Here is a 226130-nt window from a genome sequence, read left to right as displayed (position 1 = left end):
GTGATGGACTGGCCGTAGACCAGCGGCTTGCCGGGAACGAGATCCTGGCGGCCGGCAACGAGGTTGCTTTCGATCATCATGCCCTTGATGTGGTGATTGCCCGCGGAGATCTGTCCGGCGACGTCCTTGACAACCCGTGGCTGGTTCATCGGATCTTTGCTGCTGTTGGCATGGCTGGCGTCGATGAGGATGCGCGGGGTGACCCCGACTTTCAGGCATTCCGCTGCGACGGCTCCGACATCGGCCGCCTCATAATTCGGCCGCTTGCCGCCGCGCAGAATGATGTGGCAGTCTTCATTCCCCTTCGTCGAAGCGATTGCCGCCTGTCCGTCCTTGGTGACGGCCGGGAAGTGGTGCGGCTGCGAAGCGGCCAGGATCGCGTCGATCGCGACGCGAGCGCCGCCGTCGGTGCCGTTCTTGAAGCCGATCGGGCAGGAGAGGCCGGAGGCGAGCTGGCGATGGATCTGGCTCTCGGTCGTGCGCGCGCCGATCGCACCCCAGCTGACGAGATCGGCAATGTATTGCGGTGTGATCGTCTCGAGGAATTCGACACCCGCCGGAAGGCCCATCGCGTTGACGTCGAGCAGCAGGCGCCTGGCAATTCTCAGCCCTTCCTCGATACGGTAGCTGCCATCGAGATGCGGGTCGTTCATCAAGCCCTTCCAGCCGACTGTGGTGCGGGGCTTTTCGAAATAGACGCGCATGACGATTTCCAGATCACTGGAGAAGCGCTGTCGCTGCTCGGCCAGCCGCGCGGCATATTCGCGTGCAGCAACGGGATCGTGGATGGAGCAGGGGCCGATGACGACGATCAGGCGGTCGTCTTCACCCTTGAGAATCTGGTGGATGGCATTGCGGTTGCTGGTCACCGTCTCGCTGACTGAAGCGGTTCGGGGAATTTCAGCGATGATATCGGCGGGTCTGGTCAGCGGGGTGATCTCGAGAATACGCAGATCATCGATGGTGTCGGGCACGGCATGGCTCCTGTTTGGTCATACCGTGCGGAACAGAAAAGCCGCCAGGTAGACTAGCGGCTGTTCGGGTTGTCGTCGCGTCGAATTCAGTTACGCACGGACCCGCATCCGCTGGAAGCAGCGGTACGAATAAAATCGCGAGGCGTAAATTGAAGTCGTGGACATGCCGGGTATGTATCGTCCCGATCGCCTATTGTCACGCAAAATTTGCGAGCTTCACCGTTGGAGAGGCAGCTGGCGATCCGCCCCTGGATCAATCCCTGCGGCGGAGGTTTCAGGTCCGTTCCGCCTCACTTGTCAGAGCACCCGTTTCCTGAAATAGATGCGCCGTCAGGTGCCCGCCCTCGAGGCGGGAGAATCGGGAATCCGGTGCAAGGCCGGAACGTGCCCAACGCTGTAAGGCCGACGTCTACCGCTTCATCACGCCACTGGCTTTGCCGGGAAGGCTGCGGCAGATGGATGAAGCCAAGTCAGAAGACCGGCCTGGCGAGATAGACCCAACCCGCGCGGACGGCGGGCGGTTGCGTTGTTGGGGATTTGACGATGCGACCCTTTGATGCGGATGCCCTTTCGGCGGCATCCGGTTTTTCGCCGGCCGAGCGCGAAGCCGTGTATCACGCGATCATGACGCGGCGTGACGTGCGCAGCCAGTTCCTGCCCGATCCCTTGCCCGACGATGTCGTGGCACGGCTCTTGACTGCCGCCCATCATGCGCCTTCGGTCGGCTTCATGCAGCCGTGGAATTTCGTCCTGGTGAAAAGCGAAGCCGTGCGAGCACGCGTAAGGGATGCCTTTGCGAATGCGAATGAGGAGGCGGCACTGATGTTCGAGGGCGAACGCCGGCAGACCTATCGCTCCCTGAAGCTGGAAGGCATCGTCGAGGCGCCGCTCGGCATATGCGTGACATGCGATCCCACCCGCGGCGGCAGCGTCGTGCTGGGGCGGACGCACAATCCGCGGATGGATTCCTATTCGACCGTTTGCGCTATCCAGAATCTCTGGCTTGCCGCCCGCGCCGAAGGGGTCGGCATCGGCTGGGTCAGCATCTTTCGTGAAGGCGACCTGAAAACAATTCTCGGCATACCGGAGCATATCGAGGTGGTCGCCTGGCTCTGCGCCGGCTTTGTCGACCGCCTTTATGACGAACCGGAACTTTCGGTCAAAGGTTGGCGGCAGCGGCTGCCGCTCGAGGAACTTGTTTTCCACGACGGATGGGGACGCAACGACCCGTAGCAATTACTGCTGCTGTGGTTGCGGGCCCGGCGTCGCCGGATTGGCAAGGTCGATCGAGCCCTGGTCGCCGGCAAGGAATTGCGGGCCGACCTGACGAACCTTGTTCTGCGTGGGGTCGTAGGGACGTTCGGGAACGGATGGCTGCGGCGGGGCTGATGCTGCCGCAGTATCTTTCGTCGGCGGTTTAGTGCGGACCGTCGTGATCGAGCCCTGCTGCGGCGGTTCGCTCAGGGCCTGCTTGTCGCGCATCTCCTCGTAATAGGCGGTGAGATTGCAGGCGCAGGAATTTTTCTCGCCAGGCGCGCGGTTCTTGTAGACAAAAGCGTTCTTCATGGCGCTATAGGGCGCGCCCGTTGCGACCGAGATCATGTTCGAGGAGTCGGTGCTGGTCACGTCGCGATAGAAGAGCTCGGTTTCAATGCCGGGGCACATCTTGGCGCAGGTCTGGGCATCGCGGCCGAAATCCACCGAAGTGGTATTTGAGCTGATCGGGAAGAAGCCACCGTCGCAGCTGCGCACGCAGATGGTGCTGATCGGTGAAAACATTTCGGCCCTCGGCAGGCCGTAACGCAGATCGGTCTCTTCACCGCCGCCGAGCGGAATGAAGGTATCGGTGCGCATTGCCTGTTCCTCGGCACTCGGGGCGGGGTCGTCTGCGCTACGCTCGGTCGGGGCATAGAAATTGTCGCTGTTGCAGCCGTTGCGTTCGAGTGCCGCCGTCAATTCTCGGCGCGCGTCGTCAGTGCCGTCGCCCTGGTTGCGCAGCTCGTCGCGGCGCTCCTGGAGATAACGGATATTGTCGATCATCCGGGCTTCGGCGTCAGAGAGTTCGGCGCAAAAACCGGCGTTGTCACTGCCAATCACGACCATGCTGCCAGAAGTGCATCCATTATTGCGCAGATCGTTGCGGACCTTGCGCAGCTCGAGGTTCTGCTCGGCCATGGCATTTGCATATTGGCGCGCTTCCGGCCCGTTATTGCTACCGATCGATCGTGGCAGGTCGGCAAGGCGACCGCGCAAGTCGTTGCAAATAGCGCTGGTCTGTGCGGCGGCCGGTGATGCCAGCGCAAGCATAAGAGCAAGAGACAGATTTCGGCGTTTCACGGCGTCGTCCGGGAATGAGAAAGTGTCGATCGGTCAAAGGTGGCGTCCATCCGCCGTACCTTGTCTCTTAACGTGTTTCTCTTAATAAGCTTGGATCAATTCCTAGCGCATTTTCGAGATTTTAGCCAGAAGATGTGGGTAATCTTCCGTTAGGTAAGTAGAACTTCGACGAGGCGCTCATCTGGTATGAGAAGCTCATGGGACGTCCCGCAGAAAGCAAACCGATACCAGGCATGGCTCAGTGGCGTAACATGGGCGGGGCCGGCCTGCAGGACGGATTGTTCATGGCGCTGCCCCTCACAGTTTCCCATCGCCAGTCGGCGCTTCCGGTGCCACCGTCGTCAATAGTTGACACGAGGGAACGTGCAATTCCAATGTCGGCTTCGGGTGGCCGTCGCAAATCGCGCAGGCCAGGACGGGGGCGCAGCGAAGGCGAAAATGGCAGGCATTTGCAAGGAGCTAAGCTCCCCTATAACGACGGCCCCGACAGCCCACCACGGTCTCCACGTCTTCGTGGATGGTTGTTATGACCCCGGTTCCGGGCACGGAGGCTGGGCCTTTGTCGCCTATCGCGATTCTGTGGAAATCGCGTCCAGCTTCGGCGGTGTGCGTGATTCCGCCAATAATTCGATGGAATTGACCGCCGTCTTGCAGGCAGTCATGTGGATCAATAGCGAAGCAACGGGCGAAGCCGCGACCATCTGGTCGGATTCGATCTATGCCGTCAAAGGCTGCAACGACAGGCGGCACATTTGGAAGAATAACGGCTGGAAGAAAAACAATCCGAATGGGAACGCCCGCAGCCGGGCGATCGCTAATGCGGAACTCTGGAAAGCGGTCGATCTTCAGCTATCCCGGAACGCCCTCGTAACCATTGCCTGGTGCAAGGGCCATTCCGGCATATCAGGCAACGAACGCGCGGATGAGCTTGCGGATGGAGGACGGCTGTCGATACGGGGCACGTGATATGGGGATATCCACTGGCTGCGGATGCCTGGGATGGCACGGCGTCAAAACTCCACGCGGCGCCATTGCATCAGGGCGCGAGGCCGCCGCCAGAGATGGCATAAATGCACCCTTCAGCCATTTCCGGTTATGTCCAAGTTTCAGCATCAGCTAACGGCGTCATCGAGGCCGATCAGGCTTGAAGAATGTGCCTGCGCGTCAGCTCCATCAGACCATCGGTATCGCGTCGCTCTATCGCATCGACCATCTGCTGATGTTCGCGGCCGGATTGCTCGATGCGGGCGCGCGTTCGCCACTGCGACACCGGCGCGGAGGATGTCCGCTGGCGAATTTCCGTGATCAGCTCCACGAGTTCCTGGTTGCCGGCGAGAGCAAGCAGATGGCGGTGGAAGGCGAGATTGGCTTCGTAAAGTTCGAGCGTGGTGCCGTTCAGCACCAGATCGTCGAAGCGTGAAGCCAGAACCCGCAACTTCGCAATATCTGCCTCGCTCGCATTCGCGACGATGCGGTCGCTGACGGCGACTTCGAGGATGACGCGAATGTCGCTGACCTCCCGGGCACGGCGCCCGTCTTGCTCATGGACGTGGTAACCACGATTGGGGACATGCTCCACCAGTCGCTTCTGCACCAATCTGTCGAGAGCTCTGCGGACCTCGGGTCGCGTACAGTTATACCGCCTTTCGAGATCGATCTGCTTCAGCCAGGTTCCGGGCGGGAGACGGCCGGCAAGGATATCCTGGAGAATCAGTTCGGTCACATCGGAGGTTTGCGGCTCTTGTGCTTGCGCCGTCGCTCCGCTTTCCAGCGAATTCATGCAATTCTCCCCAGCCCGATTTCGGCGATGACTATCATAGCTCTCCCCCGGCCAACAACGAGGCCGATTGACAGCGTCGAAAAATATTCCAGCTCATGACTTGCGTGCCCGATTTAATTGGAGCATAAAATTGGCGCCAATTTGATTACCATTATATGAGGCGGGTTGTAAATCCATGCAGAACTCCGATGCGGTCTGGGAAATCGTCGAGAGAAAGCGCGCGGCGTTCTTCGAGTTGAGTGACCGCATCTGGGATATTCCAGAGACCAATTACCTCGAACATCAATCTGCCGAAGAGCACGCCCGCATGCTGGAGAGAGAGGGCTTTCGTGTCGAGCGCGGCATTGCCGGGTTGCCGACGGCGGTTATGGGAGAGGCGGGCGAGGGTGGCCCGGTCATCGCAATCCTTGGCGAGTTCGATGCGCTGCCGGGATTGAGCCAGGAGGCCGGTATTGCCGAGCAGCGGCCCTTGGTCGACGGGGGCAATGGTCACGGCTGCGGCCATAATATGCTGGGCGCCGGATCCATGCTCGCTGCCGCTGCGGTCAAGGATTTCCTTGCCGAAAGCGGCTTGACGGGAAGGGTGCGCTATTATGGCTGCCCCGCGGAGGAAGGCGGCTCTTCGAAGGGTTTCATGGTGCGCGCCGGCGTTTTCGACGACGTGGATATCGCGATCTCCTGGCATCCGGCAGCCTTTGCCGGGGTCAACAATCCCATCTCGCTCGCCTGCAATGAGATCAACTTCCATTTTTCGGGGCGGGCGTCGCATGCTTCCGCGACGCCGCATCTCGGCCGCAGCGCTCTCGATGCAGTGGAACTGATGAATGTAGGCGTCAATTATATGCGCGAGCACATGCCTTCCACTGCGCGTATCCACTATGCCATCACTGACGCGGGCGGTGGAGCGCCTAACGTCGTGCAGGAACGCGCGACGGTACGCTATCTCGTCCGTGCTCGGACCTTGCCGGAACTCCTGTCTCTGGTTGCCCGCGTCAAGAAAGTTGCCGAAGGTGCTGCCCTGATGACCGAGACGACGGTCCGGAGTGAAATTGTCAGCGGGGATGCCAATCTCGTTGGCAATACACCACTCGAGGAGTGCATGTTCGCCCATCTGCAGCGGCTTGGCCCACCAGTGTTTGATGATGCCGACCGAGAAACGGCCCGCAAGTTCCAGCAGACCTTCAACGCAGAGGATATCGCCGCGTCCTATGGTCGTTTCGGGCTGAAACCGAACGACGACCAGCCGCTCTGTGAGGAGATTTTTCCGTTGAATGCCGGTGACGGCACTCTGGTCGGCTCCACCGATGTCGGGACGGTCAGCTGGGTGGTGCCGACCGTGCAGATGCGAGGGGCTACCTACGCTGTCGGTACGCCCGGACACTCCTGGCAACTGGTTGCGCAAGGGAAACTGCCGGCTGCCCACAAGGGAACCGAACACGCCGCCAAGGTAATGGCGAGCACGGCCGCCGATCTCATCGGTAACCCCGCATTGATCGAAGCTGCCAAGGCCGATCACAGGGCGCGTCTGGAGCGTACGCCTTTTGTCAATCCGATACCTGATGACGTTAAGCCGCCATTGCCGGAGAAGGCTGATGCCTAACCCCGACCTGCTGCCCGACCGTGAACGCCTGATGGCGCATATCCGCGAGTTTGCCCGTCGGGTGAAATTGTCCGGAGCGCCGGAGGAGCTCGAGAGCTTTCATTATCTTCAGGCGCAGATGGAGAGCTACGGATACGGAACGCAGCTGCTGTCACATGATGCATTCATCAGCCTGCCCGGCCCGGCGAAGGTCGGGGTCGAAGGCGAAGACCTCCGTTGCATTACCCATTCGATGTCGGTTTCGACGGCTGCAGCGGGCATCAGCGGAGACCTTGAATATGTCGGCGACGGCAAGGAAGCCGATTTCGTCGGCAAGGACTTGGCCGGCAAGATCGTCCTGGTCGACGGGATTGCGACGGAGGAAGTCGCCGCGTTGGCGAGCGCGGCCGGCGCCCTCGGCGAAATCCATGTCAGCCCGAATGAGCATCTCTACGAAATGTGCGTGTCGCCGGTCTGGGGCAGTCCGTCGCAACACACGCGCGCCCATCTGCCGACAACAGTGATCTGCACCATCGCGCGGGAAGATGGAGTGCGCCTGCGCGACAGGCTCGCGCGCGGCCAGAAGGTCCGTGCGACGCTCACTGCAGAGGTCGACACCGGCTGGCGCCGGACGCCGCTGCTTGTTGCAGAGCTTCAGCCGGCAGGCGAGGACAAACCGTTCGTACTGTTTTCGGGCCATCATGACACCTGGCACTTCGGCGTCATGGACAATGGCGGCGCGAACGCGTCCATGCTTGAGGCGGCACGCTTGCTTGCCCTTCATGCGGGTGATTGGCGACGCGGCCTGCGCATCTGCTTCTGGTCAGGCCATTCGCACGGTCGCTATTCCGGCTCGGCCTGGTATGCGGATGAATTTTTCGACGAGCTCGATTGCCGCTGCGCCGTGCATGTCAATGTCGACTCCACGGGCGGCGAGGGCGCAACCGTCCTCACCAATTCCGGTGTCATCGACGAGTTGAAGCCGCTGGCTCTTGAGGTGATCGAGGACGTCACCGGACAAAGGCATGCGGGCAGGCGGCATGGCAGAGCGGCGGATCATTCATTCTGGGGTGTCGGCATCCCCTCGATGTTCGGCAGCCTCAGTCATCAGCCGCCAGGCCCCGTCAAGACGCTGACGGCGCTCGGTTGGTGGTGGCACACGCCGCACGACACGGCAGAGCACATCGATCCCGACAATCTGAGCCGGGATACGCGAATCGTGCTGGAAACACTTTGGCGCCTGCTGACCTCGCCCGTCCTGCCACTTGACTATTCCGTCTACGCACACGCTCTCAGCCACGAGGTTGCGCGACTGCATGCTGAGCTTTCCGGTCGTATCGACATCTCGGCCCTCGCAAAAGCAATTGACGAGTTGGGCATCAGCGCGAAGGCGGTCATGGAGATGAAGGACCCGTCTTCTGCAAAGACGGCGCGCGTCAACGCATCGCTGATGCGCGCCGGCCGCCATCTCGTGCCGCTGAATTATACGAGCGGCGAGCGCTTTCACCATGATTCCGCCCTCCCGCACCCCGCCTGGCCGTCACTTGAGGGGCTGCGGGCGCTGGCCGCGCAGCCCGTCGGATCGCCGGACATACCTTTCTACGCTGTTCATGCGCGCCAGACGAGAAATCGCCTGATCCATGGACTGAGGGAAGCCAATGCGGCTTTGCGTGCGGCCCTGGAGGACTGACGCAGCCATAGCAGAACTGACAGGTGGCCTTTGGCCGCCGAAAGGGGAACAGAAAATGAAAAATAGAAAATTGCCTGCCGTTTTGTTCGGCGCCATTGCCTTCCTGACTTCATTCGCTGCCGGCGCCAAGGACTGGACGCATGTCAAGGTCGGCATCGAAGGGGCTTTCCCGCCCTGGAACCTCATGGATTCCAGCGGCAAGCTGGCCGGCTTCGACGTCGACCTCATCAATGACCTGTGCAAACGCGCCAAAGCCGACTGCGAACTCATCGCAGGCGATTGGAATGCGATGATCCCGAGCCTCAATGCTGGAAAATTCGATCTGGTGATGACTCTCGGCATTAACGAGAAGCGGAAGCAGGTGGTCGATTTCACCGTGCCCTACGCGAGCGGGGTCGCGAGCTTCCTGCTTCTGAAGGACGGGCCGGTGTCCCCTCTGCCGATGGCCGGCGAGCGGCTGAATTTGAACGACAAGTCCAAGGCAGATCCGGTGATGGCCGCAATCGGCGAAGCCCTCAAAGGCAAGACGGTCGGCGTGGTCCAGTCGACCAGCCAGGAGCAGTTGATCAACGCCTATTTCGGATCCGACGTAACAGTGCGCGCCTACAAGAATTCCGGCGAGCGCGATCTCGATCTGAAGGCCGGGCGCATCGATGCAGGTTTCGATAGCGGCGTTTATGAAACCTCCGTGCTCGGCAAGCCCGGCAATGACGATCTGATGATGTCCGGCCCGCTGGTGAAAGGCGCGATGTTGGCTACCGAAGTCGCACTCGGCATGCGCAAGGGCGAGACCGATCTGAAGGCCAAATTTGATGACGCAATCAGGCAAGCCGCCAACGATGGCACGATCAGGCAGCTCTCGGAAAAATGGAGCAAGATCGACCTGACACCGACCTTTGACGCTCGTTAAGCGCCTTTTCAGCGCATCATGCTCAGCAGAGGCTATGACAATGTCAGTTGCTGTAAAAACATGCTCTTCCGGAGCAGCATCATGAGCCAGCCGGGTTTTTTTGAGCTTGCCGGCTTCGGTGCGGATGGCTGGGGCCATGCTCTTCTGGCCGGAGCGTGGATGACCATCCTTGTTGCAGTCGCCGGCTATGCCGTCGGCGCCTGTATCGGGACGCTTGGGGCATGGGCCAAGATTGCCGGCAACGGTTTTGCTCGCGCGGCCGCCGATGCTTATACGACGGTGCTGCGGGGCATTCCCGATCTGCTGGTCATCTACCTCTTCTATTTCGGCGGCAGCGCCGTGGTTACGGCGGTCGGCCGGCTTTTCGGCGCCGAAGGTTTCCTCGGCTTTCCGGGCTTTCTTGCCGGCTCCCTCGCCGTTGGCGTCACCTCCGGCGCTCAGTTCACGGAAGTGCTGCGAGGTGGATTCAGGGCGGTCCATCCGGGTGAGATCGAGGCGGCTATTGCCTGCGGCATGCCGCGCTGGCTTCGCCTGCGGCGGATCGTTGCGCCGCTGACCCTGCGTCACGCGCTTCCCGGTCTCGGTAATGTCTGGCAGGTCGTCCTGAAGGAGTCGGCACTGGTATCGATCACCGGTGTTGCCGAACTCCTGCGCCAGGCGCAGGTCGGCGCTGGATCGACCGGGCTGCCATTCGATTTCTACCTGATGGCCGGCGCGATCTATCTGATGATCTCGACAGTTTCGAGCATCCTTCTCCAGCAGGCGGAGCGGCGCCTGTCGCGCGGCGTGGGGAGGAGCGGATGATGGATTGGCAGTTTCTCAACGAAACATTTGTGAGCCTGGTCGCCGCAATTCCGCTGACGATCGAGCTTGCCGTGACATCGATCTGCCTTGGTGCCATTCTGGCCCTGTTGCTGGCGCTTGCCCGCCTCTCCGGCGTTGCCGCGCTCGATTGGTTCGCGCGGCTCTATGTCTTCATCTTCCGCGGCACGCCCCTGTTGGTGCAGATATTTCTTATCTATTACGGTCTCGGCCAGTTTCCAGCCGTGCGGCACAGCGCCTTCTGGCCGTTTCTCCGCGATCCTTACTGGTGCGCGGTGCTGGCGCTGACCTTGAATACAGCCGCCTACGCCAGCGAGATCATTCGCGGCGGCCTGCTCTCGGTACCGCACGGGCAAGTTGAGGCTGCCCGCGCTTGCGGCATGCATCGCTTCCTCATGTTTCGCCGGATCGTCCTGCCGCTGGCAATCCGGCAGGCATTGCCCGGATACGGCAACGAGATGATATCGATGGTCAAGGCGACGTCACTTGCCTCGATCATTACGCTGATGGAGGTAACCGGAGTCGCCGCCAAGATCATCTCCGAGACCTACCGGGCAATCGAGGTCTTCGTTGTCTCCGGGGCCATCTACCTCGCCCTCAATTTCTTGCTGACGCGTCTCATTCAATTCGCCGAGTACAGACTTAGCCCGCATTTGTGCGCTCCCGTTCCCGTCAGCCGAGAGAGCAGCACCATAGCGACCCCTGCAGGAGAGCATCGATGACGGCCACACCAATCGCACTCAGCGTGCGCGACATGCACAAGAGCTTCGGACCTCTCCAGGTCATCAGGGGCATCTCGCTTGATGCCCTGGAAGGCGATGTCGTTTCCATTGTCGGCTCGTCGGGTTCCGGGAAATCGACGTTCCTGCGTTGCATTAATCTGCTGGAAACGCCGGATTCGGGTGAAGTGACTGTCGCCGGCGAAACGATCTCGATGCAGCGCAACGCCGGCGGTGTGCATCGCCCGGCGGATCGAAAGCAGGTCGATCGTATCCGCTCTCGGCTCGGAATGGTGTTCCAGAGTTTCAATCTCTGGTCTCACAAGACGGTCCTCGAAAACCTTATCGAGGCACCGATCCATGTTCAGCGGCGTTCACGCGCCGAATGCATCGACGAAGCTGAAGCGTTGCTGGCCAAAGTCGGCATCGCCGATAAACGCAATTTCTATCCCGCTCATCTTTCCGGCGGTCAGCAGCAGCGCGCCGCCATTGCCCGCGCCCTCGCTATGCATCCAAAGGTGATGCTCTTCGATGAACCGACATCGGCGCTCGACCCGGAGCTTGTAGGAGAGGTCCTACGCGTCATGCGCGCCTTGGCGGAAGAAGGACGCACCATGCTGGTCGTCACACATGAGATGGGATTTGCGCGCGACGTTTCCAGCCGCGTCGTCTTTTTACACAAGGGCGTGGTCGAGGAAGAGGGCAAACCTCAGGATGTCTTCTCGAATTCGAAGTCGGAGCGCTTCCGCCAGTTCATCAATCAATAGTTCATCAAGCTCAATCAAGAAGGGGAACTCGGTATGAAATACCTGACCGCAATCATGGCCGCGATCACTATGGTCGCCAGCTTAGCCGTTTCGACGGCGGCACGCGCCGAGGAGAAGAACTGGACGCATGTGACGATTGCGACCGAGGGAGCGTTTCGGCCGTGGAACTTCACCAAGGCAGACGGTAGCCTTGACGGGTACGAAATCGAGCTGATCAAGTATTTTTGCGCTCATATGAAGGTCGAATGCACGACCGTGATCCAGCCTTTTGACGGCATGATCCCGGCTCTCAACGCTGGAAAGTTCGACGCAATCATTTCGGGGATGTCTGCAACCGCCAAGCGCGAGGAGGTCATTGCCTTCAGCGATTCCTACGGCACGACGGGTCAGACCTTTGCGACATTGAAAGACTCCCCGCTTGCCAATCTGCCTTTGAAGGGCGAGGTATTTTCGCTCGCCACCGATGAGGCCGGCACTGTGGCCGCGCTGAAGCAGATCGAGCCGTTGCTCAAGGGTAAGACAATCGGCGTGCAGACTGCATCGATCGCCGCGACCTTCCTCGACAAATATTTGAAGGGCGTCGTTGATGTCCGTGAGTACAAGACGACCGAACAGCACGATCTCGATCTTAAGGCCGGTCGCGTCGACCTCGTCATGGCCTCCATGGCATATCTTTCGACAGCGGCGGCAAAGCCGGGCAACGAGGATTTGATCGTCACTGGCCCTCGTTTCCAGGGCGGCATGCTCGGCCGAGGCAGCTCAGTTGGTCTGCGTAAGGAGGATACGAAACTCAAAGCTATGTTCAACGATGCGATCGCAGCAGCCAAGGCAGACGGCACGATCGTCAAGCTATCGCAGAAGTGGTTCGGCTTCGACGTAACGCCGAGGTAAAACGCGGCTGGATGCCAGCACTTGCGAAATATCTCGGCGAGTGTTGGTTATCCGTGAATCTCCTGGTCGCAATGCCGGCTTATGCCGGCTGCGATGCCTCGACGACGGCGAGCGCTGCCATGTTGACGACGCCGCGCGAGGTGACAGAGGGCGCGAGGATGTGCGCGGGCATGGCGGCGCCGAGCAGAATCGGGCCAACATGCAGGCCGTCGGTCATCGACTTGACCACACCGAGCGTGATGTTGGCGGCGTCGAGGTTGGGGAAGACGAGCAGGTTTGCCTCGTCGTGCAGCGTGGTGTGCGGCATGACGCGCTTGCGCAGCGCTTCGGTGATCGCGCTCTCGCCGTGCATTTCGCCGTCGACTTCGAGATCCGGGGCAGCATCGCGCACGAGCTGCAGGGCATTGCGCATTTTCGTGGCGCTTTCGGATTCGCGTGAGCCGAAGTTGGAATGCGAGACGAGGGCGGCGCGCGGGGTGATGCCGAAGCGGCGGATTTCCTCGGCAGCCATGACAGTCGCCTCTGCGATCTCTTCGGCGCTCGGATTGAAGGTGACGTAGGTGTCCGTGAAGAAGGTGGCGCCGCGCTGTGAGATCATCAGGCTGAGGGCTGAGAAATCGCGGACATCCTTGCGCTTGCCGATGATCTGGCGCACGTCGCGCAGGTGTTTCTCGTAACGGCCTTCGAGGCCGCAGATCAGCGCATCGGCCTCGCCGCGCCTCAGCGCCAGCGCGCCGATGACGGTCGTGTTGGTGCGCACGATGGTGCGGGCGGCCTCGGGGATGACACCACGCCGGCCGACGAGCGAGAAATAGAGATCGACATATTCGCGGAAGCGCGGATCGTCTTCCGGATTGATGACTTCGAAATCCTGCAACGGGCGGATGCGCAGGCCGTAGCGCTTGAGACGCGTCTCGATGACCTGCGGGCGGCCGATCAGGATCGGTTTTGCCAAGCCTTCCTCAAGCAGCACCTGGGCGGCGCGCAGCACACGCTCGTCCTCGCCTTCGGAGAAGATGACGCGCTTGTGTTCGGCTGCCTTGGCTGCCGTGAAGATCGGCTTCATGACGAAGCCGGAGCGGAAGACGAAACGGTTCAGCTGGTCGAGATAGGCGTCGAAATCCTGGATGGGCCGGCGCGCAACGCCGCTCTGTTCGGCGGCCTTGGCGACTGCAGGCGCGATGCGCAGGATGAGGCGCGGATCGAAAGGGGAAGGGATCAGATAATCGGGGCCGAAGACCGGAGTCTCGCCGGAATAGGCGCGGGCGGCGACATCGGACGGTTCTTCGCGGGCAAGCGCTGCGATGGCGCGCACGGCCGCCATCTTCATTTCCTCGTTGATCGTCTCGGCGCCGCAATCGAGCGCGCCGCGGAAGATATAGGGGAAGCAGAGGACGTTGTTAACCTGGTTGGCAAAGTCCGAGCGGCCGGTGCAGATCATCGCATCGGGACGCGCGGCGCGGGCGAGATCCGGCATGATCTCCGGAGTCGGATTGGCGAGCGCCATGATCAGCGGCTTGTCGGCCATTTGCGCCAGCAGCTCCGGTTTCAGGACGCCGGCGGCCGAGAGACCCAAGAAGACATCAGCGCCGCCGATATTTTCGGCGAGCGTGCGGGTGTCGCTCTTCTGGGCATAGACGGACTTCCATTCGTCCATCAGTTCGGTGCGGCCCTCATAGACGAGGCCTTCGATATCGTGGACCCAGATGTTTTCGCGCTTGGCGCCGAGGGTCACCAGCAGATTGAGGCAGGCAAGGGCGGCAGCACCCGCGCCCGAGGCAACGATCTTGACGTTCTCGATGGCTTTGCCGGCGAGTTCCAGCCCGTTCAGGATAGCGGCGGCGACAATGATCGCCGTGCCGTGCTGGTCGTCGTGGAAGACCGGGATCTTCATCTTCTCGCGCAGGCGCCGCTCGACCTCGAAACATTCCGGCGCCTTGATGTCTTCCAGGTTGATGCCGCCAAAGGTCGGCTCCAGCGATGAGACGGTCGAAACCATCTGCTCGACGCTCGCCGCATCGATCTCGATGTCGAAAACGTCGATGCCGGCGAATTTCTTGAAGAGCACGGCCTTGCCCTCCATGACAGGCTTGGAAGCGAGCGGGCCGATATTCCCGAGTCCGAGCACGGCGGTGCCGTTGGAAATGACGGCGACGAGATTGGCGCGCGAGGTATATTCGGCCGCCATTTCAGGGTTGTCACGGATGGCGAGGCAGGGAGCGGCAACGCCCGGCGAATAGGCAAGCGCCAGGTCGCGCTGGTTGCCGAGCGGCTTGGTCGCCTGGATCTCCAGCTTGCCGGGGCGGGGGTAGCGGTGGAAAAATAGCGCCTGTTCGTCGAGATCGCCGCCCGGTGCGTTCTTGTCCGTCTTGGATTTATCCTGGTGATCCATTGCCGCCTCCGTGCACGTCTTTTTCTGGAGTTCCCTCCATACATCAATCGGATACAGGCGACAGTATGGAAATGAGGGATGGGAGAAGTTTTCGCGAGACGGCGTTTCCTACTATGTCATTGGCAATCGCCGGTACTAATCCTTTTGGAAAACTTGTTTGACGCCTCGTGCGAGCGCAAGATGCGGCCCGCGACGGTGCGGGGCGCCGGTCGCATGGAGGAAATCATGGACAATTTGAACCTCACGACCCTGCAACGGGGTCAGACGACGGTCAACGACGTGGCCATGGATGCGTTTGCCGCCGGTTTTCGCGGCAGTCTCCTGACCAGCAAAGACATGAATTACGGCGAGGCGCGGGCGATCTGGAATGCGATGATCGATCGCCGGCCGGGTCTGATTGCGCGCTGCGCAGGGGCGGCTGATGTTGTGCGCGCAGTGCGCCTTGCACGCGATAACAATCTGCTGGTTTCAGTGCGCGGCGGCGGGCACGGCATTGCCGGCAACGCGGTCTGCGAAGGTGGTGTCGTCATTGATCTGTCGCCGATGAAGTCCGTGCGGGTCGATCCCGAGACGCGCCGCGCCAGGATCGAGCCGGGCGCGACGCTCGGCGACGTCGACAAGGAAACGCTGGCATTCGGACTGGTACTGCCAACCGGCATTAATTCCACGACCGGCATAGCCGGCCTGACGCTCGGCGGTGGTTTCGGCTGGCTCACGCGGAAATTCGGGCTGACCCTCGACAATCTGATTTCGGTCGATGTGGTGACAGCCAACGGCGAACTGGTGAAGGCGAGCGAGACGGAGCGGCCGGACCTGTTCTGGGCGCTGCGCGGCGGCGGCGGCAATTTCGGCGTCGTGACCTCCTTCGAATTCCAGCTCAACCCGCTCCAGCCCGAAGTTTTCGCCGGACTGGTCGTGCATCCCTTCGCCGATGCGGAAAACGTTCTCAGGGAATATCGCGAGGCGCTGGAAACAGCACCCGACGAGCTGACCTGCTGGGTAGTGATGCGCCAGGCGCCGCCGCTGCCGTTCCTGCCGGCCGATTGGCACGGCAAGGAAATCGTCGTGCTTGCTATGTGCTATTGCGGGGACATGGCGGCGGGCGAAAAGGCGGCGGCGAGGTTGCGCGGGATCGGAAAGCCGATCGCCGACATTGTCGGCCCGATGCCGTTCATCGGCTGGCAGCAGGCATTCGACCCGCTTCTAACGCCCGGCGCCCGTAACTATTGGAAGAGCCAGGATTTCGCCTCCCTTTCCGATGCGGCGATCGAGGTTCTCATCAATGCCGTGCGGAAGCTGCCAGGGCCGGAATGCGAAATATTCATCGGCCATGTCGGCGGCGCCGCCGGCCGCGTGCCGACCGAAGCCACGGCATTTCCACAGCGCAGTTCGCATTTCGTCATGAATGTCCATGCACGCTGGCGGGAAACCGAGATGGACGGAAACTGCATCGGCTGGGCGCGCGAACTTTTCGAGGCAACCAAGCCGCATGCTGTGGGCACTGCCTACATCAACTTCATGCCTGAGGACGAGACCGACCGGGTCGAAATGGCCTACGGTGCTAATTATGCGCGCCTTTCGGAAATCAAGCTGCGCTATGATCCGAACAATTTGTTCCGGATGAATCAGAATGTGAAGCCGATGGCGGCGGTGCGAGCTGCTTGAATAGATGAAGCGTAGAAGACCCCGCCCAAAACCGCTCCCCACAAGGGTCCCTCGTGGGGAGCGGTTTACCCACCACGCTTCGGCGTCATCGTCACGTCAGCGCCATAGGCATCGCGCAGCTTGTTCTCCTGTCCCGGCTGCCGGTCGGCGGCCTGGTGCAGCGGTATCGTGTCGTAGCCCTGCAAACGCGTTCCCTCGATCAGCGTAACGTCGGAATTCCCAGGATTGTCGGAGCGCTCGAACCAGTCGACGGAGTGGTGCAGGAAATTCATTTCGACCGCCCGGTTGGTGACGCCGTGGCCGACGATCGCGACGTTGTGGTCGCCGTTTTCGGCCTCGCGCATGACGGTCTGAAGGAAGAGACGCACCCGCTGCGCCACGTCCGCCCGGCTTTCGCCGTCCGGCGGCCGCGCATAGAACTTGCCGCTATTGTTGCGCAGCCTCGCCCATTTTTCGAACTCCTCGGGGAATTTCTGCTTCTGCTCGGCACGGTCGTAGATTTCGGTGAAGAGGCCGAAATCCTGCTCGCGCAGAAGATAATCTTCCCTGACATCGCCGACGAAGTTTTCCGGCAGCGCTTCGAGCAGCGCATCCTTGCTCTGGCGCGTGCGCAGAAAGGGCGAATACCAGATATGCAGCTTCTGGAATCCCTGGCTCGGCAGCCCTTTGAGGTACGAAGCGATGACAGCGCCTGCCTCAGCCGCCTGGCGATAGCCCCATTCAGTCAGCGGCACATTATGATCGCCGAATTGGCGGTAGGCCTGTTCGTTGATGTTGCCGAGGGATTCGCCGTGGCGAACGAGAAAGAGACGCATCGGCCATCCCGCTTTGTCGGACATGGAATCGTTGTCATCATGAACGCGCCCGATCGGCAGGGCAATATTGCCGGCCGAAAAGGGGCGTAGCGTCTGGTCGCCGCTTGCCCCCAATCCGCTTGGCCCGTCGATCTTGTTCACTCGGTTCCAAATCGAGAAGCGAGAGAGCGTCTTCGGGGCTATCAGCGGCCCTGGAAGATCTTGATGAGTTTTGGCGTAAACCGGTGAGCCTTGATGTCGAGCAGATCCTGATACGTAGCGCGACCGGAGATCGCGGCCGTCAGATATCGCTGGCAGGCGATCCTCGGAGCGTCATTGTCGGAGACGTTTGTCACGATCCCCGCGGCGCGCCGCGCATTTGCATCGAAATCCTTTGTGCACACTTTGACGAACTCGTTTCTCGCTCTCGCGCTGCCTTGCAGTAGCGTGACTGTCGCATCATAGTCCTGCTGCGTCGGTGCACAGCCGGCAAGCAGTGCCAAAGAAATCATTATTGTCGCGGTTCGGGCGCGCATCATCAATATCCCCCAGGTTACGCCTTGATCGGCAGCTGCTGTTAATTTGATTCTCGGCATGCGGGAAAGATCCAGGACCTCGCGGCGAGAAATTATAATAATCGGATTTCTGATATCGCTATTGCGAGCTTCGATGGGATCTGCGTTTACCATCCAGACGGAACGGCGGGTTGGCAGGGCTTTTCCCATCTTGTCATCTTCCTGAAACACGAGTCTGGTTTTGGAAGGCTAGATGAAAGATGGGGCACGAGCACTGTTCGTGACAGACATGATGGAACCCAGACATTTCCGCACGCTCTTCATTTCCGATGTGCATCTCGGCTCGAAGGCCGCGAAGGCTGATTTCCTGCTGGATTTCCTGCGCTACCACGAAGCCGATACGATCGTGCTCGTCGGCGACATCGTCGACGGCTGGCGCCTGAAGCGCAGCTGGTACTGGCCGCAGGTCTGCAACGACGTCGTCCAGAAACTGCTGCGTAAGGCGCGCAAGGGCACGCGCGTCGTCTACATCCCCGGCAATCACGACGAATTCCTGCGCGACTTCCCGGGCATGCATTTCGGCGGCATCGAGGTCGTCGAGCGCATGATGCATGACGGCGCGGACGGCAAGAAATACCTGATCCTGCACGGCGACGAGTTCGACGTCGTTGTCCGCAACGCCCGCCTGCTCGCCTATCTCGGTGACTGGGCCTATGATACGGCAATCCGCATCAACATCTTGCTCGCCGCCGTACGCCGTCGCCTTGGCATGCCATATTGGTCGTTTTCCGCCTGGGCGAAGCTGCAGGTCAAGCATGCGGTCAATTTCATCGGCGAGTTCGAACGCGTCGTGGCTGAAGAGGCGCGCAAGAGCGGAGCCGACGGGGTGATCTGCGGCCACATCCACCACGCCGTCATCCAGGAGATGGACGGCATCCGTTACATCAACACTGGCGACTGGGTGGAAAGCTGCACAGCGGTTGCAGAGCATGAGGACGGCACGTTCGAACTGATCACCTGGCGAGCGCTTGCTAGCGCAGTGCCGGCGCTTACCGCAGTCGAGCGTCTCGAAGAGGCGGAACTCGCCGCGCAGGCAGCGTGATTTTACAGCCGGCGCAGTCGCGGCGGCTCGCCAGCAATTTAGCCGTTACCGCGAGGTAACAGGCCCAATTTATTTTCTAAAACGTTTCCGGACGGCTATTTCTCGCAATGGTCGCCCCCCGCGGTGGTGTGTTAGGAAAACATCTAGTTTCCTTCAGGTCCACCGATGATTCCCGCTCAACATTCTCCGGGTGAGGGAGCGCCGCCGCGCTTCCGGCTGCTCAGCGCGCTGTCCTATTGCGCGCCGCTGCTCGTCAATGGCGTCGTGCTGCCATTTTTCCCGGTCTGGCTGCAAACCCATAGTTTCAGTGACCGTGAAATCGGCATTATTCTCGCCATACCGATGGTGGTTCGAGTCTTGGTGGCACCTGTCGTCGCCATGGTGGCCGACCGCATGAAGGAGCGCGCCACCGTGCTGCTCTGGTCGGGTGGCCTGTCGCTGCTGACGGCGATCGCGCTTTACTGGACGACCAGCTTTTGGCCGGTGACAATCGTCTTCGCGCTGCAGGGCGCCACCTTTGCGCCCTATGTGCCCGTGGTCGAATCGATTGTCATTTCAGGCGTGCGCCGCTGGGGGCTCGATTATGGGTCGATGCGCGTATGGGGCTCGATTGCCTTCATCGTCTCGACGCTCCTCGGCGGTCAGCTGATCGGCCGGGGGGGCGGCGGCATGGTGCTCGTCGTCATGGTGTTCGGCTTCACGATGACGGTGGCGATGGCGATCTTCTGTCCGCGGATCGGGCCCACACGGCGGCGCGGCCAGCCGATCGACCTGCCGGCCGCCACCGGCAGCGGGTTGCGCGAGCCACATTTGCTGCTGCTCCTGATCGGAGTTGCCATCCAGCAGTCGAGCCACGCGGTGCTCAATGCTTTTTCCTCGATTTATTGGCATCAGCTCGGCTTTTCCGGCACCGAGGTCGGCTTGCTCTGGAGCGCCGGCGTTGCTTCGGAGGTGACGGTGTTCTTTCTGTCGAAGCGTCTCAATCGGCGCTTCAATGCCTGGACATTGATCCGCTTCGGCTGCGCCATCAGCGTCTGCCGCTGGATCCTGTTTCCCATGAATGCCGGCTTTGCCGGCTTCTTCCTGCTGCAATGTTTCCACGGCTTCACCTATGCCTTCGTGCATACCGGCGTGCAGCGGAGAATCGTGGCGACGGTGCAGGAAACGCAGGAGGCCTCGGCGCAGGGCGCCTATTTCTTCTATGTGGGCATGGCGATGGGGTTGATGACCATCGCTTCGGGCTACCTCTACGCCTGGCTCGGCCTTGTCAGCTATTACGTCATGGCGCTCGTCGCGCTTTCCGGCCTCGGGCTGGTCATCTCAGCCTACTATCTTCAGCCCCAGAGGGTGCTTTCCGGCGGAAAGACCAGGGAAGCGGCGTAGCGCAGGCCGGGTTGGCGGTCGCGGGCAAGCAGCAGCGGGCCGTCGAGATCGACGAAATCGGCATCCTGCGCGAGCAGCATGGCTGGCGCCATCGCAAGCGAAGTGCCGACCATGCAACCGATCATGATCGAAAAGCCGAGCCTCTCCGCTTCGGCCTTCATCGCCAAGGCCTCGGTGAGGCCGCCTGTCTTGTCGAGCTTGATATTGATCGCATCATAACGGTCGGCAAGGCTTGCGAGGTCTCCGGTGTGATGCACACTCTCGTCGGCGCAGACGAGCAGCGGGCGGCGGATTTCGGCAAGCAGCGCATCGCGGCCTGCCGGCAACGGTTGCTCGACGAGGGCAACGCCCGCCTCCGCGGCGATCTGCAGATGACGTTCCAGCACCGCCTCCGGCCAGCCCTCATTGGCGTCGAGAATGATCGCAGCATCGGGTGCGGCCGCGCGGACTGCGCGGATGCGGCTTTCATCGTCGCTGGTTCCCACCTTGACCTTGAGCAGAGCGCGACCGGCATGTTCGCGCGCCTGCGCGGCCATCACTTCCGGCTCGCCGAGCGAGATGGTGTAGGCTGTCGTGAGCGGTTTGAGCGCCGTGAGGCCGAGGCGGGCGGCGACCGTTTGGCCCGTCCGTTTTGCTTCGAGATCCCAGAGAGCGCAATCCACGGCGTTGCGTGCGGCACCCGGCGGCATCGCCGACAAGAGGTCGTCGCGCGAAATGCCGGATTCGATCAGCGGGCGCGCTGCCTCGATCTGGGCCAAGACGCTCTCCATGGTCTCGCCGTAGCGGCGGTAGGGCACGCATTCGCCGTGCCCTTGCGCGCATTCTTCCGTGACTTCGCAGCTAATGACCTCGGCCTTAGTCTTTGCGCCGCGCGAGATGGTGAAGGTCCCGGCAATCGGAAAGGAATTCATCTGGATATCGAGGGTGCGCGGCATTATTGCTATCCTGCGAGCATGGAAATTGGACGTTGCTTCTGTATATTGACGCGCCGGCGGCGATCCGCTTCGCGAGTCGGCAATGTCGCCGTAAGCCTTGAAAGACACAAGTATCTTGAACGCCGAGAATCGCAACGCCGCCTCACTGCAAGTGGACGACCGGCCAGATGGTTCGGGGCAGCATGTTCGTCTCAGCGGCAATTGGCGCAGCGCCTATGTGCATCTTGTGCTGCGCGACTTCGAAAAGCTTCGGCGAGAGAAGACCGGCAATCTGACGCTCGACCTCTCTGATATATCGGAGATCGATACCGCCGGCATCTGGCTTCTTTGCCGGCTAAAGAAGGAGGAGGAAGCAGCCGGGCGCACGGTGCGCTTCGTCGGCACCAATCCGCATATTGATGAAATGCTGGAGATGTTTTCCGAGGAACCGGCCAAACCGGAGCCGGAACAGAAGGAGAAGGTCTCGCTTGCCGCGCGCATCTTGGCGCCGATCGGCAAGATGACTTACGATATCTGGGATAATCTCGCTGCCTCGATGTATATCCTGGGTTCGGCGGTGCGCGGCGCTCAGATGAAGCTCGGCCGCGGCAGTGGCGTCTCGCCGGCCTCCATCGTCAACCAGATCGATCATATGGGGGTTCGCGCCGTTCCGATCATCCTGCTGATGTCGTTTCTGATCGGCGCGATCATCGCCCAGCAGGGCGCTTTCCAGCTGCGTTATTTCGGGGCGGAGGTTTTCGTCGTCGATCTGGTCGGCATTCTGCAGCTGCGCGAAATCGGCGTGCTGCTGACTTCGATCATGATCGCCGGGCGCTCCGGCAGCGCGATCACGGCTGAAATCGGCTCGATGAAGATGCGCGAGGAAATCGACGCGCTGAAGGTGATGGGGCTTAACCCGATCGGCGTATTGATCTTCCCGCGGCTGGTGGCGCTGACCATCGCGCTGCCGCTTCTGACAGTATTGGCGAATTTCGCTTCGCTGGCGGGGGCTGCGGTCGTCGCCTGGGGCTACTCCGGTATCACCTTCGCCAATTTCCTGGCGCGACTGCACGAGGCGATTACCCTGTCAACCGTGCTGTCGGGCATGATCAAGGCGCCATTCATGGCGCTCGTCATCGGCATCGTCGCCGCCGTCGAAGGGCTGAAGGTCGGTGGCAGTGCGGAGTCGCTCGGCCAGCACGTGACGGCCTCGGTGGTGAAGGCGATTTTCGTCGTCATCCTGATGGACGGGCTTTTTGCGATGTTCTATGCAGCGATCAACTTCTAGTATGGCGGGCAGGGTGGACGAGCAGCCGATCGAAAGCGAAGGACGGGGCAGGGATGTCGTGCTTTCGGCGCGCGACGTCACCGTCGCCTTTGGCTCCAAGGTGGTGCTCGACAAACTGAATCTCGATATCTATCGCGGTGAGATCCTCGGCTTCGTCGGTGCTTCGGGCACCGGCAAATCGGTGCTGATGCGAACGGTGCTGCGGCTGCTGCCGCGCCGCTCCGGCACGATCAAGATCCTGGGCCAGGACTTCGACGAGCTCAACGAGCCGCAGCGCAACGCGCTCGACATGCGGCTCGGCGTGCTCTTCCAGCAGGGCGCATTGTTTTCGTCGCTGACTGTCAAGGAAAACATCCAGGTGCCGATGCGCGAATATCTCGATCTGCCGCACTCGCTAATGGATGAGCTGGCGCATCTGAAGATTCGCATGGTGGGCCTCGCGGCCGATGCCGCCGACAAATACCCGTCCGAACTCTCAGGGGGCATGATCAAGCGCGCAGCTCTTGCCCGCGCGCTGGCGCTCGATCCGGAGCTCGTCTTCCTGGACGAGCCGACCTCCGGTCTCGACCCAATCGGCGCAGCCGAATTCGACGAACTGATCGCCAACCTGCGCGATAGTCTCGGACTGACCGTCTATATGGTGACGCACGATCTCGACAGCCTGTTTTCGGTTTGTGACCGTATTGCCGTGCTCGGAAAGAAGCGAGTAATGGTGGAAGGCACGATCGACGACATGCTGGCCTATGACGATCCGTGGGTGCAGGCCTATTTTAGAGGTAAGCGAGCACGGTCGATCGTGCCGCAGGACAATGGCGCGCGGCACGGCAACGGCAGCGGCGGGAAGTGACCGGATAGATGGAAACCAAAGCCAATTACACGATTGTCGGTTTTTTCACGGTGCTGGTGATCGCGGCCGCCTTCGGCTTCGTCTACTGGATGGCCGAATATGGCCGTGGCGGCCCGATGACGGAGCTGATCGTGCGTATTCCAGGCTCGGCGAACGGGCTCAGCGTCGGCTCACCGGTGCGCTTCAACGGTATCCAGGTGGGCTCGGTGCAGACGCTGTCGATCGATGCCGACGATCCGCAATATTCGCTGGCCTTCACCCAGGTGCGCACAGACGCACCGATCTACCCCTCCACCAAGGCCGCGCTTGAAATTCAGGGCCTGACGGGGGCCGCCTATATCGAACTGTCGGGCGGCCGCAAGGGTGAGGAGAGTATCCTTAAACATGCGATCGAAAACGGCAAACGCGCCGTTATCGTCGCCGACCAGTCGAGCGTCACCAATCTCCTGGCGACCGCCGATAAGATCCTTGATCGCGCCAATGACGCGGTTGGCGAACTTCAGGGTTTCATCGAAGATTCGCGTGCTCCGCTGACCCAGACGTTCAAGAATGCCGAAACCTTTTCGGATGCGCTGGCCAAGAATTCCGACAATATCGACGCCTTCCTGCAGAGCGTCGGTGAGCTCTCCAACACGGTGAAGGCGGTTTCCGGGCGTGTCGATTCGACTCTTCAGGCGGTGGAATCGCTGGTCAGGGCCGTCGACGCGAAGAAGGTCGATAATATCGTCTCCAATGCCGAGAAGATCACCGCCAATGTCGCCGATGCCTCAGGCGATCTCAAGGGCGCGATCAAGAAGTTCGACGAGACGGCCACCACCTTCAACGATTTCGGCAAGCAGGCGCAGGCAACGCTCGACCGCGTCGATACGCTCGTCGCCCAGATCGACCCGGCGAAGATCAAGGGTTCGGTCGACGATATTTCGCAAGCCACAAAGGATGCGCGTGCGGCAGTCGCCTCGATCCGCGACGTCGCCAATACGGTTTCGTTGCGCCAGAAAGATATCGACCAGACGATCCAGGACGTGTCGCAGCTTGCCAACAAGCTGAATTCGGCTTCGACACGCATCGACGGCATTCTCATCAAGGTCGATGCGCTGCTTGGAACCGACAACACGCAATCGCTGTTCGCCGAGGCGCGCGATACGCTGGAATCCTTCAAGAAGGTGGCCGATAATCTGAACTCGCGAATCGGTCCGATCGCCGATAATCTTCAGAAATTCTCGAGCGGCGGCTTGCGCGACGTGCAGACCCTCATCAACGACATGCGCGGAACCGTGAGCAATCTCAACGATACGATCAGCAACTTCGACCGCAATCCGCAACGCCTGATCTTCGGCGGGGACACGGTCAAACAGTACGACGGCCGGACGCGGCGTTAACAGGGAAAGTCAGGGGTAGCCCAGTATGGTCGCATCGCATCTGTTGTCGCGCCGTTCGTGGATCAGGGGAACGGCGATCGCGCTGCCGCTGACTGCGTTGATCCTGTCGGGCTGTGGCACTTCAGCCAAGAACGATACCTATGATCTCTCTGCGGCCGTCGATGGCGATGGACCTGCTGCCAAATCCCGCCAGATCCTGATTGCCGGCCCGACGGCACTCAGATCGCTCGACAGCGATCAGATCGTTATCCGCGTCTCGCCGTCGGAAATCCAGTATCTGTCGCGGGCGCAGTGGGGCGACAAGCTGCCGCGCATCGTGCAATCGAAACTGGTCGAGGCCTTCGAGAATTCCGGAAAGCTCGGCGGCGTCGGCATGCCGGGGCAGGGGTTGGCGATCGATTACCAGATCGTCACCGATATCCGCGCATTCGAAATCGACGCCTCGAGCGGCAACCAGGCGGTGGTCGAAATCTCCGCCAAGATTCTCAACGACCGCAACGGCTCGGTGCGCGCCCAGAAGGTGTTCCGCGCCATGACGCCGGCCGGCGGCGACAACGTGGGCTTCGTCAAGGGTCTCGACCGCGCCTTTTCGACGGTGGTGTCGGAGATCGTCGGCTGGACGCTGCGCGCAATCTGAGATTGCGTTTTCGCGGGTGCAGCTTGGAAATCAAGGGTTGCCGATACGGAAAAAATATTGGCGCCACGAGGTTGAGGCGTTCATCGTATTAAATTTATTCATGAATTTGTGGAAAGCGTCGTGTTAGCGCTGTCAGGAGGCATGCTGCATGGTGGTCGCACGAGTATTCGGAAAGTCGTCATCTGAAGCGGTTCAGCGAGAAAAGGAACGGCTGGCAGCGTTGCAGCAACTCGATCTGCTCGACACGCCCAAGGACGAAGGCTTCGAGCGAATCGTCCGCCTTATAAAGCAGGTATTTTCCGCCGACATCGGCATCGTGTCGCTGATCGATGCGCACCGGCAATGGTACAAGGCCTGTTCCGGCATGTCGGGCGACGAGGTCTCGCTCGAAGACACATTCTGCCGCTACGTGGTGGACTGTGACGAGCCTGTCATCGTTCCTGATGCCAGCAAGGATTTGCGCTTTGCAACGCATCCTGCTGTCACGGGCGCGGACCATATCCGCTTTTATGCCGGCGTTCCACTCAGAACGAAGGCCGGCCACATGATTGGAACCGTGTGCGCCATCGATCGCCGGCCCAGATCGTTCGGCAGCAAAGATCTTTGTATTCTCGAGGAATTGGCGGGAGCAGCGATGGACCGCCTCGAACTCATGCAGTCTGCCGCTACCGACAGCCTGACCGAGGCCATGACGCGGCGAGCTTTCAAGCAGGAAGCCGATCAGCTGATTTCCCTCGCGCTGCGCCATCAGCATGACCTGTCCTGCATCGTTTTCGACATCGATCATTTCAAGAAGGTGAACGATGGGTACGGGCATGCCGCAGGTGACGCGGTTCTCAAGTCGGTCGCATCGATCTGCAGGGCGACCCTTCGCGCCGGTGATTTGTTCGGCCGTATCGGGGGTGAGGAATTTGCCGTCGTTCTGCCGCATGTCGATCGGGAGAGAGCGGCCGCCGTCGCCGAAAAACTCAGAACCGCCATCGCCTCGCAGGTCATTTTCGGCGATCACGGCTCGCTGACCGTCACGGCAAGCCTCGGAACTTCGGCGCTATCTATCGTCAGCAGAGACATCGAAACACTGCTCGCTCAAGCTGATGCGGCGATGTATCAGGCAAAACAGGGCGGGCGCAATCGCTGCGTCTCATGGAGTTCCATTCACGCCGATCACGCCATTGGCGCGCGGCGGCGCGTGCTGAAGGCAGGCTCGATCCTATTTAACGACCGGCGCTCGACTATCGACTGCACCGTCAAATCGATCGGCGCGGAGAGCGCAGGCATTTCGGTTTCGAATACGGCGGGCATCCCCTCGGAATTCACTCTTGCCATCAAGGGCGAAGGTTTCGAAACCAATTGCCGAGTGATCGCGCAAGACCGGCAAAACCTGGAAGTGGCTTTTCGGTAGCAAAACGTGTCGCCATCCTTCAACGTCGCATGCCGGTTACTTCGTCGGCTGCGCATCCGTCATCGTCGCTGCAGGCTGGCTGCCTGGCGTGGTGGAGGCGGTGGCGGTGGGCGATGACGGCAGCGTGCTGTCGAGGAGGCTCGCCATCTTGTCGTCGCGCAGGCTTGCAGTCTTTTCACCCATGACGACGCCGACGACGCGGCGGCCATCTTTCAGCGCCGAGGTCACGACATTGTAGCCTGAGGCATCGGTATAGCCCGTCTTGATGCCATCGACGCCGTCATAGCGGTACATCAGATTGTTGTGGCCGCGCAGTTTCATGCCCCGGAACTTAAAGCCGCGCATGGAGAAGAGCTTGAACTCCTCGGGGAAGTCCCGCATCAGCGAGACGCCCAGGGTCGCCATATCACGCGCCGTGGTGACCTGCTCCGGATCAGGCAGGCCCGAAGGGTTCTTGAAAACCGTATCATTCATGCCGAGTTGGTGCGCCTTGTCGGTCATCGTTCTGGCGAAGGTCTGTTCGGAGCCGCTGAGATGTTCGGCGATCGCCACGGCAGAATCGTTGGCGGACAATACCACGATGCTTTCGACAGCTTCACGCAGTGTCACCTGGCGGCCGGCGCCAATAGCGAGTTTGAAGGGCTCCTTGCTCTCGGCATTTTCCGACATGGTTAGCTTCTGGTCCCAGCTGAGACGTCCCTCGTGCAGCGCCTCAAAGGCGAGATAAAGCGTCATCATCTTGGTCAGCGACGCGGGATAGTTGAGATCGTCCTGGTTGGAGGCTTCAAGGACCTGACCGGATTGCGCATCAATCACAAAGCTTGCCTGACCGGCCTCAGCCGGAATGAAATCGCCCATCAGCAGGGTGAACGAAAGCGCGATGGCAAGAAGCCGGGATGTCGTCGTGGTCATCGGTATTGCTGTCTCTTTCGTTGCGCGGCCGAGGAGCCGTTGGCTTTAAACGCAAGCGGATCGAAAAAGTTTGTGACGGAATGAAGGAAGGCGGGCAATAAAAAAGGCCTATCCACAGATGATACCTTTTGTCTCGGCCCCTGGATATATGGCGACTGGGGCAGAGGCCGATCATGGTCGATACGGCTGCGAGGGATGTGCCTGAGATCTACTAGGCTTTGGTCGTCACGTTTAGGACCGAGCGCTTGCTTCCGATTTGATGTCAGGTGTTGTGGCCAGACCTTTATGAAAAGCAAATATCGACGGCGGGGCGGACCTTCACCGTCGCGTCGCCCGCATCGAAACCGTCAAGCGTTTCGTTGTGGTGGGCGACAATCTCGGAGAAGGTGAGGGTCGCCGTGTCGCCGGTTGTGTGGCCGTCGGCAACCAAGGTTACGTCATAGCCGAGCGAAACGGCCCGCCTGACGGTCGTGTCGACGCAGAATTGCGACATGCAGCCGCCGACTATGAGATGTGTAATCGAACGTTCTTGCAAGCGGTCGGCAAGATTGGTCCCGAAGAAGGAGTCGGCGCTTTTCTTGCGCACGACGATCTCACCTTTTTGCGGCGCAATCTCCCGACGCAGCGCCCATCCCGGCGTGCCCACGGCCAATCGATGACCGCTGTCGCCATCATACTGCACCAGCACGACCGGCACGCCGGCCTGTCGCGCTTTTTCCTTGAGCAACGCCAGCCGAGCAACGGTCTCATCAAGTGCGGAATCGACCTCGGGCTGGCGCTCCGGCGTTGCCTTTCCGGAGAGAATTGCATTCTGTACGTCGATAATCAGGAGGGCCTTGGTCATCTTGTTCGCGGTTCCAGGCTGGGGAGAAGATCACACCCCCGGCATCAGTGAAAGCCGCCTGACACATGTTCAGGCGGCTTCATTTCCACGATATCGGCCAGACTCTATCTCAGCCTGCCCGCTGCGTGGGCGAGCATGGTGTAAACCTTGCCCGTATCCGACGTCAGATAGGACTGTGTGACTGTCTGGTTCGGGTCGGTTCGGGCGACGTCGGCGAGCAGCTTTTCGAAATCGCCGATATAGCGGTCGACGGCGGTGCGGAATTCCGGTTCGCGGTCGTATTTGCGCTTGATCTCGTCGAAGGTCTGCTGGCCCTTCAGCGTGTAGAGGCGGCGGGTGAAGACATCGCGCTCGCCGCGCTGGTAGCGGCGCCAGAGATCGACCGACGCATCGTGATCGATGGCTCGGGCGATGTCGACGGAGAGCGAATTCAGCGATTCCACGACATGGCGCGGATTGCGGCTGTCGTTGCTGCGTGCGGCCGGTGCGGCGGTTTCCGCCGAGCGGGCGGGAGCACGGGCCGGCGCTTGGTCCGCGGCCTCTTCACGGGATGCGCCCCGCAGAAGATCGCTAATCCAGCCGCCGCTTTCCCGGGCCGGTTCCTGGCGGCCCAATTCCTGCCGAGTGGGGGCTGGCTGCTGAGCGGCCCGCTGAGGAGCGGCGGCCGAAGCGGACGGCGTAATCGTTCCGCGCAGACCTGCCGCTTCGATCGGCGCAGGCGCTGCCGGCTGCGGCGGCTGGGCTGCGATCGGCTGAGCCGGGCGCGGAGCCGGCTGCGCCTGGGCAAGCGAGCGGGCGGCGGGTTCGGAGATTTCGAGCTGCTGGCTGGAGCGGCCGACAAGCTGCGAGATATCCTGCAGGGCCTTGATCTGTTCGGCGACGGCGCGGCGCATGGCCGAGGCGCTTTCCTTGGCTTCCTCGGGCAGGTCGAAGGCGCCGCGCTTCAGTTCGGCGCGGGTGGCGTCGAGCTCGTTGCGGATGTCGGCAGCGGAGCGGCGGATGTCCTCGGTAGCGCCGGAGAAGCGGCCGACGGCATCTTCGATCGCCTCGCGCAGCGATTCCCGCATGTGCTGGGCAGCACCGTCGGAGGCGCGGCCGGCTTCGCCGAGCATGCGCTCGACTTCCGACAAGGAGGCGGTGAGGCCGCCGCGAATGCGATTGGAGAGATCGCCGGAACGGCGTTCGACATTGGCGAAGGTGCTGTCGATCGTCGTATTGGCCTCGTCGCCGGCGCGGGTGATCGCCTCGCGCATCGTCTCGGCGGCCTCCTGAGCGCGCTTCTCGGTGTCCGTCAGAACGCGGCCAATATCGGCGAAGGAAGATTGTACGCCCTGGCGCAGGTTGCCGGTGACCTGGTTGGAGCGTTGCTCGGCCCGCTCGAACACTGTTTCGATCATGTCGCCGAGGCCGCGCATGGTCTTTTCGATCTCATCGGAGCGCTGGACCAGGCTGACGGAGAGGGCCTGCAGCGCGCCTTCACGCTCCTCGAGCGTCGAGGCGAGGTTGGACTGGGCGGCACCCAGAAGCTGCGAGGCCTGGGTCAGAACCTTGGAATGTTCGTCGAAGCGGCCGATGATGCTGCCGACCTGGGCCAGCGTCTGGCCAGAGATGTCGGAGAGGCGGTCGACCTTGCCTTCGAGAAGCCTGGTCGATGCGTTGACCATTTCGGCCGCCTTGGTGGCGGAGTCGGCAAAGCGGGTCGTGGTTTCGCCGAGACGCCCGTCGACGCTCGCCAAGTGTTCGGCGGCGCGGTTCATCATCATCGCCATCGCCGCGCTGCTTTCCGACATGCGCTGAACCAGGCCGTTGACGTTGCCGACCAGGCTATTCTCGATGGCGCTGACGGCGTTGGCGACATTCTCGGTGCGGGCGGCTACGGCGCTGGCGAGCGCTTCGTTCTCGGCGCGCAGACGGTCGGCGCTGAGATTGGCTGCGGCGGTAATGCGGGCAGCCGCCTGTTCGCCGGCATCGGTGTAGCGATCGATGATCGGGCGGGCGGTTTCGTCAAGGATGCGGGTCAATTCGACAGAGCGGCCTGACAGCATCGAATTGAGGTCGCGGGTGCGTTCCTCAAGCGTCGAGCGGATCGAGTTGCCGCGCGCTTCAAGCGCCCGGTCGACGTCGGAGAGAGAGGTATCGATCTCGCGGGCGCGCTCCTCGAGATTGGAGCGGATGGCGCTGCTGCGCGCTTCGAGCGCCCGCTCGACATCCGCCATGGTGGCGGAAATCTCGCTGCCGGCCCCCGACAGCGTCGTGCGGATGGCATTGCCGCGCGCCTCGAGAGACTGGCCGGCGTCCGACAGGGCCCTGGAAATGGCATTGACCTGCGTGCCGACAACGGTCTCCGCCTCGGCGACCTTGTTGACGATGGCATTGCCGGCTTCCGAGAAGGTCTGGGCGACGGCAGCGGCCTGGGTTGCCAGGCGGTTCTGAGCTTCGGCAACCCGCGTGACGATCTGCGAAGAGCGCTCATCCATGGTGCGGGTGAATTCGTCGCTTTTCGCATTGAGATCCTCGGCGAACTGCTGGCCGGTCTTGCCGAGCAGTTCCGTCGTTCTCGTCGCTTCGCCTTCCATTCCCTGGGCTGCTTCGGCCACCGCGCTGCGCAGCGTCGAGGCGAGGCCGGCGGCCTTGCCCTCGATGGTGCGGTTGACGGCGTCGAGGCCGACGGTTAACGCGCGATCCATAGTGGAGAGGCGTTCCTCGATGCGTGCGTTGCCGCGGTCCAGGGTTTCGCCGAGACTTGCCGTGCGGCCCTCGATGGCGCCTGCAAGCGTGGTCGTGCGGCTGTCCAACGTCTCGGCGAGATTGGCGGTGCGGCTGTCGATTGCCTGTGTAAGATTGGAAGCGCTGCCTTCGAGCGTCGCCGAGATGCGTCGGGTGGCGTCGTCACCGAGCGCGCCGAGGCGGGAAATGCCTTCGGCAAGCACGCCGGAGAGCTGGCTGCTGGCGGCTTCGACCTTTTCGGCAACGCCGCCGACGCCGTCGCGGATGCGGGTCTCGATCGCCGTAAGGCCGGCCTCCATACGAGAACCGGTTTCTTCAAGACGTCCCGCAAGGTTCTCAACCGACTGGTCGAGATGGGCGGAAAGGTCTTGGGCGGAGCTCGAAATCGTGTTCGCCGCCTCCTGGAAGCGGCCGGCGATCTGGCCGGCGCCGGCGCGCATGCGATCTTCCAATGTCTGGGCGCCGGCATCGATCGCCTGACGGATCGAGGCTTCACGGTCTTCCAGCGACATTTCGAGCATGCTCACGCTCGTCGCCACCGAAGTGCCGATGCTGGTCGCCTGTTCAGTGAGCGTATCGCTGATCTGCGCATGCGCCTGGCTCAGCGACAGCTCGATGGCATTGCCGCGATCCTCAAGCGTCGTGCGGATGCGCTCATGGGCGGAAGCGAGCCCGCCTTCGATGCGCGCCGCGGCCTCCTCGGCCAGGCTCCCAAGCCGCGCATGGGCATCGCTGAGGCGGCCTTCGATGCGGCCGGTCAAGCCGCCGACGAGACCTTCAAAGCGAGCACCGCCCGCATCGAGAACCCCCGAAATCACCGCACTGTGCTCGGAGAGCGCGGATTCAAGCCGCCGCTGATTATCGGCATAGGCGTTATGGATGGCGTCCGTCTTGTCGGCAAAGGCGCCGGCGACGCGGGCCTCGGCGCTGGTGACAGCCTCCATGATTGCATTGCTGCGGGCTTCGAGGGCGCTGTCGAATCGGCTCTGGTTGTCATCGAGTGAAATAGCGAGCGCCATGGTCTTTTCGTCGAGCGCATCGGTGAGCCGATCATGGCTTGCCGTTACGGCACCGACGAGCGCGGCTGCGCGGTGTCCCAGGGCTTCCTCGAGGCGGATCTGCCCTTCGCTTAGCGAGGCGGCCAGCGCGCTGGCCTTCTGGTCGAGCACGCCATTCAGGCGTTCATGTGTGCCGGAGACCGCATTGGTGATCGCATCGGCGCCGGATGTCAGCGTCTCCTCGAGACGGCTCTGGCTCTCGTTCAGCGAAATGGCAAGGGCCATCGCCCGATCGTCGAGCGTCTCGGACAGGCGGTCATGGGTGGCGGAAACTGCATTGAGGAAGGATTCCGAGCGGCTCTCCAGCGTGTCCTGCAGACGGCTCTGGCCTTCGTTCAAGGAGGCGGTAAGTGCCGATGCCTTCTCCTCGAGGGTCGCGGCGATACGCTCATGCGTACCGGAGACGGCCTTGAGGAAAGCCTCGGAACGGGATTCCAGCGTGTCTTCGATCCGCGTCTGGTTCTCGTTGAGAGAGATTGCGAGCGCCATCGCCTTCTCGTCCAGCGTTTCCGACAGGCGGTCATGCGTGCCTGAAACGGCATTCAGCAGCGCCGCCGACCGGGTCTGCAGCGTGTCCTCGATTCGAGCCTGGCCTTCGGTCAGTGAGATGGTAAGCGCCATCGCCTTTTCATCGAGGGTCTCCGAGAGACGCTCATGAGTGCCGGATACGGCTTTCAGTAGGGCCGCGGAGCGGGTTTCGAGCGTATCTTCGATGCGTGCCTGAGTTTCGTTCAGCGAGTTGGCAAAAGCTGCCGCCTTACCTTGCAGCGTCTCGGCAAACCGGTCATGCGTGCCGGAGACGGCGTTCAGCAGCCCTGCGGAACCATTTTCGAGCGTTTCCTCGATGCGGGCTTGGCTCTCGTTCAAGGAAATAGCAAGCGCCATCGCCTTTTCATCAAGGGTCTCGGCAAGCCGGTCGCTCGTGCCGGACACGCTGTTCAACAAGGCTTCGGCGCGGGTTCCGAGCGCGTCCTCGATGCGGGCATGGCGCTCGTCGAGCGAGGTCGTCAGGGCCGCGGCCTTGGTATCCAGTGTTTCCGACAGCCGATCATGCGTGCCTGAGACGGCGTTGAGGAAGGCTGCGGAACGGGACTCCAGCGTGTCTTCGATGCGGCTCTGGCTCTCGTTCAAAGAGATGGCGAGCGCCATTGCCTTTTCGTCGAGCGTTTCGGAGAGGCGGTCATGCGTGCCGGAAACGGCGTTAAGCAGCGCCTCGGAGCGGGTTTCGAGCGTATCCTCAATGCGGGCCTGGCTCTCGTTCAAAGAGATGGCGAGCGCCATCGCCTTTTCGTCGAGCGTTTCCGCAAGACGGTCATGGGTGCCGGAAACCGCGTTGATAATGGCGTCGGAGCGGGTCGTCAGCGCTTCCTCGAAGCGGCCGTGATGGGTGGTCAGCGCATCGATCAGCGCTCCGCCGCGCTCCGCCATGACGCTGTCGATACGCTCATGGGCTGTGCCAACCGCGTCCCGGATTTCTGCTGCGCGCGCTGTCAATACGCTGGTGAGTTCCTCGGCGCGGCCGCCGAAGGCCGTCGTGACCTGCTCGGTGCCGGCGGCAACGGCGGCGGTCAAGTCGGCAGTGGTTGTGCGCAGCGTATCGCGGAATTCGGCTGAACGGGCCTGAAGATTGTTGTGCAGGTCGGAGGTACCGGATGCCAGCGCCAGCGCGATGTCCGAGGTGGCGCTCTGCAGCGCCGAGGTCAGCTCGCCGGTGCGGCTGGTGAGTGCGGTGGTGATTTCTTCGGTGCGGCTATTGAGCGTGCTCTCCAGCACTTCATGGCCGGTTGCGAGCGCCGCCGCAAGCGCCAGCGACTGGTCGGTCATCGACGAGCCGAGCCGGTCGATATTGGAGTTCAAAATGCCCTCGATCGAATCCGAACCGCCGGTCAGCGTTTCGTTGATGCGGGCAAGGCTCTCCATCAGCTTGGTGTCGAGCGACCCGGTGCGCTTGTCGAAAGCGCTGGTGAATTCGGCAACACGCTCGTCGAAGGCGGTCGACAGCTGGGCAACGGTCGTCTGCAGGCGCTCTTCGAAGAAGCCGGAGCGCAGATCAAGATCCATGACGGCGTCGTCGGCGGTGCTCTGCAGGCTCTGGCGGAAGCTTGCGCCCTTCTCATCGAGCGCGCTGTTCAGCTTCGAGAGCACGTCGTCGAGCGTGCCGCTGATGGTGCGTTCGCCCGATGTCAGGCTCTCGTTGATCTCGCGGGTGCGGGCGATCAGGATTTCATTGAGCTGATGCGTGCGCTCGTTTAGAGCCGCGTTCAGCTTCTCGGTGCTGCTGTCCATGGTCGAGGCGCGCGTCTCGAACTGGCTGAGCAGTTTTTCGCCGTGTTCATTGAGGTTGACGGAGAGCGCCTCGAGGCGGTTGTCGAATTCGGTGGCGAGCGCAAAACCGGAGGCGTTGAGGGTCTGGAGCAGGCTGTCGGTCTTGGCGGCGAGCAGGCTGCCCATCGACTGCAGGGCGCTGTCTGATTTTTCCAGGATCGTCGCCGCGCGCGTGTCGATCAGCGAGGCGAAGGCTTCCCCCGACGTGGCGAGCCGCACGGCGATCTCTTCGGTCGCCAGCGACAGTTCTTCCTTCAGCTGGTCGTGGACGCTGCCGATCGAGGTGCGGATGCGGTCGGCATGGTTGACGATCGCCTCCCGCTCCGAACCGAGTTCATGGACGAGGCCGCGCACGCGCAACTCGTTGTCCGCATAGGAGCGTTCCAGCGCGTTGACCTCTGAATGGACCAGCGTTTCCAGCTCGGAAGCGCGCGCGATGGTGCGCTCGATGCCTTCGTTCATGGCCGAGACCTCGCGACGCACCGCCTGGCCAACGGTCATGATGCGTTCGGAGGCAATGGTTTCCGGCTCCGCCAGGCGCAATGCCACCTCTGCCATGGAGCGGGCGGCGTTGCGCATGTCCTGAGCGCGGGAGATCATGATGGCGAAAGCATAGAACATCATCACCGGAATGATGATGCCGACGAGGCCGGTAATAACGCCGGGCAGGGCAACCAGATCGGCGATCGAGCGGATCTGCCAGATCTGCGGCGTATAAATCAGCGACATCAGGCCGAGGCCCGCCATGACCCAAAGCACGGAAAACAAGGTAGCGGTGCGCACTGCCGAGCGGCTGGAGGCGCCGTCGAAGGATTTTAGGATCGAGGCGGGCGTATTGCGGCTGGCATCATTGGCGGGCGCGAAGGCCGGCGCTCGGGAGGCCTGCTCGGCCCCGGCGCCGCGGCGGTTGCGGCGCTGCGCTTCTTCCTGGGCCTGCTGATTGCGCGCATTCGATGGATCAGACACATTTCCCTCCGGCGCCTGAGGCGCGTCGCCGCGGCGAGACGGCACGTTATCCTTGCCGAAGTCGATCTGGAGCGCCTCGTCCAACGCCTTGAACGCCTTGTCCTCGATCGACTCATTGTATTTGTTATTCGCCATTCGATTACGCCTCGTTACTGTCGGCCGGCCCGGTAGCACATCCCCGGCTTCCGCCTTGCCGGGGGACAACTTTGCCGTTACGGCTCTCCATCCAGACCGCGGACGGATAAGCATGTCATTTCAGAGTAGATAGCCGCTTTTTCAAACGGAAGGTATCAAAACACTACCATTATCCACTCACTCGGCAAAGGCGCGTACCATAAACCCGCTCCACCAGTATCGTAGTGACACATCTGGGCTCAGCACACAATTAATGAAGGCTTGAGATTCGCGACTTCTTAACTTGTTGTTAACACCTTTGAATCCGAAGGCCTGCTTAAAAACCAATAATTTAGGGATGTTTAACGGATGTTAACCATATGGTGAGATTTCGACGCCCGATGTGCCGGAATTTAACGCGATGGCCACCCTCCTGACGCAGAACTGTAGCAAGTGCGGACGATGTGAGACGGGAGACGTGGCAAATGGCAGGCCAGCTGGCAGCATTGAAAATCGTATTCGAGGCGCCTGATAATGGACAAGGGCCGTGTCCCTCGAAGGTACGGCCGATCGATCTCGTCCATCTCGCGAAACAGACAATGGGCGACAAGTCTCTGGAAATCGAAGTCCTTCAGATGTTTGCGCGCCAAGCGCGGGCGTGCCTCCACGATATGGCAAGCGGCGAAACCGTGCGTGTCGGCGCGGCTGCGCACCGGCTGAAAGGAGCGGCGAGTTCGGTCGGCGCATTCCGCGTTTCGCAGACGGCTGAGGTCGTCGAGGAAACCGGCGGCGATGCCGGCGCAATGGCGGCGCTCGGCGCTGCCGTCCTCGACGCCGAGAATTTCATTCTCAAGCTCTGCCGCGGCTGACCTCCGACTCTTCTTTCGTTGATCGAACGAGGCCCGTTGTTTCATTGCGGAACCACGGGTCTTTTTGCGACGTCCCAGATGACGCTTTGAAGACGGCGGGCGAAGGCCCGATCTGCGAGGTTAGGCGGATTTCCGAATGTTGACTGACGCGTCGAATTGTCGGAAGAAACTCCGCCCACCCATTTGAAGACCGGAAATAGTCCTGATGCCCAAACTTACCATCGTCGCCTTCGACGGCACGCGTTTCGACCTCGACGTCGACCAAGGCTCCACCGTGATGGAGAATGCCGTGCGCAATTCGGTGCCCGGCATCGAGGCCGAATGCGGCGGCGCCTGCGCCTGCGCCACCTGTCACGTTTATGTCGACGAGGAATGGACGGAGAAGGTCGGCCAGCCGGAAGCGATGGAAGAGGATATGCTCGACTTCGCCTTCGACGTGCGCCCGACCTCGCGGCTCTCCTGCCAGATCCGGATGAAGGCGGCCTATGACGGGCTTGTCGTGCACGTGCCCGAACGCCAGGCCTGAGATATCGCTGCCAGCACATTGTCCCGAAAATCGGAGTCCGATCTTCGGAGGCGAATATCAGCCAATCATTACCACAAAAAAGACGCCTCGCGCGCTGGTGCGAGCGAGGCGAGGCGGGCGCATTACCAACGGATGAGGGAGGAACATCCGCGGCTTCGGAACGCGCCAGGAGAACCCAGCGAGGAAAGTCCAGATGCCGTACCTGAACTTTCGAATGTGTTCATATTAACGCGTTCCGGTTGAGTCTGCCAGGATGAAAAATGACCAATAAAACGCTGGGGAAGGCGTAAGTTTCGCACAAGTTTCGTTGCGCCGCTAAGTTTTTCTGCTCGTCATCAGCTCGAAGAAGCCTTATTTTCCGCCGGCTCGACCGTTGATTCGATTTTTCAGCAACCTCAGCATGCGCTTCTGGAAGTTGACCGCCTCAACCCGATCGAATCGCGCCTGCAGCCGATCGTGCTCCTCTATGCCGCGAGTCGATTCGTTGGAGACGAGCTCCTGCATGGCCTCGCAGCTGCGCTGCTGCGGCAATGCGCGGATGGCGCGCTCCATGGCGCGGGCCTGATCTCTTGCGATCTCGGCATGACGCTCCTCGTGGCGTTTGATGTCACTCGACAATGCGTCCCATATCATCGACAGCTCCTTGCTGGCGCCTCTGCGGCTGTTCCAGCGCGGCAGGATGATCTGGGTGTGAACCGTGACCTTGACATTGCCGACGCGGCATCGGCCGTCATCCTGGATATAGGTGGCCTCGCCGCCGAAGCGGATCTTGGTGGCGCCGGGGTGGCGTGCCGACGAACCGCTCGCCGTCGGGCCGCGGCGGCTGAGTTCCCGGTCTAGCTCATCGGCGGTTTTGCCGTGGATGTCGAAATAGGAATAACTTTTCGATGCGATCACTTCAGCTGCCGCTGGACTGCTGAGGGAAAGAGCAATGGAAAAGGCGACAGGAAGGCACATATAGCGCATTGCAAGCGGCATTCTGAACGCAACCCATGTTGAAATCGGCAGGAGCTTGGGGCATAGCCACCGTAAGCGCAATATCGGATGGCGGCTTTTTTCGTCATCAATAGGACAAGTCTGGTGACAGGGCTCGAAGGCAGTTTCTGGCGTGTCGGCCATGGCCGGGAAATCGAACTCGGCCGTCGTTCGGCGATCATGGCGATCATCAATGTGACGCCGGACTCCTTCTCCGACGGCGGACGTTTTGAAACCGTCGATGCCGCCGTCGAACACGCATTGCAGGCGGTCAGCGACGGTGCTGCGATCGTCGATATCGGTGGCGAATCGACTCGGCCGGGTGCGGCGTCGGTCAGCCCTTCGGAAGAGCAGGCGCGGGTGTTGCCCGTGATCGAGACGCTGCGCGGTCGTACCGAGGCGCTGATCTCGATCGATACGTACCGTGCCGAGACGGCGCGGCTGGCGGTCGGCGCCGGCGCCCATATTGTCAACGACGTCTTCGGACTACAGAAAGATGCAGGTATCGCGGACGTGGCCGCGGCCACCGGGGCGGGGCTCTGCATCATGCATACCGGCCGCGACAGGGTCAAACTTGCCGATGTGATTGCCGACCAGACGTATTTCCTCGAACGGTCGCTGGCGATCGCCGCCGCGGCCGGAGTTACCAGCGACCGGATCGTGCTCGATCCGGGATTCGGCTTCGCCAAGGAGACGGCGGAGGAAAACCTGGAGCTAATGGCGCGGTTTTCCGAACTGTCGCGCTTCGGTCTGCCGCTGCTTGCCGGCACGTCACGCAAGCGCTTCCTCGGTGCGGTGACGGGGCGCGAGGCGCCGGAGAGGGACGCAGCGACGGCCGCATCAAGCGCGCTGCTCAGGCTTCAAGGGGCTGCGGTTTTCCGGGTGCACAATGTCGCAATCAACAGGGATGCGCTTGCTATCGCCGATGCTATGCTGAATGCGCGCCAGGAATTCGAGAGGAAGCGGCCGACATGACCACCTACACGATCACGCTGCAGAACTGCGCCTTCTTCGCGCGCCACGGTGTGCATGACGAGGAGGAATTCCTCGGTCAGCGCTTCTTCGTCGATGCCGAGCTCGATGTCGTCGCGGGCGAGGCGCTGGAAAGCGATTCGATCAACGACACCGTCAATTACGGCATTGCCTTTACGGTGATCGAGGAGATCGTCACCGGCAAGCGACGCTATCTCATCGAAGCCCTGGCGCTCGATATCGCCAAGGGCCTCTGTCAGACGTTCCCGCAGGTGCGGCGGGCGAAGATCACAGTGCGCAAGCCCAATGCGCCGGTGCCCGGCGTGCTCGATTTCGTGCAGGTGAGTGTTGAGCATTTTGCCTGAGGCTCCATCGCAATCGGCCACACTCGGCCTCGGCGGCAATATCGGCGATCCGGTAAAGGCGATGGCCACGGCGCTGCAGAGACTGGACGGGTGCGACGACTGTCGTGTCACCGCCGTGTCGCGGCTCTATCGCACGCCGCCGTGGGGTAAAACGGACCAATCGTTCTTCTTCAATGCCTGCGCTGCGGTCGAAACCCGGCTCCCTCCAGAGGCGTTGCTCGACGTTTGCCTGTCGATCGAGCGCGAGATGAAACGCGAGCGTATCGAGCGCTGGGGACCGCGTACGCTCGATATCGACGTGCTGACCTATGGCAATGTCGTCCAGCAGGCGCCGCGGCTGGAGTTGCCGCATCCCCGTATGACTGACCGCGGTTTCGTCCTGATGCCGCTTGCTGATATCGCCCCAGGCCTTCTCGTCAGGGGCCGGCCGGTCAGCGATTGGCTGCTCGAGGCGGACGTGACCGGCATCGAGGTCGCCGATGACAGCGGCGACTGGTGGCGGCGCGCCTGAAGCACGGATCCTAATACGCGACACGGCGGGAAACCCACCGCTTCAGGAAAATCCGTCATGCACCGTCTACTGGATGGAGCCGACGGCCATTTCGTCGACCTGACGAGTCAATGTCAGGCCGATGACCGGGATCATCTGGCTCTCGACTTTGACCGAGACGGTGACGTTCATCGTCTTGTCGTCACGCACGCGGGCGATCATTGCGCCGTTCAGTTTGGCGCGGTTGATGCCAACCACGACGGTATCCTCGGTGACGGCGCCGGAGACAACGTCAAGACCCTTTCCGGCGGCGCCGTCGAGGAATTTTCCCTTGTAGGTGGAGCCCGTCTGCGAGATGACGGCGGACATCGGCTGCTTGAAGACGCCGACGCGGCAGGTGCCGTCGAGCTTGATGCCGGCAGTGCCGTCGCCGGTGGGTTCACCGGTCAGGTTGCAGGTGAATTTCGTGCCCTTGTACTTGCCGGCGACGATCTCGCCGGGGCCCTTCCACGAGCCGGTGACGGATTCGAAGAAGGCCTTGTCGCGTGTTGCGGCCGTGGCTGCCGGAGCGACGTCTGCGACAGGAGACAATGCCGCGGCGGCGAGGCCGCATAAGAAGAGAAACTGGCGCGAATACATGGATTTTCCTTGGCAAACACCACTCACGAACTGGTGCCAAGTTTTGCCGAAGAATGGTTAATCCTTCCTTTCGATTGTGCCGAAATGCGAGGGATTGGATTTCTGTCATGCCGCGTGGATTTTAGGATCCGGCGGCTACAGTGTTGAATCTACTTAACTTCGCCAACTTCACCCAAGGGAAGGAGAGAGCTGCGGAATCGCCTCGTCGGTTAAGGATTGTTGCCGCGCGGCGACATTGAAGGTGTGAGATCGCCGATAAAATCGCCGATTCCCGGTCGCTTTACCGCGCGAAAGGCAAGTGGACGACAAAGATCCATCGCCGCGATTCCGATGCGAGCAGTCATCAGACCGTTGATCACGCCCTCGCCGAGTCGGGCCGATAGCTTTGAGGCCAGCCCGTGGCCGAGCACCTGCTGGACGAGACTGTCGCCGACAGCGATCGAGCCGGTGACGGCGAGGTGGGCCAGCACGTCACGCAGGAGGCGGAACATGCCGAGCGTGCCGGGGCGGCCTCCGTAGAGCTCGGCCATGGCGCGGATGAGGCGCACGGACTCGTAGAGCACATAAAGCAGATCGACGATCGCGCGCGGGCTGACGGCGGTGACGATCGAGACACGCTTGGAGGCGTTGACGATGAGCGCCCGCGCTTTGCGGTCGAGTGGGGCCAGCAGCTCGCGTTCGGCCAGGGCGATCAGATGCGGGGGGTCGATGACCTCACCCTCGGTCGCCTTCAGCGTCGCGCGGCCCTTCGATGTCTCGGGATTGGCCGCAAGACGCGTAGCGAGGCGCGCAACGACGGCGCGCGCTTTCGCCGGCCGTGTTTCGAGGATCGCCGCCTCTGCTTCCGCCTTGATCGCCTGAACAGCGGCAAGGCGCATCATGCCCGCGGTCTCGCGGATGACAAGGGCAAGCACGGCGAGGACGCCGATCGCCAGCACGCCAAGAGCTGCATAACCCAGCCAGTCGGCGCGGGTGAAGAGATCGCGGATCAGCCGGTCGGTCCAGAGGCCGATGCCGAGCGACAGCAGGATCCCGAAGGCGCCTAGTGCGATCTTACCGAAGGAGGAGCGCCGCTTGCGCGGTGTTGCCACCGGCACTGCGCTCGCATCCCTGTCCGGATTGATGAAGGGATCGTCCTCGTCGGGCGTCAAGACGATGTCGTCCGAGAAGCTTTCCGGTCTGCGTCGGCCTTGCTGTTGCCGGCCGTTGTCGCGCGGCACGGCAGCCCCATCCTCATAGGTGAAGGCGGCGGGTGGGCGGCGCGGCAAATCGGAGGGGGGCTTACTCATGCGAGACGGTCTCCGAACAGGAACTGCATGGCGCGGTCAAGGCGGATATGCGGCACAGACAGCTTGATGCCGCCGCCGGTCTCCTCGAGATGGGGTGGACGGAATCTGACAACGTTAACGTCGGGCAGGGTATCGGCGGTTTCGCCGGAGGCGATGCGGTCGAACAGACTTTCCGGATCCTGCGGCAGGTCTCCGGGGAAGATCGCGGTCTTTTTCTGACCGTCGAATCGCTCGCCGGCAATGGTCTCGCCCTCCATCGGCGTGCCGACGATGACAGGCAGCTCATGGCCGTCGCGTTTGACCGATGCCTCGCGCGTGGCGCGCACGGAAGCGAGCGCCATCACGTCAATGCCGGCTCCGGCCATGCCGATGCGGGCGATGGCGCGGTCGACGAGGCGGCGGGTCAGCGCATCGAGCCGATCATGGCTCTCATGATGCAGATGGTCGGCCTTGGTTGCGGCGACCAGCACGCGGTCGATGCGGCGCCCCAGCAGCGACGAGAGCAGCGAGTTGGTGCCGGGGCGGAAGCAGGCGAGCACATCGGTCAGCGCGCGCTCCAGATCCTGGACGGCTTCGGGGCCGCGGTTCATGGCCTGCAGCGCGTCGACCAGCACGATCTGGCGGTCGAGCCGGGCGAAATGCTCGCGGAAAAATGGTTTGACCACGACGGATTTATAGGCCTCGTAACGCCGCTCCATCATCGTCCAGAGCGAGCCGCGATCGGGACGTGTGCCCGGTGGCAGGACGAGCGGGGCGAAAGTCAGCGCCGGCGAGCCGTCGAGATCGCCGGGTAGAAGCAGGCGTCCGGGCGGCAAGGTTGATAGCGAGCGCTCGTCGGCCTTGCAGGCCTTGAGGTAATCCGCAAAGGCGGTGGCAAGCGCGCGGGCAGCCATCTCGTCGGCGCCGGCATTTATATCGGCGGCACGGGTCAGCGCCAACCATTGCCGCGACAGTTCGGAGCGCACGCCGATTTGCGCAAGCGCGATCGTTTCCTCGCTGAAGGTGCGGTAATCCTTGCCGAGCAGCGGCAGGTCGAGCAGCCATTCCCCTGGATAATCGACGATATCGATTGACAGCCGGCCGGGCGAGAACAGGCGGTTCCAGCCGCTGGCGCTCTGATAATCGAGCGTGATGCGCAGTTCGGAAATGGCGCGAGTGGAATCCGGCCAGACGCGATCCTTCACCAGCGCCCGGATATGATCCTCATATTGGAAACGGGGCACAGCGTCATCTGGCTGCGGCTCCAGCCGCACGGCTGAAACGCGCCCCGACTGCACCGGCTCGAACAGCGGCAGCCGGCCGCCATGCAGGAGATTGTGAACAAGCGAGGAGATGAAGACCGTCTTGCCGGAACGGGAGAGGCCGGTGACGCCGAGCCGCACGGTCGGATTGACGAGGCCGCTTGCCCTGTCGGCGAGATTATCAAACGCGATGCGCGCGTTGTCGGCGAGGGATGTCAGGCGTGGCGGCAAGGCGCAATTCCGGTTGATGACTGCCGGCAATATAGGAAGACTGCGTCGCCTGAAAAAGAAGCGCAGCGAAAGACTTCAGACGACGAGGAAATCGATAAGACGCCAGCCGCTTGCGGAAGCGTCAAAATCGACAACGGCGAGGCCCGCCGTCGGAAAGCCGGCGGGAAGTGCGTTCACCATAGCCTCGTGGCCGATCAGCGCCTCAAGCGCCTGCTCGATCGTCGGGTTGTGGCCGATCAGCATGACGGCGGCCTTATCCTGCGCATCGACGATCTCGACATAGGTATCGACCGTGGCGTTGTAGAGCGAGTCGATGTAATTCACGTCCAGTGCCACACCCATCGCCCGATGGACGGCATCGGCGGTGTCGCGGCAGCGCAGCGCCGTCGAACTGATCAAAAGATCGGGACGGTAGCCCTTGTCGGCGGCTTTGTCGGCGATAACCTCGGCATCGCCGTAACCTTTTTCGTTGAGCGGCCGGTCGAAATCGCGCTGTCCGGGTTCGGCCCAGGCGGCCTCGGCATGACGCAGGAGATAGATGCGATTGGGCGGAGGTAGCGGTACGGTCATGGGCAAATCCAGGATCGGCGGGTCTTTTCAGTAGCGGTTGCGATCCTCCGCCGTCAACCGCCAGCCATGCCGCAACGCCCCAAAACGTGGCCGAAAACACGGCGTTTTGAAGACGAGACGAAAATTGCGGCCGCGAATAATCATGAGAAAATAGTCCGTTAGCTGAAAATTGTAACAGATTTAAAAATCTGTTTAGCTGTCGTATTTGGCTTGAATCGCAGCTAGCGCTTGGGATATACACCCCGCCAGATGAGATGTTCTTCAGGAGAATCGCGTTGAGTGAGAAGATCGATCTTAGCAATTACGTTCCCTCGGAAGAGGAAGAATTCATGAACGTAAACCAGCGTGCCTACTTCAGGGCAAAGCTGGTCGCCTGGAAAAACGATATCCTTAGAGAAGCGCGCGAAACACTCGACCATCTGGCCGAGGAAAGCGCAAACCATCCCGATCTCGCCGACAGGGCGTCCTCGGAAACCGACCGGGCGATCGAACTTCGCGCCCGCGACCGGCAGAGAAAATTGATCTCCAAGATCGACGCGGCGCTGCAGCGCATCGAAGACGGCACCTACGGCTATTGCGAGGAAACCGGCGAACCGATCGGTCTCAAGCGTCTCGACGCCCGCCCGATCGCGACGCTGTCGATCGAGGCGCAGGAGCGCCACGAACGTCGCGAAAAGGTCTACCGCGACGAATGACCATCCCCATGCAGAGATGAGACAAATTCAGCGCCGCGATCCGATCGCGGCGCTTTTTGTTGAGTCATCTCTCGGCGTGTCGAAGAAGAGGTTACGGGCAAGCGTCGGTCGCCAGAGCTTTCCAGATTGGTTCCCGCTCCGCCTGCGTGGGGAGATCGATTGTGACGAGGGTGCCATTCATGATCCGCCGTCGCATGATGTCGGCCCGGTCGGGCTCTGTTCGACAGAGGCCCCGATCGTGAAGAGCCTGGAGGCGGGAGCGTGACATTTTCAACTCGCCGGCCAGCAGCCGATCCAGGCGTATGCTCGTTGGAAACGGAGCCGCCAGTTCGATTTCCAGGCTCGTCCAGCCTCCGGTCTTGTGCCGGATCTCCTTGGCGATGTCGAAATCGGCGAACTCGTCCACACGCTGTGACTTGCGCCGCAGCGCATCAAGATTGAAGGTTTCCGCCCGAATCCAGTCCGGGTCGTTGGACTGCAGCGCGTCGAGAATCATCGGATCGACGTCTCGAATATTCCGGCGTTCGAAGATCGGGCGGTTCCATGTCCTTTCGCAGATCAGGCATTTGTAAATCAGCCAGGCGTCGAGCTTGCGACCGTTGGCATTGAGCCGGACCTTGCCGCTGGATCGGAAAGCTCTGAGGCCCCCGCATCCACCGCAGGCAATCCATGGCTGGGGCGCCGTTTTGGGAGTGATGGTCCATCGGACCCGAAGTGTCTTGCACATATCGTCTTGGTCTTCCCGTTCGGAAGTCCACCAAGATGGTGCATGAGAAAACCCTTGCGGGCGCGGTATGGCGATGTTGTGGGCGGCTGAAGAGCTGAGACAGCGGAGCTGCACATGGCACATTGTAACAATGCCAAACCGGTCTCTCGCCACCACCCGATGAACATGTTCGCAAGCCGCCAGCGCATCACTTGCGGCTACACGGGTGAAACTGGGGTGAGACCGGTATTTACTTAGGCAAAGTCTACCTCGGATGCGCCAATGCTCTTCAACCTGACCGATAGCAAATGATCGGCGTGATAGGGAGTCCCCAAGGCGTCGGCGAGGTGAAAGCCGCAGCATTGCGGCTTTTATGCAACTTAATGACGAAGCTAACGGATGACAACCGAGATGTAAGCGTTTGTCTTACTTGTCGCGATTGACGCTCATTTCGCCGAAGATGCGGGCGACTTCTTTCTGCAGGTCGGTGTCGGCACCGGTGATGGGGGCAAGCTCGGGATCACGGCGCGGCTGGTTGGCCGGCTGCGGTGCGGCCTGGCGAGGGGCCTGATTTGCCGGGGCCGGCACGATCCGCTCGGCCGTCAGATTGTTCGACATTTCCTCTTCCAACACCCGTTGGAAATCACGGCGGATCGCCGCTGCCGATTGCGCAGCCGCATCATCCTCGGCGGCAGCGGTGCGCGGCGCCGGCATATCCGGGGCGGAGACCTCGGGCTCGATGCGCTGTTGCGGCAGCACGCGCTGTCGGGCGGCATCCAGGATTTCGGCGGCGCTTGCGGTATCCCGGAACGATGCCGGTTGCGTGCTGGCGGGAGCAGAGGGGCGCTCCGGGGTGCGCGGCTGGGGCGAGGCAGCGCGCAGGGGTTGGTCGCGTTCGGCCGATAGAGGTGCCGTCGCCGGTTCTGGCGGAAGAGGGCTGGTGGCAACCGGCGGCGGTATGGTGGGCAGGGCCGATGGTTCGGGGCGGGGCCGCGGCTCCGACGCGGGCGCAGCGAAGGCGGGCTCGGCGGCCGGCTCGGTGCCGGGGGTGACCGGCGCACGGGCGGTGGAAACAGGCGGTGTTTCCGACCGGGGGACTGCGATCGGCCGCTCGGCGGCAGGCTCCGGGCGTGAGAGGCTTTCCGGCTGTTCGGACTTCTCCGGCAGGATGCGGCTTTCAATGACGATATCGGTCGGGCCACCGATCATGATAAGATGCTCGACATCATCTCGGCGCACCAGCACCAGCCGGCGGCGGGCGTCGACGGCTGCCGCATCCAGCACCTGCAGGCGGGGCTGACGGTTGCGGCCGCCGCGTACGAAGGGCGAAGGGGCGCGACCTCGCATCAGCCAGAGTGCAAGAATGAGCAAGAGGAGCGCCAGGCCGACGCCACCGGCCGCAAGCAGGAAACGGCTGCCATAGGCTGCGACAAGATCATCGAACATGGTCACTCACTCCATTTCATTCGGCACATATTGACGACTTTTCCGTTCCTTAGGCAAGGGCAGCCGGTCCTGTCCAGCCATGCACGAACGCGATTTCGTGTTATGCCGAATTGCAGTTGCCGGCTTCGGGCGGGACGCTGCCGCAGGTATCCGGCGCAGATGGCGCTCTTGCCTGTGAATTCAAGCGGTCTTGCCGGCGACCGGTGTTTTTGCCGGCGTGGCAAATTGCTAAGAAGGAAAGAGCGCCTGATTCCCGCTTCTTGTTCGTGCTACGAGGTGGGAAAGGCTTATGCGAGGAATATATGACGAAACCGCGTCAGGTCGACGACTATAACGCACCGCTTGTGGATCGTGGGGGGCGTTCTGGCACGGTTTTGCGCATTCTTCTCCTGGCGCTCGTGCTGATCGCGGCCGCAGGGGCTTTTGTCGTCTTCAAGCGATCGCTCGACAACGAGATGGTGCTCGGCGGTCTCGGCGTTCTCGCCATGGTCGGCATCTTCTTCCTGGTATCTTCCGTTATCGGCTTCATCGAGGTGATGCCGCAGCGCCAGTCCGACAGCTTGGCGCGCGCCTTCCTCAACAGCCACCCGGACGGCACGCTGATCACCGACGAAAAGGGCCGGATCATCTATGCCAACGCCGCCTATGGCGCGCTCACCGGCGCGCGCAAGGCAACAGAAGTGCAGACGCTGGAAACGCTGCTGTCGCGGCACCGCGAATCCAACGAGGCGCTCTACCGGCTGATCAATGGTCTGCGCGAGGGCAAGGAGGGCCGGGAGGAATTCCGCCTGCTGCGCGCCGTCGGGCCCGGCAGCAACAGCTCGGGCGCGCATTGGTACCGGCTGAAGGTGCGGCTGCTGCAGCCGGAGGATGGTGGCGGCAAGCCGCTGCAGATCTGGCAGATCACTGACATCACCGCCGAACGCGACGATCAGGAGCGCTTCTTCAAGGAGCTGCAGAATGCGATCGATTATCTCGACCACGCGCCGGCCGGCTTCTTCTCCGCCGGCAGGAAGGGCGAGATCTTCTACCTGAACGCGACGCTTGCAGAGTGGCTGGGCCTCGACCTAACCAAGTTCCTGCCGGGCTCGATGTCGATCGGCGACCTGGTGGCGGGCGAGGGGCTGGCGCTGATCCAATCGGTGCAGGCCGAGCCCGGCCTGAAAAAAACCGTGACGCTGGATCTCGATCTGCGCAAGACCAACGGCCAGAGCCTGCCGGTGCAGATCATCCATAGCGTCACCTCAATGCGCGACGGGGCGCCCGGTGAAAGCCGGACGATCGTGCTGGCGCGCGAAAAGAGCAGCGAGAGCGGCCAGTCGGCTTCGGCGGCCGCCATGCGCTTTACCCGCTTTTTCAACAATACACCGATGGCAATCGCCTCGGTCGACGGCGACGGACGCATCCTGCGCACCAACGCGCCGTTCCTCAAGCTGTTCTCCGGCATCGTCTCGCGCGACGACCTGGAAACGGCGCCATATCTGGAAACGATCGTGCAGGAGAGCGATCGGCCGCAACTAGCCGCGGCGCTGACGGCCGCCAAGGACCGGCAGAGCGACATCCCGCCGCTCGACACCCGCACGCCGACAGACGAGGCGCGCTATTTCCGCTTTTATGTCAACGCCGTTATCGACCAGAGCGACGAGGCGCCGGAGGAGGCGGCGATCGTCTATGCCGTCGAGGTGACCGAGCAGAAGGCGCTGGAAGCGCAGATGGCGCAGACGCAGAAGATGAACGCTGTCGGAACGCTGGCCGGCGGTATCGCGCATGATTTCAATAACGTCCTGACGGCGATCCTGCTTTCTTCCGATCACCTGCTGCTGCAGGCGCGTCCTTCCGATGCAAGCTTCGCCGATCTGATGGAGATCAAGCGTAACGCCAACCGCGCCGCGGTGCTGGTGCGCCAGTTGCTCGCCTTCTCACGCAAGCAGACAATGCGGCCTTCGGTGCTGAACCTCACCGATGTCGTCGGCGACCTGCGCATGCTGGTCGACCGACTGCTCTCCGGCACCAATGTCAAGCTCGATGTGCAATATGGCCGCGATCTCTGGCCCGTCAAAACAGACCTTTCGCAATTCGAGCAGGTGCTGATCAATCTCTGCGTCAATGCGCGCGACGCCATGCCTGACGGCGGCACGCTGACGCTGCGCACCCGCAATTTGACCGCAGCCGAGGTTGCGGCCTTCAATTACTCCTACATGCCGGCCGAGGACATGGTGCTGGTCGAAGTCGCCGATACTGGTACAGGCATCGCGCCGGAGATCATGGACAAGATTTTCGAGCCCTTCTTCACCACCAAGGATGTCGGCAAGGGCACCGGGCTTGGTCTCGCCATGGTCTACGGCATCGTCAAGCAATCGGGCGGCTACATCCAGCCGGAATCCGAAGTCGGCAAAGGCACGACCTTCCGGGTCTTCCTGCCGCGCCACATCCCAGAACCGGCGATTGCCGCGGAGGCGGGTTCAATCGACAACGCCATCAATGAAGTCCCAGCCGCGCCGGCGGTGGCCGCGCAGCAGCCGGAGGACCTGACCGGCTCGGCCGTCGTCCTTCTCGTAGAAGACGAGGAAGCGGTGCGCCGCGGCGGCAAGCGCATGCTGGAAACGCGCGGCTACACCGTGCATGAGGCTGGCTCGGGCGTCGAGGCGCTGAGCATCATGGAGGACCTCGAGGGCAAGGTCGACATCGTCGTTTCCGACGTGGTGATGCCTGAAATGGACGGCCCGACGCTGCTGCGCGAGTTGCGTAAGAACTATCCCGACCTGAAATTCATCTTCGTTTCCGGCTATGCCGAGGACGCCTTCGCCCGCAATCTGCCGCCGGATGCGAAATTCGGATTTTTGCCGAAGCCGTTCTCGCTGAAGCAGCTTGCCGTGGTGGTGAAGGAAACGTTGGATAGCTGATTACGGCTTAATGGTTTGCGGAGAGGCACACTATGTGGCACCCCCCTCTGCCCTGTCGGGCATCTCCCCCACAGGTGGGGAGATCGGCTGGGCGCGATGGATTTCTCAAACAACTGCCGTATGATTGTGCCGCTACTGTAGCGAGGGAACGATGGCCCGGCCTCTTGCCGATCTCCACCCTTGTGAGGGAGATGTCCGGCAGGACAGAGGGGGGTGTGCCACACGGCCAACCCTCTCTGAAAATCCTCAAGCCGATAAAACGAACCCACCAATTACTCACCCAACGCCACGGCAATCTCTGCCGCAAGCCGCGCATTGTTTTCCACCAGCGCGATATTCGTCTTCAGGCTCTGGCCGTCCGTCAGGTCGAAAATGGTGGAGAGTAGATAGGGCGTCACCGCCTTGCCGGTGATTTCGTCGCGTTCGGCACTATCAAGCGCCCGCTCGATATAGATCTCCATCTCCTCACGCGCGATTTCGTCGGCTTCCGGCACCGGATTGGCGACGAGCATGCCGCCGTCGATGCCGAGCTGTTCGCGCACCGTCTGGAAATTGGCGATGGCCGCCGGGCTGTTCAGCGAGAGCGGGCTGCGGATACCTGATGAACGCGACCAGAAGGCGGGGAATTCTTCGCTCTCATAGGTGACCACAGGTACGCCGCGGGTCTCCAGCACTTCAAGCGTCTTTGGAATGTCAAGGATCGCCTTGGCGCCGGCGCAGACGACGATAACGCCGGTGCGCGCCAATTCCTCAAGATCGGCTGATATATCGAAGCTTTCCTCAGCGCCGCGATGCACGCCGCCGATGCCGCCTGTGGCAAAGACACGAATGCCGGCGCGGGCCGCCGCGATCATCGTCGCAGCAACCGTCGTTGCGCCCGTGCGCCGTTCGGCGATTGCGAAGGCGAGATCGGCGCGTGACACCTTCATGACCTCCTTTGCCTTGGCAAGCTGCTCCAGTTGCGCAGCTTCAAGGCCGATATGAAGGGTGCCGTGGATGACCGCGATCGTCGCCGGCACCGCGCCCTGTTCGCGAATGATCGTCTCGACGCTGCGCGCCATTTCGATATTGCCGGGATAGGGCATGCCATGGGTGATGATGGTCGATTCCAGCGCCACCAGTGGTGCGCCGCGCTGCTTGGCGCTGGCGACCTCCTTCGAATAGGCGATCGGCAGAAGAGGGGAGATGGGCTTGGTCATGGTCTTATCCTGTGATCGGCAGAGCATGATACCAAAAGCGTGGGCGGCTTTCGAAACGGCATCTTGCTCAACTCTTTAATTCAGCCGCTTCAATGCAGAATTCTGACCTTGGGAACAAGGGCAAGCGCCTCATTCAAGAGATTCGGAGTCAGATTTTCGTTGACGGCGTGCCGTGACTGCACCGTGAGCGCTGCCGCCGCCGCGCCGTAGCGAACGGCCTCCTCAAGCGGCAGGCCTGATATCAAGGCGGCGAGCGTGCCGGCGGCAAGGGAATCGCCGGCGCCGGTAACATCGGCGACGGTTTCGGCGATTGGCGGCTGCAGCGCCACGGCGCGGTCTTTGCAAATCGCAACGAGTTCGCGCCGTCCGCGGGTGACGACGGCGTTTCTGATGCCGATCTCATTCAGGAGCGGCGGCCAACCGCCCGAATCCTCCGGCTGCAAGCCGGTAACGGCGGCGGCTTCGGCCTCGTTCAGGAACAGATAATCGATATCCCTAATGCAGGGTTTCAGCCGGACCACCTTGGCCGGCGAGATGGCGATGGCCGCAACGGGTTTGGCCAGGGAGTTCGCCTTGGCGACGATCGCCGCGATTGTCTCTTCCGGCAGATTGGCGTCGACGAGAATGAAATCATGGGCGGCGAAGGCCTCGCGCACCCAGCGGATGGACAGGCGCCGCGGCACGAAGAAACGGTAGAGATCCATGTCGGCAAGGGCGATCACGAGGTCGCCGTTCTTCTCGATGATCGCCGTATAGCTCGGTGTCTTGCGGTCGAGGAAGACGAAGGGCCGGTCGTCGATTCCGGCGAAATCGGCAGCTTCGCCGACCATTTCGCCGATGGGATCGCCGCCGCGCGGCGAGATCATCGTCACGTGAAAACCCAGTCTTGCAAGGTTACGCGCTGCGTTGAAACCGCCGCCGCCCGGCTCCTCGAACCAGGTGCCGGGATTGCTGGCGCCTGGCGCCGTTTCGCCGGAGATGCGGCCACGCCTGTCGATATGGGCACCGCCGAGAACGAGAATCTTTTTCATCAACTTACCCGGGATCATAAAGTGCGAAGGGCGAATCGATGCTCATTGCCCGGCCGCAGCAAAGCTTGCGCAGAGGGTCTAAGCCGTTGCTTTGCATCGATAAAACAAATGTAGAACACGGACCGTTTTACCTTTTTCTTTCAAATGTTTGTGCGCCTATTGCGGGAATGGAACAAATAGGGTACAAACTCGACATTGCTTGAGCGGCTTCAATAACCTAAAGGTGGATCGGATGTCTCAGAATACATTGCGGCTGGTAGAGGACAAATCGGTGGACAAAAGCAAGGCGCTTGAAGCGGCACTCTCACAGATAGAGCGGTCGTTCGGCAAGGGCTCGATCATGAAACTCGGCTCCAACGAGAACGTCGTCGAGATCGAGACGGTTTCGACGGGCTCGCTTGGTCTCGATATCGCGCTCGGAATTGGCGGCTTGCCGAAGGGCCGCATCATTGAAATCTATGGGCCGGAAAGCTCGGGCAAAACAACGCTTGCGCTGCAGACCATTGCGGAATCGCAGAAGAAGGGCGGCATCTGCGCCTTCGTCGATGCCGAACACGCGCTCGATCCAGTCTATGCCCGTAAGCTTGGCGTCGATCTGCAGAATCTGCTGATCTCGCAGCCAGATACCGGAGAGCAGGCGCTCGAAATCACCGACACGCTGGTGCGCTCCGGCGCCGTCGACGTTCTCGTCGTCGACTCGGTCGCCGCGCTGACGCCACGCGCCGAAATCGAAGGCGAGATGGGCGACAGCCTGCCGGGCATGCAGGCCCGCCTGATGAGCCAGGCGCTGCGCAAGCTGACCGCGTCGATCTCCAAGTCGAACTGCATGGTGATCTTCATCAACCAGATTCGCATGAAGATCGGCGTCATGTTCGGTTCTCCGGAAACGACGACCGGCGGCAATGCGCTGAAATTCTATGCCTCCGTGCGCCTCGACATTCGCCGCATCGGCTCGGTCAAGGAGCGCGAAGAGGTGGTCGGCAACCAGACCCGCGTCAAGGTAGTCAAGAACAAGATGGCGCCCCCCTTCAAGCAGGTCGAGTTCGACATCATGTACGGCGAAGGCGTGTCGAAGACGGGCGAGCTCGTCGACCTCGGCGTCAAGGCCGGCATCGTCGAGAAGTCGGGCGCCTGGTTCTCCTATAACAGCCAGCGTCTCGGCCAGGGTCGCGAAAACGCCAAGACCTTCCTGCGTGACAATCCGGATCTCGCCCGCGAGATCGAGCTGGCGCTGCGCCAGAATGCCGGCCTAATCGCCGATCGTTTCCTGCAGAATGGTGGTCCGGATGCCGATGACGGCGATGCTGCCGCTGAGATGTAATTTTCGCGCTTGAACTTGATTTGAAATCTCAGCCGGCCGCATTCCCTCATCAGAATGCGGCCGGTTTTGTTTGTCGGCTGGACAGTGGCGGAGGCGAACGTTAAAAGCCGATGGATTTGAATTTATCTGCCTACGGCAGCATTGAAGGGCATAGAATGAGCGGCGTAAACGACATCCGGTCGACCTTCCTCGACTATTTCAAGAAGAACGGCCACGAGATCGTTCCGTCCAGTCCGCTCGTGCCGCGCAACGACCCGACGCTGATGTTCACCAATGCCGGCATGGTGCAGTTCAAGAACGTCTTCACCGGCTTGGAAAAACGTCCTTATGCAACCGCGACAACCTCGCAGAAATGCGTGCGCGCCGGCGGCAAGCATAACGACCTCGACAATGTCGGCTATACCGCGCGTCACCTGACCTTCTTCGAGATGCTCGGCAATTTCTCCTTCGGCGACTATTTCAAGGAGAATGCGATCGAGCTGGCATGGAAGCTCGTGACCGAAGGCTTTGACCTGCCGAAACATCGCCTGCTGGTGACCGTCTATTCCGAAGACGAGGAAGCAGCGGCTTTGTGGAAGAAGATCGCCGGTTTCTCCGACGACAAGATCATCCGCATCCCGACCTCCGACAATTTCTGGCAGATGGGCGATACCGGACCCTGCGGACCCTGCTCGGAAATCTTCATCGACCAGGGCGAGAATGTCTGGGGCGGCCCTCCCGGTTCGCCTGAGGAAGACGGCGACCGGTTCCTGGAATTCTGGAACCTGGTTTTCATGCAGTTCGAGCAGACCGAGCCGGGGGTTCGCAATCCGCTGCCGCGTCCGTCGATCGACACCGGCATGGGTCTGGAACGCATGGCCTGCATCCTTCAGGGCGTTCAGAGCGTCTTCGATACAGATCTTTTCCGCACGCTGACCGGCACAATCGAGGATACGATAGGAGTCAAGGCGGAAGGCAGCGCCAGCCACCGCGTCATCGCCGACCATCTGCGTTCCTCGGCCTTCCTGATTGCCGATGGCGTGCTGCCGTCGAATGAGGGCCGCGGCTATGTGCTGCGCCGTATCATGCGTCGCGCCATGCGGCACGCCCAGCTTCTCGGCGCCAAGGAGCCGCTGATGTATAAGCTGCTGCCGACGCTGGTGCAGGAGATGGGCCGCGCCTATCCGGAGCTCGTGCGGGCCGAGGCGCTGATCTCGGAGACGCTGAAGCTCGAAGAAGGTCGCTTCCGCAAGACGCTGGAGCGCGGCCTGTCGCTGCTGTCGGATGCGACCGCTGATCTCGGCAAGGGCGACATGCTGGATGGCGAGACCGCCTTCAAGCTTTACGACACCTACGGCTTCCCGCTCGACCTGACGCAAGACGCCCTGCGCGCTCGCGAGATCGGCGTCGACATAGCTGGTTTCACCGATGCCATGGAGCGCCAGAAGGCCGAAGCCCGGTCGCACTGGGCCGGCTCCGGCGAGAAGGCGACCGAAACCGTCTGGTTCGAGCTCAAGGAAAAGTATGGTGCAACCGAGTTCCTCGGTTATGACACAGAGAGCGCTGAAGGCGTGGTGCAGGCGATCGTCAAAGCCAGTGCCGTGGCCGACGAAGCCAAGGCCGGCGACAAGGTGCAGATCGTCGTCAACCAGACGCCTTTCTATGGAGAATCCGGTGGTCAGATGGGCGATACGGGCGTCATCTCCTCTGACCATGGCAAGATCGAGATATCGGACACACAGAAGAAGGGGGAGGGCCTCTTCGTGCATTCCGGCACGGTCGTCGAAGGTGCATTCAAGACCGGCGATGCTGTCGTTCTGACTGTCGACCATGCCCGCCGTTCGCGCCTGCGCGCCAACCATTCGGCGACCCACCTGCTGCACGAGGCGCTGCGCGAAGTGCTCGGCACCCATGTCGCGCAGAAGGGCTCGCTGGTTGCGCCCGAGCGTCTGCGCTTCGACGTTTCGCACCCCAAGCCGATGTCGGCCGAGGAGTTGAAGGTCGTCGAGGACATGGCAAACGAGATCGTTCTGCAGAATGCCCCCGTCACGACCCGCCTGATGAGCGTTGATGACGCGATCGCCGAAGGCGCAATGGCGCTCTTCGGCGAGAAATACGGCGATGAGGTGCGCGTCGTTTCGATGGGCACGGGTCTGCACGGCGCGAAGACCGACAAGCCTTACTCGGTCGAACTCTGCGGTGGTACGCATGTGTCGGCCACCGGCCAGATCGGGCTCGTCCGTATCCTCGGCGAAAGTGCAGTCGGCGCCGGCGTCCGTCGTATCGAAGCCGTGACCGGTGAAACGGCGCGTGAATATCTTGCCGAGCAGGACGAGCGCGTAAAGACGCTCGCGGCGTCGCTCAAGGTGCAGCCGTCGGAAGTCCTGTCGCGCGTCGAGGCGCTTATCGACGAGCGCCGCAAGCTCGAGAAGGAATTGGCCGACGCCAAGCGTAAACTCGCCATGGGCGGCGGGCAGGGCAACTCGGCCGATGCCGTGCGCGAAGTTGCCGGCGTCAAGTTCCTCGGCAAGGCTATATCGGGCGTCGACCCCAAGGATCTGAAGGGCCTCGCCGACGACGGCAAGACCAGCATCGGCTCCGGCGTCGTCGCCCTCGTCGGCGTGTCCGACGACGGCAAGGCGAGCGCAGTGGTTGCGGTGACGTCGGATCTCGTTCAGCGCTACAGCGCTGTCGACCTCGTCCGCATCGCCTCGGCTGCTCTCGGCGGCAAGGGGGGCGGCGGCCGCCCCGACATGGCCCAGGCCGGCGGCCCCGACGGATCGAAGGCTGATGACGCCATAGAGGCCGTGGCTTTGGCGCTCGCCGGCTGATCATCAGATCTGCGGGATTTTCAAACGGCGGAGGCTCGGCTTCCGCCTTTTTTCGCTTCAGCTTCCGCAGCAGGTCCGCAGGATTTGTCAATTCGATATATGGTTGTCTGTGGTCGTTCGGTTTGCATAAGGCTTTGACATGAACGGCGGCACGGCATGGGCGCTTTACGAGACCCGTCTAAGACGGGTTTCGGCCTACATTCACGACCATCTCGATGAAGAGCTGGATATGGAACGTCTGGCCGAGATCGCCTGTTTGTCGAGCTATCACTGGCACAGGATTTACCGGGCGATCTATGGCGAGACGCTGGCGGCCACCGTCAAGCGGCTCAGGCTGCATCGCGCCGCGGGCGAGATCGTCCGCACGGAGCTTGCCGTCAGTGGTATTGGGAAGCGATCAGGCTATCCCAATCTCCAATCTTTCAACCGCATCTTCAAATCGGTCTATGGCATGCCGCCGGCGCGCTACCGGAAAGAGGGAAGCCATGCATCGTTCCAACCCTCACCTAACGGAAAGTCCAAAGCCATGTTTGATGTTACCTTGCCGCAGATCGAGCCGATCGAGCTGGTCGGCGTCGCCCACACCGGGTGGTTCCTACATGCAGATCGGCAAAGCCTTCGAAACATTGTTCGGCACGCTTTACGCCCGCGGCCTTGCCAAGCCGGATATGCGGATGATCGGCGTCTATCTCGACGATCCCGACATCGTGCCGGCCGAAAAACTGCGCTCCATCGCCTGCGTCACCAGCACCCCAGGAGTTCCCACCGAAGCGCCGTTCGAGCGACATAAGATCGAGGGTGGCAACTATGCCGTCCTGCGCCATAAGGGTCCTTATGCGGACATGTATAAGGCCTATCAGTGGCTTTATTCCGAATGGCTGCCGAACTCGGGACGACAGTTGAAGGACAGTGTCATGTTCGAGGAATATCTCAACAATCCGCGCGATGTGCCGCCCACAGAACTGATGACAGATATTCACATGCCGCTTGCCTGACGGCTGGATCCCGGCGCCGCGTTCCGGACGTCGCGCCGGATCGACAGTCAGGCAGCCTGCATCGTCTTGCCGGCCTCGTCGTCCAATGCGTTCGCGCGTTTGTAGGCCTCGCGCTCGCTGATGCGGCCGAAATAGTCGATGAAGGCCTGGCGCTTCTCGATGCTGCCGAAACCGAGACCCCAGCCGATATGCGCACCGACATAGACGTCGGCGGCGGTAAAGCGCTCGCCGGTGACGTAGGTCGATTGGGAGACCGCCATCTCAAGTGTATTCATGACGTCGCCGAAACCGCCGCAACCGGCCATGCGTAGGCGTTCCGCAGGGATTTCGAAGCCGAGCGCCTTCATCGTCACCGCCGATTCCAGGGGGCCGGCAGCAAAGAACATCCAGCGGTAATAGCGGGCGCGTTCCTCCGGCCTCGGCGCCAGGCCCTTTTCCGGGAAAGTTTCTGCCAGATAGGCGCAGATCGCTGCACATTCGGTGACGACGGTGTCGCCGTGGCGGATTGCCGGCACTTTGCCCATTGGATTGACCCGAAGATATTCCGGCGCCTTCATGGTTTCGCCGAAAGTCAGCAGCTCGGTACGATAGGGCTGGCCGATCTCCTCCAGCATCCAACGCGCGATGCGGCCGCGCGACATCGGGTTCGTATAGAATACCAGCTCTTCGCTCATGACGTCCTCCTCGTGACGCTGTTGTGCGGAATCAATAGCGCGGCGAAGTCTTTGTGCAAGCCCGGAGCTAGAGCGCTTTGCGGTACTGGATGAAACCCGAGCGCTCGGCGATCCTGTCGTAGAGGCGCCGCGCGGTCGCATTGCTTTCATGAGTCATCCAGTAAAGCCTGCCGGCACCCGTTGAGCGGGCAAGCTCGGCGACGCCTTCGATCAGTGCGGCTCCGGTGCCGAGCCCGCGTTGACTGTTTTCGACATAGAGATCCTGCAGATAGCAGGTCCATTGCGGCAGCCAGCAGGAGCGATGGAAGATGGCATGCACGATGCCGACGAGGCGGCCGTCTTCGTCGAAGGCGCCAAGCGCATGCATGGGTTCGTCGGGATCGTGGAAGCGCGTCCAGGTAAGATCGGTCGTCTCGGCCGGGATAACCACTTCGTAGAACCGCTGGTAAGCTGCCCATAAGGGCTCCCAGGCGGCACGATCTGAAGGTTTGAGCGGGTGCACGGTCACCGTCATTTTCTCTCCCAAATGAAAACGGCGGGGAAATCCCCGCCGTTCAATGCTATTGCGAAAAGACGGGCTTATGCCATTGCCTTCTGCAGGTTCTGGTCGATCTTGTCGAGGAAAGCGGTGGTCGAGAGCCACGGCTGATCGGGGCCAATCAGCAGCGCCAGGTCCTTGGTCATGAAGCCGGATTCGACGGTGTCGACGCAGACCTTTTCCAGCGTAGAGGCGAACTTGGCGAGTTCGGCATTGTCGTCGAGCTTGGCGCGGTGGGCGAGGCCTCGGGTCCAGGCGAAGATCGACGCGATCGAATTCGTCGAGGTTTCCTGGCCCTTCTGGTGCTGGCGGTAGTGGCGGGTGACCGTGCCATGAGCCGCTTCGGCTTCGACCGTCTTGCCGTCCGGCGTCAGCAGAACCGAGGTCATCAGGCCGAGCGAGCCGAAGCCCTGGGCGACGGTATCGGACTGAACATCGCCGTCATAATTCTTGCAGGCCCAGACATAACCGCCGGACCACTTCAGGGCGGAAGCGACCATGTCGTCGATCAGGCGGTGTTCGTAGGTGATGCGGGCTTCCTTGAACTGATCCTTGAATTCGGTCTCGTAGACTTCCTCGAAGATGTCCTTGAAGCGGCCGTCATAGGCCTTGAGGATGGTGTTCTTGGTCGAAAGATAGACCGGCCACTTGCGCATCAGGCCGTACATCATCGAGGCGCGGGCGAATTCGCGGATCGATTCATCAAGGTTGTACATGGCCATGGCAACCCCGGCGCCCGGCGCGTTGAAGACTTCCTTTTCGATGACGGTGCCGTCTTCGCCGACGAACTTAATCGTCAGCTTACCCTTGCCGGGGAATTTGAAGTCGGTGGCGCGATACTGGTCGCCGAATGCATGGCGGCCGACGACGATCGGCTGCGTCCAGCCGGGAACGAGGCGCGGTACGTTGCGGCAAATGATCGGCTCGCGGAAGATGACGCCGCCGAGGATGTTGCGGATCGTGCCGTTCGGGCTCTTCCACATTTCCTTGAGGTTGAATTCCTTCACGCGGGCTTCATCAGGCGTAATGGTCGCGCACTTGATGCCGACACCGTACTTCTTGATGGCGTTGGCGGCGTCGACCGTGACCTGGTCGTTGGTGGCGTCGCGATTTTCGACCGAGAGGTCGTAATAGTCGATGTCGAGGTCGAGATACGGATGGATCAGCTTATCCTTGATGAGCTGCCAGATGATGCGCGTCATTTCATCGCCGTCGAGATCGGCGACGGGATTAGCGACCTTGATCTTCTTCATGTATCTGCCTCGTTAAGCTTGGAAGGGGATATTGTCCCGGCTGGGTGATGTAATCCGGAGCGCTATAGCATTGTGAGCCGGGAACGCAAAGCTGCAACGGGCAGGGACATGACGTTTTTGCCTCCATTGCCAAGTGTTGGAAAACGGCTACCCTCCGCCGCCTGAGCCCCGAGTCCCGGACATTTACCATGAAGAAGATCGCCGTTCTGTTCGCCGGCTTGCTTGCCGCCGGGTCTGCCGCACCTGGCCTCTCGCTTGCAGCTGACGCGGCTGCGCCGGTGAAGGAAATCATGAAGGACACGCAGACGAACTGGGCGAGCGACGCCAGCGACTGGATCGATGTCTTCGAGGAAAGCATGCTCGGCCGGCTCTACAGCAAGGATTTCAGCGACAAGTACAAAGCAGCCGCTCAGAACCCCGCTGCGGACGAGGATGGCATTTCTCCCTTCGACTATGACGTGATCGTCAACGGGCAGGATGCCTGCCCGCTGCAGGATCTCTCTATCGAAAACGGCCAGCCGGCAAACGGCACGACAGAGGTGACCGTGAAATTCAAGGCAGCGACTTGCCTGGAAGGCGCCCCCAACAGAGATGACTTTACGACGGTGCGTTTCGAGGTAATCGAGGAGAATGGCAAATCCGTCGTCGACGACATCATGGTTCAGGGTGAGGAGGGGCAGGGGCCGATCTCGCTCAAGGCTACCATGGCGCAGATTGCCAACGGCCAGTAAGCGAGACATTCGAGCGGCGGTTTGATTTCCGCTCCCGCGGCGGTATCTTTCGATCGTCATGGCATGAGGGGCTCATGCATTTGTCTTCCAAGTTTCAGTTCCGCGACTGGCTGCTTGCCAACGATCCGGCGCTGTCACGCCTTCGCATGGCGACGCGGGTGACATTGACGATCGTCCTCTCGGTCTTGATCCTGCTTGCCATCCAGGCGCTGATCGCACCACTGCCGAGGGCCGCCTTCGGCCTCGGTATCGTTCTGTCGATCGAGGGCGGGGTGGCTGTGCGCGACAAGGGCAATTCGCGCCAACTGGTGACGCGGCTTCTCGGTTGTGGCGCAAGCATTGCAGTTGTGGGCATCGCGGCCGGGCTGGAGGATCACCGATTTTTCTCCGATCTCGTCTTTCTGGCAGTGATCGCGCTGGCGTCAGCCGCACGGGTGTTCGGGCCCCGCGGCTTTGCGATCGGCATGTTCGCTTTCACCTCCTATTTCATGGGCGCCTATTTCCAGCCGTCGTTTGCCGAGCTGCCTGGAGTGGCGTTCGGTCCTATTGTCGCGGTGCTTGTCGGCCATGTGGTGAGGGCGGTGCTGCTGCCGGACGATTGGCGGCGCGATCTGCTGCGCTCGCTCGAAAGCGTCCGCGGCCGGATCAACCACATCCTCTTCAAGCTTGCTGCCCTTGCCGGCGGCGATGTCGGCGACGACGACCGGCAGGAGCTGCGCCAACTGGAAGATCGGCTGAAGGAGGCGGTGCTGATGGCCGAGACCTTCATCCCGCGTCCGCCCGGGGGCGTGTTCGACGGCGCCGCAGATTCGGCCGCGGAGCTGGCGATCCGGCTCTTCGATGCCCATCTTGCCGCTGAAAGCGCAATCGTGCTGAGCGTTCAGAGCCCGACGCCCTTTGCACTCGTCCACGCAGTGATCGAAGCGGATACGGCGGAGCTGGCAAGATATGAGGGTATGGCCGACGCTATCAAGGATCAGCCGCAGGGTGAAACCATGCGGGCGCTTCTCTGGCTCGGTGAGGCGCGGCAGCAACTGAGCGAAGTGATCAACCAGGGTCAGGCCCACTTTTTTTCCAGTATCGATGCGGCCGAGGACACCGGACAATCCCCGGTGGTCGATTTTTCGTTGGCCAACCCGCTGCTGAGAGCAGCATTGCAGATCACGATCGCCGCGGCGATCGCCATGGGTTTCGGCCTGCTTTTGTCGCGCGAGCGTTGGTTCTGGGCAGTGCTTGCCTCATTTCTGGTCTTCACCAACACCAATTCGCGTGGTGATACGGCGATGAAGGCGCTGTCGCGTTCACTCGGCACCGTGCTCGGAATTGCCATGGGCCTCGTGCTTGCAACGCTTATTTCAGGCCAGTCGGCGATCGCCATTCCAGTCGCGGTCATCTGCATCTTCCTCGCCTTTTATTTCCTGCAGGTTTCCTACGCGACAATGACCTTCTTCATCTCGATCGTGCTATGTCTGGTCTACGGCATGACCGGCGTGCTGACGCTCGATCTCCTGAAGTTGCGTATCGGCGAGACCATGATCGGGGCGGCGGCCGGAACGGCGGTCGCTTTCCTCGTTTTCCCCACCCGCACGCGCGGCGCGCTCGATGCTGCGCTCGCCCGTTGGTTCCAGGCGCTGCGCGAGCTGCTTGACGCAATCGGCGAGGGCAAGAGCGGTTTCGAGTTGATTGCACTGTCGCAGAAGATCGATGCCTGCTACCGCGACGTGACGGTGGCGGCCCGCCCGCTCGGCTCCTCCTGGTCGGTGGTGACGCGGCCGGGCCAAATCCGCCAAACGCTGGCGATCTTCCTCTCCTGCGCCTATTGGGCACGCATCCTGGCGAAGAATTACGAAGCGACGGCTGTCACTGATCAGGAGAAGCTGATCGCTGCGGATCTGGCGCTGATCGCTGATGCGGCGCCACGCGGCTCTGCTTGTTTCTTCATCAAGCGCAAGGCGTCGCGAACGACGGGAAGGCATTTGCCGGTGTCGCGCGAGGGCGCCAGGGTGGGGCTCGAAATGATTGGTTCGGCGCTGGAGAGGCTCTATCCGCAGCCTGACGTCTTGCCGTTTGCGCCGGGCGAGGCTATTGCGCGCTCGAAACAGGGATAAGAGCATGGCAGGCACGAACAGCGAGCGTCAACTTTTGGCCGAGGGACCGGCCATCATTCTGGTCGAGCCGCAGATGGGCGAAAATATCGGCATGGTTGCGCGCGCCATGGCGAACTTCGGCCTTGCGGAACTGCGCCTCGTCAATCCGCGCGATGGCTGGCCAAACGAGAAGGCGCAGGCGACTGCCTCCAAGGCCGATCACGTGATAGAAGCGACGAAGGTCTATGACACGCTGGAGCAAGCGATCGCCGACCTCAATTTCGTGTATGCGACGACGGCGCGCAGCCGCGACAACTACAAGCCTGTGCGCTCACCGGTTTTTGCCGCGCAGACGCTGCGCACAAGGTTCCGGGCGGGCGAGGCAACAGGTATTCTCTTCGGCCGCGAGCGTTGGGGTCTGACCAATGAGGAAGTGGCGTTGGCCGACGAGATCGTGACCTTCCCGGTTAACCCCGCCTTCGCCTCGCTGAATATCGCTCAGGCCGTGCTTCTGATGTCTTATGAATGGATGAAGTCCGGCATGGAAGATCTGGAAGCGGTGCCGTTCCAGGCGCTCGAGCAGCGGCCTTCCACCAAGGAGCAGCTCTTCGGCCTGTTCGACCAGCTGGAAGAAGCGCTCGATTCACGCAACTATTTTCATCCGCCCTCGAAAAAGCCGAAAATGGTCGACAACCTCCGCGCTGTTCTCTCCCGCCGTGCCTTCACCGAACAGGAAATCAGCGTGCTGCGCGGCGTCATCTCCTCCCTCGATCGCTTTTCGCGAAACACTCCGCGCAAAGGCGGTTCCACCAGATCCGGCAAGGAAGCGCCAACCGATGACAGCGCCGACCAATGAGCTGAAACCCGTCCTGGTCTTCGATTCAGGCATAGGCGGGCTGACCGTGCTGCGCGAGGCGCGTGTGCTGATGCCGGAGCGGGGCTTCATCTATGTCGCCGACGATGCCGGCTTTCCCTATGGTGGTTGGGAAGAACAGGCGCTGAAGGAGCGCATCATCGGGCTCTTCGGCAAGCTGCTTCAGGAGCACGATCCCGAAGTCTGCATTATAGCCTGCAACACCGCTTTCACGCTCGTCGGCGCCGACCTGCGCGCCGCCTTTCCTCAGATGACCTTCGTCGGCACCGTGCCGGCGATCAAACCGGCGGCGGAGCGGACGCGTTCGGGCCTGGTCTCGGTGCTGGCAACCCCGGGTACCGTGAAGCGAGCCTATACGCGCGACCTCATTCAGTCCTTCGCGCAGCAATGCCATGTGCGTCTTGTCGGCTCGGAAAACCTTGCCCGCATGGCCGAAGCCTATATTCGCGGCGACGCCGTATCCGACCAGGCCGTGCTCGCCGAGATCGACCAGTGCTTCGTCGAGAAAGAGGGACACAAGACCGATATCGTGGTGCTTGCCTGCACGCACTATCCGTTCATGGCCAACCTCTTCCGCCGTCTTGCGCCTTGGCCGGTCGACTGGCTCGATCCGGCCGAGGCAATCGCGCGCCGCGCCCGCACGCTGGTGCCGCTGATTGCCGATGCCGTGCATCCGGATAATTTCGACTTTGCACTCTTCACGTCAGGCAAGCCGGATTTTGCCACGCGGCGGCTGATGCAGGGATTCGGCCTGAGGGCATGAGCGGAATTGTCCTGTGGGTTGGCGAAATCCGGCCCTGAAAATCAGCAGATTCTTTGATAGACGGGGCGCTGCCGTTTCGGAAGAATGGCACTTCATTCATGTGAGTCTCTTCGCCGCGAGGATCAACATTGCAGGTTGGCATCGATATGGGATTGGCGTCCGGCGCTCCGGCGACGCTCGATATCGAGGAGCTGCTGGCGACCCGTCTGCTCGTGCAAGGCAATTCAGGCTCCGGCAAATCGCATCTCCTGCGCCGCCTGCTCGAGCAATCCGCCCAATGGGTGCAGCAGGTCATCATCGATCCCGAGGGTGATTTCGTCACGCTTTCAGACAGGTTCGGTCATATCGTCGTTGACGGCGAACGCACCGAGGCGGAACTGGCAGGCATCGCCAACCGCATCCGCCAGCATCGCGTGTCCTGCGTTCTGACGCTCGAAGGTCTCGATATCGAGCAGCAGATGCGCGCTGCCGCCGCCTTCCTCAACGGCATGTTCGATGCCGACCGCGAATACTGGTACCCGGTTCTGGTCGTCGTCGACGAGGCGCAGATGTTTGCGCCGTCCGTCGGCGGCGATGTTTCGGAAGATGCGCGCAAGATGTCCTTGGGCGCGATGACCAATCTGATGTGCCGCGGCCGCAAGCGCGGACTTGCCGGCGTCATCGCCACGCAGCGGCTTGCGAAGCTCGCAAAGAACGTCGCAGCCGAAGCCTCGAACTTCCTGATGGGCCGCACTTTCCTCGATATCGACATGGCGCGCGCAGCCGACCTGCTCGGCATGGACCGGCGCCAGGCGGAAATGTTCCGGGATCTGAAGCGCGGCAATTTCGTCGCCCTCGGGCCGGCCCTGTCGCGCCGGCCGCTGCCGATCCAGATCGGCGCGGTGGAGACCTCGGCGCGCTCATCGAGCCCCAAGCTGATGCCGTTGCCCGATGCGCCGCAGGATGTCGAAGACCTGATCTTCACGCCCGACCCGGAAGAGTTCCAGCGTCCTCTCATGCGCCGCGCGCCGCCGGCGCCGCGACCGACGACCGATATCCTGGCCGAACTCTCGCGCTCGACGCCGGCCGCATCCCCAGTGCCGGTGGAGGCGAGGGCGAGCCAGGTGGAGATCTCCCCCGAGGAACGGGAGGAGCGCCTGGCCGGCGTGCTTGCCGAAATTCTTGACGATCCCGCATCCGGCTTTCGCACCGACTCCGTACTCTACCAGGATTTTCTGGTACGGCTGCGCATGCGTCGTGTACCGGGACCCCCGATCGCGCTGCCGGATTTTCGAAGGCGCGTGGCGATCTCGCGCTCCGGAGTCGATGCGGCGACGGCCGGAACGGAAGCCTGGGCAACGGCACTGTCGCTATCGGCGCGAGTCACCGACGACCTGCAGGGCGTCTTCCTGATGCTCGCCAAGGCCGCGGTCTGCGATGAGCCGTGCCCGTCGGACGCACGTATCGCCCGCGCCTATGGCACCCATTCCGCACGCCGCGCCCGCCGTTTGCTCGGCTATTTCGAGGAGCAGGGCATCGTCGTCGTGCATACGGATTTTTCCGGCAAGCGCATCGTCGCTTTCCCCGACATGAACTGCCAGACGGCACCTGGCGACGCAAACGCGCCGGATACGGGCGATCAGCCTCTGGCTGCGGAATAGTAGCCTAACCGCGCTTCGGCGCTGTTGACATTTTCATGACGGGCCTCTAAAGACCGCCCCAAGCACCGGGCAGCAATGTCCGGTGTTTCATTTGACATGTCCCGTGGATCGTTTCTGTTCGCGTAACCGAAACATCCTGTCAGGCCTCGGAAGAGGTCAGAGGAGGGCGTGTTTCCTTCGCGCGGTTTGGCAACAAGCCGGGATAAACCTTTGAAAGGAAATACGATGAGCAAGCGCGAATCGTCCAAGTATAAAATTGACCGCCGTATGGGCGAAAACATCTGGGGTCGTCCGAAGTCACCGGTGAACCGCCGCGAATACGGCCCGGGCCAGCACGGCCAGCGCCGCAAGGGCAAGCTGTCGGACTTCGGTGTGCAGCTGCGCGCCAAGCAGAAGCTCAAGGGTTACTACGGTGACCTGCGCGAGAAGCAGTTCCGCGCGATCTTCGCCGAAGCCGCCCGCCGCAAGGGCGACACCTCGGAAAACCTGATCGGTCTGCTGGAATCCCGCCTCGACGCGATCGTCTATCGCGCCAAGTTCGTTCCGACGGTCTTTGCTGCCCGTCAGTTCGTCAACCATGGCCACGTGACCGTCAACGGCGTCCGCGTCAACATCGGCTCATACCGTTGCAAGGCCGGCGACGTCATCGAAGTTCGCGAAAAGTCGAAGCAGCTGGTGACCGTTCTGGAAGCCGTCAGCCTCGCCGAGCGCGACGTTCCCGACTATATCGAAGTCGATCACAACAAGATGGTCGCCACTTACGGCCGCGTTCCGACCCTCAGCGACGTTCCGTTCCCGGTCGTCATGGAACCGCATCTGGTCGTCGAATTCTATTCGCGTTAAAAAACCATGCGTTTCGCATATGGAAAAGCCGCTCTTTCGGGCGGCTTTTTTGTTATCCGGAGAGAAGCGATGGCGGATTTGCAGGCGACCCTCGACAGCATCTACACCGATATCCTACCACGGGTCGGCGAGGGTAAGGTCGCTGACTATATTCCTGAGCTAGCCAAAGTCGATCCACGGCAGTTCGGCATGGCGATCGTTACAGTCGACGGCAAGGTCTACAGCGTCGGCGATGCAGACATCTCCTTCTCGATCCAGAGCATATCGAAGGTCTTCATGCTGACCTTGGCGCTTGGCAAGGTCGGCGAGGGACTATGGAAGCGCGTCGGGCGCGAGCCATCGGGGTCGGCCTTCAATTCGATCGTGCAGCTCGAACACGAGAGCGGCATTCCCCGCAATCCCTTCATCAATGCCGGCGCGATCGCCGTCACCGACGTTGTCATGGCGGGCCATGCGCCGCGCGAGGCGATCGGCGAGCTGCTGCGTTTCGTGCGTTATCTCGCCGACGATGAGTCGATCACCATTGACGACAAGGTGGCGCGGTCCGAGACGCAGACCGGCTACCGCAATGTTGCGCTTGCCAACTTCATGCGCGCCTATCGCAATCTCGACCATCCCGTCGACCACGTGCTGGGCGTCTATTTCCACCAATGCGCTCTGTCGATGAGCTGCGAGCAACTGGCGCGGGCGGGGCTTTTCCTGGCGGCGCGCGGCAGCAATCCGATGACCGGTCACTCCGTGGTCTCGCCGAAGCGGGCGCGGCGCATCAATGCGCTGATGCTGACCTGCGGCCATTATGACGGCTCGGGCGACTTTGCTTATCATGTCGGCCTGCCCGGCAAGAGCGGCGTCGGTGGCGGCATTTTTGCGGTGGCGCCCGGCATTGCCTCGATCGCGGTATGGTCGCCGGGGCTGAACAAGGTCGGCAATTCACAGCTTGGCGCCGTGGCGCTTGAGATGCTTGCGGCCCGCACCGGCTGGTCGGTTTTCGGCGATTGAGGCTGTGTTGCCGGATGACTTTCTGCTAAGGCAGGCAGATCTTCGATAGGACGGAGCAATGAATATCGCAGCCAACATCGCTGATGATCCGGAGACTGGCGAAATCGACGACGGCGCCGGCCCTGCACTCTTTGCCGATGCGCCACGTTCGGTCTCCTTCAACAAGCTGCGCAAGCGCCTGCTCAGGCAAGTACGTCAGGCTTTCGATGACTTCGACATGCTGAAGGGGCAAAAGCGCTGGCTTGTCGGCCTTTCCGGCGGCAAGGATTCCTACGGTCTCTTGGCGCTGCTGCTTGATCTCAAATGGCGCGGGCTGCTGCCCGTCGAGCTCGTCGCCTGCAATCTCGACCAGGGACAGCCAAACTTTCCAAAGCATGTGCTGCCGGACTATCTGACGAAGATCGGCGTCCGGCATCGCATCGAATATCGCGACACCTATTCTATCGTGAAGGAGAAGGTGCCCGAAGGCGCCACCTATTGCTCGCTCTGTTCGCGGCTGCGGCGCGGCAATCTCTACCGCATCGCGCGGGAGGAGGGCTGCGACGCCTTGGTGCTCGGCCATCACCGTGAGGACATTCTCGAAACCTTCTTCATGAATTTCTTCCACGGCGGGCGGCTTGCCTCGATGCCGGCAAAACTTCTGAACGACGAGGGCGACCTGATGGTGCTTCGGCCGCTCGCCTATGCCGCCGAGGACGATCTTGCCAGGTTTGCCATCGCCATGCAGTTCCCGATCATCCCCTGCGATCTCTGCGGCTCCCAGGACGGGCTGCAGCGCAATGCCATGAAGGACATGCTCGCCGATATCGAACGGCGCATGCCTGGACGCAAGGACACGATGCTGCGGGCGCTTTCGCATGTGAACCCGTCGCACCTGCTCGATCCGAAACTCTTCGACTTTTCCAGCCTTGGTGTCACCGCTCCTTCATGAAAGGCCGGCTAAGCAGGCTGGCTCTTTGCATGAAGGACAGCAATTCGCATGACTATTTCAGATCAGGATATTCTCTTTCTCGGCGAATGCGTGAGGGAGGCGGCGCGCGCGGAAATCATGCCGCGTTTTCGCAACCTCGGCGATACGGATGTTTCTGAAAAGACCTCGGCAACCGATCTGGTGACGCAGGCGGATCTGCTTGCCGAACACCGGATCACCGCGGCTCTGAAAGAGCGTTTTCCCTCAGCGCTTGTCGTCGGCGAGGAAGCCTATGACGCCGACAGATCGGTGGTGCCGGCGCTTGCCGATGCCGAGCTTGCCTTTGTCATCGATCCTGTCGACGGCACGTTCAATTTCGCCGCCGGGCTTCCCGTTTTCGGAACGATGCTTGCGGTTACCGTCAGGGGCGAGACCGTCGCCGGCATCATTCACGATCCCGCTCTCGGCGACACGGTGACGGCGATCAAGGGGGCGGGCGCCTTTCTGATGCGCCAGGATGGACAGTCGAGCAGGCTGAAGGTGGCTGAGCCTGCCGCCTTGAACCAGATGGTCGGCGGCATGTCGTGGGGTCATATGGAAGAGCCCGATCGCTCGCGCATCTGCGCCAACATGGCAAAGGCGCGGATGACCTTCGCTTTCAACTGCTCGGCCTACGAATATTGGATGGTCGCGTCCGGCAAGATGCACTTCATCGGACATGCGAAGCTGATGCCCTGGGATCACCTGGCCGGCGTGCTCGCGCACCAGGAGGCGGGCGGCCACACGGCGAAATTCGATGGCACGCCCTATCGTCCGGGCGAGACAGTCGGCGGCATCATCTCTGCGCCTGATGAAGTAAGCTGGCAGCTGATCCGGCGCGAAATCGTCGGCATCTGAGTTGGGGCTTCGGCCGCAGTGAGAGGATTTGATATGACAACGAGTATTGACGTGACTGTTCTTGCCGATCTCTTGCGCCGCGCGGCAAAGGCCGAGATCCTGCCGCGTTTCCGCCGGCTCGGCCGGGACGAGGTTCGTGCCAAGAGCGAGGCGACCGATCTTGTCACCGAGGCCGACGAGCGGGCCGAGCGGATGATCAAGGCGGAAGCGCAACAGCTCTGGCCGGACGCGCTGTTCCTCGGGGAAGAGTCGGTCGCGGCCGACCCGGCGCTGCTTGGCAGGCTTGCTGATGCCGATTTCGCGATCGTGGTCGATCCGGTGGACGGAACGTTCAACTTCGCCGCCGGCATCCCGGCCTTCGGTGTCATGGCCTCGGTCATATCAGTCGGCGAAACCATTGCCGGCATGATCTACGACCCGATGGGCGACGACTGGGTGATGGCGGAGAAGGGCGGCGGGGCCTGGCTGCGCAGGCCGGATGGCGAGGCGCAGCGATTGCGTGCAGCCGAGCCTGTTGCGCTCGACCAGATGGTCGGCATGGCTTCGACCGGCTACCTGCCGGTGGAGAAACGCGCCGAGGTGCTTGGCAATCTCGCCAAAGTGCGGTTTCTCACCAACTACCGCTGTGCTGCCCACGAATACCGCACTCTTGCCGGCGGGCACGTCCATTACCTGATGTACAACAAGCTGATGCCTTGGGATCATCTTGCCGGCACGCTGATCTCGCAGGAGGCCGGCGCCTATGCGGCCCGCTTCGATGGCTCGCCCTACCTGCCGCAGCATCTCGACGGCGGACTACTGATTGCGCCGGACAAGGCATCCTGGGACACGCTGCGGCGGGAGGTCGTTACCGTCTAAACCTAGAGACCGGCCGTCGCAAGCCGGTCGCAAAATGACAATTCAGGCGCAGAATTTTTCCATCAAAAAGTTCTCCAGGTCCTGTCCGCGCCTTTTGACGATTTGCCGGGTTATCACGCGAAATCCTTTGCGTTCAAAAAACGGGCGAGCTGTTCTGCTTGCTTCTGTATATATTCGGCGAAACCCTAGCGTGAGAGCCTCTTCTTCGACTCTGCCCAATAGGCGGGTTGCTACGCCGATCCCTTGATAGCCAGGGTGCACGAACATCATGTCGAGGCACCCGTCGCTGGTGAGATCCGAAAAACCCACGCGGTTTCCGGCAATCTCTGCCATCCAGGCCGGCCTGCTCATCCTTCGTTCCGCCCACAGGCGGCGATCCTCCACCTTTGCCCAAGCTTCGATCTCGGGGGCGGAATAGTCTTTTGAGGAGACTTCTCGGATGGAGCGCAGAAATATCTCGACCGTGGCGTCCACGTCACTTGGCGCATAAGGCCTGATCAGAATTCGTTCGTCCATCGAGGATGCCTTGAATTGACCGGGTTCACCTGCCTCAGAAATGGGCGGCGCCCGGATCGAGTTGCGGACTGTCGCCCGGATGGGTGAAGAGCTTGCCATTCTCAGCCCACAGCGTGGCTGCGATCGTCAGCAGACCGAACAGCGCGAATCCGCCGAAGAGTGGCTGCACCGTGCCGTTGAACATCTGACCGACCAGGCCACCGAGAATAGCGCCGAAGGTCGTCGAGACGAAGCCGGTGATGGCGGTCGCCGTGCCGGCGAGATTGCCCATCGGCTCAAGGCTGATGGCGGTGAAATTTGTGGCGATCACCGCAAACATCATCAGAACGATTGTGAAGATGCTGTAGGCGGTGGCGAAATCCGGCTTGCCCGCCAACGCGGTGACGAAGCCGAGAGCCGACAGTGCCGTGAAGATCAGCAGCGCTGCGTGCGAGATCCGACGCATGCCGAATTTGCGGACGAAGAAGCCGTTGGCGAAATTGGCGACGGCAATGCCGCCGGCGGTCGCCGCAAAGGCAATCGGCAGCCAATCCCCAAGGCCATAGACTTCGCCGAAAACCTGCTGCACGGAAATCACATAGGCGCTGATGACGCCGGTGAACATGGTCAGACCGATCATGTAGCCGCAGGTGATGCGGTTGGTGAGCACGGTCTTGAAGCCGTCCGCGACAGAGCCGACCGACAGCGGCAGGCGTTCTGCCGGGGGAAGCGATTCCTTCAGCCGCAGAAGAGCCCAGACGAACAGGATGCTGGCGACGGCGCCGAGCAGGATGAAGATCCAGTGCCAGTTGGCATAGAGGATGATGAGCTGGCCGACCGAAGGAGCAACGATCGGCACGATCATGAAGACGATCATGACATAGGACATGACGCGGGCCATTTCGCGGCCGCCGAAGCAGTCGCGGACGATGGCCATGGTGGTGATGCGCACGGCCGCGCCGCCCACGCCCTGAATGAAGCGCATGAGGAGCAGCATTTCGAAGCTACCGGTTGCGGCAGCGGCAAACATTGCGACCACATAGCAGGCGAGGCCGCCGAGCAGGATATTGAGGCGGCCGAACGTGTCTGAAAGGCTGCCGAAGAATATCTGCGAGACGCCGAAGCCGAGGAAGAACACGCCGATGATGAGCTGGGCGTCGTTGGTATTGGTGATGCCGAGGGAATGGCCGATATTGGGCAATGCCGGCAGCATGCTGTCGATCGCCATGGCAATGCTGGCGGTCATGACGGCGATGGTGACGACGAATTCGCCGAAGCCCATGCCAATGCGGCGGGACCCCTGGTTTTCCTGGTGCGGTTTGTGCGGCGTCATGCGGTGAAATCCTGGATGCGGAAGGGACCGGCCGTTCAAACGGCAGGATTGTGCTGATGGAAGAGACGGCCCTTCTCGGCGATCAGCACGAAGATAAGGCCGATGATCGACACGATGAAATAACCGGCGACCATCGGCAGCGCCGTGCCGTCGAAAGCCTGGCCGATGCCGGCGCCGATAAGGGCGCCGCCGACCGTGCTCATGAAGCCGAGAACGGAGGAAGCGGTGCCGGCGACGTGCCCGAGCGGCTCCATGGCAAGCGAATTGAAGTTCGAGCCGATCCAGCCGAACTGGAACATGGCAAGCCCGAAGAAGGAGATGAACAGTGCAAACGGCATCGGCTCGGAGCTTGCCATCTGGACGATCAACCAGATGGTGTTGATGGCGATGAAGCCGAGGAGCGAGCCGTGTGACAGGCGGCGCATGCCGAGCTTGCCGACAAAACGGGAATTGAAGAAGGACGACAGCGACATGAAGATCGCCACGCCGGCAAAGGCGAACGGGAAATAGACGCCGAGGCCGTAGATGCCGACATAGATCTGCTGGGCGGAGTTGATGAAGCCGAACAGCGCACCGAAGATGAAGGTGCTGGCGATGGTATAGCAGAGCGCCACGCGGTTGGTCAGCACCAGCTTGAAGGCCCCGAAGATCGAGCGGGCGGTGAAGGGGCGGACATTCCGCGGATGCAGGGTTTCCGGCAGGCGGACATAGGCCCAGACGCCGATCGCCGTCGCCATGGTGGCGATCAAGAGGAAGATCAGGTGCCAGTTGCCGAAGAACATGACGACCTGGCCGGTGCCGGGCGCAATCACCGGCACGATCATGAAGACCATCATGATGAGCGACATGACCTCGGCCATCTGTCGGCCGCCATAGATGTCGCGGACGATGGAGATGGTGATGACGCGGGTGGCGGCCGAGCCGACGCCCTGGATGAAGCGCAGCACCAGCAGGCCTGCGAAGGAGGGAACGAAAACGATTCCGATGGCGGACGTGATATAGACGACGAGGCCGATCAGCAGCGGCGTGCGGCGGCCGAAGCGGTCGGAGAGCGGACCGTAGAAAAGCTGGGCGCAGCCGAAACCGAGCAGATAGGAGGAGACGACGAATTGCCGGTGATTCTCGCTTTCGACTCCGAGGCTCGCGCCGATCTGCTGCAGCGCCGGGAGCATGATGTCTATGGCAAGTGAGTTGATGGCCATCAGGAAGGCGGCAAGCGCGATGAACTCACGCTTGCCCATGGGCAGGCGGCCCGCGGACACGGCTTGTGATGAATCTGTCACAATGAAATTCCCATAAACAGGCCAAGGCGCTGCTCACCGCAGCGCCTCGGACTCGAGAAACAGATTTGGAAACCGGGCGGACGTCCGGTGACCGATCAGGCGGCGCCGCGAACGGTGACGCCGTTTTCCTGGAGATGCTGCTGCAGTTCACCGGCCTGGAACATTTCCCGGACAATGTCGCAGCCGCCGATGAACTCGCCCTTTATGTAAAGCTGCGGAATCGTCGGCCAGTTGGAATAATCCTTGACGCCCTGGCGGATTTCCGAATCGGCGAGCACATTGATGCCCTTGTAGTCGACGCCGATGTAATCGAGAATCTGCACGACCTGGCCGGAGAACCCGCACTGCGGAAACTGCGGCGTGCCCTTCATGAAGAGGACGACGTCGTTGCTCTTGATTTCGTTGTCGATGAATTCGTGAATGCCGCTCATGGGATCTGATCCTTTCAACAGGCGAGTTAAAGGCGCGCCGTTTCAATCGTTTCCCTTAGATAGCATGTGACAACAGGAATTCCAGCCGCCCGATCCAAAAAAAGACCAATGTGGTCAGACCACTTTGGGATTGTTGCCGTTGCGTTACGGCCGAAGTGTTGCCGCGCGTCTCAGACCCGACGCTGACGGCTGCGGCCAGCGGCGGTGCGGCGCTTGCTGATCTGTTTGCGGGCGGGCTTGCGCTTGGGCGTCTTGCGGGCAGCCGTCGTGGTTGCGGCAGGGCGCGCCTTGCGCCTCCGGCGCTTCGTCGTGACGCGGCCGGTGGTTTTCTTCAGAATTTCCTTCAGTACGCTATCGACGACGCCCGATATCAATTCTTTGACAAGATCAGCCACAAAACCCCTCCATTCGCCGCGAAAACAACGTGGCTGCTATTGAATTCCAGAAGAGTTCGGTTAGCAAGGCGCCTTTGAGATCATGCCTGCTTTTTGGCGATATCAGTGACCGGCAGCCGGATCGCAGCAATAGACCGGCCTTAGCCGGGCGGAACAGCGAAATGAAATTGATAAAGAAGCGGGTCGTCCTGCATTTCCCAGGCTTCGAGCCGCTCGACGGCCTTGCCCACCGAGCGCGGTACGAACGGTCAGCCAGACAGAGTGCTGCCGTCTGGGGCTACTCGGTTGAAACAGGGGCGCCGGAGGCGGGAAGCGATCCTCTCAGCTTCGAGGTCACGACCGGCAGCGCGGGAGCCTACGAGGCGGCGCCTGCGGCGCAGACCAGTTCCGTCGGCTGGCGGACGACGAGCCGGATTCATATGGTTGATCACGACATGTTCGTGCGTCGGCTTCGCAGCCGCAACACGCTGATCCGGATCATTGCAGGCTTTCGAGGCTGCGCCGAGATCATGCTGGAAGGTGGCATGCGGGGATATTTCAGGCATGCGTGGCGTTTCGGCCTGTTCTTCCTTTTTCCGTTCCTGCTGACGGCGCTGGCAATCGTGCTGACGGCCGAGATCGTTATCCTGCCCTATAGCCTCGGCTTTTCCGCCTGGCACGTGCTCTGGAGCGGGCCACTGGCGCTTTGCTTCTTCATCTTCGCCTTCCTGCCGTTTTCCGAGCGTTTGCATACGCTGCATCTTTTTGCCGATTGGGAAATGGCAGTGGCGCTCGGCCGTATGGATCGGGCCGACTTCAACGGCTGGCTGGAAGAGCGGGCGACCGCGGTGCGCAAGGCGCTTGCCGAGCAGGCGGACGAGTACGTGATCTCCTCGCATAGCATGGGATCGAGCGTCGCCGCCCATGTGATCGGCATACTGCTTGAAAGGGAGCCGGAGATCTTCAAGGGCAGGCGCGTCGTGTTTGCCACACTCGGCAGCGCCATTCTGCAATGCGCCCTGCTGTCATCGGCAAGCCTGCTTCGCGCCCGCGTTGGCCTCATCGCCCGCTGTCCGGAGATCTTCTGGCTTGACGTGCAATGCCTGACGGATTCGATCAATTTCTACAAGGTGCCGGTCGTTGCCGTCGCGGGCCATGCAGATGCGCCGCCGGCAAAGATCCTTCTTATCCGCGTCAAGCAGATGCTGACGGGCGAACATTACCGGAAGATTCGCAAGGACCAGCTGCGGGTCCATCGGCAATATGTGCTAGGCCCAGATCTCAAGGCGTCCTTTGATTTCACCCTGATGACGTCAGGGCCGATGCCGGCCTCTATCTTTGCCTCTCCGGAACAGAATAAGCTGCCGGCTTGAAGGCTGGACTCCAGCGCTGTTGGCTGGTTACGATATTGCCGATCTGATCCCGCCACAGCCAGCACGCGTCCAAGAGCCGAGGACGTTACTTTACGGCGCTCCAGCGCTTGCATTCAGAAGGTGTACGAAATCCGCAAAGAAGGCTGAGGCATGAATGGCTCTTCGGTGGACGGCGATCGTCTGGGGAATTTCAGAGAACGCTCCCTCCACCAGCCGGAAGCCGGTAATTCGCTCCGAACTCTGAACGAGGAATTCGGTCAATCCTGCAGCCGCGTCGCACTGCGATCTGACAAGACGATCGATTGCAGCTGCCGGACTATCAGTATGCGAGACAGTAGCTTTTTCAAGAATACGCTCGAGCTGCTTCGTATAGGCGGCGCTTTTTGCGGAGGCTATCCGCACTCCTTCAGCATCGACGTCTCCGACGGTTCGAAACGCCGAGCCCTCCGGCACCAAATAGGTCGCTCTGACGGAAATGTAGGGAGGTGAAAAGGAGAATCGATCGGCTCTCGAGGGGTCCGAGGCAATAAAAGCAATGTCCCACTCGCCGCGATCCGCAGCGGCGAGGATGTCGGCGGCCGAGCCGTACTGGATAAGCGACAGGCCGCAATCCAGTTGCTCGGCAATCTTGTGACCGATCTGAGCGCTTGGGCCGACCAAGGCGCCGGCCTGATCGTCCCAACGGACCAACGCTGCATTCGACATGTTGACGGCGGCCCGGATTATGCCCGCCGGTGCTATCTCGGACAGAACTTTCTCGCGCGTCGACATCGGCACGAACTCCTAAGATGCAAAGCGGGCTGCGAGCGCCTCCGATCCTCTTGCAAGGAGGGCGACGTCTACGCCAACGGCGGTGAACAACGTCCCGAGCGAAATGCAGCGGGCGGCGAAAGTCTCGTCCGGCGTGAGGATGCCTGCCGGCTTTCCGAGAATTTTCAGGCGTCCGATCGCATCTTCGATCGCCGCGACCACCTCGGGGTGTCCCGGTTGTCCAGGATGGCCAAAGCTGGCCGCCAGATCGGCGGGACCGATGAAGACACCGTCGACGCCTTCGACCGCTGCGATCGCCTCCAGCCGACCGAGTGCCTCTCGGGTCTCGACCTGCAGAAGCAGGCAGATCTCCTGTTCGGCAACCCGCGCGTAGTTCGGCACGCGCCCGAAGCGGGTGGCGCGCGTCAAGGCGGAGACCCCGCGAACCCCGTGCGGCGGATACCGTATGGCGGCGACCGCTGCCTTCGCTTCCTCCTCGCTCTGTACGTAGGGAATGAGGAGCGTCTGGACGCCGATGTCCAGAAAGCGCTTGATCAGCACGGGATCGTTGAATGCCGGGCGTACGACTGGGGAAACGTCGTAAGGCGCGACCGCCTGCAATTGCGGCAGGACGGTAAGGACGTCGCTTGGAGAGTGCTCGGTATCGAACAGCACCCAGTCGAAGCCCGACGGCGCGACGATTTCTGCCGCGTAGCTTCCGGGAAGGCCGCACCAGAGACCGATCTGGCTTTGACCGGCTATCAATTTTCGTTTGAAGTGATTAACGGGAAGTTCCATGGATCCCTCACACGAACGAGACGCCGATGGAGCCGACCGGACCATAGTCGGCTTGGATGACGTCACCCTTGGCGATGTCTACGGGGCGGGTGAACGAACCTGCAAGAACGATCTGGCCCTTCTTCAAGCCGGTTCCGACGGCATGGAGCTTGTTCACAAGCCAGGCGATTCCGGCAGCCGGATGCCCCATGATAGCTGCCGAAACACCTGATTCTTCGATGATGCCGTTTTTCGAAAGGGTCGCGCCGACCCAGCGGATGTCAATATCCATTGGCCGGATGATACGACCACCCACGACGATCGCTCCGAAAGCAGCGTTGTCGGCGATCGTATCGGTGATCGCTCTGGGCACCTCGGTTCGGTAGTCGATGATCTCAAGCGCAGGGACGACAAACTCCGTCGCGCGCATGACATCATAGATCCGAGTGCCCGGCCCCTCGAGATCCTCACCCATTACGAAAGCGAGTTCGACTTCGAGGCGAGGCTTGATAAAGAGCTCCGCTTTGATCTGCGCTCCGTCGTTAAAAAGGGCGTCGTCGAGAATGACGCCGTAGTCGGGCTCCGTCATTTTCGAGGCCATCTGCATCGCCCGCGATGTCAGTCCGATCTTATGACCCGCGATTCGCGCCCCCTTTGCAATCCGGGCCTGCGCCCAGAGTGCTTGGATCTCGTAAGCGTCTTCAAGTTCCAAATTCGGATATGTCCTGCTCGGCTGGACGATCGGCTTGCGTTCGGTTTCTGCCTTCAGCAGTGCGTCGGCTGCCGCCTGGCGTTCCTTTTCGGTAATCATGATGTGGCTCTGCTGGTTTCGTTATTTGATCGGGGGACGCGGCAGGATGGCCTCGCCCGGCTCCATGACGTAGGTGTAGTCGAGCGAGAACCAGGGCCCACTGACGTCCGTATCGGATGGGTGCGGCTCGTCATGACGGACAAAGTCGCCTGTCAAAGCCGCGGTGACGCCGAACTGCACATCGGAATCAATGTTCGGATCGCTCGGGTCGAAGACCTGGGAGATTAGGGTTTTGTATCCCTCTTTGAAGATCAGGGCGTGCAAATGCGCCGGTCGGTAAGGGTGGCGGCCTTGCGCTTGGAGAAGCCGACCTACGACCCCGTCGACAGGGATGGGATAGCCCACCATCTTCACCGTTCTAAACCAGAACCGACCCTCGTCATCCGTGGTGAACTTGCCGCGCAGGTTCATTTCCGCCTGATCAGGATCCTGGTTCTCGTAAAGGCCGACAGGAGAGGCGTGCCATACGTCGATCTCGGCGCCTTGGATGGGCTTGCCTCCCCGATCAACCACCTTCGCGTGGACGAACAGGGGTGTTCCCGGCGTTTCCGAGCGGATGATGGTCCCGCCGTTCTCGACCCGCGGTGAGTTGAGGCGCCAAAAGGGCCCGAGCAGCGACTGTGACGTCTCGGTCTGCCCGTTGTCGCCGTTGTTGAGCAGGCACACGAGCGACGAGACGCCAAGCGATCCAGCCATGAGCACGAACTCATTGTGGCTGTCGGTCTGCAGTTGCCCAATTTCGTTGAGGATGGCGGTCGCTTCGCGAAACTCGACTTCCGACAGCCTGACCTCCCGCACGAATGCGTGGAGGTGCTTTACCATTGCAACGAGTATCTCCCGGAGCCGTGGATCCGCGGTGCGGTTCATCACGGCGAGAACGGCAGGCGTCAACTCGCTTTCGGTTCTAATTACCATAAGGCTACCTCCCAATGAGGTTCGACTATCAGAATAATCGATTATTTGTCAACCGTCGACCAAGCGCTCAATGCTGTTGGCAGAGGAGCAGGCGTGGTTTTTTTAATTAAGCAATTGAAATTTCGTTTTTAATTTCCTTTACCGGAGCGTAGACGCTGCGTATCTAGTGGTTTCTGACGTATTCAAGTTGACATCAATAATCGTTTATCATACCGATTATCGAAACTTTGGCGAGTTGCTTTGGGAGGAAGGATGAAATCGGCCGACGACAGCTTTCTTGCGCCGTTGACAGAAGACGGGCCGTCGGCCGGCTTCCTCGACGATGGCAAGAACACCATCGGCAGTCAGCTCGCATCGCGCCTTCGGGAGGCGATCATCTCCGGTAAACTGGAAGCCGGCAGCAAGATCAATCTCGATAAGGCGCGGAAGACTTTCAATGTCAGTCTGAGCCCGTTGCGGGAGGGCTTGGCCAGGCTCATTTCAGACGGTCTAGTCGAGTTTCAGGACAACAGAGGCTATCGCGTCGCGCCGATCTCCCTGGCTAATCTCGAAGAGGTCACGAGCCTGCGCGAGGAGCTCGAGGTTTTCGCGCTACGTGAATCCATGCGTTTCGGAGACGTCGATTGGGAGGGCAACGTCATGCGTGCACTTCATCGTTTAAACCGCACGGAGCGTGACGCCGCGCATCCTGAAACGCTGGAGCACTGGGAGGCGCTTCACCGCGAATTCCACCTCACCTTGATTTCGGGCTGTGCCAAACCTCTGCTACTTCACTTCTGCAGTCTTCTGCTGAATCTCAACGACCGATATCGCCGCGTTTTCCTGATCCGTACGTCGGGGGACCGCAATGTAGGGCAGGAGCACAGCGAGATTGCCCAGGGAGCGGTCGCGCGTGATGTCGACTATGCCTGCGAGAAGCTCCGCCAGCACATCCATCGCACCGGCACCAATCTTCGCAACCACCTCGCGACGAAGGGAATCGTGTGATGGCTGCCGTAACATCGAAATCGGCGCCCATAATTGGCGTCGCTCACTTCTCATCGATACTGCTGCCTCCTGTGGAGTTTGCGAAGGCCGCTGCACGCGCGGGATTCTCCAGGATCGGGCTCAGGCTGCATCCGGCGTTCCCTGGTGCGCCCTATTACGAGCTGCCTGTCGGAGGTTCGGTTGCGGGCGAGCTGAAATCCGTTCTTGCCGGTGAGGGCGTCGAGGTTTTCGATATCGAGTTCTTCGTAATCGACCCCGCTTTCGACGCGTCGTCGTTGGAGGCCACAGTCGCCGCGGCTGCGGACATTGGAGCACGCCGGCTCAGTGTCTGCGGAGACGATCCTGATCAATCCAGATTGGTCTCGAACTTCGCGGATCTCTGCCGCCTTTCGGACCGCTACGGCTTGGCTGTCGATGTCGAGAACATGGGTTGGCGGGTGACTAGAACCTTCCGGGACAGCGTCAGTCTTGTGAAGGCGAGTGATGCCCGCAATGCCGGCGCCCTCGTCGACGGAGTACATTTCTTCAGGAATGGCGGCACGCTCGCCTCGCTCCGGACCGAGATGCGCTGGGTAAGGCACGTTCAGTTGTGCGATGTCGCTGGACCGGCGCCGGTGACGCCAGAGGAGATGATCGCTGAAGCTAGAGGCGGGCGGTTCGCGCCGGGAGAGGGCGAACTACCGTTGAAGGAACTCGTCGCAGCGATCGGCAGCTCGGCGGCGATCTCAGTGGAAGTCCCACTCGCAGGGTCTGCCTCGCCTGAGGCGCATTTGAAGCATCTGTACGACAAGGCCGAGGGATTATTCGGGCCGGATCGCTGATCCGGCGCCGGCGGGGCGTGAGCCGCGTCGGAGGGAGGAAGTCAACATGGGTTATACGTTCGATTTTGGTGCGGTCTTCGACCGCGCCCCGGAATTGTTTTGGGGTTCGCTTGGGACGCTCGGTCTCGCGGTCACCGGAATGATCCTTGCGCTCGCGATCGGTATCCTCGGCGTCGCCGCTAGAACATCCAAGAACAAACTCGTTCGAGCTCCGGTGATTGCCTTCGTCGAGATTGTTCGAAACACACCGTTCCTGGTGCAGATATTCTTCATCTACTTCGCGCTTCCGCTCATGGGCATCCGTCTGAACCCTACCGCTACCGCTGTCATCGCGCTGGGGATCAATGGCGGCGCTTATGCGATCGAGATCATTCGAGGCGGCGTGGAAAGCGTGAGCAAGGGCCAGGTCGAGGCAGGTTTCGCTTTGGGTTTGCATAAGGCCGATGTGTTCCGGCTGATCGTTCTGAAGCCGGCTCTGCGGGCGATCTATCCGTCCCTGACCAGCCAGTTCGTGATGCTGACCTTGACGACCTCGGTCTGCACTTCGATCGCCGCCTACGAGTTGACCTCGGCGGCCCAACGGATCGAATCCGACACTTTTCGAAGCTTCGAGGTCTATTTTAGCGTGACCGCAATCTACCTGGTCATCTCGAGCCTGATGATGGGCATCTTCGCCATTATCTCCCGTTCCTACTTCAACTACCCGACCCGATAGGAGGCGTTCATGGGTCCCATCGGCGAAAACGAGCTGTTCTTCCTCTTACAGGGTCTGAAGTGGACCGTGCTGCTGGCCATCATCGGCTTTGTCGGCGGAGGCATATTCGGAATCCTGATCGCTCTGGTGCGCACGTCGCAGAACCGTGTCGCACGTTTCGTATCGTCGGGCTACATCGCGCTCTTCCAGGGCACGCCGCTGCTGATGCAGCTCTTCGTCGTCTACTACGGCGTCGCGCTATTGGGCGTGGACGTCAATGCATGGATCGCTGTGGCCATCGCGTTCACGCTCCATGCAAGCGCCTTCCTGGGCGAGATCTGGCGCGGCTCGATCGAAGCCGTTCCGAAGGGCCAGACCGAAGCCGCGAACGCACTCGGGCTGCATTACATCTCCCGAATGAAGGACGTTGTCCTCCCACAGGCGCTGAAGATTTCGATGCCTGCAACCATCGGATTTCTCGTTCAGCTGATCAAGGGCACATCGCTCGCAGCAATCGTCGGCTTCATCGAACTGACCCGCGCCGGACAGATCATTTCGAACCAGACCTACCGCCCACTGCTCGTCTTTGGGATCGTCGGAATAGTCTATTTCATCATTTGTTGGCCTCTCTCCCACATCGGGAGCGGCCTCGAAAAACGGATGGCGAAAGCTGCCCGCTAACCTTGCTTCGCCTGAAGCAAAGACCACAGAGGAGGAGAATGGAATGTATACCAATCGCAGACAATTTCTTGGAATGGCCCTCGCTACGGCCGCCTTCGCCACGATGGGCGCCGCTGCGGTTTCCGCGGCGACCGTCGAGGAGATCAAGGCCAAGGGCACGATCGTCGTCGGCATTCAGGGCGACAACGCGCCATGGGGCTTCGTCAACTCGAGCGGCAAGCAGGACGGGTTCGACGCCGATATCGCGACACTCTTCGCCAGGGAACTCGGAGTTAAGGTCCAGTTCCAGCCGCTCGCCGTCGCCAACCGCATTCCGGCCCTGACCACCGGCAAGGTCGATATCTTGTTCGCTACCATGGCCATGACGGAAGAACGCGCCAAATCGATCCAGTACAGCAAGCCATATGCGGCGAACACGATCTCGCTCTATGCGGCAAAAGCCGATACCGCAAAAACGCCTGCGGATGTTGCCGGCTGGGAAATCGGCGTGCCGAAGTCCAGCTCGCAGGACAAGGCCATCACCGACGCTGTGGGATCGACGGCGACCGTCCGCCGCTTCGACGACGACGCCTCGACCATTCAGGCGCTGGTCTCCGGACAGGTCAAGGCCGTCGGAGGCAACATGTTCTACGGACAGCGGCTGGATGCCGCCAGCCCAGGCACCTATGAGCGCAAGATCGACTTCCTGACGACTTACAATGGCGTGGGAACACGACTGGGCGAGAAGGACTGGAACGAGGCCGTCAATGCCTTCCTCGACAAGATCAAGGGAAATGGCGAACTTGCAGCCATCACCAAGAAGTGGATGAACATCGATCTGCCGAAGTTCCCGGAATCCATCCCCAACATCCCGTTCACCGTCAAGTAAAGCATATATGGAGGGCGCCGTGCTCAGTTCCGCTAATGATCAGTCGACATTGATATCCCTTGAAAAGGTTCAGAAATGGTACGGCTCCTTCCATGCGTTGAAAAACATCAGCCTGTCGGTTCGCAAAGGTGAGAAGATCGTCCTTTGCGGGCCTTCGGGTTCCGGCAAGTCGACGTTGATCCGCTGCATCAACGCTCTCGAGTTGATCCAGGAAGGCAGGATCGTCGTCGACGGACAGTCGCTCGATGGCACGAGCAAGGCGGTCGACGCCATTCGGCGCGAAGTCGGGATGGTGTTCCAGAACTTCAATTTGTTCCCCCACATGACCGTTCTGCAGAACTGCGCGCTTGCGCCTATGAGGGTCCGCGGAACCAGCCGGGCCGACGCCGAGAGGCTGGCGAGAAAGTACCTCGAACGGGTCCGAATCCTTGATCAGGCGGAGAAGTATCCCGCGCAGCTCAGCGGTGGCCAGCAGCAGCGTGTTGCTATTGCCAGGGCGCTTTGCATGGAGCCCAAGGCGATGCTGTTCGACGAACCCACATCGGCGCTCGATCCGGAAATGGTCAAGGAAGTGCTGGACACGATGATCGGCCTCGCACGCGACGGAATGACCATGATCTGCGTGACCCATGAAATGGGTTTTGCCCGTCAAGTTGCAGACCGGGTCATCTTCATGGCTTCCGGCGAGATCATAGAGGAGGCCGAGCCCGAGGTCTTCTTCAAGTCTCCGACGCATGAGCGCACCAAGTCTTTCCTTGGCGAGATCCTCGCACATCACTGAGCCGATTGGGTTATCGAAATGAACAACAACACATTCCTCGTCGGTCTCATCGGGGCCGACATCCAGATGTCGAAGTCCCCCGCGCTCCATGAAACCGAGGCGCGGCACCTGAAGCTGGATTACCGTTACGAGCTCGTCGACCTCGCCGAGCGCAGTTTACCCGCTTCTGCGCTGCCTGAATTGCTCGTAGAACTCGAAGACCGCGGCTTCGCAGGAAGCAACATCACGCATCCATGCAAGCAGACGGTCATCGCTCATCTTACGAGCCTGTCCGAGGACGCCGAGATGCTCGGAGCGGTCAACACAGTCGTGCTTCGGGACGGAAAGCGGATCGGGCACAATACGGATTGGTATGGCCTCTATAAGAATTTCGAGCGGGGCATGCCCGGTGTCGCCAAAACGCATGCCGTCCTGCTCGGCGCAGGCGGCGCAGGAGTCGCCGTCGCGCACGCGGCCATCAAGCTCGGTATCGAGATGCTCTCGATCTTCGACCAGGACACAAATCGCGCAGCCGCGCTTGCCGATCAGCTCAACCGGCGCTTTTCAAGAACCTGCGCGCAGCCGATCAGAGACGTCGGCGCGGCGCTCGATTCTGCGGATGGGCTGATCCACGCTACCCCGACCGGCATGCGAAGTCACCCGGGTCTCCCGATCGACCCGGAATGGCTTCACCCACATCACTGGGTCGCCGATATCGTCTACATGCCGCTCGTGACCGAACTTCTGGCCCTGGCGGAGGAGAAGGGGTGCAAGACCTTGCCGGGCGGCGGCATGACCGTGTTCCAGGCCGCGGCGGCCTTTGAACTGTTCACGGGTGTAAAACCGGATGCGGAACGCATGTCGCGCCACTTCGAAGAACTGTGTCGAGCTCCAGCCTGACCAGGAGGACATGTCTTGCCGCACATCATCATCGACTATAGCCGGGGTGCTGCCGAAAGGGTGGCGATCGATGAATTGACCAGAGCCGTCCACTATCGGGTGCGCGACGGAGGCCTGGTGAAGCCCACTGCCGTGCGGACCTTCGCCAGGGAGGCGACCTTCTCCTGCGTCGGCGACGAGCATCCGGAAAATCACTTCATCCAGATAATTGTGCGCATGGCGCCTGGCCGGCCGGCAGAAACGAAGCGAGAGTTGTTGAAGGCGGTCCTCGAAGCTGCGCGCGATGTCGCAGCCCCCGCGCTGCAAGCAGGGCGGCTGGGGCTGCGGGCCGATCTTTACGAGTCCGATCCGAATTTCGCATTCCAGGAAATAGCGTTCGCCTAAGCTTGGCAACGCCCTCACAAGGAGAATTACAATGAGCCTGATCTACGTTCTGAATGGCCCAAATCTCAATTTGCTCGGCAAGCGTCAGCCTCACATCTATGGTCACGAGACGCTGGCCGATGTCGAGGCAGACTGCCGGAAAGTGGCCTCAGAACTCGGCCACGAGATCCGTTTCCACCAGAGCAACCGTGAATATGAAATCATCGACTGGATTCACGAAGCGCGCGAAGACGGAGGCGGCATCGTCATTAATCCGGCCGCATTCACGCACACGTCGCTTGCGATCCTCGATGCCTTGAACACGTTCGAAGGTCCCGTCATCGAGATCCATATCTCCAACATGTATAAGCGCGAAAGCTTCCGTCATCATTCCTTCGTTTCCCACCGCGCCGACGGCATCATCACCGGTCTTGGTACGGAGGGCTATCCGCTCGGAATCCGCCGCGTCGCGACGATGCTTACGGCACCCAAGAAGGACTGACAAATGACTCCTCCGGTCAAACTGGCGGTCCTCGGCGCGGGGCTTATCGGGAAACGCCACATCAAACACGTGCTGGACGAGCCGATGGCGGAGCTTGTCGCTATCGTCGACCCGAGCCCGGTTGGAAAGGGGATCGCCAGCGAGGTTGGCGTCAAATGGTTTTCGACCTTTGCTGAGATGGTCGCCGCAGCGCGTCCTGACGGCGTTATCATCGCGACGCCCAACCAGATCCATGTCAGAAACGGTTTTGAGGCCCTCGAGGCCGGCATCCCGGCATTGATCGAGAAGCCCATCGTCGACGATATTGCTGCTGGCGAGAGGCTCGTTGAGATGGCCGAGGCCAAAGGCGTTCCGCTGCTGACCGGACATCATCGCCGACATAATCCGATGATGCAAAAAGCTAAACAGATTATCGAAAGCGGAAAGCTCGGACGAATACTGGTCGTGAATGCCATGTTCTGGCTATTCAAACCGGAGGAATACTTCGACACTTCCTGGCGGCGCGAACGCGGCGCGGGACCAGTCTTTCTCAATCTGATCCACGACATCGACAACCTTCGCTACCTATTCGGGGATGTCACGGCGGTCCAGGCGCTCGAATCCAACGCAGTTCGCGGAAACGCCGTTGAGGAGACCGCGGTGATCCTCATCGAGTTCAAGAACGGAATTCTCGGGACTGCTTCCGTTTCGGATTCCGTCGTCGCGCCATGGAGTTGGGAGATGACGACCGGCGAAAACCCCGCTTACCCTAAAACCGAGGAGGCTTGCTACATGATCGGCGGCACCCACGGGTCGCTGTCGGTGCCGTCGCTCAACATGTGGAGCAATCCGGGCAAAAGGAGCTGGATGGAACCGTTCGAATGTCATCGCGCCGAAATCGAGAACGAGGATCCGCTAGTCCTGCAGATACGCCAGCTTTGCAGGGTCATCAGAGGGGAAGAAGCGCCGCTGGTCAGCGGACGTGAGGGACTAGAAACCTTAAAGGTTATCGAAGCCGTGAAGCGATCCGCCGCGGCGGGCAAGCGTATCAGCCTGACCTAAATCGTTCGCGCCAGGTTACGGCGGTCGGGGAGCATTAGTCATTCACCGAGCTGAAGCGCGGTGGCAGCATTCCTGGGATGTCCCTTGGGTCAAGCCCGAGGGCAGGAATGAGGGAGGTTGAAGCACGGCGCATGCGAGGCCGGACACCGTTGTCATGCAGAACCGCTTTGCAGAGAACTAAAGACCCGGAAGGAAAGAATCCTTCCGCCCGGGCCTCTTTATTTCAAAGCTTCGGCCGGCCGAAGCCGGCATGTCAATCCGGCGCGGAGGTCTGCAGGGCGAGAGCGTGCAATACGCCGCCCATGTTTCCCTTCAGCGCCTCGTAGACCATCTGGTGCTGCTGTACGCGGCTCTTGCCGCGGAAGGCTTCAGCGACGACTTCGGCGGCGTAGTGATCGCCGTCGCCCGCCAGATCGCGGATCGTCACCTTGGCACCGGGAATCCCAGCCTTGATCATGTCTTCGATATCGCCGGGTTTCATGGCCATGATCGTTACTCCTTGCGCATCATTCCGCGGCAAGCTCGCCGCGGCCTTCCATGAAGTCAGGGAACCACGATTCATGGGCATCGCGCAATTGCTGAATCGGCAGTGAAATAAGATCGCCGACATCAAGTGTATCGCCCCCGACCGTGCCGAGGCGACGGAAGGGAACGCCGGCGCCTTCCGCATTGACGCAGACGAAATCGGCGACATCGGCCGGCACAGTCAGCACGTAACGGGCCTGGTCTTCGCCGAAGAGCAGCGCATGCGCAGCACCCTTGCCTTCGCCGAGATCGATCTTCATGCCTTTGTCCGAGGCCATGGCCATTTCGGCGAGCGCGACGGCCAGACCGCCCGAGGATATGTCGTGGCAGGCGGTCGCCTGGCCGTTGCGGATGACGGAGCGGACGAAATCGCCGTTGCGGCGCTCGGCGAAGAGATCGACTTCTGGCGCCGGCCCTTCACGACTGGAGAGCAGGTCTCTGAGATAGACGGACTGACCGAGATGGCTGCCGTCGACGCCGATCATGATCACCTTGTCGCCGTCATTGGCGCTGCCGATGCGGACCATCTTGCGCCAGTCCGGCAGCAGGCCGACGCCTGCAATCGTCGGCGTCGGCAGGATGGCGACGCCATTGGTCTCGTTGTAGAGCGAGACGTTGCCGGAGACAATCGGAAAGTCGAGCGCGCGGCATGCTTCGCCGATGCCCTTCACCGCCTGCACGAACTGGCCCATGATCTCGGGCTTTTCGGGGTTGCCGAAGTTCAAATTGTCGGTGGCGGCAAGCGGCTCGGCGCCGGTCGCGGTGATGTTGCGCCAGCATTCGGCGACCGCCTGCTTGCCGCCCTCGAAGGGATCGGCCTCGACATAACGCGGCGTCACGTCGGAGGAGAAGGCAAGCGCCTTGCTCTTGTGGCCATCGACGCGCACGACGCCGGCGTCGCCGCCGGGGAGCTGCAGCGAGTTGCCCTGGATCAGCGTGTCATACTGCTCATAGACCCAGCGGCGGCTCGACTGATTGGCGGAGCCGACGAGCTGGAGCAGCGCCTGGCCGTAATCCTTAGGCGCCGCGACGAGATTGGCGGGCAGGGGCGCAGGCTTGCCGGATTCACGCCAGGGGCGGTCATATTCCGGCGCCTGGTCGCCGAGATCCTTGATCGGCAGGTTGGCGACTTCTTCGCCCTGATGCATGACGCGGAAGCGCAGGTCGTCGGTCGTCCTGCCGACGATGGCGAAGTCGAGGCCCCATTTGACGAAGATCGCCTTGGCCTGCTCTTCTTTTTCCGGCTGCAGCACCATGAGCATGCGCTCCTGGCTTTCCGACAGCATCATCTCATAGGCGGTCATCCGCTCTTCACGGACCGGCACCTTGTCGAGTTCCAGCAGAATGCCGAGATCGCCCTTGGCGCCCATTTCGACGGCCGAGCAGGTGAGGCCGGCCGCACCCATGTCCTGGATGGCGATGACGGCGCCGGTCTGCATCAACTCGAGGCAGGCTTCGAGCAGGCATTTTTCGGTGAAGGGGTCGCCGACCTGAACTGTCGGGCGCTTTTCTTCGATCGATTCGTCGAATTCGGCCGATGCCATTGTCGCGCCGCCGACGCCGTCGCGGCCGGTCTTAGCGCCGAGATAGACGACCGGAAGACCGACGCCCTTGGCTTCGGAGAGGAAGATGGCGTTGGATTTGGCGATACCAGCGGCAAAGGCGTTGACGAGTATGTTGCCGTTATAACGCGCATCGAACTCGACTTCGCCACCGACCGTGGGAACGCCGAAGGAATTGCCGTAACCGCCGACTCCGGAAACGACGCCGGAGACGAGATGGCGGGTCTTCGGATGATCCGGTTCGCCAAAACGCAGCGCGTTCATCGCGGCGATCGGGCGCGCGCCCATGGTGAAGACGTCGCGAAGGATGCCGCCGACGCCGGTCGCAGCACCCTGGTATGGCTCGATATAGGAGGGGTGGTTGTGGCTCTCCATCTTGAAGACGACGCAATCCCCGTCATCGATATCGACGACGCCGGCATTCTCGCCAGGCCCCTGGATGACGCGTGGCCCCTTGGTCGGCAGCGTGCGCAGCCATTTCTTCGAGGATTTGTAGGAGCAGTGCTCGTTCCACATGGCCGAGAAGATGCCGAGCTCGGTGAAGGTCGGCTCGCGGCCGATCAGATCCAGGATGCGCTGGTACTCGTCCGGCTTCAGGCCGTGGCTTGCAATGAGTTCCGGCGTGATCGGGATGGTGTTTGGAATGGTCATGAGCGGAAAGTCCCTGGCGCGTTTTGCGCTGTCTTTAGCTTATGTAGCGGCGACGCGCGACAGAAAAAAGCCCGCCGTCAACAGAGGGCGGGCAGGCTTTTCTCGTAAAGGCGCCAATCGCTCAGAACTTGTAGCCGATCTGGATGCCGGCGCGCGTCATTCCGTCATTCGGGCCGTCGCAGAGATCGGCATGAGAGGAGTGGGCGATCTGGGCCATCACGTTCCAATTGCGGGTTAAACGGTAACCGGCGCCGACATATTCGTGGAACAGGACGCGGCAGCCGAGTTCCGGGCCGTCATCATTGTCGTCCAGCTCGCCGGTATGGATGACGCCGCCGAATCCGGCTTCGGCAAAGAGTTTTTCATTGAGATCGACTGTCCAGGTGAAGCCCGTGAAGAATTGGGTTGCTTCACCCGAAGTGCCGATCGACGTGCCGAGATGGACACGAGGATGCAACAGCTGTTGCTGCCAGCCGACAGCCTGCTCATATCCGAAAGGATCGAAGAGAGCGGTAATCTCCGGAAAGACGCCATCTTCCCCGGCACGACCCGATTGCACCGAGGCGGAGGCCCCGAAACGCAATTCATCGAATATCTGCTCGCCGGCATTGACCGAACCCGCCATCGAGGTGACGGCTACGGCCGCCACGGATGCCAGCCCCAAGAAGCGTAACGCCATCTTTCCGAACTCGACCCTCATCTGCCGTCCTTTGATTCGCACCAAGCGGGAATGACAAAGAGGTAGCATGGGGGTCGCAGTGGTAAAGCGCTCTCGTCAGGCGTGTGCGTTTTTTCGGAATTATGGCGTGTATTTGCAACAGGTCATATTTCGCCGTCATAGGCGGATCCGCCATTTTCCAGCAGCCGGCGCAGGATCATCAGGCCTGCGGTCAATTCCTGGCCCGTTTTGGGTGAGGAGAAGCCGATGCGAATGCGGTAATAGGTTTTCTCGCTGCGAGCCGCCTTGAATTCGTCTTCGTCATCGACCAGCACGCCGTCGCGAAAGGCTGCATTCTTGAAGGTGCCAGACATCCAGGGCTCCGGCAGTTTCAGCCAGAGGAAGGGCGCATGCGGGTGCGACGCGAAGTCGAAACCCTGCAGATGCTCGCGGGCGATATAGGCGCGCCGGGAGAGTTCTCCGATAACTTCCTTGCGGATCTCGTGCGCCCGGCCGCTTTCGACCAGGCGGGCACAGGTCTCCGCCAGAATGAAAGGCAGGCCACCCGTGACCATCCTGTGCGTCACCTTGATGCGCTGGGCAAAGTGTGGCGGGCAGGCGACCCAGCCGCCGCGCACACCGGCGGCGACCGATTTCGACAGGCCGTTGACCAGGAAGGTGCGGTCGGGCGCAAGCGCGGCGATGAGCGGCGTCTCATCGTCGGCCATGCCGCCGTAGAGGTCGTCCTCGATTAGCCAGACGCTGTGCTTTCTGGCAATTGCAGCAATCGCTGCGCGCCGCTCGTAGGGCATGATCGTCACTGTCGGATTATGCACGGTCGGCATCAGGAAGGCGATCTTCGGATGCTGCTGCTGGCAGAGCCGTTCGAAATCGTCAGGAATGAAGCCGAATTCGTCCGAATCGACCGTCACCGTGCGGCGGCCGAGAAGGCGGGCGCTGCGGCTGACCTGGGTATAGGTCAGATTTTCGAAGACGATCTTGTCGCCCGGCGCCGAGACAGCGGCAATAACGGCGACCGCCGCGGCATGGGCGCCGAGCGTCGGCACGATGTTTTCGACCTCCGGTGTCCAGCCGCTGCGGGCAAGCCAGCGGCGGCCGGCGTCGAACCAGTTGCGCGGAAAACTACGGGAATAGGAGGAAATCTCGGTGAGATGCTGTTCGCCGATCTCGGCGAGGATGGCTGAGATGATCTTGCCTTGGCCGAGGTCTGGGGCGGCTGTCGTATCGAAACGGATCTTGTCGGCGGGCGCGTCCTGAAAGCGAGTGCCGCCGAGCGAGACGGCCAGTGCATCGGTTTGTTCGCCGGGCGGCGTCTCGGCGCGGTTCAGCACATAAGTGCCGCGGCCCACCTCGCCGGCAACCAGGCCGCGCTCGTGCACCAGCGCATAGGCGCGGCCGATCGTGCCGATCGTCACGCCGATATCATAGGCAAGATTGCGCTGCGGCGGCAACTTGCTGCCGGCGGGCAGGGCGCCGCTCGCAATGGCGGATTCGATGCTGTCTGCAAGCCGGAGATAGACCGGCCCGGAGCCGCGGGAAAGATCAGGAAGCCAATTTGTCATGGTGACAATTGCTTATATTGTCACCCCGTACCTGTCAAGATTAAGAGTCAATCTCAAGGATGAGCCGAGAGGATCCCTGAAATGTCTGCATTGCCCGAAATCAACACGCCCATTGTACCTATTGTCTCTTATGAGGACAGGCGCGTCATCCTTCCCAGCCCGCCTGCCGAAGCGACGACGCATCTGGGACGGATCTGGGCCGCCATTCGTCTCTGGCATCAGAAGCGGGAGGGCCGGCGCGCGCTCAGGGAGCTTACTGCGGCAGGACTCAAGGATATCGGGGTTTCGCAGTCCGAAGCCGCACGCGAAATCAGCAAGTCATTTTTCTGGGACTGATGCTGCGGGCGACCGCAGCGATCATTTGCAGGCCCTGTTGCCGCCGGACCAACGATTGACATCGGCGGCGATGCGGCCGGCGACAGGCTCCTGCATCATCGGACCAAAGGTCTGCAGATGGGCAGGGCTTCCCTCGGCCTGGACGACGAGCAGCGGCCGGCTTTCCGGGCTGCCCTTGTGGACGAGCAGGATGCGCGGCCGACCGGAGAAGGAATTGAGTTCCGGAGCGAGCTTATAGGCTGCAAAGGCCGGATCGCCAGATTTGAACCAGCAGGCATTGGCGCCGAGCGCTACGCGCTCCATCGTCGGCAACGCCGCCCGGTTTGGGCCTGCCGCCGGTGCCGGCGACTGGCAGGCCGCGACAACGGTTGCCAGAGCGGTCAACAAAGCGGCGTTTGCGACGGTGAGGCGAGGGCGCATTGATCTTGCTCCAGTGATCCGGATGAAAGTCTTCTCGGCTGCATGCCGTTGCCCGCGGTAGGCCTGCGGGCGGCAGGGCTGAGGTGAGGTCAGGCGGCGACGACGTCGAGCGCCGAGGCGAAGAGGGCCCGGCCATCCGAACCGCCATGGGCGGCCTCGATCAGGTTTTCCGGATGCGGCATCATGCCGAGCACATTGCCCTTTTCGTTCATCACGCCGGCAATGTCGTTGATCGAGCCGTTCGGATTGGTGCCCTCGGCATAACGGAACAGAACCTGACCATTGCCCTCGATCTTCGCCAACGTCGCTTCGTCGGCAAAATAATTGCCGTCGTGATGGGCGACCGGGCAACGGATGACCTGTCCTTGCGCGTAGGCGCGGGTGAAATCCGTCTCGGCATTGACGACTTCGAGCTTGATCTCGCGGCAGACGAATTTCAGCGAGGCGTTGCGCATCAGCGCGCCCGGCAGCAGGCCCGCTTCGACGAGGATCTGGAAGCCGTTGCAGACGCCGAGCACCTTCACGCCCTTTGCAGCCTTGTCGATGATCGCCTGCATGACCGGCATGCGGGCGGCGATCGCGCCGCAGCGCAGATAATCGCCATAGGAGAAGCCGCCGGGGATGACGATCAGGTCAACGTCGGGGATTTCCGTCTCCGTTTGCCAGATCGTCACCGGCTGGTGACCCGAGATCTTGGTGAGAGCGGCGATCATGTCGCGATCGCGGTTGAGGCCCGGAAGTTGAACGACGGCTGATTTCATAGAGTCCCCGCATTTCGCGAAAGATATTGGACTGGAACGCTCTCGGCGAGCCATACTCCATTGTCCGCGACAAAGAAAGAATGGCCTTCTGAAAACATGGCGGCTGCGTCGACACGCAGAATGATATAGTCGCCCTTGCGGCGCACGGCGACAATTTTCGCCGTATCAATGTCGGCCGACAGATGGACGTGGTGCCGCTCCATCTTCTTCAGGCCTTCGCGCTCGATCGACGGCCAGTTCGTGAGTGACGTGCCGTGAAAGAGAACTGCCGGCGGTTGAACCGGGGCTAACGCCAGATCGACCTCGACACTGTGACCTTGATTGGCGCGGATCCTGTTATCGACAAGCGTGAAGCGTTTCTTCGGACTGTTGTCGATGATCTCGACGATATCGGCGCGGGAGACGCCGTATTTCGACGTCAGCACCTTTTCGAGATCATCGAACGACACCCAACCCTCGGCATCAAGCGTCAAGCCTGCGGCATCCGGCGCATGGCGCAAAACATAGCTCATGAATTTCGAGACTTCCGTCTCCAGCTTTGCCTTCAGCATGACGCTCAATCCATAAGACCCGCCGGTTGACGGGCAGGTCTGCAGGTCAGTCGATCGCGATCGCGTAATTCTCGATGACAGTGTTGGCGAGCAGTTTTTCGCACATCGCCTTGAGGTCTGCCTCGGCGCTGGCCTTGTCGGCGCCTTCGAGCTCGAGGTCGAAGACCTTGCCCTGCCTTACATGGCCGACGCCCGAAAAGCCGAGGGCGCTGAGCGCCCCTTCAATGGCCTTGCCCTGCGGATCGAGAACGCCGTTTTTCAGCGTGACGGTGACACGAGCCTTGATCACTTTGTCTTTCCTGCCTTACTTGACCAGACGATCTTTACTTAACCAAAACGGGGCCGGTGCCGCGCACAGGCTCGTTTTCATTGATGATGCCGAGACGGCGAGCGACTTCGGAGTAGGCTTCAAGCAAGCCGCCGAGGTCGCGGCGGAAGCGGTCCTTATCCATCTTCTCGCGGGTTTCGATATCCCAAAGCCGGCAGCTGTCCGGCGAGATCTCGTCGGCGAGGATGATGCGCATCAGATCGCCTTCGAAGAGGCGGCCGCATTCGATCTTGAAATCGACAAGCTGGATGCCGACGCCGAGGAAGAGACCGGTCATGAAATCATTGACGCGGATGGCGAGCGCCATGATGTCGTCGAGCTCGGCCGGATTAGCCCAGCCGAAGGCGGTGATGTGCTCTTCGGAGACCATCGGATCGTCGAGCGCATCGGACTTGTAATAGAACTCGATGATCGAGCGGGGCAGCACGACGCCTTCCTCGATACCGAGGCGCTTGGCGAGAGAACCGGCAGCGACGTTGCGCACGACGATCTCCAGCGGGATCATCTCCACCTCCCTGATCAGCTGCTCGCGCATATTGAGCCGGCGGATGAAATGGGTGGGGATGCCGATCTTGTTCAGGTGGCTGAAGATATATTCGGAAATGCGGTTGTTGAGGACGCCCTTGCCGTCGATGACTTCGTGTTTCTTCTTGTTGAAGGCGGTGGCATCGTCCTTGAAGAACTGGATCAAAGTGCCCGGCTCCGGACCCTCATACAGAATCTTTGCCTTGCCCTCGTAGATACGGCGGCGACGGTTCATCTTGGTCATTCTCTGTTGTTGGCGCTCTTGGGATAGCGCGAGTGGATCGATCTCGTGGCGTCCCCTTAAAGGAAAAGAGAGTGTTTCACAATCCGCCTGTCGCTCCTTCCCCGGTTTCCGGATTTCGTGGCCGCGGTTCCCGGATTTGGTGGCCCTATTTCCGGATTTTACGGAATAGCGCCAAGAGAATCGAATGAATTCGCTTTACGAGTCTAGCGGCTTTTCCTCTATGGTGGAATGAAGGCGAAATGGCGGGCCGCTTATACAGGTTTTATTTGACTCTTCTGCTTGGCAGCGCGCGGCGAAGATGCGTCTGCAGGCCGCGCGCGGCGGTCAGCCCGAGGCGCCAGCATCCCGCGCGAATGAAGGAGGGGATCTGCATGGCCGGCATCGGCCGGGCGAGCGCATAGCCCTGCAGCGTGTCGCAGCCGAGTTGCTCCAGAATGCGGACATGATCCGCCGTCTCCACGCCCTCGGCAATGACGAGTATATTGAGCGAGCGCCCGATATCGATGATCGCGCCGACGAGCTTACGCTGCTCGGCCGAGTGCGGCAGCATGCGGATCAGCTCGCGATCAATCTTCAGCGTGTTCGGGCTCAGGCGCAGAAGGCTGACGATCGAGGCGTGGCCGGTGCCGAAGTCGTCGATATGGATGTCGATGCCGAGCTTGCGCAGCTTTTTCAAATTGGCGGCCACCGCCTCGTCGCAATCGTCGAGCGAGATCGATTCCAGCAGTTCGAAGGCGATGGCGCCGGGTTCGATCTTCAGGGCGCGGAGCTTTTTGCCGAGGTCGGGATCGGTCAGCCGCCGGGCGGAAACGTTGACCGATATTTTGGGGATCGACAGCCCATCCTTGATCCAGGCACGCCGGTCTGCCAGCGCGCGCTCCAGGATCAGGGCGTCGATCGTCGAGACGACGTCGAGATCCTCGGCGATATCGAGAAAGCGATCCGGCGTCAGCAGGCCGTGCACGGGGTGTTGCCACCGTGCGAGCGTCTCGATGCCTGTGACATCGAGCGTGCGGGCGTCGAACTGCAACTGATAGAACGGCACGAATTCATCGCGCTCCAGGCCGATGAGGATTTCATCGGCGAGCTGCTTGGCGGAGACGATATCGTTGCGGGCCGATGCCGAGAAGAATTCGAAGCGGTTTCGGCCAAGCCCCTTGGCGCGATAGAGCGCAATGTCGGCGTCGAGCAGCGTCTGCTTGGCGTCGAGCTTGGCGCCGCCATCGACCGCGATGCCGATGCTGGCGCCGAAACGGCAGTCATGCCCCTCATATCTGACGGGCCGGCGCAGTTCGCGGATCAGGCGTTCGGCCAGGCTGGCGATCTTCTTCGATGCAGCGTCGACGGCGCAGAGGATGACAAATTCGTCACCGCCGATACGCGCGACGAAATCAGCGGCGCGAACGGAATGTCTGAGCACATTTGCGGTGTGTTGCAGCATGGCGTCGCCCGCCCGATGGCCGAGGGTATCGTTGATCTGCTTGAAGCGGTCGAGATCGATATGCAGAACCGCCAAAGCGAGGCCGTTAGCCCGGCATTCCGCCGCGCGGTCGTCCAGCATCTTGTCGAGATAACGGCGGTTCGGCAGACCAGTGAGATAATCGTGCAAGGCCAGATGCTCGATGCTCTCCTTGGCGGCTTCGAGTTCGCGGTTACGGGCTTCCGCCAGTTCCTTGGCGCGCTGCAGCTCGTTGCGAAGCGCGACCTCCTCGGTGACGTCCCAATTGGCGCCGATCAGTTTGCGTTGGCCATTGCCGTCGACGAAGAAGGCCGAGCGGGCACGGATGATTCGTTCGACTCCGTCGCCGCGGATGATGCGGTATTCCTGCTGAAAATCGCTGCCGCTTTCGACGCTGCGATCGGCGAGGCCGAGCACGCGTTCACGGTCATCCGGATGCAGGCTCTTGGCCCAGGCGTCACCGCCGATCTTGCGTGCCGCACCCTGCAAGCCGTAGATGGCAATCAGGCGATCATCCCATTCGACGACGTCGTTTTCGATATCGGCCTCGAAGACGCCGATGCGGGAAACTTCCAGCGCCAGGTCGAGTCGGCGCGACAGGCGCGACAGCGTCTCCTCGGCTTCCTTGCGGGCGGTGATATCGGTATCCGTTCCAACGACGCGCGTCGGTACGCCATTCTCATCCCACTCGACGCAGGCCCCACGGCAGTCGATCCAGACCCAGTGGCCGTCCCTGTGGCGTTCACGATATTGGAAGATCTGATAATCCGGATCGCCGGCATTCTGCCGCTCGATCGCATGGGCGACGAAGTCGCGGTCGTCGGGATGGACGAGTTGCAGCCAAGCCTCGTAGTCGCCGGCGACGTCCTCGTCCGGCGCCATTCCGCGGATGGTTTTCCACGTCGGTGAATAATATTTCCGGTTTAGACGGTAATTGTGGTCCCATACGCCGAGGCCGGAACCAACAAGCGCATGGTTCCAGCGGCTCTCGCGCTCAGCCAGATCAGAATCGTCGGTCGACCCATCGCCGGCCTCAGCCGCTGCAGGATCGCCATGCGCTTCATGGGCCCCTGAATGGGCTTTCCTCACGGGCATTCTCGCTGATTTCATCTCGGCGCAGTCTGCGGCACTTCTATTAAGAAAGCCTTAGAAAGTAGTCGCTGAAATGACGAGCGCCGGGTCTCCCAAATCAGACAGAGAGGCGGCTGAGGAACTGGGCGAAGACCATTGTTCCTTCCGGCCAGGGGCCGTGCCCGGATTCAGCGCTGATATGTCCCGCCTCGCCGGCATCGACGAGGAAGGAACCCCAGCAACTGGCGATATCGTCGGCATGCTCGTAGCTGCCGAACGGATCATTGCGGCTGGCGACGGTGATGGAAGGGAAGGGCAGTGGGTCGCGCGGATAGGGCCCGAAGGTCATCAGGTGCTTGGGGCGGATATCCGGATTGGTGACTTCAGGCGGAGCGACGAGGAAAGCGCCTGCCACCCGCTTGCGGAAATGCGGGATGGCATGGATTGCCGAGGGCACGCCGAGCGAATGGGCGACGAGCACAACGGGGCGGGTCGAGGCGTTCACCTCTTCGGCGATACGGGCGATCCAGTCCTCGCGGACCGGCTTCGTCCATTCGGCCTGTTCGACGCGCCGCGCCGTGCTGAGCTTCGCCTCCCAGCGGCTCTGCCAATGGCCGGGGCCGGAATTGGTATAGCCGGGGATGATAAGGATATCTGCGTCTGAGGCTTTCATAGTGCCGCCGATGTGAGAAAGCCCGCCCAAGATGTCAAGAGGGGGCGGCAAGGGAGAGAGCGACACGGGCGATGAATTTTGTTATGTTGCTCCAGTGCCGGTTGCGGATTTCGTATCGGCTTGCCCGCCGATGCCTATCCGCGGCCGACCAAAGTCTCGGCTGAGGAGGAGAAAGCCATGGCGGCATTTCATGTCATGACGGGTGCCAGTGAAAACCAGGCGCGGCCCGTGGTCAATCGCATCGGTATCGGCGACGTCTTCGACGCGCTGAAGCGCGGGCTCGAAGATTTCAGTGAAAAGCCTTCCCACTATGTGTTCTTGTGCCTGATGTATCCAATCGCCGGCGTCTTCCTGACGCTGTGGACCTCCGGCGCCAACCTGCTGCCGATGGTATTCCCGCTGATGTCCGGTTTCGTGCTGATCGGTCCGATTGCGGCGATCGGTCTTTATGAGATCAGCCGCCGACGCGAGGAAGGCCTCGATACGTCATGGACGCATGCGCTTGAGGTGCGCCATTCGCCGGCGCTGCCATCGATCATCGCCGTCGGACTGATGCTCTTTGCCCTTTTCGTCGTCTGGCTGGTGACGGCACAGACGCTGTACGCCAATCTTCTCGGTGATGTGTTCCCGCGCACCATGACGGTCTTCACCCGCCAGGTCTTCGGTACGGCCCAGGGCCTGCAGCTGATCATCTGGGGCAATCTCATCGGTTTTGTCTTCGCGCTCGTCGTGCTGGCGATATCGGTCATCACCTTTCCGCTTCTGCTCGACCGCGACGTCGGAGCGGTTGCCGCCGTCGTGACCTCGATTCGTGCGACGATCGCCAATCCGGTACCGGTGCTGCTCTGGGGCCTGATCGTCGCCGGACTTCTCGTTGTCGGCACCATCCCGGTCTTTGCCGGACTCGCACTCGTTATCCCGATCCTCGGCCACGCGACCTGGCATCTCTACCGCAAGCTGATTGCGCGGGAAGCTGTGTAGCTTCGGTCCTGCCCGCGGGAAAACCTTCATACCGTGTGATCCCCCGATTTTCGGGAACCTCGAACCTGCCTCGGAGTTTTTTTACTCCGAGGAGAGATTTCAGAGGTGATGATGACGCATCTGTTTGCCCGCTTCGCAAGCAAGACATCGGAATGGGCGGGTAAGCCCGTCATCTTCATCCTGGCACTGTGCGTCGTTATTATCTGGGCCTTGCTCGGACCTTTCTTCGACTATTCGGAAACCTGGCAGCTCATCATCAACACGGGAACGACCATCATCACCTTCCTGATGGTCTTCGTCCTGCAGAACGCCCAGACGCGCGACACCCGGGCAATCCAAGCCAAACTCAACGAAATCATTTTGACAAGCCATGCGGAGAACCGCTTTATCGGCATCGAAAATCTCGACGAGGAAGAGCTGAAACATCTCGACGAACTGGTCGCCAAGGCCGCCAAGGGCAGGGGGCAGACGGAGGCCTGCCAAACGACCGAGATTGAGCTAGCGATGCCACCACCGAAAAAGGCGCAGGCGCGCAAACGCTCTGCGCATGCCAAAGCATCGAAGCAGAAACAACGGCCACTTGAGAAAAGCTAACCATCATCCATTCAGCAATCACAAAAAGAAAAAGACAGAAATGAAAACGGCGCCTGCGAAGTCCCCGTCAGTCTGTTAAAAAAGTCTCGTCCGTCATGCTCGGCCTTGTGCCGAGCATCTAACCACTGCAGTTTCTTACAGGAAAACATCTATTTCAGTCACTTAATTGGGTCGGCGCAGATCCTCGGCACAACAAAGCCGAGGATGACGTCGCGGCTTTCGCAGTAGTTTGTCAACAGTCGGACGGCGGCTACAAGACGCCGTCACATCGTTGCAGTCCGCTCAAGCGTTGCCGAAGACGCGGCGGAAGATCGTATCGACATGCTTGGTGTGATATCCAAGGTCGAACTTCTCCCGAATATCCTCCTCGGACAAGGCAGCCCTGACCTCAGCGTCAGCCAGCAGCTCTTCCAGAAAATCCTTGCCCTGTTCCCAGACCTTCATGGCATTGCGCTGCACCAGCCGGTAGGCGTCTTCGCGGGAGGTGCCGGCCTGGGTCAGCGCCAGGAGGACGCGCTGGGAGTGGACGAGGCCGCGGAACTTGTTGAGGTTCTTCTCCATGTTCTCGGGATAGACAAGCAGCTTTTCGACGACGCCGGCCAGACGCGACAGGGCGAAATCGAGGGTGACTGTGGCGTCCGGGCCGATCATGCGTTCGACCGAGGAATGGGAGATATCGCGCTCGTGCCAGAGGGCGACGTTTTCCATGGCCGGCATGGCGTAGGAGCGGACCATGCGGGCAAGGCCGGTAAGGTTTTCGGTCAGCACCGGGTTACGCTTGTGCGGCATGGCCGAGGAGCCCTTCTGGCCGGGCGAGAAGTATTCTTCCGCCTCCAGCACTTCGGTGCGCTGCAGATGGCGGATTTCGGTCGCGAGCCGCTCGATCGACGAGGCGACAACACCGAGGGTCGCGAAATACATGGCGTGGCGGTCGCGCGGGATGACCTGGGTCGAGACCGGCTCGGCCTTCAGGCCGAGTGCTTCGGCGACATGTTCCTCGACGCGCGGATCGATATTGGCGAAGGTGCCGACGGCGCCCGAGATAGCGCAGGTCGCGACTTCCTCGCGGGCAGCGACGAGACGCTGGCGGCAGCGCTCGAATTCGGCATAGGCAAGCGCCAGCTTGACGCCGAAGGTTGTCGGCTCGGCATGGATGCCGTGCGAGCGGCCGATGGTGACCGTGTCCTTGTGTTCGAAGGCGCGGGTTTTCAGCGCTGCGAGGAGCCGGTCGAGATCGGCGATGAGGATATCAGTGGCACGCACCAGCTGGACGTTGAAGCAGGTGTCGAGCACGTCTGATGAGGTCATGCCCTGGTGGACGAAGCGCGCATCCGGGCCGACGATTTCGGCGAGGTGAGTCAGGAAGGCGATGACGTCATGCTTGGTGACCGCCTCGATTTCGTCGATGCGGGCGACGTCGAAGGTGGCCGCACCCCCTTTTTCCCAGATCGTCCTTGCCGCCGATTTCGGGATGACGCCGAGTTCGGCCAGCGCGTCGCAGGCATGTGCCTCGATCTCGAACCAGATGCGGAACTTGGTTTCGGGAGACCAGATGGCGACCATTTCGGGCCGGGAGTAACGCGGGATCATGGGCGGCTGCCTTCACTTCGAGAGGTTTGCTTCATTGAGTTAGCGCCCCTGTAGCAAAGACCGGCGGCAATCTCAACGCATGCGTTTGGTGAGATGATAGCTGCTGACGACAAGGCAGACGAGGCCGAGCGGCAGGAAAAGGCGAAGGCCGATCACCAGGAACTGGTAGACGGCACTGATGCCGGTGAAGACGAACTGGAAGGCCCAGGCGACGCTGCCGAAGGGCGCGTGCCAGCGCGAATAGAAGATCCGGTATTCCATGGCGAAGAGGAGGGCGGTCATCAGGATCGTGGCTGCCGTCAGCGTCACGAAAAAGGCGGCGAAGCGCGCTTCCGGTGGCCTGTTATAGGCAAAAAACCGAGCGACCGGCAGGGCGAAGGGCCAGGAGAGCAGGCCGCCGAGAAAATAGAGTGCCGCCACCTCGGCGAGCCGGCTCGTCTCGAGGCCGTTGCGGAGGTAAAGGCCGAGCATGGCGGCGGCCAGCATCTGCACGCCCCAGAGCAATGCGCCGGCAAAGAGATCGGAGGAGGGCGGCTTTGCCGCCCTTAGGCGATCCATCCTGGGGCGATCCATGCTCAGGGATGGACCGGGACGGCGATCCAGCGTCCGTTCCTCTCAGCATCGAAGGCGAGAACCAGCGCAATGTGAATTTGATTTCCGTCTTCAGGCTGGTAGACCACCGCGCCGCCGATCCTGAATTCGACCGAGCATGTGCGCTCGGCCGGAACAGCCGTTGCCTGCCGCGCAGCCTGACGGTTCGGGACACCTTCCTTCTCGATCATCTGCAGGCTGAAACCAAGGACACGCTTGTCGACCGTTGCGCATTCCTTCGGCGTCGGCACCGGCGTCTCGCCGAGTGAGAGCGTATAGGGCGTCTTCGGTGGCCCATCGATCGCAAGTGTGGTGTAGCGAAGTGTCTTCGAGGGCGAGCCGAGCTCGGTTGGCGGGTTGAAGGCGGCAATCAGACCCGGATTTGTCAGAAGGTCGTACTTATCCATCTGGCTGCGCGCCGCCGTTAAGTTCTGCCGGCGGGCCTTGGAAAGATTGGCGTCCTTATCCGTCAGTTCGGTGCGAAAGGGGGTGCCTTCGAGATATTGGCCGCCGTCGGTATTGATGAAGTAGGTTTCCGAATAGGGAGTCTTGCTGTTTTCTTTGATGCCGAATTCCTGAAATGCGAAGACCTTGCCGTCAGCGGAAAAGCCGATCGGCTGGATGCTGGCAATGTCTCCGGCCAGCGACAAGCCGGGCAGGCCGGCCAATGCGGCTGCAATCATGCCACCAAAGATCAGACGCTTCATCATGCTCGTGCCCCTTCGGCTGCCTGACGCAATTCGGCGACGGTCTTACGATAGCTGTCGACCGTACCGCCCTTGAAAATTGCCGAGCCGGCGACGAGCACGTTGCCGCCGGCGCGCGCGATATCGGGCGCCGTTTCCACGGTGACGCCGCCGTCGACCTCGAGTTCGATCGGCCGGTCACCGATCAGAGACTTTGCCGCTGCGATCTTGGCCGTCATCGCCGGAATGAATTTCTGTCCGCCGAAACCGGGATTGACCGACATGATGAGGATGAGGTCGACGTCTTCGACCACGTTCTCGATGGCGCTCAGCGGCGTCGCCGGATTGATCGTCACGCCGACCTTCTTGCCAAGATTGCGGATGGTTTGCAGTGAGCGGTGCAGATGTGGCCCGGACTCGGCATGCACGGTGATGCGGTCGCAGCCCGCCTTGGCAAAGGCTTCGAGGTAGTCATCGGCCGGAGAGATCATCAGATGGCAGTCGAAAGTGGCATTCGTATAGGAACGCAGCGACTTGATGACATCGGGACCGAAGGAGATGTTCGGCACGAAATGCCCATCCATCACGTCGAGGTGGATCCAGTCGGCGCCGGCGGCCGTTACGTCGCGCACCTCCTCGCCGAGCCTGGCGAAATCCGCCGCGAGGATCGAAGGGGCAATGCGAATGGGCAGCGTCATCAAGTCTTACTCCCGTATGGGCGCCATCTGCGCACGGCGCCGGAATTCAGGGCTGGCGGCCGCTCATTGCGTCGGCGCAGCAGGTGGAAAAAAGCCATTGCCCCGCCATTCAAGCAGGCGGTAGGGGTTTTGCGAAAGCTCGTGCGCGCCGGTGAAGGCGACCGCGCCGATCGGTGTCTGGAACGTCGTGCCGACAAGGGTCTCCCGCAGCGGCTTGCCGGCGGCAGCGGCGGCTTCGGCCGCCTGGCCGGCAATCAGGGCCGCCGCCAGGGATGGCAGGACATAACCTTCAGGCTCGGTGCCCTTGGCGCGCAAAGCGCCGGCCGCCGGCGCGCCTTCTGGCAAAAGCGCATATTCGGGCAGGGCGACGGCACGCACGCCGGGGGCGAGAGGCAGCGGCTGATCGGCGGCGCGCATGGCGTCGCCGCCGAGGATCGACAGCGGAATGTTTTCCGCCTTGGCGTCGCGGGCCATGACGGCGACGTCGTTGCGATCGCCGCCAACGAAGACCCTTGTGGCGCCGGCCCGTTTCAGGCGGCGGACGAGGGCGATCTGCTGCTCCTGTCCCGGCCGGTAGGTATCGGTGAAAACTGGCTTCAGGCCGTTCTGCTCCAGCGCATTGCGCACAGCTTCCGTCAGTTCGCGGCCATGAATGGTGCCGTCCTCGATCAGCGCGATCGGGTCGGCTGCCCAGTCCTTGAGGATCACCTCGATGATCTTTGCCGCCTCAGTGCCGTCGGCCGGTGCCAAGCGGAAGAGCGGCCAGCCGTTTTTCAGCGCATCCTCCATCAGGATGCGCGAACGTGCCGAAACGGTGATCGCGGGAATATTGGCGTCCTTCAGCTTCGGCAGTGCGCCTTCCAGCGTCTCACTGCAGAGAAAACCGACGGCAATCTGCACCTTGGCACTCACGAGCGCATCGGCGACCGCCGCGCCGCTATTGTCCTCGCAGGTCTCGTTGACGGCGACGAGCGTATTGCCTGATTGCTGGATCTCGAAACCGGCGCCGGCGGCGATCTGCGCGCCGAGCAGGCCGAGCGGCCCGCCCTGCGGGGCGACGACGCCGATCGTCACGCCGGCCGCATGACCTTGCGCCGCCGTTCCGAGCAGCGTCAGAAAGGCTGCTATGCCACGCAGGTTGATCATGAAAGGCGAAGATCCCTAGCCATCGTCCATGCCCTTTTATCCGTAAGGCCGCAATCGTCAAAGAAAAACAAGCGGAACCCAGCGCTTTTCACCGGACCTATTGTAGAAAAGGTAACCGATGCTCGCCATATTGGCGCGATAGCAAGTCGAACTACGGTGCCGGACCTCATTTCAGTCGCGCAAAGGACACTGTAGCATTTTGAATTGCTGCATAGTTCTCCTAAATCGATCCCGATTTAAGGAACGACGCAGGCAGAAGAGCACGCGGGAGAAGCACGTGTTGAACAGGCAGCATATCGACCCCGGCCTTTATCGCGATGCCATGAGCCGTTATGCCGGTCATGTGCAGCTTGTGACGACGGCAATGGAAGGTCTGCGCCGCGGCGTCACCATCACCGCCGCCTGCTCGGTCTCGGACAACCCGGCTTCGGTGCTGATCTGCCTCAACAATACCAATCCGAAGAACGAGATCTTTTTCCGTAGCGGCATCTTCGTGCTCAACACGCTCGGCGCCCACCACCAGGCCGTCGCCGATGCTTTCTCCGGGCGCACCGCGATTGCCAATGACGAGCGCTTCGCCAGCGGCCGTTTCGACACGCTCGTCACCGGCGCCCCCGTTCTTGCCGATGCGCTCGCCGCCTTCGACTGCCGGGTGACCGACATCAAGGAAATGCCGACACACAATGTCATCTTCGGTGAGGTTGCCGCCGTCCGCTTCAGCGAGAAGCACCCGGCGCTCATCTATATGAACCGGGATTATCACACGCTGTAATGCGGCTGGCGGGTAAGGAAACAGAGAATGGATAATGCCGGGATCGAGGAAATGTTTCAGGGGCTCGGCCCCGTCACGATCAAGCGGATGTTCGGAGGCAAGGGCATCTATCATCTCGGGCGCATCGTCGCCGTCGAAGTGCGCGACGAGATGCTACTGAAAGCCGATGAGACGAGCGCCCCGGAATTTGCTGCCGCCGGCGCCACGCAATGGGCCTATGAAGGCAAAAAGGGCAAGCCGGTGAAAATGCCCTACTGGTCGATTCCCGAAGAGGCTTACGACGATCCCGATCTGATGGCGAAGTGGGTGCGGCTCGCCTATGAGGCGGCGCTTCGCGCCGAAAGTTGAGCGGGTGGCAAGGCTGCGATCGCCGCCTTGGTGAAGGCTGACAGCGGTTCCGGCAAATCCGTCAAGGGAAACCAGCCGAAATCCGAAAGCTTGTCCGGCTCGGTCAATTGCGGCTCGCCATCGACGTCGCGCGCGAGATAAAGGATGGAGATCCAGTGCTGGCGGTCGGCATAGATGATCTGTTCGGTCATGCCGATGCGCTCGATCCGGCCGATCCTGAGGCCGGTTTCTTCCTCGGCCTCGCGGCGCGCAGCTTCTTCAGCCGGCTCCATGTGATCGACCTTGCCGCCGACGATGTTCCAGTAGCCGGCTTCAGGTGGGCGTATGCGCTTGTAGAGGAGGATCCTGCCTTGGCGTAGGATCACCAAGCCGACGCCAAGGCCCGGGAAGTCGACGCCAGGCTTGCCCAATGGATGTTAGACCTTGGCGCTGCCGGCGATCAGCATGAAGGCGGGGATATCGTCGCCGAAACCGACCGGAGTCGGGCCGTCATCGTGATCACGATGACGGCGGCGGTCGCGGCTGTCGTCATTTGCCGGATAAGGCCGATTGTTGCGCGCATTGTTTTGCGGCTTCTGCTCTGCTTTGCGCTCGTTCTTCACGACTTCGGCCTTTGCTGGTGCTGCTGTGATCACTTGGACGTCATTATCCTGTATTTCGTTATCAGATTTATGACTCGCAGCACTGTGCCTGCCGCGTCCGCGCCCGCGATCCTTGTCGCCACGTTCGCGTCCGTTGCGGCGAGGACGGTCGCTATCCTTGCCTTCTTCCGCCGGTGGCAGCGAGTTCAGGTCGCCATTCAGCCATTCGACATTTTCGCCGATCAGCTTCTCGATGGCGTCAACGAATTTCGTGTCGCGCTTGGTGACGAGAGTGAAGGCGGCGCCGGATCGGCCGGCGCGGCCGGTGCGGCCGATGCGGTGGACATAGTCCTCGGAGTGGATCGGCACGTCGAAATTGAAGACGTGGCTGACATCGGGAATGTCGAGACCGCGAGCGGCAACGTCGGAGGCCACCAGCAGCTGGAGGTTACCGTCACGGAAGTTCTGCAGCATCGTCGTGCGGGAACGTTGGTCCATGTCGCCATGCAACGCACCGACGGAGAAGCCGTGGCGTTCCAACGAACGGAAGAGATCGGCGACATCCTTCTTGCGGTTGCAGAAGATGATCGCGTTCTTGAGTTCGGTCTGGGCGCGGACCAGCTCACGTAAAACCGCGCGCTTCTCGTAATCCTTGCTGTGCGAGGCGACGAAGCGCTGCGTCACGGTCTTTGCGGCCGAAGCGGGCTTTGCCACCTCGATACGCTCGGGGTTCTGCAGGAACCGGTCGGCGAGCTTCTGGATCTCCGGCGGCATGGTGGCCGAGAAGAACAGCGTCTGGCGGGTGAAGGGGATGAGCTTGGCGATGCGCTCGATATCGGGAATGAAGCCCATGTCGAGCATGCGGTCGGCTTCGTCGATGACGAGGATTTCGACGCCGCTCATCAAGAGCTTGCCGCGCTCGAAATGGTCGAGCAAGCGGCCGGGCGTGCAAATCAGCACGTCGGCGCCGCGCTCGAGCTTGCGATCCTGGTCCTCGAAGGAAACGCCGCCAATCAGAAGGGCGACATTGAGGCGGTGGTTCTTGCCATACTTCTCGAAATTCTCGGCGACCTGAGCGGCGAGTTCGCGCGTCGGCTCGAGGATCAGCGTGCGGGGCATGCGGGCGCGGGCGCGGCCCTTTTCCAGAAGCGACAGCATCGGCAGGACAAAGGATGCCGTCTTGCCGGTGCCGGTCTGCGCGATGCCGCAAATATCGCGGCGTTCAAGCGCAAAAGGAATGGCTCCCGCCTGAATAGGCGTGGGGGTCGAATAGCCCGCATCGGCAACGGCCGATAGCACTTTTTGGCTCAAGCCAAGGTCAGCGAATGTCGTCAAAGGGAAAACTGTTTCCGTTCCGGTTCGGCCGAGCTCTGAACGAGTCGGCGGGATTGCATGCCGCAATGCAGCGCGACATAGCTCCGAATGGCCGGCAAGTCAAGAAATAGAGAGGCCGCACCCTGTGCAGAGTGAAGCTTTGGTTACCGGGCGGGTATTACTTGATATAGGTGGCGAGTTTAAGGCCCGCATTCATGAAATATACTGGATCGACCGCATGGCCGTTCTGGCGCACTTCATAATGCAGATGGGTACCGGTCGAGCGGCCGGTGCTGCCGGCAAGGCCGATGACGTCGTTGCGGTCGACCGTATCGCCGGCCGTGACGAGAACCTGGGACATGTGGCCATAACGCGTCGAGATGCCGTTGCCGTGATCGATCTCGACCATATTGCCGTAACCGCCTGTCCAGCCGGCTGATATCACCTTGCCGGGCGCTGTCGGGCGGATCTTTTCGCCCGGCGAAAATCGGAAGTCTACGCCGGAATGCAGCGCCAGGCGGCCCAGGAAAGGATCGCGCCGGTTGCCGAAGGGGCTGGTCATTTCCTTGCCGACAGCGGGATTGCGGAAGGGCAGGGATTCGGCCGTGCTGCGCACGGCTTCCAGCCTTGTCAGCGCGCCGTCGAGAGCGGCCAGCGAATTGTTGAAATCATCATTGCTCTCCGGCTCGACGAACGGGCCGCCAACGGCGCTGTCATCCCAGTCCTGCTTGGTTGCGGTCTCGGGCATCGGAATCTTGAACCGGGTCAGCACGCTCTCGATGGCATTGGTGGCATTGCCGGCGTCGCTCGTCAGTTGCTCGATGCGGTTGCGCTGGTCCTGTTCGACATCCTTCAGCGACAGCGTCACCTTGGAGAAGATGCGGTCGGCGCGATCGCCGACCGTCTCTGTGGCCGGCACATAGGCAAGAGTCGTATTGTCGGGAGTGGCGTCGGCTGGTGCGCCGCCTGCGAGCTGTTTCTCGATAGCCTCGATGCCGCTTCCGCCGAGCGAAGCGCGCTTGTCCTTAATGGCCGGGGCATAGGATTGCGCAGGCGAAGACAGCGCGCTGTCCTTATCTGTGAGCCCGGAGCTTTCGGCACGATCGAGCAAGTTGTCGAGCTTGCCGTGGCGTGAGGTGAGCGCCATCTGCTGCTCCATCAGCTTGTCGACTTTGTCTTCCACCACCTGCTGGTCAAGAAGCTGACGGGAGGTGATGCGGTCGACCTGGGCGCGAAGGGCGGCGATACGGTCCTCATAGTCGTGCTGCATGCGGGCCTGGCGCGCCATAGTGGCGCCGATCAGGTCGTCGCGCAGGACGAGATAGGAGGTCGCCAGGAGATAGCCGATTGAAAAGACGCCGAGGAAGCAGAAGGCGAGAGCGGCCATCCACGGCCGAACCGTCATGTGGCGGACTTTGTCACCGCTTGCCAGGATCAGAATATGTTCCTGCGACCGCTTGCCGAATACCCGGTGCTGATGTCCGCCGTTCACGCAGGCTCTCCCGATTGATGCTCTACGCCTCTTTCGGAAAATTAGACACGTTTATGGTTAATGAATGCTTTCGTCGTCGCGGTTTACGTTAGAAAATCGATCAGCTCAAGCATGGCTGATCGATGCCAGGGAGCGGTAGAAGGATGGCGTCAGCCCGGCTTCGGCGCGAGCGAGATCGTTGAAAGGCGGCTTCAGCGGCCCCCGGAAATTGGCGCGCACCAGCTCCTGAAAGGCCTTTGCCGGGTCGCGTTTCTCCCGCGCGCAGAGGAAGCGGAACCATTTGGCGCCAACGGCGACGTGACCTTTCTCGTCGTTGTAGATGACATCGAGCACCGCTGCGCTTTCGAGATCGCCAGTCTCACGCATCTTCGCCTGCAGCGAAGGGGTGACGTCGAGACCGCGGGCTTCCAGAATGAGCGGCACGACGGCGAGTCTCGCCGTGAGATCATTGCGCGTCGAATGAGCCGCCTGCCACAACCCGTCATGGGCGGGAAGATCGCCGTAATCGGCGCCGAGATCGTTGAGGCGGGCGCGCACCATGCGGAAATGCTTCGCTTCCTCGAAGGCGACCTGCATCCAGCCGTCGAAGAAGGAATTGGGCACAGGCTCGGTCGCGAATCGTGCGACGATATCGAGCGCCAGATCGACGGCGTTGAGCTCGATATGAGCAATGGCATGGAGAAGGGCGATCCGGCCTTTCAGCGTGTGCAGCGAGCGCCTTTCCACCTGGGTCGGCGGCGTCAGTACCGGTTTCTCGGGGCGACCGGGCCTCTCCGGCAGGGCTGCGTCGAGCGGTGAGCGCAGCGACACCCGGCGGGCGAACCAACGGGTGGCGCTTTCCTGCGCAAGGGCGGTCTTGCGGTCGAGATCGGCTGAGCGGATGGCGTCGATAGCGCCGCCGCGCAGCGAGCTTATCGCGAGATCAACGGTCACGCGGCCAGGTTCCTGACGGCTTCGAGGACGGTCTCGGCATGGCCCTGCACCTTCACCTTCTGCCAGATCGTCGCGATCGTGCCGTCCTGGCGGATGAGGAAAGTCGTGCGCTCCACGCCCATGAAATTGCGGCCGTACATACTCTTTTCCTTCCAGACACCGTAGGCCTGGAGCGTCGTCTTCTCTTCGTCGGAGGCGAGCGCCACCGAAAGACGGTGCTTTTTGATGAACTTGTCATGGCAGGCTGCCGAATCGGGTGACATGCCGATAACGGCAGCACCAGCTGCTTCAAACTCCGGCGCCAGCGCTGTGAAAGCCAGCGATTCAGCCGTGCAGCCTGTCGTGTCGTCCTTGGGGTAGAAGAAGATAACGAGGGGCCGGCCGTGAAAATCGGAAAGCGAGACACGGCCGCCGCCATCGCGGGGGAGGTTGAAGTCGGGGGCCAGGGCACCGATGCCGGGAACCGCCATTGGGAAAACCTTTCTTTTGCCGGGTTTATGGATGACACTCTCTGTCCCCGAATTATATATTGGACGGAAACCCGTCCAGCATGGCCGGGTTCAATTCTTCGATTTAAGGGAGAGCCCGAGGGCGCATGTCAGCCATCCGCGGCGAAAAGGTCACGTTTCGCAAGAAGGATATCGTTGCGCTGGACCGCTTGCCGTCCGCTCAGGCCGAGGATCCGATCATCGTTCATTGTCCGCCGCCGCGTTCGCCGATGCGCCGGACGGCGAAGCTGACGTCAGTTTTTCTAGGACTGATTCTCGTTATCCTTGCTGCCATCGTGTTCACCATCGAAGGCGGCATGTTCGACAAGCCGCTGTCTCAGCAGGCGCAGGCGGCGCTTGATGGCGTGGCGGGACCGCGTTACCGCGCTGAAGTCGGCTCCACCGTCATCCGGTTCACCTCCGACTTCCGACTGGCGCTGGAAGCGCGCAACGTCAATATGATCGACCAGAAGAGCGGCCAGCACCTGTCGACTACGGGTTCGGTGCGCCTGGGCCTCGATCCGCTGCAGCTTTTCCGCGGCCGCATCGCCGTTGCGGATATCGAAGCGGAGGATATCGCACTCGACACCGCGCTTCTGCCCTCCGGCAACCCGGTCAAGCTTGACGATCTGCGCCTCGACGCCATGCCGGCGGCGATGGAGACGATCTTCGCGCAACTCGACGTGTTCGACAGCATCGTGACGCGCGGCTCGACGAATTCGGTGCGCATCTCCGGCATCGACATCAAGCTTGCCGATACCGCGAACGGCCCGCTGTCGCTCGTCGTCGACAATCTGGTGTTTGCTCTTGGTGGGCCATCCTCGCTGCAATTGAGTGGCGAGCTGGCGCTTAACGGCGAGGTGGCGGAACTCGACGTGCTGGCCAAGAAGGAAGACGGCCAGGTGTCGAAGATGACGGCAACGCTCAAGCATGCGAACCTGACGCCGTTTACGCTGAAGCGCAACGATCAGGGCGTGATACGGCAGGGACTTAACACTTTTGCCGATCTGACGGTGTCGGCCACCAGGGCGCGCGATGGCGTCGAGCCGGCGCTCGGGGCGACGATCGACGTCGATCCCGGTCTGATCTATGCCGACGGCGATCCGCAGGAACTGTCGGGCGGGCAAATCAATCTGGCCTATGACTTCGTCAAGCAGACAGTCGAGATCGCTAAATCGAATCTCCGGTTCGGCGCAACCACGCTGCCCCTCAACGGCGCGCTGATCGATCTCGACAAACTCGATCCTAAAGCCGGCAAGGGCTTCGGCATCGATCTGCTCGTCAGCGGCGGCACTGCCGCTCCGAGCGGCTCCGGCGAAGAGCCTGTTGCTTTCGACATCCAGGCGACCGGACGCTATATGGTCGCCGGCCGGGAATTCCTGTTCCCCAATATGACTGTCTCCAGCCCGCTCGGCGCGCTTTACGGGGCGTTGCACATCAGGCTCGGTGACAAATCGCCGGAAATCAGCTTTGCCGGCCAGTCCAGAGAGCTGCAGACGACGGCGATCAAGCAGCTCTGGCCGTTCTGGATGGCGCCCAAGGTGCGCACTTGGGTGCATGGCAATCTCTTCGGCGGCACCGTGACCGATGCCTCGATTTCAGTCTTCATTCCCTTTGGTCGGCTTGACGAGGCAGCCGGCGGTAAAGGATTGAAGCTCGACACCAATCAGATCCGCATCGGCTTCGATATTGCAGGCGCGCGGATGAACGTCGCCGGCGACATTCCGCCAGTCCGTGATACGGCGGCGCATTTCGATCTGACCGGTCCCGTTGCAACGATTTCGATCAAGAGCGGCATGTCCTATTTTCCCTCCGGCCGGTCCGTCGGCCTCGGGCAGGGAACGTTCGTCATACCGTCCGCCTACGACAAACCGCTGATGGCCGATATCGATCTTGCGGTATCGGGCGCGGCGGACGCCATAGGCGAGCTCCTCACCTATAAGCCGATCCGGGTGCTGCAGCGCGCCGGCTTTACGCCCGACGATTTCAAGGGGCATATCGACGCGAATGTGAAGGCGCATTTCGGACTACTGTCGTCACAAAACCCGCCGCCGGCCGAGTGGAAGGCCGCCATGAAGCTCGCTGACGTCGATCTTGCCAAGCCGTTTTCCGGCCGCACGATCAGCAATGTCAGCGGCATGCTGAACGGCGATCCGAAGCAGATCACGCTCGACGCCAAAGGCGAGATCGACGGCATTCCTGCCGATATCGATCTGACCGAGCCGGTCGAGGCGTCGTCTGGTGTGCAGCGGCAGCGCGTGATTACGGCGACGCTCTCCGATGAGCAGCGCAGCAAGGTGATGCCCGGGCTTTCCGATATCGTCAGGGGCAACCTGAAGATGGTGCTGACGCGGATCGACGATGACCGGCAAGAGGTTCAGCTCGACCTCACCAAATCGATGCTCGACCTGCCCTGGATCGGCTGGTCGAAAGGCAGCGGCATTGCCGCCTCCGCGGAGTTCGAAATGTCCGGCCCGCCCGAGAATACCGAGATCAAGAATTTCCGGCTGAAGGGTGACGGCTTCGGCGCCAGCGGATCGCTTGTTGTCGGCAAGACCGGCCTTATCTCGGCGGATTTCGACAGCGTCAGGCTCTCCTCGCTCGACGATTTCGCTCTGTCGGTCAAACGCAGCAAGGGCAATTTCGACGTCTCCGTTTCCGGCGACAGCGCCGATGCGCGGCCGATCATCGCCCGATTAAAATCGGGCTCGGAGGGCGGCGAGGACGGCGATGGCGACAACACCGGCGTATCGGTGCGCGCCAAGCTGAAAAACGTCGTCGGCTTCAATGACGAGAGGGTCGGCAATTTCCAGGCGCAGGTGTCACTGCGCGGCGACAGGCTGCAGACACTGAATTTTTCCGGCATCACGGACAGCGGCGAGGCCGTTGTCAGCCAGATGAAGGACGGCGGTGTCATCAATATCACCAGCGGCGACGCCGGTGCGGTATCGCGTTTTGCCGATCTCTATCAGCACATACAGGGCGGCCTGCTCAACCTGGCTATCCGGCTTTCGCCGCAGGGCGGATGGGACGGCTCGCTAGATGTGCGCCGCTTCTCGATCGTCAACGAACAGCGCCTGCATTCGATCGTCTCGACACCTGTCGGAAACGAGCAGCGAAGCCTCAATGAGGCGGTCAAACGCGACATCGACACCTCTTCGCAACGCTTCCAGCGCGGCTTTGCCCGCGTCATCTCGCGCAATGGCATGGTCGGTATCGAGAACGGCGTGCTGCGCGGCGACCAGATCGGCGCGACTTTCCAGGGCGTGGTGCGCGACCGCAAGGGCAATATGGATATGACCGGCACCTTCATGCCGGCCTATGGCCTCAACCGCCTCTTTGCCGAATTGCCGCTGATCGGCGTCATCCTCGGCAATGGCAGCGACCGCGGCCTGATCGGCATCACCTTCAAGCTCACCGGCAAGTTCGACCAGCCGAACTTGCAGATCAATCCGCTATCGATCATCGCGCCTGGTGTTTTCCGGCAGATTTTCGAATTCCAGTGAGGAAAAGCGAGACTTAGATATCTTTCCGCCTGAGGAGATAGTCGAGACCGCCGACCCGATACCAGCGGTAGACATAGGCATCGAGCATGACCGTATGGCGCCCTTTGTCGTCGGCTTCGCTGCTTGCCCCATCGGCAATATCGATCAGCAATCGCCCGAGTTCGCCAACATCAGGATCGAAGGTCACTTCCGTCGGGTGCGGATGCAGGTTATGCAGGATCAGCACCGAATTGCCGCGCCAGTCATAGCGCAGCGCCAGCACGCCGTCGTCACCTGTGTCGACAGTTGAGAAATCGCCCCAGCCGATCTCGGGAGCCTCCTTGCGCATCCGGATCATCCGCTCGGTCCAGTTCAAGAGCGAATTCGGATCGCGCCGCTGGACGGCGACATTGATATGTTCGAAACCGTAGGGGCCGTCCTTGATAACAGGCGAAACGGACTTCGCGCTTTTGGTGAAACCGCCTTCCGGCTCCGTCGACCATTGCATCGGCGTGCGCGCGCAGCTGCGCTCCGGCAGGCACAAATCGTCGCCCATGCCGATTTCATCGCCATATCGGATGACTGGCGTTCCGGGCAGCGAGAACAGCAGGCTGTAGGCCAGCTCGATCCTGCGACGGTCGCCGCCGAGCATGGGCGCGAGGCGCCGGCGAATGCCCCTGTCGTAAAGCTGCATGCCCTTTTCGGGGCCAAACGCGGCGAATACTGCGTCGCGCTGCTTATCCGTCAGGCGACCGAGATCGAGTTCATCGTGATTGCGAAGAAACAGCCCCCATTGCGCGGTCGCCGGGCGCGACTTGGTGACCTCCATCGCCTTCTTCAGAGGCCGCGTGTCGGCGGTCGCGAGCGCATAAAACAGCGTCTGATTGACTTGGAAATTGAACATCATCTGCATGCGGTCGCCGTCGTCGCCGAAATATTCGAAATTGTCCTTCGGCAGGATATTGGCTTCCGCCAGCACGATGGAGTCTCCCAGGCGCCATTGCAGGAATTCGCGAAACTTTCTCAGCATGTCAAACTGCTCGACCGGCTTGGTGACCTCGGCGCCCTTCGTGGCAATGATGAAAGGGGCAGCGTCCATCCGGAAGCCCGAGACGCCGAGCTGAATCCAGAAGCCCATTATCTTGAGGATCTCCGCCTGCACCTCAGGATTGGAGGTGTTGAGATCAGGCTGGTGATCGTAGAAGCGGTGGAAATAATAGGCCCTGGCTTTTTCGTCATAGGTCCAGATCGTCTTCTGGACACCCGGGAAGACCATGCCCTGATCAGCGTTTGCAGGCTTTTTGTCTGACCAGACGTACCAATCGCGATAGCGTGACTGTGGATCGCTTCTGGCGTCTTCGAACCAGGGATGATCCTTCGAGGTGTGATTGATCACCAGATCGATCAACACCCGGATGCCCCGCTGTTTGGCACCATGGGTGAACTCGACGAAGTCGCCAAGCGAGCCATAGCGCGGGTCTACATTATAGTAATCGGAAACGTCGTAGCCGTCGTCGCGACCGGGCGAAGTCTGGAACGGCATGAGCCAGATTGCCGTCACGCCGAGGCCGGAGAGATAGTCGAGACGGCGCATCAGGCCTTGAAAATCACCGACGCCGTCGCCGTTCGCATCCATGAAGGTCTCGACGGACAGGCAGTAGATGACGGCGTTCTTATACCAGAGGTCGTTGATCATGACGGCGCTCCAAATGCATCTGGTCGCAAATCCCGTCGGGCGGAAAAGGTTCCGGGAAGGCGATATCGTGGCGCGGCCGGCTGGATAATTGTGATCCATAGCGACAGGCTGGTCATTGATGCTTTGCTTATTTTAGATAATTCTGATGTAATGTTGGTGCCAGGTGCAGCAGCGGTTGGCGCAATGTCGGAGAATGCCATGCAGTGCGCCCGGACAGTCTCTTTCCTATCGGCCACCATGATGGCCGTGACAGTCGGTGAGGCTTCGAATTCTGCAGAAAAGGGCGCACGGCTGAAGCCGGTGAAGAGCATCCCCTCCGAGCATGTCCTGCTGGTTCCGCTCGACGCAAAGATGACGCCGCCGATCTTCTCGATCGGCTGGTGGTCGCGCGTACGACCCGCTTCGGAGGTCAATCCGCCCGGACCTCTCCTTCGAGAGACGAAACAAGACGAAGCGGAATACCGATGGCGGGCCGACTGATCCCGCGCCAAAGGAAAAGCCGGCGTGGCGGCCGGCTTCAAGGTCCGTCTAATTCGAAGCCAGCTACGCCGCGCGGCGGATCAGGATGTGCTTCTTCTTGCCGAGCGAGAGCTTGATGACGCCATCGGCGGTGATTTCGCCGCTGCCGATCAGGCGACGTTCGTCGCTGACAGCCTCATCATTGATGCGCACTGCGCCGCCCTGGACGTGGCGACGAGCCTCGCCGTTGGAGCCGGCCAGGCCGGCGCGGACCATCAGCGAGAGCAGGCCGATGCCGCCGTCAAGCTCGGTGGCCGGGATCTCGACCGAAGGCAGATTTTCGGCAACGCGGCCTTCCTCAAAGGTGGTGCGAGCCGTTTCGGCGGACGCCTCGGCTGCCTCACGACCGTGGACGATCGCGGTCGCTTCCGTGGCGAGAATCTTCTTCGCCTCGTTGATTTCGGCGCCGCCGAGCGCCTCGAGTCTGGCGATCTCGGCCAGCGGCAGGCGGGTGAAGATCTTCAGGAAGCGGCCGACATCGGCATCCTCGGTGTTGCGCCAGTACTGCCAGAAATCATAGGGGCTGAAGACGTCCTCGTTCAGCCAGACGGCGCCGGAGGCGGTCTTGCCCATCTTGGCGCCCGAGCTCGTGGTCAGAAGCGGCGTCGTCAGCGCGTAAAGCTGCGGCGTCCCCATGCGGTGACCGAGATCGACGCCGTTGATGATGTTGCCCCACTGATCCGAACCGCCCATCTGCAGGCGGCAGCCGTAGCGGCGGTTGAGCTCGACGAAGTCGTAGCCCTGCATGATCATGTAGTTGAATTCGAGGAAGGAGAGCGACTGCTCGCGATCGAGGCGCAGCTTGACGCTGTCGAAGGAGAGCATGCGGTTGACCGAGAAATGCCGGCCGACATCGCGCAGGAATTCGATATAGTTGAGCTTCAGCAGCCAGTCGGCATTATTGACCATGAGGGCATCGGTCGGGCCGTCTCCGAAGCGCAGGATGCGCGAGAAGATCTTTTTGATGCCTTCGATGTTGGTCGAGATCGCCTCCGGCGTCAGAAGCTTGCGCTGCTCGTCACGGAAGGAGGGGTCGCCGACCATCGAGGTGCCGCCGCCCATCAGCGCGATCGGCCGGTGGCCGGTCTCCTGCAGCCAGTAAAGCATGGTGGCGGAGATCAAATTGCCGATATGCAGGCTCGTCGCCGTTGCGTCGTAGCCGACATAGGCCGTCACGACATCCTTCGCGAACAGGTCGTCGAGGCCGCGTTCATCGGAAACCTGATGAATGAAGCCGCGCTCTTTCAGCGTGCGGAGGAAATCGGACTTGAACTCGGACATGGCTTTCGTCTCTTCGTGCCTGCGCTGCGCCCACCGGGCTTCGCGCAACTTCGTTGTTGTTGATCTGTGGCGGCGCGTTTAGCACTGTTTTTGCAAAAGTGCATCCGGGAATCGCATGGGAGGCAAGCCTCATGGATGTGGTCAGAACAGCGATCGGCCTGATGAGCGGCACGTCGATGGACGGAATCGATGTCGCGCTGATCAGAACCGACGGCCGCGGCTTCATCGAGCGCGGGCCGTTCCTGGGCGTGCCGTATGATGCCGAGTTTCGTGCGCGTCTCAAACGGGCGCTGGAACTGGCACGGCCGCTTCGCGACAGGAACGAACGGCCGGGGGAACTTCGCGAGATCGAGGACGAATTCACCCTACGGCATGCAACTGCCGTTACGGCATTCCTCGAGCGTTTCGGGTTCACGCCCAATGGCATCGACGTTGTCGGTTTCCATGGCCAGACGGTGCTTCACCGGCCGGACGAGGGACTGACGATCCAGATCGGTGACGGCCGGGAACTGGCGCGCCGAACGGGCCTGCCGGTGGTTTACGACATGCGTGCCAACGACATGGTGCATGGCGGGCAAGGTGCGCCACTGGTGCCGGTCTATCACGCTGCCCTTGCCGGAAAATTCCAGCAGGCGGGAGAGGCGGTGTGCTTCGTCAATATCGGCGGCATCTCCAACCTCACCTATGTCGGCGCTGACGGCCGGATTGCCGCCTTCGACAGCGGCCCTGGCAATACGCTGATCGACCAATGGATAGAGATGCAGACCGGCAAAACCTATGATCCCGGCGGCCAGATCGGCGGGCGCGGCAAGATCGTCCCGGCTCTGGCGGAGCGGTATCTGGACAGCCCGTTCTTCCGCGGCAATGTCCGCCGTTCGCTCGATCGCGGCGATTTCGCACCACTTCGGCCTGGCGATGCGAGCCTCGAAGACGGCGCCCGGACGCTTGCGCATGTCGCCGCCGCATCGATCGTCAAATCCGCCGAGTTCCTGCCCGAACGTCCCTCCGCCTATATCGTCTGCGGCGGCGGACGGCTGAACGGCACCTTGATGGCCGAGCTCTCGGCGATGGCCGAGGGATCGAAAGTGTTGAGCGCCGAGGCCGCGGGCTTCGACGGCGATGCGATGGAGGCCGAGGCCTGGGCCTATCTTGCCGTACGCTCGCTGGACGGGCTGCCGCTGACCTTTCCCGGCACGACGGGAGTTGCGGCTCCCGTCAGCGGCGGCGTGCTGGCAACGCCATGATGAACGAAAAACCCAGCGCGTCGTGAGGATGCCGGTGGGCAGACGGCGGCGCCATGCGGTCAGCGGATCCGCTTGGCCGCCGGCTCGGGCACGAGCTCGCCATTGAGGCGACGGTCGAGATAATCCTCGCATTCGCTCATCAGCGTCTCCACCTGACCATTGAAGAAGTGGTTGGCGTTTGCGACGGTGCGATGGGTGATGAGGATGCCTTTCTGGGTTTTCAGTTTCTCCACAAGGCCGTTGACATCCTTTTCCGGTGCCACCTTGTCGGCCTCGCCGTTGATGATCAGGCCGGACGAGGGGCAGGGCGCCAGGAAGGAGAAGTCGTAAGTATTCGGCTGCGGGGCGATCGACATGAAGCCCTCGATTTCCGGCCGGCGCATCAGAAGCTGCATGCCGATCCAGGCGCCGAAGGAATAGCCGGCGACCCAGCAGGTTTTGGAATCAGGGTGCAGGCTCTGAACCCAGTCGAGCGCGGAGGCGGCATCCGAGAGTTCGCCGGCGCCATGATCGAATTCGCCCTGGCTGCGGCCGATGCCCCGGAAATTGAAGCGCAGCGTCGTGAACCCGCGCTTCTGGAACATGTAGAAGAGCTGGTAGACGATCTGATTGTTCATCGTGCCGCCGAACTGCGGATGCGGATGCAGGATGAGCGCGATGGGCGCGCTTTTTTCCTTGGAGGGCTGGTAGCGGCCTTCAAGACGGCCGGCTGGGCCGTTGAAAATAACTTCGGGCATTGGTACTCCGGGTTTTATTTCGTGTTCGCGCTGCGTTGGATGACAACATGACTTGACTAATGTTGTCAGCTTTTCTAAAACGTAGTTTAGAACAATTCGAAACTTGCATGGCGATCCACGCGTCGTGGAACGTGTCATAAGGCAAGCCCGGCGGAAATTTCAAGAAAAATGCACCGCGGCCGCTGAAGCAAGCTCGTTAAGCGCAGGACTGAGGATCATGGCGCCGTCACGCCTTTATCTCGACTGGAACGCCACATCGCCGCTGCACCCTGCAGCGCGGGATGCGATCATGGGCGCCATCGACATATTCGGCAATCCGAACAGCGTACATGGAGAGGGCCGTGCCGCCCGCGCCGCCATTGAGGGAGCGCGGCGCAAGGTGGCCGCCCTTGCCGGCACCGATCCGGGCAACGTGATCTTCACCAGCGGCGCGACGGAAGCTGCCAATCTGGTACTGACGCCGGATTTTCGTATGGGCCGCACGCCGCTTCAACTCGGCCACCTCTATTTTTCCGCCGTTGAGCACCTGGCTGTACGAGAGGGAGGCCGGTTCCCGAAGGATCGCACGACCGAGATTCCGGTAACGAATGCCGGTATCGTCGATCTGAACGAGCTGGCCGCGCTTCTCGATGCCCATGACAAATCGACGGGCCTTCCGATAGTGGCGATCATGTTCGTCAACAACGAGACGGGCATCGTCCAGCCGGTCGAAGAGGCGGCCAAGATTGTGCGGGCGCACGGTGGTCTCTTTGTCGTCGACGCCGTGCAGGCGGCCGGCCGTCTGCCGATCGAGATCGAGCGCATCGGCGCGGATTTCATCATCGTCTCCTCTCACAAGATCGGTGGACCGAAGGGGGCGGGTGCACTGATCGCGCGCGGCGAGGCGCTGATGCCGAAGGCGCTTATCCGCGGCGGCGGGCAGGAAAAAGGTCACCGCTCGGGGACACAGAATTCGCTGGCGCTGATCGGCTTCGGAGCTGCGGCGGAAATCGTGCTTCAGGATCTTGAGGAACGGAACGCTGCGATTGCTGTGCTTCGCGACAGGCTGGAAGCCGGCATGCGCGCTGCCGCGCCCGATGTCCTCATCCACGGTACCGGTGGTCCGCGGGTCGCCAACACGATTTTCTTCACGCTCCCTTGCCTGAAGGCGGAGACCGGGCAGATCGCTTTCGATCTTGAAGGCGTTGCCCTTTCGGCGGGCTCTGCTTGCTCATCCGGCAAGGTCGGCGAAAGCCATGTGCTGACGGCGATGGGGCGCGACGCCAAGCTCGGTGCGCTGCGCATCTCGCTCGGCTTTTCGACCACTGAAGAGGATATCGACAGGGCGATCGCCGCCTTCGCGAAGATCGCCTGCCGGCGCAAGTCGGCGGGCGAGGCGGCTTGACCGCCTCATAAACTTGCGGAAACACAAATTTCCGCTTGCCAATCGGGCTGAAAAGTTCCTTTTGGCCTCCTACATCAGGGCAAAGAATTTGCCGGGGCAAGTCAATTGCCCGTACGCTACAAGCTGCCGGACCTTGTATCCGGCGAGATTGGAGAACGAAATGGCTGCCGTGCAGGAAACGATCGACCAGGTCCGCCTGATCGATGTGGACCAGTACAAATACGGTTTCGAGACCGTCATCGAAATGGATAAGGCGCCGAAGGGCCTGTCCGAGGATATCATCCGCTTCATTTCGGTCAAGAAGCAGGAGCCGGAGTGGATGCTGGAATGGCGTCTCGAGGCCTATCGGCGGTGGCTGACGCTGGAAGAACCGACCTGGGCGCGCGTCAACTATCCGAAGATCGATTTCAACGACATCCACTATTACGCCGCGCCGAAGAGCGCGCCAGGTCCGAAGTCGCTCGACGAGGTCGATCCGGAGCTCTTGAAGGTCTATGAGAAGCTTGGCATCCCGCTGCGCGAGCAGGAGATCCTGGCCGGGGTCGAGAAGCCGAAGATCGCCGTCGACGCCGTTTTCGACAGCGTCTCGGTCGTCACCACCTTCAAGGCGGAGCTGAAGAAGGCCGGCGTGATCTTCATGTCGATCTCCGAAGCCATTCGCGAGCATCCCGATCTGGTTCGCAAATATCTCGGCTCCGTGGTGCCGACCTCGGACAACTATTACGCGACGCTGAATTCGGCTGTTTTCACCGACGGCTCCTTCGTTTTCGTGCCGAAGGGCGTTCGCTGCCCGATGGAGCTTTCCACTTATTTCCGCATCAACGAGAAGGGCACCGGCCAGTTCGAGCGCACGCTGATCATCGCGGAAGAGGGCGCTTACGTCTCCTATCTCGAAGGCTGCACGGCGCCGCAGCGCGATGAAAACCAGCTGCATGCGGCCGTGGTCGAGCTCGTGGCTCTCGACGATGCCGAGATCAAATATTCCACCGTCCAGAACTGGTATCCGGGCGACAAGGAAGGCAAGGGCGGCATCTACAACTTCGTCACCAAGCGCGGCGATTGCCGCGGTCACCGATCGAAAATCTCCTGGACGCAGGTCGAAACCGGCTCGGCGATCACCTGGAAGTACCCGTCCTGCATCCTGCGCGGCGACGACAGCCGCGGTGAATTCTACTCGATCGCCGTCTCCAACGGCCATCAGCAGATCGACAGCGGCACCAAGATGATCCATCTCGGCAAGAACACGTCGAGCCGAATCGTCTCCAAGGGCATCGCCGCCGGCGTTTCCAACAACACCTATCGCGGCCAGGTCTCGGCTCACCGCAAGGCGTCGAACGCGCGCAATTTCACCCAGTGCGATTCGCTGCTGATCGGTGACAAGTGCGGCGCTCACACCGTGCCTTATATCGAGGCGAAGAACTCGACGGCGCAGTTCGAGCACGAAGCGACGACCTCGAAGATTTCCGAGGACCAGCTGTTCTACTGCCTGCAGCGCGGCATCCCCACCGAAGCGGCGATCGCGCTGATCGTCAACGGCTTCGTCAAGGAAGTCCTGCAGGAACTGCCGATGGAATTCGCGGTCGAGGCGCAGAAGCTGATCAGCATTTCGCTTGAAGGGAGTGTTGGCTAAGCGGTTTTCCGTCATCCTCGGGCTTGTCCCGAGGATCTAAGCACAACTGCGGAGGATCGGGTGAGCGGGTTTGTCTACATGATGTCCGACAAACCAAGAGGTGTAATCTACACCGGCGTCACCAGCGATCTGCAAGGGCGCGTATGGGAACACCGCAACAAAATCCATAAGGGTTTTACGGAGAAATACAGAGCGAAAAACCTCGTCTGGTTTGAAAGCCACCCGAACATTGTGCTGGCGATCCAGCGAGAGAAATCTCTAAAACGCTACCTGCGTGAATGGAAAATCAAGCTCGTCGAGGAGCTCAACCCGACCTGGATGGACCTTTACGAGCGCATCGACGAGATCGAGAATGTCTATCGGCCGCATGAGAATACGCGGCAGTGGAGCGATTACAATTGAAGGCTTAGATCCTCGGGACAAGCCCGAGGATGACGATCGAGACCGGTGAAAACGGTCAATTGGGCGGCCCTTGAAGCCGCTCTATGAATAGGAAGAATGGTATGCTTGAAATCCGAAGCCTGCACACCCTTAGTGACGTCATCCTCGGGCTTGTCCCGAGGATCTACGCACGTAAGCGGAAAGTCTCGTCGGAGCAGTAGAGCGATTACAATTGAAGGCTTAGATCCTCGGGACAAGCCCGAGGATGACGGATCGAGGCCGTTGCGAACGGTCAATCAGGCGGCACTTGAACCCGCTTTATGAACAGGAAGAACGAAATGCTTGAAATCAAGAACCTTCACGCTCGTATCGCCGAAGATGGCACCGAGATCATCCGTGGCCTGAACCTCACGGTGAAGGCCGGCGAGGTGGCGGCGATCATGGGGCCGAACGGCTCCGGCAAGTCGACACTCTCCTACGTGCTGTCGGGCCGCGAAGACTATGAGGTGACCGAGGGCGACATCCTATATAACGGCGAGAGCATTCTCGAGCTCGATCCATCCGAACGCGCCGCCAAGGGCATCTTCCTCGCCTTCCAGTATCCGGTCGAAATCCCCGGTGTCGCCACCATGCAGTTCCTGAAGGTGGCGATGAACGAACAGCGCAAAGCGCGTGGCGAGGACGAGCTGACGACGCCGGATTTCATGCGCCGTGTCAAGGAAGCAGCGGCCAAGCTGCAGATCAATACCGAAATGCTGAAGCGGCCGCTCAATGTCGGTTTCTCCGGCGGCGAGAAGAAGCGGGCCGAAATTCTGCAGATGGCGCTGCTGGAGCCGAAGCTCTGCGTGCTCGACGAAACCGATTCCGGCCTCGACATCGACGCGCTGAAGATCGTTGCAGACGGCGTCAACGCGCTGCGTTCGCCCGACCGCGCCGTCGTCGTCATCACCCACTACCAGCGCCTGCTCGACTATATCGTGCCTGACACCGTCCACGTCCTTTACAAGGGCCAGGTGGTCAAGTCCGGCGACAAGACCCTGGCGCATGAGCTGGAAGCCAATGGTTACGCCGACATCATCGGCGCAGCAGCGGCCTGAGTTCGGGTGGAAAGGACAACGTCCATGAACATGCAGACGACGAGCCGTCTCACCGCGGCCGAAACGGCGCTGATCGAGGCCTTCAACCATCAGATCGGTGACCTGCCCGGCAATGGTGCAGTGACGGCGCTGCGTGACCGGCTTATCGACGATCTCAAGAAAGCCGGCTTGCCGACGCGCCGAATCGAAGCCTGGCACTATACCGACCTCAAGAATCTGCTGCGCGCCGTACCGGCGCAAGTGGGTGATGCCGGCTCCAACGCACTCGAGCCGGTCGTTGCCGGTTCCTCGGTGCTGGCGGTCATCCAAGGCCATGCCAATCAGAAGGCTACCATCGATGGACTTGGGCTTTCGGCCTATTCCGAACGGCTGATCGACGGTTCGGCTGTCGAAAGGCTCGATGCATTGGGCAGCGACGATGCGGTCGGCCGGATCAACGGCAGCTTCGTGCGCGACGGCTATGTCGTCGATGTGCCCGATGAAACCGAGCTTGAAAATCCGCTGGAAATCCAGTTCATCCATGCCGGCGGGCAGACGCATACGCGTCTCCCGGTTTCCTTCGGCGCCGGCGTCAAGGGAACGGTCATGGAGCGTCACCGTGCGGTGACGGGCGATGCGGCCTTCGTGTCCCACGTCAGTGACATCGCGGTTGGCGAGGGCACGGAGTTGACCTGGATCATCCTGCAGCAGCAGGGCGTCGACGACACGCATCTCGGCCAGATCCGCGTCGATCTCGGTGCCGATGCCAAACTTCGCCTGTTCGTCATCAATGCCGGCGGCAAGCTGGTGCGCCAGGAACTGAATATCAAGGTGACGGGCGAGGGCGCCGATCTGACGCTGCGCGGCATCAACCTGCTTGGCGCCGAGAGCCATACCGATGTGACGATGGTGCTCGGCCACGATGTGCCACATACCGGTTCGACCGAAGTGATCCGCAACGTGGTCTTCGACCGCGCCAAGGGCGTCTTCCAGGGCATGATCCGGGTTGCGCCCGATGCGCAGAAGACCGATGCAAAGATGGCCTGTAACACGCTGCTGATGTCCGACGACGCCGAGTTTTCGGTCAAGCCCGAACTCGAAATCTTCGCCGACGACGTTCAGTGCGGTCACGGCGCGACGGTGACCGATATCGACGCCAACCACCTCTATTACCTGATGGCGCGCGGCATTCCGGAGAACAAGGCGCGGGCGATGCTCGTCAACGCCTTCGTCGCCGAGATCGTCGAGGAACTGGAAGACGAGGCCCTAGTCGAAGCGCTGGAAGGCGTGATCTCGGCCTGGCTCGAAAAGCACGCCTGATCGGATAAATGCCATGGACAAGATAGTTCCGGCCACTGAGTACGACGTCGAAGTCATCCGCCGGGATTTTCCGATCCTGGCGGAGAAGGTGCACGGCAAGCCGCTGGTCTATCTCGACAACGGCGCGTCGGCGCAGAAGCCGCAGGCGGTGATCGACGCCATCTCGCATGCTTACGCCCACGAATATGCGAATGTGCATCGCGGGCTGCATTACCTGTCCAATGCCGCGACGGATGCCTATGAGGCAGCCCGCGAGAAGGTCCGCCGCTTCCTCAACGCGCCTGATGTCAACGACATCGTCTTCACCAAGAATTCGACCGAAGCGATCAATACTGTCGCCTATGGCTGGGGCATGCCTAAGATCGGCGAAGGCGACGAGATCGTCCTGACGATCATGGAGCACCATTCCAATATCGTGCCCTGGCACTTCATCCGCGAGCGCCAGGGCGCCAAGCTGGTCTGGGTGCCGGTCGATGACGAAGGCGCCTTCCATATCGAGGATTTCGAGAAGAGCCTGACGGAGCGTACCAAGCTTGTCGCCATTACCCATATGTCGAATGCGCTCGGCACGATTGTTCCGGTCAAGGAGGTCTGCCGCATTGCCCATGAACGCGGCATCCCGGTGCTGATCGACGGCAGCCAGGGCGCCGTGCACCTGCCGGTCGACGTGCAGGATATCGACTGCGACTGGTATGTCATGACAGGCCACAAGCTCTACGGCCCGTCGGGAATCGGCATTCTCTACGGCAAGAAGGAGCGGCTCTCGCAGATGCGCGCCTTCCAGGGCGGCGGCGAGATGATCTTCGAAGTCGCCGAGGACTCGGTCACGTACAACGATCCGCCACATCGCTTCGAAGCCGGCACGCCGCCGATCGTGCAGGCGATCGGGCTCGGTTACGCCCTCGACTATATGGAGAAGGTCGGCCGCGAGGCAATCGCCCGGCATGAGGCCGATCTCGCAGCTTACGCGACCGAGCGCCTCCGGTCGGTCAATTCGCTGCGGATGTTCGGGACAGCAGCCGGCAAGGGGAGCATTTTTTCCTTCGAACTGGCAGGCATTCACGCCCATGACGTCTCGATGGTAATCGACCGGCAGGGCATTGCCGTGCGGGCCGGCACCCATTGTGCCATGCCGCTCTTGAAACGCTTCGGCGTCACCTCCACATGCCGTGCATCGTTCGGCATGTACAATACCCGCGCCGAGGTCGATGCCCTGGCCGATGCGCTTGACTATGCGCGCAAGTTCTTTGCCTGAGGAGTGTCCGTGATGAGCCTGGACGAAAGCGAACAGAAGATCGATGTGCGCGAAGGCATCGTGCATTCCAGCATCCCGGCCGATGAACTGGCGCGGCTCAGCGATGACGTCATCGCCGCGCTGAAGACCGTCTACGACCCGGAAATCCCCGCCGACATCTTCGAACTCGGCCTGGTCTACAAGATCGACATCGAGGACGACCGGATGGTGAAGATCATGATGACGCTGACCGCCCCCGGCTGCCCGGTCGCCGGCGAGATGCCGGGCTGGGTGGAGAATGCCGTCGGCGCCGTCGAAGGTGTGTCGGGCGTCGAGGTCGAAATGACCTTCGATCCGCCATGGACGCCGGACCGCATGTCCGAGGAGGCGCAGGTCGCCGTCGGCTGGTACTGAGCTGCGCTAGTACGCAGTACGGCGCGCGGTATTGATCCGTTTACCTCGGGCGACTACATTTGATTCACGAAGCACCGGATCTTGACCCCGGTTGTGGAAGGAGATGAAGCCGATGGGCTTTGCTGTGATGACCATGACGGACGGGGCTGCCGCCCGCGTCAAGGCGATTGTCGAGAATTCCGGGCCGGAGGCCAAGGGTGTCCGCGTGGGCATCAAGAAGGGCGGCTGCGCCGGGATGGAATATACGATTGACCTGGTGACCGAGCCGAATGCCAAGGACGATCTGATCGAGCGCGACGGCGCCAAGGTCTGGATCGAACCCTCGGCCGTGCTTTACCTGCTCGGCACCGAAATGGGCTTCGAACAGACGACGCTGCGCTCCGGCTTCACCTTCACCAATCCCAACCAGACATCGGCCTGCGGCTGCGGTGAATCCGTCGAGCTGAAACCTGCCGATCTCGCGGCCCTTGCCGCACAGCGTCAGAGTGAGCCGGCGCATTCCTGACATTCACTCAGACTGACGGAATTTCAGCGCCAGCCAATTGTCTACAGTATCGGCGTGCTCAGTCGCGCTTGATGCTCATCAGCATTTCCCACATGTCGGCGCCGGTCTCGAAGACAGCGGCGTTCGCCTTGTAGTTCTGCTCGGCTTCGATCAGGTCCGTGAGTTCCGTGGCAGGATCGACATCGGATGCTGTCGGGCTGACGATGGCCTGAACGCCGCCTGATCCGACAGAGGTGAGGCCGGTGTTCAGCCTGCCATAGTCCGGTGTGCTGCTGTTTGCGACGTTGTTGGCAATCGCGCCGATCCGTGTCGTCTGTGCTTGCATTCCCGAAAGAGCAGTGTTTGCGATACCCGATATGCTCATCAGCCGTTTCCCCGGTAACTGGATAGTCGTCTTTTACTCGCAAGGCTTTAGGGAATGCTGAAGGCGCTGCGTTAGCAAAAGATCTATCGGCGCGTGGTCATGCCATCAGATTTGCTCCGAAACGGCACGGCGCCATACGCGTGATCGACACTTGCGTGAGACTTTGCCCGCTCCCGGATACGGAAAGAGCAGCATCACAGCAGCATCGAGGCTCCGCGATCTATGTAGGTATCAAGAAACTGTTCGAGGCGGGGATTTCGCGGTCGCTTGAAAACTTCCTGCGGCGGACCGGTGAACAGCACCTTGCCGTGATCGAGAAAGATGATCTGCTGGCCGACCGTTGCGGCAAATCCGATCTCGTGGGAAACGACGACCATTGTCATGCCTTCGGCGGCGAGGTCGCGCATGACGTTCAGCACCTCGCCGGTCAGTTCGGGATCGAGTGATGAGGTTGGTTCGTCAAAGAGCATGATCTTCGGGTTGAGAGCCAGGGCCCGCGCGATAGCAACACGCTGCTGCTGTCCTCCCGAGAGCTGTGACGGATAGTGGTTTGCCCGACCCTCGAGACCGACCTTTGCGAGGTGAGCCATTGCCCGTTCCTCTGCCTCCTTGCGGTTCTTTTTGTGAACCGTCTTCAGCGCCTCGCTGACGTTGCCGAGCGCCGTCATGTGTGGCCAGAGATTGAACTGCTGAAAAACCATGCCGATCTGGGCGCGAATCCGGCGATTGGTGGGAGCCGGCAGCCGCTCCCTTACGCCATTCGCATTTTCCGCAAAGCCGAGCACCTCGCCATTGACGGCAATGGTCCCCTTTGTCGATTCTTCCAGAAACGCCATGCAGCGCAGCAGCGTGCTCTTGCCTGATCCCGACGGACCGATCACGCAGGAAACCTGTCCCTGGGCAATATCAAGATCGATACCGTTCAGCACGGTGGAATCGCCAAACGTCTTGACAAGATTTTTGACTGCAATCGCGGGAACGCTCATATGTGGAAAAACCTGAATCTTGTGAGTTTCGTTTCGGCGAGACGGCCAAGCCAACCGGTGATTTCGACCAGCCCCCAGTAGAAGAGGGCGAGGACGAAAAGCGCTTCGACGAAAGCATATTGCTGCGATCCGATGGCGCTCAGTGTTGCCGTCAGTTCCGGCACGGTGATGATCGACAACACGGCCGTCTCCTTCATGAGGATGATCGTCATGTTGAGCGAAGGTGGCAGCACCAGCATGGTCATCTCAGGCAGTAATATGCGCCTGACGATCTGCGTGTGTGTCAGGCCAACGCATAGACCCGCTTCGATATGCCCCTTCGGGACGGCGGCAAAGCCCGAGCGGAATATCTCGCTGAAATAGGCCGCGCCGTAGATGGACAGGCCGACGACGCCTGCCGGGATCGGATCGAGCGACAATCCGACGAAGGGGCCGCCATAGTAGACGAGGAATATCTGAATGAGGAAGGGCGTGCCGCGCAGCACTGCGATGACAATGCCGAACGCCCTGTCCAAGAGCACCCCGCCAAAACGCCGCGCGACAGCGACAAGGAAACCCAGAACGGCAGCGGCAAGAGCGGCGACGATCCAGATGACGATTGTCACGAAGGCACCGCTGGCGATCTCCGGCAAATGGCTGAAAATCACATTGATATCGAACGTCATCGCGGCACTCCCGGGAGGGAGCGTTCGATCAGACCGCCGGCAAGCGCTACGATCCAATTGATGGCGAGGTAGATCAGACCGGCGGAAGCGAAGATTTCGAGCGGCAGAAAGGTGCTGCCGGCAAGGTCCTGGGCCATGCGCGTCAGCTCGACGATCCCGACAACTGAGACCAGCGAAGAAGCCTTCAAAATAAGGATCGCTTCGTTGACGAGCGCCGGAAAGGTCAGCCGCAGAGCGATCGGCGCCTTGATCCGGCGGAAGATCTGCATGGGCGTGAGGCCGACCATCTCGGCAGACTCGACAAGGCCCGACGGAACGCTGGCAAACCCGCCGCGTAGATTTTCAGCCTGATAGGCAGCCGTACACAGCGAAAGGCCAACGATCGCCGCAACGATACTCGGCACGTTGATGCCGATCACCGGCAGAAGGTTATAGATCAGTAACAGCTGCACCAGCAGCGGCACGCCGCGAAAGAAGCTGATGAAAATCTTCCCCGGCAACACGAAAAGCCTTTGCCGCGAAAGGAGCATGGCGGAAACAATGATCGCGATCGCAAAGCCGATCAGAATCGAAACTACGCTGATCGTAACGGTGTAGATCGAAGCTTGCAGAAGAAGCTCGAAAAGTTTGGTGGACATGGGCGGTGCTTGCCTGCGTGCTGCGGCCGTGACGTCTGTTCCACGGCAAATTGCGCCCCGACCGATGGCGGGGCGCGGGCATTTCACCGGCAATGATCAGAATGCCGGATCTTTGACAGCGTCAGGCGTGTCGAAAGACGCACCGAACCACTTCTTTTGCAGCTCCGCCATACGCCCGTCTGCCTTTATCTTGAGCATCGCGGCATCGATCGCGTCCATCAGCGGGGCGTGATCGGCGTCCTTGAGACCGATGAAGCCGAAATAGGACTTCTTTCCGAAAGGCGGCAGGACGACTTCGAAAGTGCCCTTTCGCTGGCTGGCGACAAAGGCGATGTTCGGGAGCGAATTGGCAACGCCGGCAATACGGCCGGCTGCGAGATCGGCGTAGGTCTCAGTGAAGGCAGGATATTCGCGTACATCGACTTTGGTCGGCAGCGTGTCGGAGAATTCCTTCAGCTGGTCGAGCTGGGCAGTTGCCTTGCCGACACCAATCGTCTTGCCGGCAATGTCTTCCGGCTTGCTGATCGTCGTGTCGCCGGCCTTCTTGAGGATGGCAATCGTCGCTTCGGCGATCGGCGGCGTGAAGCGATAGCGCTCCATGCGCTTCTTAGTGATCGTTGCTGGACCTGCGACGACATCGAACTTGCCGGCCTCAAGCGCGGGGAAGACGCCGTCCCACGGAAGTGCCACCCACTCGATCTTCACGCCAAGTTCCTTGCCGATCTCGGCAAAAAGGTCGACGTTCAGGCCCGTATGTTCACCAGCATCGATATAGTCGAACGGTGCGAAAGCCGTTTCTGTGCCAACCTTGAGCGTGCCGGCTGCCTTGACGGCCGCCAGCGTATCGGCTGCGTGGGAGGAAACGGCTGCTCCTAATAGGAACGCAGCGCCAACCAGACCCTTCAGCAGTGAATTTGCCTTCATGATCATCTCTCCAGTTTTATTCCCCCGGCGGAGGAGTTTTGTTCCCGATCTTGATTTCAATGCGCGGATTTTTATGCTCCGCTTTTGACTATACAAATAGATATAGGCTGGCCTAGAGTGTCAATGTAAAAGTCGAGGAACGCAAAATTTGTGCCGGGTTGCGGCGATCTTTGCCGATGTGACGCGACCGCTCCGGCACTTTGATCGTGGCGCCGAACGAGGTGTGGACTTGTTGTCGATTTATCAGCGTATTTTCAGAGATATCGAGGCGAAGATCATCAGCGGCGATTGGCGGCCTGGCGACCGTATTCCCGTAGAGCATGAACTGGTGGCGGAATATCAATGCTCGCGCATGACTGTCAGCAAGGCACTGTCGGCTCTGGTCGAGCGCGGCATGATCGTCAGAAGGCGCAAGACCGGTTCGTTTGTTGCATCGCCCCAGATCGACCGCACGGTAATGGATATTCAGGATATCAGCACCGAAGCGGAACTGGCCGGGCACGAACACCGCTTCGAGCTTCTCACACGTAAAGTCGAACGCCTTGGAGAAACGGACGCACAACAGCTGTCGGAAGCCCCCGATGCGGAGATACTTAGGCTTCAATGCCTACATATGGTGGACGGCAAACCCTATGCCATCGAACGGCGGATCATCATGCTCGACGCCGTCCCCCGTGCGCGTGACGAGAGCTTCGCCTCGATCCCGCCCGGCAAATGGCTGCTTGCAGAAGTTCCCTGGTCCAAGGCCAAACACGTCATCCGCGCCGTCTCGGCCGATCCGGCGACGGCGCGAATGCTGGAGACAGAAAGAGGCCAGGCGTGCCTTAGCCTAATCCGGCAGACCTGGCAGAACGGCCGGACGGTGACATATGTCGAGATTACCCATCCAGGCGACCGGTTCCAGTTCGCAGGGACGTTTCATCCGATGGCAAATTGAGTTGGCGCACACCACGGGAGGTTCTGCAAGTGATCGATGAGCGCTTCAAGACGATCCCGCTCAAGGGTCTGCAAGCCTTCGAGGCAGTGGGGCGTTGCGGCGGCGTGACGGCTGCGGCACTGGAGCTCAAGGTCTCGCCGGGGGCAATCAGCCAGCAAATTCACAAGATCGAAAGTTTTCTCGGAGTTTCGCTACTGGAGCGGAGCGGGCGAACCGTTGAGCTGACCGCCTGGGGCCGGCTTTATCATCAGGAGATTTCGAAGGGATTTGAGCAATTTGCATTCGCTCAGCAGTTGTTGGAAAGGGCACGCAACGAAACGCCGCTGGTCCTTAGCGCGCTTTCTTCCGTCGTCAACAGATGGATCGGCAGGCGAATCTTCGACTGGCAGGCGCTTCACCCCGATGTTCAAGTGAGAATTATTGGACGGGACAAGGAGCCCAGGATCGGTTTCGACGATGTCGATTTCCGCGTAAGCTACGGGTCGGACGTCCTGCAGCACGACCATTATACGGAACTGTTTCGCGATTGGGTCGTGCCTGTCTGCTCGCCGTCGCTGATGCAGGATCGCGCGCACGCGGCCCGGGATCTCTTTGAGCAACCGCTCCTGCATGTCGAGTGGGAAAGGCACTTCACGCCTTACCCAAGCTGGGCGGAGTTTGCGGCCAAGGCCGGTATACCGTTCGACGCGTCGACGCCAGGCCTCTCCTTTACCCTGTCGAGCAGCGCGATCGATGCAGCCGTCAACAAGCGCGGCGTCGTCCTCGCGCAGATGTCGATGATATCAGATGAGCTCGAGGCGCAGACGCTCGTCACTCCCGTCGACATGCGGATGCCGCTGCGCGAAAGCTACTTTCTGGCCTGGGACCGCGCGGCACTGCAAAAGCCGCGCGGCCGCGAATTCCGCGACTGGCTCGTCGCCATTTCCCGTCAGCAGGCTTTGGTGTCAGCGCCCAAATGAACGTTTTAGAAAATCTAAAACGGACCTTAGCGCCGCGATGTTGATGAAAATTTGCGCCCGGTGATAATTTGAGCGCCACCTTCAATCGGCAGCATGCATAAGGGGGGAGCTCGATGGCGCGAACTGACAAGATGAAACTTGGGACCTTCGTCTACACTTTCGGCTTTCATCCGGCCTCATGGCTGCATCCGGCCAGCGATGTCGGCGGCGCCAATGACTTCGCCCATCTGCTCGATGTCGCCAAACGATCCGAGGCGGCCAAGTTCGATTTCATGTTCATGGCGGATTCTCCGGCTGCCGCCGTCGGTGATCCTAATGCGCTTGCCCGTATTCCGACCAAGATGAATCGCTTCGAACCCCTCTCACTGCTATCAGCATTGGCGGTCACGACCAGCAATCTCGGTCTCGTTGCGACGGTGTCGACAAGTTATTACGAGCCATACAATGTCGCCCGCCTGTTCGCCTCGATCGACCACCTGAGCAACGGGCGCGTCTGCTGGAACGTCGTCACCTCCGACCATGACGAAACCGGCTACAACTTCAATCGCGAGGGACTTGATCCGCACGCGCTACGCTATGAGCGAGGCAACGAATTCGTCGATGTCGTTTTCGGGCTTTGGGACAGCTTCGAGGAAGGTGCTCTGCTTCTCGACCGCGAAAACGGTGTCTATTATGACAAGGACAAGCACCACACGCTCAATCACAAAGGCAAGCATTTCCAGGTCCGCGGACCCCTCAACATTGCGCGAACGCCCCAGGGCCGTCCCGTCATCGCCCAGGCCGGCGGTTCGGAACCCGGAATGGACATGGCGGCGCGCACTGCCGAGATCGTTTTCAGCCTTGCGTCGAATATCGAGCGGAACAGGGCCTTCTACGAAAACGTCAAAAGCCGCATGCCGGCCTATGGGCGCAATGCCGACGACCTGAAGATCATGCCGGGCATCGTTCTCAACGTCGGTGAAACGGAAGCCGAGGCAAAGGCGAAGGTCGATTATCTGATCGACAAGATGCATCCTGATGTCGGCCGGTTGATGCTTTCCGAATTCCTGGAAGCGGACTTGCGCGACGTGCCGCTCGATAAGCCCTTCCCCATGGATCGACTTCCGGCGGTGCCGAAGGGTTCACGCGCCTTGTTCGACGAATTGGTCGGTTTCGTCAGGAGCGGCCACACCGTCGGCGAGCTCATCCGGCACTATGCCGAGAAGCATACCGGAAATGGCATTACAGGCACGCCCACCCAGATCGCCGACTTTATGGAGGAATGGTTCGAGACGCGGGCCGCCGATGGCTTTATCCTGATGTTCCCGACCCTGCCGTCCAGCCTCGACGATTTCGTGAGGTTCGTCCTGCCCGAGCTTCGCCGCCGCGGTCTGTTCCGCGAGGAATATGAGGGAAGGACCCTGCGCGAAAACCTCGGTCTTTCAATGCCGGCAAATCGTTTTGCCGAAACGCGGACGCCGGCCCGATGAGTGCCGCGGCTTTGATCAGCGAAGCAGATTTCAAGCTTTCGATGCGTAATCTGGCGGGTGCAGTCAGCGTGGTCACGGTCGGCGACGGAAAAAACCACACCGGCTTCACCGCAACGTCGGTCTCTTCATTTTCGGCGGAGGTGCCCTCGGTCATCGTCAGTGTCAACCGCGCATCTTCCTCGTGGCCGATATTGCAGCGGTACGGCTGTTTCTGTGTCAACGTGCTCGCGGCCGACCAGCAGCAGGTGGCGCAATCATTTGCAGGTTTCGACGGACGCAAGGGCATCGAACGCTTCGGTAATGCGGGATGGTATCGCCTCAGGACTGGCGCGCCCGTTCTCGAAAACGCTCTTACCGTGCTGGACTGCAGGCTCGAAACGGCATTCCACCATCATTCCCATGCGATCCTGATCGGACATATTTGCGCTGTCCAAGTCCGACAAGGCATAGGGCCGCTCATCTATTGGCGCGGCGGCTATCGTGAACTCCGGCGGAGGTCGATTGCCGCGTTCTAGCGGAGCCGCTCCGACAATAGCCCTATCGAGGCAACATCCGCATTGGCAAAGGCAAGTCTGAGGTAATGCTCTTGTCTCTCGCCGAAATAGGCGCCCGGCAAACAGACGATGCCCGATTCCCTGGCGAGTCTTTCGGCGACCTCTGAAGATGATCGATCGGCGAAAGGGTGGCGGACGAAGGCGAAATAGGCGCCGATCGCTCCTATTTCCCAATCATGCAAGCTGGAAAAGACCAGCTTTAACGCATCCGCCCGGCGCGCGATTTCCACCCGGTTGCAGGCCCGCCAATCGGCAAGCGCGGGGATAGCCGATGCGACGGCGATCTGAGCCGAGCGCGGTGCGCATATCTGCATATTGTCCATCACCTTGGCGATCTCGGCGACGAGCTTGGGTCCTGCCGTGATCGCACCCAGCCTGTGGCCGGGGATGCAAAAGGATTTCGAAAAACTGTAAAGAAGGACGACCGTTTCCTCCCAACCCGGCTCGGACAGGAGTGAGTGCGGCCGGCCGTAATCCTCGCCCAGGAAATCGCGATAGGTTTCATCAAGGATCAGCCAGGTGCCATACTTCCGGCAAAGAACAAAAAGCTCGTGCAGCAGGCTTGGCGGATATACCGCTCCGGTGGGATTATTGGGTGAGACGACTGCCAGCACCTTGGCGCCGGCAGCAAGTGCTGCTTCGGTCGAACTCGGATTAGGCAGAAAACCGCTGCCAGGATCGCACTCAACCAATCGACGTCCGATCCCCAGCATCGACAGCGTCGTATCGTGATTGAAATAGAAGGGATTGGTGAGAGCCACCGTATCGCCCGCGCCAGCAAGGGCGATCGCCGCGCACATGAACGCCTGATTGCAGCCGGCGGTGATGTGGATATTCCCTTCGGAAAGGTCGGCGCCGTAAAGCGCGGCGAGATGTGCTGCATAGGCCTTGCGTAACAGGGGCTCGCCTTCGATCGGACCGTAGCCTGTCATCGCCTGCTGTCCGGCCGCCTCGGCAAGCAGGCGAAGCATCTCCGGATGGGCGGGATAGCCGGGTACGGCTTGCGATAGATCGATGAGCGACCCCTTGTTTCCTTTATATTCGCGGCTCCAGGCGATGACGGAAGGAATGGGCGGGGCCGAGAGTCGGGAAACACGTAAATTGGGTTTTGCAGCGATCATGTCGATTTCTCTTTGATGGCAATTGCTACAACGATACCAATTACCTTCTCAACCCCTTTGTCGGCTGACGGAACCGAAGCGGAGACATATGCGCATGGTGTGGGACAAAAACCGACTCGAACAGTTGCGCGCAGATTTCGCGGACGCCAATGGTGGTGAGATATTCGATGAGAAGTTTCGGAAAGTGGCGGAGAAGATCATCTCCAAGAACGGCACGAGACTGAATCGCAGATTGCCTGGTGGGGGTTCGCCATCGCAATGCCTTGAGGTGCTTGGCACAGTTATAGGTTGTGACGAAGGCAAGGACATGGGCTTTCAGGCTTTCGAGATTAACGCGACGCTACCCAGTCGTGCCAATCGCTTTCGCTGCCGTTGAACACATTGAGGTCGATCTTGCCGTCGACGCCGTCGGAGAGGCCGGAGCCGGAATACTGCCAGAACACCCACTTGCGGCCGGGATAGACCTTGGAGGGGTGAGCGGCTACCGAGCGCAGCCAGAAGGGATAGTCAAGCATCTGGCCCTTCAGATTGTCGCGATAGAAGTCCGGCGCCGTGTAGATGATCGGGCGCTGGCCGTAATGCCGCTCGAGCTTGTCCATGAAGACCTGCATCTTTTCCCGGACCCGAGCCGGGGAGATGCGGCGCTTGCAGCTCGACTCACCGTTCCACTCGACGTCGATGACGGGCGGGAGGGCGTTGGCTTCCTTCGGAACGTTGCGGATGAACCAGTCGGCCTGTTCGCCGGCTGTCCGGCACCAGTAGAAGAAGTGATAGGCGCCATGTTTCAGCCCGGCTTCCTTGGCGCGGCGCCAATTCTTCTTAAACATCGGGTCGAGGTGATCGCCGCCGTCCGTCGCCTTGATGTAGACGAAGTTGGCGCCCTGCTGGCGCAAAGTCTCCCAGTCGATCTCGCCCTGCCAGCGCGACACGTCGACGCCATGCACGGCAAGCTTTCTCGGCGAAGTTCTGCCGAAGTTGATCGGTTTGGCATCGCGGAAGCGGTGGCTATAGATTCGCGAGCGTTTGGGGGAATTCGGGCCGGCGTCAGGATCGACATCCGGGGCATCGGGCATCAGCATCGCGACAGGCCTTTCCGTCGGCATCGGCATGCCGACCGGCCTGTCGGCTGGCGCGAGCGCTTGCGGCTCCGGAACGGGCCCTGTCCAGCTCAGCGCCTGCTGCGGGGGGCTTGCCTGTGGCGCAGGGTCGCCGACAGCAGCAGCCGGTATCGGGCCGTTCGGCTTGCTGATGGCATTGGTGGTTTCCACCGACGGCACAGGGGTGAGCACATCTTCGGCGCCGGAGCTTGCGGCGCATCCCGACAGGATCAGGGTGGCGAGGAGGATTGCTGGCAATGCCGATGGACGCATGAGAACCTGCACGCAAAACAAAGGTCGACGGCAACATTCCCGATGAAGAAAAACCGCCCATTTCGAATTGCTAACAGAGACTTGCTAAGAAAGGTTAAATTTGAACCCTGTGCCTCGCAGGGCTGTGTCAGGGATGGCACGAGCGGTGCATGGAAGGCCGAAGTGTCGGCAGCCCCTCCCGAATTCGTCGGGAAGGGCTTACCAAGTCATGTCATTCCGCCGCTTCGGCGTAGTTTTCCACCGGCGGGCAGGTGCAGATGAGGTTGCGGTCGCCATAGACGTTGTCGACGCGGTTGACAGGTGACCAGTATTTGTCGACGCGGAAGGCGCCGGGTGGGAAGCAGGCCTGCTCCCGGCTGTAGGGGCGATCCCATTCGCCAACGAGGTCTTCGACGGTGTGCGGCGCGTTTTTCAGCGGGTTATTGGCCTTGTCCATGCGTCCTTCCTCGATGGCGCGGGCTTCCTCGCGGATCGCCAGCATCGCCTCGCAGAAGCGGTCGAGCTCGGCCTTGGTCTCGCTTTCCGTCGGCTCGATCATCAGCGTGCCTGATACCGGCCAGCTCATGGTCGGTGCGTGGAAGCCGCAGTCGATCAGGCGCTTGGCGACGTCGTCGACGGTCACGCCTGCGCTGTCGACCAGTGGACGCGTGTCGATGATGCATTCATGCGCGACGCGCCCGGTCTTCGACTTATAGAGCACGTCATAAGCGCCCTTCAGCCGGGTGGCGATGTAGTTGGCGTTGAGGATCGCCACCTTGGTCGCCTGGGTCAGGCCTTCGCCGCCCATCATCAGGCAGTAGCTCCAGGAGATCGGCAGGATCGAGGCCGAGCCGAAGGCCGCCGCCGATACGGCACCCGGCCGCCCATCGGTTTCCGGATGACCCGGGAGGTAGGGCGCCAGGTGCGCCTTGACGCCGATCGGGCCCATGCCGGGGCCGCCGCCGCCATGCGGGATGCAGAAGGTCTTGTGCAGGTTGAGGTGCGACACGTCGGAGCCGATGTCACCGGGGCGGGACAGGCCGACCATGGCGTTCATGTTGGCGCCGTCGAGATAGACCTGGCCACCATGCTGATGCACGAGATCGCAGATTTCCTTGACCGTCTCCTCGAACACGCCGTGCGTCGAGGGATAGGTGATCATGCAGCAGGAGAGGTTTGCTGCGTGCTCTTCAGCCTTGGCGCGGAAGTCGTCCATGTCGATGTCGCCGTTCTCACGGACCTTGACGACGACAACCTTCATGCCGACCATCTGGGCGGAAGCGGGGTTGGTGCCGTGTGCCGATGTCGGAATCAGGCAGACGTCGCGATGACCGTCGCCATTGGCGATATGATAGTTGCGGATCGTCAGCAGGCCGGCATATTCGCCTTGCGCGCCGGAATTCGGCTGCATCGAGAAGGCATCGTAGCCGGTGACGGCGCATAGCTTTCCCGTGAGGTCATCCAGCATCTCGCGATAGCCGAGCGCCTGGTCCGATGGCACGAAGGGATGGATATCGGAAAATTCCGGCCAGGTGATCGGCAGCATTTCCGCCGTCGCATTGAGCTTCATCGTGCAGGAGCCGAGCGGGATCATCGCGCGGTCGAGCGCGAGGTCACGGTCGGAGAGCCGCCGGATGTACCGCGTCATCTCGCTTTCAGCCCGGTTCATGTGGAAGATCGGGTGGGTGAGATAATCGCTGGTCCTGAGGAGGTCCTTCGGCAGGCGGTAGGAAGGCTCGAAATCCGCGACGGCGAAATTGCCGCCGAAGGCGCGCCATACCGCTTCGAGTGTCGCGGGCCGCGTGCGCTCGTCGAGGCTCATGCCGATCTTCGTTTCGCCGACCTTGCGCAGATTGACGCCTTCGGCGACGGCAGCGCGTAGGATCAGGCCCTGCATATGGCCGACATCGACAGTGATCGTATCGAAGAAGCTTTCCGGCTCGACCTTGTAGCCGAGTTTCTCCAGGCCCTTGGCCATCAGCACGGCCTTCTGGTGCACCTGCTGGGCGATCGCCTTGATGCCCTTCGGACCGTGGAAGACCGCATACATCGAGGCCATGACAGCAAGCAGCACCTGGGCGGTGCAGATGTTGGAAGTCGCTTTCTCCCGGCGGATGTGCTGTTCGCGGGTCTGCAGCGACAGTCGATAGGCGCGGTTGCCGCGAGCATCGACGGAAACGCCGACGAGGCGGCCGGGCATGGAGCGTTTGATGGCGTCCTTGACCGCCATATAGGCGGCGTGCGGACCGCCGTAGCCGACCGGAACGCCAAAACGCTGGGAAGAGCCGACGGCTATATCGGCGCCCATCTCGCCCGGCGATTTCAGCAGCGTCAGCGCGAGAATATCGGCGGCAACGATTGCGATGGCGCCAGCCTGGTGCAGGCGCGCAATCAGGCCGGTGAAGTCATGCAGGTGACCGTGCGTGCCGGGATATTGGAAGATCGCGCCAAAGACGTCGACGGGATCGAGATCGGTGAAGGGATTGCCGACGATGACCTGCCAGCCAAGCGGCTCGGCACGGGTGCGAATGAGGGCGATGGTCTGCGGATGGCAATCGGCATCGACGAAGAAGGCTTTCGACTTCGACTTCGAAACGCGCTCGGCCATCGCCATGCCTTCGGCGGCGGCGGTCGCCTCGTCAAGCAGCGAGGCGTTGGCGACGTCGAGGCCGGTCAAGTCGCAGATCATCGTCTGATAGTTGAGCAGCGCTTCGAGACGGCCTTGGCTGATCTCAGGCTGATAGGGCGTATAGGCCGTGTACCAGGCGGGGTTTTCCAGAATGTTGCGCTGAATGACCGGCGGCGTGATCGTGCCGTAGTAGCCCTGGCCGATCAACGAGACCAGCACCTTGTTCTTGTTTGCCGTCTCGCGCAGTTTGTCGAGCGCTTCGCGCTCGGTCATCGGCGCGCCCCAGACGAGCGGCGCCTTCTGACGGATGGCGGGCGGCAGCGTCGCGTCGATTAGGCCGTCGAGGCTGTTATAGCCGATCACCTTCAGCATCTCGGTCATCTCGGTCGGCGAGGGGCCGATGTGACGGCGATTGGCGAAATCGTAGGGCTGATAATCGGTGAACTGGAATTCGGTCGGCGTCGTCATTACGCGGTGAGCTCCTTGTAGGCGGCCTCATCGAGCAGACCATCGGCATCGGCGGGGTTCTTGAGCTTCAGCTTGAAGAACCAGCCGGCGCCTTGAGGGTCGGAGTTGATGAGCGAGGGGTCGGCGACGATCGCCTCGTTGACCGCGGTGATCTCGCCATCGAGCGGACAATAGACCTCGGAGGCCGCCTTGACGGATTCAACGGTTGCGGCGTCGTCGTTCTTGGCGAAGCTCTTGCCCACTTCAGGCAGTTCGACGAAGACAAGATCGCCCAGCTGTTCGACGGCATAGGTGGTGATGCCGACGGTTGCGACATCGCCGTCAAGTTCGAGCCATTCATGTTCAGCGGTAAATTTCAGCATGGAAATATCCTCTCGGGAAACAGGGGTTCAGCGTTTGTAAGTCGGCGTGACGAAGGGCAGGGCGGAGACGGTGACGGGCAGGAACTTGCCACGCACCTCGGCGTAGACCTGGGTGCCTACCGCCGCATGGGAGATCGGCAGATAACCCATGGCGACGGGACCTTCGACGCTGGGGCCGAAGCCGCCCGATGTGACTTCGCCGATTTCAGTCTTGCCTTCGGCATCGGCGTAAAGCTTGGCATGGCCGCGCACCGGCGCCTTGCCCTCCGGCTTGAGGCCGACACGGCGGCGGGCGGCGCCGTTTTCGAGTTCGGAGAGGATGCGGCCGGAGCCCGGAAAGCCGCCGGCTCGGGCCCCGCCCGTGCGTCGCGCCCTCTGCATAGCCCATTCGAGCGCTGCCTCGACCGGCGAGGCGGTCGTATCGATATCGTTGCCATAAAGGCAAAGGCCGGCTTCCAGACGCAGCGAGTCACGGGCGCCGAGGCCGATCGCCTGGACGTCCGGATGTTCGAGCAACCGCATAGCGACATCTTCGGCCTTGTCGGCCGGGACGGAAATTTCGAAGCCGTCCTCGCCACTATAGCCGGAGCGCGAAACCAGGCAGGAAACGTCGTGCAGCCGGCAGTGGCGCACATCCATGAATCTCATCGCCGCGACGTCGGCCCAGAGCTCGGCGAGAACCTCGACCGCGCGCGGTCCCTGCAGCGCGATCAAGGCGCGGTTCAGAAGCGTGATGTCGCACTGGTCGCCGATGTGGGTCTGCAGATGGGCCAGATCGGCCTCCTTGCAGGCGGCGTTGACGACAACGAAAAGGTGGTCGTCGACATGGGTGATCATCAGATCGTCGAGGATGCCGCCGGTGTCGTCGGTAAAGAAGCCGTAACGCTGGCGGCCGGCCGGGAGCCCGAGAATATCGACCGGCACCAGGCTTTCCAGCGCCAGCGCCGCATCCTCATAGCTGCCCGATTTCGCCTTCACGATGACCTGGCCCATGTGGGAAACGTCGAAGAGGCCAGCCTCGGCGCGGGTATGAAGATGTTCCTTCATGACGCCCGCCGGATATTGCACTGGCATGTCGTAACCAGCAAACGGCACCATGCGGGCGCCGAGCGAAAGATGCAGGGCATGCAGCGGGGTTTTCTTGAGGGCAGCAGTATCGTCCAAACGACGCCTCCGGGGTTTGCGCCTCTTATTAAGGCGCGGGCTCAAATCTGAAGGCGCGGCTGCGCGCTTCTCTCCTGAGCCCCCTCTGTCCCTTTGCCTGAGATTGTTATCCCTTCGGCTAGCGTTTCGAAAACGCTTCTCTCCAGAGTTCCGTCTGCCCCCTTGCTGGTCCTTTGGCCTGAGAGTTTCCGGGGCGGTTGCTCCTTCGGCACCGGTGGCACAAACACCGGATTCTCCCAACAGGGTTGGCCGCAATTATCCGGCGGGCGCAGCACTTGGCAAGGCCAAATGTCGTGACCTGACAAATTTTTGTCGCCAAAGTCAGGGAAGGGCGCGATCTGCGGCAAATCTGCTTTTGCATTCGGCTGGGAAAACGGCTATCGCGACATGCTGTTGAAGGGGATTTCATGCGGCAGACAGGACTGAAAGCGACGCTCTTCCTGCGCATGCTTTGCGCCTTGGGCCTGCTTTTGCTCGGATTCGCCCATCAAGCGCCTCAGGCTGTCGCTTCCGATGGTTATGATGCCGCGGCCTACGTGCTGCCCGACGGCAGCTTTGCCTCGCTCTGCGTCACCGTGAAGGAGGCCGAAGGCAAGACTGTCGGCTTCAAGCCGAATTGCGAAGCCTGCCGGCTGTCTGCATCGGTGATCCTGCCGACGCCGGATGCGGGTTGGTGGCTCGAGCGCAAGCTCGCCTCGCTCGTCAATCCGCCAATCGAGAGTGCAGCCGTTGTCACCGTCAGTACCGTCAGCCGACCGAATTCGCGTGGACCTCCCACCCTCATCTGATCTGCCTCCGCAACCTATGACGCAAAATGCCGGTTCGCCCGAAGAGGGCCGCGGCCGGCGAGGAGATATCCGATGAAAACAATCAAGACTTTCGCGCTTGCCGCGCTTCTTTCCGCAACTGCCTTCGCAGGCGCCGAGGCGCATGTCACCTTCCTCGACAAGGAGGTGAAGCTCGACAGCACCATTCTTGCGACGCTGCAGGTGCCGCACGGCTGCGATGGCAAGGCGACCACGGAAGTGCGGGTCAAACTGCCGGAAGGCTTCGTCTTCGCCAAGCCGCAGCCGAAGGCCGGCTGGGAACTCGAGGTGATCAAGGGCGATTACCAGAAGAGCTACGACAATCACGGCGACAAGGTGAAGACGGGCGCCATCGAGATCCGCTGGAAGAACGGCAATCTTTCGGATGATTTCTACGATACCTTCGTCATCCAGGGCAAGGTGTCGGGCGTCGAAGCCGGCAGCTCGCTTGCCTTTCCGGTGACGCAGCTGTGCGGCGATAAGGTCACGGCCTGGGATCAGGTGGCTGGAGAAGGCGGCGATCCGCACGCGCTGAAAAGCCCGGCGCCGCTCCTGAAGGTCGTTGCCGGTGATGATCATGGCCACGACCATGACGATATGGCCGGGATGAACATGTCCGGAATGTCCGCCATGCCCGGCATGGACATGTCGGCAGCAATGCCAGCCGGCGACACAGTCAAGGCCGGCGACCTCGAAATCTCCGGCGCCTTCGCCAAAGCGATGCTGCCCGGCCAGCCGGTCGGCGGCGGCTTTTTCACGGTGAAGAACAACGGCAAGATGGATGATCGCCTGCTCTCCATCAGCTCGCCCGCGGCGGGCGAGGTTCAGATCCACGAGATGGCTACCAAGGACAATGTCATGCGGATGCGCCAGCTGAAGGATGGCATCGCCATTGCCGCGGGCGAAACGGTCAAGCTCGAGCCCGGCGGCCTGCATCTGATGTTTCAGAAGGTGAAGACGCCATTTAAACGGGGTGACACGGTGCCGGTGACGCTGAGCTTCGAGAAAGCTGGCAAGGTCGATCTGGTGCTGCAGGTGCTGTCGGCCCAGGGCAAGTAGGGCCGGCCGATTCACACAGAGAGCCTGCGGTTGCGATTACAGCTGCGGGCTTTCTATTCGAAGCGGCTTGTCTGTTAGACATCCTCGTAGGATTGCAGCGCCTGCCGCAGGCCTGTCTGTGGTTGCTGGTTGCCCTTTGCCATCAGGTCGAGCGCCACCTCCGTCGACTGGATGATGCTGGAAGGCTCCTCGGCCTGATCGGACGCCCCGCCGTTCAATTGCCGGTCAGCGATGCGCTTTGCATCACGCGCCGCCGTGCTCGTAGCGACGCGCTGGGGGATCCTCAGCGATTCGAAGGCAATGGCGGCGGTGTTGGCCGATATGGACAGGAGCTGCGTCATGCCGTCACGATATTCGCATGGTCTTGGTGCTATCGTAACAAAATCATTGGCATTTTACCGAGTGGCAAGAATTCGCGCGGTTCCATTGGAGTCGTCGCCGAACTGAGGTAAATCCGGCTTATGATTCAGGCTCTCCTTGTCGCGCTGGGCGGCGCAATCGGTTCCGTCCTCAGATATTATGTCGGCCAATGGGCGCTAAAGCTCATGGGGCCGGCCTTTCCCTGGGGCACTCTTGCCGTCAATGTCGTCGGCTGCTTCGTCATCGGTGTCTTCGCCGAACTGGTCGCGCGGAAGTTCAACGCATCGATGGAACTGCGCCTGCTGCTGATCACCGGCTTTCTCGGCGGCTTCACCACCTTCTCTGCTTTCTCGCTCGATGCCATCTCGCTCTTCGAGCGCGGCGAGGCTGTCGCCGGCGGCCTCTACATAGCAGCGAGCGTCGGCCTTTCGATGGCGGCCGTGTTCGCGGGCCTCGCCATCATGCGCGCTTTGGTCTGATTCCGGTTTCCGTTTTGCACGAAAATGCTCTAAGGCTGCGGCAAGAACGCCGGCTTGGCCCGCGCTGCAATTTCCGAAAGACTATTCATGGCTGGCATAGAACATATCAAGGTTGAAGCCGACGAGGCGGGCATGCGGCTCGATCGCTGGTTCAAGGTGCATTTTCCCGGGCTGGGCTTCGGGCCGCTGCAGAAGCTGCTGCGCTCCGGCCAAATACGTGTGGACGGCGGACGGGTGAAATCGGATGCACGCGTGCAGCCCGGCCAGACGGTACGCGTGCCGCCGCTCGATGTCGACGCCAAGCTGAAAACCGGGCCGATCGCCGGCAAGGATCTCAAACATTCCACGGATTTCGACCTCCTGTCACGCATGGTGCTGCACGAGGACGAAAAGGTAATTGTCCTCAACAAACCGCCCGGCCTTGCCGTCCAGGGCGGCTCCGGCGTCGCCAGGCATATCGACCAGATGCTGGAGGCCTGGATCAGCCCGAAGGGCGAGAAGCCGCGGCTCGTCCACCGCCTCGACCGCGATACGTCAGGCGTGCTCGTCATCGCCCGCACCCGGGGTGCGGCACAGAAGCTGACCGCCGCCTTCCGCGAGCGCGATACGAAGAAGACCTATTGGTCTCTGGTCAAAGGCGTGCCGCGCAAGCGTGAGGACAAGATTTCGACCTGGCTCGTCAAAGAGCCGACGGCTGATGGCGACCGCATGCGCATCGCCAAGCATGGCGAAGACGGCGCCGATCATGCCGTGTCCTACTACCGCATCATTGAGACGGCGGCGCAGCGTCTCGCCTGGCTCGAGATGGAGCCCTATACGGGGCGCACGCACCAGCTTCGTGTTCACGCTTTGCACATCGGCCATCCCATCATCGGCGATCCCAAATATTTCGACGACGATCCGAACTGGGATTTTCCCGGCGGTATCCAGAAGCGGCTGCACCTGCACGCCCGCCATATCGACATCCCGCATCCCTCAGGGGGGCGCCTGCGCGTCACCGCGCCTCTGCCGCCGCATATGGTGCAGAGCTGGAACCTGCTCGGCTTCGATGAAAATTCGGCTCCCATCCTGGACGACCAAGAATGAAACTTGCGCTTTGTGATTGCGACGGCACCTTGGTCGACAGTGCCGGGCTTATCCATGAAACCATGCGGCGCACCTTCGAGAAGTTCGGCAAGGCTGAGCCGCGATTTGAGGACACCAAGGCCATTATCGGCCTGTCGCTGGATATCGCCATAGCCCGCATGCAGGGCAAGCCGCACGTCGAGCAGGAAGACGTCGAGATGACGGCGCATTACAAATCGCTGTTTACCATCGTGCGTCAGGATCTCGACTACCGGGAGCCGCTGTTTGCCGGAATCCGCGAGATGATCGATGCGATCAGCGGCCGCGAGGATCTGCTGATCGGGGCGGTGACGGGTAAATCCCGCCGCGGTTTGAAGCTCGTAATGGACACGCACGGCTTCGACAGGCATTTCGTCGTTGCGCGCACCGCCGACGACTGCCCCTCCAAGCCGCATCCGGCCATGGTGACGGAATGTTGCGACGAAACCGGGATGAATGCCGCCGATACCATTGTCATTGGCGATGCGGTTTACGATATGCAAATGGCAAAGGCTGCCGGCGCAAAAGCGATCGGTGTTGCCTGGGGCTATGCCAGCGTGGATGAATTGATCGCCAACGGCGCCGATGCGATCGCCTATCATCCGAACGAGATATTGCGCCATTTTTCTTGAGGTGAGCCCATGCGCGATCTGCTGAACGATCTTTCCGAGGGTCTGAGCCATCCCGATCCCATCCGTCGGGCGCAGATCCAGATGAAGAAGCCGCTGCCGAAGCGTTTCTATACCGACGTGGCGGTCGCCGATCACGAGGGCAGCTTCGCGATCACGCTCGACGGCAAGTCGGTGCGCACGCCGGCACGGCAGGTTCTTGCCGTTCCCACAGAGGCGCTCGCACAGCTTGTCGCCGCCGAATGGCGTGGGCAGGGCGAGGAAATCGATCCGGTCACCATGCCGGTGACCCGGCTGGTCAACACCGCGCTCGATGGCGTGGCAACCAATACGCAGGCCATCTTCGAAGACATTCTCCGCTTTTCCTCGAGCGACCTCATCTGCTACCGCGCCGACACGCCGGAGCTGTTGGTCGAGCGCCAGAGGGAGCGTTGGGACCCGGTAATCGACTGGGCGGCCCACGATCTCGGCGCCCGTTTCATCCTCGTCGAAGGGGTGATGCCTCACGAACAGCCGCGAGAGGCCACCGCGGCCTTCGCCGTGACACTGGCGCGGCATCAGAGTCCCATGGCGCTCGCTGCCCTCCATACGGTCACGACGCTGACCGGCTCGGCGATCCTGGCGCTCGCGTTTGCCGAGGGCCGGCTGACGGCGGAGGAGGCGTGGTCGCTTGCTCATCTCGACGAAGACTGGACGATCGAGCATTGGGGGCGGGACGAGGAAGCCGAAGAGCGAAGAGCCAAGCGCTTTGCCGAGTTCAAGGCAGCAGCGGATGTTTTTTTCGCCCTAAGCGCCTGAAACATATTGCCTTCTCAGACATTATGGCGAAATCTGCGACTCCAACGGGGTGGTGCGGGATTTTGCGATGGATTGGCTGAGGTCGAGTTTTTGCCGGACCGTGCTCGTCTGTATTGCGCTGACGGCCTGCGGCAGCCTCTCGGCCAACAAGCCGAAGGCACCGCTCTATGATGTGCGCAGCGCTGTCGTTCTCTCCGGCCCGAACATCCCTGCCGAGCTGCTTGCCGGGATCAACGACCGCGTCAATGCCGCCATCAATGCAACGATGCGCGACACCGTGCTGCCGCGGGTGGTGCTGACAATTCGCGTGGTTTCGATTGAGAAGGGACTCGGTTTCCAAAAGGACCGCAACGTCGCCAAAATCAGGGTTGACGCGGCTTCGGTCGACGACGGCTCGGTGATTGCCGTCAGCGCTTTCGACGTAACCAGTATGGCCGCCGACCCGAAACTTGCCGACGACATCATGGCCGAGGACGTCGCTGCACGGATCCGCTCGGTTTTCTCGCTCAGCGGACGCAGCCGCTAGCGCATATCGACCGCGAGAGCGGCGAGGGGAGATCGCATGAAGGAAATTCTCGAAGAACTGGAACGCCGCCGCGGCATCGCGCGTCTCGGCGGTGGCAAGGAGCGGATCGATGCTCAGCACAAGCGCGGCAAGCTGACGGCGCGCGAGCGCATCGACCTCTTCCTCGACGAGGGCACCTTCGAAGAGTTCGACATGTTCGTGGAGCACCGCTCCACCGATTTCGGCATGGATAAGAGCCGTATCGCCGGCGATGGCGTCGTCAGCGGGTGGGGCACGGTCAACGGCCGCACGGTCTTCGTCTTCGCCAAGGACTTCACCGTCTTCGGTGGCTCGCTTTCGGAAGCGCATGCCGAGAAGATCATGAAGGTGCAGGACATGGCGCTGAAGAACCGCGCGCCGATCGTCGGCATCTACGATGCCGGCGGCGCCCGCATCCAGGAAGGGGTCGCCGCGCTTGGCGGTTATGCCGAAGTCTTCCAGCGCAATGTGCTTGCCTCGGGCGTCATTCCGCAGATCTCGGTGATCATGGGCCCCTGCGCCGGCGGCGACGTCTATTCGCCTGCCATGACCGATTTCATCTTCATGGTGCGCGACACCTCCTACATGTTCGTCACCGGTCCCGATGTGGTGAAGACCGTGACCAACGAGACGGTGACAGCTGAGGAGCTTGGCGGCGCTACGGTGCACACGACACGCTCATCGATCGCCGACGGCGCCTATGAGAATGATGTCGATACGCTGTTGCAGGTGCGCCGGCTGATCGATTTCCTGCCGCTTTCGAACACGTCGCCGTTGCCGGAGATCGAATGTTACCAATCGGTGACCGAGACCGATGCGTCGCTCGATACGCTGGTGCCGCCGAGCGCCAACAAGCCTTACGATATCAAGGAGCTGATCCGGAAGGTGGCGGATGAGGGGGATTTCTTCGAGATTCAGGAGAGCTTCGCCAAAAACATCGTCTGCGGCTTCGGCCGCGTCGAGGGCTCCACCGTCGGTTTCGTCGCCAACCAGCCGATGGTGCTGGCCGGCGTGCTCGACAGCGACGCCTCGCGCAAGGCGGCGCGCTTCGTGCGCTTCTGCGACTGCTTCAACATTCCGATCGTCACTTTCGTCGACGTGCCGGGCTTTCTGCCGGGCACGGCGCAGGAATATGGGGGCCTGATCAAGCACGGCGCCAAGCTGCTCTTCGCCTATGCCGAGGCGACGGTGCCGAAGCTCACCGTGATTACCCGCAAGGCCTTTGGCGGCGCCTATGACGTGATGGCGTCAAAACATTTGCGGGGTGATTTGAATTATGCCTGGCCGACGGCGCAGATCGCCGTGATGGGCGCCAAGGGTGCCGTCGAGATCATCTTCCGCAAGGATATCGCCGATCCGGAGAAGATCGCAGCCCATACGAAAATGTACGAGGACAGGTTCCTGTCGCCCTTCGTCGCTGCCGAGCGCGGTTATGTCGACGAGGTGATCATGCCGCATTCGACCCGGCGGCGGCTGGCGCGCGGCCTGAAGATGCTGCGCAACAAGGATCTCGCCAATCCCTGGAAAAAACACGACAACATCCCGCTCTGATATCTGGCCGCGTTGCCTGCTGTCGAAAAAGTGAACGGCCGTCAGCGATCCGTGTGTTCAATCGCGGCCGGGGACGGGCTAACGCTCGGCTGCAATTTCTTTAATGGAGAGGTTAATGTCAACTTTCGAGCGTCTTTCGGCCTATCGCCCCTATGGGCTAGCCGCTCTCAGAATCATCACCGCGCTGCTGTTCATCGAGCACGGCACGATGAAGCTTTTCGGCTTTCCGGCGTCACAAATGTCAGGTTCGCTGCCGCCGCTGATGTTGTTTGCGGCCCTTCTGGAACTGGTCGGCGGCATCCTCATTCTCGTCGGCCTGCTGACGCGGCCTGTGGCCTTCCTGCTGGCGGGCGAAATGGCGGTTGCCTATTTCATGGCGCATGCACCCAACAGCTTCTTCCCGGCCGTCAACCAGGGTGACGCGGCAATCCTGTTCTGCTTCGTCTTCCTTTACCTGTTCTTCTCCGGTCCCGGCGCCCTTGCCGTCGATAACCGGAAGACGGCTTGAAATGAACATTGTTTGCGGGGCGTTTCCGCGCCCCGCAGCGTTTCGGAATCAGGCGGTGAGCTTGAGGCCGGTGATGCCGGCGACGATCAGTGCAATACAGGCAAGACGGGAGACACTTGCCCCATCGCCGAGCAGCCAAATGCCCAGGAGCACGGTGCCGACCGTGCCGATGCCGGTCCATACCGCATAAGCGGTGCCGATCGGCAGGTACTTCACCGCCAGGCCGAGCAGGACGACGCTCACCACCATGGAAATGACGGTCAGCGCCGTCGGCAGCGGCCGCGTGAAACCCTCGGTGTATTTAAGGCCGATCGCCCAGCCACATTCGAAAAGGCCAGCGAGAAAAAGCAGAAACCAGGCCATACGCCTCTCCTTGTTCAAGAGCGAGGCCGTCCCCGCGACGGTTGCATCCTCAGGACGCCGCAGTCGTCTGCGATAGTGCCTATATCAGTGAGGTAACGGCTGTCTTCAAGGTAGGAATCGGCATGGCTGCCATGCCACCCGTTTCTTGCCGGCCGCCAAAGAGGTCATGACTGGCCGCCGGCCTCGGCGGAAAGGCTCTTGGCACGGCGGCAGAGGCGATCGAAAGTTTCGAGGAATCGCGAGCGGTCTTTCGGGCTGAAGGCGGCGTTGTAACCTTTGCTTTCCCCGGTTTCGCGCAAATGCGCACCGAGATCGCGCATGGCGCTCGCCATGCCGATATTAGTCTCGTCGAAGACACGCCCGGTCGGACCGCTGACGAAGGCGCCGGCGGCGACGCAGCGCACTGCAAGCGGCACGTCGGCGGTAACGACGACGTCGCCGGCGCCGGCGCGCTCGGCGATCCAGTTATCGGCGGCATCGAAGGCATTGGAGACGATGACGTTGTGGACCATCGGGTCGCGGGACGGGCGCAGGCCGGAATTGGCGACGAACGTGACTTCGAGGCCGTGGCGTTCGGCAACCTTCAGGATCTCCGGCTTCACCGGGCAGGCATCGGCGTCGACATAGATCATGGCGGTGTCCTCATGCCATCTGAATGGCCGGCCGTCTGACCATATCGATATGGGGAATGCCGTCTTCCAGATATTCCTGCGACGTCCCGACAAAGCCGAAGGATTCGTAGAAGCGGCGCAGATGGGCCTGCGCTGACAAGGCAATCGGGTTTGCCGGATAACGCCGCTCACAGGCGGTGATCGATTCACGCATCAATGCGTCGCCCAGACGTTTGCCGCGATGGGCAGGCGAGACGACGACGCGGCCGATCTTGGACGGGTCCTGCGGCTCATGCGGTTTGAGGATCCGCGCCGCCGCCAGGAGGTCACCGCCCTCCAGCAGTCTGAGATGCAGGGCATCGATGTCCTTGCCGTCGAGTTCCGGATAGGGACAGTTCTGCTCGACGACGAAGACATCGACCCGCATTCGCAGGAGGTCGTAGAGCTCCCGCGCGGGGAGCTCATCGAGAGTCCTCAGATCGACCCGGTAGCTTGCTGCAGCCATCAATAGACCACCACGCCGCGGATGCTTTCACCCTTGTGCATCAGGTCGAAGCCCTTGTTGATGTCTTCGAGCGGCATGGTGTGGGTGATCATCGGATCGATCTGGATCTTGCCCTGCATGTACCAGTCGACGATCTTCGGCACGTCGGTGCGGCCGCGCGCGCCGCCGAAGGCCGTGCCCATCCAGTTGCGGCCGGTGACCAGCTGGAACGGCCGCGTCGAGATTTCCTGGCCGGCGCCGGCAACGCCGATGATGACCGATTTGCCCCAGCCGCGATGGCTGGCCTCCAGCGCCTGGCGCATGACCTTGGTGTTGCCGGTGCAGTCGAAGGTGTAGTCCGCGCCGCCGATCAGGTCGCCGTTACGCTTGGTCATGTTGACCAGATAGGGCACGATGTCGTCGCCGACCTCCTTCGGATTGACGAAATGCGTCATGCCGAACTTCTCGCCCCAGGCCTTGCGATCCGGGTTGATATCGACGCCGATGATCATGTCGGCGCCGGCAAGCCGCAGGCCCTGAATGACGTTCAGGCCGATGCCGCCAAGCCCGAAGACGATCGCCGTCGATCCGACCTCGACCTTGGCGGTGTTGATGACGGCGCCGATGCCGGTGGTGACGCCGCAGCCGATGTAGCAGACCTTGTCGAAGGGCGCGTCGGGGTTGATCTTGGCGAGCGCGATCTCCGGCAGCACCGTGTAATTGGCGAAGGTCGAGCAGCCCATATAGTGATGGATCTTGTCCTTGCCGATCGAGAAGCGCGAGGTGCCGTCCGGCATCACGCCCTGGCCTTGTGTGGCGCGGATGGCGGTGCAGAGATTGGTTTTGCGGGATGTGCAGGAATAACACTCGCGGCATTCCGGCGTATAAAGCGGAATGACATGGTCGCCCTTCTTGACCGAGGTCACACCCGGGCCGACATCGACGACGATGCCGGCGCCCTCATGGCCAAGGATGGCCGGAAACAGGCCTTCCGGATCGGCGCCCGACAGGGTGAAATCGTCGGTATGGCAGATGCCCGTCGCCTTGACCTCCACCAGCACCTCGCCGGCTTTCGGCCCCTCCAGCTGCACGGTCATCACTTCAAGCGGTTTTCCAGCCTGAACGGCTACGGCGGCGCGAACGTCCATCTTCCTATCTCCTGCTAATTTGTCGGTTCCCAACTGCTTGCATCGGCCAAGCTTGACATGGCTGGCGAGCAGGGCTCAAGCGAATTCCATGATGACGGCGTCGACGGCCAGGCTTTCGCCGGCGGCGGCATTGATCTTCGAGACGACGAGATCGCGCTCGGCGCGCAAGACGTTTTCCATCTTCATCGCCTCGACGATCGCAAGCGTCTCACCGGCCTTGACCTCCTGACCCTCGGCGACCGCGATGGACACGACCAGGCCGGGCATCGGGCAGAGCAGGAGCCTAGAGGTATCCGGCGGCAGCTTCACCGGCATCAGCCTGTCGAGTTCCGCATGGCGCGGCGAAAAGACCTTGGCGATCACCGACAGTCCCTGCCAGTCGATGCGCAGGCCGTTGAGGACGGGGCGGATCTGCGCCGCAATATCCTGGTCGCCGACCCTGCCGCTCCAGACCGGATCGCCCGGTCTCCAATCGGTGACAACGCTCCGGCTTTCGCCCTCGATCTCCATCTCCATATCGAAAGGAATAGTGACGAGGCCATCGAGCAATCTGACAGCGACGTAGCTGTCTCCTGTTTTGACCACCCAATGCTCCCGCAGTGTGGCCGATGCGGCGCGCAGGCGATCGGCGAAACGTTCGCGGCGGTTCGCTTCGATGAGCGAGGCAGACAGCGCGATTGCGGAAAGCATGGCTTCCTCCTGCCGGTCCGGCTTCATCGGCGCGAAACCGTCAGGATATTCCTCGGCAATGAAGCCAGTGGAAAGCCGGCCCTCGCGCCAGCGCGGATGTTTCATCAGCGCCGACAGGAAGGGAACATTGTGCTCGATGCCGTCGACGACGAAGCCGTCCAGCGCCCGACCCATGGCCTCGATCGCTTCGCTGCGCGTCGGCGCCCAGGTGCAGAGCTTGGCGATCATCGGGTCGTAATACATCGAGATCTCGGCGCCCTCGTAGACGCCGGTATCGTTGCGGACGACAATGTTGCCGGTCCTGCCTTCGGCCGGAGGCCGGTAGCGTGTCAGGCGGCCGATCGAAGGCAGGAAGTTGCGGTATGGATCTTCGGCATAGAGCCGGCTTTCGATCGCCCAGCCGTCCAGTCTGACATCCTCCTGGCTGAAGCTGAGCGGCTCTCCCGCGGCGATGCGGATCATCTGTTCGACGAGATCAATGCCGGTGATGAGTTCGGTCACCGGATGCTCGACCTGCAGGCGGGTGTTCATTTCGAGGAAATAGAAATTGCGGTCGCGGTCGACGATGAATTCGACGGTGCCGGCGCTCTGGTAATCGACGGCCTTCGCCAGCGCCACCGATTGTTCGCCCATAGCCTTGCGCGTTTTTTCGTCGAGGAAAGGCGAGGGCGCCTCTTCCGCCACCTTCTGGTTCCGCCGCTGGATCGAGCATTCCCGCTCGCCGAGATAGACGACCTTGCCATGCGCATCAGCCAGCACCTGGATCTCGATATGGCGCGGCTCGACGATGAACTTCTCGATGAAGACGCGGTCGTCCCCGAAGGAGCTCTTCGCCTCGGAGCGGGCGCGCTCGAAGCCGTCGCGCACCTCGGCCTCGTTCCAGGCAATGCGCATGCCCTTGCCGCCGCCGCCGGCAGACGCCTTGATCATGACCGGATAGCCGATGCCGCCAGCGATCTTTTCCGCGCGGGCAGCGTCCTCGATGATGCCGAGATGGCCGGGCACGGTGGAGACGCCGGCCGCATTGGCGAACTTCTTCGATTCGATCTTGTCGCCCATCGCCATGATGGCCTTCGGCTTCGGGCCGATGAAGACGATGCCCTGCTTTTCCAGCTCGTCGCAGAAAGAGGCGCGCTCGGAGAGAAATCCGTAACCGGGATGCACCGCCTCGGCGCCGGTCGCCTTGCAGGCGGCGATGATCTTGTCGGCGACCAGGTAGCTTTCCGACGCTGCGGCGGGGCCGATATGGACGGCTTCATCGGCCATTTCGACATGCAGCGCATCCCGATCCGCGTCCGAATAGACCGCAACGGTCGAAATGCCCATGCGGCGCGCGGTCTTGATCACGCGGCAGGCAATCTCGCCGCGATTCGCGATCAGGATTTTCTTGAACATCGAGACTCCACCCAGAAATGCGTTCCGGAGTTTTACGCATAAAACACCGGAACGCACAATTGGGCTTGATACCAGCAGGCGGGAGACGTGAGATTAAGCCGCTTAATGTCAGGCGACGGCCGCTTCCGCGACCGATTCCTCGTCGATGATGCGCAGCCAGCGGCTGCGGGGCGGTTCCGGGCGATCGCGCAGCGTGACCGCGGCCATGATCCCGGCCCAGTGCGGATGGTTGGCGCCCGGCAGCGTTGCCTGCTCGATCTGGTGGAGGACGCCATATTCGGGCGGCGACACGGCGATCACCCCGTCTGCGGCGATGCTTCTGAAAATGCGCATCGCAAAATCGACGTCCTGGCGTGTGATGTTCTTGTGGTCGACGGCGCGCGACAGCTTATAGCCGCCGATGCCGTCTGTAATCGCCAGGCGAAGCTGGTCGAGGGCAAGCGCTCTCAATTCACCCGGGACATCGGTTGAAATCTCGATGACGTGAAGAATGAGCTCAAGCTCCAGCGCCGAGTTGACGTTGCCGTCGGTCGTGAACATGCGCATGATCCAGGCAACGTTGATTTCATCAAGCGAGCCCTGCGGATAGGTGTAATGGACGATGAAACCGGCGATCTGCTCTACGAAGAAAGCGTTCCACTCGGCACATTTTTCGGGGCAGGAATTGTTGAGCGCCAACATTGCAACGACATCCTGGGACGTCCGGATCCCCTCGGGGAAAGCATGTTTGCGCAGCAGCACGATATCTTCGGCCGTCAGCCGATGCTTGCCGGCCACGACACAGGCCGGAAAAGCGAGACGGAATTCGCTCATGTTTTAACTCCAGGCTTCATCATGAAGCCGGAGACAGTTTTAGCGACTGCGCATTGACGATCCCTCAAGAAGGGGAGTTAACCGGCTGCTGCGCGAATCACGAAGATTTTAGCGATCGCGCCTGCAGCCGCTCTCGCCAGATGATGAAGAGGCCGGATGCGACGATGATGAAAATGCCGATCCATTTGGAGAAATTCGGGAAATCATTGAACAGCGCATAGCCGAGCACGGTGGCCGAGATGATCTCGAAATATTGGAACGGGGCAAGCAGCGACAGCGGTGCAAGCCGGAACGCTCGCACCACCAGCATGTGCGCATATCCTGAGATCGAGCCGAGGGCGAGAAGCAGCGCAAGGCCGAGGCCGGAGGAGGGCAGGGATATGGCGAAGTCCCCATTGCCGGCGCTGCTGCCGACGAGAAGGGCGGCCGCCATGAAGATCGTTCCGCCGATGCCGGCCATCGTCTGCATGGTGAGCGGCGAATCAGCCTCGCCGATCGCGCGATTGAGGAAAAGGTAGAGCGAGAAGAGAAAGGCGCAGGCTACCGGCAGCAGCGCCTTCAGGCCGAAAATCTCGTAACTCGGCTGGATGACGATCATGGCGCCGCCGAAACCGACAGCGATCGCCATCCAGCGGCGCCAGCCGACCTTCTCTCCAAGGAACAGGGCCGACATGGCGGTCAGCATGAAAGGCTCGACGAAATAGATGGCAAATACGTCGGCCAGCGGCATGTATTTGACGGCGACAAAAAACAGCAGGCTCGCTGCCCCGTGCAACACGCCGCGCAGCAGATTCATCCACGGCCGCTTTGCGGAAAGCGCCCTGCGTCCAAAAACAGCAAAGAGAATCGGCAGGGTGCAGGCGATCTGGAAGAAGAAGCGATAGAAGGTGACCTGACCCGGCGACATCGCCTCAAAGGTCGCCATATATTTGGCGATGGCATCCATGGTGGGCAGAATGAACATGGCGCCGGACATGATTGCCATGCCCTGCAGGGAATTTTGATGGGGCTTTGACATGGCTGCCGATTCTTATGGGAACAGTGCCCATCAATCACGGGAAAGGCGGGCAAATCAAGCCCGTGAAACCCCGCAAACGGTCAGGCGTCATTGACCGTTTCACCAAAAACCGTCTCGAAAGCGGCGCGCAGCCGGATGTCCACATCCGCCATCATGAGGGGAAGGCCGAGATCGACGAGGCTTGTGACGCCATAGGCAGATATCCCGCAGGGCACGATGCCGCTGAAATGATCGAGATCGGGATCGACGTTGAGCGACAGGCCGTGGAAGGTCACCCATTTGCGCAGCCGGATGCCGAGGGCGGCAATCTTGTCTTCAGCCATCGTGCCGTCTGACAGCAACGGCTTTTCCGGGCGGCGAACCCAGACGCCGACACGATCCTCGCGGCGCTCGCCGCGCACGTTCATCATGTCGAGCGTACGGATGACGACCTCCTCGAGCGCGGCGACAAAGGCGCGTACATCCTGGCGCCTGCGCTTCAGGTCGAGCATGACATAGGCGACGCGCTGACCGGGTCCGTGATAGGTATATTCACCGCCGCGTCCCGTCGCAAAGACCGGAAAGCGATCCGGCTGGACGAGGTCGCCCGCATTGGCGCTGGTGCCGGCAGTATAGAGCGGCGGATGTTCCACGAGCCAGACAAGCTCGTCGCCGCCTTCTCCGATCGCCGCCACCTCGCGCTCCATCGTCTCCACCGCCGCCTCATAGGCAACGAGTCCATCGGCGATGCGCCAGCGCACCGGGCGGGTGCCGAGTTTCGGGAGCATGGAGAATTCGAGATCGGTGCGAAGCATGGCCATTCCTTGCCGCCTGTCCCAAATGCCTGACGAAACAGGGGCGGCAGGAGACCTATATGGACCCGTTTTCGGGCCAATTCAAATGCCGTGAAAGGTTTTCAAAAAAACTGTCATATCGCCCTTGTGTACCCCAAATGCTTTTGCTACATGCTGCCCCGCCGAAGCAAATCGGCACCTACCACGATGCGGTCGTGGCGGAATTGGTAGACGCGCAGCGTTGAGGTCGCTGTGGGGCAACCCGTGGAAGTTCGAGTCTTCTCGACCGCACCATCCCTATCAGGGAAACGTTCGCCGAGCGATAATTTCGGCATCCCTTGATCAGCCCGTGGCTATGATCGCTGCCGTTTCTGCAAAGGATCGGCAAAGCATAAGGGCATTGAGCAAACCATGCGAAAAACGATTCGGCTCTTCGGGCGACTCGCTCGAACTGCGAGATGTTGGGCGGTGGTTTAACCTATTATTAGTTTCGACGAATACATAAGACGCTACAATTTCATATCTGCGGAAGTCTTGGGGATGATGGAAAAGAAAGAGGCGGCAGGCTGGTCATTCCTCGATACATATTTCGTCCTCGACATTATCGAGAAGGTGCTCCTGGGCTATCTCTTCGTTGCGATCGTTATGCGTGTCATGCCCCAGATGCAGGACAATCGGGCGATCATTGACTGTTTGTTGCTGATTTCGGAAGGAGCCGCCGCCTTTCTGATCCTGACGCGCCGGCCGACTCGGAACGCATCTTTGCGCCTCTTCGACTGGTCGGTCACCGCGATCGGGACGCTCTTCCCGCTGCTGGTCAGGCCTTCGGCAGCGGTGCCGTTCGCACCGCTCTGGTTCTGTTTTCTGGCAATGTTGCTGGGTTTCCTGCTGCAGATATCGGCAAAGCTGGTATTGCGGCGAAGCTTCGGCCTGGTGCCGGCAAATCGCGGCGTGAAAATCGGCGGGCCCTACAGGTTGATCCGCCATCCGATGTACGCAGGTTATCTGCTGACGCATGTCGGCTTCTTCCTGGCCCATCCGAGCTTTTGGAATTTTGTCATTTATGCCACGGCACTTGCCGCACAGTGTCTACGCCTTCTTGCGGAAGAGCGCCTGCTCAGGGAGGATCCTGTTTACGCGGCCTTCATGGCTACGACCCGTTACCGGCTCGTTCCATTGGTGTTCTGAAGCCAGCCAGATCCCTGTTTAGAATGAAGGGGCCGATTCTCCGGCCCCTTATTTATCGGATCAATGCGTTGCGCGGCAGGCTTCTGTGCGCGAGGCGCCGCTGTCGGCACCTTTCGTATGGGAGCCGCTCGGGCCGACCATGCTATGGCACGGGGGGAGGGGCTTGATGCTTGCGGTCGCGGTCCTGTCGATCGCCGGTTTCGTCATGGCAACCGGGGCGAAGCCGTCGCTGTCATTGGTGTAATCGCTGGAATAGGCCGGAGCCTTGTGGTTGTTACTATAGTGCACGGGGGCAGGCGGCGCCATCTTGGAGGGCGCAAAGCCATCACTGTCGTTGGTATAATCATCGGAATAAGTCGGCTGAGCGAAGGCAGAGCCTGCAAGGCTGACGGCAAACAGGGATGCGGCGAGGGCAAATTTGATGCGCATGGTTCTTCTCCTCAATCTGTTGTTGCATTGAACAACATAAACCATCCCCGGCGGAGAAGATTTCGCGCGTCAATTGCGGCAATATTGTGAACTGAAGCCGGTCGCTTCATTGCCTTTTGTTCAAATGAAATCACGGTGTTGTTAACGAATTTGACGTTTCCGTTACGGCAGTCGCCGAACAAAATAGACTGCAAGCTACTTGCTCCTGCTACAATCGGAAATTGTTAACTTTTGGTAATGTCCGGAACGAATAGGAGGCGGTGCGCCGCCTCCTGGCGGGTCGCCGCCTCCTGGCGGGTCGTTGATGCGGGTCTTTTCAGTCTTCGTTCGGGATATGCGCGTCAACCCCGGTCAGCTGCAGCTTGTTGCGGACATGGTGAACGCCGTCGACCGAGAGCGCGCCGAGCTCGACCTTGCGGGCAATGCCGATGGTCTCGACCGAGCCTTCGAGGGTGATGACATGACCGTCGGCATGAACCTCGATACTGTTGATATCGACTTCGGGAATGTTTTCGAGAGCGTCGTTCACCCGCGCCTCGAGCTCGTCGCTTTCGTCGCGATCGATCATACCGGCGCGTAACGAATCCTTGAGGCGTTTCTCGTTGCCGTCTTGGTCTGTGCCATCGACTCGGAAACCTGGGTTGGGATCGCTGTCGAAATTTGCGGCAGTCTCGCCATACGGACGGTTTGCCGGGTCGCTGCCAGGGGTGCCATCGGCATAGGGCCAGCCGTCATCGAGATTGCGTTCTTCGAGGTCGCGATAATCTTCTTCACGGGAAAGCTCGGGGGCCTCGCGTGAAATCGGGGTCTTGTCACCGATCCTTGCCATTATAGTCGCTCCTAGTTTCTCTCGGGACAACGCCGACAGAGGCGAATGGTTCGGTATGGCGGGCGTTTTGTCAGTCTTGGGTTTTCTCCCATTTTTTGACGAGGCGTTCGCGTTTCAGCCGCGAAAGCCGCTGCAGCCAGAAGATGCCGTCGAGCTGGTCCACCTCGTGTTGGACACAGATGGCGAGGAAACCTTCGGCGGCCTCCTCATGCAAGATGCCGCCGGCATCCTGATAGCGAAAGCGGATCGCCCGTGGGCGTGTGACCTCTTCGATCGCGCCGGGCATGGAGACGCTGCCCTCGGCATGGTTCATCGTCTCCTGCGACCTCCAGATAATCTGCGGATTGACGTAGAGGCGCACGCCGTCGGCCCGATCGAGCTCTAGCACCGTCACGCGGAGGAAGACGCCGATATGGGCGGCGGTGATGCCGATGCCGGGGGCTGCGCGCATGGTCGCCAGCAGGTCGTCGGCAAGCGCGGGCAGCGACGCATCGAAGGCAGTCACCGGTTTGCAGAGGGTCTGTAGGCCCGGATGCGGATAGCGCAGGATCGGACGGATGGGCATGAAGCGGGCTCCCCTCTCTTTGAGCGGCGGGAAACTATCGCCGGCCGCAGACATTGTCATCACGAAGCACGGTTGGCGCTTTACGACAAGGATGCTTTGAGCTAGCAGGGGCCAAGAATTCCGACCGCGGGAGCCTCGCGCGGGATTCGCTTATCCGCTTGTTGACAATGTGTTTTCGGCCGACATTTGCGAATGCTGTGCGGCAGTCGTTGAAATTCGAACCAGGTGCGAGGGCGGCAGATGACGACGACCGACACGGAAGACCGCATTCGCCGGCGCGATGACGAGGAAGCGGATATCTACGACGAGGACGGCAATGTCCGCGGCGATTTCCTGGCGCTCGTCGGTGCGGCGATCGCCGATCGCGACACGCTGTTCCTGCGCGGGAATGTCGCCCGCCTGCATGAATCCGAGATAGGCGACCTGCTCGAATCGATCCAGCCGGATCAGCGCCTGGCGCTGGTGCGGCTGCTCGGCGAAGATTTCGACATGACGGCGCTGACCGAGGTCGACGAGGCAATTCGCCGCGAAATCGTCGACCAGATGCCGAACGAGCAGATCGCGGCCGCCATCGGCGAGCTCGACTCGGACGATGCTGTTTACATTCTCGAAGACCTCGACAAGGAGGACCGGGAAGAAATCCTCGCCCAGATGCCGTTTACCGAGCGGGTGCGGCTGCGCCGGGCGCTCGACTATCCGGAAAGCTCGGCCGGACGCCGCATGCAGACCGAGTTCGTCGCCGTGCCGCCATTCTGGACGGTGGGCCAGACGATCGACTATATGCGCGACGAGGAGGATCTGCCCTATTCCTTCTCACAGATCTTCGTCATCGATCCGACCTTCAAGCTGCTTGGCGCCGTCGATCTCGATCAGATCCTGCGCACCAAGCGGCAGACGAAGATCGAGCAGATCATGCGGGAAACCAATCATCCGGTTCCCGCCGAGATGGACCAGGAGGAGGCCGCCCAGCTCTTCGAACAGTACGACCTTCTGTCTGCTGCCGTCGTTGACGAGAACGGCCGGCTGGTTGGCGTGCTGACCATCGACGACGTCGTCGACGTCATCCACGAAGAGGCGGACGAGGACATCAAGCGCCTCGGCGGCGTCGGCGACGAAGAACTGTCGGACAACGTGATCTCGACGGCGCGCTCGCGTTTCCTCTGGCTTCTGATCAATCTCGGCACGGCGATGCTGTCGGCGAGCGTCATCGGCCTGTTCGACGCCTCGATCGAGAAAATGATCGCGCTTGCGGTGCTGATGCCGATCGTCGCCTCGATGGGCGGCAATGCCGGCACGCAGACGATGACGGTGACGGTGCGCGCGCTCGCCACTCGCGATCTCGACATTTACAATGCCGGCCGCATCATCCGCAGGGAGGCCGGCGTCGGCCTTCTCAACGGCGCTGTCTTTGCGACGATCATGGGCGCGATCGCCGGCATCTGGTTTCATGACTATCAGCTTGGCGGGGTGATCGCGGCGGCGATGATCATCAATTTGATGGCGGCCGCGCTTGCCGGCATTCTGCTGCCGCTACTGCTCGACAAGGTGGGTGCCGACCCGGCGATCGCCTCGTCGGTGTTCGTCACGACGGTGACCGACTGCACCGGATTCTTCGCCTTTCTCGGCATTGCCACCTGGTGGTTCGGCATCTGACGGTTCGCCGAAATTGACTATTACGTAAAAGTCAATATTATTGCCGGTTCGAGGACGGGGAACACATGCCGGTGAACAAATATTATAGCATAACGGAGCTGACGCGCGAATTTGGAGTATCGACGCGCACGCTCCGCTTCTACGAAGACGAGGGACTGATCCATCCGGAGCGGCGAGGGCGCACGCGCCTCTTCCGGCCGGCGGACCGACGGCTCATTGGAGAAATCCTGCGCGGGCGGCGGATCGGTTTCACCATCGCGGAAATCCGCGAGATCATCCAGGTCTACAAGGAGCCGCCGGGCGAGCTCGGCCAGCTGAAACTTCTGATGAAGCGCGTCGACGAGAAGCGTGAGGACCTGCGCCAGAAGCGCAAGGACATAGACGATACGCTGACGGAACTCGATAATATCGAAGAGGCCTGCCTCGGCCGCCTTGCCGAAATCGGCGTTACCACCTGAGACTTGCCGCAGGGTGGCGCCGAACCCTTATTGCGCCTCGGCGCTGCATTCGCCGGCGATCGTCTGGACTCGCTCATCGCTCTGCAGATCGATCTTGCCCGCCTGCAGCGGTGTCAGCAGCGCCTGAGCCTGCAATCTGTCGAGCGTGCACTGGCAGAAGCTGCGGCAGAGGGCTTCGCCTTGCTGCAGGACGCAAGCGGAGTTGCATTGCCTAAGGTAAGTTTCGACCGGATCCGGCTGCGGCGGCGGGACGACAAGGGAAAGTCCGTAAGCGATCGCGATCAGCACCGGCTGATGAACGAGGTAGAAGGCAAGGCTGTGGCGGCCAAGCTTCGCCGGCCACCAGGAGCCTGTGCCGATGGCCGCGAGCCGATGCGGCAGCCTGGTTCTGATGGCAATAAAGGCGCTGCTCAAGCCCACGAAAAACGGCGTAGCCCAGGGAAACAGCGGCACATAATCGTTAGAGCGTTGCGGCGTTTCGGCAAGCCCGATCCAGGCGAGATATCTCGGATCGAAGAAGGATGAGCGCAGAAGGCCCGGTGTGCCGAAATTATCGAGAATCCAGGCGGCAAGGAGCGCGACTGTGACGAGGAGCGTGAAGGCGAGCGGCAATCTGACAAAAACGACGCCGATGAGCGTGAGCACCGCGATACAATGCAGGATGCCGAAATAGATCCACGTGTCCGGCATCGCGATGCGGGTGGCGATCGAAATGACCGCAGCCGCCGCGGCAATCATGCCGAAACGTTTCCAGAAGGACGGCCAGCGAATTGTTGGCGTGCTGGAGAGCACCAGGCTGATGCCGACGATGAAGAGAAAGGTCGTGGCGATCGCCCGGGCATAGATCTTCAGCCAGCCGGTTTCGGCCGTGCCCGGCGCCAGATAGGCCATGAACTCCATGTCCCAGGTGAAATGGTAGCTCGCCATAGCAATCAATGCGACGCCGCGCGCCGTATCCAATAGGCCGATGCGCGGCGGTCTTGCCACCCCGTCGGCCTGCATTGCCGGCATTGTCATCAAAGTCCCCCGGTCAAATCATTTCCGTCGTTCGACGGCGTGTCGCGGCGAATAGCAGAAAGGTGGAGATTTGATGGCGAGCCCGCATCCATGATCGCCAGCCGCGCCTGCGAAAAGAACTGTCGCCGGGTCAGCACGAAGATGACGGTCGCCGTCGTCAGCATGAAGACGTAAGGATTGATGAACCAGCCGAGATAGCCGATCGACAGGAAGATTGCCCTGAGACCCTCGTTGAAATTGCTGCCGGCGATGACATTCATGCGGATGACGCGCTCGGCGGCCCGCTCGGCGGCGATGATGTCGCTCTCGGCTTCGCGCATCATCGGGATGGACCCGAAGAGGATGGTGCAGTAATTGAACAGCCGATAGGACCAGCCGAACTTGAAGAAGGCATAGCCGAAAAGCGCCGCCAGGCCACCGACCTTCATCTCGAAGGCGGCGTGGCCGCCATGGAGCACGAAGGGCAGGTCGGCAAAGACGGCGTCGACCTTCTCCGTTGCGCCGAGCAGCGCGAAGCAGCTGCCCATCGCGAAAATCGAGGTTGAGGCGAAAAAGGCCGTGCCGTTCTGCAGTCCGGCCATGATCTGCGTGTCGATCATTTTCAGGTCGCGGCGCAGCGAATTATAGATCCACTCCCGCCGCCGTTCGGTCATCGCGTGGGTCAGGCTGGTGCGGCCGAAGAAGGTGCGGCCCTTCAACAGCCAGGAATAACCCACCCAGACACAGGCAAAGAAGGCCAGAGCGATATAATCCGCCGTCGTCATCAACGATTCAGTCTCCGCATGAATGCGGCCACCTTACATATGCGCCGCGATGCTGCAATGACCGGCAGGGCGTGCCCGGAACGATATAGCGCTATGAAAAGCGATTCCGATTTTCCGAGCGCTGCGTTAGTGTGAAATGTCGCACCGACTCCATGCGATGTCGGTTCGCCGCTGGGATCCGAAACCGGCGGGGTTTAAATTCGCATTCCAGTGTTCAGAAGGCGCATCCATGTTTTTATCGGTATTCGACGTGTTCAAGATCGGTGTCGGACCGTCGAGCTCGCACACGATGGGGCCGATGTCGGCCGCCAATCGTTTTCTCGACCTGATCCTGTCGAACGAATGGCCGCGCCCGTCATCGGGCGCTCAGGTCGTCGCGATCAAGGTCAGCCTGCATGGCTCGCTCGCCCATACCGGGATCGGTCATGGCACGGGCAGGGCTGTCATTCTCGGACTGATGGGCGAAGCGCCCGACAGGGTCGATCCCGACAGGATGGACGGCATCATCGATACCGTGGAGCGCACCGGCCGCATCACGCCTGCGGGCCATCCGGCCTACCAATTTCAGCCGAAGACCGATCTGATCTTCGACAAGAAACAGCCGCTGCCAGGTCATGCCAACGGCATGATCTTTTCCGCATTTGACAAGGACGGCCGGCTGCTCCTCAAGCGCATCTATTACTCGGTCGGCGGCGGCTTCGTCGTTACCGACACCGAGCTGGAGCAGATGCGGGCGAAAAAGAATGCGACGGGCGGCGTGCGCGTGCCATATCCCTTCTCGACCGCCAAGCAGATGCTGGAGATGGCGGAGCGCTCGGGGCTTTCGATCGCGCAGATGAAGCGGGCGAATGAGGAGAGTCAGCGCAGCCGTGAAGAGCTCGATCAGGGGCTCGACCGCATCTGGGAAGCAATGCGTTCCTGCATCGAGCGCGGCCTCAAGGTCGAAGGTGTCATGCCCGGCGGCCTCAACGTCAAGCGCCGTGCCCGCCGCATCCACGATAAGCTGCAGGAGGAATGGCGCAGCAACCGCGTCAATCCGCTGCTCGCCAATGATTGGCTCAGCGTTTATGCAATGGCCGTCAACGAGGAGAATGCGGCGGGCGGGCGCGTCGTCACCGCGCCGACCAACGGCGCGGCCGGCGTCATTCCGGCAACGATCCGCTACTACGAGCATTTCCACGAGGACTGGGACCAGAACGGCATCCGCGATTACCTGCTGACGGCTGCGGCGATCGGCGGGATCATCAAGCACAATGCCTCGATCTCCGGCGCCGAGGTCGGCTGTCAGGGCGAGGTCGGCTCGGCCGCGGCGATGGCGGCTGCGGGCCTTGCGGCCGTAATGGGCGGTACGCCGGAGCAGATCGAAAATGCCGCCGAGATCGCGCTCGAACATCATCTCGGCATGACCTGCGATCCTGTCGCAGGCCTCGTGCAGGTTCCCTGTATCGAGCGCAACGCGCTTGGCGCCGTCAAGGCCGTCACGGCGGCATCGCTTGCCGTCAAGGGCGACGGCCAGCATTTCGTGCCGCTCGACGCCTGTATCGAGACGATGCGCCAGACCGGCCACGACATGAGCGAGAAATACAAGGAAACTTCGACCGGCGGCCTGGCCGTCAACGTCGTCGAATGCTGAGCGTGCGAACTCCATAGCTTCACACTTGACGCCCGCCGCCAAAAGGATTTCAACGGCGGCATGGCATTGCATCTCATCAAACTCTGTGTCGGCGCCGACTCGATCGACGATCTGCGCGAATGGGTGGCGGAGCGCTCGCTGCGCGCCATAGCCGCCGGGCTCGAACCGCATTCGGTTCACACGACGCGCATGGTGCCCAAACGCATGGAGGAGCTTCTCGACGGCGGCTCGCTCTATTGGGTGATCAAGGGACAGGTGCAGGCGAGGCAGAGGCTGCTCGACATCGAAACGTTCACCGACGATGAAGGAATTTCACGCTGCCGCCTGATGCTCGGCCCGGAGGTCGTCGAAACCGCGGTGCAGCCGAAGCGGCCCTTCCAGGGCTGGCGCTACTATACGCAGGACGACGCGCCGCCCGATCTGACGAGCTTGGGCGCCGGGATCGCCGAAATGCCCGCGGAGCTGCGCCGCGAGCTGACAGAGCTCGGCCTGCTCTAATTTTATCGCCCTAAATGCCGGTTTCGGACAACGGCGTGTGGATTTCAGCGCAGACGCAGTTGCACCGGGGCGCTGCCGTCCGGCGACGTCACATGCAGATGAATTCGGGCTTCCGGCTGCGAATAGCGCCAGGCGCGCGCGCCATGACAAAGCAGCAGATTGATGAGATCCCGGGTCTTGGCAGACTTCGCCCTCGGTCGTTGCAGACCGATTTCGGCAAGTCGCAGAGCCGCTTCGTGCAGCGGATGCAGGGGTGAACGCCCTTTGCCCCCGCCGCGGCGGTCGCCTGGCATTCCCGGAACATTCTCATTGATCGCCATTGTTTTCCCCGTACGCACTACTGATCGAGTTCAAAACCGGTGGCCGGAAACGCAAACACCGATTCCGGCCGTTAGGGATGCCGCCCACCATGTCGCAGGCAGCACCGAATAGCTCATTGTGCGGCTGCCCAGCACTTGATGCCGGCCTTCTTCAAGGCCTTGCAGGCGTTGACCGCATCGCGCTGATCGTCAAAGCCGCCGAAACGGGCGCGGTAGACCTGGTCATTGCCAGCGCCGTAGGCGACGGCGAAGGGCTTTGCCGAGGCCAGCGCCTTGCCGCCCTTGCTCTTGGCGCTCTCCAGGAGGTCCATGGCCATCTGGCGGCTCGGCGAGACGCCGACCTGCACGACCCAGCCCGCAGGCGCGGCGCTTGCCGGGGTGCTGCTGGTCGAAGCGGTCGTGACGTGGTCGACGGCGGCGTCGTCCTGGGCAGCCGGTGCGGCCACCGGAGCCTGCTGCTTGAAGCTCGTGGTCTTGACCCTGGTCGGCGCCGGCATCGTCTGGGCGACCAGCGGGTTGTCGGACTTCGTCGCCGATGTTTCGGTATAGGCAACCTCGGTCTCGGCCACCTCGCGCGCATCCGGCAGCGGACCCTTATGCGGCAGGCTGAGATCGGCTGCAGCGGCAGAAACCGGCGGCTGCGCCGCGGTGATCGTCTTTGCGACCTGCTGGGGGGCAACCTGCTGTGAAGCGACCTGCTGCCGGGCCTTCTGCGACTGAACCGGAGCGGGGGTTTCGATCATTTCAGGGGCGGGGGCTGTCTGGGCCACCAGCGCCGAATTTCCGCCGCGGCTCGACGCCTTCGGCAGGTAGGTGGCGATCAGGTTGCGCATCTGGGCGTCGCGAGCCGACCCGGAAGTGCCGCCGAGCACGACGCTGACGATCGACTTGCCGTCCACTTGCACCGAACTCACAAGGTTGAAGCCGGCGGCGCGGGTATAACCGGTCTTGATGCCGTCGACGCCGCGCACGGAGCCGACCAGCCGGTTGTGGCTGCGGATCGTGCGGGTGCCGAACTTGAAGGCGCGGGTGGAAAAATAGCCGTAATATTGCGGGAAATGCTGGCGAAGGGCGATGCCGAGGCGGGCCTGGTCGCGCGCCGTCGTCATCTGCGCCGTATTCGGCAGGCCGTTGGCGTTTCGATAGGTGGTGCGCGTCATGCCGAGCGCATGCGCCTTGGCGGTCATCATCTGGGCGAAGCGGTCTTCGCTGCCGCCGAGCATCTCGCCAAGCGCGGTTGCCGCATCATTGGCCGACAGAGTGACGAGACCGAGGATACCCTGCTCGACGGTGATTGTGCCGCCGGCGCGCACGCCAAGCTTGGTCGGCGCCTGGGCGGCCGCATGAGCGGAGAAGGGAACCGGTGTATCGAGGCGGATGCGACCCTGTTCCAAGGCCTCGAAGGTCATATAAAGGGTCATCATCTTGGTCAAAGAAGCTGGGTATTGCAGCCGATCGGCATTCTCGCTGTAGAGAACGTTGCCGGTCTTGGCGTCGACCACAATGCCCGCATATTTCGGATTGGCCGCCTCCGCGTCGGCATTGACCGAATCAACCAGGACGACCGTGAGAGCCATCGAAAGGATCGCCAGGAGCTTTGCGAAAAAGCTGCCGGACCGGGACGATGATACGGAGGAGACTGACCTTGACACTATTCCACTCTTCGCTTTGCATTTCAGATATTGGGCAGGAACCGCACACCCCCCGCCGCACAGCTCGTCTTTTGAAATTACCGATTCAGCGTTACCAATCCGTTTATGATGAATCGTTTCATGCCTTCTCCGCCGGCATTTTAGGGACCTGTCACAGATCGGTTCACAAGACGCGGCTCCACAAAGAGGCGGATCGCGGCATCAATATGTTCCCAGTCGGCGAGATGGCTGCTGGAGAAGCGGTAGAGGACGCTGAGATCCTTGCCGACCTTGATGTCGCGTTGACAATCTCCGCTTGCAGCCTTGTCCGGAGTTGAAGGCAAGATGCAGCGCACGACGTAGTCCGGCCCGCCTGTGACCGGTGCCGTGAGCAGCACTTCTCCGCCGTAACCGGCGTCGGCGCGAAGTCGATGGAGTGTCAATCCGTCCCGGAAAGGCTCGGCTGCTCCTTCGATCAGATGCGAATAGATCGGCTCCAGCCGGCCGGACATATCGCGCGACATGGTGCTCTGGGCGATCTGTAGGAAGATGAGGCCGGAGGATTGGCCGATATCGTCGAACCGCAGATGATTGTCCTTGCCGTAACCCTGCATGGAGGGCCAGGCGAGGTAAAGATCGACGCGCTCGGCGACGCCGTCATGCCTCTGGCTCGGGAAGCGGATGGTATTTTCGGGGAATTTCACTGTGTCGCGGCCAATGGTCAGCGTGATTTCAGCCGTGCTGTCGGTGTTGCCGGCAAGGGAGATGTGCCGGCCGAACCAACGGCCGGCGATGCTGATGGCGACGGTCAGGACCGCCAGAAGGGCGATCGCGGTCATCGTGCGCAGGAGAAACCTCCTCGAAAGAAGCGGCTGCTCGTCGGGTGCGCTTTGGGCGGCTTGGCTCATGGCGGTTCTTCGCGTTTCGGTCCGCCGCAGGAAGAACATGAGCCGCCGGTGCCGATGATGAATCTTATCGCGATGATCGAACCGGCAGGGTTAATACTTCGCTAAGATTTCGGGTCGCGGTTGTGCCGGGATGGACCCTGTCCCAAAAAGGAGTGAGCCGTTCCCGGGACAGCGGGAACGGCTCTTGGGCACCGGTCGGGGACGGGATGCGGGGACTGACCGGGCCGAAACCTGTGCCGGCTTTGCCGGCGGGCCGGCTTACCTGACGCTGCCGACCGCGACAGCGCGGCCGTCCTGAAGCTTCGACCAGCGGGCCGGATCGCTTGCGGACTGGCGCTTCAGATAGGTGTATTCGGTGTCCGACCACAGCAGCACCTTGTTGCGCATGTTGTCGAGAATGAAGTCGCCGTGATCGGTGCGGACCGTCAGCACGGCATGGCCTTCGCCGTTCGGCTGCAGCACGACGGTGATCAGCGTGTCGGATGGCGAGAAGCCGTCCTCGATCAACATCTTGCGCTTCAGCAGGGCATAGTCTTCGCAATCGCCCACGGTTGTGGGATAGGCCCAGCGTTCCTCGACACCGTAGATTTGTTCGTCCGTCTCCGGCTGAATCGACGAATTGACGGTGTAGTTGACCTTGAGAATTTCCTTCCAGCGGTCCTCCGTGAGGACGGCCGGCCCGGCATCGCCGCCGGCATAGGCGCATTCCGTCGGATTGGCCTTGCAGAATTCATAATGTCCGATCGGCGGGCTGGCATTGCCTGCCAGTGCCATGCTGGCGGGCGTTGCCTGTCCCGAGCTCGCCATTGCCATCATGATCGCACCGGCCAGCAGGCCGCCTTTCAGGATGTTCGCAGTTGTCATTGCCGTCTCCCCTAAGTTGAGGCGACAATGACACGGACGTTTTTACCTCGCGCAAAATTACGCAATATAATTAAATGCTTAGTTGAATCAAATGCCAATAAAACTTGGCTCGAATGCGAATAAAATTCAGTGCGTATTTGTGGCGAAATCGATTAAAATTGTAATGGACGCGACAAGGACTTCGTCCACGGACAGCCTGCGCAGCCGTCGCGGCGTTAAGAGTTTTCGCTGGGCCGGATAAGTGCCGGCGGCGCTGCGACGGGATGTTTGCGGCGGCGATACCGGTGGAATCGGTCGGTTGGAATGGGCCGAAAGCATAATATCGCTCGGATTCCGGCGTCCGGCACTAAAATTATTTTTTAGAAAGATCGCGAAATCGATCGGTGGCGGCGACGATTGCTGCGCTCATATCGGGGCCTGCGGTGGAATGGGAAGCGTGCGGAAGGATTACGAGTTCGCTTTGTGGCCAGGCGCGGGCCAGTTCCCTGGCGGTGACGAGCGGCGCCACGACGTCGAACCGCCCCTGCAGCAGGATGCCGGGAATGTAGGCAAGCCGCGCGGCGTTCTTCAGGAGCACGCCATCCTCCAGCCAGGCACTGTTGACGAAGTAGTGGGTGATGATGCGGGCGCGTGTCAGCACATAAGCCGGATCGGCCCAGCGGCGCGGCAGTCCTTCCCCGGCGAGCAGGATCGAGGCTGCTTCCCAATCATGCCAGTCTCGCGCCGCCTTGAGACGCGTCTCAGAGTCCGGATCGTTGAGGAGGTGGTGATAGGCGCTGGCCATGTCGTCGTCCAGCCCTGGCGTGCTGGACGGGATTCCCTGACGGAAGCGGTGCCATTCTTCCGGAAAAAGCGGCGCCATGCCGCGGCAAAGCCAGTGGATTTCCGATCGCCGCGTGGTGGTCACGCCCGATATGACAATCGCCCTGACGCACTGTGGATGCGATTCGGCATAGGCGAGCGCCAGCGTCGAGCCCCAGGAGTTACCGAACAGCAGCCAGCTCTCGATGCCTAGGAAGAGCCGCAGCCTTTCGATATCGGCGACGAGATGCCAGGTCGTATTGCAGGAGAGATCGGTTTCGGGATCGGCTGCACTCGGCAGGCTTCGGCCGCAATTGCGCTGGTCGAAAAGGATGATCCGGTAGGCGTCCGGATCGAACTGCCGGCGCGCCGCGGTCGAACAGCCTGAACCCGGCCCGCCGTGCAGGACGAGCGCCGGCCGCCCCATCGGGTTGCCGCAGGCTTCCCAATAGATCAGGTTTCCATCGCCCGTATCGAGTAGGCCGTGATCGTATGGTTCGATTTCCGGATAGAGGGCTAGCATCGGTGCACCTGCGGTCGAGATAGGCTTATCCATCATATCCATGGCGAAGGGAGGACGGATGACAGGACGGGAATTGCCGCCAAAACAATCCTGCCCGATTTCACGCGACCTGCTCCGGGCGAACAATGTCGCAGGTTGTTCCACTCATAACTTTATGTGCTTACTGGTTGGAAGGACTTGCGACAGGATTCGCGCCAATCTTCCAAAGCCGGATTTGCTGCCCGCTTGTAGATCGCTTGCGGGGAGGCTTGTGCGTTTCAACACAACCTGAGCCGGTGCACGACAGACCCGGTGCGGCTCCGATTTGACAAACGCTTTCGGAGCTGTCCGTCATCAATGGACCCGCCACAAAGGCTCGCGGCAGGGCATCGGTTTTTTCAGGCTGTCAGAGGAATTCGCGCAGCGTCTCGCGGGACTGGATCGACAGAAATTCGATCGCCACGCCTTCGACGAAGTGACGCACGACGCGGCCGCGCATGTTGCCGAGGCGCACCGCCGTTCCGATCGAGGGACGCATTTCGACGTCAATGGCGGCGCCGGACAGCGACAGGTCCATGATCCGGCAGGTATAGCGCGTGCCATCCTCGAGCGTGAGTTCGGTCTTCGTATCACGCGGCGTCAGACGGTCGTGGCGACGATCTTCCGGCAGGCCGAGCTCGTGCTTGTTGGCAAGCCAGGTGAGCTGGGCGGCGAGCTTCTCGCGCTTGCGCTCGGTGGCGTTGATCGACATGGTGAATCCGCGGCCGTCGAGTGTCTGGACGTAACCTTCAACCCGCCCGAGATGATCGATATAGGCGACGACGCGTTCGTTGGCGCGCGGCCGGCCGGAGCAGGTGACGTACATGTCGCCGGGCGACATGTCGATCACCATGCATTCGAATTCCTCGTAATTCGCAAGCATCAGCCGGCCCTGCATATTGATCGGCACACGCTGGAAAACGCCTTGTTCAGGGCGCGGCGCAGGTCGTTGCGTCTGAGCTGGCTGGAACGAGTGCATCAAAGGGCTTCTTCATGAAAACTGGAGAGATTAATCCTTACCTCCAATCCATTAACAGAAGGTTGTTTCGACCCATTGTGACATAGCCGAAAACGAGTGCGCGCCGTGTCCCGAAACGAGACGCTTTAACGCGCCTCGGCGCTCAGCAGCTGTGACACCATGCGGCGCATGGCCTGGCCGAATCCGATGCCTTTTGCCGCGACGACCTCGTTGATCGAGCGCAGTTCGGTCGGCGTGGCCTTGCTGAATTTTTCGGACAGCAGACGGCTGCGGTCGAGCGCCAGGAATTCCAGCGGCACGATCTCCAGCCAGCTCGCAGCCGCTGTCGGAGCGATCGCGCCGAGCAGCCGGTCGCAGGCGCCGTTAGACGAGCGCAGCGGCATCATGATGATCTCGAAGGAGGCCTGATGACCGACGGTGCTGTAGCCGGTGGTGTTGAACAGGGCCGGCATGGCATGGTCCATGACGCCCATCGCCGTGCGTTCGATGTCCGCATGCTGGCCATGCGCCCAGAGGGATGAAAAATGTTCACCGCGCAGGTCGCGCCCGAAGAAATCGCAGATGCGGGTGCCGGCGAGCCGGAAAACGATGTCTCCGTCGTCGCGCGTCTCAAGGATAAAGAGACTTTGCAGAAGATGGGGAACGGCAGAGGGTTCAACCTGTGATTTCAGCGGCGCATCGGCAGCGCCACGGATACGGTTCCAGTAGTCAAAAATTTCGATGGTCGTTTGCACACGCATTTCACACCAACCTGTCCCATTCCGGAGCATTTTCGGGCAGTCATTGCCCGTACAGCTTCTACCTTGCGGATTTCATGCCAGATCCGGGCCGTTAAGGTTAAGAAAGGGTTTCGGTTGAGGCGCGGTGTCTATCGTGACAATGTCCAGCCATCGCTCCGACTTTCGGAGTTCAGCACAATCTGCCGATCCGGGGTCTTTCCAGGAATTCGGGTTACGCCGCCCGGCACTACGGGCGGCTTTTTTTTTGGTCATGCCTCCTGTATGGCTGAGGCCTCAACGAGGCGATAAAGATGAACGAGCAGACGGGCGCGCCAGACAAGGCGCCCGAACCTTCCGAGGCCGAGCCGCCGGCGCGGCCCCCGCGCGTACCGGTCTTCAACCTTCCGCCGGCGCTGCTCTTCAGCCTATGCCTGCTTATCCTCATCTATGCAGTGCAGGCGCTCGTTCTATCGGACGATGCGGCGGGCTGGCTGCTGTTTACCTTCGGTTTCGTCCCCGCTCGCTACGTGATTCCGCTATCGCAGCAGGGGCTGGAGCTGTTCTGGACGCCCGTTACCTATTCGCTGCTGCACGGCAGCACCCAGCATATCCTCTTCAACGCCTTCTGGCTGATGGCCTTCGGCGCACCGGTCGTGCGCCGCATCGGGACGTTACGCTTCCTGTTCTTCTGGATCTTGTCCGCCGCCGCTTCCGCCGCCCTGCACGCGATCCTGAATTGGGGAGACGTATCGCTGCTGATCGGCGCGTCGGGCGTCATTTCCGGGCTGATGGGGGCCGCCTGCCGATTCGCCTTTCCGGCCGATCGGCGACCGATGCCGGTTGCGCATCTCAACGCCCGGCTTTCTGTCGTCGACGCCCTGAAGAGCCGGACCGTCGTCATTTTCATTCTTCTCTGGCTGGTCGGTAACGCCCTGATCGCCGTCGGCATTCCGCTCGTCGGCGACAGCGACCAGGAGATCGCCTGGGATGCGCATATTGGCGGCTTCGTCTTCGGCTTCCTCTTGTTTTCACTGTTCGACCGGGCGCCACGGCCGCCTGCAGAACCGAAGGGAGCGGAGAAGGATATGTTGCAATCCTGAGCGGGGCAGTGCACGATCGAACGATCCGCGATTGGGGGGAGAAGCCGTCGCGGATGCCTGTGACACATGTCACAGGCTCGACAAAGGAGGTTCGAATGACCAGTTCAGTCAAAGCAATCCTCGACCTGAAGGGCAGGGACGTCGTCACCGCCGGGCCGAACACCACCGTCGCCGAGGCAGCCGCGATTCTGAGCAAGAAGAAGATCGGCGCCATCGTTGTCGTCGGCATGGAGAACCGGATTTCCGGCATGTTCACCGAGCGCGATCTCGTGCATGCCATCGCCAAACACGGCAAGGGGAGTCTCGATCAGCCGCTCTCGCAGGTGATGACTTCAAAAGTCTACCGTTGCCACGAGGAGACGACCGTCAACGAGCTGATGGAACTGATGACCAGCCGTCGCTTCCGCCACGTACCGGTGGAAAGCAACGGCAAGCTTGCCGGCATCATCTCGATCGGCGACGTGGTAAAATCCCGGATCGCCGAAGTCGAGCGCGAAGCCGAGGACATCAAGGCCTATATTGCCGGCTGAGGGTCCGGCTATTCGTTCAAACGTGCTGTCGCTCCTGTCGGGGGCGACGCGTCACGGAGCGCTGGCGTAGACTTCCTGCATGCGCTTGATCTCGGGAAGCCTGGCCCTGGCTTCCTCGTAGCCCCGCTCGATGGCCTCACCGGCGCGGTGGAATTCCGAGAGGCCGATATAGCTCAGGCGCGGCTGCAGCGAAATGTCGGGCGGATCGCCGGCAAGGCGAGCGCGGGCAATTCTGTCCTGGATAATGTTGAAGGCCTGCACCATGACTCCGGTCATGCCGAGGCGGGCATAGGGCGCCTCTTCCTGTTTCTGCACTTCCTGCTGCGAGAGGCTGGCATTGTGCCGGACGACGGCCGAGCGGCCGTAGAGATCGTAATTGAGATTGACGGCGACGACCAGCGGCTGCTCATAGGCGCGGCAGACGGAGACGGGAACCGGATTCACCAGCGCGCCGTCGACCAGCGTGCGGTGATTGCTGCGGACCGGCTCGAAGATGCCGGGTAGCGCATAGGAGGCGCGCAGCGCCGTGATCAGCGAACCATTGGCGATCCAGACCTCATGGCCGGTATTGACCTCGGCCGCGACTGCGACGAACGGCCGGTCCAAATCCTCGACGTTCAGGCCCTCGAGATGCTCCTGCATGCGTTTGGTCAGCCGCATGCCGCCGAACAACCCGCTGCCGCCGATCGTCAGATCGAGCAGACTGGCGATGCGGCGCATGGTCAGCGAGCGCGCGAAGCTTTCGAGTTCATCGAGTTTGCCGGCGAGATAGCAGCCGCCGACCAGCGCGCCGATCGATGTGCCGGCGATCATGCCGATCTCGATCTTTGCTTCGTCCAAAGCACGCAAGACGCCGATATGGGCCCAGCCGCGGGCCGCGCCGCCGCCAAGAGCGAGCGCGATCTTGATCCTGGTGACAGGCGCGGGCGCAGGGATTGTCTCGAGTATCGTCGCCATGCCAGAACCGGAACCTTCGCCTTCAGCGCTTTGACGGTGCAGACTCCAGTTCAGCATTGCGCTCTCCCCTCCAGTAGAACACGTAAGTCTTGATAGTGTGCCCGATCGGTTGCCAAATGGTATATAGAACTGGTTTCTGGCACAATAAGGGGCAAATGCGAGTATAGTTCAGTCTATTTTCCGTAGACGTCCTGCGGATCGAAATGACGCTCGTCATCGACGATGTCGAGCATCGGCTTTCCGTCGCGCAGCGTCACCGTTCGATAGAAGCAGGAACGGCGGCCGGTGTGACAGGTCGCGTCATGGCCGGCGACCTCGACCTTCAGCCATATGGCATCCTGATCGCAATCGGTGCGAATTTCCTTCACCGTCTGAAGATTGCCCGAGGTCTCGCCCTTTTTCCAGATCTTGCCGCGCGACCGGCTGAAATAATGGGCCGTGCCCGTCTGGATGGTCAACGCCAAGGCCTGGGCATTCATATGCGCGACCATCAGCAGTTCGCCATCGCCGGCGTCGGTGACGATCGCAGTGATCAGGCCACGGTCATCGAAACGCGGCGTGAAATCGCCGGCGTCTTCCAACGCCGACTTGTCCTCGGATGGTTGATTGAAGATCAGTTGACTCATTGCGGCCCTCCCGAGGGAGCCGGTATCAGCGGCTCCGCACCATGCTCATGAAACGGGCCTGATCGGCCGGCTCGGTCTTGAACGTTCCGGTAAACGTCGTGGTCAAGGTGGTCGAACCCTGCTTCTGAACGCCACGCATCGCCATGCACATATGTTCGGCCTCGATGAGTACGGCAACACCGCGCGGGTTAAGTGTATCGTCAATGGCCCGGGCGATCTGCGCGGTCATCGTTTCCTGGGTCTGCAGGCGCCGCCCATAGATCTCGACGACACGGGCAATCTTCGACAGGCCGAGCACGCGGCCATCAGGCATGTAGGCGACATGCGCCTTGCCGATGATCGGAACCATATGGTGTTCGCAATGCGAGTAGAACGGAATGTCCTTGACGAGGACCATGTCATCGTAACCGGCGACCTCCTCGAAGGTTCGGCCGAGCACGTCTTCCGGCGCCATGTCGTAACCGGCGAAAAGCTCGCGGTATGCTTTGGCGACACGAGCCGGCGTCTCGATGAGGCCTTCGCGCGTCGGATCGTCACCGGCCCAGCGCAACAGAACGCGAACGGCTTCTTCCGCTTCCTGCTGGGAGGGGCGGTCCGATTCACGGTTCGGCTGCGGAAAGTTCTTTACGATGGCGTCCATGATCAATGGTCTCCTGGCCCGCATCGCGGACCCATCTGTCGGAATCGCCACTGGTCAGTCCCATGCGGGAATTCATGCACCTTTGGCAGGCTCCGGGGCTTTCAGGGCTGATTTCAAGCGCCCATCCGGCACGGTTTCCCAATCAAACTTACACAAGGCCATTGCATTTTCATGGCCTTGGAACGACATACATATAGGAAGACGGCCATTATATGTAAGTATCCTCGGATGACACGGTGTGTTTTTTGTTTCAACGACAATGACAGCCCTATTTAGGCCGATCCGCAGCGATTTTGGAGCGGAAATCCAGCATGGACGACATCTACAACAGCAAAATCCTCGAATTCGCCGGCAATATTCCGTTGACCGGGATGCTTGATGATGCCGATGCGACCGCCCAGGCGCATTCCAGGCTTTGCGGCTCCAAGGTGCGGATCTGGCTGAAGATGGATGGCGATGTCGTGACGGGTTTTTCCCATGACGTGAAGGCCTGCGCGCTCGGCCAGGCCTCGTCCTCGATCATGGCCCGCCATGTCGTCGGCGCGACATCGGGCGAATTGCGGCAGGCGCGACTGGACATGCTCGCTATGCTGAAGGCGGACGGGGCAGGGCCCGGCGGACGGTTCGAAGACATGCGCTATCTCCTGCCCGTGCGGGACTACAAGGCTCGTCACGCTTCCACGATGCTGACCTTCGACGCCGTCGTCGATGCGATCGGGCAGATCGAGGCGAAACGGGCGGAAGTTGTCGAGGCGTAACCGAAATGTGCGAGTCTTGCGTCCGGCATGCTGACGATGAGGACGATGGCGGCGCGGCCGCATCGAGACGCGCGCACGCGAGAACTGCGCACTACTCCCGCAATTATAGCGGACCGTTTCGCAAGACCCCGGACCGCCTGCTCGGCATGGGGTTTATCCGCCTCTATCAGCTGACTCTTTCCGGCTTTGTCGGCAATGCCTGCCGCCATGTCCCGACCTGCTCGGAATATGGTTACGAGTCGATCGCCCGCCACGGCTTATGGGCCGGCGGCTGGATGACGCTGTTTCGAGTGGGCCGTTGCGGCCCGGGCGGCACAAGCGGCCTCGATCCGGTTCCGGAAGTGCTCGGAGACGGCTTCCGCTGGTGGACACCGTGGCGGTATCTCTCGCCCGGACGCAAAAGAGGGTGAGGATGATGACGATGCCCGGCGAGTACAGGCGTGCATCCTCAGATTTCGACGCCTACCTTGACGACGTCCGCACCGATACGCTGATCGACAGCCGAAATGCGATCTATACGATGACCCAGGGTGTCCAGACGTTTCGCCGACGGCTTGATATCGAGGAGGCGATCCGCTTTGCCAAGCTGCTGCCGCCGGTGCTGCGGGCGATTTTCGTCGCCGACTGGGATCCCGATGAGGTCCAACGTCCCTTCGAGGATCGCAGGACGATGACTCGCGAAGTTCAGTCACTGCGGAGTGACCACAATTTCTCGCCCGACACCGCCATTCGCGACGTGGCGGCGGCCGTGCGGAAACGAGTCGACGAAACGGCAGTCGACAGGGTGCTACAGACCTTGCCAGAAGGAGCAGCGGAGTTCTGGCGGCCATGAGCACGTTCATCGCCCTGCTGCACAGCATCGTCCTGGCGCCAGGTCGCCGGGTGATCATGGAAGAGTTGCGCGCGCTTGCCAGAGAGCTCGGCTATCGCGAGCCGCGCACTCTGGTTTCAACAGGCAATCTCGTTTTCGAAGCCGACGACATGCGTCCGCATGAAATCGAGGTTGCGCTGGAAGAGGCCTTTGAAGAAAAGTTCGGCAAACATGTCGATATCATCGTGCGCAGCGACTGCACCTGGATGGCGCTCTGCGGCACCAACCCCTTCAGGGACGGCAGCGGCGACCAAGTGATCGTCCGGGTGATGCGCCTGCCGATCGATCCTGAGAAGGTGGAGGCGCTGAAGCCGCTGATGGCGGAAGGGCAACGCATCGCCGTCGTCGGCGGCGACCTCTGGATCGATTTCGCCGGCAAACCGAGCCAGTCAAAACTGCTTTCGGCGCTGACGACCAAGCGGCTTGGCGTCGGAACGATGCGCAACTGGAACACCGTTTGCGGTCTTGCGCAAATGATCATGTGAGCCGGTTGCTTCTTTACTCCCGAGCGAAACCTGAGTATCAGGCGGCAGCGCCTCCCGCTTGGGTGTCGCGTCATTTCAACCACCCGCATTCGTTGGCGGGACTGGACAAGGAGAATTTCGATGTCCCAATCCGTTTCCCTGACATTTCCCGATGGCTCCGTGCGCAGCTTCCCGGCTGGCGCAACCGGCAGGGATGTCGCCGAATCCATTTCCAAGTCGCTTGCGAAGAGCGCCGTCGCCATTGCGATCGACGGCGCCGTGCGCGACCTTTCCGATGCCGTGACCGACGGCAGGATCGAAATCATCACCCGCAAGGACCCCCGCGCGCTGGAGCTCATCCGCCATGACGCCGCGCATGTGATGGCCGAAGCGGTGCAGGAACTTTGGCCCGGCACTCAGGTTACGATCGGCCCGGTCATCGAGAACGGCTTCTATTACGACTTTGCCAAGAACGAGCCCTTCACGCCCGACGATCTGCCGAAGATCGAAAAGAAGATGAAGGAAATCATCGCCCGCAACGCGCCGTTCACCAAGCAGATCTGGTCGCGCGAAAAGGCCAAGGAAGTCTTCGCCGCCAAGGGCGAACAGTACAAGGTCGAGCTTGTCGATGCGATCCCGGAAGGGCAGGATCTGAAGATCTATCATCAGGGCGACTGGTTTGATCTCTGCCGCGGCCCGCATATGGCCTCCACCGGCCAGGTCGGCACGGCCTTCAAGCTGATGAAGGTTGCCGGCGCCTATTGGCGCGGCGACAGCAACAACGCCATGCTGTCGCGCATCTACGGTACGGCATGGGCCGACCAGGCCGATCTCGACAATTACCTGCATATGCTGGCGGAAGCCGAAAAGCGCGATCACCGCAAGCTTGGCCGCGAAATGGACCTGTTCCACTTCCAGGAAGAGGGCCCGGGTGTCGTCTTTTGGCACGGTAAGGGCTGGCGTATCTTCCAGACGCTCGTCGCCTATATGCGCCGTCGGCTTGCCGTCGATTATGAAGAAGTCAACGCGCCACAGGTGCTCGATACGTCGCTCTGGGAAACCTCCGGTCACTGGGGCTGGTATCAGGAAAACATGTTCGGCGTAAAATCGGCGCATGCGATGACGCATCCCGACGACAAGGAAGCGGATAATCGCGTCTTCGCGCTGAAGCCGATGAACTGCCCCGGCCACGTGCAGATCTTCAAGCATGGCCTGAAGTCCTATCGCGAGCTGCCGATCCGTCTGGCGGAATTCGGGCTGGTGCATCGCTACGAGCCTTCGGGCGCGCTGCATGGATTGATGCGCGTGCGCGGCTTCACCCAGGACGATGCGCATATCTTCTGCACCGACGAGCAGATGGCCGCCGAATGCCTGAAGATCAACGACCTGATCCTGTCGGTCTATGAAGACTTCGGATTCAAGGAAATCGTCGTCAAGCTTTCCACCCGTCCGGAAAAGCGCGTCGGCTCCGACGCCCTCTGGGATCGCGCCGAAGCCGTCATGACCGATGTGCTGAAGACGATCGAGGCTCAGTCAGAGGGCCGCATCAAGACCGGCATCCTGCCGGGCGAGGGCGCCTTCTACGGTCCGAAGTTCGAATATACGTTGAAGGATGCGATCGGCCGCGAATGGCAATGCGGCACGACGCAGGTCGACTTCAACCTGCCGGAACGCTTCGGCGCCTTCTACATCGACAGCAACTCCGAAAAGACGCAGCCGGTGATGATCCATCGCGCCATCTGCGGCTCGATGGAACGCTTTCTCGGCATCCTGATCGAGAACTTCGCCGGCCATATGCCGCTCTGGGTGTCGCCGCTGCAGGTGGTGGTTGCAACGATCACATCGGAGGCTGATGCCTACGGGCATGAAGTGGCCGAGGCGCTGCGCGAGGCCGGTCTCAACGTCGAGACCGACTTCCGCAACGAGAAGATCAACTACAAGATCCGCGAGCATTCCGTCACCAAGGTTCCTGTCATCATCGTCTGCGGCAGGAAGGAAGCCGAGGAGCGCACGGTCAACATCCGCCGCCTCGGCAGCCAGGACCAGGTTTCGATGGAGCTTGACGCCGCCGTCGAGAGCCTCACCCTCGAGGCCACGCCGCCCGACATCCGTCGCAAGGCCGACGCAAAGAAAGCCAAGGCGGCGTGAAAATAGGGGGAATACGACAGCGCCGGCTTCGGCGCTGTCGGAAATTTCTTTCGCGAAGGGCAGCCGCCCGTGCGCCTCCTGTCTGCACTTCCAGATCTTCCTGTCAATGAATGAAATCCGCGCCTAGCGCATCGGACGATGCGTAGATGCAAAATGATAGCGTCCTTTGCGCGTCTGATCAGACGCGCGGCGCTGCAGAGCGCCGGCCGATCGGCTTGATCGCTGGCACGCCGCAGAAGCGTGCCTGGTAGAATCAATCCAGGCTGGCGCCGTCGCCGCCGCCCTGCGGCACGAGCTGTTCGTAGGAGGGCAGAGGCTCCTCCGGAGCCGACTGGACACCCGGAGGCGGCGGCGTGCCGGCCGGCGCCTGCTGCACCGTACGGGCCGCCGGGCTCTCGGGCTGCTGCGGCTCCTGGTCCTTCATCAGAACCTCTACATCGGTATTCCGGCCGGCAACCACTGTAAAATCGCGCTGATAGATCTTGTCCTTGTTGCGGGCGATGGCAGAATATTCGCCTTCGGCAAGGACCATGGTCGGAAAGGCGCTGACGCTTTCGCCGACACTGTCGCCGGCGGCAGTCAGGATCGACCAGGCCGTGTCGGCAATCGCCTCGCCGCCGGCTTCGGAGACCAGCTTGAAGGTCATCTGGGCGGCGCGGTGCTGGATCGTTGCCTCTGTGAGCTTGCCGGCCTCGACCTGGATGTCGGCTCGAATGACGGCGTTGACGCTGCCATATTCGGAAACGATGTGATAGGTGCCGGCATTGAGGCGCACGACGGTGTTCGGCGAGACGTCGGCCATGACGAGACCGCGCTCGCCATCGTCGCGCACTTCCGAGGAATAGATCGAGAAGCTCAGCTGGTCGGGGCGGATGCGGGCATCAGTGCCGGAGACGGCATTGAGCAGCAGGCCGCCGGCATCAAGGACCATCACCTGCTTGTCGACCTCGCCGTCAGCAGGCACGGTCAGCTTCTTGGTGACACCGGCGCGGCCGAAGGAGACATTGACGAAATAATCGCCCGGAGCGAGCTGGAAGGCGGCGGGTCCGCCCTTGGCGCTGGCGATCAGCGGCAGCTTGCCGTCGGCGCCGGCGATCGGGCTGAAGACATACCAGGAAAGGCCATCCTCGACAGGCGTACCGTCGGTCGTCAGTTTGGCTTCCATCGCGACGTCGCGCAGCTTGGCGCCCTCAGGCGCGGCGCCGGGCGCGATGAAGGCATTGAGCTTAGGCATCTTCGACGTCGAGTCGAGCTGTTTGAAATCCTTGAAGGCATCCTGCGCACCGGCGCCGAGGGGCATCAATACCATCAGGGCGATGGCGAGGCCGATGCGTGCAAGAGGCGAAATGCCAAACATCTGTTTCGTGAACCGATTGACTTCTGAAATTGCAAAGGCCACTTCAAGACCAACGCGATGGCAAATTCAAGACCCACGCTTTGCAGCAGCATAAAAATGAAAGTTTCTCCCGCATGAAATCCGATATCAAGCTGATCGATTACCTCGCCGTGCGCCGTTCCATTCCCGCTTTCCAGATGTGCGAACCGGGCCCGGAAAAGGCCGAGATCGAAGAGATCCTGCGGCTTGCTTCGCGCGTTCCCGACCACGGCAAGATCGCTCCCTGGCGCTTCATCGTCTATCGCGGAGATGAGCGTGCGCGGCTCGGCGAGGAGCTTCTCAAACTGGCGCTCGAGGCAAAGCCGGACCTTTCCGCAGAGATGATCCAGGTCGAGCGCACCCGCTTCACGCGCGCGCCCGTGGTTGTCGCCGTCGTCAGCAAGGCGGGGCCGCACATCAAGATCCCGGAATGGGAGCAGGTCATGTCGGCGGGCGCGCTTTGCTTCAACGTCATTCTTGCCGCCAATGCCAACGGCTATGTCGCCAACTGGCTGACGGAATGGTTCGCCTATGATGAGCGCGCCCATCCTCTGCTCGGCGTCGGTCCCGGCGAAAAGGTGGCGGGCTTCATCCATATCGGCTCGACGACATTCCCGGCGATAGAGCGGCCGCGGCCGGAGCTTGCCGATACCGTGACCTGGGTCGGGGGAGCGGGCTGATGTTCTACACCACCGGCAGCAACCGGCATGGCCTCGCGCACGATCCCTTCAAGGCGATCGTTTCGCCGCGGCCGATCGGCTGGATCGGCAGCAAGGGCAGAGACGGCTCGATCAATCTTGCGCCCTATTCCTTCTTCAACGCTGTCGCCGACCGGCCGAAACTGGTGATGTTTTCTTCCGCCGGTCGCAAGGACAGCCAGCGCAATGCGGGGGAAACCGGCGCCTTCACCTGTAATTTCGTCAGCCGCGATCTCGCCGAAAAGATGAATCTGTCCTCGGCGGCGCTGCCCTACGGCAACAGCGAATTCGATTTCGCCGGGCTGACGCCGAAACAGTCCGAACTGATTGACGCGCCCTATGTCGGCGAGGCTTACGCCGTGCTCGAATGCAGGGTCACCGAAATCATCGAGCCGAAAACGCTATTGGGCGCGCCGTCTGAAAACGTCCTCGTCTTCGGCGAGGTGGTCGGCATCCATATCGACGAGGCGATCGTCAGGGACGGCCGCCTCGACATGTCGATCGCCCGCCCTGTCGCCCGCATGGGCTACATGGATTACAGCGAAGGCAGCGATGTTTTCGAGATGTTCCGGCCGCAGATACCAAAGGCGGGAGCCTGAAGGCAAGGCATGGAAAGGCTTAAGAAATATGGTGAACCAATCTTAAACCTTTTGTCGCTACGGTCACAGCATTGAATGAAACGCGAAGGAATCGCGTTCAAGCACTGGGGCGTCGCGTGATCGTAGAAGCTTTCCTTCGTTGGATCGAAACGGCCAAGACCGGTGATCGGGCCCGGGCCGCGAACGCACTCGGTCGAGCCTATCTGCAATCCGAGATGAGCGGAGAGGAGCGGGCGGCAGCCGAAATGGCGATGACCTTTCTTCTCGATGACCCGTCGCCGCGCGTGCGGCTTGCACTGGCCGAGGCGATCGCCTGGTCACCCGACGCACCGCGCGGCCTGATCCTTTCGCTCGCCGCGGACCAGCCCGAGGTTGCGTGCCACGCCGTTACCTGTTCGCCGCTTCTCAGCGACGCCGATCTCGTCGACCTCGCCGCGCGCGGCAATGGCGCCACCCGCATGCTGATCGCGGCCAGGGCCCATGTCACGCGCCCGGTCTCGGCTGCACTTGCGGAGGTCGGCGATGAAGACGAAGTGCTCTGCCTGCTCGAAAACGATGGCGCGGCCATCTCCAGCCAATCGTTGAAACGGATCGCCGAGCGGCTTGGCGATTGCTGCGATATTCGCAACCTGCTGCTCGACCGCAGCGATCTTCCGGCCGATGCCCGCCAGCTGCTCACCCAGCATGTCAGCAATGCGCTGGTCGGCCTGCCGTTGGCGCAGGCGGCGATCGGCCTGCAGCGGCTCCAGCGCATCAGCCGCGAGGCGACCGAGGCAGCCATCGTTTCGATCGCCGGTGATATCGCGCCGCGGGAGATCCCGGATCTCGTCGAACATCTGCGCCTCAACGGCCGCCTGACGCCGTCCTTGCTGATGCATGCGCTCTGCGCCGGCAAGCTGGACTTCTTCGCTGCTGCAATCGTCGATCTGACAGCGTGCAGCGAGCGCAGGGTGCGCTCGATCCTGGCAACCGGGCGCATGCACGCGGTTCGCGCCGTCTACGAATCTGCCGGCCTGCCGAGGGATATCAGCGTGATCTTCGTCGAGGCGACGCTTCTGTGGCGCGAGGCCGCTCGAAGGGCGCCGGGCAGCATGCTGGGGACCGTCGGCGGCCGTCTTCTCGAAAAATTCCGCCATCACCATGGCGCACACGGCGCGGCCGGTGAACTGCTCGACATGGTCGAAAAGCTTCATGTCACCGAGCAGCGCCAAACGGCCCGCGTCTATGCGGCGCTTGCGGCGGCTTAGTCGTTCAGCCGGGTCACCACCCAGGAATAGCTGGTGGATACGAAATGCACGGGTTTGGAAAGCGTCTCCCTGACGTCCCGGCCGGATGGCAGATGTGCGCGGACCTGGCCGGCGATGTTTTCAGCAAAGCCGGCGAGGCCTGTCGGTTCTTCGGGTGCCACAGGAGCGGTGTCGGCCGCGGCGGCAGGCAAGGGCGCCGGTTTCGGCGGTTCGGCGGCGGCCAGCGCTCTCGGCGCCTCGCACACGGCGATGACAGAGGGATAGCTGACATTGGCATAGGCCTTGAGCCGACGTTCGGCTTCGGCATCGCAAGCGGCAACGGTTTCCCAGCGTTTGTCGACCGTCGCGACATAGCTGCATTGACTGACGGAATCGTCGCAACCGAGAATGGTCATTGCGATGAGCACCGCTTGCATATTCTGCCTCCTTGGCTATTGAACCTTGAGATCGCCTTAGACGGCGCAATTCCAACCGAAACAAGGCGAAGGCATTAACTCTTCGTCATGTCGCAAAATTTGCGCCAACCGCAAACATTGGAAACCATCATGTCCGTCACTATCGCCCAGGAGCCGCCGCGTCAGGACGGCGTCATCCGCCTTCTCGATCTTTCCGACGCCTATGCAGCGTCGCTCTATCCCGCGGAGAGCAACCACATGGTCGACCTCTCCTTGCTGGAGAAACCTTCGGTAAGCTTCTTCGTCGCCCGCAATGAGGGGGCAATCGTCGGATGCTGCGCGCTGGTCGAGGCCGGCGACGGCACGGCGGAGATCAAGCGCATGTTCGTTGACCCGCAGGCGAGGGGATTGAAGATCGCGAGCGGATTGATGAATGCGCTGGAGGCGATCGCGGGGGAAAAGCGGCTGACGGCGATCCGGCTCGAGACCGGCATCCACCAGCCGGAGGCGATCGCCCTCTACCGCAAATACGGATACCGGGAGATAAAGGCTTTCGGCACCTATCTTCCGGATCCGCTCAGCCTGTTCATGGAAAAGCGGCTGGGATAGCAGCCTGCGAAGGCAGGTTCAGCCTTCGGCGACGCGTGGGATCGGTTTCGCCGGCGGCGCCTGTTCGTCGATGACGATCTGCGGCACCCTTTCGCTGCTCTCGGCGTTGCGGGCCTCGTGGATCCATTCGCGCCAGATGGCGACGATCAGCGCCATCAGCACCGGACCGATGAAGAGGCCGAGAAAACCCATCGTCTTGACGCCGCCGATAAGGCCGAAAAAGGTCGGTAGGAAGGGCAGCTTGATCGGCCCGCCGACGAGCTTCGGTCGCAGCGTCTTGTCGACGATGAAGAGCTCGACAGTGCCCCAGACGAAGAGGCCGATGCCGGCGACATGCGAGCCGCTCGCCAGGAGATAGATGGAGACGAGCGTGAAGGAGAGCGGCGCACCGCCGGGTATCAGCGCCATCACCCCCGTGAGCACGCCGAGCGTTACCGGCGACGGCACGCCGGCGATCCAATAAGCCACACCGAGCACAATGCCTTCGCCGATCGCAATCAGCGTCATGCCCATGACGGTGGAGCTGATCGTTGCCGGGACGACGCGGGAAATGCGTTCCCAACGGTTCGGCAGGATGCGCTCGCCCAGCATGTCGATCTGCTTGGAGAAGGAGAAGCCGTCGCGATAGACGAAGAACAGCGCGATCAGCATGAAGAGCAACGTCAGGAGAAGATGGAAAGCGCCGCCGCCAGCTGCCAGCACGGCGCGATAGATGTTGCCGATATGAGCGCCGCTGATCGCCTGAATGAGTTCGCCGAGCGCGCCGGGACTGCCGACATATTTGGTCCAGAGATCATCGAGATAGGGGCCGGCAAACGGCAAGGCGACGATCCAATCCGGTGTCGAGGCGCCGGCGCGGTTGGCGTGGATCGCCCACGCGAGCCAGGTGCGCACTTCGCCCGTCGTATAGGTGACCGCGAGCCCGATCGGGATGACCAGGAAGGTAAGGATCATGAGGATGGCGATGGTGGCGGCGACCGTCGTATTCCCGCCAACGCGGGCAAGCAGCTTGCGATAGAGCGGCCAGCTGGCAAAGCCGATGACCAGGGCAGCAAGCACCGGCACGAGAAAACCATAGAAGAAATAGACTCCAGCGGCGACGACCAGTACTAGCAGCCAGCGCGCCGCAGAAATGGAGGGAATCAGCGGCGTGCGCGTCGGCGCCGACGGCCCCAGCCATCGCGGCTCATGATTGGTTTTCTGACGGTCGAACACACCCACGCGCGCCTCTTCTTATTGTTGTACTCTGGTTATGGGCCATGAACCCGGCGGTTTCAAGGTGCGCACGGTGAAAGCCCATACAAAGCGTCGCAGTTCGACCATTCGAAACCGTATCTTACTGTTGCGACCGGCGGAGAACCTTGAAGGCGTAGAATTGCGACTTCTGGCTTGTCGAGAAATTATTGTCGGAGCTGAGGATGAGAACGTCGGTACCGTCCCGGGCCTTGCCGAGCGACATCGCCCCGCTGTTGTCCGGGACGAGACCGATTGGCGTCAGATCGAGAACCTGGCTCTCGCGGGGCAGGCACTTCGTAGGTGGCGCCGACCGTTGCGGTGCTGGACAGGAGAACGAAAACGGAAGTCGCGGCAAATCGCTTCGTCATGGCAAGATCCGGCAAGGTTGAAAACGATTCGAACCGACGCACCCACCATTTCCTGGAAAGGTCGCGCGCCGTCCGCTTCATGCGCCGGTTCTTTGACGGAGTTGTTACGGTTCTTCGTCAGTTCCGTGAAATCGCTGATGCTAAAATGCGGCGCGCCGGGCGTATCAGTCAGATCGCTCGGCGCGCCTTACACGTGTTTAAATATCGAGGTTTTCGGCGAAAGCCGCGCGCTCCTGGATGAAGCGGAAGCGGGCTTCCGGCTTGGTGCCCATCAGATCATCGACGGCGCTGCGGGTGCCTTCGAAATCCACCTCGTCGATCAGCACCCGGAGCAGGGTGCGCTTGGCCGGGTCCATGGTGGTTTCCTTGAGCTGGGCTGGCATCATTTCGCCGAGACCTTTGAAGCGGCTGATCTCCACCTTGGCCTTGCCCTTGAATTCCGTCTGCATCAGCTCGGCGCGGTGATTATCGTCGCGCGCATAGGCGGATTTCGCTCCTTGGGTGATCTTGTAGAGCGGCGGCACGGCGAGGAAGAGATGACCGCCACGCACCAATTCCGGCATTTCCTGATAAAAGAAGGTGATGAGCAGCGAAGCAATGTGAGCGCCGTCGACATCCGCATCGGTCATGACGATGATGCGCTCGTAGCGCAGATCTTCCTGCCGGTATTTCGAGCGCGTGCCGCAGCCGAGCGCCTGGATGAGATCGGCGAGCTGCTGGTTGGCGCCGAACTTCTCGCGGCCGGCGCTGGCGACGTTCAGGATCTTGCCGCGCAGCGGAAGGATCGCCTGGTTGGCCCGGTTGCGCGCCTGCTTGGCCGAACCGCCAGCCGAATCGCCCTCGACGATGAAGAGTTCGGCGCCTTCGGCGGTGTTCTGCGAGCAGTCTGCAAGCTTGCCGGGCAGGCGCAGCTTGCGCACCGCCGTCTTGCGGTTGACTTCCTTTTCCTTGCGTCGGCGTAGGCGCTCCTCGGCGCGCTCGATCACCCAGTCGAGCAGCTTGGCCGCCTCGTTCGGATTGTCGGCAAGATAGTGGTCGAAGGGATCGCGCAGCGCGTTCTCGACGATGCGCTGGGCCTCGACCGTCGCAAGCTTGTCCTTGGTCTGGCCGACGAATTCTGGCTCGCGGATGAAGACCGACAGCATGCCGACGGCCGAGATCATCACGTCGTCGGTGGTGATCTGGGCAGCGCGCTTGTTCTGCGTCAGCTCGGCATAGGCCTTCAGGCCCTTGGTCAGTGCGATGCGCAGGCCTGCCTCATGGGTGCCCCCTTCAGGCGTCGGGATGGTATTGCAATAGGAATGCACCTGCGGATCGCCTCCATACCAGGTGATCGCCCATTCCATCGAACCGTGGCCGCTGGCCTTCTCGGTCTTGCCGGCGAAGATTTCGCGGGTGACGGTGAATTCCTTTCCCATCGTCGCCTGGAGATAGTCCTTGAGACCGCCGGGGAAATGGAATGTCGCCTTGTCGGGCACCTCCGACCCTTCGGGCAGTACGCCAGGCTCGCAGCTCCAGCGGATCTCGACGCCGCCGAAGAGGTAGGCCTTGGAGCGCGCCATGCGAAAGACGCGGGCGGCTTCGAACTTCATGTGCTCCCCAAAGATCTGGGGGTCGGGATGGAAGCGCACGCGCGTGCCGCGTCGATTGTGGACGTCGCCCAGTTCTTCGAGCCCGCCTTGCGGCAGGCCGCGGGAAAAGCGCTGGCGGTAGAGCTTGCGGTTGCGCGCCACCTCGACTTCGAGGAAGTCGGAGAGGGCATTGACGACCGAGACGCCCACGCCGTGCAGGCCGCCCGAGGTCTCGTAGGCCTTGCCGTCGAATTTGCCGCCGGCATGCAGTTTGGTCATGATGACTTCGAGCGTCGACTTGCCGGGGACCTGCGGATGGTTCTCGACCGGAATACCGCGGCCGTTGTCGGTGACGGTCAGATAACCCTGCAAATCGAGATGCACTTCGATGAAATTGGCGTGTCCGGCGACCGCTTCGTCCATCGCGTTGTCGATGACTTCGGCGAAGAGGTGATGCAGCGCCTTTTCGTCGGTGCCGCCGATATACATGCCCGGGCGCATGCGCACTGGCTCGAGGCCCTCGAGAACGCGGATCGACGAGGCGCCGTAATCATCCGCGTTGGAGGCGACGGAGGCGGGACGGGGAGAGACGGGCTGTGCAGCTGCCTGCGCACGCTCGGGCGCGGCCGCAGGCTTCTGCGCCTCCTCGCGTTTTTCAGAAAGAGGCAGTCCGGAAAAAAGGTCGTTGCTGTCGTCCATGGAGCCGTTCAGATCTTCGTCCTGTCTTGGGTCTGGCTTGGCACTTGCATCCGCCGCCGACCCAAAATCACCGCATTTCATGTCACGTTTGCGAATCAGGCAGATTCTGCCAGAAAGCGCCGCGAGACGCGACACCGCCGCATTGGCGGGGTTTTGACACATGATTTGCGTTGCCGGGCGCGGAATGGCAAGCGGCGGCAGGCTTCAGGAAACCATCCGCATGCGAATGTCCACAAGTGATTACACCGTTATATCAGCAATTGCGGCCTTTTTCTTGTCAGCAGCCGTTCTTTCCGCCGGCGGACCGGCGCGGGCGGCCGACACCCTGCCGCCTTTCAAGGACGATCTGTTTTCGAAGCAGACTGTGCTCCAGACGAGCGACGGCGGCGCCTCCGAGGTTATCGATTACGACGAGATGCGCGATATCAACGACCGCGACCAGATCCCGGAGAAGCGGGCGCAGCAGAAATATGTGTCTCTCGCCATCCGCAAGGCCCAGGCGGACGAAACCCTCTCACTCGACGGCGTCAGGCTCGATGTCACCAGGGTGGGACCGGCCCAGAATGCTGCCTTCACGGTGATTTTCATCCACGGACGCGATGGCGACCGCCGGCTCGGGGCCAATGATTACAGCTTCGGCGGCAATTTCAACCGGCTGAAGAACCTCGTCGCCGGTAATGGCGGCGTCTATTATTCGCCGACAGTCAGGAGTTTCGACAGCAACGGCGTTGCCGCGATCGAAGGCCTGATCCGTTATGCCAGCGCGCAATCACCGGGCCGGCCCATCGTCCTTTCCTGCGCCTCGATGGGCAGCCAGATTTGCTGGGGCATTGCCCGTGACGGCGACAGCGTCAAGCGGCTGAAGGGCATGCTCGTCATGAGCGGTGTCACCGATCCCGATTTCACCAGGAGCGCGTTTTACAAGGCGAAACTACCGCTCTGGTTCGCTCATGGCAGCCGCGACCCGGTCTATGCCGCCGTCGACCAGCAGGCGCTGTTCGAGAGCCTGCGAAAGGCGAAATATCCGACGCACTTCACGCTGTTTCAGACCGGCAATCACGGAACGCCGATCCGGATGATCGACTGGCGCAGGGTCTTGAACTGGATCCTTGCGGCTTAACGGGCGTTTTCCGGCAGAAATATGCTCGAGATCGCGGAGATTCCCGTTACGTCAGGGGCATGATGCTTTTCTTTGCCGCAAGCTTTTGATAATGCGGCCGGGGATATGAAGTTTGTGGAAGGCCGGCATGACACCTGACGTGCGCCCGCTGGTGGCGGGAAACTGGAAAATGAACGGCACGCGTGCCTCGCTCGATCAGATCAAGGCGATCGCCGAGGGCGTTCGCCCGCCGCTCGCCGACAAGGTCGAGGCGCTGATCTGCCCGCCGACGACGCTGCTCTACGTGGCAACCGCGCTCTGCACCGACAGCCCGCTTGCGATCGGCGCGCAGGACTGCCACCAGAAGCCGTCGGGCGCGCATACCGGCGACATCTCGGCCGAGATGATCGCCGATAGCTTCGGCACCTATGTGATCGTCGGCCATTCCGAACGTCGCACCGACCACGCAGAGACGGACCATCTGGTGCGCGCCAAGGCGGAAGCGGCTTTCGCCGCCGCGCTCACAGCGATCATCTGCATCGGCGAGACGGCGGCCGAGCGCCGGGCCGGGCAGGAGCTCGACGTCATCAAGCGCCAGCTTTCCGCCTCTGTTCCCGATGCCGCAACCGCCGAGAACACAGTCATCGCCTACGAGCCGATCTGGGCGATCGGCACCGGGGTCACGCCGACATCAGGCGATGTCGAAAAGGCGCATGCCTTCATGCGTGCGGAGCTCGTCTCTCGCTTCGGCGATGAAGGCCGCAAGATGCGGCTTCTCTATGGCGGCTCGGTTAAACCCGCCAATGCCGGAGAACTGCTGGGCATCGCCAACGTCGACGGCGCGCTGATCGGTGGAGCGAGCTTGAAAGCCGCCGACTTCCTCGCCATCTACCGGGCTTATGAGGCGCTGCTCGCCTGACGCGTTGTTCATAGCTCGGTTTATTCCGGCAGAAGGGCTTGGAATAGGCGAGAGCCTCATGTAAAGAGCCGCCAGAATTCTTACTTATGTCCGTCTCCAGGCGGGCAGGACTGGACCCATGCAGACAGTATTGATTGTCATCCATCTCATGATCGTGCTCGCCCTCGTCGGCGTCGTGCTCATCCAGCGCTCGGAAGGCGGCGGCCTCGGCATCGGCGGCGGTTCGGGCTTCATGTCGGCCCGCGGCACGGCCAATGCGCTGACCCGCACAACCGCGATCCTGGCGACCCTGTTCTTCCTCACCTCGCTCGGTCTCGGCATATTGACGCGCTACGAGGGCCGTCCGAGCGACATCCTCAACCGCATCCCCGCGACGAGCGGCCAGGGCAACGGCATTCTCGATTCGCTCGGCGGCGGCACACAGCCCCCGGCGAACCAGCCGGCCGGCAACGGCGTTCCGAGCAGCGGTGCGGCTGCGCCCGCACAACAGGCTCCGGCCGCGCAAGCTCCCGCAGCAGAGGCTCCGGCAGCCACCGCGCCTTCGACGACTGCTCCGGCAGCAACTGCCCCATCGACGACTGCGCCGGCAGCCCCGGCCGCGCCGGCACCGGCTCAGCCCTCCGGCGTCCCGACGGGACAGTAAACCGGGCTTCGACATAAACCGCCGGCAGGCCCTCGGGTCTGCCGGTTTTCTTTTGTGCAGATTCCCGGTCAGGCTCCGAAAATTCTGGAAAAGAATTTTTGGGCTGGTGGAATCGTTTTTGAAAAGGTATCCGGTGAATCCCATGGCGCGATACGTATTCATCACTGGCGGCGTGGTTTCCTCTCTCGGAAAAGGAATTGCGGCCGCGGCTCTCGGAGCGTTGCTGCAGGCCCGTGGATATCGGGTACGGCTTCGCAAGCTCGACCCCTATCTGAACGTGGACCCGGGCACGATGAGCCCGACCCAGCACGGCGAGGTCTTCGTCACCGACGACGGCGCGGAAACCGATCTCGATCTTGGCCACTACGAGCGCTTCACGGGCCGTTCGGCGACCAAGACGGACAACATCACCACCGGCCGCATCTACAAGAACATCATCGACAAGGAACGGCGCGGCGACTATCTCGGCGCGACGGTGCAGGTCATTCCGCACGTCACCAACGAGATCAAGGATTTCGTCACCGAGGGCAATAAGGATTACGACTTCGTCATCTGCGAGATCGGCGGCACGGTCGGCGACATCGAGGCGATGCCCTTCATGGAGGCAATCCGCCAGCTCGGCAACGACCTGCCGCGCGGCACCGCCGTCTACGTGCATCTGACGCTGATGCCTTACATTCCGGCCGCCGGCGAGCTCAAGACCAAGCCGACCCAGCATTCGGTGAAGGAGCTGCAGGCGCTTGGCATTCACCCAGATATCCTGCTGGTGCGCGCCGACCGCGAAATTCCGGAAGCCGAGCGCCGCAAGCTGTCGCTGTTCTGCAACGTGCGTCCGTCGGCCGTCATCCAGGCGCTCGATGTGGCCAACATCTACGACGTGCCGATGGCCTACCACAAGGAAGGCCTCGACGACGAAGTGCTCGCGGCTTTCGGCATCGAGCCGGCGCCGAAGCCGCGCCTCGACCAGTGGGAAGAGGTCTGCAACCGCATCCGTACGCCGGAAGGCGAGGTGACGATCGCGATCGTCGGCAAATATACCGGTCTGAAGGATGCCTATAAGTCGCTGATCGAGGCGCTGCATCACGGCGGCATCGCCAATCGGGTCAAGGTCAAGCTCGAATGGATCGAGTCGGAGGTCTTCGAAAAAGAAGATCCCGCACCTTATCTCGAAAAGGTGCATGGCATCCTGGTGCCCGGTGGCTTCGGCGAGCGCGGCTCCGAGGGCAAGATCCATGCGGCGCGCTTCGCCCGCGAGCGCAAGGTGCCTTATTTCGGCATCTGCTTCGGCATGCAGATGGCCGTCATCGAGGCGGCGCGCAATCTCGCTGATGTGCCGGACGCGTCGTCGACCGAGTTCGGCCCGGCGAAGGAGCCGGTGGTCGGCCTGATGACAGAGTGGGTCAAGGGCAACGAGCTGCAGAAGCGCACGGCGGCCGGCGATCTCGGCGGCACCATGCGCCTCGGCGCCTACAAGGCGGCGCTGAAGAAGGGCACGAAGATCTCGGAGATCTACGGCTCGACGGATATTTCCGAGCGTCATCGCCACCGGTACGAGGTCAATATCGACTACAAGGACCGGCTCGAGAGCTGCGGCCTCGTCTTCTCCGGCATGTCGCCGGATGGCGTGCTGCCGGAGACGATCGAATATCCCGATCATCCCTGGTTCATCGGCGTGCAATACCATCCCGAACTGAAGAGCCGGCCGCTCGATCCGCATCCGCTGTTTGCAAGCTTCATCGAAGCAGCAACCGAGCAGAGCCGTCTCGTCTGACGACTGCGGCGCCAGATCGCGCGGCTATCGCGCGATCTCGTCAATCAGCCATTCTATTTTCAGGCAGCGGTCGGCAGCGGCCCGATATAGACCGAACGCGGGCGGATCAGCCGGCCGTCGAGCGCCTGTTCGCGAGCATGCGCCAGCCACCCCACAGTGCGGCCGATCGCAAAGACGCCGGTGAAGGCCTGGCGCGGGAAGCCCAGCGCTTCGAGCAGCAGCGCGGTATAGAATTCGACATTGACCTCGAGCCGCCGGTTGGGCTTGCGCGCTTTCAGGATCGCCAATGCGGCGGCTTCCACCGCCTCGGCGAGTTCGACGCGGGCGCTGTCGACCTGGCCTGACGAGATCAAAGGCGTCAGCGCGCCTTTCAGCGCATCCGCGCGGGGATCGCGGACGCGGTAGATGCGGTGGCCGAAGCCCATCAGCCTTTCGCCGCGATCGAGTGCATCGGCGAGCCATGTGCCGGCATTATCCGGCGTTCCCACCGCATCCAGCATATCGAGGACGGGACCGGGCGCGCCGCCATGCAGCGGCCCCTTCAGCGCGCTCAACGCCGCCAGAACCGAAGAGGTGAGGCCAGCCTGCGTCGAGGCGATGACCCGCGATGCGAAGGTCGAGGCGTTGAGCCCATGGTCTGATATCGTCACGAGATAGGCGTCGAGTGCCGCCGTCTGCTCCCTGGTCGGCAATCGTCCGATCAGCATGCGCAGGATATCGGCCGCTTGTGGCAGCGAGGCGTCGGGCGCGATCGGTTTTTGCCCGCGCTGCAGCCTGAGAACCGCCGGCAGGAAGACCGCCGGCGCTGCCAGAAGGCTGAGCGCGACGTCGAAATCCTCGCCATCGGACAGCCGGGCTAACAGTGCCCGCATCGCATCGACCGGCGGCAAGGCGATCAAGGCGGCGTCGGCGGCTTTGATATGGGCGAAAACCTTCGTTCGTGCCTGTGCCAGCCAGTCGCGTAAGAGCGCCTCATCGAAGCTTCGCTCCATCAAGCCGTCGAGCAGCAGTGCAGCGACGCGCTCATAGGTGCCGCCTGCGACCAGATGATCCAGCGATACGCCGCGGATGATCAGTCGACCCGCTTCGCCATCGACATCCGACAGCTGCGTTTCGGCGGCAATAACATCTTCCAGGCCGTTTTTCATGTGGGTTCTCCTTTACGGCTCGAATGATCCGACCTAGTCTTATTGACGTCAATCTTGACGCAATTGATCAATGTGAGGCTGTGATGCCGTGGTTGACCACCCACGAGGCGCTGCAGGCGCTGAAGACCAAACCGCAGACGCTCTACGCCAATGTCAGCCGAGGGCGCATCCGCGCCAAGCCCGATCCCGCCGATCCGCGCCGCAGCCTCTATCACGCTGCCGACGTGCGGCGGCTTGCAGATCGCCATGCCGGCCGCCGCAAGGCCGAAATAGTGGCGGCCGAGACGATCCGCTGGGGCGATCCCGTACTTTCCTCGGCAATCTCCACCGTGACCGGCGGACGCCTTTTCTATCGTGGGAAGGATGTGGCCGGTTTCGCCGAGACGGCGACGCTGGAGCAGACCGCGGCATTGCTGTGGAATGGAGCGGAGACGCCTGCCTCCTCGACCGCGACCACGCATGGCTCTCCATCGCTTCAGGCCGCGTTCCTGGCGCTTGCCGGGCGGGTGACATCGGACCTACCGTCGCTTGGCCGCTCGCCGGCGGCACTCCGGCGTGAGGCGCAAGGAATTCTCGCCACGATCGCAGATGCGTTGGCACCAGGCGCTTCGGACCGGCCGCTGCATCTCAGACTTGCGGCAAGCTGGCAGCGGCCGGAGGCCGGCGAATGCCTGCGTCGCGCGTTGGTGCTGCTTGCCGATCATGAACTCAACGCCTCGGCCTTTGCTGCACGAGTCACGGCCTCATCGGGTGCGGCGCTATCGGCCGCCGTAATTTCCGGCTTGGCGACGCTGACGGGACCGCTGCACGGCGCCGCCTGGCAGAGCGTTGATGCATTGATCGAGGCAGCCTGCGCCCTCGGTCCGGCGCAGGCAATCCGCCGCACCCTTGCCCAGGGCAATCGCTTATCAGCCTTCGGTCATCCGCTTTATCCGGACGGAGATATCAGAGCGTTGGCGCTGCTTTCGCAATTTTCACTGCCACCTGAGTTCGCCGAGGTCAGGGATAGGGGCGAGGAGATCATCGGGGAAAAGGTCAACGTCGATTTCGCTCTTGCCGCGATGTCCGCCGCCTTCGATCTGCCGAAAGAGGCGCCGATCGTCATTTTTTCGCTTGCACGCTGCACCGGCTGGCTCGCGCATGCGATGGAGCAGATCGAAAGCGGCGAATTGATCCGGCCACGGGCACGTTATACCGGACCGGCGCCCGATATGAAGAGCAGCACTTGAGGATGCGGGGTTCGCTTTTTTCGCCTATTGAAATATCCGAATTCGGCTATCATGCCTCGTATGGAAGAAGACGGTTGGCGGGCGCTTTCGCAGATGCAGTTCCGCCCGGTCACGGGGGCTTTCCATGAATATAACGGTTCTCAAGCTGTTTGCCGCCGGGCTCGCTGCCGGCCTCATTCCGCAGGGCGCGGTACTCGCGCAATCTGCGGGCTGCGCGATCTCGCGCGATGGCGGCGCCCGCCAGACGCTCAGTTGCCCTGGTGGCGTCAAGGTGACGGCGGAGGCCGGCGCGTCTTTCCAACTCTCCGACCGCAATCGCGACGGCAGTCCCGATTCGGCGTCGCTACGGCGCAAAGCGATCCTCGTCGATGTCGACGGCAGCCAGCATGCGGGTGGTTTCCAGGTGGTGACACCGCAGGCGATCGCTGCCGTGCGAGGCACACAATGGGCTGTCGACGTCGCGGGCGACAAGACCTCGGTCCTTGTCGTCAGAGGCAGCGTGGGCGTCCGCCGGCCTGCCGGCGAGCCGGTGGTGCTGTCACCGGGCGAGGGCGTCGATGTTAGCAGCGGAACCGAACCGCTGGTCGTGCGCCGCTGGCCCGCGCCCCGCGTCGCCGCCCTTCTTGCCCGCCTCGGCCAATAAATGCCATGAGTCACCGCTTGCTGACCGTGATCGCGCTGCTGCTCGCCGGTCTTTGGGGGGCGGCGCTCGGCTATCTCAATCTCAATGGCGGGATAGGCTTTCTCGACCGGATGGAGGCCTCGCTCGCCGACATTCGCAGCATCGTCGTCGGAGCGAAGGCGCCGCCTCCCGTCGTCTCGATCGTCGCAATCGACGACCGTACGGCGGCGGCCCACGGCTATCCGCTCGACCGGGCGACACTGGCGCGTCTGGTCAATGCAATCAACGCTTTGAAGCCGAAGGCTCTGGCTCTCGACATCCTCCTCGTCGATCCGGGACCGGAGGAGGGCGATGCAGCACTGACCGCTGCCCTTGGAGAGGGACCGAGCGTGATTGCGGCGGCGGCCACCTTTGCGCAGAGCCGGCAGCGGGTTACCGACTTGGCGGACGATCCGCTTGCCGCCATCCCTGAAGCAGATCAGCTTCTCTTGCCGCTTCCGCGCTTTGCCAGCGCGGCCGCGGTCGGTGTCGTCAATGTCGCCACCGACCAGACCGGCACGCCTCGTTTCATTCCACTGATCTCGCGCGCCGCAGACCGGTTGGATCCGGCTTTTCCGCTGCGAGCCGCCTCGGTGGCGCTCGGTGTCGATCCCAGCATCGAACGCGATGCGATCATGCTCGGAGCATTGCGCATTCCCACGGATATCGGCCAGCGCCTACCGGTGACCTTCTATGGCCGGCGCGGCAGCATCGCCACGTCAAGCGCCGCCGATGTGCTTGATGGCAAGCTGGCGGCGGACGCGGTCAACGGCCGCATCGTCGTCATCGGCTCGACTGTCACCGGCGGCGGCGACGTCTTCCCGACGCCCTTCGATCCCGTGATGCCGGGCGTAGAGGTGATGTCCACCGCGATCACCCATCTCGTCACTGGCGACGGCATGGTGCGCAACCACAGGATCAGGCTGATCGATGCCGCCATCGCCGTCGGGCTGGCGATCATGCTGGTTTCGCTGACCGCCTGGCGGCGAAGTGCTGCGGGCTATGCCATCATAGTGCTGGTGTTGGTCGTCTGGGCAATGCTTAATCTGGCGGCGTTTGCGCATGGCTATTGGCTAAGTGCCGCCCTGCCGATCGCCGCAGCGTTGCCGCCAGTGCTGATCTTCGGCGCAGCCGAGCTCTGGCTCGACCGCGGCCGCGCTCGCCATTTCGCCGAGCAGAGCGCGCTGCTGCAGCGCATCGAGGCGCCCGGTCTTGGAGAATGGCTGGCGCGCCATCCGAACTTCCTCGCCGCCCCGGTGCGCCAGAACGCGGCCGTCGTCTTCATCGATCTCTCGGGCTTCACCGGCCTCAGCGAAACCCTCGGGCCGGTCAAGGTGAGCGAGATGCTGAGTGGTTTCTTCGAAATCATCGATGAGGAGGCACGGGGCCACGGCGGCGCCATTACCAGCTTCATGGGCGACGGGGCGATGATCCTGTTTGGCCTGCCGGAAGTCGCCGACGACGATGCCGCCCGGGCCATCGCCTGCGCGGTGCGGCTCTGCGAGCGCACCCGCGCCTGGCTTCGAACGCAGGGGGGCTTTGCCGGGAAGAAAATCGGTTTCAAGGTTGGCGCCCATTGCGGGCCGATCGTCGCCTCGCGGCTCGGCACCGGCGACAGGCAGCAGATCACGGCGGCGGGCGATACGGTGAACGTCGGGAGCCGCCTGATGGAGGTCGCTGCCCGCCATGGCGTCGAGCTGGCACTCAGCGCCGAAATCGTCGGCGCCGCAGGGCCGGACAGCGTGCTCCTCAAATCAGGCCGGATCGAAGGGCCGCTGGAAACCGAACTGCGCGGCAGGGCAAGCCATATTGATGCCTGGCTGTGGCGCAGCCGCACGCTTTGACAATCGCTGCGGGAGCGGCTAGGAACGGCGCATATATCCCGCCGGCTGGCTCCGGCCATGGCGCATTTCGCGCCTGAAAGCTCCGAAAGATCGAACTCATGACAGAATTCAACGGCGTCGTTCCGGCGATCGCCAAGGCGTTGCAGAAACGCGGTTACGCCGAACTCACCCCGGTACAGCAGGCGATGCTCGATCCGGCGCTTGCCGCTTCGGACGCACTCGTCTCGGCCCAGACCGGCTCCGGCAAGACCGTCGCCTTCGGATTGGCGCTGGCGCCGACGCTTCTCGACGGTAGCGAGCGCTTCGGTGCTGCCGGCGCCCCGCTTGCGCTGGTCATCGCGCCGACGCGGGAGCTTGCCCTGCAGGTGAAGCGCGAACTCGAATGGCTTTATGAAATGACCGGCGCGGTGATATCAAGCTGCGTCGGCGGCATGGACATCCGCAGCGAGCGCCGGTCGCTCGAGCGCGGCGCCCATATCGTCGTCGGCACACCCGGCCGGCTCTGCGATCATATCCGCCGCCATGCACTCGACATGTCGGAGCTGAAGGCGGCTGTGCTCGACGAGGCCGACGAGATGCTCGATCTCGGCTTCCGCGAGGATCTGGAATTCATTCTCGACTCGGCGCCGGACGAGCGCCGCACGCTGATGTTTTCGGCAACGGTGCCGGCGGCGATCGCCAAGCTCGCCAAGAGCTACCAGCGCGATGCCGTGCGGATCAGCACCGCGGCCGAGGAGAAGCAGCATGTCGATATCGAATATCGGGCGCTTGTCGTGGCGCCGAGCGACCGCGAGAACGCGATCATCAACGTGTTGCGCTATTACGAGGCGACCAACGCCATCGTGTTCTGTTCGACGCGCGCCGCCGTCAATCATCTGACCGCGCGCTTCAATAACCGCAATTTTTCCGTGGTAGCGCTGTCCGGTGAGCTGACGCAGAACGAGCGCAGCCACGCGCTGCAGGCGATGCGAGACGGGCGCGCCCGCGTCTGCATCGCAACCGACGTCGCCGCCCGCGGCATTGACCTGCCGGGTCTCGACCTCGTCATCCATGCCGACCTGCCGACCAATCCGGAAGCGCTGCTGCATCGCAGCGGCCGCACCGGTCGCGCCGGTCGCAAGGGCATCAGCGCCATGATCGTGCCGCTGAATGCCCGGCGCAAGGCCGAGCGCCTGCTCGAGAATGCCGGCATTTCCGCTGCCTGGGCGCGGCCGCCGTCGGCCGAGGAGGTGAGCGAACGCGACGACGAGCGGCTGCTCGCCGATCCGATCTTCCACGACGCGCCGCAGGAGGAAGAGCGGGGACTGGTGCAGCAACTGCTTTCCAGCCATGGCGCCGAAAAGCTCGCCGCCGCTTTCCTGCGCCTTTACCGCACGAATCATTCGGCGCCGGAAGATCTGATCGAGGTTACCGTTCAAGACGATCGCAGCCGTAGGCGCCGTGACAATGCCGCCCCCTTCGAGCCGGCGCAAAAGGGACCGCGCGAAGATTTCGGCGCGAGCGTCTGGTTCTCGGTCTCGGTCGGGCGCAAGCAGAATGCCGAGCCGCGCTGGCTGATCCCGATGCTCTGCCGTAACGGCAACGTCACGAAACGCGAGATCGGCGCGATCAAGATGCAGCCCGAGGAAACCTATGTGGAGATTGCGGCAGCGAGCGCCGAGAGCTTCCTGAACGCCATCGGACCGAACAAGGCGCTCGAACGCGGCATCCGCGTGACGAGGCTTGCCGGCACACCGGATTTCAGCCGCGCGTCGTCGCCGAAACCTTATGCCGACAAGGCCCGTGACGAACGGCCTAGCGAGGCGTTCCGTGACGAACGGCCGAAGAAAAAGTTCGGCAAGGGTTCGAGCGGCGGCTATGCGGCAGCCGACAATGGCGGCGGAGAACGGCGCGACGCCAAGCCCTGGAGCAAGAAGGCAAGCAAGCCCGGCTACGATGGCGCGAAATTCGACAAGCCTAGATATGACAAGCCCAAATTCGAGGGCGGCAAATATGAAGGCAAAGGCGGAGCGAAAGGCAAATTCTCGAAGAAAAAGCCGGGCTGATTTCTATCGCGCAGGATTCTTGACCAGCAGGATCAGATGACGATGAAACACTCCGGCATATTTCGTGTCGATCCGGCCGCCTTCATCAAGGCCAATCTGCCGATAGCGGCGGTCCCGTCTATCCCCGAGATCCTGCTCCACTCGGCCGGGCCTGCGAGCGGCCTCTGGCGGCTCGCCGACCGCGGAGAGGCCGATACGCCGCCGTACTGGGCCTATCCCTGGGCCGGCGGCGTCGTGCTTGCCCGCCATCTGCTCGACTGCCCGGAAAAAGTCGCCGGCCGCCGCGTCCTCGATCTCGGTGCCGGCTCCGGGCTGGTGGCCATCGCGGCGGCGAAGGCTGGAGCAGCGATGGTGATGGCGGTCGATGTCGATGCCAATGCGATTGCTGCAATCGGTCTCAACGCAGCCATCAACGGCGTGACCATCTCGGCGGTCGCCGCCGATATCCTCGATGCGCCGCCACCGGAAGCGACTGATCTGATCGTGGTCGGGGATCTTTTCTATGATCCCTCGCTTGCCCTGCGCGTATTGGCCTTTTTGCGGCTTTGCCGGGCAAGCGGCATAGAGGTGCTGGTCGGCGATCCCGAGCGAGCCTATTTGCCGGATCGAGAACTCAGGCGAATCTCGACACAGGCGGTTGCGGACTTCGGCGCGACTGCCAGCAGTAGCGCGGTGCAAGCGGGCGTTTTTTCGCTCTCCTGATCGGGAAGAGGCGAGACTATACGAGAAGATCCGGCCGCAGCAGCATGACAGGGCAGTGTGCTCCGGCCGGGAGTTCCGGCGCGTGCGGCGGACGGATAATGAGACAGTCGGCTTGCGCGAACACCTTCATCATCGAGGAATCCTGCTTGCCGAAGGGCTCGGCGAGCCAGTTTCCGGAAACGGACTTCGTAAGTTTCGCTCTGATATAGTCCTGCCGGTGATCATTGGCGCGCAGTGTGACGGCAGCCTCCACCGTCGTCTCACGCCGTACCGGCGGCAGGGAGGCGAGCTTGCGAATCAGTGGCTCGAGGAACAGCAGCGAACAGACGAGGCTTGAAACCGGATTGCCGGGCAGCCCGAGCACATGGGTTTCGCCGAAGCTGCCGACCATCAGCGGTTTGCCGGGGCGCATGGCGATGCGCCAGAAATCGAGCTGCATCCCGGCTTCGATCAGTGTGGCCTGCACCAGATCATGATCGCCGACCGACGCGCCGCCGAGCGTGACGACGACGTCGGCCTTGGCATCCCGGGCCTTATCGACCGCTGCGGTGATTTTTGCCTTGTCGTCGGGCACGATGCCGAGATCGAGTACATCGGCGCCGGCTTTGCGGGCCAGGGCTGCGATACCGAAGGTATTGGAGGCGATGATCTGCGAAGGTCCGGGCGTGCTTCCGGGCGGCAGCAATTCGTCGCCGGTTGCCAGGATGGCAATCAGCGGGCGCTTGAGAACCTCGACATCGGGCCGGTTCATGCCGGCCGCGACCGTCAACCGGGGGAAATCGAGCACGGTGCCGGCAGGCAGCACCGCTTCGCCTTCGGCGAAATCCTGACCGCGGGGGCGCACATGCTGGCCTAGCCGCACCGGGAACCTGGTTCTGATGCCGCCGTCGATCTTCTCCGCATCCTCCTGCAGCAGGACGCTGTCGGCCCCCGGCGGAACAGGCGCGCCGGTGAAGATACGCACGGCCTCTCCCTGGCCGACGCTTCCGTCGAAGCCGTGGCCGGCGGACGACGTGCCGATGACCTTCAGTTCAGCACACGGCTCCGGTGCGTCCTCGCGGCGCAGCGCATAGCCATCCATTGCCGAGGCATTGAAGGGCGGCTGGGTCAGGCGCGCGGTGAGATCAACGGCCAGCACGCGGCCCTCAGCCTCGGAAAGCGGCAACGTCTCGGACGCGGCGACGGGCTTTGCGCGGGTGAGCAGGCGGTCCAAAGCGTCGGCGACCGGCAGAAGGTTCATCTTGCCTCCGGATGACGGAAATCGCCTGATTTGCCGCCGGACTTTTCGAGCAGCCTGATGGCGCCGATCTCCATCGCCTTGTCGGCGGCCTTGGCCATGTCATAGATCGTCAGACAAGCGACCGAGACGGCGGTCAGCGCCTCCATCTCAACACCGGTCTTGCCGGTCAGCTTGGCGGTGGCGGTGACGCGCAGGCCGGGCAGGGCGGCATCTTCCTCGATTTCGACCGTGACCTTGGTCAGCATCAGCGGATGGCAGAGCGGGATGAGATCGGCGGTGCGTTTTGCCGCCATGATGCCTGCAAGGCGCGCCGTGCCGATGACATCACCCTTCTTGGCATTGCCCTGACGGATGAGCGCAAGAGTTTCCGGCGCCATCTTCACATGACCCTCGGCGGTGGCGATGCGCACCGTCTCGGCCTTGTCGGAGACATCGACCATATGCGCCTCGCCGGAGGCATCGATATGGGTCATACCGGACTTTGCGCCGCTCATATCATTCGGCCGCGATGGCGGCTTCGCCGAAGAGTAGCGCCCGGGTGGCGGCCGCCACGTCGTCCTTGCGCATCAGGCTCTCGCCGACAAGGAAGGTATTGATGTCGACGGCCTGCAGGCGCTGGCAATCGGCATGGGTGAAGATGCCGCTTTCTCCGACGAGGAGCCGATCACCGGGGACCATGGAGGCAAGCGTCTCGCTGACCGTCAGGCTGACTTCGAAGGTCCGCAGGTTGCGGTTGTTGATGCCGATAAGCGGCGAAGAGAGCTTCAGCGCCCGCTCCATTTCCGGCGCGTCGTGAACCTCGACCAGCACGTCCATGCCGAGCGAAAAAGCTTCGTCCTGCAGACGCTCTGAATCGTCATCGCTCAGCGACGCCATGATCAGCAGAATGCAATCGGCCCCCCAGGCGCGCGCCTCGTGGACCTGATAGGTCTCGAACATGAAATCCTTGCGCAGGGCGGGCAGCGCGCAGGCAGCACGGGCCGCCGTCAAAAATTCCGGCGCGCCCTGAAAGCTCGGCATATCGGTCAGCACGGAAAGGCAGGCGGCGCCGCCGGCTTCATAGGCTTTTGCCAGCGCCGGCGGATCGAAGTCCGGGCGGATTAGGCCCTTGGATGGGCTTGCCTTCTTGATCTCGGCAATGAGACCGAACTGGCCAGCCTCACGCTTGGCAAGGAGCGCCCGATGAAATCCGCGAGGCGCTGACTGATCGGCCTGCATTGCCTTCAAATCGGCGAGCGACACCGCGGCTTTGGCGGCGGCTATTTCCTCGCGCTTATAGAGTTCGATCTTTTTCAGGATATCGGTCATCGGCCAATCCTAATCGATATCGTTGGAAACGGCGATGAGTTTGTCGAGGGCGAGCGCCGTGGCGCCGCTATCAAGCGAATGCGCGGCCAGCGCCATGCCGTCGCGGATCGTCTCGGCTTTGCCCGCGATGACGAGCGAAGCGGCGGCATTGGCGAGCGAGACATCGCGATAGGCATTCTTGGCGCCGCCGAGCACTTCGCGAAGCGCTGCGGCATTGCCGACGCCATCACCGCCCTTGATATCGGCGAGCATGCAGGGGCTGACGCCGAAATCGGCGGGCGATAGCTCGAAAGTACGGATCTTGCCGTCTTCGAGCGCCGCCACCTTGGTGACGCCGGTCGTGGTGATTTCGTCGAGGCCATCGCCATGGACGACCCAGACGCATTCGGAACCGAGATCGCGCATGACTTCCGCAAGCGGCACCAGCCATTGCGGCGAGAAGACGCCAAGCAGCTGGCGGCGGACGCCGGCTGGGTTGGAAAGCGGCCCGAGCAGGTTGAAGATGGTGCGCGTGCCAAGTTCGACACGCGAGGGGCCGACGTGGCGCATGGCGGAATGATGCAGCTGGGCGAACATGAAGCCGACCCCCGCATCCGCGATGCAGCGCGTGATGATCTCGGGACCAACATCGATATTGACGCCGAGAGCTGCCAGATTGTCTGCTGCGCCCGATTTCGAGCTCAGTGCCCGGTTGCCGTGCTTGGCGACGGGCACACCGGCACCGGCGACGATCAGTGCAGCCAGCGTCGAGATATTATAGGTGCCGCTGGCATCGCCGCCGGTGCCGACGATGTCGATGGCATCGGCCGGCGCTTCGACGGTCAGCATTTTCGACCGCATGGTGTTGACGGCGCCGACGATCTCGTCGACGGTTTCGCCACGCACGCGCAGCGCCATCAGGAAGCCGCCGATCTGCGAGGGCGTCGCCTGGCCCGACATCAGGATCTCGAAGGCGGCACGGGCCTCGTCACGCGTCAGCGGCTCGCGGCTCGCGGCCTTGGCCAGGAACGGCTTCAGATCGGTCATAAAACCTCCTAGCGGACCGCCGCCTGTTCGGCGAGCGTCTGGTTGATCGAAGCCCCATACTGTGTCTGCAGCAGGTTGACCATCTGGTCGAGAATATCATCGCCGGCGGCATTGGCCATGGCGGTGAGCTGGGCGTCGCGGTTGTTCAGCACGTCGCCGGTCGGCTGGCTGTTGACCTCGGTGACCTTCATCAGGATCTGCGTCGAGGGATCGGCGCCGACCGCGCTCGCAACCGTATCGACAGGGCCGGAGAAAGCGGCCTTGACAGCGGCGCGTCCGAGAACCGGATCATCGGTGGAGCGCGTGATACCGCTCTTGCTTTCGACGGCAATGCCGAGCGGCGCTGCAATGTCCGCAAGGGCGGTGCCCTTTTGCGCCTGGGCCTTCAATTCATCGGCCTTCTTGGCGAGTTCGGCCTTCTGCTGCTCTGCTGTCCAGTCCTCGACGGCTTTCTCGCGCACCTCGGCAATCGGGCGGTCCCGGTCCGGCGTGATTTCGCGGACGTTGAACCAGACATAGCCGTCATTGCCGATCGGAAGCGGCGAGGCATCGACGCCGACGTCGGTCTTGAAGGCTTCGCCGAGCAGCTGCTGCTTGGCGGGAAGATCCTTGACCTCTTTGCCGTCCTTGTCGGCACCGGTCGCATCGACGGCGTCGACGGTCACCGCCTTGAGCTTCAGCTGACCGGCGATATCCTCGAGCGTCGCGCCGCCGGCGCGCATATCCTCGATACGGTCATGAACATTGATCACTTCCTGAGAAGCGTTGGAAAGCGCCAGCTGCTTGCGGATGTCTTCCTTCACCTCGTCGAAGTTCTTGACCGTTTCCGGCTTGATGTTGGTGATGCGCAGGATGACCGGGCCGAACGAGCCATCGACGACAGGCGTCGTGCCGCCATCCTTCGACACCGCAAAAGCGGCATCGGCGACGGCCTGGTCGGGAACCTTGTCCTTGGTGAACTCGCCGAGCAGCACGTCGCTTGCCGTCTTGCCCTGGTCGGTGACCAGCTGATCGAAGCTGGTGCCGCCCTTCAGCGCCGTTTCGGCGGCGGTGGCGAGATCCTTGCTGGTGAAGGTCAGCTGTTCGATCGTCCGGCTTTCCGGCGTGCGATAACTGTCCTTACCCTTCTCGAAAGCTTCGCGGATCTGGTCGTCGGTAACGGTTGCGGCATCGGCGATATCGGCCGGCTGTAGCTTGAGATAGATGAGCTTGCGGTATTCCGGTGCGCGGTAGCGTTGCTTGACGCCTTCGAACCAGCTCGCCAGGACGTCGTCGGCGGGCGCCTTGATCGGCTCGATATTGGCGTTGGTCAGCAAAAGGTAGTCTATGCTGCGGCTTTCATCGCCATAAAGCTTCAGTGCGTCGATCAGCGTCTTCGGCGCGGTAAAGCCATTGGAAACGGCATCGACGATCTGGCTGCGGACGGCAACCTTGCTGCGCTCCCTGATGTAATCGTCCTGGCGAATGCCGGCATTGCGCAGGCGCGAAACGAACAGCTCGCGATCGAACTGGCCGTTGACAGCCTTGAAGGCCGGATCGTCGGCAATCAGCTGGGCGAGACGATCCTCGGACAGGCCGAGGTTCATATCTTCGGCGAGCTGGTCGAGCGAGGCACCGGCAACGAGCTGTGACAGCACCTGCTGCTCGACTCCGAAGGCGCGGGCCTGCTCGGGCGTGAGGCGCATGCCGAACTGCTGGCCAATGCTTGCCACCTGACGCTGATAGGCAAGGTGGAATTCGTTCACCCCCACCTTCTGATCGCCGACGGTCACGACAGTGGTGCTGCTGCCGCCAGATATCAGCTCGCGCGATATGCCCCAGATGCCGAAGGAGGCCACCAGGAGAAGCAGGAGCAGCTTGGCAACCCAGGTCTGAGCAGCTCTTCTCAGAAGATGGAACATGGAAACGCAAACCTCGCAGTATTATTGACCCGCGCACGGGCAGACATTCGACGTTCCTTAAAACAAAGCCGACAGGAAATGAAGGGTTGTCACGCGAAAAGCTGCGCATGGCCGCAAGCGCGACGCAAGGCGTTGATGGCGAACAAAAGATCGGCTGCCGGCGGAACCTTTCAGGCCGCCATTTCGTTGAAGCGGCATCCCATGAAACAGGAGCAGACCATGGCAGAATTGAAAACCGCTTCCGCCGAATCCACCGCTGCGCGCGTCAAGGCGGATATCGCAGCAGACGATTTGTCGGCACAGGTTACGGCACTCCGTGAAGATCTCTCCAGATTGACGGACAGTGTGCGGGCGCTGGGGCAGGGGGCAAAGTCGGTGGTTACGGACGAAGCTTCGCTGATGACGGAACGGCTGCGCGACAAGGTTCGCGAAGAACCGATCATGGCGCTCGCGGTAACGGCAGGCGTAGCCTATCTTTTCGGCCTGCTGAGCCGCCGCTGAACACGGACTTCGGGACAGAAAAGCCGGACGCAAGGCGCGCCCGGCTTTTAGTCATGTCTGCCAGTTATGCAATCAGCGGCGGATGGCGCGGCCGATGAAGATCAGAATGCAGGCACCGATGAAGCCGGTGATCAGGTAACCAAGCCACCCCGCCAACGGCTGGATGTGCAACAGACCCAAGATCCAGTTGGCGACGATCGCGCCGACGATGCCGAGCAATATATTCATGAGCACGCCCATATTGCTGCTCATGACCTTTTCTGCCAACCATCCGGCAATGCCGCCGATGATGATGGCCGCAATCCAACCCACGCCTGCGTTTTCCATAGTGATCCCTCCTGGTGAAACAACTCGCAAGAATGCATGAAACAACGGAAAGTTCCACTCCTGGAGGAACTTAGGGGTGCAGCACGGTGACCGGGGTTTCCAGCAGGTACGCGACGAGTTGGAACATTAGGCCGCTTAGCGCAAGAATTGCGAAGCCGAAAGGCATGATCAGGCTTTTGCTAAACATTCTCTCCTCTCCCGTTTTGAGTAAAGCATAAGCCGAAGTGCGTGCTACGCAAGGTTATTACTAACAATTGGTTAAGTGAGATATTTAAGTAAAATGATAAATTCCAAGCGTGATCCCGCAGGTTGTTCGCGGATATCATTCTGAAAGACACGGTAAATGGTATGTGCCTTCGATTCCCGTCCGGCAATTCTACGTTTCGGAGAGTTTTGGCTGAAGTAATCCGTTTCTCGACGGAACAGGGAGCCGTCGGATGCATCAATTCGGCGCAGGTGCTGAGTTATGTCCAGCCGCCGGCGGATTGATTTTGGCTCGGACTGCGTCATTTTTCCGGGGGTTCGTTCAATCAGGGAAAACCTCGATGCCAAAAGCTGCAATCGCTATCGCCTGCTGCCTCTGCCTGCTTACGCTCGCCGGCTGCGGCAATACCGCATACGGACTGAAGAAGGATGGACAGGAGGCGAGCCACGCAATGGATAATGCGACCCATCGGGTGCTTTCGGCCGGCGCCAAGAAGTAATGGCGGCTGCCGGCGACACGCAGCAAATCTTGCATGAAAAAAGCCCGCCTGGGGTGAGGCGGGCTTAGCATAACAGAGAGAATGGACGGACCAAAACCGTCCCGACTGATACAGCATTTCCTTAAGGGGCCGCCGTACGTCATTCGACGTAGCCGCGACCGTTCCGGCAGCGCGTCAGGATCGGGTCAGAAGTTGCCCCAATTCTGAGCGCGGGCACGGGCGCGAATAATCCGGTATTCGCGACCGCCATAGAGCGAACCGATCGTCAGCAGAAGCGTCAGAACGTCCCAGATGATATGCATGTTATCCTCTCAGGTTGGACGGCTCTGCCGTCGATCGGTGAAGGTACAATAGCAATCTTTCGAACCTGCTTATATGACAAGAAATCGGGATGAGCAGGGAAAGGAGCAGGGCGCTTGCGGCGTCTGATAAGACGCGCGGCGCTGTAGGAGCAGCAACGTGAACAAATCAGCCGGCGCCAGCCCATGACGATTTTCTCCGTCCGCCACATCACGTCCTATCGTTACCGCCGGGAGGTCGATTTCGGCGAGCATCGCCTGATGTTCCGGCCGCGCGACAGTTTCGACCAGCGGCTGATCGAGGCGTCGCTGACCACCTATCCGGAGCAAAGTCATGTGCGCTGGATCCACGATGTTTTCGGCAATTGCGTGGCGCTCGTCGATTTTTCCCGGCCGTCGGTTGAGCTTCGTTTCGAAACCTGGATCACACTCGATCATACGCCGCAGCTCGCCCCGGACATTCGGATCGACGAGGCGGCGCTGACCTATCCTTTCTCCTACGACAAGGACGAAATCGCCGATCTCGCGCCGGCGATGCAGCGCCATTATCCCGATTCGGGCGATGAGGTCGGCCGCTGGGCGCGCCAGTTCGTGCGCCTGGGGCACCCGACGGAGACCGGGCACCTGCTGATGACGCTCTGTTATGCCATTCGCGAAAGCTTTGTCTATGCACGTCGCCAGGAACATGGAACGCAAACGCCGCTGCAGACCTTGCACCTTCGCTCCGGCACCTGCCGGGATTTCGCGCTTCTGATGATGGAGGCGGCACGCTCGCTAGGCCTCGCGGCGCGTTTCGTCACCGGCTATGTCTACGTCCCCGACCGGGACGGCTCCACAGTGCTGGGCGGCGGTTCCACCCATGCATGGTGCCAGGTCTATCTTCCCGGGGCCGGCTGGGCCGAGTTCGATCCAACCAACGGCATCGTCGGCAACCGCGACCTTATTCGCGTGGCCGTTGCCCGCGACCCGCGCCAGGCTGTTCCTTTGAGCGGCAGTTACGACGGGCAGGGCTCAGATTTCGAGAACATGACGGTGCAGGTCAACGTGACCACGCGACAGCCGTGGGTTGCCGAGGGGTAATGATGCAGTGGCGGGGCAATGGTGAATTGCCTGGGCCAAGGCGCTTTGCCCGGGAAGGTGCGAGGCATATCGCGGGAACCGGGCGGCGCGATCGACGTTCCATACTCACCTCCGCCCATGCCGGGAGGGACGAGGAAGCCACAATGAAGATACGCGCCGGGTTTCATCTGGGCTATAAATGCATACAGCCGACGCCGATGCTGCTGGTCCTCAACATTCATCCCTCCCGTCGCGCCGATCTTCTAAGCGAGCAGGTCCTGACATTCGACCGGCCGATCGAGGCGTGGGAATATACCGACAGCTTCGGCAATGCCTGCAGCCGGATTGTCGCTCCGCCGGGGCTGACGACGATTTCCACCGAGTTCGAGATCTATGACACGGGGCAAGCCGACATCGTTCCCGTACAGGCAGTGCAGCACGCAATCAAGGATCTGCCCGACGAGGTGCTCGTCTTCCTGCTCGGCAGCCGTTACTGCGACACAGACAGGCTTTCGGATTTCGCCTGGGCGACCTTTTCAGCAACGCCGCTCGGCTGGGCGCGCGTGCAGGCGATCTGCGATTTCGTGCATAATCACATCACCTTCGATTATCAGAAGGCCGACGTTCTCAGAACGGCGCATGGCGGCTTCACCGATAAGAGCGGCGTCTGCCGCGACTTCGCCCATCTCGCCATCGCGCTCTGTCGATGCATGAATATTCCTGCCAGATACTGCACCGGTTATCTCGGTGATATCGGCGTTCCTGCCGATCCGAATCCAATGGATTTCAGTGCCTGGTTCGAGGTCTTTCTCGGCGGGCACTGGCATACGGTCGATGCCCGCCACAACACCCCGCGTATCGGCAGAATTCTGATGGCGACAGGCCGAGATGCCACCGACGTCGCGATGTCGACGGCTTTCGGCCCGGCGATGCTTTCCCGCTTCGAAGTGATCACCGAGGAAGTGCCGTAAGTTGCAGCCATGGACTCACGGGCCGCCGCAGGTAGATCCTACGCCTTCTTCAGGAACTCGGTTTTCAGCACGAGGCCTTTGACCTGCTTGGTGTTGCACTCGATTTCGCCGGGATTGTCGGTCAGACGAATGCCTTTGACCAAGGTTCCACGCTTCAGCGTCTCCGAGGTCCCCTTGACCTTGAGGTCTTTGATCAACGTCACGGAATCGCCGTCGTGAAGCTGGGTTCCGTTGCTATCCTTTACGATAATGTCTTCGGCCATGATGTCCTCGCTTGATGATGCGGGGGGGGAAATCACGACGATAACGGAGAGTCAATCACCGGCCCCATCCGATTCTGGTTCTCCTGCCCCCGATCCGCGGCTGACTTACCGCGGCGGAAGGGTGGTTGCCGGGTTGCAGAAGGAAGCTGACGGCGGGCCTGTGAATCGGAACGCCGTCGAGTGAGACTGAGACCAAGGTCCGACCCGACCCGGACTTCATGCCGATACCCAACCCTCGGTCCCCGCAATAGGTTTTCGCGGTGGCATGAGTTTGCGGAGTTTTAGCGGTGACCAAGATTTTCGTTGTGGGGATGATACTGACGCCGGTTGTTTTCTGGGGTTCCATCGGTGCGCTGATCTACTCAATGTTGTCGTGAGCCGATGTTGCACTGTCAGTTCACGGCCAGAACCAGGCTTAGGGGCACATGCACCTTCGCCACATCAGCAAGCATGTTCCCGCTCGTCGAACCGGGTCATTCCTGTCCTCGCGCCTCTTGTTCATCGTCTCGGAACAAGTCCGTCAAGCAGGAAGTCCAGGCCTTTCCTGAAAACCCCGTCCCAATCATTGTCCAACAGCAGACGAGCACGCTCGATCGTCGGGTATTCTGCACCGAGATGAGCAAGGCGCTGCTGCCCGGCGAGCATGTCTTCGTCCGAAAGGTCGAAATTCGCACGAGTAATGGTCGCGCCCATCACATAGTTCCAGAGCGACCATATCCCGCCGTTCAAATCCGCCTCCTCGACACCGGCTCTGGATAAGACCCTGCCCAGCAGCTCCAGACGACTGAGGATATTCGGGCCAAGTGCCCGGCGCGGCAGCAGCGATGCCGACCAGGGATGGCGCAGCATGCTGGCGCGCCAGTCTTCAAGCATATGAAAGACCGCCTGACGCCAATCCGGCGATTCGATTATTTGCGACGGTCCGCGATATTCGAGCACCGAGTCGAGCGCGAGATCAAAAACCTCCTCTTTGTTGGCGACGTGCCAATAGAGGCTCATCGCGCCCGAGCCGAGGCGATCGGCCAGCCGACGCATCTTCAATCCCTCAACGCCTTCGGCGTCCAGCAGTTCAACCGCGGTCGCTACGATCCGTTCGAGCGAAAGAGGCGGTTCCTGTACGGAGGGGACCGGGGCAGCTTTCCGGTGAGACCGTTTACTCTGAGTGCCGTCGCGTTGGGCTGCCATGTGTCTTTCCTAAAAAGATCGGGACATCGATTTAAGCCGGCGAAGCGACGGATGTCGATCCTCGCCAGTTGACTCGTACAATGTACGATGCGATGAGTCGTACGTTGTACGAGTCTCACTTGCCAAAGAGTTAACAGCGCAATCCAGGAGGCGGTGAGGGTCGTTCCTCGCAGTCCTCACGGCCGAAAGAACATCATGTCACACGCAATCAAACATCTGCTCATCGGAGGGCTGATCATCATGACCACAGGAATTCCCAACGCGACGACGGCGGCGAATGAAGGTGACCTCAAGCTGACCGTCGTCAATCCAAAAAACCTCTACGATCCGACGCCGAATGGCTATAGCACGGCGGTGATCGTCCCCCGCGGCGCCCGGTTGGCCTACATCTCCGGACAGGGTGGCCAGGATAGCTCGGGAGCCTTGTCGCCGGACTTCGCCGTCCAGGTGAAGCAGACCTACGCAAATCTGCGCAGCGCCCTCGACGGCCTCGGCGCAAGGCCGGATCAGGTCGCCAAGCTCACGGTCTTCGTGGTCGAACACGATGTATCCAAGCTCGAGGTGCTGACGAGGAACGTCAAAGAAATGTTCGGCGACGCACTCCCGGCCCAGACCCTTGTCCCCGTTCCCAAACTTGCAATCGATCCGATGCTGTTCGAAGTCGAAGCGGTCGTCATGCTTGAATAGTGGCTGCGACTGATCCGCCGGGCAGTTCTGATGGAGAAAATTGCAAATGGCGGAAGAGGTGGGATTCGAACCCACGGTACGGTTTCCCGCACGCCGGTTTTCAAGACCGGTTCCTTAAACCACTCGGACACTCTTCCAAGTTTTTGGGAAGCCTGAAGAAAGTCCGTTTCGGTCTTTCCGGTGGATCGGTGGTTTCTGCCGATTTGCTGCCCATTCACTCACAGGCCGGCTTTTTAGCAGCTTTGATGGCAGCGTCAACTTGTTCTGCAGAGAAGCGGCTTTGACAGCCGCTTCTCTCTGCCGCCGTCAGACCAGGACGGTGAAGTTGTCGAATGCGAGCTGCGGAAAGCCCGTGGGCTCGACATCGGGCTGAATATCGAAGCGGACAAAATCGACCGCCCCCAAGGCTGCCAACGAAATGTGCTGGCCATCGGCAATGGTGTCTCCGTAGACCGTCAGTGACATCTCACTCACCTTGTTGCCGCCGATATAACCCTCGAAGGTGACGAGGGCATCGACACCTTCATAGGCGGGGTCGAAATTGGTTGCGACATCGACGCCCTCGATGGTGAAGAGCTTGCCATCAACGCGTTCGAAAAACGGATTATAGGGATTGGTGACGACGTACTCGTTGCCGCCGGATTCGGCGACCGCCCAAAGGTTGCCATCGAGTTTGTCGCCAAATTTGAATCCTCCATAGCCGGAGGCGATGTCAGGCAGCCCGGGATATTCGGTGGGAGCATTCTCGAAATCGATGGAATACTGCCCTTGCGGAGGAGTGTGGACGCCGATGTTGAGACTGGCGAGGTCGGTGCCGCCCTTTCCATCGGAGATCTTAAATGAAAAATTCTCGCCGAAGATTCCGCCGGGCTCAAGCGCGCTCGGATCATTGACCGTGTAACTATAGCTGCCGTTGCTCCAAATCGTCAGCGTCCCGTGCTCACCCTCAATGGTAAGATATCCCGGCTCGCCCGCCTTGTTGGGAATTCTCATTCCGTTGACGAACTGAACCTGAAGCAGATCGCCGTCGGAGTCCGAGGCGTTGTCGAGAACGTTTCCTTCGATGGCCTCCGCTGGTGCGTAGTCGTGGACCTTCACGTCAGGCACTATTGGTTTGTGATTTGCCATGGCTCGTCTCCTAAAGATGAGCGTGGATAGGACGCCGGGCTGCGACGCGAACGCCGCAAATAAACTTTCTACTCCACTTTGAGTCAAGCAACAAACTACACGCGATAGGGGAGTGGCGCCAGATGTTGGCGCCGTGGGGACACGTATATTGGAGAGGAATAGGTGGTATACTACCCTGGGGAGAAAGTTCCGGTTGTAACCGACGTCCGAAGAGCAGCTGTTGCGCGTGCCGGTGTCTCAATCCGGTACCTCTCGGACTTTGAAAGCAGGTCGACGTGTACCATGTGGCCCGCGTCGGCACACCGATTTCGGCTCTGATTGCCACAACGGGAGAGCTTCCCGTAAGCAATTTATAAACCATATTTATTAGAATTATCGCTATCGCAGCGAAATCGTTCGCAAATTTGCCACGAACCCAGCAAGATTAAAGTCTCGTTAGGCGGGCGGGGATAAGGCGTTGTTGACCCAGGATGGGGCAGGGTTCCTTAACCATAACGATCTTTGAGCGGCGTGGGGCACATGAAACTGGAATACGGAGCGACTTTCGCAACGACAGCACGGTGGCTGGCGATATCGGCGATGTGTGCGACGGTTGCGGCGTGCGGCACGACACAGGCCGTGCCGAAGAAAAGAGCCCACGGCAAGGAATATTTCTCCGAATCCGAATATGGCGTTAAGGCCAGCCCCCGCGTCGCTACCGGCAACAATATCCCGAAGGGCGGCGGCCGCTACATGGTCGGTAACCCCTATGAGGTGAAGGGCAAGTGGTACTATCCGAAAGAAGACTTCGCCTATAACAAGGTCGGCGTCGCCTCCTGGTACGGCTCGGCCTTTCACGGGCGACTGACGGCGAACGGCGAAGTCTACGATCAGATGCATCTTTCCGCCGCGCATCCGACCTTCCCGCTGCCGAGCTATGCTCGCGTCACCAACCTTGAGAACGGCTCCTCCATCGTCGTGCGTGTCAACGACCGCGGCCCTTATCACGAAGGCCGCATCATCGACCTCTCCAACAAGACGGCCGACATGCTGGATCTGCAGCACAGCGGGACCGGCAAGGTGCGCGTGCAATATGTCGGCCGCGCCCGCATGGACGGCCATGACATGCCCTATCTGATGGCCTCCTACGTGCCGAAGGGCAGCCGCATTCCCGGCATCAATCCGGGAGGGCAGATCGCAACCGGCGTGATGGTCGCCTCCAACAGCCGCAAGATCACCCGCGATCAGTTGCAGAACGCCGAAGACTACGAGACGCCGGCGAATGTGCCGGTGCCGATGTCGGCGACCTCCTATGCCGGCTCGACGCCGAGCGCGCGCTACAATGCGGCGCCGGGCCTTGCGCCGGCCGCCCATGTTCTGGTGGCGCCGTCGGCTCCTTCCCCCAATGCCTCGCCCGGCTTCGATCAGATGGTGGTGCTGCCGGAGTTCGGTCCCATGCCTTATGAGCGGCCGTATGGCGGTTCGCAGGGCTCCCTCGCGCTCGGCTATCAGAACGAAGCGGTGAAGACAGTAACGGTCGATCTCGCCTTCGACGCGGTGATGGTGCGCAATGATGGCCTAACTCCGGCCTCCATCCTTGCCTCGGCCAGGCGCCAGCAGGCAAAATCGGCAGCGCGTTGAGCACGGCGATTGCATCGAATTTCGCCGCGCTCTAACCTTCTCAAAACGCCGTTAACCGATGGGAATTTGCGATGCTGAGGCCTGTGCTTCGTCTGCTTGCATGCCTGATGCCGCTCGCCGCCAGCGCACATGCCGCCGACGGGGGTGCAGCCGGTTTTGCCACCAAGGCGGCGCAGGCCTATATGATCGAGGCCTCCACCGGCACCGTGCTTCTCGCCAAGAATGAGGAGCAGAGCTTTTCGCCGGGGTCGCTCGCCAAGCTGATGACGATGGATCTGGTGTTCGATGCGGTGACCAAGGGCGAGATCACGCTCGACACCGAATATCCCGTTTCCGAATATGCCTGGCGCACCGGCGGCGCGCCGTCGAGGACGGCAACGATGTTTGCGGCCCTCAAATCACGCGTGCGCGTCGAGGACCTGATCAAGGGTGTCGCGATCCAGGGCGCCAATGACAGCTGCATCATCCTCGCCGAGGGGATGGCCGGAAGCGAGCAGCAATTCGCGCAGTCGATGACCCGCCGCGCCCGCGAACTCGGCATGGAGAAAGCGGTATTCGGCAATTCCACCGGCCTTCCGGACGGCAAGAGCAAAGTCACGGCGCGCGAGATGGTGACGCTTGCCGCTGCCCTTCAGCAATCCTATCCCAATCTCTATCCTTATTTCGCGCAGCTGGATTTCGAATGGAACAAGATCTTCCAGCGCAACCGCAATCCGCTGCTCGGGCTCGATCTCGGCGCCGACGGGCTTGCGACCGGCTTTGCCGAGGGAGAAGGTTATTCGATCGTCGCGTCGGTCCAGCGCGACGGCCGGCGGCTGTTTTTGGCGCTTGCCGGCATCGCGTCCGACAAGGAGCGGACGGAGGAGGCCAAGCGCGTGCTCGAATGGGGGCTGACTGCCTTCGAGAGCCGTCAGATCTTCACCGAGCATGAAGTGATCGGCGCAGCCAGCGTCTATGGCGGCTCGGCGCGCACCGTCGATCTCGTCGCCAAAGCGCCGGTCAGCGTCTATATTCCGATCAGCAACCCCGACCGGCTTTCGGCGCGCATCGTCTATCACTGGCCGCTGACGGCGCCGGTGAAGCCGGATTATCAGGCCGGCACGCTCAGGATTTTCGCTGGCAGTCGGCTGCTCAGGGAAGTGCCGCTCTATACCGCGCAGGCGGTCGGGGAGGGCTCACTCAGCAGCCGGGCGGTCGACGCAGTGCTGGAGCTCGGCGAATCGCTGTTCTTCTCCTGGCTCTGGGACAAGTCCGCCCCCGGCTGAACGCCGGGATGAGGCTCTCGCGCAGAGCTCTTCTTTTCCCGCGTGCCGTTGCCGCACAGTCATGCTCCAGACTTGAATGCCTGACCTTCTGCTACAATTTGCGGGGAAGGTGATTATGTCGCCGCCGCGAAAGGTTTTCCTTCCCGATGTCTTCGGATAGATAGAAGAGGCGGGGCGCGCGGGCGTGCGGCGTCCGGAATGCGGGAAGTTGTCATTGTCATCCGGTACGGGACTGTTCGTTACGTTTGAAGGCGGGGAAGGCGCGGGGAAATCCACGCAGATCCGCCGCCTCGCCGAAGCGTTGAAAGGCGAAGGGCATGACGTGCTGGTGACGCGGGAACCGGGCGGGTCGCCGGGCGCGGAAGCCGTGCGCCACGTGCTTCTTTCGGGCGCGGCCGAGCCCTTCGGCACGCGGATGGAGGCGATCCTCTTTGCGGCGGCGCGCAACGATCATGTCGAAGAGGTGATACGGCCGGCCCTGACATCAGGCAAGATCGTGCTCTGCGACCGTTTCATGGATTCTTCGCGTGTCTACCAGGGCATCACCGGCAATCTCGACCCTGATTTCGTTGAGATGCTGCAGCGGGTCGCCATCAACGGCGTCATGCCGGATTGCACCTTGATATTGGATATTCCCGCAAAGGTCGGCCTGGAGCGGGCGCAGAAACGCAGCGCCTCGGACGGTCCCGATCGCTTTGAAAGGGAGCGGCTCGAAACGCACGAAAAACGGCGCGAAGCCTTTCTCGATATCGCCGCGCGCGAGCCGGAGCGCTGCCACGTGGTTGACGCCATGCAGACGGAAGAGGCGATTGCCGCCGAAATCCTGGAGATCGTCAAGCGGCTGATGTCGCCCGCAGACCGCGCTCGGATGCCGGAAGCCGCCCATTATGAGTGAAGTCCATTATGAGTGACGATCGGCCGGGACTGCTGGACGGCGCCATCTGGCCCGCCGAAAATACCAGGCTGTTTGGCCATGAGGAGGCGGAATCCTTTCTTGCCCAGTCCTACCGATCCGGCAAGGGTCATCACGCCATCCTGATCGAAGGGCCGGAGGGCATCGGCAAGGCGACATTCGCCTTCCGCTTCGCCAACCACGTCCTCTCGCATCCCGATCCCGATGCTGCGCCGGAGAAGATCGGCGATCCGGATCCCGCCTCGGCCGTCAGCCGCCAGATCGCCTCCGGCGCCTCGCACAATCTCCTGCATCTCGCCCGGCCGGTGGACGAAAAGACCGGCAAGGTGAAATCGGCAATCACCGTCGACGAGGTGCGCCGCGCCGGCAAGTTCTTCTCGCAGACCTCGGGCACCGGCAACTGGCGAATCGTCATCGTCGACCCGGCCGATGACATGAACCGCAATGCGGCCAACGCCATTCTAAAGATCCTCGAGGAGCCGCCGAAGCGGGCGCTGTTCCTGGTGCTTTCGCACGCGCCGGGCCGGCTGCTGCCGACGATCCGCTCACGCTGCCAGCCGCTGAAACTGGCGCCGCTTCCCGACGAAGCACTCGTTGCGGCCCTTGCCCATCTTGGCATAGCAGGCGAGGGCAGCGTGCTTTCGGCGGCCAAGGGCAGCGTCGGCGAAGCCTTGAAACTGTTGAACTATGGCGGCAGCGAAATCATCGCTGGTTATGACGAAGTGCTTTCCGCCGAGGGGCCAACCGCCCGCAAGGCGATGCACCGGCTGGCAGAGGCGCTCTCGGGCAAGGAAAGCGATACGATTTTCGATTTCTTCGTCAGCCACGTCGGCGACGACATCATGAGCCGCGCTCGCGCGGCGGCAGGCGAGGGGCAGATCGCCGCGGCCGAACGGCTGGCGCGGCTCTATTCGGAGGTTACCGAGCGGCTTACCGTTTCCGACGCATATAATCTCGACCGCAAGCAGACGATCATCAGTATTCTCTCCGATATCAAGCAGCCCAGACTCTAGCCAAGGTTTAGGCGGATCAGCCGGCCAGCAGCTTCCACGCAACGAGCGCAAGCGTGATGGCCAGGAGAATGCGAATAATACGTTCGTGCAGCTTCGGCGCCAGAAGGCTTCCCAGAATAATACCGGGAATCGAGCCGACGAGCAGGGCAAAGAGCATCGCCCAATCGATCTCGCCGATCAGCCAATAGCCGGTGCCGCCGATCAGGGTCAGGGGTACGGCGTGGACGATGTCGGAGCCGACGATTTCGCGGACATCGAGCCTCGGATAGAGCACGAGCAGGATCGTCACGCCAAGCGCACCGGCGCCAACCGAGGTCAAGGTGACAAGCACGCCGAGACAGAAGCCGAGAATGACGGTGAGGGCAAGAATGGTCGTCGGCCGCGGCAGGGTACGTTCGCCGATGGCGCGACGCGCAAATTCGAGGATCGGGCCACGAAAAATCAGCATGAACGCGGTCATGACGAGAAGCCAGCCGAGGGCTGATGTAATGGTGTTGGTCACGCCGATGCTCTTGCGATCGACACCTGCCAGCAGCCAGAGCATCAGCAAGGCGGCCGGGACGCTGCCGGCGGCGAGGCTGCCGACGATCTTCCAGTTGACGCGCCCATGCACGCCGTGAACAGCGGTACCCGCTGTCTTGGTGATCGCAGCATAGAGAAGATCGGTGCCGACGGCAGTTGCCGGATGGACGCCGAAGAGCAGCACCAGCAGGGGTGTCATCAGCGAACCGCCGCCTACGCCGGTAATGCCGACAAGAGCGCCGACAAACAGTCCCGAAATCGAATAGAGAGGCTCGAATGTCAAGCAAGCGCCTCCAACGGCGCCCGGCCACGGGGATTGTGGTGGGTGAAAACTGGCACGTCGTTGGGTCCCGCCTCTCTTTCTGACGACCGGTAAATTGCGTGCGAGACGGAGTCAAGCTCACGGCCCCGTGTCCTGGAATTCATGGGCGGCAGCGAAACTTGATGTTTCGCTCGACGGTGACATGCGCTAAGAGCGGCTGACCATTGATAAATAAGCCGGACCTTGGCCGCCATGACAGACAAGACATCCTTCTATATCACCACCGCGATTTCCTATCCCAACGGCAAGCCGCATATCGGCCATGCCTATGAGCTGATCGCGACGGATGCGATGGCTCGCTATCAGCGCCTGGATGGCAAGGACGTCTTCTTTCTGACGGGCACCGACGAACACGGCCAGAAGATGCAGCAGACGGCGCGCGCCGAAGGGATCCCGCCGCAGGCGCTCGCCGACCGCAACTCCGGCGAGTTCCAGGCGATGGCCAAGCTGCTCAATGCTTCGAACGATGACTTCATCCGGACGACGCAGGAGCGTCATCACGAGACATCCAGGAATATCTGGACGCTGATGGCCGACAATGGCGACATCTACAAGGACAGCTATGCCGGCTGGTATTCAGTTCGCGACGAGGCCTATTACCAGGAAAACGAGACGGAGCTGCGCGCCGACGGCGTGCGTTACGGCCCGCAGGGCACGCCCGTCGAGTGGGTGGAAGAGGCAAGCTATTTCTTCAAGCTCTCCGAATACCAGGAGAAGCTGCTGGCCCATTACGACGCCAATCCCGATTTCATCGGCCCGGCCGAGCGCCGCAATGAGGTGATCTCCTTCGTCAAATCCGGCCTCAAGGACCTGTCGGTGTCGCGCACGACCTTCGACTGGGGCATCAAAGTGCCGAACGACCCTTCGCATGTCATGTATGTCTGGGTGGACGCGCTGACCAACTACATCACGGCGACGGGCTATATCGAGGACAAGAATGGCCCGAGGGCGAAGTACTGGCCGGCGGATGTGCACATCATTGGCAAGGACATCATTCGCTTCCACGCCGTCTATTGGCCGGCTTTCCTGATGTCTGCGAAGCTGCCGCTGCCGAAGCGCGTTTTCGCCCACGGCTTTCTGCTCAACAAGGGCGAGAAGATGTCGAAGTCGCTCGGCAACGTCGTCGATCCGGTCAATCTGGTGAATCATTTCGGGCTCGACCAGGTGCGCTACTTCTTCCTGCGCGAAGTCTCCTTCGGTCAGGACGGCAGCTATAGCGAAGAGGCGATCGGCACGCGCATCAATTCCGACCTCGCCAACGGCATCGGCAATCTCGCCAGCCGGTCGCTGTCGATGATCGTCAAGAATTGCGACGGCAAGATCCCGGAATGCGGGCCGCTGACTGACGAGGACAAGGCGATGCTTGCCCAGACCGATGCGCTGCATGCATCGACGCGCGAGGACATGAGCAAGCAGCTCATTCATCGCGCGCTCGCCTCGATCATTGCAGTCGTTTCGGAGGCCGACCGCTATTTTGCCGGCCAGGCGCCCTGGGCGCTGAAGAAGACGGATCCGGCGCGGATGGGCACGGTCCTTTATGTCACGGCCGAGGTGGTGCGCCAGATCGCCATCCTGCTACAGCCCTTCATGCCGGAATCGTCGGGCAAGCTGCTCGATCTTGTCGCCGCGCCTGCCGACAAGCGCGATTTTGCCGCGCTTGGCGAAGTTGGCCGCCTCGTTGCCGGGACGGTGCTCGAAGCGCCGACACCGGTCTTCCCGCGCTATGTGGCTCCGGAGGCCTGAGGCCGTGCTGATCGATACCCATTGCCATCTCGATTTTGCCGACTTCGAGGCGGAGCGCGACGAGATCGTCACGCGCGCCCACCAAGCCGGCGTCAAGCAGATGGTGACGATCTCGACGCGCGTGCGCAAGCTCGACGGGCTGCTCGCCATCACGGAGAAATATCCATCGGTGTTCTGCTCCGTCGGCACCCATCCGAACAATGCCGGCGACGAGCTGGACATCCAGACCGAAGAGCTGGTGCGCCTGGCGAAGGCGCATGAGAAAGTGGTGGCGATCGGCGAGGCGGGCCTCGATTATTTCTACGACACGCAGACACCAGAGGATCAGCAGACCGGCTTTCGGCGCCATATTGCCGCCGCTCGGGAAACGCAGCTTCCGCTCGTCATCCACAGCCGCAGCGCCGATGCCGATATGGCTGATATCCTGACCGAGGAAACGGGGAAGGGAGCCTTCCCCTTTATCCTGCATTGCTTCTCGGCAGGGCCGGATCTGGCGCGAACCGGTGTCGAACTCGGCGGCTACATCTCTTTTTCCGGCATTCTGACCTTCCCGAAATCGGAAGAACTGCGTGAGATCGCCAAGACGATCCCGCATGAACGGCTGTTGGTGGAAACGGACGCGCCCTATCTCGCTCCGAAGCGCTGGCGCGGCAAGCGCAATGAGCCGTCCTATGTCGTCAATACGGCCGAAGTGATCGCCGAGACGATTGGCCTTTCCTATGCGGACGTCGCACGGATCACGACGGAGAACGCGTTTCGCCTGTTCTCGAAAATGCCAAGGATTTAGCAGGTGCTCTATCGGCGGCGCTTCACCATTCTCGGCTGTTCGTCGTCACCGGGCGTGCCGCGTATCACCGGCGACTGGGGCGCCTGCAATCCCGACAACCCAAGGAACCGGCGCACGCGCGCCTCATTCATGGTGCAGCAGTTCGCTCCTGATGGCGGTGTGACGACCGTCGTCATCGACACCGGACCCGATTTTCGTGAGCAGATGATCCGGGCAGGGGCCGACCATGTCGATGCGGTGCTCTACAGCCATCCGCATGCTGATCATATTCACGGCATCGACGATCTGCGCGGCTATTTTCACAATACGCGCCGGCGAGTGCCGATCTACGCTGACCAATTTACGATGGACAGGCTGCGTGAAGCCTTCGGCTATTGCCTGGAGACGCCGCCGGGCAGCAATTATCCGCCGATCGTGCTGCCTGTCGTCATCGAAAATCTTGACGAACCCGTCGAAATCCGCGGCCCCGGCGGCAAGATCGATTTTTTTCCGCATATCCAGCAGCATGGCGATATCAATTCGCTCGGCTTCCGCATCGGTGATGTAGCCTATTGCAGCGATATCAGCGATTTCCCGCCGCAGACCGTCGAGAAACTGAAAAATCTCGACGTGCTGATCATCGACGCCCTGCAATACACCTATCATCCGAGCCATCTGTCGCTGGAACAGTCGCTCGACTGGATCGGCCGGCTGAAGCCGAAAAGGGCGATACTCACCCACATGCATACGCCGCTGGATTATGACGCGGTAATGGCGCAGACGCCGGACCATGTGGTGCCGGCGTTCGATCAGATGAGCTTCGAGACGGAGTTTCTCGCTTAACCCAGCGATGCAGCATGCTTACACGCGTGCGGCAGGATCGGGGACTGAGCCGCGACCCTGGCGCAGGTCACTGCATATAGGGAAGAACCTCGACCGCGCCGCGATAGATCATGTCGAGCGAGACGTAGAGGATGATCAGCAGACCGATATAAGCGATCCAGCGATGGCGGCCGAGCAGACGGGCGATCAGGTTCGCGGCGATACCCATCAGCGCGATTGACAGGCCGAGGCCGATGACCAGGACGCTCGGATGTTCGCGCGCAGCGCCCGCAACGGCGAGCACGTTGTCGAGCGACATCGAAACGTCGGCAATGACGATCTGGGTTGCCGCCTGGAAGAAGGTCTTTTTCGGCGCGCCTTCGCCGCTTTCCGCTACGCGATCCTCGTTATGGCCGTCGCGAAGCTCGCGCCACATCTTCCAGCAGACCCAAAGCAGCAGCAGGCCGCCGGCCAGCAGCAGGCCGACGATCGCCAGCAGATAGACGGCAACACTGGCGAAGAGAATACGCAGGACCGTTGCGGCAAGAATGCCGACGATGATCGCCTTGCGCCGTTGTGTGGCCTCGAGGCCGGCAGCGGCAAGACCGATAACCACGGCGTTGTCGCCGGCGAGAACAAGGTCGATAGCAATGACCTGCAGCAAAGCCGTCAGACCGGCTGCCGTGAAGATGTCCATATGAAATGTCCCCAATGCGTCGAAAGCCGTGCTAGCGTCTCGATGGTTTGACGTCAACCGCCGAAGGCTGCAACAGACGGTGCGATTCACTGCCTGGTGTATCTGAAAAAGGACAGGCGGCAACGTTATGGAACTGCCGTGAAATGCCGCTGATCCGTCCCATTGCCGTGGAACATTCGTCTCGGCTGCCGGTTCTTCAAGTCAGAAACCAGTCGTCGGGTCGACGGCTGGAAGGAGACATCGAGAGGAGCGTTCCGTGAGCAACATTCACCACGATACTAACCCCAGCTCTTCAGGCCCGATGGGCGGCGGCAGCCTTACGGCATTTTTCGACAGCCGGTCCGAAGCCGAATCTGCGATCTCCCGTCTCGAGGACGCGGGCGTGCCGGTCGCAAGAATAAGATTGATGCCGGGCTACGAAGCGGACGGAAAGAATGCCGGCGCCATAAGCGACGACCGCAGCGGCTTCTTCGACGCGCTGGCCGACTTCTTCTTCCCTGATGAAGATCGCGCGATGTACGCAGAAGGGCTGCGGCGAGGCGGTTTCCTCGTTCAAGTCAACGATATCGACGACGCGCTCTATGAGACCGTTCACGATATTCTCGACGACGAAGGCAGCATCGACATCGATGAGCGGGCAGATCTCTGGTTGTCGGAAAGCGGCCGTCAAGGTGGGTCGAATACCGGTTTTGCCGGCTCGGCCCATGGCGGCAAAGCTGCGGATGACCTGGCCGTGTCCGAGAGCGCGTTCGAAGAAGAAACGCGACCGGTCGCGATACGCGACACCACGCATGGAAGCGCCAAGGTGCGCGCCTACACCTATCCTGGAGTCAGCTCGCCATCGACCGATCCTGGCCGGCAAATGCAATCGCAGTCGCAAGGAGGGTCGAACCAAAGTCAGGGATTCCGACGTGATCACTGATATGTCGGCATGAGGAGCCGACCTCGTTCGCCCCTGGTCAATAATTGAGGAGACGTCCATGCAATCATCCATCAATCGCGACGGTTTCCTTCCGCCGGATCCCGATGAGCTGGTCGCGGAAGGTGAGCCGCCGTTTGCCGACGCCGCCACCGCGACTGCGCGCGAGAAGGCCGACCACGATCTCGACCTCCTACAGCACGAGGTAAGGCTGTTGCGCGCCCGGATCGGCATTCTGCGCGAGGATGCGGAATCGGCGCTGAAAGCCCACGCAAATCTGATTGATGCAAGCGCCCATGTCCAACTCGGCAACTATCCCTGGGCAAAGCTCGCCTTGGCCACGAGCGCGGCTTTCATCGCCGCCAGAATCGTTCGCAGCCTTCCGTTCGGCGCTTTGCTGGCCGGCCACCTCTCTGATGCGAGACGGTGGTGAAGGGCTGACCATCTGATACGCCCGGTCCTCTGACAATTCGGGGGAGAGCCCAATGTGCTGCCCGCGATCTGACTGCGGGCCGCACTTCGCAGCTGTTGCCCCAAACTCCTTTCTGACATTACCAACCGTCCGGGCACTGTGCCGCAGAGAGTCTGCAAGCCGGGAGGCGCCCCGATGATGCGTCACCGAGACAAAGATCGGAAAATGACGGCAGCTGAGCAACGATCAGTCTGCCTCGGCCAGACAGGTTCGTCGATTGATGTTGATGGCGTGACGATTGAGGATTAGCAAACCGCAGGGCTTCCATACCCCCCTGTTCGGAATGCCCGTGGGTGATGTGCGAGTCGAACCTGTCGAGCAATCGATCTAAAGGTACAGCCAGATGATTGATTTCAGGTCACTGACAGAAGCAGATTTTCTGATGTTGTGTGAGTGGCTAAATAAACCTCATATGCGTGCTCACTACCAGAAGACGCCGATAACGATCGAGGAAGTTCAGAGGAAGTATTCTGAGCGCCTGAGCCCAAGCCATCCTACCCATTGCCATATCGCTTGTTATAATGGTGAGCCTTTCGGAAAATTGCAGTGCTATTTGCTTCGCGACTATCCCGACTTCGCGTCTGATTTGGGCGAGCACGACGGCGTAGCGGTCGACTTATTTGTCGGTGATGAGCAGTTCATAGGGAGGGGCTTGGGGAAAGCTATGCTTCGCTCATATGTGCTGAACGTGGTTCCTTCACTTTTTCCCCACGACTGCAAATGTTTCATTTGTCACGCTAAAGAGAACCAAATAGCTATTCGGGGTTCGCTGTCCGCAGGGTTTCTGCCGTACCGAGACGTCATCGAGGGCGGAGTGGAAAGTCTGCTACTTTCATTCGACCGACCGAACTAGGCATGTCTGCCTTTTGTCCGATAATCTCGTTCGGCGATAAATCCCGCTGACCATTGCGGAGAGACGGTTCGGGGCTAAAAGCAACAGTCGGAGAACCGCTCTCTTGTTCCATAATCTACCTTATGCGACCGTTTTGTGTAGCCGCAAAGTTAAAGTGTCCTGTTTCTGCAAAGTTGGAATGTCACTCTGCCCGCGTTTGATGACGTGGGAGATTGCGAATGGGACTGATTGCGATGAGCGAGCGAGACCTGCAGCGGATCGAGGTTTTGTCGAGGGTTGTCGACGGACGCATGACGTTGGCGTCGGCGGTGCATGTGCTTGACCTGAGCGAGCGCCAGGTGCGGCGGCTGTTGGATCGCATCAGAACGACCGGTGCGGCGTCGATCCGTCACAAAGCCATCGGCCGGCCGTCGAACAACCGGATCAGCGATAGT

Annotated in this window: 221 protein-coding genes, 2 tRNA genes, 4 pseudogenes and 3 riboswitches (1 of these 230 running past the window's edge); of the genes and pseudogenes, 120 read left to right on the top strand and 107 right to left on the bottom strand. The window is 61.4% G+C overall.

Annotated elements, in window-relative coordinates; genetic code table 11:
• On the bottom strand, positions 1-974 hold the 5' portion of the coding sequence (locus PH551_RS16765) for a 3-deoxy-7-phosphoheptulonate synthase (protein ID WP_285193836.1). It extends 91 nt beyond the left edge of the window; 974 of the gene's 1065 nt are visible here — the first part of the coding sequence; the start codon lies at positions 972-974; its stop codon lies beyond the left edge, outside the window.
• A 315-nt stretch (positions 975-1289) separates the two neighbouring features.
• A riboswitch (cobalamin riboswitch) is annotated at positions 1290-1475 on the top strand.
• A 42-nt stretch (positions 1476-1517) separates the two neighbouring features.
• Here PH551_RS16765 and bluB point away from each other — a divergent pair.
• The gene (gene bluB / locus PH551_RS16760; RefSeq protein WP_285193835.1) at positions 1518-2207 is read left to right on the top strand and encodes a 5,6-dimethylbenzimidazole synthase; all 690 of its coding nucleotides are present in this window, start codon (positions 1518-1520) and stop codon (positions 2205-2207) included.
• Between the two features lie 3 nt (positions 2208-2210).
• On the opposite strand, the gene PH551_RS16755 is transcribed toward bluB, so the two are convergent.
• Positions 2211-3311 carry a DUF2865 domain-containing protein gene (locus PH551_RS16755; protein ID WP_285193834.1) on the bottom strand — a complete coding sequence of 367 codons (1101 nt, stop codon included), beginning with the start codon at positions 3309-3311 and terminating at the stop codon, positions 2211-2213.
• A 438-nt stretch (positions 3312-3749) separates the two neighbouring features.
• Here PH551_RS16755 and PH551_RS16750 point away from each other — a divergent pair, with 438 nt between their 5' ends.
• On the top strand, positions 3750-4277 hold the full coding sequence (locus tag PH551_RS16750; RefSeq protein ID WP_285193833.1) for a ribonuclease H family protein: 528 nt from the start codon (positions 3750-3752) through the stop codon (positions 4275-4277).
• Between the two features lie 172 nt (positions 4278-4449).
• Here the strand turns inward: PH551_RS16750 and PH551_RS16745 are convergent, their stop codons facing one another.
• The gene (locus tag PH551_RS16745; RefSeq protein ID WP_085778371.1) at positions 4450-5091 is read right to left on the bottom strand and encodes a GntR family transcriptional regulator; all 642 of its coding nucleotides are present in this window, start codon (positions 5089-5091) and stop codon (positions 4450-4452) included.
• Between the two features lie 175 nt (positions 5092-5266).
• Between PH551_RS16745 and PH551_RS16740 the strand changes: the two genes are divergently transcribed.
• The 7 genes from PH551_RS16740 to PH551_RS16710 all read left to right on the top strand — a co-directional run bounded on the left by PH551_RS16740 (position 5267) and on the right by PH551_RS16710 (position 12469).
• A complete protein-coding gene (locus tag PH551_RS16740; protein ID WP_285193831.1) occupies positions 5267-6691 on the top strand; it encodes a M20 family metallopeptidase in 1425 nt (474 codons plus the stop codon).
• A complete protein-coding gene (locus PH551_RS16735) occupies positions 6684-8360 on the top strand; it encodes a M28 family peptidase (protein WP_285193830.1) in 1677 nt (558 codons plus the stop codon). Before PH551_RS16740 ends, PH551_RS16735 begins: the two co-directional genes overlap by 8 nt.
• Before the next feature lie 55 nt (positions 8361-8415).
• Positions 8416-9270, top strand: coding sequence for a transporter substrate-binding domain-containing protein (locus PH551_RS16730; protein ID WP_285193829.1), 855 nt, complete (start codon positions 8416-8418; stop codon positions 9268-9270).
• Between the two features lie 81 nt (positions 9271-9351).
• Positions 9352-10074, top strand: coding sequence for an ABC transporter permease (locus PH551_RS16725; RefSeq protein ID WP_285193828.1), 723 nt, complete (start codon positions 9352-9354; stop codon positions 10072-10074).
• Positions 10074-10814 carry an ABC transporter permease gene (locus tag PH551_RS16720; RefSeq protein WP_285193827.1) on the top strand — a complete coding sequence of 247 codons (741 nt, stop codon included), beginning with the start codon at positions 10074-10076 and terminating at the stop codon, positions 10812-10814. Before PH551_RS16725 ends, PH551_RS16720 begins: the two co-directional genes overlap by 1 nt.
• On the top strand, positions 10811-11578 hold the full coding sequence (locus PH551_RS16715; RefSeq protein ID WP_285193826.1) for an ABC transporter ATP-binding protein: 768 nt from the start codon (positions 10811-10813) through the stop codon (positions 11576-11578). Before PH551_RS16720 ends, PH551_RS16715 begins: the two co-directional genes overlap by 4 nt.
• 33 nt (positions 11579-11611) lie before the next feature.
• Entirely contained in the window at positions 11612-12469 is an 858-nt protein-coding gene (locus PH551_RS16710; RefSeq protein WP_285193825.1) for a transporter substrate-binding domain-containing protein, read from the top strand.
• A 79-nt stretch (positions 12470-12548) separates the two neighbouring features.
• Here the strand turns inward: PH551_RS16710 and PH551_RS16705 are convergent, their stop codons facing one another.
• Positions 12549-14861 (bottom strand): NADP-dependent malic enzyme, encoded by a 2313-nt coding sequence (locus PH551_RS16705; RefSeq protein ID WP_097599202.1) that lies wholly within the window; start codon positions 14859-14861, stop codon positions 12549-12551.
• Between the two features lie 225 nt (positions 14862-15086).
• Here PH551_RS16705 and PH551_RS16700 point away from each other — a divergent pair, with 225 nt between their 5' ends.
• Positions 15087-16526, top strand: coding sequence for an FAD-binding oxidoreductase (locus PH551_RS16700; RefSeq protein ID WP_285193824.1), 1440 nt, complete (start codon positions 15087-15089; stop codon positions 16524-16526).
• A gap of 65 nt (positions 16527-16591) precedes the next feature.
• On the opposite strand, the gene PH551_RS16695 is transcribed toward PH551_RS16700, so the two are convergent.
• Positions 16592-17341, bottom strand: a complete 750-nt coding sequence (locus tag PH551_RS16695; protein WP_285193857.1) for a histidine phosphatase family protein — start codon at positions 17339-17341, stop codon at positions 16592-16594.
• A 182-nt stretch (positions 17342-17523) separates the two neighbouring features.
• Positions 17524-17856 carry a hypothetical protein gene (locus tag PH551_RS16690; RefSeq protein ID WP_285193856.1) on the bottom strand — a complete coding sequence of 111 codons (333 nt, stop codon included), beginning with the start codon at positions 17854-17856 and terminating at the stop codon, positions 17524-17526.
• A 268-nt stretch (positions 17857-18124) separates the two neighbouring features.
• Here PH551_RS16690 and PH551_RS16685 point away from each other — a divergent pair, with 268 nt between their 5' ends.
• Positions 18125-18937: a UDP-2,3-diacylglucosamine diphosphatase gene (locus PH551_RS16685; protein ID WP_183700440.1), complete on the top strand. Its 813-nt coding sequence runs from the start codon at positions 18125-18127 to the stop codon at positions 18935-18937.
• A 165-nt stretch (positions 18938-19102) separates the two neighbouring features.
• Entirely contained in the window at positions 19103-20320 is a 1218-nt protein-coding gene (locus tag PH551_RS16680) for an MFS transporter (protein WP_285193823.1), read from the top strand.
• On the opposite strand, the gene dgcA is transcribed toward PH551_RS16680, so the two are convergent.
• A complete protein-coding gene (gene dgcA / locus PH551_RS16675) occupies positions 20272-21255 on the bottom strand; it encodes an N-acetyl-D-Glu racemase DgcA (RefSeq protein WP_285193822.1) in 984 nt (327 codons plus the stop codon). The genes PH551_RS16680 and dgcA overlap by 49 nt on opposite strands.
• Before the next feature lie 97 nt (positions 21256-21352).
• On the opposite strand from dgcA, the gene PH551_RS16670 reads away from it, so the two are divergent.
• The 5 genes from PH551_RS16670 (at position 21353) to PH551_RS16650 (ending at position 26787) form a co-directional block, all read left to right on the top strand.
• On the top strand, positions 21353-22522 hold the full coding sequence (locus PH551_RS16670; RefSeq protein ID WP_285193821.1) for an MlaE family lipid ABC transporter permease subunit: 1170 nt from the start codon (positions 21353-21355) through the stop codon (positions 22520-22522).
• A 1-nt stretch (position 22523) separates the two neighbouring features.
• Positions 22524-23369 (top strand): ABC transporter ATP-binding protein, encoded by an 846-nt coding sequence (locus PH551_RS16665; protein ID WP_085778360.1) that lies wholly within the window; start codon positions 22524-22526, stop codon positions 23367-23369.
• A gap of 8 nt (positions 23370-23377) precedes the next feature.
• Positions 23378-24748, top strand: coding sequence for an MlaD family protein (locus tag PH551_RS16660; RefSeq protein WP_285193820.1), 1371 nt, complete (start codon positions 23378-23380; stop codon positions 24746-24748).
• A 25-nt stretch (positions 24749-24773) separates the two neighbouring features.
• The gene (locus PH551_RS16655) at positions 24774-25385 is read left to right on the top strand and encodes an ABC-type transport auxiliary lipoprotein family protein (protein ID WP_085778358.1); all 612 of its coding nucleotides are present in this window, start codon (positions 24774-24776) and stop codon (positions 25383-25385) included.
• Positions 25386-25533: 148 nt separating this feature from the next.
• Positions 25534-26787, top strand: coding sequence for a sensor domain-containing diguanylate cyclase (locus tag PH551_RS16650; protein ID WP_285193819.1), 1254 nt, complete (start codon positions 25534-25536; stop codon positions 26785-26787).
• A gap of 36 nt (positions 26788-26823) precedes the next feature.
• Here PH551_RS16650 and PH551_RS16645 read toward each other — a convergent pair whose 3' ends face one another.
• The 3 genes from PH551_RS16645 to PH551_RS16635 form a co-directional block, all read right to left on the bottom strand.
• Positions 26824-27699, bottom strand: coding sequence for a D-alanyl-D-alanine carboxypeptidase family protein (locus PH551_RS16645; RefSeq protein WP_285193818.1), 876 nt, complete (start codon positions 27697-27699; stop codon positions 26824-26826).
• A 283-nt stretch (positions 27700-27982) separates the two neighbouring features.
• Positions 27983-28543, bottom strand: coding sequence for a cysteine hydrolase family protein (locus tag PH551_RS16640; RefSeq protein WP_285193817.1), 561 nt, complete (start codon positions 28541-28543; stop codon positions 27983-27985).
• A gap of 104 nt (positions 28544-28647) precedes the next feature.
• Complete coding sequence (locus tag PH551_RS16635; RefSeq protein ID WP_285193816.1) at positions 28648-35754, bottom strand: apolipoprotein A-IV repeat region-like domain-containing protein; 7107 nt, start codon at positions 35752-35754, stop codon at positions 28648-28650.
• A 464-nt stretch (positions 35755-36218) separates the two neighbouring features.
• Here PH551_RS16635 and PH551_RS16630 point away from each other — a divergent pair, with 464 nt between their 5' ends.
• Together PH551_RS16630 and PH551_RS16625 are read left to right on the top strand one after the other, a co-directional pair.
• On the top strand, positions 36219-36602 hold the full coding sequence (locus PH551_RS16630; RefSeq protein WP_285193815.1) for an Hpt domain-containing protein: 384 nt from the start codon (positions 36219-36221) through the stop codon (positions 36600-36602).
• A gap of 205 nt (positions 36603-36807) precedes the next feature.
• Positions 36808-37128 carry a 2Fe-2S iron-sulfur cluster-binding protein gene (locus PH551_RS16625; protein WP_011425597.1) on the top strand — a complete coding sequence of 107 codons (321 nt, stop codon included), beginning with the start codon at positions 36808-36810 and terminating at the stop codon, positions 37126-37128.
• A gap of 351 nt (positions 37129-37479) precedes the next feature.
• Here PH551_RS16625 and PH551_RS16620 read toward each other — a convergent pair whose 3' ends face one another.
• On the bottom strand, positions 37480-38106 hold the full coding sequence (locus tag PH551_RS16620; protein WP_285193814.1) for a DUF922 domain-containing Zn-dependent protease: 627 nt from the start codon (positions 38104-38106) through the stop codon (positions 37480-37482).
• A gap of 102 nt (positions 38107-38208) precedes the next feature.
• Here PH551_RS16620 and folP point away from each other — a divergent pair, with 102 nt between their 5' ends.
• From folP to folK, 3 genes are read left to right on the top strand one after another with little or no spacing between them, the layout of a single operon-like run.
• Complete coding sequence (folP, locus tag PH551_RS16615; RefSeq protein ID WP_285193813.1) at positions 38209-39078, top strand: dihydropteroate synthase; 870 nt, start codon at positions 38209-38211, stop codon at positions 39076-39078.
• Entirely contained in the window at positions 39075-39440 is a 366-nt protein-coding gene (gene folB / locus PH551_RS16610; protein WP_008525873.1) for a dihydroneopterin aldolase, read from the top strand. The genes folP and folB overlap by 4 nt, the downstream gene beginning before the upstream one ends.
• Positions 39433-39951 (top strand): 2-amino-4-hydroxy-6-hydroxymethyldihydropteridine diphosphokinase, encoded by a 519-nt coding sequence (folK, locus tag PH551_RS16605; protein WP_285193855.1) that lies wholly within the window; start codon positions 39433-39435, stop codon positions 39949-39951. The genes folB and folK overlap by 8 nt, the downstream gene beginning before the upstream one ends.
• 66 nt (positions 39952-40017) lie before the next feature.
• On the opposite strand, the gene PH551_RS16600 is transcribed toward folK, so the two are convergent.
• The 4 genes from PH551_RS16600 to PH551_RS16585 all read right to left on the bottom strand — a co-directional run bounded on the left by PH551_RS16600 (position 40018) and on the right by PH551_RS16585 (position 43900).
• Positions 40018-40569 carry a hypothetical protein gene (locus tag PH551_RS16600; RefSeq protein WP_285193811.1) on the bottom strand — a complete coding sequence of 184 codons (552 nt, stop codon included), beginning with the start codon at positions 40567-40569 and terminating at the stop codon, positions 40018-40020.
• 209 nt (positions 40570-40778) lie between these two features.
• The gene (locus PH551_RS16595; protein ID WP_285193810.1) at positions 40779-41858 is read right to left on the bottom strand and encodes a YcjF family protein; all 1080 of its coding nucleotides are present in this window, start codon (positions 41856-41858) and stop codon (positions 40779-40781) included.
• Positions 41855-43330 carry a YcjX family GTP-binding protein gene (locus PH551_RS16590; protein WP_285193809.1) on the bottom strand — a complete coding sequence of 492 codons (1476 nt, stop codon included), beginning with the start codon at positions 43328-43330 and terminating at the stop codon, positions 41855-41857. Before PH551_RS16590 ends, PH551_RS16595 begins: the two co-directional genes overlap by 4 nt.
• A 75-nt stretch (positions 43331-43405) precedes the next feature.
• Positions 43406-43900, bottom strand: a complete 495-nt coding sequence (locus PH551_RS16585) for a SixA phosphatase family protein (RefSeq protein WP_285193808.1) — start codon at positions 43898-43900, stop codon at positions 43406-43408.
• A 275-nt stretch (positions 43901-44175) separates the two neighbouring features.
• Here PH551_RS16585 and dksA point away from each other — a divergent pair, with 275 nt between their 5' ends.
• Positions 44176-44595 carry an RNA polymerase-binding protein DksA gene (dksA, locus tag PH551_RS16580; protein ID WP_008525884.1) on the top strand — a complete coding sequence of 140 codons (420 nt, stop codon included), beginning with the start codon at positions 44176-44178 and terminating at the stop codon, positions 44593-44595.
• A 91-nt stretch (positions 44596-44686) separates the two neighbouring features.
• Here dksA and PH551_RS16575 read toward each other — a convergent pair whose 3' ends face one another.
• A complete protein-coding gene (locus PH551_RS16575; protein ID WP_285193854.1) occupies positions 44687-45322 on the bottom strand; it encodes a DUF1062 domain-containing protein in 636 nt (211 codons plus the stop codon).
• Positions 45323-45727: 405 nt separating this feature from the next.
• Positions 45728-46747, bottom strand: coding sequence for a flagellar biosynthetic protein FliO (locus tag PH551_RS16570; protein WP_285193806.1), 1020 nt, complete (start codon positions 46745-46747; stop codon positions 45728-45730).
• A 302-nt stretch (positions 46748-47049) separates the two neighbouring features.
• Between PH551_RS16570 and cckA the strand changes: the two genes are divergently transcribed.
• Positions 47050-49650, top strand: a complete 2601-nt coding sequence (cckA, locus tag PH551_RS16565; protein ID WP_285193805.1) for a cell cycle histidine kinase CckA — start codon at positions 47050-47052, stop codon at positions 49648-49650.
• A gap of 272 nt (positions 49651-49922) precedes the next feature.
• On the opposite strand, the gene PH551_RS16560 is transcribed toward cckA, so the two are convergent.
• On the bottom strand, positions 49923-50849 hold the full coding sequence (locus tag PH551_RS16560; protein ID WP_085780085.1) for a pseudouridine-5'-phosphate glycosidase: 927 nt from the start codon (positions 50847-50849) through the stop codon (positions 49923-49925).
• Positions 50850-50938: 89 nt separating this feature from the next.
• Positions 50939-51883 carry a carbohydrate kinase family protein gene (locus PH551_RS16555; protein ID WP_285193804.1) on the bottom strand — a complete coding sequence of 315 codons (945 nt, stop codon included), beginning with the start codon at positions 51881-51883 and terminating at the stop codon, positions 50939-50941.
• Between the two features lie 229 nt (positions 51884-52112).
• On the opposite strand from PH551_RS16555, the gene recA reads away from it, so the two are divergent.
• From recA to PH551_RS16540, 3 genes and pseudogenes are all read left to right on the top strand, one after another.
• Complete coding sequence (gene recA / locus PH551_RS16550) at positions 52113-53201, top strand: recombinase RecA (protein ID WP_085780083.1); 1089 nt, start codon at positions 52113-52115, stop codon at positions 53199-53201.
• A gap of 155 nt (positions 53202-53356) precedes the next feature.
• Positions 53357-56011, top strand: coding sequence for an alanine--tRNA ligase (gene alaS, locus PH551_RS16545; RefSeq protein ID WP_285193802.1), 2655 nt, complete (start codon positions 53357-53359; stop codon positions 56009-56011).
• Positions 56012-56150: 139 nt separating this feature from the next.
• Positions 56151-57006 (top strand): annotated as a pseudogene (locus tag PH551_RS16540) (AraC family transcriptional regulator).
• Between the two features lie 47 nt (positions 57007-57053).
• Here the strand turns inward: PH551_RS16540 and PH551_RS16535 are convergent.
• The 3 genes from PH551_RS16535 to PH551_RS16525 all read right to left on the bottom strand — a co-directional run bounded on the left by PH551_RS16535 (position 57054) and on the right by PH551_RS16525 (position 59471).
• Entirely contained in the window at positions 57054-57680 is a 627-nt protein-coding gene (locus PH551_RS16535) for a glutathione S-transferase family protein (RefSeq protein WP_285193801.1), read from the bottom strand.
• A 67-nt stretch (positions 57681-57747) separates the two neighbouring features.
• Complete coding sequence (locus PH551_RS16530; protein ID WP_285193800.1) at positions 57748-58194, bottom strand: GNAT family N-acetyltransferase; 447 nt, start codon at positions 58192-58194, stop codon at positions 57748-57750.
• A gap of 65 nt (positions 58195-58259) precedes the next feature.
• Positions 58260-59471: an NADP-dependent isocitrate dehydrogenase gene (locus tag PH551_RS16525; protein ID WP_285193799.1), complete on the bottom strand. Its 1212-nt coding sequence runs from the start codon at positions 59469-59471 to the stop codon at positions 58260-58262.
• Between the two features lie 188 nt (positions 59472-59659).
• Here PH551_RS16525 and PH551_RS16520 point away from each other — a divergent pair, with 188 nt between their 5' ends.
• The 10 genes from PH551_RS16520 (at position 59660) to PH551_RS16475 (ending at position 70073) form a co-directional block, all read left to right on the top strand.
• Complete coding sequence (locus PH551_RS16520) at positions 59660-60202, top strand: hypothetical protein (RefSeq protein ID WP_285193798.1); 543 nt, start codon at positions 59660-59662, stop codon at positions 60200-60202.
• 74 nt (positions 60203-60276) lie between these two features.
• The gene (locus tag PH551_RS16515; protein WP_285193797.1) at positions 60277-62310 is read left to right on the top strand and encodes an FUSC family protein; all 2034 of its coding nucleotides are present in this window, start codon (positions 60277-60279) and stop codon (positions 62308-62310) included.
• A gap of 4 nt (positions 62311-62314) precedes the next feature.
• A complete protein-coding gene (locus tag PH551_RS16510) occupies positions 62315-63145 on the top strand; it encodes an RNA methyltransferase (RefSeq protein WP_285193796.1) in 831 nt (276 codons plus the stop codon).
• On the top strand, positions 63126-63926 hold the full coding sequence (murI, locus tag PH551_RS16505; RefSeq protein WP_285193795.1) for a glutamate racemase: 801 nt from the start codon (positions 63126-63128) through the stop codon (positions 63924-63926). Before PH551_RS16510 ends, murI begins: the two co-directional genes overlap by 20 nt.
• Positions 63927-64054: 128 nt before the next feature.
• Positions 64055-65566, top strand: a complete 1512-nt coding sequence (locus PH551_RS16500) for an ATP-binding protein (protein WP_285193794.1) — start codon at positions 64055-64057, stop codon at positions 65564-65566.
• Positions 65567-65791: 225 nt separating this feature from the next.
• The gene (rpsD, locus tag PH551_RS16495) at positions 65792-66409 is read left to right on the top strand and encodes a 30S ribosomal protein S4 (protein WP_064685423.1); all 618 of its coding nucleotides are present in this window, start codon (positions 65792-65794) and stop codon (positions 66407-66409) included.
• A 69-nt stretch (positions 66410-66478) separates the two neighbouring features.
• Positions 66479-67408 (top strand): glutaminase, encoded by a 930-nt coding sequence (locus tag PH551_RS16490; protein ID WP_285193793.1) that lies wholly within the window; start codon positions 66479-66481, stop codon positions 67406-67408.
• A 58-nt stretch (positions 67409-67466) separates the two neighbouring features.
• Positions 67467-68339: a tRNA 2-thiocytidine(32) synthetase TtcA gene (gene ttcA, locus PH551_RS16485; RefSeq protein ID WP_285193792.1), complete on the top strand. Its 873-nt coding sequence runs from the start codon at positions 67467-67469 to the stop codon at positions 68337-68339.
• A 48-nt stretch (positions 68340-68387) separates the two neighbouring features.
• Entirely contained in the window at positions 68388-69215 is an 828-nt protein-coding gene (locus tag PH551_RS16480; protein ID WP_285193791.1) for an inositol monophosphatase family protein, read from the top strand.
• A gap of 33 nt (positions 69216-69248) precedes the next feature.
• Entirely contained in the window at positions 69249-70073 is an 825-nt protein-coding gene (locus tag PH551_RS16475) for an inositol monophosphatase family protein (protein ID WP_285193790.1), read from the top strand.
• Between the two features lie 42 nt (positions 70074-70115).
• Here the strand turns inward: PH551_RS16475 and PH551_RS16470 are convergent, their stop codons facing one another.
• The 5 genes from PH551_RS16470 to PH551_RS16450 all read right to left on the bottom strand — a co-directional run bounded on the left by PH551_RS16470 (position 70116) and on the right by PH551_RS16450 (position 74010).
• Entirely contained in the window at positions 70116-70589 is a 474-nt protein-coding gene (locus PH551_RS16470) for a GNAT family N-acetyltransferase (RefSeq protein WP_285193789.1), read from the bottom strand.
• A gap of 34 nt (positions 70590-70623) precedes the next feature.
• Positions 70624-71901, bottom strand: coding sequence for a multidrug effflux MFS transporter (locus PH551_RS16465; protein ID WP_285193788.1), 1278 nt, complete (start codon positions 71899-71901; stop codon positions 70624-70626).
• 35 nt (positions 71902-71936) lie between these two features.
• Entirely contained in the window at positions 71937-73142 is a 1206-nt protein-coding gene (locus PH551_RS16460; RefSeq protein ID WP_285193853.1) for a multidrug effflux MFS transporter, read from the bottom strand.
• 137 nt (positions 73143-73279) lie between these two features.
• Positions 73280-73615 carry a Grx4 family monothiol glutaredoxin gene (grxD, locus tag PH551_RS16455; protein ID WP_285193787.1) on the bottom strand — a complete coding sequence of 112 codons (336 nt, stop codon included), beginning with the start codon at positions 73613-73615 and terminating at the stop codon, positions 73280-73282.
• A 170-nt stretch (positions 73616-73785) separates the two neighbouring features.
• Entirely contained in the window at positions 73786-74010 is a 225-nt protein-coding gene (locus PH551_RS16450) for a hypothetical protein (protein WP_085778329.1), read from the bottom strand.
• A 161-nt stretch (positions 74011-74171) separates the two neighbouring features.
• Here PH551_RS16450 and PH551_RS16445 point away from each other — a divergent pair, with 161 nt between their 5' ends.
• Positions 74172-75362 (top strand): hypothetical protein, encoded by a 1191-nt coding sequence (locus PH551_RS16445; RefSeq protein WP_285193786.1) that lies wholly within the window; start codon positions 74172-74174, stop codon positions 75360-75362.
• A gap of 90 nt (positions 75363-75452) precedes the next feature.
• Here the strand turns inward: PH551_RS16445 and PH551_RS16440 are convergent, their stop codons facing one another.
• Genes PH551_RS16440 through PH551_RS16425 form a run of 4 tightly spaced genes read right to left on the bottom strand, consistent with a single transcriptional unit; the run spans position 75453 to position 78615 of the window.
• On the bottom strand, positions 75453-76133 hold the full coding sequence (locus tag PH551_RS16440; RefSeq protein ID WP_285193785.1) for a transporter substrate-binding domain-containing protein: 681 nt from the start codon (positions 76131-76133) through the stop codon (positions 75453-75455).
• 12 nt (positions 76134-76145) lie between these two features.
• Positions 76146-76910, bottom strand: coding sequence for a 4-hydroxy-2-oxoheptanedioate aldolase (gene hpaI / locus PH551_RS16435; RefSeq protein ID WP_285193784.1), 765 nt, complete (start codon positions 76908-76910; stop codon positions 76146-76148).
• 7 nt (positions 76911-76917) lie between these two features.
• Positions 76918-77700 (bottom strand): 2-oxo-hept-4-ene-1,7-dioate hydratase, encoded by a 783-nt coding sequence (hpaH, locus tag PH551_RS16430; protein WP_285193783.1) that lies wholly within the window; start codon positions 77698-77700, stop codon positions 76918-76920.
• 21 nt (positions 77701-77721) lie between these two features.
• On the bottom strand, positions 77722-78615 hold the full coding sequence (locus tag PH551_RS16425) for an intradiol ring-cleavage dioxygenase (RefSeq protein ID WP_285193782.1): 894 nt from the start codon (positions 78613-78615) through the stop codon (positions 77722-77724).
• Positions 78616-78867: 252 nt separating this feature from the next.
• Here PH551_RS16425 and PH551_RS16420 point away from each other — a divergent pair, with 252 nt between their 5' ends.
• Genes PH551_RS16420 through PH551_RS16375 form a run of 10 tightly spaced genes read left to right on the top strand, consistent with a single transcriptional unit; the run spans position 78868 to position 86232 of the window.
• Complete coding sequence (locus PH551_RS16420) at positions 78868-79602, top strand: GntR family transcriptional regulator (protein ID WP_285193781.1); 735 nt, start codon at positions 78868-78870, stop codon at positions 79600-79602.
• The gene (locus PH551_RS16415; RefSeq protein WP_285193780.1) at positions 79602-80423 is read left to right on the top strand and encodes a sugar phosphate isomerase/epimerase family protein; all 822 of its coding nucleotides are present in this window, start codon (positions 79602-79604) and stop codon (positions 80421-80423) included. Before PH551_RS16420 ends, PH551_RS16415 begins: the two co-directional genes overlap by 1 nt.
• 46 nt (positions 80424-80469) lie before the next feature.
• Entirely contained in the window at positions 80470-81138 is a 669-nt protein-coding gene (locus PH551_RS16410) for an amino acid ABC transporter permease (RefSeq protein WP_285193779.1), read from the top strand.
• Positions 81139-81147: 9 nt separating this feature from the next.
• Positions 81148-81798, top strand: a complete 651-nt coding sequence (locus PH551_RS16405; protein ID WP_285193778.1) for an amino acid ABC transporter permease — start codon at positions 81148-81150, stop codon at positions 81796-81798.
• A 43-nt stretch (positions 81799-81841) separates the two neighbouring features.
• Positions 81842-82666 carry a transporter substrate-binding domain-containing protein gene (locus PH551_RS16400; RefSeq protein ID WP_285193777.1) on the top strand — a complete coding sequence of 275 codons (825 nt, stop codon included), beginning with the start codon at positions 81842-81844 and terminating at the stop codon, positions 82664-82666.
• A gap of 7 nt (positions 82667-82673) precedes the next feature.
• Positions 82674-83447: an amino acid ABC transporter ATP-binding protein gene (locus PH551_RS16395; protein WP_285193776.1), complete on the top strand. Its 774-nt coding sequence runs from the start codon at positions 82674-82676 to the stop codon at positions 83445-83447.
• Between the two features lie 18 nt (positions 83448-83465).
• On the top strand, positions 83466-84326 hold the full coding sequence (locus PH551_RS16390; RefSeq protein WP_285193775.1) for a shikimate dehydrogenase: 861 nt from the start codon (positions 83466-83468) through the stop codon (positions 84324-84326).
• A gap of 15 nt (positions 84327-84341) precedes the next feature.
• Complete coding sequence (locus PH551_RS16385; RefSeq protein WP_285193774.1) at positions 84342-84710, top strand: 5-carboxymethyl-2-hydroxymuconate Delta-isomerase; 369 nt, start codon at positions 84342-84344, stop codon at positions 84708-84710.
• Between the two features lie 31 nt (positions 84711-84741).
• A complete protein-coding gene (aroQ, locus tag PH551_RS16380; RefSeq protein WP_085778317.1) occupies positions 84742-85191 on the top strand; it encodes a type II 3-dehydroquinate dehydratase in 450 nt (149 codons plus the stop codon).
• Between the two features lie 3 nt (positions 85192-85194).
• Positions 85195-86232 carry a Gfo/Idh/MocA family protein gene (locus tag PH551_RS16375; RefSeq protein WP_085778316.1) on the top strand — a complete coding sequence of 346 codons (1038 nt, stop codon included), beginning with the start codon at positions 85195-85197 and terminating at the stop codon, positions 86230-86232.
• A gap of 253 nt (positions 86233-86485) precedes the next feature.
• Here the strand turns inward: PH551_RS16375 and PH551_RS16370 are convergent, their stop codons facing one another.
• The 4 genes from PH551_RS16370 to PH551_RS16355 form a co-directional block, all read right to left on the bottom strand.
• The gene (locus tag PH551_RS16370) at positions 86486-86719 is read right to left on the bottom strand and encodes a BolA/IbaG family iron-sulfur metabolism protein (RefSeq protein ID WP_004676237.1); all 234 of its coding nucleotides are present in this window, start codon (positions 86717-86719) and stop codon (positions 86486-86488) included.
• Positions 86720-86738: 19 nt separating this feature from the next.
• On the bottom strand, positions 86739-88970 hold the full coding sequence (purL, locus tag PH551_RS16365; protein WP_085778315.1) for a phosphoribosylformylglycinamidine synthase subunit PurL: 2232 nt from the start codon (positions 88968-88970) through the stop codon (positions 86739-86741).
• A gap of 121 nt (positions 88971-89091) precedes the next feature.
• Positions 89092-89670, bottom strand: a complete 579-nt coding sequence (locus PH551_RS16360) for an acyloxyacyl hydrolase (RefSeq protein WP_285193772.1) — start codon at positions 89668-89670, stop codon at positions 89092-89094.
• Positions 89671-89792: 122 nt separating this feature from the next.
• A complete protein-coding gene (locus tag PH551_RS16355; RefSeq protein WP_285193771.1) occupies positions 89793-91211 on the bottom strand; it encodes an aminotransferase-like domain-containing protein in 1419 nt (472 codons plus the stop codon).
• Between the two features lie 81 nt (positions 91212-91292).
• On the opposite strand from PH551_RS16355, the gene PH551_RS16350 reads away from it, so the two are divergent.
• Positions 91293-91547 (top strand): DUF1127 domain-containing protein, encoded by a 255-nt coding sequence (locus tag PH551_RS16350; protein ID WP_011425543.1) that lies wholly within the window; start codon positions 91293-91295, stop codon positions 91545-91547.
• A gap of 21 nt (positions 91548-91568) precedes the next feature.
• Here PH551_RS16350 and PH551_RS16345 read toward each other — a convergent pair whose 3' ends face one another.
• From PH551_RS16345 to PH551_RS16315, 7 genes are all read right to left on the bottom strand, one after another.
• On the bottom strand, positions 91569-91967 hold the full coding sequence (locus tag PH551_RS16345; protein WP_285193768.1) for a hypothetical protein: 399 nt from the start codon (positions 91965-91967) through the stop codon (positions 91569-91571).
• Positions 91968-92056: 89 nt separating this feature from the next.
• Positions 92057-92728 carry a phosphoribosylformylglycinamidine synthase subunit PurQ gene (gene purQ, locus PH551_RS16340; RefSeq protein ID WP_085778310.1) on the bottom strand — a complete coding sequence of 224 codons (672 nt, stop codon included), beginning with the start codon at positions 92726-92728 and terminating at the stop codon, positions 92057-92059.
• A complete protein-coding gene (locus PH551_RS16335) occupies positions 92725-93279 on the bottom strand; it encodes an RNA 2'-phosphotransferase (protein ID WP_285193767.1) in 555 nt (184 codons plus the stop codon). Before PH551_RS16335 ends, purQ begins: the two co-directional genes overlap by 4 nt.
• Positions 93280-93325: 46 nt before the next feature.
• A complete protein-coding gene (purS, locus tag PH551_RS16330; protein WP_085778308.1) occupies positions 93326-93568 on the bottom strand; it encodes a phosphoribosylformylglycinamidine synthase subunit PurS in 243 nt (80 codons plus the stop codon).
• A 34-nt stretch (positions 93569-93602) separates the two neighbouring features.
• The gene (gene purC / locus PH551_RS16325; RefSeq protein ID WP_085780082.1) at positions 93603-94367 is read right to left on the bottom strand and encodes a phosphoribosylaminoimidazolesuccinocarboxamide synthase; all 765 of its coding nucleotides are present in this window, start codon (positions 94365-94367) and stop codon (positions 93603-93605) included.
• 271 nt (positions 94368-94638) lie between these two features.
• Positions 94639-96930 (bottom strand): putative bifunctional diguanylate cyclase/phosphodiesterase, encoded by a 2292-nt coding sequence (locus tag PH551_RS16320; protein ID WP_285193765.1) that lies wholly within the window; start codon positions 96928-96930, stop codon positions 94639-94641.
• Positions 96931-97024: 94 nt separating this feature from the next.
• Entirely contained in the window at positions 97025-97579 is a 555-nt protein-coding gene (locus tag PH551_RS16315) for an RBBP9/YdeN family alpha/beta hydrolase (RefSeq protein WP_085778306.1), read from the bottom strand.
• Positions 97580-97756: 177 nt separating this feature from the next.
• On the opposite strand from PH551_RS16315, the gene PH551_RS16310 reads away from it, so the two are divergent.
• Both PH551_RS16310 and PH551_RS16305 read left to right on the top strand, forming a co-directional pair.
• Positions 97757-98560 carry a DUF2189 domain-containing protein gene (locus PH551_RS16310; RefSeq protein WP_285193763.1) on the top strand — a complete coding sequence of 268 codons (804 nt, stop codon included), beginning with the start codon at positions 97757-97759 and terminating at the stop codon, positions 98558-98560.
• A 111-nt stretch (positions 98561-98671) separates the two neighbouring features.
• A complete protein-coding gene (locus PH551_RS16305) occupies positions 98672-99154 on the top strand; it encodes a low affinity iron permease family protein (RefSeq protein ID WP_285193852.1) in 483 nt (160 codons plus the stop codon).
• A 282-nt stretch (positions 99155-99436) separates the two neighbouring features.
• On the opposite strand, the gene purB is transcribed toward PH551_RS16305, so the two are convergent.
• From purB to PH551_RS16280, 5 genes are all read right to left on the bottom strand, one after another.
• On the bottom strand, positions 99437-100744 hold the full coding sequence (gene purB, locus PH551_RS16300) for an adenylosuccinate lyase (protein WP_097599261.1): 1308 nt from the start codon (positions 100742-100744) through the stop codon (positions 99437-99439).
• Positions 100745-100816: 72 nt separating this feature from the next.
• Positions 100817-101302 carry a hypothetical protein gene (locus tag PH551_RS16295; protein WP_285193762.1) on the bottom strand — a complete coding sequence of 162 codons (486 nt, stop codon included), beginning with the start codon at positions 101300-101302 and terminating at the stop codon, positions 100817-100819.
• 17 nt (positions 101303-101319) lie between these two features.
• The gene (locus PH551_RS16290; RefSeq protein WP_285193761.1) at positions 101320-102045 is read right to left on the bottom strand and encodes a DUF2259 domain-containing protein; all 726 of its coding nucleotides are present in this window, start codon (positions 102043-102045) and stop codon (positions 101320-101322) included.
• Positions 102042-102719, bottom strand: a complete 678-nt coding sequence (gene rpe / locus PH551_RS16285; protein WP_285193760.1) for a ribulose-phosphate 3-epimerase — start codon at positions 102717-102719, stop codon at positions 102042-102044. The genes PH551_RS16290 and rpe overlap by 4 nt, the downstream gene beginning before the upstream one ends.
• 63 nt (positions 102720-102782) lie before the next feature.
• On the bottom strand, positions 102783-103865 hold the full coding sequence (locus PH551_RS16280; protein ID WP_285193759.1) for an ABC transporter substrate-binding protein: 1083 nt from the start codon (positions 103863-103865) through the stop codon (positions 102783-102785).
• 277 nt (positions 103866-104142) lie between these two features.
• Here PH551_RS16280 and PH551_RS16275 point away from each other — a divergent pair, with 277 nt between their 5' ends.
• Positions 104143-104637 (top strand): flavin reductase, encoded by a 495-nt coding sequence (locus PH551_RS16275; RefSeq protein WP_085778299.1) that lies wholly within the window; start codon positions 104143-104145, stop codon positions 104635-104637.
• Between the two features lie 27 nt (positions 104638-104664).
• Positions 104665-104985: a TfoX/Sxy family protein gene (locus PH551_RS16270; protein ID WP_064705086.1), complete on the top strand. Its 321-nt coding sequence runs from the start codon at positions 104665-104667 to the stop codon at positions 104983-104985.
• Here the strand turns inward: PH551_RS16270 and PH551_RS16265 are convergent.
• From PH551_RS16265 to PH551_RS16245, 5 genes are all read right to left on the bottom strand, one after another.
• A complete protein-coding gene (locus tag PH551_RS16265) occupies positions 104955-105395 on the bottom strand; it encodes an NUDIX domain-containing protein (protein ID WP_285193758.1) in 441 nt (146 codons plus the stop codon). The genes PH551_RS16270 and PH551_RS16265 overlap by 31 nt on opposite strands.
• Before the next feature lie 6 nt (positions 105396-105401).
• Positions 105402-106901 (bottom strand): DEAD/DEAH box helicase, encoded by a 1500-nt coding sequence (locus PH551_RS16260; protein ID WP_285193757.1) that lies wholly within the window; start codon positions 106899-106901, stop codon positions 105402-105404.
• Between the two features lie 157 nt (positions 106902-107058).
• The gene (locus PH551_RS16255; protein ID WP_285193756.1) at positions 107059-108372 is read right to left on the bottom strand and encodes a peptidoglycan DD-metalloendopeptidase family protein; all 1314 of its coding nucleotides are present in this window, start codon (positions 108370-108372) and stop codon (positions 107059-107061) included.
• A 105-nt stretch (positions 108373-108477) separates the two neighbouring features.
• Complete coding sequence (locus PH551_RS16250) at positions 108478-109305, bottom strand: ferritin-like domain-containing protein (RefSeq protein WP_183700305.1); 828 nt, start codon at positions 109303-109305, stop codon at positions 108478-108480.
• Entirely contained in the window at positions 109302-109775 is a 474-nt protein-coding gene (locus tag PH551_RS16245) for a peroxiredoxin (RefSeq protein ID WP_183700307.1), read from the bottom strand. The genes PH551_RS16250 and PH551_RS16245 overlap by 4 nt, the downstream gene beginning before the upstream one ends.
• 125 nt (positions 109776-109900) lie before the next feature.
• Between PH551_RS16245 and PH551_RS16240 the strand changes: the two genes are divergently transcribed.
• Positions 109901-113299 (top strand): YhdP family protein, encoded by a 3399-nt coding sequence (locus PH551_RS16240; protein WP_285193755.1) that lies wholly within the window; start codon positions 109901-109903, stop codon positions 113297-113299.
• 13 nt (positions 113300-113312) lie between these two features.
• On the opposite strand, the gene PH551_RS16235 is transcribed toward PH551_RS16240, so the two are convergent.
• On the bottom strand, positions 113313-114974 hold the full coding sequence (locus PH551_RS16235; RefSeq protein ID WP_285193754.1) for an alpha-amylase family protein: 1662 nt from the start codon (positions 114972-114974) through the stop codon (positions 113313-113315).
• 183 nt (positions 114975-115157) lie between these two features.
• Here PH551_RS16235 and PH551_RS16230 point away from each other — a divergent pair, with 183 nt between their 5' ends.
• Complete coding sequence (locus PH551_RS16230; RefSeq protein ID WP_285193851.1) at positions 115158-115454, top strand: hypothetical protein; 297 nt, start codon at positions 115158-115160, stop codon at positions 115452-115454.
• Positions 115455-115517: 63 nt separating this feature from the next.
• Here the strand turns inward: PH551_RS16230 and tyrS are convergent, their stop codons facing one another.
• Positions 115518-116774, bottom strand: a complete 1257-nt coding sequence (gene tyrS / locus PH551_RS16225) for a tyrosine--tRNA ligase (protein WP_285193753.1) — start codon at positions 116772-116774, stop codon at positions 115518-115520.
• A gap of 131 nt (positions 116775-116905) precedes the next feature.
• Between tyrS and PH551_RS16220 the strand changes: the two genes are divergently transcribed.
• The gene (locus tag PH551_RS16220; RefSeq protein WP_285193752.1) at positions 116906-118018 is read left to right on the top strand and encodes an anhydro-N-acetylmuramic acid kinase; all 1113 of its coding nucleotides are present in this window, start codon (positions 116906-116908) and stop codon (positions 118016-118018) included.
• Positions 118019-118077: 59 nt separating this feature from the next.
• Here PH551_RS16220 and PH551_RS16215 read toward each other — a convergent pair whose 3' ends face one another.
• Positions 118078-118755, bottom strand: a complete 678-nt coding sequence (locus tag PH551_RS16215) for an alpha/beta hydrolase (protein ID WP_064705075.1) — start codon at positions 118753-118755, stop codon at positions 118078-118080.
• A 217-nt stretch (positions 118756-118972) separates the two neighbouring features.
• Between PH551_RS16215 and PH551_RS16210 the strand changes: the two genes are divergently transcribed.
• The 8 genes from PH551_RS16210 to sufA all read left to right on the top strand — a co-directional run bounded on the left by PH551_RS16210 (position 118973) and on the right by sufA (position 126699).
• Positions 118973-120139: a cysteine desulfurase family protein gene (locus PH551_RS16210; protein WP_285193751.1), complete on the top strand. Its 1167-nt coding sequence runs from the start codon at positions 118973-118975 to the stop codon at positions 120137-120139.
• 160 nt (positions 120140-120299) lie between these two features.
• Entirely contained in the window at positions 120300-121769 is a 1470-nt protein-coding gene (gene sufB, locus PH551_RS16205; RefSeq protein ID WP_285193750.1) for a Fe-S cluster assembly protein SufB, read from the top strand.
• 60 nt (positions 121770-121829) lie between these two features.
• The gene (locus tag PH551_RS16200) at positions 121830-122171 is read left to right on the top strand and encodes a GIY-YIG nuclease family protein (protein WP_183700319.1); all 342 of its coding nucleotides are present in this window, start codon (positions 121830-121832) and stop codon (positions 122169-122171) included.
• A gap of 317 nt (positions 122172-122488) precedes the next feature.
• Positions 122489-123247 (top strand): Fe-S cluster assembly ATPase SufC, encoded by a 759-nt coding sequence (gene sufC, locus PH551_RS16195; protein ID WP_064691723.1) that lies wholly within the window; start codon positions 122489-122491, stop codon positions 123245-123247.
• A 24-nt stretch (positions 123248-123271) separates the two neighbouring features.
• Complete coding sequence (gene sufD, locus PH551_RS16190; protein ID WP_285193746.1) at positions 123272-124546, top strand: Fe-S cluster assembly protein SufD; 1275 nt, start codon at positions 123272-123274, stop codon at positions 124544-124546.
• Between the two features lie 13 nt (positions 124547-124559).
• A complete protein-coding gene (locus PH551_RS16185) occupies positions 124560-125801 on the top strand; it encodes a cysteine desulfurase (protein WP_285193744.1) in 1242 nt (413 codons plus the stop codon).
• Positions 125802-125813: 12 nt separating this feature from the next.
• Positions 125814-126194 carry an SUF system Fe-S cluster assembly protein gene (locus PH551_RS16180; protein WP_064705069.1) on the top strand — a complete coding sequence of 127 codons (381 nt, stop codon included), beginning with the start codon at positions 125814-125816 and terminating at the stop codon, positions 126192-126194.
• Positions 126195-126306: 112 nt separating this feature from the next.
• On the top strand, positions 126307-126699 hold the full coding sequence (sufA, locus tag PH551_RS16175) for a Fe-S cluster assembly scaffold SufA (protein WP_285193743.1): 393 nt from the start codon (positions 126307-126309) through the stop codon (positions 126697-126699).
• Between the two features lie 58 nt (positions 126700-126757).
• On the opposite strand, the gene PH551_RS16170 is transcribed toward sufA, so the two are convergent.
• The 5 genes from PH551_RS16170 to PH551_RS16150 all read right to left on the bottom strand — a co-directional run bounded on the left by PH551_RS16170 (position 126758) and on the right by PH551_RS16150 (position 130276).
• Complete coding sequence (locus PH551_RS16170) at positions 126758-127063, bottom strand: flagellar basal body rod C-terminal domain-containing protein (RefSeq protein ID WP_285193742.1); 306 nt, start codon at positions 127061-127063, stop codon at positions 126758-126760.
• A 194-nt stretch (positions 127064-127257) separates the two neighbouring features.
• A complete protein-coding gene (locus PH551_RS16165) occupies positions 127258-128049 on the bottom strand; it encodes an amino acid ABC transporter ATP-binding protein (protein ID WP_285193741.1) in 792 nt (263 codons plus the stop codon).
• Entirely contained in the window at positions 128046-128714 is a 669-nt protein-coding gene (locus tag PH551_RS16160; protein ID WP_285193740.1) for an amino acid ABC transporter permease, read from the bottom strand. Before PH551_RS16160 ends, PH551_RS16165 begins: the two co-directional genes overlap by 4 nt.
• The gene (locus PH551_RS16155) at positions 128711-129352 is read right to left on the bottom strand and encodes an amino acid ABC transporter permease (protein WP_097599286.1); all 642 of its coding nucleotides are present in this window, start codon (positions 129350-129352) and stop codon (positions 128711-128713) included. Before PH551_RS16155 ends, PH551_RS16160 begins: the two co-directional genes overlap by 4 nt.
• A gap of 96 nt (positions 129353-129448) precedes the next feature.
• Positions 129449-130276, bottom strand: a complete 828-nt coding sequence (locus PH551_RS16150; RefSeq protein WP_285193739.1) for a transporter substrate-binding domain-containing protein — start codon at positions 130274-130276, stop codon at positions 129449-129451.
• A gap of 229 nt (positions 130277-130505) precedes the next feature.
• Between PH551_RS16150 and hutC the strand changes: the two genes are divergently transcribed.
• The 4 genes and pseudogenes from hutC to PH551_RS16130 all read left to right on the top strand — a co-directional run bounded on the left by hutC (position 130506) and on the right by PH551_RS16130 (position 134176).
• On the top strand, positions 130506-131213 hold the full coding sequence (gene hutC, locus PH551_RS16145) for a histidine utilization transcriptional repressor HutC (RefSeq protein WP_285193738.1): 708 nt from the start codon (positions 130506-130508) through the stop codon (positions 131211-131213).
• Positions 131214-131242: 29 nt separating this feature from the next.
• A complete protein-coding gene (locus PH551_RS16140) occupies positions 131243-132172 on the top strand; it encodes a LysR substrate-binding domain-containing protein (RefSeq protein WP_285193737.1) in 930 nt (309 codons plus the stop codon).
• Between the two features lie 113 nt (positions 132173-132285).
• Positions 132286-133641, top strand: a complete 1356-nt coding sequence (locus PH551_RS16135; RefSeq protein WP_285193736.1) for an LLM class flavin-dependent oxidoreductase — start codon at positions 132286-132288, stop codon at positions 133639-133641.
• A pseudogene (locus tag PH551_RS16130) lies at positions 133638-134176 on the top strand (flavin reductase family protein). The gene PH551_RS16135 and the pseudogene PH551_RS16130 overlap by 4 nt, the downstream one beginning before the upstream one ends.
• On the opposite strand, the gene PH551_RS16125 reads toward PH551_RS16130, so the two are convergent.
• On the bottom strand, positions 134153-135316 hold the full coding sequence (locus tag PH551_RS16125) for an aminotransferase (protein ID WP_285193735.1): 1164 nt from the start codon (positions 135314-135316) through the stop codon (positions 134153-134155). The pseudogene PH551_RS16130 and the gene PH551_RS16125 sit on opposite strands and share 24 nt — an antisense overlap.
• A 94-nt stretch (positions 135317-135410) precedes the next feature.
• Here PH551_RS16125 and PH551_RS16120 point away from each other — a divergent pair.
• A pseudogene (locus PH551_RS16120) lies at positions 135411-135572 on the top strand (agmatinase); the annotation flags it as partial.
• Between the two features lie 73 nt (positions 135573-135645).
• Here PH551_RS16120 and PH551_RS16115 read toward each other — a convergent pair.
• The 4 genes from PH551_RS16115 to gcvT all read right to left on the bottom strand — a co-directional run bounded on the left by PH551_RS16115 (position 135646) and on the right by gcvT (position 141288).
• Positions 135646-136686: a glycoside hydrolase family 25 protein gene (locus tag PH551_RS16115; protein ID WP_285193734.1), complete on the bottom strand. Its 1041-nt coding sequence runs from the start codon at positions 136684-136686 to the stop codon at positions 135646-135648.
• 211 nt (positions 136687-136897) lie between these two features.
• Positions 136898-139762, bottom strand: coding sequence for an aminomethyl-transferring glycine dehydrogenase (gene gcvP, locus PH551_RS16110; RefSeq protein WP_285193733.1), 2865 nt, complete (start codon positions 139760-139762; stop codon positions 136898-136900).
• Positions 139762-140124, bottom strand: coding sequence for a glycine cleavage system protein GcvH (gene gcvH / locus PH551_RS16105; RefSeq protein WP_064802805.1), 363 nt, complete (start codon positions 140122-140124; stop codon positions 139762-139764). Before gcvH ends, gcvP begins: the two co-directional genes overlap by 1 nt.
• A gap of 27 nt (positions 140125-140151) precedes the next feature.
• Positions 140152-141288, bottom strand: coding sequence for a glycine cleavage system aminomethyltransferase GcvT (gene gcvT / locus PH551_RS16100; RefSeq protein WP_285193732.1), 1137 nt, complete (start codon positions 141286-141288; stop codon positions 140152-140154).
• Between the two features lie 75 nt (positions 141289-141363).
• Positions 141364-141444, bottom strand: a riboswitch (glycine riboswitch).
• Positions 141445-141537, bottom strand: a riboswitch (glycine riboswitch).
• A 158-nt stretch (positions 141538-141695) separates the two neighbouring features.
• Here gcvT and PH551_RS16095 point away from each other — a divergent pair.
• Positions 141696-142076 (top strand): hypothetical protein, encoded by a 381-nt coding sequence (locus PH551_RS16095; RefSeq protein ID WP_285193731.1) that lies wholly within the window; start codon positions 141696-141698, stop codon positions 142074-142076.
• 72 nt (positions 142077-142148) lie between these two features.
• Positions 142149-143153, top strand: a complete 1005-nt coding sequence (locus PH551_RS16090; RefSeq protein WP_285193730.1) for a copper chaperone PCu(A)C domain-containing protein — start codon at positions 142149-142151, stop codon at positions 143151-143153.
• Positions 143154-143227: 74 nt separating this feature from the next.
• Here the strand turns inward: PH551_RS16090 and PH551_RS16085 are convergent, their stop codons facing one another.
• Positions 143228-143494 carry a hypothetical protein gene (locus PH551_RS16085; RefSeq protein WP_085778270.1) on the bottom strand — a complete coding sequence of 89 codons (267 nt, stop codon included), beginning with the start codon at positions 143492-143494 and terminating at the stop codon, positions 143228-143230.
• Between the two features lie 120 nt (positions 143495-143614).
• Here PH551_RS16085 and crcB point away from each other — a divergent pair, with 120 nt between their 5' ends.
• The 7 genes from crcB to PH551_RS16050 all read left to right on the top strand — a co-directional run bounded on the left by crcB (position 143615) and on the right by PH551_RS16050 (position 149126).
• Entirely contained in the window at positions 143615-143992 is a 378-nt protein-coding gene (crcB, locus tag PH551_RS16080; protein ID WP_097599297.1) for a fluoride efflux transporter CrcB, read from the top strand.
• 87 nt (positions 143993-144079) lie between these two features.
• Positions 144080-145078, top strand: coding sequence for an RluA family pseudouridine synthase (locus tag PH551_RS16075; protein WP_285193729.1), 999 nt, complete (start codon positions 144080-144082; stop codon positions 145076-145078).
• Positions 145075-145728, top strand: a complete 654-nt coding sequence (locus PH551_RS16070) for an HAD-IA family hydrolase (RefSeq protein WP_285193728.1) — start codon at positions 145075-145077, stop codon at positions 145726-145728. Before PH551_RS16075 ends, PH551_RS16070 begins: the two co-directional genes overlap by 4 nt.
• 9 nt (positions 145729-145737) lie before the next feature.
• The gene (locus tag PH551_RS16065) at positions 145738-146523 is read left to right on the top strand and encodes an ATP12 family chaperone protein (protein WP_285193727.1); all 786 of its coding nucleotides are present in this window, start codon (positions 145738-145740) and stop codon (positions 146521-146523) included.
• A 67-nt stretch (positions 146524-146590) separates the two neighbouring features.
• Positions 146591-147049 carry a calponin homology domain-containing protein gene (locus PH551_RS16060; protein WP_285193726.1) on the top strand — a complete coding sequence of 153 codons (459 nt, stop codon included), beginning with the start codon at positions 146591-146593 and terminating at the stop codon, positions 147047-147049.
• Positions 147050-147085: 36 nt separating this feature from the next.
• Entirely contained in the window at positions 147086-148618 is a 1533-nt protein-coding gene (locus PH551_RS16055) for an acyl-CoA carboxylase subunit beta (RefSeq protein WP_285193725.1), read from the top strand.
• 115 nt (positions 148619-148733) lie between these two features.
• Entirely contained in the window at positions 148734-149126 is a 393-nt protein-coding gene (locus PH551_RS16050) for a DoxX family protein (RefSeq protein ID WP_097599300.1), read from the top strand.
• A 48-nt stretch (positions 149127-149174) separates the two neighbouring features.
• Here the strand turns inward: PH551_RS16050 and sugE are convergent, their stop codons facing one another.
• The 8 genes from sugE to lipB form a co-directional block, all read right to left on the bottom strand.
• Positions 149175-149489: a quaternary ammonium compound efflux SMR transporter SugE gene (gene sugE / locus PH551_RS16045; protein WP_097599301.1), complete on the bottom strand. Its 315-nt coding sequence runs from the start codon at positions 149487-149489 to the stop codon at positions 149175-149177.
• 164 nt (positions 149490-149653) lie between these two features.
• Positions 149654-150121: a YaiI/YqxD family protein gene (locus PH551_RS16040; RefSeq protein WP_285193724.1), complete on the bottom strand. Its 468-nt coding sequence runs from the start codon at positions 150119-150121 to the stop codon at positions 149654-149656.
• Between the two features lie 10 nt (positions 150122-150131).
• On the bottom strand, positions 150132-150605 hold the full coding sequence (locus PH551_RS16035) for a GNAT family N-acetyltransferase (protein ID WP_285193723.1): 474 nt from the start codon (positions 150603-150605) through the stop codon (positions 150132-150134).
• Entirely contained in the window at positions 150605-151732 is a 1128-nt protein-coding gene (locus PH551_RS16030; RefSeq protein WP_285193722.1) for an S-(hydroxymethyl)glutathione dehydrogenase/class III alcohol dehydrogenase, read from the bottom strand. The genes PH551_RS16035 and PH551_RS16030 overlap by 1 nt, the downstream gene beginning before the upstream one ends.
• A 75-nt stretch (positions 151733-151807) precedes the next feature.
• A complete protein-coding gene (locus tag PH551_RS16025) occupies positions 151808-153817 on the bottom strand; it encodes an acetyl-CoA carboxylase biotin carboxylase subunit (RefSeq protein WP_285193721.1) in 2010 nt (669 codons plus the stop codon).
• A gap of 108 nt (positions 153818-153925) precedes the next feature.
• Positions 153926-154630, bottom strand: coding sequence for a hypothetical protein (locus PH551_RS16020; protein WP_285193720.1), 705 nt, complete (start codon positions 154628-154630; stop codon positions 153926-153928).
• Between the two features lie 97 nt (positions 154631-154727).
• Positions 154728-155648, bottom strand: coding sequence for a DMT family transporter (locus PH551_RS16015; RefSeq protein WP_097599307.1), 921 nt, complete (start codon positions 155646-155648; stop codon positions 154728-154730).
• 80 nt (positions 155649-155728) lie between these two features.
• Positions 155729-156448 (bottom strand): lipoyl(octanoyl) transferase LipB, encoded by a 720-nt coding sequence (lipB, locus tag PH551_RS16010; protein ID WP_097599308.1) that lies wholly within the window; start codon positions 156446-156448, stop codon positions 155729-155731.
• A 182-nt stretch (positions 156449-156630) separates the two neighbouring features.
• On the opposite strand from lipB, the gene PH551_RS16005 reads away from it, so the two are divergent.
• Together PH551_RS16005 and PH551_RS16000 are read left to right on the top strand one after the other, a co-directional pair.
• Positions 156631-156715: transfer RNA gene (locus tag PH551_RS16005), tRNA-Leu, on the top strand.
• A gap of 249 nt (positions 156716-156964) precedes the next feature.
• Positions 156965-157609 carry a methyltransferase family protein gene (locus PH551_RS16000; RefSeq protein WP_285193850.1) on the top strand — a complete coding sequence of 215 codons (645 nt, stop codon included), beginning with the start codon at positions 156965-156967 and terminating at the stop codon, positions 157607-157609.
• A 60-nt stretch (positions 157610-157669) separates the two neighbouring features.
• Here PH551_RS16000 and PH551_RS15995 read toward each other — a convergent pair whose 3' ends face one another.
• From PH551_RS15995 to PH551_RS15985, 3 genes are all read right to left on the bottom strand, one after another.
• On the bottom strand, positions 157670-158038 hold the full coding sequence (locus PH551_RS15995; RefSeq protein ID WP_097599309.1) for a hypothetical protein: 369 nt from the start codon (positions 158036-158038) through the stop codon (positions 157670-157672).
• A gap of 316 nt (positions 158039-158354) precedes the next feature.
• A complete protein-coding gene (locus PH551_RS15990) occupies positions 158355-158867 on the bottom strand; it encodes a BON domain-containing protein (RefSeq protein ID WP_285193719.1) in 513 nt (170 codons plus the stop codon).
• Positions 158868-158937: 70 nt separating this feature from the next.
• Positions 158938-159432, bottom strand: a complete 495-nt coding sequence (locus tag PH551_RS15985; RefSeq protein ID WP_285193718.1) for a peptide deformylase — start codon at positions 159430-159432, stop codon at positions 158938-158940.
• A gap of 240 nt (positions 159433-159672) precedes the next feature.
• Between PH551_RS15985 and mgtE the strand changes: the two genes are divergently transcribed.
• Positions 159673-161085, top strand: a complete 1413-nt coding sequence (gene mgtE / locus PH551_RS15980; RefSeq protein WP_085778252.1) for a magnesium transporter — start codon at positions 159673-159675, stop codon at positions 161083-161085.
• A 65-nt stretch (positions 161086-161150) separates the two neighbouring features.
• Complete coding sequence (locus PH551_RS15975; protein ID WP_011425479.1) at positions 161151-161543, top strand: MerR family transcriptional regulator; 393 nt, start codon at positions 161151-161153, stop codon at positions 161541-161543.
• A 27-nt stretch (positions 161544-161570) separates the two neighbouring features.
• Here PH551_RS15975 and PH551_RS15970 read toward each other — a convergent pair whose 3' ends face one another.
• Both PH551_RS15970 and PH551_RS15965 read right to left on the bottom strand, forming a co-directional pair.
• Positions 161571-162560, bottom strand: coding sequence for a heparan-alpha-glucosaminide N-acetyltransferase (locus PH551_RS15970; RefSeq protein ID WP_285193717.1), 990 nt, complete (start codon positions 162558-162560; stop codon positions 161571-161573).
• Entirely contained in the window at positions 162560-163324 is a 765-nt protein-coding gene (locus PH551_RS15965; RefSeq protein WP_285193716.1) for a DUF599 domain-containing protein, read from the bottom strand. The genes PH551_RS15970 and PH551_RS15965 overlap by 1 nt, the downstream gene beginning before the upstream one ends.
• 229 nt (positions 163325-163553) lie before the next feature.
• Here PH551_RS15965 and PH551_RS15960 point away from each other — a divergent pair, with 229 nt between their 5' ends.
• Entirely contained in the window at positions 163554-164957 is a 1404-nt protein-coding gene (locus PH551_RS15960) for an L-serine ammonia-lyase (RefSeq protein WP_285193715.1), read from the top strand.
• Between the two features lie 60 nt (positions 164958-165017).
• Entirely contained in the window at positions 165018-165455 is a 438-nt protein-coding gene (locus PH551_RS15955) for a DUF1489 family protein (RefSeq protein WP_285193714.1), read from the top strand.
• Between the two features lie 44 nt (positions 165456-165499).
• Here the strand turns inward: PH551_RS15955 and PH551_RS15950 are convergent, their stop codons facing one another.
• The 7 genes from PH551_RS15950 to PH551_RS15920 all read right to left on the bottom strand — a co-directional run bounded on the left by PH551_RS15950 (position 165500) and on the right by PH551_RS15920 (position 172269).
• Positions 165500-165775 carry a hypothetical protein gene (locus tag PH551_RS15950; protein WP_285193713.1) on the bottom strand — a complete coding sequence of 92 codons (276 nt, stop codon included), beginning with the start codon at positions 165773-165775 and terminating at the stop codon, positions 165500-165502.
• Positions 165776-165888: 113 nt separating this feature from the next.
• Positions 165889-167427 carry a serine hydrolase gene (locus PH551_RS15945; protein ID WP_285193712.1) on the bottom strand — a complete coding sequence of 513 codons (1539 nt, stop codon included), beginning with the start codon at positions 167425-167427 and terminating at the stop codon, positions 165889-165891.
• A gap of 140 nt (positions 167428-167567) precedes the next feature.
• Positions 167568-168353, bottom strand: coding sequence for a hypothetical protein (locus PH551_RS15940; RefSeq protein ID WP_285193711.1), 786 nt, complete (start codon positions 168351-168353; stop codon positions 167568-167570).
• 219 nt (positions 168354-168572) lie between these two features.
• Complete coding sequence (locus tag PH551_RS15935; RefSeq protein WP_285193710.1) at positions 168573-169178, bottom strand: transglutaminase-like cysteine peptidase; 606 nt, start codon at positions 169176-169178, stop codon at positions 168573-168575.
• Between the two features lie 352 nt (positions 169179-169530).
• The gene (pip, locus tag PH551_RS15930; protein WP_285193709.1) at positions 169531-170502 is read right to left on the bottom strand and encodes a prolyl aminopeptidase; all 972 of its coding nucleotides are present in this window, start codon (positions 170500-170502) and stop codon (positions 169531-169533) included.
• A 385-nt stretch (positions 170503-170887) separates the two neighbouring features.
• Complete coding sequence (locus PH551_RS15925; RefSeq protein ID WP_085778243.1) at positions 170888-171499, bottom strand: PilZ domain-containing protein; 612 nt, start codon at positions 171497-171499, stop codon at positions 170888-170890.
• A gap of 125 nt (positions 171500-171624) precedes the next feature.
• Positions 171625-172269 carry a PAS domain-containing protein gene (locus PH551_RS15920; RefSeq protein WP_285193708.1) on the bottom strand — a complete coding sequence of 215 codons (645 nt, stop codon included), beginning with the start codon at positions 172267-172269 and terminating at the stop codon, positions 171625-171627.
• Between the two features lie 260 nt (positions 172270-172529).
• On the opposite strand from PH551_RS15920, the gene PH551_RS15915 reads away from it, so the two are divergent.
• Entirely contained in the window at positions 172530-173318 is a 789-nt protein-coding gene (locus tag PH551_RS15915; RefSeq protein ID WP_285193707.1) for a rhomboid family intramembrane serine protease, read from the top strand.
• Positions 173319-173413: 95 nt separating this feature from the next.
• Positions 173414-173848 (top strand): CBS domain-containing protein, encoded by a 435-nt coding sequence (locus tag PH551_RS15910; protein WP_085778240.1) that lies wholly within the window; start codon positions 173414-173416, stop codon positions 173846-173848.
• A 51-nt stretch (positions 173849-173899) separates the two neighbouring features.
• Here PH551_RS15910 and PH551_RS15905 read toward each other — a convergent pair whose 3' ends face one another.
• From PH551_RS15905 to folE, 3 genes are all read right to left on the bottom strand, one after another.
• Positions 173900-174862 (bottom strand): patatin-like phospholipase family protein, encoded by a 963-nt coding sequence (locus PH551_RS15905; RefSeq protein ID WP_085778239.1) that lies wholly within the window; start codon positions 174860-174862, stop codon positions 173900-173902.
• A gap of 116 nt (positions 174863-174978) precedes the next feature.
• Complete coding sequence (gene hisI / locus PH551_RS15900) at positions 174979-175431, bottom strand: phosphoribosyl-AMP cyclohydrolase (protein ID WP_085778238.1); 453 nt, start codon at positions 175429-175431, stop codon at positions 174979-174981.
• 25 nt (positions 175432-175456) lie between these two features.
• Positions 175457-176071, bottom strand: coding sequence for a GTP cyclohydrolase I FolE (folE, locus tag PH551_RS15895; protein WP_097599323.1), 615 nt, complete (start codon positions 176069-176071; stop codon positions 175457-175459).
• Between the two features lie 311 nt (positions 176072-176382).
• On the opposite strand from folE, the gene PH551_RS15890 reads away from it, so the two are divergent.
• The 5 genes from PH551_RS15890 (at position 176383) to thrS (ending at position 180312) form a co-directional block, all read left to right on the top strand.
• Complete coding sequence (locus tag PH551_RS15890) at positions 176383-176829, top strand: iron-sulfur cluster assembly scaffold protein (RefSeq protein WP_183700406.1); 447 nt, start codon at positions 176383-176385, stop codon at positions 176827-176829.
• Between the two features lie 5 nt (positions 176830-176834).
• Complete coding sequence (gene yidD, locus PH551_RS15885; protein ID WP_285193706.1) at positions 176835-177239, top strand: membrane protein insertion efficiency factor YidD; 405 nt, start codon at positions 176835-176837, stop codon at positions 177237-177239.
• Complete coding sequence (locus PH551_RS15880) at positions 177236-177661, top strand: DUF2267 domain-containing protein (protein ID WP_285193705.1); 426 nt, start codon at positions 177236-177238, stop codon at positions 177659-177661. Before yidD ends, PH551_RS15880 begins: the two co-directional genes overlap by 4 nt.
• Positions 177658-178185, top strand: a complete 528-nt coding sequence (locus PH551_RS15875; RefSeq protein WP_285193704.1) for a DUF1697 domain-containing protein — start codon at positions 177658-177660, stop codon at positions 178183-178185. The genes PH551_RS15880 and PH551_RS15875 overlap by 4 nt, the downstream gene beginning before the upstream one ends.
• Positions 178186-178305: 120 nt before the next feature.
• Complete coding sequence (gene thrS, locus PH551_RS15870; protein ID WP_285193703.1) at positions 178306-180312, top strand: threonine--tRNA ligase; 2007 nt, start codon at positions 178306-178308, stop codon at positions 180310-180312.
• Positions 180313-180565: 253 nt separating this feature from the next.
• Here thrS and PH551_RS15865 read toward each other — a convergent pair whose 3' ends face one another.
• Positions 180566-181669 carry a hypothetical protein gene (locus PH551_RS15865; protein WP_285193702.1) on the bottom strand — a complete coding sequence of 368 codons (1104 nt, stop codon included), beginning with the start codon at positions 181667-181669 and terminating at the stop codon, positions 180566-180568.
• A 113-nt stretch (positions 181670-181782) separates the two neighbouring features.
• Between PH551_RS15865 and PH551_RS15860 the strand changes: the two genes are divergently transcribed.
• From PH551_RS15860 to PH551_RS15850, 3 genes are all read left to right on the top strand, one after another.
• Complete coding sequence (locus PH551_RS15860; protein WP_285193701.1) at positions 181783-182367, top strand: nitroreductase family protein; 585 nt, start codon at positions 181783-181785, stop codon at positions 182365-182367.
• On the top strand, positions 182367-182984 hold the full coding sequence (locus PH551_RS15855) for a flavin reductase family protein (protein ID WP_285193700.1): 618 nt from the start codon (positions 182367-182369) through the stop codon (positions 182982-182984). The genes PH551_RS15860 and PH551_RS15855 overlap by 1 nt, the downstream gene beginning before the upstream one ends.
• 116 nt (positions 182985-183100) lie before the next feature.
• Positions 183101-184231, top strand: coding sequence for a DUF2336 domain-containing protein (locus tag PH551_RS15850; RefSeq protein ID WP_285193699.1), 1131 nt, complete (start codon positions 183101-183103; stop codon positions 184229-184231).
• Here the strand turns inward: PH551_RS15850 and PH551_RS15845 are convergent.
• Positions 184228-184647: a hypothetical protein gene (locus PH551_RS15845; protein WP_285193698.1), complete on the bottom strand. Its 420-nt coding sequence runs from the start codon at positions 184645-184647 to the stop codon at positions 184228-184230. The two genes, PH551_RS15850 and PH551_RS15845, sit on opposite strands and share 4 nt — an antisense overlap.
• A 129-nt stretch (positions 184648-184776) precedes the next feature.
• Here PH551_RS15845 and PH551_RS15840 point away from each other — a divergent pair, with 129 nt between their 5' ends.
• Complete coding sequence (locus PH551_RS15840) at positions 184777-185235, top strand: GNAT family N-acetyltransferase (RefSeq protein WP_285193697.1); 459 nt, start codon at positions 184777-184779, stop codon at positions 185233-185235.
• A gap of 18 nt (positions 185236-185253) precedes the next feature.
• Here the strand turns inward: PH551_RS15840 and PH551_RS15835 are convergent, their stop codons facing one another.
• The 3 genes and pseudogenes from PH551_RS15835 to parE all read right to left on the bottom strand — a co-directional run bounded on the left by PH551_RS15835 (position 185254) and on the right by parE (position 189109).
• Positions 185254-186456 carry an AI-2E family transporter gene (locus tag PH551_RS15835; protein WP_097599332.1) on the bottom strand — a complete coding sequence of 401 codons (1203 nt, stop codon included), beginning with the start codon at positions 186454-186456 and terminating at the stop codon, positions 185254-185256.
• Between the two features lie 115 nt (positions 186457-186571).
• Positions 186572-186754 (bottom strand): annotated as a pseudogene (locus PH551_RS15830) (esterase-like activity of phytase family protein); the annotation flags it as partial.
• A gap of 282 nt (positions 186755-187036) precedes the next feature.
• Positions 187037-189109, bottom strand: coding sequence for a DNA topoisomerase IV subunit B (gene parE, locus PH551_RS15825; protein ID WP_285193696.1), 2073 nt, complete (start codon positions 189107-189109; stop codon positions 187037-187039).
• Positions 189110-189329: 220 nt separating this feature from the next.
• Here parE and PH551_RS15820 point away from each other — a divergent pair, with 220 nt between their 5' ends.
• From PH551_RS15820 to PH551_RS15805, 4 genes are all read left to right on the top strand, one after another.
• A complete protein-coding gene (locus tag PH551_RS15820; RefSeq protein ID WP_285193695.1) occupies positions 189330-190229 on the top strand; it encodes an alpha/beta hydrolase in 900 nt (299 codons plus the stop codon).
• A gap of 127 nt (positions 190230-190356) precedes the next feature.
• Positions 190357-191127: a triose-phosphate isomerase gene (gene tpiA, locus PH551_RS15815; RefSeq protein WP_097599334.1), complete on the top strand. Its 771-nt coding sequence runs from the start codon at positions 190357-190359 to the stop codon at positions 191125-191127.
• A 118-nt stretch (positions 191128-191245) separates the two neighbouring features.
• Complete coding sequence (gene secG, locus PH551_RS15810) at positions 191246-191770, top strand: preprotein translocase subunit SecG (protein ID WP_285193694.1); 525 nt, start codon at positions 191246-191248, stop codon at positions 191768-191770.
• Positions 191771-191912: 142 nt separating this feature from the next.
• Positions 191913-193541, top strand: a complete 1629-nt coding sequence (locus PH551_RS15805) for a CTP synthase (protein ID WP_004673124.1) — start codon at positions 191913-191915, stop codon at positions 193539-193541.
• A 59-nt stretch (positions 193542-193600) separates the two neighbouring features.
• On the opposite strand, the gene PH551_RS15800 is transcribed toward PH551_RS15805, so the two are convergent.
• The gene (locus PH551_RS15800) at positions 193601-194689 is read right to left on the bottom strand and encodes a citrate synthase/methylcitrate synthase (protein WP_285193693.1); all 1089 of its coding nucleotides are present in this window, start codon (positions 194687-194689) and stop codon (positions 193601-193603) included.
• Positions 194690-194772: 83 nt separating this feature from the next.
• Here PH551_RS15800 and PH551_RS15795 point away from each other — a divergent pair, with 83 nt between their 5' ends.
• From PH551_RS15795 to PH551_RS15775, 5 genes are all read left to right on the top strand, one after another.
• A complete protein-coding gene (locus PH551_RS15795; protein ID WP_285193692.1) occupies positions 194773-195918 on the top strand; it encodes a citrate synthase in 1146 nt (381 codons plus the stop codon).
• 124 nt (positions 195919-196042) lie between these two features.
• Positions 196043-196561, top strand: coding sequence for a FecR domain-containing protein (locus tag PH551_RS15790; protein ID WP_285193691.1), 519 nt, complete (start codon positions 196043-196045; stop codon positions 196559-196561).
• A gap of 5 nt (positions 196562-196566) precedes the next feature.
• Complete coding sequence (locus PH551_RS15785; protein WP_285193690.1) at positions 196567-198423, top strand: CHASE2 domain-containing protein; 1857 nt, start codon at positions 196567-196569, stop codon at positions 198421-198423.
• Between the two features lie 98 nt (positions 198424-198521).
• Positions 198522-200468: a DEAD/DEAH box helicase gene (locus PH551_RS15780; RefSeq protein WP_285193689.1), complete on the top strand. Its 1947-nt coding sequence runs from the start codon at positions 198522-198524 to the stop codon at positions 200466-200468.
• A gap of 42 nt (positions 200469-200510) precedes the next feature.
• Positions 200511-201170, top strand: a complete 660-nt coding sequence (locus PH551_RS15775; RefSeq protein WP_285193849.1) for a class I SAM-dependent methyltransferase — start codon at positions 200511-200513, stop codon at positions 201168-201170.
• 16 nt (positions 201171-201186) lie between these two features.
• Here PH551_RS15775 and PH551_RS15770 read toward each other — a convergent pair whose 3' ends face one another.
• Genes PH551_RS15770 through PH551_RS15750 form a run of 5 tightly spaced genes read right to left on the bottom strand, consistent with a single transcriptional unit; the run spans position 201187 to position 206645 of the window.
• Positions 201187-202410 carry a molybdopterin molybdotransferase MoeA gene (locus PH551_RS15770; protein ID WP_285193688.1) on the bottom strand — a complete coding sequence of 408 codons (1224 nt, stop codon included), beginning with the start codon at positions 202408-202410 and terminating at the stop codon, positions 201187-201189.
• The gene (gene moaC, locus PH551_RS15765) at positions 202407-202904 is read right to left on the bottom strand and encodes a cyclic pyranopterin monophosphate synthase MoaC (RefSeq protein ID WP_285193687.1); all 498 of its coding nucleotides are present in this window, start codon (positions 202902-202904) and stop codon (positions 202407-202409) included. Before moaC ends, PH551_RS15770 begins: the two co-directional genes overlap by 4 nt.
• 1 nt (position 202905) lies before the next feature.
• A complete protein-coding gene (gene trpC / locus PH551_RS15760) occupies positions 202906-203718 on the bottom strand; it encodes an indole-3-glycerol phosphate synthase TrpC (RefSeq protein WP_285193686.1) in 813 nt (270 codons plus the stop codon).
• 9 nt (positions 203719-203727) lie between these two features.
• Complete coding sequence (gene trpD, locus PH551_RS15755; RefSeq protein ID WP_285193685.1) at positions 203728-204744, bottom strand: anthranilate phosphoribosyltransferase; 1017 nt, start codon at positions 204742-204744, stop codon at positions 203728-203730.
• An 8-nt stretch (positions 204745-204752) separates the two neighbouring features.
• Positions 204753-206645: a peptidylprolyl isomerase gene (locus PH551_RS15750; RefSeq protein ID WP_221128323.1), complete on the bottom strand. Its 1893-nt coding sequence runs from the start codon at positions 206643-206645 to the stop codon at positions 204753-204755.
• Positions 206646-206864: 219 nt separating this feature from the next.
• On the opposite strand from PH551_RS15750, the gene PH551_RS15745 reads away from it, so the two are divergent.
• On the top strand, positions 206865-207146 hold the full coding sequence (locus tag PH551_RS15745) for a hypothetical protein (RefSeq protein ID WP_085780070.1): 282 nt from the start codon (positions 206865-206867) through the stop codon (positions 207144-207146).
• A gap of 72 nt (positions 207147-207218) precedes the next feature.
• On the opposite strand, the gene PH551_RS15740 is transcribed toward PH551_RS15745, so the two are convergent.
• On the bottom strand, positions 207219-207473 hold the full coding sequence (locus PH551_RS15740) for a GlsB/YeaQ/YmgE family stress response membrane protein (protein WP_064802691.1): 255 nt from the start codon (positions 207471-207473) through the stop codon (positions 207219-207221).
• Positions 207474-208018: 545 nt separating this feature from the next.
• Between PH551_RS15740 and PH551_RS15735 the strand changes: the two genes are divergently transcribed.
• The 3 genes from PH551_RS15735 to PH551_RS15725 all read left to right on the top strand — a co-directional run bounded on the left by PH551_RS15735 (position 208019) and on the right by PH551_RS15725 (position 210506).
• The gene (locus PH551_RS15735) at positions 208019-208177 is read left to right on the top strand and encodes an entericidin (RefSeq protein WP_085778213.1); all 159 of its coding nucleotides are present in this window, start codon (positions 208019-208021) and stop codon (positions 208175-208177) included.
• 485 nt (positions 208178-208662) lie between these two features.
• Positions 208663-209556: a transglutaminase family protein gene (locus tag PH551_RS15730; RefSeq protein ID WP_097599347.1), complete on the top strand. Its 894-nt coding sequence runs from the start codon at positions 208663-208665 to the stop codon at positions 209554-209556.
• 143 nt (positions 209557-209699) lie between these two features.
• A complete protein-coding gene (locus tag PH551_RS15725) occupies positions 209700-210506 on the top strand; it encodes a transglutaminase-like domain-containing protein (RefSeq protein WP_097599348.1) in 807 nt (268 codons plus the stop codon).
• 38 nt (positions 210507-210544) lie between these two features.
• On the opposite strand, the gene PH551_RS15720 is transcribed toward PH551_RS15725, so the two are convergent.
• Positions 210545-210769, bottom strand: a complete 225-nt coding sequence (locus PH551_RS15720; protein ID WP_184459645.1) for an alkylphosphonate utilization protein — start codon at positions 210767-210769, stop codon at positions 210545-210547.
• 498 nt (positions 210770-211267) lie between these two features.
• Positions 211268-211954: a TetR/AcrR family transcriptional regulator gene (locus PH551_RS15715; RefSeq protein ID WP_285193684.1), complete on the bottom strand. Its 687-nt coding sequence runs from the start codon at positions 211952-211954 to the stop codon at positions 211268-211270.
• Positions 211955-212149: 195 nt separating this feature from the next.
• On the opposite strand from PH551_RS15715, the gene PH551_RS15710 reads away from it, so the two are divergent.
• Positions 212150-212641, top strand: coding sequence for a RidA family protein (locus tag PH551_RS15710; protein WP_285193683.1), 492 nt, complete (start codon positions 212150-212152; stop codon positions 212639-212641).
• A gap of 47 nt (positions 212642-212688) precedes the next feature.
• On the opposite strand, the gene PH551_RS15705 is transcribed toward PH551_RS15710, so the two are convergent.
• Both PH551_RS15705 and PH551_RS15700 read right to left on the bottom strand, forming a co-directional pair.
• Positions 212689-212778 (bottom strand) — tRNA-Ser (locus PH551_RS15705).
• 169 nt (positions 212779-212947) lie between these two features.
• Entirely contained in the window at positions 212948-213769 is an 822-nt protein-coding gene (locus PH551_RS15700) for an Ig-like domain-containing protein (protein ID WP_285193682.1), read from the bottom strand.
• 519 nt (positions 213770-214288) lie between these two features.
• On the opposite strand from PH551_RS15700, the gene PH551_RS15695 reads away from it, so the two are divergent.
• The 4 genes from PH551_RS15695 to PH551_RS15680 all read left to right on the top strand — a co-directional run bounded on the left by PH551_RS15695 (position 214289) and on the right by PH551_RS15680 (position 218580).
• Positions 214289-215389, top strand: coding sequence for a septal ring lytic transglycosylase RlpA family protein (locus PH551_RS15695; RefSeq protein WP_285193681.1), 1101 nt, complete (start codon positions 214289-214291; stop codon positions 215387-215389).
• A 71-nt stretch (positions 215390-215460) separates the two neighbouring features.
• Entirely contained in the window at positions 215461-216654 is a 1194-nt protein-coding gene (locus PH551_RS15690) for a D-alanyl-D-alanine carboxypeptidase family protein (protein ID WP_285193680.1), read from the top strand.
• 214 nt (positions 216655-216868) lie between these two features.
• Entirely contained in the window at positions 216869-217549 is a 681-nt protein-coding gene (gene tmk, locus PH551_RS15685) for a dTMP kinase (RefSeq protein ID WP_285193679.1), read from the top strand.
• Positions 217550-217557: 8 nt separating this feature from the next.
• Positions 217558-218580, top strand: coding sequence for a DNA polymerase III subunit delta' (locus PH551_RS15680; protein ID WP_285193678.1), 1023 nt, complete (start codon positions 217558-217560; stop codon positions 218578-218580).
• Between the two features lie 16 nt (positions 218581-218596).
• Here the strand turns inward: PH551_RS15680 and PH551_RS15675 are convergent, their stop codons facing one another.
• Positions 218597-219385, bottom strand: a complete 789-nt coding sequence (locus PH551_RS15675) for a sulfite exporter TauE/SafE family protein (RefSeq protein ID WP_285193677.1) — start codon at positions 219383-219385, stop codon at positions 218597-218599.
• A 231-nt stretch (positions 219386-219616) separates the two neighbouring features.
• Here PH551_RS15675 and metG point away from each other — a divergent pair, with 231 nt between their 5' ends.
• From metG to PH551_RS15660, 3 genes are read left to right on the top strand one after another with little or no spacing between them, the layout of a single operon-like run.
• Positions 219617-221167 (top strand): methionine--tRNA ligase, encoded by a 1551-nt coding sequence (gene metG, locus PH551_RS15670; protein WP_285193676.1) that lies wholly within the window; start codon positions 219617-219619, stop codon positions 221165-221167.
• 4 nt (positions 221168-221171) lie between these two features.
• A complete protein-coding gene (locus PH551_RS15665) occupies positions 221172-221954 on the top strand; it encodes a TatD family hydrolase (protein WP_285193675.1) in 783 nt (260 codons plus the stop codon).
• Between the two features lie 3 nt (positions 221955-221957).
• A complete protein-coding gene (locus tag PH551_RS15660; protein WP_085778201.1) occupies positions 221958-222776 on the top strand; it encodes an MBL fold metallo-hydrolase in 819 nt (272 codons plus the stop codon).
• Positions 222777-222843: 67 nt separating this feature from the next.
• On the opposite strand, the gene PH551_RS15655 is transcribed toward PH551_RS15660, so the two are convergent.
• On the bottom strand, positions 222844-223452 hold the full coding sequence (locus tag PH551_RS15655) for a TerC family protein (protein ID WP_020921320.1): 609 nt from the start codon (positions 223450-223452) through the stop codon (positions 222844-222846).
• 256 nt (positions 223453-223708) lie between these two features.
• On the opposite strand from PH551_RS15655, the gene PH551_RS15650 reads away from it, so the two are divergent.
• The 4 genes from PH551_RS15650 to PH551_RS15635 form a co-directional block, all read left to right on the top strand.
• Positions 223709-224374, top strand: coding sequence for a hypothetical protein (locus PH551_RS15650; protein ID WP_285193673.1), 666 nt, complete (start codon positions 223709-223711; stop codon positions 224372-224374).
• Between the two features lie 58 nt (positions 224375-224432).
• Entirely contained in the window at positions 224433-224804 is a 372-nt protein-coding gene (locus PH551_RS15645; RefSeq protein WP_285193672.1) for a hypothetical protein, read from the top strand.
• Between the two features lie 382 nt (positions 224805-225186).
• Positions 225187-225696, top strand: a complete 510-nt coding sequence (locus tag PH551_RS15640; RefSeq protein WP_285193671.1) for a GNAT family N-acetyltransferase — start codon at positions 225187-225189, stop codon at positions 225694-225696.
• Between the two features lie 218 nt (positions 225697-225914).
• A partial coding sequence (locus tag PH551_RS15635) for a helix-turn-helix domain-containing protein (protein ID WP_285193670.1) occupies positions 225915-226130 on the top strand: 216 nt, incomplete at its 3' end.

This window comes from Rhizobium atlanticum (assembly GCF_030182485.1).
Taxonomy (GTDB): domain Bacteria; phylum Pseudomonadota; class Alphaproteobacteria; order Rhizobiales; family Rhizobiaceae; genus Rhizobium.
The sequence above is the reverse complement of the archived record's forward strand: the minus strand, read 5'-3'. Positions and strand labels throughout refer to the sequence as shown.

Bases quoted from the DNA above. Each gene is read 5' to 3' on its own strand.
- PH551_RS16560 (WP_085780085.1), bottom strand. From the start codon at position 50,849: ATGACCAAGCCCATCTCCCCTCTTCTGCCGATCGCCTATTCGAAGGAG.
- PH551_RS16655 (WP_085778358.1), top strand. From the start codon at position 24,774: ATGGTCGCATCGCATCTGTTGTCGCGCCGTTCGTGGATCAGGGGAACG.
- PH551_RS16185 (WP_285193744.1), top strand. From the start codon at position 124,560: ATGGACAAGATAGTTCCGGCCACTGAGTACGACGTCGAAGTCATCCGC.
- PH551_RS16350 (WP_011425543.1), top strand. From the start codon at position 91,293: ATGTCTGCATTGCCCGAAATCAACACGCCCATTGTACCTATTGTCTCT.
- PH551_RS16690 (WP_285193856.1), bottom strand. From the start codon at position 17,856: ATGCGCGCCCGAACCGCGACAATAATGATTTCTTTGGCACTGCTTGCC.
- PH551_RS16210 (WP_285193751.1), top strand. From the start codon at position 118,973: ATGGCGCCGTCACGCCTTTATCTCGACTGGAACGCCACATCGCCGCTG.
- PH551_RS16245 (WP_183700307.1), bottom strand. From the start codon at position 109,775: ATGGCGGTTCCCGGCATCGGTGCCCTGGCCCCCGACTTCAACCTCCCC.
- PH551_RS16490 (WP_285193793.1), top strand. From the start codon at position 66,479: ATGGCGGATTTGCAGGCGACCCTCGACAGCATCTACACCGATATCCTA.
- hisI (WP_085778238.1), bottom strand. From the start codon at position 175,431: ATGAGTCAACTGATCTTCAATCAACCATCCGAGGACAAGTCGGCGTTG.
- PH551_RS16600 (WP_285193811.1), bottom strand. From the start codon at position 40,569: ATGTATTCGCGCCAGTTTCTCTTCTTATGCGGCCTCGCCGCCGCGGCA.
- aroQ (WP_085778317.1), top strand. From the start codon at position 84,742: ATGAGCCTGATCTACGTTCTGAATGGCCCAAATCTCAATTTGCTCGGC.
- PH551_RS15975 (WP_011425479.1), top strand. From the start codon at position 161,151: ATGCCGGTGAACAAATATTATAGCATAACGGAGCTGACGCGCGAATTT.
- PH551_RS16095 (WP_285193731.1), top strand. From the start codon at position 141,696: ATGCGGCAGACAGGACTGAAAGCGACGCTCTTCCTGCGCATGCTTTGC.
- PH551_RS15700 (WP_285193682.1), bottom strand. From the start codon at position 213,769: ATGGCAAATCACAAACCAATAGTGCCTGACGTGAAGGTCCACGACTAC.
- PH551_RS15680 (WP_285193678.1), top strand. From the start codon at position 217,558: ATGAGTGACGATCGGCCGGGACTGCTGGACGGCGCCATCTGGCCCGCC.
- PH551_RS15695 (WP_285193681.1), top strand. From the start codon at position 214,289: ATGAAACTGGAATACGGAGCGACTTTCGCAACGACAGCACGGTGGCTG.
- PH551_RS16575 (WP_285193854.1), bottom strand. From the start codon at position 45,322: ATGTGCAAGACACTTCGGGTCCGATGGACCATCACTCCCAAAACGGCG.
- PH551_RS16660 (WP_285193820.1), top strand. From the start codon at position 23,378: ATGGAAACCAAAGCCAATTACACGATTGTCGGTTTTTTCACGGTGCTG.
- PH551_RS16085 (WP_085778270.1), bottom strand. From the start codon at position 143,494: ATGACGCAGCTCCTGTCCATATCGGCCAACACCGCCGCCATTGCCTTC.
- PH551_RS16315 (WP_085778306.1), bottom strand. From the start codon at position 97,579: ATGAAAGCCTCAGACGCAGATATCCTTATCATCCCCGGCTATACCAAT.
- PH551_RS15920 (WP_285193708.1), bottom strand. From the start codon at position 172,269: ATGCTCCGGAATGGGACAGGTTGGTGTGAAATGCGTGTGCAAACGACC.
- cckA (WP_285193805.1), top strand. From the start codon at position 47,050: ATGACGAAACCGCGTCAGGTCGACGACTATAACGCACCGCTTGTGGAT.
- PH551_RS16060 (WP_285193726.1), top strand. From the start codon at position 146,591: ATGGATTGGCTGAGGTCGAGTTTTTGCCGGACCGTGCTCGTCTGTATT.
- PH551_RS16370 (WP_004676237.1), bottom strand. From the start codon at position 86,719: ATGGCCATGAAACCCGGCGATATCGAAGACATGATCAAGGCTGGGATT.
- lipB (WP_097599308.1), bottom strand. From the start codon at position 156,448: ATGGCCATGCTTCGCACCGATCTCGAATTCTCCATGCTCCCGAAACTC.
- secG (WP_285193694.1), top strand. From the start codon at position 191,246: ATGCAGACAGTATTGATTGTCATCCATCTCATGATCGTGCTCGCCCTC.
- PH551_RS16025 (WP_285193721.1), bottom strand. From the start codon at position 153,817: ATGTTCAAGAAAATCCTGATCGCGAATCGCGGCGAGATTGCCTGCCGC.
- PH551_RS16650 (WP_285193819.1), top strand. From the start codon at position 25,534: ATGGTGGTCGCACGAGTATTCGGAAAGTCGTCATCTGAAGCGGTTCAG.
- PH551_RS15795 (WP_285193692.1), top strand. From the start codon at position 194,773: ATGCCGTGGTTGACCACCCACGAGGCGCTGCAGGCGCTGAAGACCAAA.
- PH551_RS16420 (WP_285193781.1), top strand. From the start codon at position 78,868: ATGAAATCGGCCGACGACAGCTTTCTTGCGCCGTTGACAGAAGACGGG.
- PH551_RS16230 (WP_285193851.1), top strand. From the start codon at position 115,158: ATGTCGGAGAATGCCATGCAGTGCGCCCGGACAGTCTCTTTCCTATCG.
- PH551_RS16570 (WP_285193806.1), bottom strand. From the start codon at position 46,747: ATGTTCGATGATCTTGTCGCAGCCTATGGCAGCCGTTTCCTGCTTGCG.
- PH551_RS16150 (WP_285193739.1), bottom strand. From the start codon at position 130,276: ATGAAGGCAAATTCACTGCTGAAGGGTCTGGTTGGCGCTGCGTTCCTA.
- PH551_RS15735 (WP_085778213.1), top strand. From the start codon at position 208,019: ATGCCAAAAGCTGCAATCGCTATCGCCTGCTGCCTCTGCCTGCTTACG.
- moaC (WP_285193687.1), bottom strand. From the start codon at position 202,904: ATGAGCGGCGCAAAGTCCGGTATGACCCATATCGATGCCTCCGGCGAG.
- sufB (WP_285193750.1), top strand. From the start codon at position 120,300: ATGGCTGCCGTGCAGGAAACGATCGACCAGGTCCGCCTGATCGATGTG.
- PH551_RS16475 (WP_285193790.1), top strand. From the start codon at position 69,249: ATGACAACGAGTATTGACGTGACTGTTCTTGCCGATCTCTTGCGCCGC.
- PH551_RS15800 (WP_285193693.1), bottom strand. From the start codon at position 194,689: ATGAAAAACGGCCTGGAAGATGTTATTGCCGCCGAAACGCAGCTGTCG.
- PH551_RS15790 (WP_285193691.1), top strand. From the start codon at position 196,043: ATGAATATAACGGTTCTCAAGCTGTTTGCCGCCGGGCTCGCTGCCGGC.
- PH551_RS16695 (WP_285193857.1), bottom strand. From the start codon at position 17,341: ATGCGTCTCTTTCTCGTTCGCCACGGCGAATCCCTCGGCAACATCAAC.
- PH551_RS15845 (WP_285193698.1), bottom strand. From the start codon at position 184,647: ATGCAAGCGGTGCTCATCGCAATGACCATTCTCGGTTGCGACGATTCC.
- mgtE (WP_085778252.1), top strand. From the start codon at position 159,673: ATGACGACGACCGACACGGAAGACCGCATTCGCCGGCGCGATGACGAG.
- PH551_RS15740 (WP_064802691.1), bottom strand. From the start codon at position 207,473: ATGGAAAACGCAGGCGTGGGTTGGATTGCGGCCATCATCATCGGCGGC.
- PH551_RS15865 (WP_285193702.1), bottom strand. From the start codon at position 181,669: ATGTTTGGCATTTCGCCTCTTGCACGCATCGGCCTCGCCATCGCCCTG.
- PH551_RS16445 (WP_285193786.1), top strand. From the start codon at position 74,172: ATGAAATTGATAAAGAAGCGGGTCGTCCTGCATTTCCCAGGCTTCGAG.
- thrS (WP_285193703.1), top strand. From the start codon at position 178,306: ATGTCCCAATCCGTTTCCCTGACATTTCCCGATGGCTCCGTGCGCAGC.
- PH551_RS15840 (WP_285193697.1), top strand. From the start codon at position 184,777: ATGTCCGTCACTATCGCCCAGGAGCCGCCGCGTCAGGACGGCGTCATC.
- PH551_RS16030 (WP_285193722.1), bottom strand. From the start codon at position 151,732: ATGGACGTTCGCGCCGCCGTAGCCGTTCAGGCTGGAAAACCGCTTGAA.
- PH551_RS16295 (WP_285193762.1), bottom strand. From the start codon at position 101,302: ATGGATCGCCTAAGGGCGGCAAAGCCGCCCTCCTCCGATCTCTTTGCC.
- PH551_RS15910 (WP_085778240.1), top strand. From the start codon at position 173,414: ATGACCAGTTCAGTCAAAGCAATCCTCGACCTGAAGGGCAGGGACGTC.
- PH551_RS16525 (WP_285193799.1), bottom strand. From the start codon at position 59,471: ATGAAGAAGATCAAGGTCGCTAATCCCGTCGCCGATCTCGACGGCGAT.
- PH551_RS16355 (WP_285193771.1), bottom strand. From the start codon at position 91,211: ATGACAAATTGGCTTCCTGATCTTTCCCGCGGCTCCGGGCCGGTCTAT.
- PH551_RS16750 (WP_285193833.1), top strand. From the start codon at position 3,750: ATGGCAGGCATTTGCAAGGAGCTAAGCTCCCCTATAACGACGGCCCCG.
- PH551_RS15780 (WP_285193689.1), top strand. From the start codon at position 198,522: ATGACAGAATTCAACGGCGTCGTTCCGGCGATCGCCAAGGCGTTGCAG.
- PH551_RS16070 (WP_285193728.1), top strand. From the start codon at position 145,075: ATGAAACTTGCGCTTTGTGATTGCGACGGCACCTTGGTCGACAGTGCC.
- PH551_RS16510 (WP_285193796.1), top strand. From the start codon at position 62,315: ATGGCAGGCACGAACAGCGAGCGTCAACTTTTGGCCGAGGGACCGGCC.
- PH551_RS16310 (WP_285193763.1), top strand. From the start codon at position 97,757: ATGGCGGCATTTCATGTCATGACGGGTGCCAGTGAAAACCAGGCGCGG.
- PH551_RS15750 (WP_221128323.1), bottom strand. From the start codon at position 206,645: ATGTTCCATCTTCTGAGAAGAGCTGCTCAGACCTGGGTTGCCAAGCTG.
- PH551_RS16745 (WP_085778371.1), bottom strand. From the start codon at position 5,091: ATGAATTCGCTGGAAAGCGGAGCGACGGCGCAAGCACAAGAGCCGCAA.
- PH551_RS15925 (WP_085778243.1), bottom strand. From the start codon at position 171,499: ATGCACTCGTTCCAGCCAGCTCAGACGCAACGACCTGCGCCGCGCCCT.
- sufD (WP_285193746.1), top strand. From the start codon at position 123,272: ATGAACATGCAGACGACGAGCCGTCTCACCGCGGCCGAAACGGCGCTG.
- PH551_RS15970 (WP_285193717.1), bottom strand. From the start codon at position 162,560: ATGACAATGCCGGCAATGCAGGCCGACGGGGTGGCAAGACCGCCGCGC.
- PH551_RS15950 (WP_285193713.1), bottom strand. From the start codon at position 165,775: ATGGCGATCAATGAGAATGTTCCGGGAATGCCAGGCGACCGCCGCGGC.
- pip (WP_285193709.1), bottom strand. From the start codon at position 170,502: ATGCTAGCCCTCTATCCGGAAATCGAACCATACGATCACGGCCTACTC.
- hpaI (WP_285193784.1), bottom strand. From the start codon at position 76,910: ATGGAACTTCCCGTTAATCACTTCAAACGAAAATTGATAGCCGGTCAA.
- sugE (WP_097599301.1), bottom strand. From the start codon at position 149,489: ATGGCCTGGTTTCTGCTTTTTCTCGCTGGCCTTTTCGAATGTGGCTGG.
- PH551_RS16460 (WP_285193853.1), bottom strand. From the start codon at position 73,142: ATGGGCAAGCGTGAGTTCATCGCGCTTGCCGCCTTCCTGATGGCCATC.
- PH551_RS16630 (WP_285193815.1), top strand. From the start codon at position 36,219: ATGGCAGGCCAGCTGGCAGCATTGAAAATCGTATTCGAGGCGCCTGAT.
- PH551_RS16710 (WP_285193825.1), top strand. From the start codon at position 11,612: ATGAAATACCTGACCGCAATCATGGCCGCGATCACTATGGTCGCCAGC.
- trpC (WP_285193686.1), bottom strand. From the start codon at position 203,718: ATGACCGATATCCTGAAAAAGATCGAACTCTATAAGCGCGAGGAAATA.
- PH551_RS15935 (WP_285193710.1), bottom strand. From the start codon at position 169,178: ATGACAACTGCGAACATCCTGAAAGGCGGCCTGCTGGCCGGTGCGATC.
- PH551_RS16345 (WP_285193768.1), bottom strand. From the start codon at position 91,967: ATGCGCCCTCGCCTCACCGTCGCAAACGCCGCTTTGTTGACCGCTCTG.
- PH551_RS15940 (WP_285193711.1), bottom strand. From the start codon at position 168,353: ATGTTCTTCCTGCGGCGGACCGAAACGCGAAGAACCGCCATGAGCCAA.
- PH551_RS15725 (WP_097599348.1), top strand. From the start codon at position 209,700: ATGAAGATACGCGCCGGGTTTCATCTGGGCTATAAATGCATACAGCCG.
- PH551_RS16115 (WP_285193734.1), bottom strand. From the start codon at position 136,686: ATGCGTCCATCGGCATTGCCAGCAATCCTCCTCGCCACCCTGATCCTG.
- PH551_RS16290 (WP_285193761.1), bottom strand. From the start codon at position 102,045: ATGATGAAGCGTCTGATCTTTGGTGGCATGATTGCAGCCGCATTGGCC.
- PH551_RS16715 (WP_285193826.1), top strand. From the start codon at position 10,811: ATGACGGCCACACCAATCGCACTCAGCGTGCGCGACATGCACAAGAGC.
- PH551_RS16375 (WP_085778316.1), top strand. From the start codon at position 85,195: ATGACTCCTCCGGTCAAACTGGCGGTCCTCGGCGCGGGGCTTATCGGG.
- crcB (WP_097599297.1), top strand. From the start codon at position 143,615: ATGATTCAGGCTCTCCTTGTCGCGCTGGGCGGCGCAATCGGTTCCGTC.
- PH551_RS16415 (WP_285193780.1), top strand. From the start codon at position 79,602: ATGGCTGCCGTAACATCGAAATCGGCGCCCATAATTGGCGTCGCTCAC.
- PH551_RS15890 (WP_183700406.1), top strand. From the start codon at position 176,383: ATGGACGACATCTACAACAGCAAAATCCTCGAATTCGCCGGCAATATT.
- PH551_RS16160 (WP_285193740.1), bottom strand. From the start codon at position 128,714: ATGACGTTCGATATCAATGTGATTTTCAGCCATTTGCCGGAGATCGCC.
- PH551_RS15645 (WP_285193672.1), top strand. From the start codon at position 224,433: ATGCAATCATCCATCAATCGCGACGGTTTCCTTCCGCCGGATCCCGAT.
- PH551_RS15775 (WP_285193849.1), top strand. From the start codon at position 200,511: ATGAAACACTCCGGCATATTTCGTGTCGATCCGGCCGCCTTCATCAAG.
- PH551_RS15770 (WP_285193688.1), bottom strand. From the start codon at position 202,410: ATGAACCTTCTGCCGGTCGCCGACGCTTTGGACCGCCTGCTCACCCGC.
- recA (WP_085780083.1), top strand. From the start codon at position 52,113: ATGTCTCAGAATACATTGCGGCTGGTAGAGGACAAATCGGTGGACAAA.
- gcvP (WP_285193733.1), bottom strand. From the start codon at position 139,762: ATGACGACGCCGACCGAATTCCAGTTCACCGATTATCAGCCCTACGAT.
- alaS (WP_285193802.1), top strand. From the start codon at position 53,357: ATGAGCGGCGTAAACGACATCCGGTCGACCTTCCTCGACTATTTCAAG.
- PH551_RS16425 (WP_285193782.1), bottom strand. From the start codon at position 78,615: ATGGTAATTAGAACCGAAAGCGAGTTGACGCCTGCCGTTCTCGCCGTG.
- PH551_RS15710 (WP_285193683.1), top strand. From the start codon at position 212,150: ATGTCACACGCAATCAAACATCTGCTCATCGGAGGGCTGATCATCATG.
- PH551_RS16585 (WP_285193808.1), bottom strand. From the start codon at position 43,900: ATGACCGTACCGCTACCTCCGCCCAATCGCATCTATCTCCTGCGTCAT.
- PH551_RS15720 (WP_184459645.1), bottom strand. From the start codon at position 210,769: ATGGCCGAAGACATTATCGTAAAGGATAGCAACGGAACCCAGCTTCAC.
- PH551_RS16705 (WP_097599202.1), bottom strand. From the start codon at position 14,861: ATGGATCACCAGGATAAATCCAAGACGGACAAGAACGCACCGGGCGGC.
- PH551_RS16680 (WP_285193823.1), top strand. From the start codon at position 19,103: ATGATTCCCGCTCAACATTCTCCGGGTGAGGGAGCGCCGCCGCGCTTC.
- PH551_RS16165 (WP_285193741.1), bottom strand. From the start codon at position 128,049: ATGAGCGTTCCCGCGATTGCAGTCAAAAATCTTGTCAAGACGTTTGGC.
- PH551_RS16665 (WP_085778360.1), top strand. From the start codon at position 22,524: ATGGCGGGCAGGGTGGACGAGCAGCCGATCGAAAGCGAAGGACGGGGC.
- PH551_RS16035 (WP_285193723.1), bottom strand. From the start codon at position 150,605: ATGGCTGCAGCAAGCTACCGGGTCGATCTGAGGACTCTCGATGAGCTC.
- PH551_RS16040 (WP_285193724.1), bottom strand. From the start codon at position 150,121: ATGATCTATGTCGACGCCGATGCCTGCCCGGTGAAGCCGGAGATCCTG.
- trpD (WP_285193685.1), bottom strand. From the start codon at position 204,744: ATGACCGATCTGAAGCCGTTCCTGGCCAAGGCCGCGAGCCGCGAGCCG.
- PH551_RS16135 (WP_285193736.1), top strand. From the start codon at position 132,286: ATGGCGCGAACTGACAAGATGAAACTTGGGACCTTCGTCTACACTTTC.
- PH551_RS16625 (WP_011425597.1), top strand. From the start codon at position 36,808: ATGCCCAAACTTACCATCGTCGCCTTCGACGGCACGCGTTTCGACCTC.
- PH551_RS16335 (WP_285193767.1), bottom strand. From the start codon at position 93,279: ATGCTGAAGGCAAAGCTGGAGACGGAAGTCTCGAAATTCATGAGCTAT.
- PH551_RS15860 (WP_285193701.1), top strand. From the start codon at position 181,783: ATGAAATCCGATATCAAGCTGATCGATTACCTCGCCGTGCGCCGTTCC.
- PH551_RS16410 (WP_285193779.1), top strand. From the start codon at position 80,470: ATGGGTTATACGTTCGATTTTGGTGCGGTCTTCGACCGCGCCCCGGAA.
- PH551_RS16270 (WP_064705086.1), top strand. From the start codon at position 104,665: ATGGATAATGCCGGGATCGAGGAAATGTTTCAGGGGCTCGGCCCCGTC.
- PH551_RS16020 (WP_285193720.1), bottom strand. From the start codon at position 154,630: ATGAGCGAATTCCGTCTCGCTTTTCCGGCCTGTGTCGTGGCCGGCAAG.
- PH551_RS16465 (WP_285193788.1), bottom strand. From the start codon at position 71,901: ATGACGCCGCACAAACCGCACCAGGAAAACCAGGGGTCCCGCCGCATT.
- purB (WP_097599261.1), bottom strand. From the start codon at position 100,744: ATGATCCCGCGTTACTCCCGGCCCGAAATGGTCGCCATCTGGTCTCCC.
- PH551_RS16635 (WP_285193816.1), bottom strand. From the start codon at position 35,754: ATGGCGAATAACAAATACAATGAGTCGATCGAGGACAAGGCGTTCAAG.
- PH551_RS15690 (WP_285193680.1), top strand. From the start codon at position 215,461: ATGCTGAGGCCTGTGCTTCGTCTGCTTGCATGCCTGATGCCGCTCGCC.
- murI (WP_285193795.1), top strand. From the start codon at position 63,126: ATGACAGCGCCGACCAATGAGCTGAAACCCGTCCTGGTCTTCGATTCA.
- purQ (WP_085778310.1), bottom strand. From the start codon at position 92,728: ATGAAATCAGCCGTCGTTCAACTTCCGGGCCTCAACCGCGATCGCGAC.
- PH551_RS15745 (WP_085780070.1), top strand. From the start codon at position 206,865: ATGGCAGAATTGAAAACCGCTTCCGCCGAATCCACCGCTGCGCGCGTC.
- hpaH (WP_285193783.1), bottom strand. From the start codon at position 77,700: ATGATTACCGAAAAGGAACGCCAGGCGGCAGCCGACGCACTGCTGAAG.
- tpiA (WP_097599334.1), top strand. From the start codon at position 190,357: ATGACACCTGACGTGCGCCCGCTGGTGGCGGGAAACTGGAAAATGAAC.
- PH551_RS16065 (WP_285193727.1), top strand. From the start codon at position 145,738: ATGCGCGATCTGCTGAACGATCTTTCCGAGGGTCTGAGCCATCCCGAT.
- purC (WP_085780082.1), bottom strand. From the start codon at position 94,367: ATGAACCGTCGCCGCCGTATCTACGAGGGCAAGGCAAAGATTCTGTAT.
- PH551_RS16595 (WP_285193810.1), bottom strand. From the start codon at position 41,858: ATGAGTAAGCCCCCCTCCGATTTGCCGCGCCGCCCACCCGCCGCCTTC.
- yidD (WP_285193706.1), top strand. From the start codon at position 176,835: ATGTGCGAGTCTTGCGTCCGGCATGCTGACGATGAGGACGATGGCGGC.
- PH551_RS15990 (WP_285193719.1), bottom strand. From the start codon at position 158,867: ATGGCAAGGATCGGTGACAAGACCCCGATTTCACGCGAGGCCCCCGAG.
- PH551_RS16645 (WP_285193818.1), bottom strand. From the start codon at position 27,699: ATGACCACGACGACATCCCGGCTTCTTGCCATCGCGCTTTCGTTCACC.
- PH551_RS16305 (WP_285193852.1), top strand. From the start codon at position 98,672: ATGACGCATCTGTTTGCCCGCTTCGCAAGCAAGACATCGGAATGGGCG.
- PH551_RS15730 (WP_097599347.1), top strand. From the start codon at position 208,663: ATGACGATTTTCTCCGTCCGCCACATCACGTCCTATCGTTACCGCCGG.
- folE (WP_097599323.1), bottom strand. From the start codon at position 176,071: ATGGACGCCATCGTAAAGAACTTTCCGCAGCCGAACCGTGAATCGGAC.
- PH551_RS16730 (WP_285193829.1), top strand. From the start codon at position 8,416: ATGAAAAATAGAAAATTGCCTGCCGTTTTGTTCGGCGCCATTGCCTTC.
- metG (WP_285193676.1), top strand. From the start codon at position 219,617: ATGACAGACAAGACATCCTTCTATATCACCACCGCGATTTCCTATCCC.
- ttcA (WP_285193792.1), top strand. From the start codon at position 67,467: ATGAATATCGCAGCCAACATCGCTGATGATCCGGAGACTGGCGAAATC.
- rpe (WP_285193760.1), bottom strand. From the start codon at position 102,719: ATGACGCTGCCCATTCGCATTGCCCCTTCGATCCTCGCGGCGGATTTC.
- PH551_RS16620 (WP_285193814.1), bottom strand. From the start codon at position 38,106: ATGCCGCTTGCAATGCGCTATATGTGCCTTCCTGTCGCCTTTTCCATT.
- PH551_RS16090 (WP_285193730.1), top strand. From the start codon at position 142,149: ATGAAAACAATCAAGACTTTCGCGCTTGCCGCGCTTCTTTCCGCAACT.
- PH551_RS16640 (WP_285193817.1), bottom strand. From the start codon at position 28,543: ATGACCAAGGCCCTCCTGATTATCGACGTACAGAATGCAATTCTCTCC.
- PH551_RS15875 (WP_285193704.1), top strand. From the start codon at position 177,658: ATGAGCACGTTCATCGCCCTGCTGCACAGCATCGTCCTGGCGCCAGGT.
- PH551_RS16155 (WP_097599286.1), bottom strand. From the start codon at position 129,352: ATGTCCACCAAACTTTTCGAGCTTCTTCTGCAAGCTTCGATCTACACC.
- PH551_RS16740 (WP_285193831.1), top strand. From the start codon at position 5,267: ATGCAGAACTCCGATGCGGTCTGGGAAATCGTCGAGAGAAAGCGCGCG.
- purL (WP_085778315.1), bottom strand. From the start codon at position 88,970: ATGACCATTCCAAACACCATCCCGATCACGCCGGAACTCATTGCAAGC.
- PH551_RS16015 (WP_097599307.1), bottom strand. From the start codon at position 155,648: ATGTCAAAGCCCCATCAAAATTCCCTGCAGGGCATGGCAATCATGTCC.
- PH551_RS16280 (WP_285193759.1), bottom strand. From the start codon at position 103,865: ATGATCAACCTGCGTGGCATAGCAGCCTTTCTGACGCTGCTCGGAACG.
- PH551_RS16530 (WP_285193800.1), bottom strand. From the start codon at position 58,194: ATGACGGTGACCGTGCACCCGCTCAAACCTTCAGATCGTGCCGCCTGG.
- PH551_RS16180 (WP_064705069.1), top strand. From the start codon at position 125,814: ATGAGCCTGGACGAAAGCGAACAGAAGATCGATGTGCGCGAAGGCATC.
- tyrS (WP_285193753.1), bottom strand. From the start codon at position 116,774: ATGTCCGAGTTCAAGTCCGATTTCCTCCGCACGCTGAAAGAGCGCGGC.
- PH551_RS16400 (WP_285193777.1), top strand. From the start codon at position 81,842: ATGTATACCAATCGCAGACAATTTCTTGGAATGGCCCTCGCTACGGCC.
- PH551_RS16320 (WP_285193765.1), bottom strand. From the start codon at position 96,930: ATGCCCGTGAGGAAAGCCCATTCAGGGGCCCATGAAGCGCATGGCGAT.
- PH551_RS15785 (WP_285193690.1), top strand. From the start codon at position 196,567: ATGAGTCACCGCTTGCTGACCGTGATCGCGCTGCTGCTCGCCGGTCTT.
- PH551_RS16215 (WP_064705075.1), bottom strand. From the start codon at position 118,755: ATGCCCGAAGTTATTTTCAACGGCCCAGCCGGCCGTCTTGAAGGCCGC.
- PH551_RS15855 (WP_285193700.1), top strand. From the start codon at position 182,367: ATGTTCTACACCACCGGCAGCAACCGGCATGGCCTCGCGCACGATCCC.
- PH551_RS16075 (WP_285193729.1), top strand. From the start codon at position 144,080: ATGGCTGGCATAGAACATATCAAGGTTGAAGCCGACGAGGCGGGCATG.
- PH551_RS16240 (WP_285193755.1), top strand. From the start codon at position 109,901: ATGTCAGCCATCCGCGGCGAAAAGGTCACGTTTCGCAAGAAGGATATC.
- PH551_RS15905 (WP_085778239.1), bottom strand. From the start codon at position 174,862: ATGCTGAACTGGAGTCTGCACCGTCAAAGCGCTGAAGGCGAAGGTTCC.
- PH551_RS16720 (WP_285193827.1), top strand. From the start codon at position 10,074: ATGGATTGGCAGTTTCTCAACGAAACATTTGTGAGCCTGGTCGCCGCA.
- PH551_RS16235 (WP_285193754.1), bottom strand. From the start codon at position 114,974: ATGATCAACGACCTCTGGTATAAGAACGCCGTCATCTACTGCCTGTCC.
- PH551_RS15955 (WP_285193714.1), top strand. From the start codon at position 165,018: ATGGCATTGCATCTCATCAAACTCTGTGTCGGCGCCGACTCGATCGAC.
- PH551_RS16395 (WP_285193776.1), top strand. From the start codon at position 82,674: ATGGAGGGCGCCGTGCTCAGTTCCGCTAATGATCAGTCGACATTGATA.
- PH551_RS16440 (WP_285193785.1), bottom strand. From the start codon at position 76,133: ATGTCGACGCGCGAGAAAGTTCTGTCCGAGATAGCACCGGCGGGCATA.
- gcvH (WP_064802805.1), bottom strand. From the start codon at position 140,124: ATGCTGAAATTTACCGCTGAACATGAATGGCTCGAACTTGACGGCGAT.
- bluB (WP_285193835.1), top strand. From the start codon at position 1,518: ATGCGACCCTTTGATGCGGATGCCCTTTCGGCGGCATCCGGTTTTTCG.
- PH551_RS15655 (WP_020921320.1), bottom strand. From the start codon at position 223,452: ATGGACATCTTCACGGCAGCCGGTCTGACGGCTTTGCTGCAGGTCATT.
- PH551_RS15960 (WP_285193715.1), top strand. From the start codon at position 163,554: ATGTTTTTATCGGTATTCGACGTGTTCAAGATCGGTGTCGGACCGTCG.
- rpsD (WP_064685423.1), top strand. From the start codon at position 65,792: ATGAGCAAGCGCGAATCGTCCAAGTATAAAATTGACCGCCGTATGGGC.
- PH551_RS15985 (WP_285193718.1), bottom strand. From the start codon at position 159,432: ATGCCCATCCGTCCGATCCTGCGCTATCCGCATCCGGGCCTACAGACC.
- PH551_RS16535 (WP_285193801.1), bottom strand. From the start codon at position 57,680: ATGAGCGAAGAGCTGGTATTCTATACGAACCCGATGTCGCGCGGCCGC.
- PH551_RS16470 (WP_285193789.1), bottom strand. From the start codon at position 70,589: ATGGACGAACGAATTCTGATCAGGCCTTATGCGCCAAGTGACGTGGAC.
- PH551_RS16050 (WP_097599300.1), top strand. From the start codon at position 148,734: ATGTCAACTTTCGAGCGTCTTTCGGCCTATCGCCCCTATGGGCTAGCC.
- PH551_RS15915 (WP_285193707.1), top strand. From the start codon at position 172,530: ATGAACGAGCAGACGGGCGCGCCAGACAAGGCGCCCGAACCTTCCGAG.
- PH551_RS16170 (WP_285193742.1), bottom strand. From the start codon at position 127,063: ATGAGCATATCGGGTATCGCAAACACTGCTCTTTCGGGAATGCAAGCA.
- PH551_RS16360 (WP_285193772.1), bottom strand. From the start codon at position 89,670: ATGAGGGTCGAGTTCGGAAAGATGGCGTTACGCTTCTTGGGGCTGGCA.
- sufA (WP_285193743.1), top strand. From the start codon at position 126,307: ATGGGCTTTGCTGTGATGACCATGACGGACGGGGCTGCCGCCCGCGTC.
- PH551_RS15640 (WP_285193671.1), top strand. From the start codon at position 225,187: ATGATTGATTTCAGGTCACTGACAGAAGCAGATTTTCTGATGTTGTGT.
- parE (WP_285193696.1), bottom strand. From the start codon at position 189,109: ATGGACGACAGCAACGACCTTTTTTCCGGACTGCCTCTTTCTGAAAAA.
- PH551_RS16480 (WP_285193791.1), top strand. From the start codon at position 68,388: ATGACTATTTCAGATCAGGATATTCTCTTTCTCGGCGAATGCGTGAGG.
- dgcA (WP_285193822.1), bottom strand. From the start codon at position 21,255: ATGCCGCGCACCCTCGATATCCAGATGAATTCCTTTCCGATTGCCGGG.
- PH551_RS15715 (WP_285193684.1), bottom strand. From the start codon at position 211,954: ATGGCAGCCCAACGCGACGGCACTCAGAGTAAACGGTCTCACCGGAAA.
- PH551_RS16390 (WP_285193775.1), top strand. From the start codon at position 83,466: ATGAACAACAACACATTCCTCGTCGGTCTCATCGGGGCCGACATCCAG.
- PH551_RS16700 (WP_285193824.1), top strand. From the start codon at position 15,087: ATGGACAATTTGAACCTCACGACCCTGCAACGGGGTCAGACGACGGTC.
- grxD (WP_285193787.1), bottom strand. From the start codon at position 73,615: ATGAGCGGCATTCACGAATTCATCGACAACGAAATCAAGAGCAACGAC.
- PH551_RS15820 (WP_285193695.1), top strand. From the start codon at position 189,330: ATGCGAATGTCCACAAGTGATTACACCGTTATATCAGCAATTGCGGCC.
- sufC (WP_064691723.1), top strand. From the start codon at position 122,489: ATGCTTGAAATCAAGAACCTTCACGCTCGTATCGCCGAAGATGGCACC.
- PH551_RS16685 (WP_183700440.1), top strand. From the start codon at position 18,125: ATGATGGAACCCAGACATTTCCGCACGCTCTTCATTTCCGATGTGCAT.
- PH551_RS16520 (WP_285193798.1), top strand. From the start codon at position 59,660: ATGAAGAAGATCGCCGTTCTGTTCGCCGGCTTGCTTGCCGCCGGGTCT.
- PH551_RS16735 (WP_285193830.1), top strand. From the start codon at position 6,684: ATGCCTAACCCCGACCTGCTGCCCGACCGTGAACGCCTGATGGCGCAT.
- PH551_RS16725 (WP_285193828.1), top strand. From the start codon at position 9,352: ATGAGCCAGCCGGGTTTTTTTGAGCTTGCCGGCTTCGGTGCGGATGGC.
- PH551_RS15805 (WP_004673124.1), top strand. From the start codon at position 191,913: ATGGCGCGATACGTATTCATCACTGGCGGCGTGGTTTCCTCTCTCGGA.
- PH551_RS15995 (WP_097599309.1), bottom strand. From the start codon at position 158,038: ATGCGCATCAAATTTGCCCTCGCCGCATCCCTGTTTGCCGTCAGCCTT.
- PH551_RS16000 (WP_285193850.1), top strand. From the start codon at position 156,965: ATGGAAAAGAAAGAGGCGGCAGGCTGGTCATTCCTCGATACATATTTC.
- PH551_RS16125 (WP_285193735.1), bottom strand. From the start codon at position 135,316: ATGATCGCTGCAAAACCCAATTTACGTGTTTCCCGACTCTCGGCCCCG.
- PH551_RS16405 (WP_285193778.1), top strand. From the start codon at position 81,148: ATGGGTCCCATCGGCGAAAACGAGCTGTTCTTCCTCTTACAGGGTCTG.
- PH551_RS16055 (WP_285193725.1), top strand. From the start codon at position 147,086: ATGAAGGAAATTCTCGAAGAACTGGAACGCCGCCGCGGCATCGCGCGT.
- folB (WP_008525873.1), top strand. From the start codon at position 39,075: ATGACCACCTACACGATCACGCTGCAGAACTGCGCCTTCTTCGCGCGC.
- PH551_RS15965 (WP_285193716.1), bottom strand. From the start codon at position 163,324: ATGACGACGGCGGATTATATCGCTCTGGCCTTCTTTGCCTGTGTCTGG.
- PH551_RS16220 (WP_285193752.1), top strand. From the start codon at position 116,906: ATGGATGTGGTCAGAACAGCGATCGGCCTGATGAGCGGCACGTCGATG.
- PH551_RS16515 (WP_285193797.1), top strand. From the start codon at position 60,277: ATGCATTTGTCTTCCAAGTTTCAGTTCCGCGACTGGCTGCTTGCCAAC.